This window comes from Cognataquiflexum aquatile (genome assembly GCF_003316845.1).
Taxonomy (GTDB): domain Bacteria; phylum Bacteroidota; class Bacteroidia; order Cytophagales; family Cyclobacteriaceae; genus Cognataquiflexum; species Cognataquiflexum aquatile.
In genome coordinates, this window is record NZ_QMIK01000004.1 from 634,386 (window position 1) to 841,865 (window position 207,480).

184 protein-coding genes, 2 tRNA genes and 1 riboswitch (1 of these 187 cut by a window edge) are annotated in these 207,480 nt (G+C 40.7%); of the genes, 77 read left to right on the forward strand and 109 right to left on the reverse strand.

The genetic code is table 11. The annotated features are described in order from the left end of the window. From DQW11_RS14200 to DQW11_RS14225, 6 genes are all read left to right on the forward strand, one after another. Window positions 1–187: the 3' portion of a hypothetical protein gene (locus DQW11_RS14200; RefSeq protein ID WP_113924719.1), read on the forward strand. Its footprint begins 539 nt before the window's first position; the window shows 187 of its 726 coding nt (coding positions 540–726); its start codon lies off the left edge, out of view; its stop codon occupies window positions 185–187. Window positions 188–607: 420 nt separating this feature from the next. Continuing rightward, window positions 608–1,282, forward strand: a complete 675-nt coding sequence (locus DQW11_RS14205) for an ABC transporter ATP-binding protein (protein WP_113924720.1) — start codon at window positions 608–610, stop codon at window positions 1,280–1,282. Between the two features lies 1 nt (window position 1,283). Continuing rightward, a complete protein-coding gene (locus tag DQW11_RS14210) occupies window positions 1,284–2,615 on the forward strand; it encodes a TolC family protein (RefSeq protein ID WP_113924721.1) in 1,332 nt (443 codons plus the stop codon). Window positions 2,616–2,699: 84 nt separating this feature from the next. Further along, window positions 2,700–3,122: a hypothetical protein gene (locus tag DQW11_RS14215; protein ID WP_113924722.1), complete on the forward strand. Its 423-nt coding sequence runs from the start codon at window positions 2,700–2,702 to the stop codon at window positions 3,120–3,122. Between the two features lie 235 nt (window positions 3,123–3,357). Next, a complete protein-coding gene (locus tag DQW11_RS14220) occupies window positions 3,358–4,023 on the forward strand; it encodes an NAD(P)-dependent oxidoreductase (RefSeq protein WP_113924723.1) in 666 nt (221 codons plus the stop codon). Between the two features lie 3 nt (window positions 4,024–4,026). Next, window positions 4,027–4,704, forward strand: coding sequence for a hypothetical protein (locus tag DQW11_RS14225; protein ID WP_113924724.1), 678 nt, complete (start codon window positions 4,027–4,029; stop codon window positions 4,702–4,704). A 154-nt stretch (window positions 4,705–4,858) separates the two neighbouring features. Here DQW11_RS14225 and DQW11_RS14230 read toward each other — a convergent pair whose 3' ends face one another. From DQW11_RS14230 to DQW11_RS14240, 3 genes are all read right to left on the reverse strand, one after another. Continuing rightward, window positions 4,859–5,395 carry a hypothetical protein gene (locus tag DQW11_RS14230; protein WP_113924725.1) on the reverse strand — a complete coding sequence of 179 codons (537 nt, stop codon included), beginning with the start codon at window positions 5,393–5,395 and terminating at the stop codon, window positions 4,859–4,861. Window positions 5,396–5,611: 216 nt separating this feature from the next. Further along, window positions 5,612–6,637 carry an LLM class flavin-dependent oxidoreductase gene (locus DQW11_RS14235; protein WP_113924726.1) on the reverse strand — a complete coding sequence of 342 codons (1,026 nt, stop codon included), beginning with the start codon at window positions 6,635–6,637 and terminating at the stop codon, window positions 5,612–5,614. Window positions 6,638–6,661: 24 nt separating this feature from the next. After that, on the reverse strand, window positions 6,662–7,624 hold the full coding sequence (locus DQW11_RS14240) for a calcium/sodium antiporter (RefSeq protein WP_113924727.1): 963 nt from the start codon (window positions 7,622–7,624) through the stop codon (window positions 6,662–6,664). A 139-nt stretch (window positions 7,625–7,763) separates the two neighbouring features. Between DQW11_RS14240 and DQW11_RS14245 the strand changes: the two genes are divergently transcribed. After that, window positions 7,764–8,120: a hypothetical protein gene (locus DQW11_RS14245; protein WP_113924728.1), complete on the forward strand. Its 357-nt coding sequence runs from the start codon at window positions 7,764–7,766 to the stop codon at window positions 8,118–8,120. Between the two features lie 124 nt (window positions 8,121–8,244). Further along, window positions 8,245–8,772 (forward strand): hypothetical protein, encoded by a 528-nt coding sequence (locus DQW11_RS14250; protein ID WP_113924729.1) that lies wholly within the window; start codon window positions 8,245–8,247, stop codon window positions 8,770–8,772. Window positions 8,773–8,830: 58 nt separating this feature from the next. On the opposite strand, the gene DQW11_RS14255 is transcribed toward DQW11_RS14250, so the two are convergent. The 3 genes from DQW11_RS14255 to DQW11_RS14265 all read right to left on the reverse strand — a co-directional run bounded on the left by DQW11_RS14255 (window position 8,831) and on the right by DQW11_RS14265 (window position 11,597). Continuing rightward, complete coding sequence (locus tag DQW11_RS14255) at window positions 8,831–9,772, reverse strand: DMT family transporter (RefSeq protein WP_113924730.1); 942 nt, start codon at window positions 9,770–9,772, stop codon at window positions 8,831–8,833. A gap of 84 nt (window positions 9,773–9,856) precedes the next feature. Continuing rightward, the gene (locus DQW11_RS14260) at window positions 9,857–10,975 is read right to left on the reverse strand and encodes a site-2 protease family protein (RefSeq protein WP_113924731.1); all 1,119 of its coding nucleotides are present in this window, start codon (window positions 10,973–10,975) and stop codon (window positions 9,857–9,859) included. Beyond that, window positions 10,965–11,597: an HAD family hydrolase gene (locus DQW11_RS14265; RefSeq protein WP_113924732.1), complete on the reverse strand. Its 633-nt coding sequence runs from the start codon at window positions 11,595–11,597 to the stop codon at window positions 10,965–10,967. The genes DQW11_RS14260 and DQW11_RS14265 overlap by 11 nt, the downstream gene beginning before the upstream one ends. Before the next feature lie 87 nt (window positions 11,598–11,684). On the opposite strand from DQW11_RS14265, the gene DQW11_RS14270 reads away from it, so the two are divergent. Beyond that, window positions 11,685–11,758: transfer RNA gene (locus DQW11_RS14270), tRNA-Ile, on the forward strand. Between the two features lie 80 nt (window positions 11,759–11,838). On the opposite strand, the gene mnmA is transcribed toward DQW11_RS14270, so the two are convergent. Together mnmA and DQW11_RS14280 are read right to left on the reverse strand one after the other, a co-directional pair. Beyond that, window positions 11,839–13,050 (reverse strand): tRNA 2-thiouridine(34) synthase MnmA, encoded by a 1,212-nt coding sequence (gene mnmA, locus DQW11_RS14275; RefSeq protein WP_113924935.1) that lies wholly within the window; start codon window positions 13,048–13,050, stop codon window positions 11,839–11,841. 93 nt (window positions 13,051–13,143) lie between these two features. Continuing rightward, the gene (locus tag DQW11_RS14280) at window positions 13,144–13,881 is read right to left on the reverse strand and encodes an NYN domain-containing protein (protein ID WP_113924733.1); all 738 of its coding nucleotides are present in this window, start codon (window positions 13,879–13,881) and stop codon (window positions 13,144–13,146) included. Window positions 13,882–14,050: 169 nt separating this feature from the next. On the opposite strand from DQW11_RS14280, the gene DQW11_RS14285 reads away from it, so the two are divergent. The 8 genes from DQW11_RS14285 (at window position 14,051) to DQW11_RS14320 (ending at window position 21,858) form a co-directional block, all read left to right on the forward strand. Then, window positions 14,051–15,142, forward strand: a complete 1,092-nt coding sequence (locus tag DQW11_RS14285) for a 6-phosphofructokinase (RefSeq protein ID WP_113924734.1) — start codon at window positions 14,051–14,053, stop codon at window positions 15,140–15,142. A 3-nt stretch (window positions 15,143–15,145) separates the two neighbouring features. After that, window positions 15,146–15,589: a DUF1572 family protein gene (locus DQW11_RS14290; RefSeq protein WP_113924735.1), complete on the forward strand. Its 444-nt coding sequence runs from the start codon at window positions 15,146–15,148 to the stop codon at window positions 15,587–15,589. 52 nt (window positions 15,590–15,641) lie between these two features. After that, complete coding sequence (locus tag DQW11_RS14295; RefSeq protein ID WP_113924736.1) at window positions 15,642–16,190, forward strand: NADPH-dependent FMN reductase; 549 nt, start codon at window positions 15,642–15,644, stop codon at window positions 16,188–16,190. Between the two features lie 47 nt (window positions 16,191–16,237). Beyond that, the gene (locus DQW11_RS14300) at window positions 16,238–16,648 is read left to right on the forward strand and encodes a nucleotidyltransferase substrate binding protein (protein ID WP_198669903.1); all 411 of its coding nucleotides are present in this window, start codon (window positions 16,238–16,240) and stop codon (window positions 16,646–16,648) included. Then, window positions 16,641–16,829, forward strand: coding sequence for a nucleotidyltransferase domain-containing protein (locus DQW11_RS22405; protein ID WP_198669904.1), 189 nt, complete (start codon window positions 16,641–16,643; stop codon window positions 16,827–16,829). Before DQW11_RS14300 ends, DQW11_RS22405 begins: the two co-directional genes overlap by 8 nt. A 21-nt stretch (window positions 16,830–16,850) precedes the next feature. Continuing rightward, complete coding sequence (locus DQW11_RS22545) at window positions 16,851–16,973, forward strand: hypothetical protein (protein ID WP_262511054.1); 123 nt, start codon at window positions 16,851–16,853, stop codon at window positions 16,971–16,973. Window positions 16,974–17,094: 121 nt separating this feature from the next. Beyond that, window positions 17,095–18,540, forward strand: a complete 1,446-nt coding sequence (locus tag DQW11_RS14310; RefSeq protein WP_113924737.1) for a sulfatase family protein — start codon at window positions 17,095–17,097, stop codon at window positions 18,538–18,540. A 171-nt stretch (window positions 18,541–18,711) separates the two neighbouring features. Continuing rightward, the gene (locus DQW11_RS14320) at window positions 18,712–21,858 is read left to right on the forward strand and encodes an AsmA-like C-terminal region-containing protein (protein ID WP_113924739.1); all 3,147 of its coding nucleotides are present in this window, start codon (window positions 18,712–18,714) and stop codon (window positions 21,856–21,858) included. Here the strand turns inward: DQW11_RS14320 and DQW11_RS14325 are convergent. The 15 genes from DQW11_RS14325 to DQW11_RS14400 form a co-directional block, all read right to left on the reverse strand. Continuing rightward, on the reverse strand, window positions 21,827–22,246 hold the full coding sequence (locus DQW11_RS14325; RefSeq protein ID WP_113924740.1) for a hypothetical protein: 420 nt from the start codon (window positions 22,244–22,246) through the stop codon (window positions 21,827–21,829). The genes DQW11_RS14320 and DQW11_RS14325 overlap by 32 nt on opposite strands. 23 nt (window positions 22,247–22,269) lie before the next feature. Then, entirely contained in the window at window positions 22,270–22,602 is a 333-nt protein-coding gene (locus tag DQW11_RS14330; protein ID WP_113924741.1) for a DUF3291 domain-containing protein, read from the reverse strand. Between the two features lie 28 nt (window positions 22,603–22,630). After that, window positions 22,631–23,812, reverse strand: a complete 1,182-nt coding sequence (locus tag DQW11_RS14335; RefSeq protein ID WP_113924742.1) for a TolC family protein — start codon at window positions 23,810–23,812, stop codon at window positions 22,631–22,633. Further along, a complete protein-coding gene (locus DQW11_RS14340) occupies window positions 23,809–26,898 on the reverse strand; it encodes an efflux RND transporter permease subunit (protein ID WP_113924743.1) in 3,090 nt (1,029 codons plus the stop codon). The genes DQW11_RS14335 and DQW11_RS14340 overlap by 4 nt, the downstream gene beginning before the upstream one ends. A 67-nt stretch (window positions 26,899–26,965) precedes the next feature. After that, window positions 26,966–28,462: an efflux RND transporter periplasmic adaptor subunit gene (locus DQW11_RS14345; RefSeq protein ID WP_232826752.1), complete on the reverse strand. Its 1,497-nt coding sequence runs from the start codon at window positions 28,460–28,462 to the stop codon at window positions 26,966–26,968. 581 nt (window positions 28,463–29,043) lie between these two features. Beyond that, window positions 29,044–29,469, reverse strand: coding sequence for a DUF1801 domain-containing protein (locus DQW11_RS14355; protein ID WP_113924745.1), 426 nt, complete (start codon window positions 29,467–29,469; stop codon window positions 29,044–29,046). 4 nt (window positions 29,470–29,473) lie between these two features. Next, window positions 29,474–30,028 (reverse strand): YdeI/OmpD-associated family protein, encoded by a 555-nt coding sequence (locus DQW11_RS14360; protein WP_113924746.1) that lies wholly within the window; start codon window positions 30,026–30,028, stop codon window positions 29,474–29,476. 142 nt (window positions 30,029–30,170) lie between these two features. Further along, complete coding sequence (locus DQW11_RS14365; protein ID WP_113924747.1) at window positions 30,171–31,418, reverse strand: serpin family protein; 1,248 nt, start codon at window positions 31,416–31,418, stop codon at window positions 30,171–30,173. Between the two features lie 56 nt (window positions 31,419–31,474). Then, complete coding sequence (locus tag DQW11_RS14370; protein WP_113924748.1) at window positions 31,475–32,644, reverse strand: trans-sulfuration enzyme family protein; 1,170 nt, start codon at window positions 32,642–32,644, stop codon at window positions 31,475–31,477. A gap of 253 nt (window positions 32,645–32,897) precedes the next feature. After that, window positions 32,898–33,004: riboswitch (SAM riboswitch) on the reverse strand. 237 nt (window positions 33,005–33,241) lie between these two features. After that, a complete protein-coding gene (gene pth / locus DQW11_RS14375; RefSeq protein ID WP_113924749.1) occupies window positions 33,242–33,802 on the reverse strand; it encodes an aminoacyl-tRNA hydrolase in 561 nt (186 codons plus the stop codon). An 88-nt stretch (window positions 33,803–33,890) separates the two neighbouring features. Next, window positions 33,891–34,463, reverse strand: coding sequence for a 50S ribosomal protein L25/general stress protein Ctc (locus DQW11_RS14380; protein ID WP_113924750.1), 573 nt, complete (start codon window positions 34,461–34,463; stop codon window positions 33,891–33,893). A gap of 39 nt (window positions 34,464–34,502) precedes the next feature. Beyond that, window positions 34,503–35,429, reverse strand: a complete 927-nt coding sequence (locus DQW11_RS14385) for a ribose-phosphate pyrophosphokinase (protein ID WP_113924751.1) — start codon at window positions 35,427–35,429, stop codon at window positions 34,503–34,505. A gap of 112 nt (window positions 35,430–35,541) precedes the next feature. Further along, the gene (locus tag DQW11_RS14390) at window positions 35,542–36,264 is read right to left on the reverse strand and encodes a 2-phosphosulfolactate phosphatase (protein ID WP_113924752.1); all 723 of its coding nucleotides are present in this window, start codon (window positions 36,262–36,264) and stop codon (window positions 35,542–35,544) included. A 65-nt stretch (window positions 36,265–36,329) separates the two neighbouring features. Continuing rightward, a complete protein-coding gene (gene gcvT, locus DQW11_RS14395) occupies window positions 36,330–37,424 on the reverse strand; it encodes a glycine cleavage system aminomethyltransferase GcvT (protein ID WP_113924753.1) in 1,095 nt (364 codons plus the stop codon). A gap of 121 nt (window positions 37,425–37,545) precedes the next feature. Then, a complete protein-coding gene (locus DQW11_RS14400) occupies window positions 37,546–37,872 on the reverse strand; it encodes a HesB/IscA family protein (RefSeq protein WP_113924754.1) in 327 nt (108 codons plus the stop codon). A 91-nt stretch (window positions 37,873–37,963) separates the two neighbouring features. Here DQW11_RS14400 and mce point away from each other — a divergent pair, with 91 nt between their 5' ends. Both mce and thiL read left to right on the forward strand, forming a co-directional pair. Then, window positions 37,964–38,368 (forward strand): methylmalonyl-CoA epimerase, encoded by a 405-nt coding sequence (gene mce / locus DQW11_RS14405; RefSeq protein ID WP_113924755.1) that lies wholly within the window; start codon window positions 37,964–37,966, stop codon window positions 38,366–38,368. 118 nt (window positions 38,369–38,486) lie between these two features. Beyond that, entirely contained in the window at window positions 38,487–39,515 is a 1,029-nt protein-coding gene (gene thiL, locus DQW11_RS14410; RefSeq protein ID WP_113924756.1) for a thiamine-phosphate kinase, read from the forward strand. 86 nt (window positions 39,516–39,601) lie between these two features. Here thiL and DQW11_RS14415 read toward each other — a convergent pair whose 3' ends face one another. The 12 genes from DQW11_RS14415 to rlmD form a co-directional block, all read right to left on the reverse strand. Beyond that, a complete protein-coding gene (locus DQW11_RS14415; RefSeq protein WP_113924757.1) occupies window positions 39,602–40,681 on the reverse strand; it encodes a bile acid:sodium symporter family protein in 1,080 nt (359 codons plus the stop codon). Between the two features lie 98 nt (window positions 40,682–40,779). After that, complete coding sequence (locus DQW11_RS14420; RefSeq protein WP_113924758.1) at window positions 40,780–42,264, reverse strand: mandelate racemase/muconate lactonizing enzyme family protein; 1,485 nt, start codon at window positions 42,262–42,264, stop codon at window positions 40,780–40,782. 50 nt (window positions 42,265–42,314) lie between these two features. Continuing rightward, entirely contained in the window at window positions 42,315–43,256 is a 942-nt protein-coding gene (locus DQW11_RS14425) for an RraA family protein (protein WP_232826767.1), read from the reverse strand. 31 nt (window positions 43,257–43,287) lie between these two features. Further along, complete coding sequence (locus tag DQW11_RS14430; RefSeq protein ID WP_113924759.1) at window positions 43,288–44,568, reverse strand: mandelate racemase/muconate lactonizing enzyme family protein; 1,281 nt, start codon at window positions 44,566–44,568, stop codon at window positions 43,288–43,290. Window positions 44,569–44,621: 53 nt separating this feature from the next. Continuing rightward, complete coding sequence (locus DQW11_RS14435) at window positions 44,622–45,908, reverse strand: mandelate racemase/muconate lactonizing enzyme family protein (RefSeq protein WP_113924760.1); 1,287 nt, start codon at window positions 45,906–45,908, stop codon at window positions 44,622–44,624. A 24-nt stretch (window positions 45,909–45,932) separates the two neighbouring features. Then, window positions 45,933–46,868 (reverse strand): RraA family protein, encoded by a 936-nt coding sequence (locus DQW11_RS14440; RefSeq protein ID WP_113924761.1) that lies wholly within the window; start codon window positions 46,866–46,868, stop codon window positions 45,933–45,935. Between the two features lie 72 nt (window positions 46,869–46,940). After that, complete coding sequence (locus tag DQW11_RS14445; RefSeq protein WP_113924762.1) at window positions 46,941–48,461, reverse strand: SusD/RagB family nutrient-binding outer membrane lipoprotein; 1,521 nt, start codon at window positions 48,459–48,461, stop codon at window positions 46,941–46,943. 11 nt (window positions 48,462–48,472) lie between these two features. Next, entirely contained in the window at window positions 48,473–51,955 is a 3,483-nt protein-coding gene (locus DQW11_RS14450; RefSeq protein WP_232826753.1) for a SusC/RagA family TonB-linked outer membrane protein, read from the reverse strand. Between the two features lie 149 nt (window positions 51,956–52,104). After that, window positions 52,105–53,139: a FecR family protein gene (locus DQW11_RS14455; RefSeq protein WP_113924763.1), complete on the reverse strand. Its 1,035-nt coding sequence runs from the start codon at window positions 53,137–53,139 to the stop codon at window positions 52,105–52,107. A gap of 119 nt (window positions 53,140–53,258) precedes the next feature. Further along, entirely contained in the window at window positions 53,259–53,861 is a 603-nt protein-coding gene (locus tag DQW11_RS14460; RefSeq protein ID WP_113924764.1) for an RNA polymerase sigma factor, read from the reverse strand. 287 nt (window positions 53,862–54,148) lie between these two features. Next, on the reverse strand, window positions 54,149–54,526 hold the full coding sequence (locus DQW11_RS14465) for a hypothetical protein (RefSeq protein ID WP_113924765.1): 378 nt from the start codon (window positions 54,524–54,526) through the stop codon (window positions 54,149–54,151). Further along, a complete protein-coding gene (rlmD, locus tag DQW11_RS14470) occupies window positions 54,523–55,929 on the reverse strand; it encodes a 23S rRNA (uracil(1939)-C(5))-methyltransferase RlmD (RefSeq protein ID WP_113924940.1) in 1,407 nt (468 codons plus the stop codon). Before rlmD ends, DQW11_RS14465 begins: the two co-directional genes overlap by 4 nt. 343 nt (window positions 55,930–56,272) lie before the next feature. Here rlmD and DQW11_RS14475 point away from each other — a divergent pair, with 343 nt between their 5' ends. Together DQW11_RS14475 and DQW11_RS14480 are read left to right on the forward strand one after the other, a co-directional pair. After that, window positions 56,273–57,085 carry an SDR family oxidoreductase gene (locus tag DQW11_RS14475; protein ID WP_113924766.1) on the forward strand — a complete coding sequence of 271 codons (813 nt, stop codon included), beginning with the start codon at window positions 56,273–56,275 and terminating at the stop codon, window positions 57,083–57,085. A gap of 4 nt (window positions 57,086–57,089) precedes the next feature. Beyond that, window positions 57,090–61,034: an AAA domain-containing protein gene (locus DQW11_RS14480; RefSeq protein WP_113924767.1), complete on the forward strand. Its 3,945-nt coding sequence runs from the start codon at window positions 57,090–57,092 to the stop codon at window positions 61,032–61,034. 2 nt (window positions 61,035–61,036) lie between these two features. On the opposite strand, the gene DQW11_RS14485 is transcribed toward DQW11_RS14480, so the two are convergent. The 4 genes from DQW11_RS14485 to recQ form a co-directional block, all read right to left on the reverse strand. Continuing rightward, complete coding sequence (locus DQW11_RS14485; RefSeq protein WP_113924768.1) at window positions 61,037–61,486, reverse strand: gliding motility lipoprotein GldH; 450 nt, start codon at window positions 61,484–61,486, stop codon at window positions 61,037–61,039. A 1-nt stretch (window position 61,487) separates the two neighbouring features. Continuing rightward, entirely contained in the window at window positions 61,488–62,813 is a 1,326-nt protein-coding gene (ricT, locus tag DQW11_RS14490) for a regulatory iron-sulfur-containing complex subunit RicT (RefSeq protein ID WP_232826754.1), read from the reverse strand. Window positions 62,814–62,948: 135 nt separating this feature from the next. Next, window positions 62,949–64,247, reverse strand: coding sequence for a phosphoribosylamine--glycine ligase (gene purD, locus DQW11_RS14495; protein WP_113924770.1), 1,299 nt, complete (start codon window positions 64,245–64,247; stop codon window positions 62,949–62,951). 14 nt (window positions 64,248–64,261) lie between these two features. Then, complete coding sequence (gene recQ / locus DQW11_RS14500) at window positions 64,262–66,439, reverse strand: DNA helicase RecQ (RefSeq protein ID WP_113924771.1); 2,178 nt, start codon at window positions 66,437–66,439, stop codon at window positions 64,262–64,264. Between the two features lie 102 nt (window positions 66,440–66,541). Between recQ and DQW11_RS14505 the strand changes: the two genes are divergently transcribed. The 4 genes from DQW11_RS14505 (at window position 66,542) to DQW11_RS14520 (ending at window position 70,755) form a co-directional block, all read left to right on the forward strand. Continuing rightward, window positions 66,542–67,510, forward strand: coding sequence for a KpsF/GutQ family sugar-phosphate isomerase (locus tag DQW11_RS14505; RefSeq protein WP_113924772.1), 969 nt, complete (start codon window positions 66,542–66,544; stop codon window positions 67,508–67,510). 9 nt (window positions 67,511–67,519) lie between these two features. Continuing rightward, entirely contained in the window at window positions 67,520–68,593 is a 1,074-nt protein-coding gene (locus tag DQW11_RS14510) for a mannose-1-phosphate guanylyltransferase (protein WP_113924773.1), read from the forward strand. Continuing rightward, window positions 68,593–68,931: a nucleotide pyrophosphohydrolase gene (locus DQW11_RS14515; RefSeq protein WP_113924774.1), complete on the forward strand. Its 339-nt coding sequence runs from the start codon at window positions 68,593–68,595 to the stop codon at window positions 68,929–68,931. The genes DQW11_RS14510 and DQW11_RS14515 overlap by 1 nt, the downstream gene beginning before the upstream one ends. A 456-nt stretch (window positions 68,932–69,387) precedes the next feature. Next, the gene (locus DQW11_RS14520; protein WP_113924775.1) at window positions 69,388–70,755 is read left to right on the forward strand and encodes an exonuclease domain-containing protein; all 1,368 of its coding nucleotides are present in this window, start codon (window positions 69,388–69,390) and stop codon (window positions 70,753–70,755) included. Window positions 70,756–70,762: 7 nt separating this feature from the next. Here the strand turns inward: DQW11_RS14520 and DQW11_RS14525 are convergent, their stop codons facing one another. From DQW11_RS14525 to trhA, 8 genes are all read right to left on the reverse strand, one after another. After that, window positions 70,763–72,145, reverse strand: coding sequence for a glycoside hydrolase family 30 protein (locus DQW11_RS14525; RefSeq protein WP_113924776.1), 1,383 nt, complete (start codon window positions 72,143–72,145; stop codon window positions 70,763–70,765). Window positions 72,146–72,245: 100 nt separating this feature from the next. Next, window positions 72,246–72,650 carry a hypothetical protein gene (locus tag DQW11_RS14530; RefSeq protein ID WP_113924777.1) on the reverse strand — a complete coding sequence of 135 codons (405 nt, stop codon included), beginning with the start codon at window positions 72,648–72,650 and terminating at the stop codon, window positions 72,246–72,248. A 227-nt stretch (window positions 72,651–72,877) separates the two neighbouring features. Further along, on the reverse strand, window positions 72,878–76,120 hold the full coding sequence (locus DQW11_RS14535) for a S41 family peptidase (RefSeq protein ID WP_113924778.1): 3,243 nt from the start codon (window positions 76,118–76,120) through the stop codon (window positions 72,878–72,880). Between the two features lie 78 nt (window positions 76,121–76,198). Then, window positions 76,199–79,360: an AsmA family protein gene (locus DQW11_RS14540; RefSeq protein WP_113924779.1), complete on the reverse strand. Its 3,162-nt coding sequence runs from the start codon at window positions 79,358–79,360 to the stop codon at window positions 76,199–76,201. A gap of 16 nt (window positions 79,361–79,376) precedes the next feature. Next, the gene (locus DQW11_RS14545) at window positions 79,377–79,949 is read right to left on the reverse strand and encodes a peptidylprolyl isomerase (protein WP_113924780.1); all 573 of its coding nucleotides are present in this window, start codon (window positions 79,947–79,949) and stop codon (window positions 79,377–79,379) included. Between the two features lie 454 nt (window positions 79,950–80,403). After that, a complete protein-coding gene (locus tag DQW11_RS14550; protein ID WP_113924781.1) occupies window positions 80,404–81,537 on the reverse strand; it encodes a 1-acyl-sn-glycerol-3-phosphate acyltransferase in 1,134 nt (377 codons plus the stop codon). Between the two features lie 124 nt (window positions 81,538–81,661). Further along, window positions 81,662–81,734 (reverse strand) — tRNA-Gln (locus DQW11_RS14555). 130 nt (window positions 81,735–81,864) lie between these two features. Beyond that, window positions 81,865–82,509: a PAQR family membrane homeostasis protein TrhA gene (trhA, locus tag DQW11_RS14560; RefSeq protein ID WP_113924782.1), complete on the reverse strand. Its 645-nt coding sequence runs from the start codon at window positions 82,507–82,509 to the stop codon at window positions 81,865–81,867. 191 nt (window positions 82,510–82,700) lie between these two features. Here trhA and DQW11_RS14565 point away from each other — a divergent pair, with 191 nt between their 5' ends. Next, window positions 82,701–82,949: a hypothetical protein gene (locus DQW11_RS14565; protein WP_113924783.1), complete on the forward strand. Its 249-nt coding sequence runs from the start codon at window positions 82,701–82,703 to the stop codon at window positions 82,947–82,949. Between the two features lie 67 nt (window positions 82,950–83,016). Here DQW11_RS14565 and rplI read toward each other — a convergent pair whose 3' ends face one another. The 4 genes from rplI to DQW11_RS14585 form a co-directional block, all read right to left on the reverse strand. Then, window positions 83,017–83,460, reverse strand: coding sequence for a 50S ribosomal protein L9 (gene rplI, locus DQW11_RS14570; RefSeq protein ID WP_113924784.1), 444 nt, complete (start codon window positions 83,458–83,460; stop codon window positions 83,017–83,019). Window positions 83,461–83,496: 36 nt separating this feature from the next. Further along, window positions 83,497–83,748: a 30S ribosomal protein S18 gene (gene rpsR, locus DQW11_RS14575; protein WP_113924785.1), complete on the reverse strand. Its 252-nt coding sequence runs from the start codon at window positions 83,746–83,748 to the stop codon at window positions 83,497–83,499. After that, window positions 83,745–84,116, reverse strand: a complete 372-nt coding sequence (rpsF, locus tag DQW11_RS14580) for a 30S ribosomal protein S6 (protein WP_113924941.1) — start codon at window positions 84,114–84,116, stop codon at window positions 83,745–83,747. The genes rpsR and rpsF overlap by 4 nt, the downstream gene beginning before the upstream one ends. A gap of 91 nt (window positions 84,117–84,207) precedes the next feature. After that, the gene (locus tag DQW11_RS14585; protein ID WP_113924786.1) at window positions 84,208–85,122 is read right to left on the reverse strand and encodes a coiled-coil domain-containing protein; all 915 of its coding nucleotides are present in this window, start codon (window positions 85,120–85,122) and stop codon (window positions 84,208–84,210) included. 40 nt (window positions 85,123–85,162) lie between these two features. Between DQW11_RS14585 and DQW11_RS14590 the strand changes: the two genes are divergently transcribed. Further along, window positions 85,163–85,759 carry a methyltransferase gene (locus tag DQW11_RS14590; protein ID WP_113924787.1) on the forward strand — a complete coding sequence of 199 codons (597 nt, stop codon included), beginning with the start codon at window positions 85,163–85,165 and terminating at the stop codon, window positions 85,757–85,759. Here the strand turns inward: DQW11_RS14590 and DQW11_RS14595 are convergent. After that, window positions 85,748–86,527: an O-methyltransferase gene (locus DQW11_RS14595; RefSeq protein ID WP_113924788.1), complete on the reverse strand. Its 780-nt coding sequence runs from the start codon at window positions 86,525–86,527 to the stop codon at window positions 85,748–85,750. The two genes, DQW11_RS14590 and DQW11_RS14595, sit on opposite strands and share 12 nt — an antisense overlap. A gap of 2 nt (window positions 86,528–86,529) precedes the next feature. Further along, window positions 86,530–86,916 (reverse strand): Co2+/Mg2+ efflux protein ApaG, encoded by a 387-nt coding sequence (gene apaG / locus DQW11_RS14600; protein ID WP_113924789.1) that lies wholly within the window; start codon window positions 86,914–86,916, stop codon window positions 86,530–86,532. 77 nt (window positions 86,917–86,993) lie between these two features. Here apaG and ung point away from each other — a divergent pair, with 77 nt between their 5' ends. After that, complete coding sequence (gene ung, locus DQW11_RS14605; RefSeq protein ID WP_113924790.1) at window positions 86,994–87,656, forward strand: uracil-DNA glycosylase; 663 nt, start codon at window positions 86,994–86,996, stop codon at window positions 87,654–87,656. Between the two features lie 75 nt (window positions 87,657–87,731). Here the strand turns inward: ung and DQW11_RS14610 are convergent, their stop codons facing one another. Beyond that, window positions 87,732–88,649 carry an SMP-30/gluconolactonase/LRE family protein gene (locus DQW11_RS14610; protein ID WP_232826755.1) on the reverse strand — a complete coding sequence of 306 codons (918 nt, stop codon included), beginning with the start codon at window positions 88,647–88,649 and terminating at the stop codon, window positions 87,732–87,734. A gap of 8 nt (window positions 88,650–88,657) precedes the next feature. Then, window positions 88,658–89,614, reverse strand: a complete 957-nt coding sequence (locus DQW11_RS14615) for an endonuclease/exonuclease/phosphatase family protein (RefSeq protein ID WP_113924791.1) — start codon at window positions 89,612–89,614, stop codon at window positions 88,658–88,660. Window positions 89,615–89,696: 82 nt separating this feature from the next. On the opposite strand from DQW11_RS14615, the gene DQW11_RS14620 reads away from it, so the two are divergent. Continuing rightward, window positions 89,697–91,253 carry an AbgT family transporter gene (locus DQW11_RS14620; RefSeq protein WP_113924792.1) on the forward strand — a complete coding sequence of 519 codons (1,557 nt, stop codon included), beginning with the start codon at window positions 89,697–89,699 and terminating at the stop codon, window positions 91,251–91,253. A 203-nt stretch (window positions 91,254–91,456) separates the two neighbouring features. Here the strand turns inward: DQW11_RS14620 and DQW11_RS14625 are convergent, their stop codons facing one another. Next, complete coding sequence (locus DQW11_RS14625; RefSeq protein ID WP_198669910.1) at window positions 91,457–92,155, reverse strand: AAA family ATPase; 699 nt, start codon at window positions 92,153–92,155, stop codon at window positions 91,457–91,459. After that, complete coding sequence (locus DQW11_RS22410) at window positions 92,088–92,435, reverse strand: hypothetical protein (protein ID WP_198669905.1); 348 nt, start codon at window positions 92,433–92,435, stop codon at window positions 92,088–92,090. Before DQW11_RS22410 ends, DQW11_RS14625 begins: the two co-directional genes overlap by 68 nt. A 280-nt stretch (window positions 92,436–92,715) precedes the next feature. On the opposite strand from DQW11_RS22410, the gene DQW11_RS14630 reads away from it, so the two are divergent. Next, window positions 92,716–93,162, forward strand: a complete 447-nt coding sequence (locus DQW11_RS14630) for a hypothetical protein (protein ID WP_113924794.1) — start codon at window positions 92,716–92,718, stop codon at window positions 93,160–93,162. Between the two features lie 900 nt (window positions 93,163–94,062). Here DQW11_RS14630 and DQW11_RS14635 read toward each other — a convergent pair. Then, complete coding sequence (locus DQW11_RS14635) at window positions 94,063–94,980, reverse strand: hypothetical protein (protein WP_113924795.1); 918 nt, start codon at window positions 94,978–94,980, stop codon at window positions 94,063–94,065. Between the two features lie 48 nt (window positions 94,981–95,028). Between DQW11_RS14635 and DQW11_RS14640 the strand changes: the two genes are divergently transcribed. From DQW11_RS14640 to DQW11_RS14660, 5 genes are all read left to right on the forward strand, one after another. Beyond that, window positions 95,029–96,114 (forward strand): oxygenase MpaB family protein, encoded by a 1,086-nt coding sequence (locus tag DQW11_RS14640; RefSeq protein WP_113924796.1) that lies wholly within the window; start codon window positions 95,029–95,031, stop codon window positions 96,112–96,114. Window positions 96,115–96,224: 110 nt separating this feature from the next. After that, window positions 96,225–96,530, forward strand: a complete 306-nt coding sequence (locus DQW11_RS14645) for a DUF2752 domain-containing protein (protein WP_113924797.1) — start codon at window positions 96,225–96,227, stop codon at window positions 96,528–96,530. Then, entirely contained in the window at window positions 96,523–96,918 is a 396-nt protein-coding gene (locus tag DQW11_RS14650) for a TM2 domain-containing protein (protein ID WP_113924798.1), read from the forward strand. The genes DQW11_RS14645 and DQW11_RS14650 overlap by 8 nt, the downstream gene beginning before the upstream one ends. Next, window positions 96,911–97,855, forward strand: coding sequence for a DUF4097 family beta strand repeat-containing protein (locus DQW11_RS14655; RefSeq protein WP_113924799.1), 945 nt, complete (start codon window positions 96,911–96,913; stop codon window positions 97,853–97,855). Before DQW11_RS14650 ends, DQW11_RS14655 begins: the two co-directional genes overlap by 8 nt. A 104-nt stretch (window positions 97,856–97,959) precedes the next feature. Then, entirely contained in the window at window positions 97,960–98,256 is a 297-nt protein-coding gene (locus tag DQW11_RS14660) for a hypothetical protein (protein ID WP_113924800.1), read from the forward strand. 517 nt (window positions 98,257–98,773) lie between these two features. Here DQW11_RS14660 and DQW11_RS14665 read toward each other — a convergent pair. The 12 genes from DQW11_RS14665 to DQW11_RS14725 form a co-directional block, all read right to left on the reverse strand. Continuing rightward, entirely contained in the window at window positions 98,774–102,472 is a 3,699-nt protein-coding gene (locus DQW11_RS14665) for a CHAT domain-containing tetratricopeptide repeat protein (protein WP_113924801.1), read from the reverse strand. 13 nt (window positions 102,473–102,485) lie between these two features. After that, complete coding sequence (locus tag DQW11_RS14670; protein WP_113924802.1) at window positions 102,486–103,544, reverse strand: ComEC/Rec2 family competence protein; 1,059 nt, start codon at window positions 103,542–103,544, stop codon at window positions 102,486–102,488. Between the two features lie 11 nt (window positions 103,545–103,555). Next, window positions 103,556–104,761, reverse strand: a complete 1,206-nt coding sequence (locus tag DQW11_RS14675; RefSeq protein WP_113924803.1) for a hypothetical protein — start codon at window positions 104,759–104,761, stop codon at window positions 103,556–103,558. After that, window positions 104,758–105,894, reverse strand: coding sequence for a caspase family protein (locus DQW11_RS14680; RefSeq protein WP_113924804.1), 1,137 nt, complete (start codon window positions 105,892–105,894; stop codon window positions 104,758–104,760). Before DQW11_RS14680 ends, DQW11_RS14675 begins: the two co-directional genes overlap by 4 nt. A gap of 56 nt (window positions 105,895–105,950) precedes the next feature. Then, a complete protein-coding gene (locus tag DQW11_RS14685; protein ID WP_113924805.1) occupies window positions 105,951–107,720 on the reverse strand; it encodes an amidohydrolase family protein in 1,770 nt (589 codons plus the stop codon). Window positions 107,721–107,982: 262 nt separating this feature from the next. Continuing rightward, the gene (locus DQW11_RS14690) at window positions 107,983–108,648 is read right to left on the reverse strand and encodes a hypothetical protein (RefSeq protein ID WP_113924806.1); all 666 of its coding nucleotides are present in this window, start codon (window positions 108,646–108,648) and stop codon (window positions 107,983–107,985) included. Window positions 108,649–108,751: 103 nt separating this feature from the next. Continuing rightward, the gene (locus DQW11_RS14695; protein ID WP_113924807.1) at window positions 108,752–109,210 is read right to left on the reverse strand and encodes a response regulator transcription factor; all 459 of its coding nucleotides are present in this window, start codon (window positions 109,208–109,210) and stop codon (window positions 108,752–108,754) included. A 1,735-nt stretch (window positions 109,211–110,945) separates the two neighbouring features. Next, window positions 110,946–111,365 carry a peptide-methionine (R)-S-oxide reductase MsrB gene (msrB, locus tag DQW11_RS14705; RefSeq protein ID WP_113924809.1) on the reverse strand — a complete coding sequence of 140 codons (420 nt, stop codon included), beginning with the start codon at window positions 111,363–111,365 and terminating at the stop codon, window positions 110,946–110,948. Window positions 111,366–111,502: 137 nt separating this feature from the next. Beyond that, complete coding sequence (locus tag DQW11_RS14710; RefSeq protein WP_113924810.1) at window positions 111,503–111,871, reverse strand: four helix bundle protein; 369 nt, start codon at window positions 111,869–111,871, stop codon at window positions 111,503–111,505. A gap of 250 nt (window positions 111,872–112,121) precedes the next feature. Next, on the reverse strand, window positions 112,122–114,512 hold the full coding sequence (locus DQW11_RS14715) for a penicillin acylase family protein (RefSeq protein ID WP_113924811.1): 2,391 nt from the start codon (window positions 114,510–114,512) through the stop codon (window positions 112,122–112,124). Window positions 114,513–114,713: 201 nt separating this feature from the next. After that, on the reverse strand, window positions 114,714–115,898 hold the full coding sequence (locus DQW11_RS14720; protein ID WP_113924812.1) for an aspartate aminotransferase family protein: 1,185 nt from the start codon (window positions 115,896–115,898) through the stop codon (window positions 114,714–114,716). Window positions 115,899–116,342: 444 nt separating this feature from the next. Then, on the reverse strand, window positions 116,343–117,236 hold the full coding sequence (locus DQW11_RS14725) for a class I SAM-dependent methyltransferase (RefSeq protein ID WP_113924813.1): 894 nt from the start codon (window positions 117,234–117,236) through the stop codon (window positions 116,343–116,345). Between the two features lie 95 nt (window positions 117,237–117,331). On the opposite strand from DQW11_RS14725, the gene DQW11_RS14730 reads away from it, so the two are divergent. From DQW11_RS14730 to DQW11_RS14740, 3 genes are all read left to right on the forward strand, one after another. Next, complete coding sequence (locus DQW11_RS14730; protein WP_232826756.1) at window positions 117,332–118,012, forward strand: hypothetical protein; 681 nt, start codon at window positions 117,332–117,334, stop codon at window positions 118,010–118,012. A gap of 110 nt (window positions 118,013–118,122) precedes the next feature. Further along, complete coding sequence (locus DQW11_RS14735) at window positions 118,123–119,274, forward strand: S8 family serine peptidase (RefSeq protein WP_232826757.1); 1,152 nt, start codon at window positions 118,123–118,125, stop codon at window positions 119,272–119,274. Between the two features lie 78 nt (window positions 119,275–119,352). After that, on the forward strand, window positions 119,353–121,305 hold the full coding sequence (locus tag DQW11_RS14740; RefSeq protein ID WP_113924815.1) for an ATP-binding protein: 1,953 nt from the start codon (window positions 119,353–119,355) through the stop codon (window positions 121,303–121,305). On the opposite strand, the gene DQW11_RS14745 is transcribed toward DQW11_RS14740, so the two are convergent. The 4 genes from DQW11_RS14745 to DQW11_RS14760 all read right to left on the reverse strand — a co-directional run bounded on the left by DQW11_RS14745 (window position 121,280) and on the right by DQW11_RS14760 (window position 127,275). Further along, on the reverse strand, window positions 121,280–122,149 hold the full coding sequence (locus DQW11_RS14745; protein WP_113924944.1) for a substrate-binding domain-containing protein: 870 nt from the start codon (window positions 122,147–122,149) through the stop codon (window positions 121,280–121,282). The two genes, DQW11_RS14740 and DQW11_RS14745, sit on opposite strands and share 26 nt — an antisense overlap. Before the next feature lie 77 nt (window positions 122,150–122,226). Further along, on the reverse strand, window positions 122,227–123,561 hold the full coding sequence (locus tag DQW11_RS14750) for an MFS transporter (RefSeq protein ID WP_113924816.1): 1,335 nt from the start codon (window positions 123,559–123,561) through the stop codon (window positions 122,227–122,229). Between the two features lie 42 nt (window positions 123,562–123,603). Beyond that, window positions 123,604–126,030 (reverse strand): glycoside hydrolase family 31 protein, encoded by a 2,427-nt coding sequence (locus DQW11_RS14755; RefSeq protein ID WP_113924817.1) that lies wholly within the window; start codon window positions 126,028–126,030, stop codon window positions 123,604–123,606. Between the two features lie 213 nt (window positions 126,031–126,243). Then, window positions 126,244–127,275 (reverse strand): LacI family DNA-binding transcriptional regulator, encoded by a 1,032-nt coding sequence (locus DQW11_RS14760; RefSeq protein WP_113924818.1) that lies wholly within the window; start codon window positions 127,273–127,275, stop codon window positions 126,244–126,246. Window positions 127,276–127,625: 350 nt separating this feature from the next. Between DQW11_RS14760 and DQW11_RS14765 the strand changes: the two genes are divergently transcribed. The 4 genes from DQW11_RS14765 (at window position 127,626) to DQW11_RS14780 (ending at window position 134,275) form a co-directional block, all read left to right on the forward strand. Then, on the forward strand, window positions 127,626–128,705 hold the full coding sequence (locus tag DQW11_RS14765) for a SusE domain-containing protein (protein ID WP_113924819.1): 1,080 nt from the start codon (window positions 127,626–127,628) through the stop codon (window positions 128,703–128,705). 91 nt (window positions 128,706–128,796) lie between these two features. Continuing rightward, on the forward strand, window positions 128,797–131,574 hold the full coding sequence (locus DQW11_RS14770) for a DUF4961 domain-containing protein (RefSeq protein WP_113924820.1): 2,778 nt from the start codon (window positions 128,797–128,799) through the stop codon (window positions 131,572–131,574). Between the two features lie 20 nt (window positions 131,575–131,594). Further along, the gene (gene fbaA, locus DQW11_RS14775; RefSeq protein WP_113924821.1) at window positions 131,595–132,656 is read left to right on the forward strand and encodes a class II fructose-bisphosphate aldolase; all 1,062 of its coding nucleotides are present in this window, start codon (window positions 131,595–131,597) and stop codon (window positions 132,654–132,656) included. A 65-nt stretch (window positions 132,657–132,721) separates the two neighbouring features. After that, window positions 132,722–134,275 (forward strand): alpha-amylase family glycosyl hydrolase, encoded by a 1,554-nt coding sequence (locus DQW11_RS14780; protein ID WP_113924822.1) that lies wholly within the window; start codon window positions 132,722–132,724, stop codon window positions 134,273–134,275. Between the two features lie 97 nt (window positions 134,276–134,372). Here DQW11_RS14780 and DQW11_RS14785 read toward each other — a convergent pair whose 3' ends face one another. Both DQW11_RS14785 and DQW11_RS14790 read right to left on the reverse strand, forming a co-directional pair. After that, window positions 134,373–135,041: a hypothetical protein gene (locus DQW11_RS14785; RefSeq protein WP_113924823.1), complete on the reverse strand. Its 669-nt coding sequence runs from the start codon at window positions 135,039–135,041 to the stop codon at window positions 134,373–134,375. Window positions 135,042–135,165: 124 nt separating this feature from the next. After that, window positions 135,166–135,477, reverse strand: coding sequence for a hypothetical protein (locus tag DQW11_RS14790; protein WP_113924824.1), 312 nt, complete (start codon window positions 135,475–135,477; stop codon window positions 135,166–135,168). A gap of 125 nt (window positions 135,478–135,602) precedes the next feature. On the opposite strand from DQW11_RS14790, the gene DQW11_RS14795 reads away from it, so the two are divergent. The 5 genes from DQW11_RS14795 to DQW11_RS14820 all read left to right on the forward strand — a co-directional run bounded on the left by DQW11_RS14795 (window position 135,603) and on the right by DQW11_RS14820 (window position 140,338). Further along, window positions 135,603–136,070 (forward strand): hypothetical protein, encoded by a 468-nt coding sequence (locus tag DQW11_RS14795; RefSeq protein WP_198669906.1) that lies wholly within the window; start codon window positions 135,603–135,605, stop codon window positions 136,068–136,070. A gap of 321 nt (window positions 136,071–136,391) precedes the next feature. Next, window positions 136,392–137,393 (forward strand): c-type cytochrome, encoded by a 1,002-nt coding sequence (locus DQW11_RS14805; protein WP_113924827.1) that lies wholly within the window; start codon window positions 136,392–136,394, stop codon window positions 137,391–137,393. Between the two features lie 330 nt (window positions 137,394–137,723). After that, a complete protein-coding gene (locus DQW11_RS14810; RefSeq protein ID WP_113924828.1) occupies window positions 137,724–138,056 on the forward strand; it encodes a hypothetical protein in 333 nt (110 codons plus the stop codon). A gap of 162 nt (window positions 138,057–138,218) precedes the next feature. Continuing rightward, the gene (locus DQW11_RS14815) at window positions 138,219–138,545 is read left to right on the forward strand and encodes a hypothetical protein (RefSeq protein WP_113924829.1); all 327 of its coding nucleotides are present in this window, start codon (window positions 138,219–138,221) and stop codon (window positions 138,543–138,545) included. An 8-nt stretch (window positions 138,546–138,553) separates the two neighbouring features. Further along, window positions 138,554–140,338, forward strand: coding sequence for an adenylate/guanylate cyclase domain-containing protein (locus tag DQW11_RS14820; protein ID WP_113924830.1), 1,785 nt, complete (start codon window positions 138,554–138,556; stop codon window positions 140,336–140,338). Window positions 140,339–140,594: 256 nt separating this feature from the next. On the opposite strand, the gene DQW11_RS14825 is transcribed toward DQW11_RS14820, so the two are convergent. The 3 genes from DQW11_RS14825 to DQW11_RS14835 all read right to left on the reverse strand — a co-directional run bounded on the left by DQW11_RS14825 (window position 140,595) and on the right by DQW11_RS14835 (window position 144,206). Then, window positions 140,595–141,980, reverse strand: a complete 1,386-nt coding sequence (locus tag DQW11_RS14825; RefSeq protein ID WP_113924831.1) for a Gfo/Idh/MocA family oxidoreductase — start codon at window positions 141,978–141,980, stop codon at window positions 140,595–140,597. A 123-nt stretch (window positions 141,981–142,103) separates the two neighbouring features. Further along, on the reverse strand, window positions 142,104–143,288 hold the full coding sequence (locus DQW11_RS14830; RefSeq protein WP_113924832.1) for a Gfo/Idh/MocA family protein: 1,185 nt from the start codon (window positions 143,286–143,288) through the stop codon (window positions 142,104–142,106). Window positions 143,289–143,291: 3 nt separating this feature from the next. Next, on the reverse strand, window positions 143,292–144,206 hold the full coding sequence (locus DQW11_RS14835; protein WP_113924945.1) for a sugar phosphate isomerase/epimerase family protein: 915 nt from the start codon (window positions 144,204–144,206) through the stop codon (window positions 143,292–143,294). A gap of 188 nt (window positions 144,207–144,394) precedes the next feature. Here DQW11_RS14835 and DQW11_RS14840 point away from each other — a divergent pair, with 188 nt between their 5' ends. Then, a complete protein-coding gene (locus tag DQW11_RS14840; RefSeq protein WP_113924946.1) occupies window positions 144,395–144,754 on the forward strand; it encodes a cupin domain-containing protein in 360 nt (119 codons plus the stop codon). An 18-nt stretch (window positions 144,755–144,772) separates the two neighbouring features. On the opposite strand, the gene DQW11_RS14845 is transcribed toward DQW11_RS14840, so the two are convergent. After that, window positions 144,773–145,525: an SDR family NAD(P)-dependent oxidoreductase gene (locus tag DQW11_RS14845; protein ID WP_113924833.1), complete on the reverse strand. Its 753-nt coding sequence runs from the start codon at window positions 145,523–145,525 to the stop codon at window positions 144,773–144,775. A gap of 363 nt (window positions 145,526–145,888) precedes the next feature. Here DQW11_RS14845 and DQW11_RS14850 point away from each other — a divergent pair, with 363 nt between their 5' ends. Together DQW11_RS14850 and DQW11_RS14855 are read left to right on the forward strand one after the other, a co-directional pair. Next, window positions 145,889–146,755, forward strand: coding sequence for an AraC family transcriptional regulator (locus DQW11_RS14850; protein WP_113924834.1), 867 nt, complete (start codon window positions 145,889–145,891; stop codon window positions 146,753–146,755). 90 nt (window positions 146,756–146,845) lie between these two features. Next, entirely contained in the window at window positions 146,846–147,622 is a 777-nt protein-coding gene (locus tag DQW11_RS14855; protein ID WP_232826758.1) for a hypothetical protein, read from the forward strand. Window positions 147,623–147,642: 20 nt separating this feature from the next. On the opposite strand, the gene DQW11_RS14860 is transcribed toward DQW11_RS14855, so the two are convergent. The 8 genes from DQW11_RS14860 to DQW11_RS14895 form a co-directional block, all read right to left on the reverse strand. Then, window positions 147,643–148,326, reverse strand: coding sequence for a CPBP family intramembrane glutamic endopeptidase (locus tag DQW11_RS14860; protein WP_113924835.1), 684 nt, complete (start codon window positions 148,324–148,326; stop codon window positions 147,643–147,645). A 13-nt stretch (window positions 148,327–148,339) separates the two neighbouring features. Next, window positions 148,340–149,413 carry a Gfo/Idh/MocA family protein gene (locus DQW11_RS14865; RefSeq protein WP_113924836.1) on the reverse strand — a complete coding sequence of 358 codons (1,074 nt, stop codon included), beginning with the start codon at window positions 149,411–149,413 and terminating at the stop codon, window positions 148,340–148,342. A gap of 193 nt (window positions 149,414–149,606) precedes the next feature. Then, window positions 149,607–151,220 carry a glycoside hydrolase family 99-like domain-containing protein gene (locus DQW11_RS14870; protein WP_232826759.1) on the reverse strand — a complete coding sequence of 538 codons (1,614 nt, stop codon included), beginning with the start codon at window positions 151,218–151,220 and terminating at the stop codon, window positions 149,607–149,609. 89 nt (window positions 151,221–151,309) lie between these two features. Then, a complete protein-coding gene (locus DQW11_RS14875) occupies window positions 151,310–152,278 on the reverse strand; it encodes a transketolase family protein (RefSeq protein WP_113924837.1) in 969 nt (322 codons plus the stop codon). A 2-nt stretch (window positions 152,279–152,280) separates the two neighbouring features. After that, on the reverse strand, window positions 152,281–153,132 hold the full coding sequence (locus DQW11_RS14880; RefSeq protein WP_113924838.1) for a transketolase: 852 nt from the start codon (window positions 153,130–153,132) through the stop codon (window positions 152,281–152,283). A gap of 9 nt (window positions 153,133–153,141) precedes the next feature. Next, a complete protein-coding gene (gene bcp / locus DQW11_RS14885; protein ID WP_113924839.1) occupies window positions 153,142–153,591 on the reverse strand; it encodes a thioredoxin-dependent thiol peroxidase in 450 nt (149 codons plus the stop codon). 29 nt (window positions 153,592–153,620) lie between these two features. Then, entirely contained in the window at window positions 153,621–155,477 is a 1,857-nt protein-coding gene (locus tag DQW11_RS14890) for a M23 family metallopeptidase (protein WP_113924840.1), read from the reverse strand. Further along, on the reverse strand, window positions 155,464–156,075 hold the full coding sequence (locus DQW11_RS14895; protein WP_113924841.1) for a fumarylacetoacetate hydrolase family protein: 612 nt from the start codon (window positions 156,073–156,075) through the stop codon (window positions 155,464–155,466). Before DQW11_RS14895 ends, DQW11_RS14890 begins: the two co-directional genes overlap by 14 nt. 205 nt (window positions 156,076–156,280) lie before the next feature. Here DQW11_RS14895 and DQW11_RS14900 point away from each other — a divergent pair, with 205 nt between their 5' ends. Next, window positions 156,281–156,694, forward strand: a complete 414-nt coding sequence (locus DQW11_RS14900) for a GxxExxY protein (protein WP_113924842.1) — start codon at window positions 156,281–156,283, stop codon at window positions 156,692–156,694. Window positions 156,695–156,734: 40 nt separating this feature from the next. Here the strand turns inward: DQW11_RS14900 and DQW11_RS14905 are convergent, their stop codons facing one another. Both DQW11_RS14905 and DQW11_RS14910 read right to left on the reverse strand, forming a co-directional pair. Beyond that, window positions 156,735–157,415: a response regulator transcription factor gene (locus tag DQW11_RS14905; RefSeq protein WP_113924843.1), complete on the reverse strand. Its 681-nt coding sequence runs from the start codon at window positions 157,413–157,415 to the stop codon at window positions 156,735–156,737. After that, window positions 157,412–158,878 (reverse strand): sensor histidine kinase, encoded by a 1,467-nt coding sequence (locus DQW11_RS14910; protein ID WP_113924844.1) that lies wholly within the window; start codon window positions 158,876–158,878, stop codon window positions 157,412–157,414. Before DQW11_RS14910 ends, DQW11_RS14905 begins: the two co-directional genes overlap by 4 nt. 128 nt (window positions 158,879–159,006) lie before the next feature. On the opposite strand from DQW11_RS14910, the gene DQW11_RS14915 reads away from it, so the two are divergent. Both DQW11_RS14915 and DQW11_RS14920 read left to right on the forward strand, forming a co-directional pair. Further along, window positions 159,007–159,753 (forward strand): GLPGLI family protein, encoded by a 747-nt coding sequence (locus DQW11_RS14915; protein ID WP_113924845.1) that lies wholly within the window; start codon window positions 159,007–159,009, stop codon window positions 159,751–159,753. 217 nt (window positions 159,754–159,970) lie between these two features. Beyond that, window positions 159,971–162,778: a TonB-dependent receptor family protein gene (locus DQW11_RS14920; protein WP_113924846.1), complete on the forward strand. Its 2,808-nt coding sequence runs from the start codon at window positions 159,971–159,973 to the stop codon at window positions 162,776–162,778. A gap of 130 nt (window positions 162,779–162,908) precedes the next feature. Here DQW11_RS14920 and DQW11_RS14925 read toward each other — a convergent pair whose 3' ends face one another. After that, on the reverse strand, window positions 162,909–163,490 hold the full coding sequence (locus DQW11_RS14925; RefSeq protein WP_113924847.1) for a hypothetical protein: 582 nt from the start codon (window positions 163,488–163,490) through the stop codon (window positions 162,909–162,911). 199 nt (window positions 163,491–163,689) lie between these two features. Between DQW11_RS14925 and DQW11_RS14930 the strand changes: the two genes are divergently transcribed. Together DQW11_RS14930 and DQW11_RS14935 are read left to right on the forward strand one after the other, a co-directional pair. Then, window positions 163,690–164,151, forward strand: coding sequence for an antitoxin Xre-like helix-turn-helix domain-containing protein (locus tag DQW11_RS14930; protein WP_113924848.1), 462 nt, complete (start codon window positions 163,690–163,692; stop codon window positions 164,149–164,151). Between the two features lie 6 nt (window positions 164,152–164,157). Next, a complete protein-coding gene (locus DQW11_RS14935) occupies window positions 164,158–164,487 on the forward strand; it encodes an RES family NAD+ phosphorylase (protein WP_232826760.1) in 330 nt (109 codons plus the stop codon). Between the two features lie 264 nt (window positions 164,488–164,751). Here the strand turns inward: DQW11_RS14935 and serA are convergent, their stop codons facing one another. The 4 genes from serA to DQW11_RS14955 all read right to left on the reverse strand — a co-directional run bounded on the left by serA (window position 164,752) and on the right by DQW11_RS14955 (window position 168,752). Further along, window positions 164,752–166,644, reverse strand: coding sequence for a phosphoglycerate dehydrogenase (serA, locus tag DQW11_RS14940; RefSeq protein WP_113924849.1), 1,893 nt, complete (start codon window positions 166,642–166,644; stop codon window positions 164,752–164,754). Between the two features lie 134 nt (window positions 166,645–166,778). Further along, window positions 166,779–167,270, reverse strand: a complete 492-nt coding sequence (locus DQW11_RS14945) for an NUDIX hydrolase (protein ID WP_113924850.1) — start codon at window positions 167,268–167,270, stop codon at window positions 166,779–166,781. Beyond that, complete coding sequence (locus DQW11_RS14950; protein WP_113924851.1) at window positions 167,267–167,890, reverse strand: chloramphenicol acetyltransferase; 624 nt, start codon at window positions 167,888–167,890, stop codon at window positions 167,267–167,269. The genes DQW11_RS14945 and DQW11_RS14950 overlap by 4 nt, the downstream gene beginning before the upstream one ends. 10 nt (window positions 167,891–167,900) lie before the next feature. After that, window positions 167,901–168,752: a DUF2911 domain-containing protein gene (locus DQW11_RS14955; RefSeq protein WP_113924852.1), complete on the reverse strand. Its 852-nt coding sequence runs from the start codon at window positions 168,750–168,752 to the stop codon at window positions 167,901–167,903. A gap of 204 nt (window positions 168,753–168,956) precedes the next feature. On the opposite strand from DQW11_RS14955, the gene DQW11_RS14960 reads away from it, so the two are divergent. Together DQW11_RS14960 and DQW11_RS14965 are read left to right on the forward strand one after the other, a co-directional pair. Next, window positions 168,957–169,877, forward strand: a complete 921-nt coding sequence (locus tag DQW11_RS14960; RefSeq protein WP_113924853.1) for a 2-hydroxyacid dehydrogenase — start codon at window positions 168,957–168,959, stop codon at window positions 169,875–169,877. Window positions 169,878–169,889: 12 nt separating this feature from the next. Beyond that, window positions 169,890–170,732, forward strand: a complete 843-nt coding sequence (locus DQW11_RS14965; protein WP_113924854.1) for a universal stress protein — start codon at window positions 169,890–169,892, stop codon at window positions 170,730–170,732. A gap of 5 nt (window positions 170,733–170,737) precedes the next feature. On the opposite strand, the gene DQW11_RS14970 is transcribed toward DQW11_RS14965, so the two are convergent. Next, entirely contained in the window at window positions 170,738–171,442 is a 705-nt protein-coding gene (locus DQW11_RS14970) for a tetratricopeptide repeat protein (RefSeq protein WP_113924855.1), read from the reverse strand. 127 nt (window positions 171,443–171,569) lie between these two features. Here DQW11_RS14970 and holA point away from each other — a divergent pair, with 127 nt between their 5' ends. The 9 genes from holA (at window position 171,570) to trmB (ending at window position 182,142) form a co-directional block, all read left to right on the forward strand. Further along, window positions 171,570–172,592 carry a DNA polymerase III subunit delta gene (gene holA, locus DQW11_RS14975; RefSeq protein WP_113924856.1) on the forward strand — a complete coding sequence of 341 codons (1,023 nt, stop codon included), beginning with the start codon at window positions 171,570–171,572 and terminating at the stop codon, window positions 172,590–172,592. Between the two features lie 15 nt (window positions 172,593–172,607). Then, window positions 172,608–175,595 (forward strand): tetratricopeptide repeat protein, encoded by a 2,988-nt coding sequence (locus DQW11_RS14980; RefSeq protein WP_113924857.1) that lies wholly within the window; start codon window positions 172,608–172,610, stop codon window positions 175,593–175,595. A gap of 1 nt (window position 175,596) precedes the next feature. Continuing rightward, window positions 175,597–177,288: a TonB-dependent receptor gene (locus DQW11_RS14985; RefSeq protein WP_232826761.1), complete on the forward strand. Its 1,692-nt coding sequence runs from the start codon at window positions 175,597–175,599 to the stop codon at window positions 177,286–177,288. A gap of 97 nt (window positions 177,289–177,385) precedes the next feature. Then, the gene (locus DQW11_RS14990; protein WP_113924858.1) at window positions 177,386–178,138 is read left to right on the forward strand and encodes an SPOR domain-containing protein; all 753 of its coding nucleotides are present in this window, start codon (window positions 177,386–177,388) and stop codon (window positions 178,136–178,138) included. A gap of 1 nt (window position 178,139) precedes the next feature. Then, a complete protein-coding gene (locus tag DQW11_RS14995; RefSeq protein ID WP_113924859.1) occupies window positions 178,140–178,832 on the forward strand; it encodes a MotA/TolQ/ExbB proton channel family protein in 693 nt (230 codons plus the stop codon). A gap of 1 nt (window position 178,833) precedes the next feature. After that, the gene (locus DQW11_RS15000) at window positions 178,834–179,226 is read left to right on the forward strand and encodes an ExbD/TolR family protein (protein WP_113924860.1); all 393 of its coding nucleotides are present in this window, start codon (window positions 178,834–178,836) and stop codon (window positions 179,224–179,226) included. Between the two features lies 1 nt (window position 179,227). Next, complete coding sequence (locus DQW11_RS15005; protein WP_113924861.1) at window positions 179,228–180,187, forward strand: energy transducer TonB; 960 nt, start codon at window positions 179,228–179,230, stop codon at window positions 180,185–180,187. A 3-nt stretch (window positions 180,188–180,190) separates the two neighbouring features. Then, a complete protein-coding gene (locus DQW11_RS15010) occupies window positions 180,191–181,480 on the forward strand; it encodes a bifunctional folylpolyglutamate synthase/dihydrofolate synthase (protein WP_113924862.1) in 1,290 nt (429 codons plus the stop codon). A gap of 2 nt (window positions 181,481–181,482) precedes the next feature. Further along, window positions 181,483–182,142: a tRNA (guanosine(46)-N7)-methyltransferase TrmB gene (gene trmB / locus DQW11_RS15015; protein ID WP_113924863.1), complete on the forward strand. Its 660-nt coding sequence runs from the start codon at window positions 181,483–181,485 to the stop codon at window positions 182,140–182,142. 42 nt (window positions 182,143–182,184) lie between these two features. On the opposite strand, the gene DQW11_RS15020 is transcribed toward trmB, so the two are convergent. After that, the gene (locus DQW11_RS15020; RefSeq protein ID WP_113924864.1) at window positions 182,185–182,697 is read right to left on the reverse strand and encodes a GNAT family N-acetyltransferase; all 513 of its coding nucleotides are present in this window, start codon (window positions 182,695–182,697) and stop codon (window positions 182,185–182,187) included. A 692-nt stretch (window positions 182,698–183,389) separates the two neighbouring features. Here DQW11_RS15020 and DQW11_RS15025 point away from each other — a divergent pair. Beyond that, the gene (locus DQW11_RS15025; protein WP_113924865.1) at window positions 183,390–186,191 is read left to right on the forward strand and encodes a formylglycine-generating enzyme family protein; all 2,802 of its coding nucleotides are present in this window, start codon (window positions 183,390–183,392) and stop codon (window positions 186,189–186,191) included. Between the two features lie 14 nt (window positions 186,192–186,205). Next, window positions 186,206–186,622 carry an alternative ribosome rescue aminoacyl-tRNA hydrolase ArfB gene (arfB, locus tag DQW11_RS15030; protein WP_113924866.1) on the forward strand — a complete coding sequence of 139 codons (417 nt, stop codon included), beginning with the start codon at window positions 186,206–186,208 and terminating at the stop codon, window positions 186,620–186,622. A 10-nt stretch (window positions 186,623–186,632) separates the two neighbouring features. On the opposite strand, the gene DQW11_RS15035 is transcribed toward arfB, so the two are convergent. Further along, window positions 186,633–188,027 carry a tagaturonate reductase gene (locus DQW11_RS15035; protein ID WP_113924867.1) on the reverse strand — a complete coding sequence of 465 codons (1,395 nt, stop codon included), beginning with the start codon at window positions 188,025–188,027 and terminating at the stop codon, window positions 186,633–186,635. 107 nt (window positions 188,028–188,134) lie between these two features. Between DQW11_RS15035 and DQW11_RS15040 the strand changes: the two genes are divergently transcribed. Next, window positions 188,135–188,422: a DUF1330 domain-containing protein gene (locus tag DQW11_RS15040; RefSeq protein WP_113924868.1), complete on the forward strand. Its 288-nt coding sequence runs from the start codon at window positions 188,135–188,137 to the stop codon at window positions 188,420–188,422. Window positions 188,423–188,467: 45 nt separating this feature from the next. Continuing rightward, window positions 188,468–189,466 (forward strand): 3-dehydro-L-gulonate 2-dehydrogenase, encoded by a 999-nt coding sequence (yiaK, locus tag DQW11_RS15045; RefSeq protein WP_113924869.1) that lies wholly within the window; start codon window positions 188,468–188,470, stop codon window positions 189,464–189,466. 64 nt (window positions 189,467–189,530) lie between these two features. Here the strand turns inward: yiaK and DQW11_RS15050 are convergent, their stop codons facing one another. After that, complete coding sequence (locus tag DQW11_RS15050; RefSeq protein WP_113924870.1) at window positions 189,531–191,186, reverse strand: UxaA family hydrolase; 1,656 nt, start codon at window positions 191,184–191,186, stop codon at window positions 189,531–189,533. A 104-nt stretch (window positions 191,187–191,290) separates the two neighbouring features. Here DQW11_RS15050 and DQW11_RS15055 point away from each other — a divergent pair, with 104 nt between their 5' ends. The 5 genes from DQW11_RS15055 (at window position 191,291) to DQW11_RS15075 (ending at window position 195,957) form a co-directional block, all read left to right on the forward strand. After that, entirely contained in the window at window positions 191,291–192,286 is a 996-nt protein-coding gene (locus tag DQW11_RS15055; protein ID WP_113924871.1) for a sugar kinase, read from the forward strand. Between the two features lie 81 nt (window positions 192,287–192,367). Then, window positions 192,368–193,030 (forward strand): beta/alpha barrel domain-containing protein, encoded by a 663-nt coding sequence (locus DQW11_RS15060; RefSeq protein WP_113924872.1) that lies wholly within the window; start codon window positions 192,368–192,370, stop codon window positions 193,028–193,030. A gap of 23 nt (window positions 193,031–193,053) precedes the next feature. Beyond that, window positions 193,054–194,079, forward strand: coding sequence for a TRAP transporter substrate-binding protein (locus tag DQW11_RS15065; protein ID WP_113924950.1), 1,026 nt, complete (start codon window positions 193,054–193,056; stop codon window positions 194,077–194,079). Between the two features lie 90 nt (window positions 194,080–194,169). Continuing rightward, entirely contained in the window at window positions 194,170–194,655 is a 486-nt protein-coding gene (locus DQW11_RS15070; protein ID WP_113924873.1) for a TRAP transporter small permease, read from the forward strand. Between the two features lie 3 nt (window positions 194,656–194,658). Continuing rightward, entirely contained in the window at window positions 194,659–195,957 is a 1,299-nt protein-coding gene (locus DQW11_RS15075; protein ID WP_113924874.1) for a TRAP transporter large permease, read from the forward strand. A gap of 62 nt (window positions 195,958–196,019) precedes the next feature. On the opposite strand, the gene pfkA is transcribed toward DQW11_RS15075, so the two are convergent. Both pfkA and DQW11_RS15085 read right to left on the reverse strand, forming a co-directional pair. Next, the gene (gene pfkA / locus DQW11_RS15080; RefSeq protein ID WP_113924875.1) at window positions 196,020–197,006 is read right to left on the reverse strand and encodes a 6-phosphofructokinase; all 987 of its coding nucleotides are present in this window, start codon (window positions 197,004–197,006) and stop codon (window positions 196,020–196,022) included. Beyond that, the gene (locus tag DQW11_RS15085) at window positions 197,006–197,380 is read right to left on the reverse strand and encodes a methylglyoxal synthase (RefSeq protein WP_113924876.1); all 375 of its coding nucleotides are present in this window, start codon (window positions 197,378–197,380) and stop codon (window positions 197,006–197,008) included. The genes pfkA and DQW11_RS15085 overlap by 1 nt, the downstream gene beginning before the upstream one ends. A 220-nt stretch (window positions 197,381–197,600) precedes the next feature. On the opposite strand from DQW11_RS15085, the gene mscL reads away from it, so the two are divergent. Next, a complete protein-coding gene (gene mscL / locus DQW11_RS15090) occupies window positions 197,601–198,005 on the forward strand; it encodes a large-conductance mechanosensitive channel protein MscL (RefSeq protein WP_113924877.1) in 405 nt (134 codons plus the stop codon). A 30-nt stretch (window positions 198,006–198,035) separates the two neighbouring features. Here mscL and DQW11_RS15095 read toward each other — a convergent pair whose 3' ends face one another. From DQW11_RS15095 to DQW11_RS15135, 8 genes are all read right to left on the reverse strand, one after another. Then, window positions 198,036–198,488, reverse strand: coding sequence for a type 2 periplasmic-binding domain-containing protein (locus DQW11_RS15095; protein ID WP_113924951.1), 453 nt, complete (start codon window positions 198,486–198,488; stop codon window positions 198,036–198,038). 14 nt (window positions 198,489–198,502) lie between these two features. Continuing rightward, window positions 198,503–198,877, reverse strand: coding sequence for a hypothetical protein (locus tag DQW11_RS15100; protein ID WP_113924878.1), 375 nt, complete (start codon window positions 198,875–198,877; stop codon window positions 198,503–198,505). 36 nt (window positions 198,878–198,913) lie between these two features. After that, entirely contained in the window at window positions 198,914–199,462 is a 549-nt protein-coding gene (locus tag DQW11_RS15105) for an RNA polymerase sigma factor (protein ID WP_113924952.1), read from the reverse strand. Between the two features lie 161 nt (window positions 199,463–199,623). After that, entirely contained in the window at window positions 199,624–200,547 is a 924-nt protein-coding gene (locus tag DQW11_RS15110) for a universal stress protein (protein ID WP_113924879.1), read from the reverse strand. Window positions 200,548–201,086: 539 nt separating this feature from the next. After that, window positions 201,087–202,565 carry an oligosaccharide flippase family protein gene (locus DQW11_RS15120; protein WP_113924881.1) on the reverse strand — a complete coding sequence of 493 codons (1,479 nt, stop codon included), beginning with the start codon at window positions 202,563–202,565 and terminating at the stop codon, window positions 201,087–201,089. An 8-nt stretch (window positions 202,566–202,573) separates the two neighbouring features. Then, complete coding sequence (locus tag DQW11_RS15125) at window positions 202,574–203,596, reverse strand: glycosyltransferase family 4 protein (RefSeq protein WP_113924882.1); 1,023 nt, start codon at window positions 203,594–203,596, stop codon at window positions 202,574–202,576. 38 nt (window positions 203,597–203,634) lie between these two features. After that, entirely contained in the window at window positions 203,635–204,351 is a 717-nt protein-coding gene (locus DQW11_RS15130; RefSeq protein WP_113924883.1) for a class I SAM-dependent methyltransferase, read from the reverse strand. Beyond that, window positions 204,348–206,774 (reverse strand): YfhO family protein, encoded by a 2,427-nt coding sequence (locus DQW11_RS15135; protein WP_113924884.1) that lies wholly within the window; start codon window positions 206,772–206,774, stop codon window positions 204,348–204,350. The genes DQW11_RS15130 and DQW11_RS15135 overlap by 4 nt, the downstream gene beginning before the upstream one ends. 291 nt (window positions 206,775–207,065) lie before the next feature. On the opposite strand from DQW11_RS15135, the gene DQW11_RS15140 reads away from it, so the two are divergent. Next, window positions 207,066–207,341, forward strand: coding sequence for a GIY-YIG nuclease family protein (locus DQW11_RS15140; RefSeq protein WP_113924885.1), 276 nt, complete (start codon window positions 207,066–207,068; stop codon window positions 207,339–207,341). Window positions 207,342–207,480 lie beyond the last annotated feature (139 nt).

Sequence of the window (207,480 nt, forward strand, 5' to 3'; positions counted from 1 at the left end):
TAAGGACCTTTACTTCGAGGAAACCAACATGTATATCGTGTATTTTACCATAGAGGAGTTTTTGGAAATGACCGGTATTTCCCTTTTTATTTATTCCCTGTTGACATACATTTCTGACCATATAGGAAAGATCAAGATATCTTTTGGAACTGTGGAGCAGAAAACCCAAATCTTAGAACAAAAGTGATAATCGTTTAATCCTCCCTATCCTGCTTCTTCGGAAGCGGGATATTTTTTAATCCAAAGGGATGAAAGGTTTCGCCAAGGGCGCAAAGACCGATATCCTTTGTTTTCTTTTTTTCTTTTGTGGTTTAATATTCTCTACCAGATATCTCGGGTTGACGCAGAAGACTCCTTATCGTCCGTCAGCGAACAAAAATGTTCGATACTTCAAACCGAATTCTTTCAAAAAACGCCCTTATTCGAACAATATTGGGCTTTTTTTATGGCATAGGATTGGGATGGATAAATTGACCGACGTCAGATGTCGGATGTGCGATGCTTAATTCATCGGTTATCGGTCAAAAACCACAAAATCTAAGTCTCACCCCGGTAGTTTTGGGGAATCATGTCTCAATTCTCAAATCTCATATCTCACGTCTTACCAATGATTCAGCTTAACCAAATTGACAAATTCATCGAATCGCGATTTCAGCGGGTTTTTATTTTGAAAGGAATTGACCTGACCATCGAGCAGGGGGAATTTCTCACCCTGATGGGACCTTCCGGTGTGGGCAAATCAACTTTGCTCAACATCATCGGATTGTTGGATGAAGAGTATGAAGGGAAATATTCCTTTGATAACAAGTCTATCAACAACATGAAATCCAAGGAAAGGTCTGCTTTGCACAAATCCGAGTTTGGCTACATATTTCAGGCCTACCACCTGATCGACGAACTGACGGTGTATGAAAATATCGAAACCCCTTTGCTTTACAGGAATGTGTCAGCCGGAGAGCGAAAAAGCATCATCGCTGATCTTTTGGACAGGTTCAATATGGTAGCCAAGAAGGACCTGTTCCCTGAGCAACTATCAGGCGGACAGCAGCAATTGGTCGGGATTGCACGGGCGATCGCAGGTAGGCCAAGGGTTTTGTTGGCCGATGAACCTACGGGAAACCTCCATTCTGCACAGGCAAAAGAGATAATGGAAGTTTTCAAGGAACTGAACAAAGAAGGAACTACCATCATCCAAGCCACTCATGCGCGCGAAAATGCAGATTACGGAACACGCCTGATCGAAATGTTGGACGGAAAAATTGACAAAGACATTGCCCTATAATATGAATAAGATACTCATTACCGCATTGATTTTGATGGCTTTTATATCTGAATTGAAAGCGCAGGATACCCTGAAACTCAATTTCCGGGAAGCGGTCAACATCGGTTTGCAGCAAAACCTCGTTTACAAACAGCGTACAAACGAACAGGACGTGTTGAAAAGGGAAAAACAGGCAGCACAGCTTGCCCATCTTCCCAACCTCAATATCTCCAACAGCGGTTTTAGACAAAGCGGACAACAGTACCAACAGGTAGAAGATGAACTGATTGTGACCAATGTGTCCAACAACATCATCACTTCCAACCTCAATACCGCCATGCCGATTTACAATGGCGGCAGGAGGATCAACAATACACAGGCGACTCGACTCTTCGAGGAAGCAGGTTTAAACAGCCTCGAAAGGTCTGCACAGGAAGTCATGTTTAACATCGGCAGGCAATACCTGCAGGTATTGTTGGATCAGGAGTTATACAGAATCGCCTTGGAAAACCTTGAAAACCAAAAGAAGCAGCTCGAGCAGATAGAAGGCTTTGTCGAGGCTGGATTAAGGACATTATCCGACCAATACAACCAGCAATCTGAGGTGGCGAGGCTGGAAACAGTGGCTCTGAACGCCAAGATTCAATGGGAAACCGATGCCTGGACTTTGGCAGAGACCCTCCAACTTGGACCAAATGTCATCCCTCAACTTGAGGCCGTCAGCCTTAGCCCAGGACAAAGTGAATATTTGAACATGTCCGTAGAGGAACTTTATTCCATTGCTTTGGAAAACAGAAAAGACTTCAAACAGCAGCAGCTGCTTGAATCCGGCAATAAAAAACTCCTAGCCGTTTCCAGGTCATTCATGTATCCACAGGTCAATGCTTTTTTCAGTTACAGTACCTTCTTTACATCGCTCGATGACAGGAGTATTTCTGAACAGCTTTGGCAGGTCTATCCACAGCAGACCATCGGCTTGTCGCTGAATATTCCGATTTTCAATAATTTCAACAACAAACTCACTGTCACCCGCAGCAAGGTGCAGTACTATAACCAACAGCTGGAAAAAACGGCTTTGGAAAGAAGGATTTCGCAGGAAATCAAATTGGCTTACGAAAATTACAAAGCCAGTATCAAAAGGGAAGAAGCCACCAAGCTACAGCTTACTGCGGCGGAAGAAGCCCAAAAGGCTATTTCTGAGCGTTTCAGGCTTGGCGTCAGTAACTTTGTCGACCTTGCCACTGCCAACCAACAGCTTGTCGCCGGGCAATCGGATTATGTCCAAGCTTTGTACACGCTTTTCTTCCAGGAAGTGATTTTGAATTATCAGTTGGGAGTATTGGCGGTGGAGTAGGAGAATCTTCCTCCTGTTTGTTTGATTTGAAACAAATAGGAAAATTATATCGTCCTCTGTTTGTACCTCAAATCCTAAAATCATATGCTTCGGAATTTCTTATTACTCGGACTTGGGTTTTTACTCTTTATCAGTTGTGATGAAAAATTCAATTGTGAAGACTTCAAATTGGGGAGTCCCTTTGTGTTAAAACCGGGTAAATTATATCAGGATTGTCCGGGTCAGCTATCGATTACCATGCTGAGGGTGGAGAGTGACTCGAGGTGTCCGGCTAATGCCAACTGTGTTTGGGAAGGTAACGCAGAAGTTGTATTTATTTTTAGAAATGGGGATGAAGAAACAGAGTTCACCATGGATACAAATGCATCTATGCGATCAAGCGAAAATGAAAAGGAGGTTTTTGGATATTATTTCATACTCAACAAATTGTCTCCATATCCTGATACTTCCTTTGAAATCAAACAAAAGGATTATCGGGCTGAGGTCATTATCACCAAAATTATTTGAGAATGAAGTTATTGATGATTTAAAAAAGTAGAAATGACATAGGTTTATCCCGATTTAATCATTTACCAAAATCAACTTCCAAGAGCTTCTTATTGCCAAAATTAATCGATCCTTCATTTTTACAGCTACTTTTTATTTTAGTTGAAAAATGGAATTTTTTTCCAACTACCCATGCAACTTTTTCTTTCAAAACTTCATCTATAAAGATGACAGCGTTTTTTTAATAGTCAGATAAATGAACCACAACAAAAAGATTTTACTACTCGGAGCTACCGGGCGTACAGGCCATGAAGTGTTGCAGCATGCTTTGGAAAAAGGGTACCATGTCAATGCCTTGGTTAGAGACGGTAAGAAAATTCAGTTGGAGGATCCGAGACTTCGGGTATTTGAAGGAGATACCAGAATACCGAGGGATTTGAATTTTGCTGTAGAAAACTGTCAGGCGGTGATCAGTTGCCTGAATATTTCACGCAAATCGGATTTCCCTTGGTCACCTTTACGGACACCTGAGGATTTTTTGTCTATGACCATGAAAGCCATCATCAAAGTATGTCATGAGCAGGACATCAAAAGACTCGTTTTTACATCCGCATGGGGAGTGGGGGACAGCAGGCCGTTTATTCCGGGATGGTTTGCATGGCTGATTGACAACAGCAACCTTTCTGCTGCTTACCTCGAGCATGAGCGACAGGAGGCTTTGGTTCGTAATTCAGGTTTGGATTGGACCATTGTCAGACCGGTCGGTCTGACCAACACCCAAAAACCAAATGAGGCCAAAGTGATTTTGGATCATAGCCGCAAACCCTCCCTGACCATCTCCCGCAAGGCCACAGCCGGTTTTTTGGTTGATATTTTGGAGCATACAAATTATATTCACAAGGTTCCTGTTCTATATTCCTGATCGATGAAAAAGACAAATATCCTGTTTGCTGTTTTTGCAGCGGTATTGTTGTTGACCCGATTCTATGGACTCGCGATGGAAGACGGGGAGAGGTTTATCCGTGTGATCGGTTGGATGGATTTCCTTTGGCTTGCAATTGGTTGGGTATTGGCAAATTTTCAAATTAAGGCAGGCCTTCCGGAGATTTTTGGGAATGGGGAAGCAAGGAAAAAATGGTTTGTGCCTTTTTTGGTGGGAATGGGATTTGCCGTGTTAGACGTGGTGGCAATAGAATTCGTTCTCAACAATGAACCGCACCAAACTTTGCCACCCTATACCCAACCCTTTCCCTATTCCATTTTTCTTTATTTCGCCGGCGGGCTTTATATGGAATTGTTTTACAAACTCATTCCCCTGACAGTTTTGCTGTTGGTGTTTGAAAAATTTCTCCAAGGAAATCTAAAGAAATACCTCACTTACTTCGTCATTTTCTTGCTTTCCATTTGGGAACCGATTTCCCAATTACCGTCGGATCCGATGTGGTTTGTGGTGTATGCATTTGCCTCGGGTTTTGCTTTCAATTTCCTCCAAATCTATTTTTTCAGGAAAATGGGCTGGCTGTATTCGGTATTGTGCCGCATGGGTCTGTATTTGGTTTGGCATTTTGCATTGGGAATTTGGATCGAGTTTTGGGTGCTTTAATAAGACCGAAGACCCACACCTATGGAACAATTTGCTATTAACCATACGTAGCCAAGAGTGATTGCCATTGAAATGGCAAGTGACTTTTGGCCGTGATCTGATTAAGAGTGGGACTTCTTACCAAGAAAATAGGAGAAGGTCTATTTCATAAAGTTTATTGGGAGATTTTTAGCCCTGCTTTTTCCGCAAAATATACGGCATCCAAATTATTGTGGGCTTTGAAATTGACAGTAACCGGATTTTCTAAAGGGGATTTTGAGAAAATCCTCCAAATTGATTTAGGTAGATGGGGACCAATGAAAAAACCCAACATACTTCCCCAAATTGACCCCACTATTATTCCTGAGGAAACTGAGAAAAACACACTGCTGTTTTCATTTTTTCCTGTTGTCAACAAGTCCAAGCCCACAATGATAATGGATAAAATGAGTCCCACAATGGCTCCGTTTTTAAGTCCCTTCAATGCCTCTTTCATGAACTCATCTCCTGAAGGATGATGGTTGATGTTGGGGTTTGGGATGAAACCTCCCATATCCGGGGGATTGATTGCTATTTCATCAATTCCATACCCACGATTCAAAATCATTGAAATGGTTTTCTTTGAATCTTCGTGATTTTTGAAAATCCCGTATACCGATCCTGAACGGATGGTGTTTTGTTCTAAATTATCTGAATCAATTACCTTTTTCATACGCTTTAATCTTTTTCAATGTGTAGAAGAGATAAAGCTCGCCAATATTGGAAGGAATTTTTTATACCCTGATCAATTTAAATTATGGATTTCACTGTTTGAGCTGAAAAAAAATGCCCAATTTTTAAAAAATTGGGCAAATGATAAACTTGACACAGTCATATTTCAATACAGATTTCCTGTTTCTTTTAAGGCTTTTTACCGAATGGAAATCAATCAACCGTTGACCAAAGGTTTCACTTTAGTTCCGATAATCTCGATGGCTTTGAGCAATTGGGTATGGGTAAGATTGGCATTGTCCATCTGAAAGGAAAGCCGAGACAAACCACCCAAGGATTCACTGTGGCGAAGGATTTTTTCGGCCACTTCCTCGGGATTTCCTACAAGATAAGCGCCTCTTGGTCCTCTTTGCGCTTCAAACCGGCTAAAAGTCACCGGCGGCCAACCACGTTCTTTCCCTATTCTGGTGAATGTTTCGGCATAACCGGGATAATATTCTTCAATAGCCTTTTCGGTTGAATCTGAAACATATCCTAAGGAATGAAGACCGACTTTGAGTTTTTCAGGGCTGTGGCCTGCCCTTCTTCCTGCTTCCCGGTACAAGTCTACCAAAGGGCTGAATCGGTGTGTTTCCCCGCCGATGACAGCTACCATCAATGGCAAACCAAGCGTGCCAGCTCTTACAAAAGACTCCGGCGTACCGCCCACCCCCAACCAAATGGGAAAAGGTTCCTGCAATGGCCTTGGATAAATGGCTTGGCTGTGCAGGGCAGGCCGGAATTTTCCTGACCAAGTCACAAATTCATTGTCGCGGATTTTGAGTAGAAGGCCGAGTTTTTCGGAGAAAAGTGCATCATAATCATTCAGATTCAAGCCAAAAAGTGGAAACGCTTCCGTGAAGGAACCTCTTCCCACGACCATTTCCGCCCTGCCTTTTGAAATCAGATCAAGGGTCGCAAAATTCTGAAATACCCGGACCGGATCTGCCGCACTGAGTACCGTGACTGCACTGGTGAGTTTGATGTTTTTTGTTTGCGAAGCCGCCGCAGCCAGGATCATGGCTGGGGCGGAGTCCAAAAACTCCTTTCTATGGTGTTCGCCGATTCCAAAAACATCCAATCCCACCTGATCGGCAAGTTGGATTCTTTCCAGCAATTCGGCCAAAGCCTGCATGCTGTTTTTTGTCCGATCCGGGCCTTCACCGATCGCTGCCGCTGCAAAACTGTCAATCCCTATTTCCATTGAAAGGTAAATTTAAAAGAAAAGTTACCAGTTCATGATCAGAGCGGTTAGGTACGCGACATATAAACCGATAAATACAAAACCCTCCCATTTTTCAATCTTTCTCCCTCTGCCTGTAAATACAAAAACAAACAAAAGAAGACTTGAAAATATATTGACCCAGATATCTGTAAAATTAGGAGGTGAAATGGTAACAGGCAGGATGGTAGCTGACACACCTAGGATAAAGAAAGTATTAAAAATATTGGATCCGACTACGTTACCAATAGCGATGTCAACCTTTTTCTTTCTGACCGCAGCTACTGAAGTGGCAAGTTCAGGCATGGAAGTACCTATAGATACAATGGTCAAGCCTATGACCCTTTCTGACATTCCAAAATACTTGGCTATTTCCACAGCATTGTCAACGATTAACTTTCCTCCAAAGACCAAGCCCGCTAGGCCTACAATAATCCATAAGACTGCCATGCCCGTGGTGTATTTTCCAATTTCAAATTCTTCTAATTTTTGATCTCCTTGTTTCGAAACCATGATATTGTATCCGAGGAAAATGACAAAAAACATCAATAGAATCACTCCATCGCCTAAGGATATGAAATTTTCAGCACCGGAATTAAACAAAAAATCATCTGCCAAAATAAAAATAAGTATTGCTGCCAATAAACTGAGTGGGATTTCTATCCATGTGGTATTTGATTTCACTGTCAATGGATAAATAACAGCGGATATGCCCAAAATCCCAAGAATATTAAAAATATTGCTTCCTACGACATTTCCCATGACCATGTCAGGAGAACCACTGATAGAAGCGAAAACGTTGACCACAAGTTCGGGTGCGGAAGTACCGAAAGCCACCACGGTCAGGCCAATAACAATATTGGGAATACCAAAATTTGATGCTAAGCTTGAAGCGGCATCGACTAATTTGTCAGCTCCGTAAATCAGCATTACGAAACCTATCAACAACATGATAACAGCTAGAATCATAAGTTTTTTTTTGTCGCAATATATGATGGATTACACAATGTTTAATTTTGAGTTGGATTTATTTTTTTATTCAATTTATTAGCGGGTAATTTGAAATAGCAAATCCGAATTTTGATTCAATAATTCGGTCTTTGAAAACATGAAGCCCCAAATCAAGAAATTTATTTCAATCTTTTTGATTGCAATTATCGGGTTCACCGGTATGGGAAGTACCTATTTTTTTGAATCCGAACAAGAAATCGGAGCGGAGGAAACCAACCTGGTTTCTTATTCAGATTTGATCCCTGCCTTTGACAAGGGGCTTGAGTTTGCTTCATCCAAGATCAATGTGCCTGGATTCAAAGTATTGGATACGGTTTTTGACTTGGTCAATGAGCCTTCTGATTTTTTGTTTTCCCTTGCTGAAAAAGGCTCTTTAAAAGTCAATTGGCTGGAAAAGTGCCATCGCTTTTTTTGTATCCACACCTTATTGTATCCCTTCCACTATTTCTGGTAGTCATTTTTAGCCTGTATTTCTTTTCTATTGGGGATTAAAATCAAATCCAACTCTGATTTGTATATCATGCAAATCAGGATTGTCTCTATTCTTTTATTTCTACTTACCATAAATAACAAAAAATATGTTTGACATTGAACCAGTTACCTTGGTCCTTTCCTTGGTTATTATCGCCTTATTTACAACGCCTTTTGTGATTTACAAAAGAAAACAATCCAGTAAAATCAAAGCCCAAAAGCTTTTCATTGAGCAATTGGAAAATGATTCCAATCTTAAATTTGACCATTCTGACACCTGGAGAGACCTGTACTTCATTGGATTGGATATGGGTAAAAAAGTGTTGGTTTATGTAAAATTCGGATCTGAAAAAACAGCCCATCAGATAGACCTTTCCCGGGCAACTGATATCCAGTTGGTGAAAATTGAAAGGGCATTAGAAATTGACGGTAAGCCGGCCAATGTGGTTGACGGATTGTCATTGAAAATCGAAATTTCAAATGAGAAAAAAGAGGTGAAAATCCTTGAATTTTACGATTGTGAATTATTCTCTGACAATATGGGAGAATGGCCGCTCATCCAAAAGTGGGAGAAAATGCTAAAGCCAATCGTCAAAGACAATCAAAAACATCATAAGAAAGGGGTTCTGAATTAATTCAAATCCAAAATGATGAATGCCAATAGCCACTGAAGTCGGTTATTGGCATTTTTTTTTATAGACTAGATCCGGCTTTCTGTTTGGTGCCCAAAGTCAGCAATACGATGGTTACCAAAATAAAAACTGTCCCCAACCAATCCATCGGTCCGAAAGGTACATTTAACCAAACTACTGCCACTGCAGCTGCAGAAAGGGGTTCCACTGAACAAAGTAAACTAGCCGTTTGGGCTCCGATAATAGTCACAGAGGTGAGAAAAATGTAGAAGGCGATCACACTTCCAAACAAAACGATGTAAGCAAAGGCCGTCCATGTTCCCAAGTCCCATGTTCCATGAAAATCCCAAGGCTTGCTGATAAAAGAGAAAGCAATTCCACCGATCAGCATTCCCCAACCTGTAACGGTAGCAGCTGAATATTTCCTGAGCAATCGGACCGGTTGGATGGTGTAAAAAGCCAAAGCAAAAGCGGAAAGAATTCCCCAAAATAAAGCCTTTTCGGAGATAACCAGCTGTTGGAAACTTCCGTGCGTGACAAGCAGAAAAGTGCCTGTAAGTGCAAAAAACAGGGAAGCATATTCCACCATTATGGGCCATCTCCGGTTGTGGATGGCGTAAAAAGCAACCACAATCAAGGGGCCAATGTACTGTAATACGGTGGCTGTTGCGGCATTGGAAAGGTTGATGCTGTAGAAATAGGTGTATTGGACCGCAACCATACCAAAAATGCTGAAGAACAACAATTGGATGGCATCTTTTGGGTTTTTCCAGATTTTGAAAGCATCGGAATTTTTTCTGGTAATGGTGAAAGTCGTCAGAATAATCCCTGCCAACAGCAATCTCCAACAGACGAGCCAAGCGGGATTGATTCCTTTTTGCTCAAATAAAAATTGCGCACAGGTTCCTGAAACACCCCAAAATACCGCGGCAGCCAAGGCCATGACAAAACCTTTGATTGTTTTTTGGGTAACAAAACTCGCTGACAAAGAGGGTGAAATCATAAGGAAGGCTGAAAGCCAAATTTACAGAATGAAAAAGTGATTTGGTACCGCTCAAAAAAGAAAACAGGGAAAATTATTTGGTATTTAACTGATCTGAAATGGCTGGGGAGTGAAGCATAGCAAGAAGATAATGATGCTTATCCAACCTAGAATTTTTCTGTTCCTATCCAAGTGTTTTAAACCTGAAACTTCCGGATGCTCGAGTCCCATTACCCGCCCCAACAGAAACGCAAACAACAACCATCCACTGTATCCCTGCAATGTCGGGAAAACATAAACTAAGGCATACTGGACAGAAGCAATCACCAAAATCACCATCCATTTTGTCTGTGTGTCCATTATCCTGGAACGGCTGAAGCAGAAATATAGAAATCCTATATATAGAGGAATATTGATAAGAAGCCTATCAATGCTATGATAAGGATTGATCGATCCTAGCCCTGCGTAGAATACAAAGGCAATATAAAAAACCAATGAAATCTGCTTGTGATACTTTGGGGAAAGTCCGAAAACCACATGACCTCCATCCAATTGTCCTATAGGCAAGAGATTCAAGGCTGTAAAAAACAAGGCTAAGTACCCAGCAAATATGTAAGGAAAATGGATGATTTCTGACATATTGGGCATTTTATCCGGTTCCGCCAAAAGTTTCTCCATCCCATAAAATAACAGGTTATACCCCATCTCAATGTTGAGGTAACCTTCTTCGGCACTGTGTCCTTTGAAGTCTGGGTCAAGGTATTCGGGATGAATCTGATAAATATAATCCGCCTCAGGAAGATGTGTAAATCCATACCAAAGCACTCCAAAAGCGAAAATAAATCCTGCAAGGGGCCCAGCCACGCCAATGTCAAAATACTTTTTACGGCTGTTGATATAGCTTTTCAATTTGATGACGGCGCCGAAAGTACCGATCGAAGGCGCACCCAAAAAACCTAACCAACCGGGTATGAAAAACGGCATGGAGGTTTTTACTTTATAATGTAATGAAGTAAACAAATGCCCCAATTCGTGTACAAGTAAAATTCCAAGAAACGGTATCGAAAAATGAAGTGATTTGAAGAAATATTCCCAAGTCAAAAAATATTCCCCATCCGCTAATATTGATTTCCCATATAACCATTCCGCCCCGGCCAAAGTGGTGGCAATTAGTGTTAGGATAAAAAGTGAAATGTGGATCAGGTATTCTTTTTTAGTATACATTCTCAAAGAATTGAATTAATGCTCTTTCGTGGGTGATGTGGTATGTTTGTAGCCCAACTCTTTTTGCACCTTCTATGTTTGCGTGTAAATCATCAAAAAACAGGACCCGCTCGGGGTCAATTTGGATTTCATTTAATACTGCTTTATAAATAGCCTCATCAGGTTTGGCCAAGCCCATTTGGTGGCTTAAAAAAATCCTGTCACAAAGATCATAAATTGATTTTTCACCTGTTTGGTCCACAAGAAGTTCATCAAACTTCTCGATGTGTATTTCATTGGTATTACTGAGAACCGCCGTCCCAAAATCCATCCTTAGTTTTTTTAACAGCTCAATTCTCTCCATTGGTATATCTTTTAGAAGACTGTTCCAGACATGATCAATTTGTGCATCGGTCCATTCTTCCTGATAAAGATTCCTGACTTCGTCTCTGAATTGGGCAGAACTGATCAAACCTTTCTCATAATCTTTGTGAAAAGCGGAAGGGAAGAATCTGTCTGTCAATGAATGTTTGGCTTCAGGGAGGATTTTTTTCAACTCATTGATACTGAAACTATAATCAATATCAATGATTACATTGCCTAAATCGAAGATCAAAAAATCGATATTCTCAAGTTTTTTCATTTGCACTCAGGTTGTAAAATTAAAACCAAATATGTAACATTGCACTCCCATTTGCAAGGCAGTTTTCAAAAAACGCGTGCAGATATCGGGCCTATAGCTCATTCGGTTAGAGCAACTGACTCATAATCAGTAGGTGCTTGGTTCGATTCCAAGTGGGCCCACAAAAAAGCCACTCAAAACTAAATGAGTGGCTTTTTTAATGATCCTTCAATAAAGGAGTTTTATTTTTTCCTAATTTAAATCAGAATATCACCCCCGAACCAATACTTTCATTGCCATCATACCAAGCTACAAACTGACCGGAGGCAACTCCCCGTTGCGCCTCGTCAAATAGGACATACAGGCCGTTTTCTTTCATAAGGAATGTGGCCCATGAAAGCGGCTGTCTGTATCTAATCCTGGAAAGATATCTCCTGGATCCGCCAACTTCCATTTTCAGGTCTTCCCGGATCCAATGGATGTCGTTTTTTGGTACAAAAAGTCCATATCTGTTCAATCCCAGATGGTCTTCGCCCAGGCCCGTATAGATTACATTTGACTTGGTATCCGTCGCGATTACAAAAAGAGGCTTGCCTGTTCCTCCCACTTGGAGCCCTTTTCTTTGTCCCACGGTAAAATAATGTGCACCGTTATGGTCACCGATTTTCTTTCCCTGTTCCGGATGGTATTTGATAGGGAGGCAAATGGAATCCAAAGTCTCCAATTCAAAATCTTCCTGATCGATTCCGGCAGGGATTTTTTTGTTACTGTAAATGGGAAGATCTTCCGGAATCACTACAATAGCTCCTTTTTTTGGTTGGAGCTGCTGCTGCAAAAAGTCGGGAAGCCGCACTTTTCCTATAAAGCAGAGTCCCTGACTGTCTTTTTTGTCTGCAGTGATTAGGTCTTGTTCCTTGGCAATTTTCCTGACTTCGGATTTTTGAAGATGGCCGATTGGAAACAATGCTTTTGAAAGCTGTTCCTGATTGAGTTGGCAGAGGAAGTAACTTTGGTCTTTGCCATTGTCTGCACCTGCAAGCAAGCGGTAAACCGGTTTTTCCTCTACTATAATTTCATCTTTTTGACAATAATGTCCAGTCGCCACAAAATCTGCTTTGAGCTTTTGGGCGGCTTTTAGAAAAATGTCGAATTTGATTTCTCTGTTGCAAAGGATGTCGGGATTCGGAGTTCTGCCTGCTTCATATTCGGCAAACATATAATCCACAATCCGGTCTTTGTATTCTTCGCTGAGGTCGATTGCTTGAAAAGGAATGTCCAACTTTTGGGCCACAAGCATGGCGTCTGTGCTGTCTTCCATCCAAGGACATTCGTTGGAAATGGTGACAGATTCATCGTGCCAGTTTTTCATAAACATGCCGATGACTTCGTAGCCTTGTTCTTTGAGGAGGTATGCAGCGACGGATGAATCCACTCCGCCTGATAGTCCGACGACTACCCTTTTTTTGTTTTCCATTGTTTTGAAATTATTCATGGGTTCAAGGTCCATGAGGTTTCACATAAAGACCCAACATCTTTCTGTTGGATTTTGGTTCGCAAATTTAATCTATCAGGACTTATTTCTTACATAAATCAGCTTTGTCTTTCCTTTGATGTTTTCACGGTGGTCGATTTCAAAGGCAGGAATGGATTTGATCAGAGGAGTGAGTTTTTGGAATCCGTAGTTTCTTGCATCGAAGTTGGGCTGTTTTTTCTGCAGCAAATTACCCACATCGCCCAAAAATGCCCAACCTTCATCATCCGCCAAATCCGAGATGGTAGCAGCTATCAGCCTAATGATTTTTTCATTAATCTTGTCCACCTGAGGTGCAGGAGTAGTTTTGTCCTTTTGATCAACAGGCTCTTCTGTTTGTTTTTGGAGGATTTCCAGGTAAATAAATTTGTCACAGGCAACAATAAAAGGATCAGGCGTTTTCTTTTCTCCCATCCCGATGACCATCATTCCGGCTTCTCTCAGTCTCGTGGCTAATTTGGTGAAGTCGCTGTCACTCGAAACAATGCAAAATCCATTGACTTTTTCTGAATACAGAATATCCATGGCATCGATGATCATGGCAGAATCCGTCGCGTTTTTGCCTGTGGTATAGCTGTACTGTTGCATGGGATTGATGGCATTTTCGAGCAGGACGTTTTTCCATTTTCCCAATTGTGGTTTGGTCCAATCCCCGTAGATACGCTTGATGGTAGGATTGCCATATTTGGCTATTTCTTCCATCATTTCCTTGACCTGTCCTGCAGGAACATTGTCTGCATCGATGAGTACGGCTATTTTGATATCGGTTTGCATAAAGCTAGGTAAGATTTAAAATAAAAATATTGGTGTATTAAATGTATAAAAAAACTGCCGGGTTTGGCGGCATTCTTTTTCCTGCGGAAAGAATTACTTAATCTGTATCCCTGAATTGAAAAGGTAATTTCGTAAGTTGCATCTGACTTATTAAGCATTTTAATGTATTATGAAAAAACTTTTAATAGCAACCGGAGGAGGAGATTGCCCCGGTTTGAACGCAGTGATCAGAGGAATCTGCAAAAGAGCCAAAAAAGAAAAAGATTGGGAAGTATACGGAAGTAGGGAGGCTTTTAACGGCGTATATTCTGATCCTCCCGAAATAATCAAACTCACAAGAAAGAAAGTTGCAGGCATTCATGTGAAAGGAGGTACCATCCTGAAAACCACCAATAAAGCTGATCCTTTGCATTTTCCTGTCAAAGATGAACACGGTAATATCAAATTTGTGGACAGGACCAAAGTTTTGGCTGACAGGATCAAAGAACTTGGTTTTGATGCTGTCATCAATATCGGGGGAGATGGTTCACAGAAGATTTCGCAAGCACTTTATAACCATGGGCTGAACATTGTTGGCGTTCCGAAAACCATCGACAATGACCTCTCTGCCACAGACATGACCTTTGGTTTTCAGACAGCCGTGCAGATTGCTTCCGATAGTTTGGATAAGTTGGTGACGACAGCGGAAAGCCATCACCGGGTGATGATCATGGAAGTCATGGGAAGAGATGCCGGTTGGATTGCTTTGCATACAGCGATTTCGGGTGGAGCAGAGATTTGTCTGATTCCGGAGATTCCGTATGATATCAAGAAATTGGTGGAGAAAATCCAATCCCGATATGATAAAGGAAGAGGATTTGTCATCATTGTTATTGCCGAAGGGGCCAAAGCAAAAGAAGGAACCATAGTATCACATGCCGGAGATGAAGGTTCCCGACATGTGAGATTGGGAGGTGTAGCCTATCAATTGACCCAACAGCTCAAAGATGCCGGTATCACTGCCGAAATCAGGGAAACAGTATTGGGGCACGTCCAAAGGGGAGGAACTCCTTCAGCATTTGACCGGATTTTGGCTTCCCTGTTTGGTGTAAAAGCTTTTGAAATGGTCGCCAATGATGAATTTGGCAAAATGGTTTCTTTTAAAAACAACGATTTCATTTCTGTACCCTTAGAGGAAGCAACTAAGGATTATAATTTTGTAAGAAAAGACAGTTTTATTGTCAAAGGAGCAAAAGACCTCGGTATTACATTTGGAGATTAGACTATGAAAGACGTATTGATCCAACTGTTTGAAAGGGATTTGAAGAAACTCATATCCGAATTGGAGGCCTACAAGGATGAGGAAAATATCTGGAAGGTCTCAGGGAATATTTCCAATTCCACAGGGACATTGGTGCTTCACCTGGTAGGTAATCTCAAGCATTTTATTGGCGCTGTGATGGGAAATACCGGATATATCAGAAACAGAGAGGCGGAATTTTCATTGAGAAATATACCGAGAGCCAATTTAGTAGAACAGATTTTGGAGACTATTCAGATTATCAATGTTACCGTTTCTAAGTTTGAGGAAGACAATTTTTCTTCCAACTATCCACTTGAGGTTTTTGGTAAACCTATGACTTACGAATATTTCATGATGCACTTACAAGGGCATTTGAATTACCACTTGGGTCAGGTCAATTACCACAGAAGGTTATTGGACAATTGATTGATTTATAGTTTCATAAGTAATTTGTTTTCAGTATTTTAAATTGTTTTTGATGAAAAAGATTGTAATTATTTCAGGGAGTCCCAGGAACGGTTCTATTTCCAATAGAATTGCCGTGAACTTATCAAAAAGGTTGGAAAAGGAGGAAAATCTCCATGTCGATTTGATTGACATGAAAGAATCATTTATGCCACCGATCCAAAAAGTCTGGCAATCAAAGAATGATGTCCCTACTGAATACCTGGATTTGTTTACAATAATGGAAGAGGCAGATGGATTTATAATCGTTTCACCGGAATACAATGGGGGTTATTCCTCTGTGATGAAAAATTTCCTTGACTATTTTTCAAAACCTATTTTTAAGCAAAAAGCTTTTGGAATCGTCACAGGATCAACAGGACTGATGGGAGGGATGCGTGCTGCACAACAGCTTGTCCAATTGTCGGTTGCACTATTTGGGATTGTTTCCCCGACTTTGTTGGTCACACCACAAATGGACAAAAAGTTTGATGAAAAAGGAGAATTATTGGACGCCACATTTGAAAAGCCGATTGAGAGATTTTTGGAAGATTATTTTTGGTTGGTGGAAAGGTTAAAATAAGGAGTGTTAGAAGAATTTGACAAAATTGTGAGTACATAAAATAAAGAATGATGGATAACATGGATATACGGTGGAAGCAGCGGTTTCAAAATTATGAAAAAGCGATGGGTTATTTGGAGCAGGCACTCCAAATTCCAAATCCTGATATTGTTCAAAAAGCCGGTATTATCCAATTTTTTGAGATGAGTTTTGAACTAGCCTGGAATATGGTTAAGGACTATTTAGAGGACCAAGGTTTTGTAGATATCAAATCTCCAAGAGGAGCTTTGAAAAAAGCTTTCGAAATGAATATTTTAGAAAACGGACATGATTGGATGGATTTGTTACAAGATAGAAATCTTACAGCGCACACTTATGATGAACAAAAAGCAACTGAAATGGAGCTCTTGATTCAAAATAAGTATTTCCCTATTTTAAAGGCATTGCAACTTAACTTTAAGCAGAAATCAAATGAGTAAGTTTGGCCTTTTGGAAAGAGACATCGAAGAAATTTTTTCTGTTTTGGAGAAATTTTCCAAAATAGAAAAAGCGATTGTGTTTGGGAGTAGGGCAAAAGGGAATTACAAAAATGGAAGTGATGTGGATATCGCTCTAAAAGGCCGGGATTTGGATTTTGAAACCATTAGTCAAATTAGCTAATTGCTTAATGAAGAAACTCAAATGCCCTATAAATTTGATGTGCTCAACTACCACAGCATCAAAGAACCTGAGCTAAAAAACCATATTGATAGGATTGGGATTGAGTTGTTTGCAGGAAGAGATTTGAAAGCAGTTAGGCTATAAAGTTCCATGATTGGACTTTATGGATTTCTATTTTTTCTTCAACATTCCTGATTTTAATTAATTTCTAGAGAACAAAACTCACATCTTTCTTAATCATTTTACCAGAGACACCTCTTAACCCATGCGGATTTCAGCCATTAAAATCGCTTTTACAATTATTTTGATTGGTTTTGTAAGATTTGCCTGCTTGGCAATCTCCGATTTTAAATTGACGGAATCCGAAAAACCCAATGTCATTTTGATTTTCATTGATGATTTGGGATATGGTGATTTGGGGACTTATGGATCTCCAGATATCGTCACGCCAAATCTTGACCAAATGGCAAAAGAAGGTGTCAAATTCACCAATTTCTATGTGGCCCAGGCTGTTTGTTCCGCTTCGAGAGCGGCTTTGTTGACCGGTACATATTCCAACAGGCTTGGGATACACGGTGCGCTTGACCATACTGCAAAGCATGGTTTGAATCCTGAGGAAACCACCATCGCCGAGATGTTGAAACCTTTGGGATATCAGACAGGGATGTTTGGGAAGTGGCATTTGGGGCATCAACCTGAGTTTTTGCCTAGCAGTCAGGGTTTTGATGAGTATTATGGAATTCCCTACTCCAATGACATGTGGCCCAATCATCCGCAGTCAAAAAATTATTATCCGCCACTTCCTTTGTACAAAAATGACAAAGTAGTGGATACGCTTTTTTCAGACCAAAGTATGTTGACGACAAGGTTTACAGATATGGCTTGCGACTTTATCGGCCGAAATAAGGAGAATCCTTTTTTCCTTTACCTGGCGCATCCGATGCCGCATGTACCGCTTTTTGTGTCTGATAAGTACAAGGGAAAATCTCAAAAAGGGCTTTATGGTGATGTGGTGATGGAGATTGATTGGTCAGTGGGTGAAGTCTTGAAAGCACTGAAAGATAATGGATTGGAGGAAAACACCTTAGTCATCTTTCTTTCAGACAATGGTCCTTGGCTTTCCTATTCGGGACATTCCGGTTCGGCAGGTCCGCTCAAGGAAGGGAAGGGAACTTCTTGGGACGGAGGTGTTAAAATCCCTGCCATCATGAAGTGGAAAGGCCATTTTCCTGCAGGTTTGGTGCAGGAGAATCCTGCGATGAGTATTGATATCTTACCGACCATAGCCCGGATTACCGGAGCGGATTTACCCATGTTACCTATTGATGGAAAAAGCATTTTCCCCATGCTTACCGATGCAAATGCAACCTCACAGCAGGAGGCCTATTTTATTTATTACAACAGAAATCAACTTCAGGCTGTAGTCATGGGAGATTGGAAACTCTATTTCCCCCACAAATACCGCAGCATTGCTCCGGGTCAAGCTTTTAGAAATGATGGTAATCCGATTGATTATTACATGATCGAGATGAAAGAAATGGAACTTTACCATATTCCAAGTGATCCTTCAGAATCCAAGAATGTGGTTGCCCAAAATCCTGAAGTCGTAGCCAAAATGAAAATATTGGCCGAAAAAGCAAGGGAAGATATGGGGGATGCGCTACAAAACCGTGAAGGAAAAAACAACAGACATCCTGGAAAAGTCAACTAGTAGCAATCAATTCAGAAAAATTTATATTTTTGAAGGAATAATAACCAAAGGTCTCAGGCTTATTCACCCGAAAAAGCAATTTTTGGCAATCAATTTAGTATTTATTTTGCCCCGTCAAATCAAAAAAGGAGAATTTGGGGTTGAAATTATTGTTGGCTATAATTATTGAAAATGAATAAACGAATTGTTACAGGCATAATTTTGATAGTTTTTTTGACTTTTGCTGTCATTCCAGTGATGTCGGTTTTTTTGCTTAATCAAAACCAAAAGCAACTGACACAGCATGCAATTGATTCAGTTAATGAAGGATTGAATGGCCTATTGGTTGTGAAGGATTCGCGCATTTCTCCCTTTGCTAATTTCCCATATGTTTCGATCGATCTTCAAAATGTAGTTTTTTATGGGGGGAAGAACCAAGAAGCTGAGGTGATTTTCAGTGTCAATGACTTGTATATAGGGTTTAGTGTTTGGGATATATTGGTCGGGAAGTATAATGTCAAATCTCTCAAGTTGGAAAATGGGTTTTTGGATTTGGAAAAAGATTTAGAGGGAAACATAAATCTCCTTCAAGCTATTGATTTAGATTCCGCGAGCCCAAAAAATGAAAATGAGGAATTGGAGATCAACCTATCGCGGATTTCCTTGGATTCATTTAAAGTAAACTACAGTGACCTCTCCGACCTAAGCGCAGTTAAAATGGACCTTTCCAAAGGTCTTGCTTCAATAAATTTTGCCGACGACCACATCATAGTTGATTTTGACTCAGATATGGTTTTTGATTATCTGATTGGTGGGGAGACCTCTTTTTTTGCAAACAAACATCTTGGAGTTGAAATTGAACTCGATTATGACCAAATCAAAAGTGAGGTATCCATCACCAGGTCCAAATTGGCATTGGAAGATGCTTACCTGACACTTTCAGGCAAAGCCATTCTAGGCGAAGAAACTTTTTTGGATCTGGAAATAGGGGGAGAAAAACCTGACTTCTCCTTGTTGGCTGCATTTTTACCCAATGAAACAGGGGCTGCTTTGAAGAAATATCAAAATGAAGGTGATGTGTACTTCCAAGGAAGTGTCAGTGGGGTAGTGGGAAATGGGAAAGTACCTAAGATCGCATTTGAGTTTGGATGTGACAACGCCTATTTTGTAAATCCCGACAAGAACCGAAAGGTGGATGATCTGAGATTTGCCGGATTTTTTACCAACGGCTCGGAAAGAAGCCTCAAAACATCAGAGTTTCAGTTGTTGAATTTCTACGCAAAACCAGACCAGGGAAAATTTGAAGGAAAATTGGTCATCCGTGATTTTGAGGATCCTTATGTAAAAGTCAACCTCAATGCTGACTTAGATCTTGAATTTTTGAGTCAATTTTTTGAAGTAGATGGCTTAGAAGGATTCAGTGGACAGGTAGTAGTAAACATGGATTTTGATGAAATAATCAACCTGGACAGTGGCGCAGTGGGAATGACAGGGGTCAAAAACAGCCTAGAAAGTGAATTGATTGTCAAAAATCTAAATTTCAAACTACAGGATTATCCTTTGCCTATCAAAAGCGCAAACATCTACGCCTTTATGAGAAACGGAAAACTCCGACTTGAAAATCTCTCTTTCAAAATTGGAGACTCCGACTTTAAACTTTCGGGTTCAATTGATGATTTTCCGGCCTTGGTACATGGTCAAAATAAAGCTATCCGGACAGAACTGAAAGCGATGTCCCGAACAATTGATTTGGGGCAGTTGACTCCGGAGGATACGAGCCTTCAAGAAGTGATTTCAGATTTCAACATTTTACTTTCTTTTGAATCCACAGGAGCTGATTTGCAGAATTTTGAGCATTTGCCTAAAGGCGAGTTTTTCGTTGAAGATTTTTATGCCAAACTCAAAAATTACCCTCATGCTTTTCATGATTTTCATGCGGATATTGTCATAGATGAAGAGATGATGGAGGTCAAGGATTTCTCGGGTGAAATCGATAAAAGCGACTTTCATTTTTCGGGAAAAGTGTTGAATTACGCCAAATGGTTTCAGGAAGTCACAAAAGGTGACAGCAGATTTGAATTTGATTTGGTGTCCAATCATCTCAATATCAGCGATCTTCTAACCTATAACGGGGTTAATTATTTGCCCAAGGATTACCAAAAGGAAGAAATTGACAAATTGAATCTGAAAGGTAGCCTTGACCTCCATTATGATGGCCAATTCAAATCAGCAGATTTTTACCTTACGGATTTGGATGGAAAATTTAAAGTCCACCCTTTGCGGCTTCATGATTTCAAAGGAAGGGTACATTATGAAAATGACTACCTGACGATGGAAGATTTTGGTGGTAGAATGGGTGAATCCGATTTTAACTTCAAATTAGGTTACTTCCTCGGAGAACCTGATTCATTACATGTTAAGACCAATTATTTTTCCTTTGAATCCAATGCGCTGGACCTAGATGAATTAATGGCTTTTGAAGGGATCGATGTAGACACCAACCATCAAGAGGCATTTAATGTATTCGATTTGCCCTTTTCCGAAATGTCCTTTGAAGCTAAAATCGGTAAATTGAATTACCATAATTTTTGGTTGGAAGATTTTCATGCAGTAGCAAGAACTACCAAAAACCACTATATCCATTTGGATACACTTTCGCTGCATGCAGCAGACGGGACCTTGGCTATAAAAGGCTACTTTAATGGAAGTGATCCTGAACATATCTATTTTCACAGTACCATGGAGGCCGAAAAACTTGATCTGGACAAATTGCTGTTCAAGTTTGAAAACTTTGGCCAAGATTATCTGATCAATGAAAACTTGCATGGCAAAGTCAGTGGCACCATCAAGAGTAAATTTATGGTGTATCCTGATCTGACGCCCATCATTGACAAGTCTGAGGCTGATATGGACCTGACCGTCTATCAGGGGAGCCTTGTAAATTTTGCACCTCTCAGTGCCATGTCGTCCTATTTTTCTGACAAAAACCTCAACAATGTCAGGTTTGATACCTTGAAAAATACTTTTGAATTGAAGGAAGGAATCCTATCAATTCCCCTCATGAATATCAATTCCAGTCTTGGATTCATTGAATTGTCCGGTAAACAAAGTCTGGATATGAACATGGATTATTTTATCAGAATTCCATTGGGATTGGTCACTTCCGTTGGATTCAAGTCCTTATTTGCAGGCAAAAGCAAAGATGAAATTAACCCGGAACAGGAAGATTCCATTGTCTACCGGGATGGCAATAAGCGGGTGAGGTTTGTGAATATTAACATGAAGGGCACTCCTGACGACTACAAAGTTAGCTTGGCGAAGGATAAGAAGTTAAAATAGCCAATCTCCAGCAGAAAATAGCCAAAATTAAGGTCACCGGGGTTGCAAAGAATTTTTCAAAGTCATTGTTTGCAAACAGATTTCCAACTGTATTAAGGGCAAAAACAGCCATCAGGATATAGAACAACACCTTGAGAATTATGGGTTTGATTTTCCAATTCAAATAACCTGCGGAAATCCCTACAGCTCCCATTACTAAAAGTGTGACCAAAATGGAGATAGATTCAAAAACAACCATTTGTTCCCTGTTTTCCAACCTCCCTCCCCAAGTATTTTCAAATGGGATTATACCGGAAAGAATTAAAAAATGGAATACCAATGTAGCTGATGTAATCAGCAGGATTCCATTTGCGGCTATAGCAGGCGATATAATTTTGGTCAATTGCATAGAATCAATTTTGGTGTTAACACTTAAAATTTGAGAGGTTTTACGTCTTCAAGCAACTTCTTGGCTACTTTCCAATCCGGAAATCGATCAGCATCGATGGTTAAGGTCCGGATTTCTTTTGCCAATTTTCCACTTTCTCTCATTGCTTTCAGGTGAGCACCGCTTTTGGAGAAATCTTTCAGGCTTTTTTCATCCGGCCAAAGGGTCATGGTGTAGTGTTTAGTCCAAAACCCTGTTTTTTTCATCCCTAAGCTATTACTGCTCTTGACTTGAAGCGTAATTGCCAAGGCGGAATTGGCCAATCTGAAAAACAAAAATGCGTTTTTTAGCTCAAGTGAAGTTATCGTGAGTTTCATAAATGTTGATCATTTTCAAAGTTTCAAATCAAAGCCTGAATTTTAGGATCTCTGCAACCGTGACGTGGTATTCAAATTCTGTTTGAAGGTAATTGTTGTATGCCATGTAATAATAATTGCTTTCCAAAAAATATTCGATGGTAGAGATATGTCCTACGGCCAAAGCTTTGTCCAGGTATTCCTTGCTGTTGAGCGCTGAAAGGACATTTTGGTATTCATTCAAAGTAACAGAAAGTTTTTGGTACTTTTCATAAAGCTGGCGAGAGGAAGAATATTTGTCATTTTGAAATTGCAGGACTTTGAGGCCTGAAGTGGAGAGTTCGGCTTCGCTTTGTCTGACTTTGTATTTGTTTTCCCAAAGTGGGATGGTCGTACCGAAGTGAAATCCATTGAACCTTTGCCCCAAAATAGCTTGGTGGCGGAAGCCCGCTTCAAGTTTTGGCAGCGCGAGGGATTTGGATAGTTCCAATTGCTTCTGAGCCGAGGCGATGTCCATTTCGACGAATTTCAATGTCGGATCCTTCGACTGGATTTCACCAAACAATTCTTCAAAATCCCCAATTGGATCCAATACAGGGTATTCTGTGGATTTGAATGTCAATTCCTCACCGCCATTGAGTCCGGTCAATCGCTGAGTCAGTTGGTTGACTTGGGAAAGGTTAAGCTGGAAATCTTTGTTGATCTCAATAAGTTGAAGCCTAGCCTTATTGACATCGAGGATATTGCCTTCACCGGTACTCAACCTTTTTTCGAAGCTTGCCAATAGACTTTCTGTAAAAGCTTTCCTTTCCTGAAGTTGAATGTGAAGTTTGTTTCTATAAATCAATTCTATGCAGGTGCTTTTCGCCTCAAAGAGGATTTCTTGCCTGCCGGCATTGTATTGAAAATCTGATTGGGAAACCCTTCCTTCTGAAAGTTGCTTTCTTTTACTGTATGAGGTAGGAAAATCAAAAGCTTGATTGACCAAAAAGTCCCTCTGATTTCCGGCACTTAAAGGAAATCCATACATAAAATCATATTCCACATTGGGATTGTAGAGAGGATTGTTGGACTTGAAACCCAGTTTTTGTGCCTCGGTGTTTTGGGCATTGGCCTGCAGGGTTTTATTGTTTTTCTCAATTTCCACCAAGATATCTTCCATACTGACTTGTGCCCAAACAGGAAAGGCAACAAATATAGACAGCAGGATTGAACAGATTATATTTTTCATTTTATCTCAGATTTTGATTTGGATAAATAGTACACCATCGGCACGATGATGAGGTTTAGTAGCGTCGATGTGGTCAATCCCCCTAAAATGACTTTTGCCATCGGACTTTGGATTTCATTTCCCGGAAGGTCACTCGCCATCGCCAAAGGAATCAATGCCAAGCCTGCGGTGATAGCCGTCATCAAAATGGGACTCAGTCTGTCTTTAGAGCCTTGGATCACTGTTTGGTAAAGGTCCAACCCTTCTTGTCTCAAAGTTTCATAGTGTGAGACCAACAAAATGCCGTTTCGGGTAGCAATACCAAACAAAGTGATGAACCCGATGATGGCGGGAATACTTAGAATTCCATTGGTAAAATAGATACTCATTATTCCTCCGATCAGTGCCAAGGGTAAGTTGATGAGGATGATAGCGGCTATTTTTCCGTTTTTGAATTCTTGAAAAAGGATCAGAAAAATCACTAAAATGGAAAACAAGGAGGCGATCAATAGGGTAGAAGATGCTTCTTCCTCAGCTTCAAATTGACCGCCGAGTTCGACATGGTAGCCTTCCGGCAATTTGATATTGTCATTGATTCTTTGACGCACTTCATCCACCACGGATTTTTGGTCTCTCCCGGCCACATTTGCAGATACAACGGTTTTCCTTTGGACATTTTCCCTGTTGATGGTATTCGGCCCGCTGGCTGATACAATGTCAGCCACGTAATGAAGCGGTATTTTTTCTCCGGTATGGGTATCAATCTGGGTGTTGAGGATATCTTCCATTTTCTCCCGGCTTTCCGGATCAAACCGCACAATCAGGTCGAAGGAACGGTTTTCTTCATAGATATCAGAAACTTTTTCTCCTGATAATCCGACATCCACAAATTCATTGAACTGCCCGATGGTAATCCCATAATGGCTCAGCATCTCCCTTTTGGCTTTGAGCTGGATTTGGGGGATTTCGATCTGCGGTTCCACGCTGAGGTCCACCAATCCTTCGATATCCTGTATTTCATTTTTGATCTGATGGCCAAGCGAATTCATCCTGTTGAGGTCCGAGCCGAATATTTTGATGGCGATGTTTGCACGCGTACCAGAAAGCATGTGGTCAATCCTATGTGAAATAGGTTGGCCAATGGTGATGTTTGCTTCCTTGATGACTGAAAGTTTATCTCTTAAGTCTGCCAAAAACTCTGCTCTTGTTCTTTCACCAAGCTCAAATGGAACTTCAATTTCAGAGGAATTGACCCCTTGGGCATGTTCATCCAATTCGGATCTGCCTGTTCTGCGGGTGGTAGAGATTACCTCCGGAACAGTCAACAGAGCATCTTCCACCCTTTTTCCGATTTTGTTACTTTCCTCCAGAGATATACCTGGCAAAGTTACTGCAGCAATTGTCAATGCACCTTCATTGAATTCCGGTAAAAAACTTCTTCCCAATTGGGTGGATGCTAAGATCGCTAATAGCAACATGGCGAGTGCTGATCCGATAAATGCCTTTTTCCACTTCATGGCAAACTCCAAAAAAGTAACATAGGACAATTGAAGTTTGGTTACAAGCCAACTTTCCTTTTCCTGTTTTTCGAGCCTTTCTTCGTTGGTCAGCATGTAGCTGCAAAGCACCGGGGTCAATGTGATGGCAATAATGAGGGAAGCAAAAAGAGCCACGATAAAGGCAATGCCAAGCGGTGCCAAAAGCTTTCCTTCCATTCCTGATAGAAAAAAGAGCGGAATAAATGCCACAATGATGATAAACGTAGCATTTATGATGGATTGGCGGATTTCAAAGGAGCCATTGAATATCACCTCAAGCTGATTGGTTCTTTCTGCCTTTGGTTTTTTGGCATTTTCCTTCAGCCTTTTCAAAACGTTTTCTACATCAATGATGGCATCGTCAACCAAATCTCCGATCGCGATCGCCATCCCTCCCAAACTCATGGTATTGATCGTAAAACCAAGCCATTTTAGAGTAAGTATAGCAACCAGCAAGGAAATCGGAATCGCCAAAAGGGAAATGACCGTTGCCCTCCAATTCATCAAAAACAAAAAGAGAACGATCACCACAAAGGCACTACCTTCCATCAGCGTTCTTTGGATATTACTGATGGAAGCGTTGATAAAATCGGCCTGCCTAAAGGCATTTGTATTGAAAATGATGTCTGCAGGAAGGGATTTTTGGAGGTCAGATACTGCCTCGTCGATTTTATTGGTCAGGTTTAGGGTATTGATGTTAGGTTGCTTAGAGACTGCTAACACAATGGATGGCTTGCCGTTGCTGGAAGCATCTCCGATTTTTGGTGCCGCTCCGATTTTGATTTCTGCGACATCTTCGATCCTAATGATCTGTCCGTTTGATTTTTTAATGATGGATCGCCCGATTTCCCCTACCTCATTGGTCCGGCCTATTCCTTTGATGATGTATTCGTTGCCGTATTCATTCAAAAATCCTCCCGAAGAGTTGCCGTTTGATTCCCCCGCAGCAGCAATAAGTTCCGAAAGAGAGACACCATGAAAATTCATCCTTTGGGGATTGGCCTGTATTTGGTATTGCTTAAAATCTCCGCCATAGACGATTACCTGAGCGACACCACCTGTAGCCAATAACCTTGGACGGATAATCCAATCAGCGATGGTCCGCAAGTCCATCATGGAAGTGCTGTCCGCGGTCAAAGCGACAAACATGATTTCACCCATGATGGAGGACTGAGGTGCCATGGTTGGAGAACCGACTCCCATTGGCAGCTTGTCTGAGATGGTGGCTAATTTTTCATTCACTACCTGCCTCGCAAGGTAAATATCCGTATCCCATTCGAATTCAACCCAAACTATAGAGAAGCCTCCTGAAGAAGCACTTCGGACACGCCTTACATTACTTGCACCGTTGACGGATGTTTCTATGGGAAAGGTGACAAGACGCTCTACTTCTTCCGGGGCCATGCCGTGGGCTTCAGTCAAGACCACCACAGTTGGGGCTGTCAGGTCAGGAAAAACATCCACTTCCATATTGAACGCTATGTATGTTCCAAAAAGTGACAACAAGCCAAAGCCGATAATGACCAAAAGGCGGTTGTTAAGTGAAAATTTTAAAATTCTGTTGAGCATGTTTTTCGTGATGTATTATTTTGAAAATCAGTAGAGTAAGGTCCTATCCCTACAAAACAACTCAAGGTCAATGGGAGTGGCCATGCTCAGGAATCGCTCCTGAAGCACTAGCCAATTTGATGGCATAAGCTCCTTTGGTGACGACTCTTTCCCCTTCTTTCACCCCTGAAAGTACCTGCACATATTTTCCGTCATTGCCCCCCAATTTGATTTCTCTTTTCTCAAAAGTTTCTCCTCCCGTTTGTACAAAAACAAAGAAATTTCCGAGCTCTTCCATCAAGGCAGAGGAGGGAATCACCAAAGCATCCGGTATTTGTGAGGATTTTAAGTAAACCTCCGCTACAGACCCCGGGATGATATTTCCAATGTTGTCGATTTCAAAAGTGATAGGAATATAAGCTGCATTTTCAGTAGTGCTTTTTCCATAGGATATTACCTTACCGTTCAATTCCTCTATATTATATATTTTTTCCTCGCTGACAATTCTGAAATTGGCTGAGGTGATGGATGGCAGCTTCTGAAAATATCTTTGGGAAACATTGGCCTGAAGCATTACTTTTTTGTTTTTGCTCACCAAGGCCAAAGGCATGCCCGGTTCTACAAATTGGCCTTCTGAAACCAAAAGGTTTTTTAAAAATCCTGAGGAATTGGCCGTTACTTTTTGACCCGTGGAAGAATAGTTTTTGGCAACCGCCTGAAAGCTAGCTTGTGTACTTTCATAGGCAAGCTTTGTCTGTAAAAAGTCTTTTTCAGAGATAATTTTATCCTGAACCAAAATTGAAGCCCTTTCAAACTCCGCTTTGGCCAATTCGTATTTGGCTTTGGTCTCTTTATAATAAACCTCAGTGTTGCCTTGGGAAAGGTTTCCTCCGGAAATCGTGAACAATAAGTCTCCTACATTCAATTTGGATCCAATCACTGTTTTATTACTGGAAAACAAGACGGCACCACTCGAATTTGCAGTAATCACTGTTTCATCACCGGGAGCTGCAACGACTTGGCCACTGGTTTTCAGGATTTCCCTGAAAGGCATTGTCTGGACAGGTTCATTAGCAAATTCAATGTTCCAGGCCTGAGGTTTCAAATAAGTGATTTCCTCACCGGTTTCAGAACCTTTTTGACTTCTGACTACAGCTACTAAATCGGGGAAAACCTCGATGTTTTCAAACACAAATTGTTCAGAACCCTGACCGGATTGGACATCAAAGGTGAGTTTTCCTGCACCAGTTGATTCCGGGGTGATTTCAACTTCATAGATGCCTGTGCTTGCTTGGCTATTGACCTCAGCCAAAATGCTTTTTCCTTTCACAGTCAGGGTAGCCTTGATTTTTCCATCCTGAATCGGCTGGAATTTTTCCCCAAGACTGGTCAGGTGAACCATCATAGTGGTTGGTTTTCCGGCTATCAGGTAAGGAAAGTCTACAAAAAGCTCGATTTTATCTGAGTAGGAAGTCAATGCCACGGGTGGGATGGATTCTTCCTCGTCATGGCTATGGTCATGGGCCTCATTGCAACTGAAAGCAAGAACCAATAGCCAAGCCAAAAGGGTATTTGCCTTTTTCATGGTAATTCAATTAATGTTTTTAAATAGGGGAAGGTGTGACAATAAGCATCCAATAAGGATAAGGGGTCACTATGAAATCAAGTAAAAAAAGGAGGTGCCCTTAGGCCTCCAGGGGGAAAATAATTGGAAATGAATAACGAGTCTTGGTAATCAAAAAAGAATTTTTGACATAGGCTTAAAGGAAAATTGAGTCCAATATTAGTTGGCACTATGGCAAGGAAAGTGAAATTTTCGTTGTTGAAGTTCTCGTCAATGTTTGGACAGGAGATGCATTCGACCCCTTTTTGTCCCTGGTGGATGTTAAATAGGACATGATTTAGATGTCTGTCTTGGCGATCGGAATCATGTACAATATGTGGGAGTTGTTCTTGGAAATCTGGAAACTCTACGTGTCCGTGGTGATGGTGAGGAACAATGCTGTGTCCCAACATCATCAATGTGGAAAGAGAAAGAAAAAATATGGACAAATATTGTTTCAGCATTTAAATCAAATATAAAGAACCCATCAAATGATTCATCATTTAAGGCAAATTAACTGTTTTAAATATAAATGATCCAAATAAACTGCTTGATGACAAAAGTCACTTAGTTGGGTATTTTTCAAGAATGAATTTGATAGATTCTTTGGCCAAAGCCTTGATGACATCTTCCTTCACATCTGAAAGCTTGTTGATATACACACAGGATTTACCGTTTTTGAATTTGCCTAATTGGGAAAGTAGAGAACCGTGATGACCTTCTACATCGCAGGAAAAATAAAGAGAAATAGCAGCCTTTCTTGGTGAAAATCCAGTTAGAGGCGCATCATCCTCCCGGCCGCTGTCATATTTGTAGTGGTATGACCCAAAGCCAATAATACTGGAGCCCCACATCTTTGGATCAAAACCGGAGGCTTCCCTGAAAATCCGGATCAGTTCAAAGCTATCTTTTCTTTTTTGATCGTCTTCTATCGCATTGATAAAATCCGCCACGGAGCCTTCAGTTTCCTGTGTTTTGTTTTTAGCCATGGTTTTATTTGTATTTGTCGTTAAGGCCGATTCCCTGTATGATCATAGGTTTGATTTTTTCAAGTCTCGTTAACTGTGTTGCTTCCCGTTTGGCTTCCTGAATATAAGCCGAATATTCTTTTTGCTTGTAGGGGCTGAGTTTTTCAAAACAGAAATTGAGTTCTTCATCCGAACACAGTGCTTCACTGAGTATGTTGGAGATTTCTATTTCTTTAGATTTTTCGGCTTCAGGTTTGGGCCCTTTTTTTGCATTTTCAATAGCTTCATTGATATAGGCGACGATTAATTCAGGATTGAGTTCTTCTATATCATGGAATCTCCATTGCCGTTGTGACTTGGTTTTACCCTCCTGTGCATTGACCAAAACCTGCAATGGATCTGACAAAGAAACCCCGTCGTAAAACCAAATCCCGACATAGGATTTGAATGCCGCGATGCCCAAAACATTTTGACCCTGATAGGTATAGACATCAATTCCCCATTTGACAGTTCTCACAAGTTCCGTTTGTGAAATAACGGATTTCAGTTTTTTCAATATTTCCTTTGGGTTTTTGATCATTTTGGGAAGGATTTGAATCAGAATCTAATTTAATTCTGATTCAGATAAAATACCAGCCTTAGGCTTGGACAAAAAATAATGAAATAGCACCAAAGGAACAAAAGTCGGCCTTTTATGCCTTTTGGTCATAACTCACATAACATCAAAGTTTTGAAGGATCACCCAGTTTTCCCATAAATAGAATCGCACCACTGTGTTTTTCCTGAATAAAGAAAATGAAAGGTTTGTCCAAAGTAACTACTGAAGGTAAGGAAGGTCCGGCTGAAGTTTTTTCTATGACTTCCACAATGGTAGCTGCTGCCGCCTCGCTGCCTTTTTCATCTACTTCAATCATTGCATCATGAATGACTCTGGAGATTTTCAGATCATCAGTGGGATTAGAAAACAATTTGGTGAAGTTATCGGGATGGAAATAGAAAGGCCTGACCAAACCCATTTGAATGAGGTCATCTTTCATGTTTGCCATTTTGTACTTCATCTTGAATTTGGGCATTTTAAGAATGAAGTTTTGCTCTGACGAGTTTTTTCTCCACATTTCAATGTTACCCAAATTCAAATATTGGCTTACCTGATCAAGATCTCCTTGCGGATTGTACAGAATTCCCATGGAATATTGGCCTGTGGAATAGGGTATTTCAAAGTAGTGGTATCCATCTCCAAAATAACTTCTAAATGCGGAAGGTTTATCCAAATCCATCATGTCTACCAGAACAGGATTCCCAGGAATAGGATAAAAGTTTTCCTTTTTGGTTTTGGAAGCTACAAATTGATACTTCCAGTCAGCTTTGTAATATATGGCATTGACCAAATACATGACGGCATCGGAGGGGATTTCATCCAGCATATCCTTTATCAGGTCGTTTGTCTTTTGAGCAATCCAGTTGTTGATGATGTTGACTGAATTGGGATTTAGCATGTCAAGTCCGGCGATTTCAGCATTATAATATTCCCTAGCGGTATTTTTGAAAGGCACTTGTACTTGATACTCCTGCTTGTACCAAATGGCATTGGCAATGGACAATTTAACTTTCGGATCAACTTGGAGCAAAAATTCGGTCAATTCTTTGGAGCCACTGTTGGCATCATTAATACTCATCCCTTCATACCTCAGAAGATCTACAAATTCTTGAAGAACTTCACTCTCGTTTCCGTTCATGGTCATAGAGAGTGCCTGATGAATGCTATAAGGACTATAAAATTGATTGGCTTCATCAGGGTCATTCAACTGAGCAAAAAGATCAAGCGCGAATTTTGTACTTGAATTGGCCAGTTCTTTCTCATATGTGGCCAATGTCCTCAAATTTGCTTCTGTTGGTTTTATTTCTTCGGAAGGCACACAGGCAAAGAATAGTGCACCAAATGAAAAGAGGGGAAGGAGAAGTTTTTTCATAGTTTGAGCATTTGATTGACTAAACGGAGAATAGTGCCAAAACGCTACAATGAAAACTACTTAGATTTCTCCAATGCCCTTTCTACATCCTGAATAATATCTTCATAATGTTCCAAACCGACTGAAAGTCTTACCAATCCGTCCGAAATCCCGACTTTTGCCCTTTCCTCCACCGAGAGTTTGCTATGCGTGGTAGATGCAGGATGGGTGATGATGCTGCGGCTGTCTCCGAGGTTTGGGGTGATGGATACCATCTGAAGGGAATCTATGAATTTTTGTGCCCTTGCCAATCCTCCTTTCAAGGTCAGGGTGATGATGCCTCCTCCTTGTTTCATTTGTTTTTTGGCAAGTTCATATTGTGGATGGGAGGGAAGGAAAGGATATTTGACAAAGTCAATTTCTGTATTCCCCTCAAAATAGGAGGCCACTTTCAAAGCATTTTCACAATGCCTGTCCATTCTGACAGCCAAAGTTTCCATGCTTTTTGACAAAATCCAGGCATTGAAAGGGGAGATCGATGGGCCTGTATGTCTTGTGAAAAATTCAACTTCTTTGATCAGTTCTTTTTTGCCCAAGATCAATCCTCCCAAAACCCTGCCCTGTCCATCAATGTATTTGGTGGCGGAATGTGTGACGATGTGCGCTCCCCATTTTGCAGGTTGCTGCAGGTAAGGTGTGGCAAAGCAATTGTCCACCACCAAGATCAGGTTGTGCGCAGCCGCAAATTTTCCTGCCCACTCCAGGTCAATGATTTCTAATCCCGGATTGGATGGTGTCTCGATGAACAGCATCTTGGTGTTGGGCTGCACCAGTTTGTCCCAATGTTGGAAATCCGAAATATCTCCGTAAGTGGAAGTGATTCCCCATTTTGGAAATATGCGTGTAAGCAACTGATGAGTAGAACCGAAAAGAGAGCGAGAAGCCAATATATGGTCTCCTTGCTGCAAAAGGGATGCAATACTTCCAAACATGGCAGCCATTCCGGACGAGGTCGCAATTCCGGATTCCGTTCCTTCTGCTGCACATACTTTTTGGATCAGGTCAGAGGAATTGGGATTCGAATACCTTGAATAAATATTTCCTTCAATTTCCTCCGCAAACATTTGCCTTGCTTCTTCAGCCGAATCAAAAGTAAAACTTGAAGTCAGGTAAATCGGCGATGAATGCTCTCTTTGGCTTGATTTGCTTGCGCTGATGCGGATGGCGTCGGTTTCAAAATGGGACATGGGAATGGTATTTTGCTATTGGTTAATAGGTTAGAGGTGCGTTGAAATAAGGAAATTAGTGAATGGAATTTGGTAGGATAAAAAAATCAGTGCCAATTTATGGCAAGAACACAGATTATTTAAGATTGATGAAAAATTAGAAATATGCGCTTCATCATGCTTCGTACTTCGTACTTCGTACTTCGTACTTCGTACATCGTACTTATCAAACTTGAAAACACCCAATAAATGAAAATAAAATCGCATAATGTCTAATTTATAGTTCCCTTTAGTAGGGCAGGTTTTGGCACCTTTCTCGATGTGTCGGGATGGTTGCCAGAGGGTCAGCGAGCCTGTTCTCTCACCTCTTCTTTATAAATCAGTTGCCTGAAGTGTTCACAAAGAAAGTTTCCAAAAAGTTGATTTCAAAAGATTAGGGTAATAAAATGGAAATAAAGTTGAAATACGATAGAAATACAATGGAAATAAAGTAGAAATAGATTGAAATACAATTGAAATAGGGTAGAAATAGATATTTAAAGATACTGGATATTAAAGGATATTGGATTCTGATAGGACTTATTGTCTCATGTCTCACGTCTTATGTCTCACGTCTTATTAATCATTAAATTGTGTCATCGTCATATTGATTCCGACTGTGCAGAAGCTGAGGACCATGTCTATGGCTTTGTCCATAAAAATCGGAAGTTCGTCGATTTCTTTTTGAGACCATCTTCCGAGAACATATTCTATTTGCCTTCCTTTAGGAAAATCGTCACCGATCCCAAACCTCAACCTAGGATATTCCTGGCCGCCTGTAAGTTCTTCAATGTTTTTCAATCCATTATGGCCGGCAGAAGATCCTTTTCCCCGCATTCTCAATTTACCAAAAGGCAAAGCTACGTCATCCACGATGACAATGATGTTTTCTTTGGGAATGTCCAATTCCTTCATCCAATAATTCACCGCCTTACCGCTCAGGTTCATGTAAGTGGTGGGTTTGATCAGGTAAATCTGTCTACTTTTGTATTTGAAATTGGTACTGAACGCAAGACGGTCACTTTTCCAGGTTACGCCTTGCTTGTCAGCGAGTCTGTCTACTGTCAAAAATCCTACATTATGTCGGGTCAACTCATATTCAGGACCGATATTCCCAAGTCCTACAATCAGGTATTTCATCAATTCAGTTTTTGAAATGTGGAGCAAAAATAAAAAATCCTGCTTAAGGACTAAGCAGGATTTGATTTATTGGTTTTAAGAAGTGAAATTATTCACCTTTTTTACCTCTCAATGCTCTTGGAATACCTACAGAGACGATTGATACATTAGGGCTGGTAAGGATATCAAATCCCTCTGCCTTCACTTCACCTACTCTGATTGACTTTCCAAGGTCTAAGTTTGACACATCCACCTTGATTTTGTCAGGAAGGTTAGCCGCTAGACCTTTTACAGCAATTTTTCTGGTTTTGAATTCTAACTTACCACCTTTTTGAACACCTGGTGCCGTACCGACAATTTCCACAGGAATTTCAAATTTGATAGCTCTGTCAGGGCTGAATGCCAAGAAATCTGCATGCAACAATACGTCACTCACAGGGTGAAACTGGCAATCTTTCAATACCGCTTTCATTTTGTTGCCTTCAATGTTCAAGTCAACCGTGTGCACATCTGGCGTGTAAACAAGGTCTCTGAAAAGAATGGCAGGAGAATAAAAGTGGATTTGTTCTTTGATCGCAGGACCGTAAACTACACAAGGCACATTGCCTTCTTCACGGATCTGCTTCAAGTCTCCACTCTCGAGATTTGCTCTTTTAAACCCTATAATCTCTAATGATTTCATAAATTTTTAATTTGATTGTATATGTTTGATTAAGTAATCCTAAATAAATAACGCACTGATGGAGGTATTGCCTGTGACCGCGTGGATTGCTTTTGCAAACAAATCAGCTACAGAAAGTACTCTGATTTTTGAGGACACCTGACTCATTGGGATCGTGTCTGTGATGACAAGTTCTTTTAAGACAGAATTTTCAAGATTTTTATAAGCATTTCCTGACAAAACCCCATGGGTCGCAATCGCCCTTACCGAAGTCGCTCCTTTTTCCATCAGGATTTGCGCGGCTTTGCAAAGTGTGCCTGCTGTATCGACCAAGTCGTCCACCAAAATCACATCTTTTCCTTCCACCTCACCAATTACCTGCATGGAAGCGATTTCATTGGCTCTTTTTCTGTGCTTGTCACAGACGACCATTTCTACTTCGAAATGCTTGGCGTAAGCCCTTGCCCTTGCTACTCCCCCTACATCAGGAGCGGCAAATATCATGTTGTCTAAGGCAAGCCTTTCCAAATAGGGCACAAAAATAGCTGATCCATTCAAATGATCCAAAGGAATATCGAAAAAACCCTGAATTTGTCCGGCGTGAAGGTCACAGGTCATGATCCTGTCAGCACCGGCGGAGGTCAGCATATTTGCAATCAGTTTTGCTGCGATAGAAACCCGCGGTCTATCCTTCCTATCCTGCCTTGCATAACCGTAATATGGAATCACTGCGCAGACCTTGTAGGCGCTCGCCCTTTTGGCAGCATCTATCATCAGGCAAAGCTCCAATAAATTATCTGCAGTAGGGTTGGTAGTCTGAATCAAAAAAACAGTGCAGCCTCTTACAGATTCGTTGTAGCTCGGGGACAGCTCTCCATCGCTGAATTTGGAGATTGTTAAGTCTCCTAAACGTTTTCCATAATGTTTGGCAATTTTTTCTGAAAGTTGAAGGCTGTTGGTTCCGGAGAAGAGTTTGACCTCAGACATGATGATAGGAGGGATAAGCGGTTAAAAGAAAGGCTTTTTTTGTAGCAGCAAATGTATTGAAATTTGGTTGCTTTAAGAATTTAAGCTGAGATAATTGGAATAAAATTCGGCATCAATTGTCTTTTGATGGAATCCCTACCAACTCATCTCCTTCAAGAAAGCCAATGATATCATATAAATCTACAGATAAACAAAAATCAATATCTGCTTCGATGTTGTGGTTTTGTAATCTTTTGGCGTGGGAAGCTTGGCCCAAGAAAATCTGAAGCCTGTGGGAATTGCTTTCATAAAGACTCTTTAAAGCAATTGCTGTATCACAGTCTGTTTGGAAATGTGGGTGCAAACTACTGACCAAAGCACCTGCATATAAAGAATCCTCCAAATTGAATTTTCCTTTCCAGCCTGCGCAGAGGATCAAAACGTCCTGGGACTGGTTGATAAGGTATTGGGCTGTGGCTTTCAAGTTGACAAAAGCCCCAAGTACAACTTGATTCGCCTCGTCTTTTGTTTTTTCGATTGCCAAGGTTCCGTTGGTAGTCGTCATGGCAATTTTTTTACCGGCATACGCATGGTTAAAATATGCCAAGGGTGAATTTCCCAATTCAAAACCTTCTGCCGTAAGCCCATTTCTTTCGCCTGCTATAGTATATCCTTTGGAAGCAAAATCCCGGCATGCTTCTAGGTCCATGATAGGGGTGATCGACTTCACACCATTTGCCAAGGCAGCCATCATAGTGGAAGTCGCCCTAAAAATATCCACGATGACCACATTTTTCCCTTTGGTATCATACAGGTGAATCAATTCAGGACTCACGCAGACTTCAATATTTATCATGCTTGATGTTTAATAAAAAAACCCGCAAAGGATTCCTTCTGCGGGCTTGTATGTATGTCCTTTGATTATTTTTTGTACAATGGAAATTTCTCCACTTTCGCCAAAAGATTTTTGTTTCTGACGGTTATGGCTATTTCTGTACCTGGGGTGGCATATTCGGATTTGACATATCCCATCCCTATACCGACTCCCATAGAAGGTGTCATAGTGCCTGAAGTGACATCGCCAATAGGTTCTCCATCCAGATTGACAATCGGATAATGGCCTCTTGGAATACCTTTTTCCTGCAAAATGAATCCTACCAATTTTTTGTTTACTCCGTTTTCTTTCTGTTTTTTTAGATTCTCTGAATTGATAAAATCCTTGGTGAATTTGGTGATCCAACCGAGTCCCGCTTCGATAGGCGATGTTTCATCATTGATGTCATTGCCATAAAGGCAATAGCCCATTTCCAATCTCAGGGTATCCCTTGCACCAAGACCAATCGGCTTGATGTCATACGGCTTTCCGGCTTCAAAAACTGCATTCCAAACCTTTTCTGCGTCTTCGTTTTTGACATATACCTCAAATCCTCCGGCACCTGTATATCCCGTCCCGGAAATGATTACATCCTGTACTCCTGCAAAATCCCCCACTGCAAAATGGTAAAATTTGATATCAGAGAGGTTCACACTTGTCAGGGATTGGACAGCTTCGATGGCTTTTGGTCCTTGGATAGCAAAAAGGGAAATGCTTTCAGAGATATTTTCCAACGTGGCACCCATGTCATTGTGTTTGTTGATCCAATTCCAATCCTTTTCAATATTGGAGGCATTGACGACCAACATATATTCTTCTTCCCCGAATTTGTAAACGATCAGGTCGTCTACGATTCCGCCTGTTTCATTTGGAAAGCAGGAATATTGGGCTTGGCCAATGACAAGTTTGGAGGCATCATTGGAAGTTACCTTTTGGATAAGACTAAGGGCTTTGGGTCCGGTGACTTTGAATTCACCCATATGAGAAACATCAAATACGCCTACTCCCTGCCTTACTGTGTGGTGCTCCTCAGTATCTGAAGAATACCTCACAGGCATATTGAATCCTGCAAAAGGAACCATTTTGCCTCCCAAAGCAACATGGAGGTCATTGAGTTGTATTTTCTTGATGTTTTCTGACATAACAGGGGGTTTATTTTCTTGTCGGCAAAGGTAACAATTGGAATAAAAGTTTCCCTGCCACAAATAAAAAATGCTGATAAAACTTATCAGCATCTCTTTTTTAATATTGAATGTGTATGGTTTATACCGAGAAACTTTCTCCGCATCCACAAGTCCTTGAGGCATTTGGATTGACAAATTGGAAACCTTTGCCATTCAAACCATCAGTAAATTCAAGAACAGTTCCTGCTAGATAGAGTAGACTTTTTCTGTCCACCAAAATCTTGATGCCTTTGTCTTCAAAGACATGGTCAGTCTCCACCAAACTGGCATCAAATCCAAGATCATACATCAATCCTGAACATCCGCCTCCTTTGACAGAAACCCTGATGTTTTCATTTTCGGTTCTTCCTTCCTCTTTTCTCAATGAAAGGATTCTTTCCTTTGCCTTTTCCGAAACAGTTATCATATCTTTAAGTATTAAATTCAGTTGTATAAAGCATGAAGTTAACATGCTTTAAGTTGAATAAATTCAATAGCAAAGATAAAAAATTATTGAAATGAGAAAAATAGAGCATTTGGGGATTGCGGTAAAGGATATCGAACAATCCAATCAACTGTTTGCGAAATTATTGGGAAAGGATAATTATAAAGAAGAAGCGGTGGAAGGGGAAGGGGTAAAGACCTCGTTTTTTATGATTGGAGAGACAAAAATTGAATTGTTGGAAGCGACTAGACCTGATAGCCCTATTGCAAAATACTTGGATAAAAAATCGGAAGGGATCCACCATATCGCTTTTGATGTGGAAAATATTTATGCCGAAATGGACAGGTTGAAAAGTGAAGGTTTTGAGATTCTCAATGAAACACCCAAAGAAGGTGCCGACAACAAAATAGTTGTATTTTTGCATCCCCGATCAACCAATGGGGTTTTGGTGGAATTGTGCCAAGAGAAAAAAGGTTGAGAGAATTGAAATCCCGATAGCCATCGGGATGGAAAATTGAAAAATTTGAAAATTACTTTCGAAAAATTCTTCATAGTTTAAAACGTAATTGGAGAAATCTCCATTTAAAAAGAACATAATGTCAGATAAAAGAACAGAAATAGGTGAGATAGGCGAATTTGGCTTGATAGACCACCTGAATGAAAGTATCATTATCAAAAACAGTTCAACGGTATTCGGTATCGGGGATGACGCTGCAGTAATCGATTCTGGAGATCATGTCAAAGTGGTCACTACTGATTTGCTTTTGGAAGGGGTACATTTTGACCTTTCTTATGCGCCGTTGCCACATTTGGGATTCAAGGCTGTGGCAGTGAATGTATCCGATGTTGCAGCCATGAATGCTATTCCCAAACAAATTACAGTCAGCATCGCCTTGTCAAACAGGTTTTCGGTAGAAGCAGTAGAGGCATTGTATTCGGGAATCAACGCCGCAGCTGAACATTACGGAGTAGATGTAATTGGCGGTGATACCACGGCTTCACGGTCAGGTTTGGTCATATCCATTACTGCCATCGGAGAAGCAAAAAAAGGACAACTTAGCTTCAGATCAGGTGCCAAAGTCAATGACATTGTCTGCGTGACCGGTGATTTGGGAGGCGCTTTGGTCGGATTGCAGATTTTGGAAAGGGAAAAGCAAGTCTATCTTGCCAATCCGGAAATGACTCCTGAATTGGATGGTTTCCAATATGTCACAGGTCGTCAGCTCCGTCCTGAAGCAAGGATGGACATCATCCATGAAATGCGGGAAATGGAAGTTGTCCCGACAAGTATGATAGATGTGTCTGATGGATTGGCTTCGGAGCTTTTTCATATATGCAAAGCTTCAGGAGTAGGAGTGACGATCTATGAGGACAAACTGCCAATTGACAAACAGACCTTTGATACTGCGGTAGAACTGAATCTAGATCCGATTACCTGTGTGTTGAATGGGGGAGAGGATTATGAATTGCTCTTAACGATCGACCAAAAAGATTTCTCCAAATTAGAAAAACACCCTGATATCCATTTTATAGGTCATGTGACCAAAGCTGAGGATGGCAAACTGATGGTTACCAAAAGTGGAACAGTAGTTTCTTTGAAGGCACAGGGCTGGAAGCATTTTTAGGTCTTGAAATCATCCTTTTATCTAAAAAAAAAGCCTTCGAGTTAATTTTCGAAGGCTTTTTGGCTAGATAGGTTTGATTCTCTAATCTAATCCTTCGGCGGCTTTCGATGCCAATAAGAAGCCAATATTGATCCGGTGATATTCATAAAAGGTCCAAAGACTGCAGAAGCCAGACCCACGGTAGCAATTTTTCCCATTTCTTTGGCAATACCGGAAGCCAAGCCGGCATTTTGCATACCGACCTCAAGGGCAATCGTCCTACAGTCGCGTTCATTCATTCTAAATAATTTGGCTGCCCAATAACCCAATGTATAGCCTGCCAGGTTATGGATAACCACCAATAAAATCAGAATCGGCCCGATATTCAATAAGCTATCCCGCCCTGCTGCTGTGATGATCGTTATGATCAGTGCGATTCCCAACATGGACACCAAAGGCATGGCAGCATCCAACCACTTCACTTTTCCACTTAGGAATTTATTAAATAGAAGCCCTCCACCTATTGGTATGATAACTATTTTAATGATGTCCCAAACCATTTTCCAAACATCGACCTGTACAAATTCACCAGCCAGCCAACCCATCAAGACAGGAGTGACAAATGGAGCCATGATAGTTGTAAATGCCGTTATGGTAATTGAAAGCGCAAGGTTTGCTTTGGCCAAAAAGCTCATCACATTGGATGCCATCCCACTTGGGGAACAACCGATCAGAATTATTCCTGCTGCAATTTCCGGTGGAAAACCACTCAGTTTGGCTAAAGTATATCCAATAGAAGGCATGATGGTAAACTGAAGCAGAATCCCTATGATAACTCCTTTGGGCATTTTGACTACACCTGCAAAATCTCCCAGACTCATTGATGTTCCCATGCCGAACATGATGATCTGCAGAAGGGGAACAATCAGTCCACTCAATTTGTAATCTCCAACCTGAACAAATGTAACCGGGTAAAACATTGCTGCAGTCACGCAGGCAAATATCATGATGGTATAGGTAAATCCTTTCAGTTTTTCATAGCCACGAAACATTATCCCGAGGGCAATCAAAAAAAGAATCCAAAAGGGTCCCGAGTGTTCCAATCCCTGAAAAAGGGTAATCCCAAGTGATGTAAGGAACAAAATGACTGAAAGAATTGTGGCGATTTTGATTACAGGATTTTTCAATGGATATCAAAGTTGTTTTGGGTACACGATAATAGCAAAAATATCCGAAAACCAGGATTGCTCCCAGCTTTCGGATGGCACTAACACAATCAATCTACTTAGCTCCAAGTCCTGTCGTGGGATCTCTTTTCATCCCATTCAGTGGTAGGTGCGAAGTAGGAAGTATCTGATTTATGAAGATGTTGTTTGATGACTTCGTCATTCAATTCTATCCCTAATCCAGGTGCAGTCAGAGAAACAGGGGCAAATCCTTTGACGATCATTTTACCTCCATCTGTGGTTTTGACCATATCTTCCCACCAAGGAAGATCCACGGAGTGATGTTCCAATGAAAGGAAATTCTGCGTTGCAGCTGCGCAATGAACGTTTGCCATAAAGGAAACAGGCGTACCAGCTTGGTGCATTGCCATGGCGATTCCAAATTCTTCAGCATAATCTCCAAGCCTTTTTGTCTCCAATAGACCACCTGAAGAAGCAAGATCAGGATGCACGATATCCACTGCATGTGAATGGATGAGATCTTTGAAATTTTCAAGAAGATAAATGTCTTCGCCGGTAGTGGTGGGCGTTTCCAAAGCATCTGTAATGGTTTTATGCTGCTCAGTCCATTGCCAAGGCACCATGTCTTCCAGCCAGGCCAAGTTGTATTTTTCCAAAGCTTTGCCAAGCTTGATACAGTTATTGACATCGATATGTCCATAGTGGTCTGTAGAAATCGGGATTTCGTATCCTACCATTTCCCTTACACTGTTTACAATTTTGGCTAATTCGTCAAGTCCCTTTTCGGTAATCTGGATTCCTGTAAAAGCATGTTTGGTATTGGCATAGGACATATAACCTCCTTGCCATTGACTTGAGTTTTGGTTCATAATTCCGGTATTGTTCAATGTACCTGGAATGTCTTTGACCTGATTGATGGATACGTCCATTTTGAGCCAAGAATATCCTTGGACCTCGGTTCTATACTTGATTTTTTCTTTTTGGTCTTCAGGACTTTCTCCTGTCGGCGTATCCGCATAAAGTCTGACAGTATCTCTGTAACGACCTCCTAATAATTGCCATGCAGGTACATTATATGCTTTTCCACAAAGGTCCCATAATGCCATTTCTACGGCACAGACGCCACCAGCCTGACGGGCTTGTCCACCAAATTGCTTGATAATTTTAAAAATCCTCTCAACGTTACATGGGTTTTCACCCAAAATCCTGCTTTTTAGCATCAATGCATAGCGAGGATCCGCGCCGTCCCTTACTTCACCAAGACCATATATTCCTTGGTTGGTATCAATCCTGATGATGGCTGTCCGTCCCAATACTGTGGTTACACAATATCTCAGGTCAGTGATTTTCAAATCTGAAGGAGCGGAAGCTTTTTGGACTTTGGAAGTTGTCTGGGCCATGCTGTCTTCAAAACTCAATCCCATCAATGCTGTCAGTGACATTCCACCCAATGCGGTTTTTTTCAAAAAATCCCTTCTATTCGCTTTGGTGTCTATATGGTCTATTTCAGCCTGTCTTTGCACGGCATACTGCCGCTCTTTTTCCTTTTGATCCGAAATGATGCTTTTTAAGGTGTTTTTCATCTTTATTTTGGTTTATTGTTTAAAGTTTATTTTGGGAGAAATGAAGAAAATCAATAATTACGCTCCTTGAGATAGTTGTCCAATTCTTGTTTTGACATTGGAAGTTTTCCTGGATACTTGCTTAACCAATCCAAAAAATCATTTTTGATGGCTTCTGTCCATTCACTGTCGATTTCGCCAGGAAGGTATTTTCCTTCGCGAAGTCTTTGGTGTCCAAATTCATCCCTCAATCCGGTCACTTCAGAAGTAATCACCAAGTCCTCCACCAAATGCGCCGGAATAAAGATTACTCCGTATTTTTTTGCTAAAACGACATCTCCAGGAAGCACAGTTGCCCTTCCAACTCTGATAGGGGCATTGATGGAGGTAAGCATCATCTGGTTGATGAAAGAAGGATCTTGGCCCTTGTGCCAGGCATTGAATCCTTTGATTTCAGTTAGGCCTTCTTGGTCTCTAACCGAACCGTAAAAAATAACCCCACGTTTGGATTTGGCATAAATGGAATTGCCTAGATTATCCCCGATCAAAGTTCCGTCAGCTATTTTGCCGTATCCGTCGGCCACGTAAACATCCCCATTGGTCAGGATATCAATCGGCCAAGAATTGGTACCTCCTTTTGGAGACCGCCATTCTTTGTTGACGCCTTGCTCTTTTACCTGATTTTGAAGATCCGGTCTTAGAGGCATGTATTGGGCAGTGACAACCCGCCCTGTCATGGCTTCATCCTCTAGGATGATTTGCCAATTGCCCTCATATTGGTTCTGATAGCCTTTGTTTCGCAATACTCCCCAAGCTTCTTCTATGGATATGTTTTTCAACCTTTCCAATATTTGGTCAGAAACTTTTGGTCTTCCGTCGGGAAACCTTTCGCCTTTCCATTCTGAAGTCAGCGCTTTGATATAATCTGGGGATGAACCCACATTCTGTGCTTTGGCAAACCCCGCGCTAAACAATAGGGCTGCTACCAAAAACATTTTCGAAAATCTGTTCATATAATTCATGGTTATTTGGGTTTGGTTAATACTATTCAAAAAACGGCATGTCTTTTACCGCATGTTTTTTCATCCCTTCTTCATTGATTTCGACACCGATTCCCGGTTTTTCAGAAAGCGTGATGAAACTGTTTTCTGTCCTAGGTCCATCATAGGTAACTATGTCTTTCCAAAGCTGATCCGTATCCATATAGATTTGCCATTCCATAATCATGAAATTGGGAACAGAGGCGCAAACATGACAACTCGCCATGGCGCCAAGAAATGAGGCTACCATGTGGGGTGCAAAAGGCACATAATATAGGTTTGCGAGATTTGCAATGCGTTGAGCTTCACCCAATCCGCCTGCTTTTTGGACATCCGGCATGATGATGTCTATGGCTGATTCGGAGAGCAATCTTGTAAATCCATATGCCAAATAGATGTTTTCACCGGTGCAAATAGGGGTAGAGGTCTGTGTGGTTATCGATTTGTAAACCTCAGGATTGTCGGCAGGTATTGGTTCTTCCAAAAACATCAGGTTCAAGTCTTCATACATTTTTGCCATTTTGAGGCCGGTGACGGCATCATATCTCCCGTGCATGTCGACACAGATATCAATATTGGGGCCTACTTCTTGCCTGACTGCCGCGATGGCATTGTACATTCTTTCGATTTCCATTGGGTTGGCAGTCCAATTGAACCGATCATATTTATTTGGATCTCTTGCGTCATCCACGTCAAATTTTACCGCATTATATCCTCGGTCTACAGCGCCTCTTGCCGCTTTGGCATAATCTTGCGGGGTAGGGTTGGTAGAGGTATATAAAGCTGTATCACAATAAACCCGGATTTTGTCTCTGAATTTTCCTCCCAATAATTGGTAAACTGGAACTCCAAATACCTTTCCGGTTAAGTCCCAAAGTGCTGTTTCGATGGCGGTCATGACGGCTACAAAAACCCCTGACTGTGCCCCACCAAAAAAAGCACCTTTTCTCAATTGTTCTGCGATTCGGTTGGGATTGAGTGGGCTTTGTCCTTTGATTTGGTTTCCCATTCTTTTGACCAAATGATAAGTCCCATGAATGGCATCAACTGCCTCACCGCATCCCCAAACATCCTGATTGGTGTAAATTTTAACATAAAGTGCTCCACGGACATAGCCACATTTAACATCTGTGATTTTGAGGTCTGATGGGTTGGAATAGGGTGACTGTCTGTCCACGGCAGCATTCAGTCCCTGTCCAAATGTTGACAAAAGTGCACCACCTGTAAGGCCTGCCACCAATCCTTTTTGAATAAATGACCTTCTGCTGTCTTTGCTGTTTTTCATATTTTGGGTTGTAATGTGATTTTAACTTCAATCGTTTTTGATGGCAAGTTTTCTTAAAAGAAGGGAGCATCTGCTACTGCATACTTCCTGATGGCTTCTTCATTTGGTGTCACGCCGACACCTGGCCGGTCTGTGAGATGGATATAGCCTTCTTTAATCAATGGGGCTTCAAGGATCAGTTCATCCCATTGTTTCCATTTGGAGAACCAATGCCATTCTAAACAAAGGAAATTGGAAATGGAAGCACAACAGTGACAAGCGGCCATTGCCCCAAATGGAGATGCCACCATATGTGGAGCAACAGGCACATAATAGAGGTTTGCAAGATTGGCAATCCGCTGACCTTCGCCTAGTCCACCGCATTTGTGTAGGTCAGGCATGACGATATCAGCAGCCTGTTTTTCAAGTATTTTTCTGAAGTCATGGGCCAGATACTGGTTTTCTCCAGTGCAGATAGGAGTGGTGGTCTGACTGGTGATTTCCCTGAGACTGTCCAGATTTTCGGCAGGTACCGGTTCTTCCAAAAACATGAGCTTGAATTGCTCCATCTCTTTGGCAATCTGAATTCCCGAAGGCAAGTCATACCTGCCATGGGCATCGAGGCAGAGGTCCATATTCATACCAATGGCTTCCCTGACAGCGGTGATCTGCTTCACCATCCGGTCAATTTCTCCATTGGAGGCAGTTCTGTTGAATTCATCCTGTTTTGAAGGATCTTCCGCCCAATCAATGTCAAATTTAATGGCTGAAAAGCCTGCATTTTTCACTTCCATAGCGCCTGCAGCCATGTCTTCCGGACTTTCGGAACTGCTGGCACCATCACAATACAAGCGGATCTTGTCCCTGAACTTTCCACCCATCAGACGATAAACAGGCTGGTTCATGGCCTTCCCGGCCAAATCCCACAAGGCTATCTCAATTCCGGTTAGAACGGCCACATACATGCCGCCCTGAGCTCCACCAAAATGTCCTCTTCTCAGAATCTGTTCCACGATCTTATTGATATCCAAAGGATTTTGGCCAATCAAAAATTGGGTCATATTGTCCCAACCTTCAGTTCCTGTCGCTACGCCATACGTCCCTCTCACCGCATCCATTGCTTCTCCATATCCTGTTATGCCCTGATTCGTTGTCAGTTTGACAAACATATGGGTTCCATGACCTTTCATGAAGGCTGTTTTGATTCCGGTGATTTTAAGGTCGGAGGGATTGGAATATTTTGGACCTCTGTCCACGGCTGCAATCAATTCCGAGCCAAAACCCGGAATCAAGGCCGAAGTAGCAACACCTGCCATCAGGCTTTTTTGGATAAATGAACGTCTGTTGTTGTCAGTTTTCATGTGGAGAGATTTTGGGTTAATGCTTTACCAAGTCCTTTTCTTCAATATTTCTTGAATCTGCTCCCGTGGGATTGGGAGCTCATCAATATGTTCATTGAGCCATTTTGAAAAATCCCTTTCAATATCATCGGACCATCTTGTGTCAATCTGGCCAGCAGTGTAAACTCCTGCTCGGAGTCTTTCGTGTCCAAACATGTCTCTAAGACGAACTACTTCGGAAGTGACGACAACCTGCTCCACCAAATGGGCTGGTATGAAAGAAACGCCACCATCTCTTCCCAATACCACGTCTCCTGCCATTACGGTCACTTGCCTGATTCTGGTAGGTTGATTGATTCCTGTCAACATGGTATTTAGATTTCCTTGCTGATTGTGGTGGGAGGGATGATAGCTTGTATAGTATGAAGTAAATCCACCGATTTCTTTCAAACCAGTTACATCTCTGACAGCACCATCGTACACAATACCATTTCCTGTTTTTGCGTATATGGCATTTCCAACATTATCGCCGATGGTAGGGCCGTCTATCTGGATTCCAAATTGATCCGCTACATAGACATCCCCTTTGACCAATATATCTACCGGCCATGAGTTCTGTCCGCGCTTTCCGGCTTTTTTGCCTCTTTCGTCAATTGCATCATGGATGTCAGGACGGCCGGGCAAGAAAGTCGCCGTGACAGCCCTTCCTATTAGAATACTGTCAGGATTGATGATTTGCCAACCATCCGCATACTGGTATTTGTACCCGGCATTTTTCATGACAGCCCAAGCCTCATCGTGGGTGACAAGCCTCATTCTCTTTAGTAAATCATCAGAGACTTTTGGCCTTCCATCTTCAAATCTTTCCCCCTTCCATTCACGGGTAAGGTATATCAACTCCTCTTTTGAGATTTGTTGGGCTTGGATACTGCCTACCAATAGAAAACAGCATAGTAGAACAGGGATTATTTTCCTAGTCATTTTGGTTGAATAAAATTAAAATGGATGTTTGGGAAAATGAAGGTTCGGCATGAACCGAACCTTCATAAGGAATTATTTATGCCACCAAACCCTTGTTTCAAGGTCATCTTCACCTTGGGCGGTGATAGCTGCACCTACATTTTCGGAGTTAACCGAAATTTCAGAGTTGGGATAGGTCAACCTATTGATAAACAACACTTCTCTTCCAGGGAATGGATTTGCCTGAAGTGTCGGGAATCCTGATCTACGGAAATTTGCAAATGATTCAGGCCCATTCATCAGAGATGAAACCCAATATTGGGTGTTTATTTGCTGAAGTGCAGTAGCGTCGACCAAAGGATTGGCTGTGATATAGGCTTCAATGGCAGGTGCCGGAATTGTGGAAGCTGCATCGTGCAACGCCATTTGCACCATATGTGCTCTGATGCCTGCTTGGAAATACTCAGCTGCTGTACCGGTAGTGATCCATCCTCTTTGTCTAGCTTCTGCCAACAAAAGGTTTGTTTGCGAAGCTGTCACCATAAATCCTGGTCCGGTTATTTTCGCTACCCTTCTTCTATCAACTTGACTGAAATCATAGAAACTTGCCAGGCCGAGGTTTGCTGCAGCAGTGACCGCACTTGCGTTATCATTGCCCATCGGCATACCGATCTGAACAGCAGGATCAATAGATTGTCTAGCTGGAACTTGTTCAGAACCTGATTTGGCACCTATATACCTTACAGCAATTGCTCCTAACCTTGGGTCATTGGTACTTTTCAAGAAATTTACAAAAGGCTCTGTCATGTAAAAGTTAGCCGCCTCTGTAGCATTCAAAGTATTTCCAATGGGGTTAGTATAGTTTGCATCATGGATGATGACAGCATTGTCGTTGTTGGTGGTGATAACACCTCCCGCAAAAGCCTTGGCAACAGTTTGTTGCGCCTTGGTTGGATCAACTTTGCTCAATCTCATTCCTGCTCTCAATAGGAGAGAATATCCAAAACGTCTCCACTTGTCTATGTTACCTGCATAAAGGATGTCTGCAGTTTCGACTCTTCCGTTTGCATTGAGTGCTGCTGATGCTTCTTCAAGTTCCTTGATGATATCAGCATAAATCAATTCTTGGGAATCGTATTTTGGATAGAAAATCTGGTCACTGTATCCGATTCCGGCTTCAGTATAAGGAATGGAGCCATATGTGTCAGTAAGTATCATAAACCCATATGCCTGCATGATCCTGGTCATTTGCAATAAATTGCTTCTGGTAGGGTCATCTTTGATCCGGAATATGATGTCTTTGGTGTTCTTGATCACATTTCTATAATACTGTTGCCAGTTGTTTTGTGTGGAAGCCCTATTATCCTGATTGAAATTTGCCCCTGTCAATACGCCTGAGTTTGGAGAAATAATTTGTTGGACGATTCCCAATTCATAAACCAATATTCCAAAAGAATTTGGTGAAGCATTGATGGTAGCATTGTTCAATTGAAACGCAGGATCAATTGAGGTTGCAGCAACTCTATTAGTGTTAAGCTCATCAAAGTTTTGGTCACATGATGTGCTATAACCTAGCATCAGCACAAGGAGGATAAAATTTAATATCTTTTTCATGGTTGCTCTGATTAAAATTTGACATTAAGATTGAAACCAATGCCTCTTGTAGTAGGAAGACCTGTGGATTCCATACCCACGAGGTTATCCGAGGTATATCCAAATGATTCTGGGTCAATGTTATCCACCCATTTTTTGATCATCAGGACGTTATTTGCTACGAGGTTAAGTCTTACTGAAGTTACAGGAAAATTTTTAGGGATGAATTTGGTGAAATCATATCCCATAGTGATTTGTCTCAGTTTCCAGAAACCTGCATTGTAAATCACCGGTTCTACCAAAGCCTGAGACCTTACGACTTCCCAATAAGATTGAACAGGTGCCACAGCTGTATTGACTTCGCCAGCCTGATTGACTCCATCGCCTACCACACCGCCTTCACGTCCTTCAAGTGTCATTTTGTGCAATCCATGTCTTACTGCATTGAAGTTTGTTCCGGAAAGCATTTTTCCACCCAATCTGAAGTCGATCAGGAAGGAAAGTGAAACTCCTTTATAATTGAAAGCATTATTAATACCTCCAATCCATTTTGGAAGCGCACTGCCAAAGTTGATCAGATCCAAAGTTCTCAATGGCAAACCGTTTGCACCAAAGATTTTTCTTCCCTGATCATCTCTCCTGTAACCAAAACCTGCAATCTGGCCCATTTCTTCTCCAACTATCTGTCTCAGTTCTCCATTGAATACGTGAGTACCCACTGTGATTCTGTCTCCAGGATTTTCAGTAAGTAAACTGAGAACCTCCGTGATATTGTAAGCTCCGTTAAAGGACGCTTCCCAGGTGAAGTTTTCGGTTTCAACAGGTACGACGGTCAATAACATTTCGATACCTTTATTGCTGCTACGACCGCTGTTGATGGAGGTATTGACAAATCCGGAAGCGTCAGAAATCTGAGCACTTACAATTTGGTCACTGGTGATTTTGCTGTAGGCCGCAAGATCCAATGCCACTCTGCCTTGGAACATCTTCATATCTATACCGATTTCAGTTTCTGCAACCCGCATCGGCTTCAAATTTGGATTTGGAAGGGTGCTTCCAATAGGACCGCCAACAGGCTGGTTATTGAATAAGTTGGCATTGACGCCATAAAACAAAACATTGGAATAAGGACCAACATCCGAGTCACTACCCACTTCCGCATAGGCCACTCTCAGTTTACCGAAATTCAGCCAACCTGTGGTTCCTGTGTTTTCGGTAAATACCCAGCTAGTGGAGACGGAAGGATAAAGGATGCTTCTGTTTTCAGGAGAAAGTGTCGAGAACCAATCGTTTCTTATGGTACCATTGATAAAAAGGAACTTTTTATATGAAAATTCAGCAAAAGCGAAAAGGGAATTTACTGCCCTTTCGGACCTGTCAAAAATCGGATCTTTAACCCTACCGTTTTGGACTGTGTAGAGATCACGTACCACAAAATCTCGTGCCTGTACGTTGTTCACATCAAAACTTCTTTGCATATGGTTACCACCGATGTTGGCATTGATACCATAATCACCAAATTCTTTGGTCGCGGAAAGGATGAAATCAGCGTTAACTTCTCTGAATCTTCTTGATTCCTGAGTATAAAGTCCGTTGACAAATCCTACAGGGGCAGCAGCCAAGGAAGCCTGTCCTGTCGGGAAGTTGTTGAAATCTTGGTCTCGTGACCAATAATCCTGTCCTACACGGCCTTGGATATAAAGCCAAGGAGTGATGTCATATTTCACGGCAATGTTTCCAAAAATCCTGTCCCTTTTGATGTTATTAAATTGTCTTGCAAGGGTAAAATAAGGATTGGTCCTGTTTCTGAATCTAGAATAAACCGCCTCATTTCCCTGAATATCAAATTTATTTTCATCCAATACATTCAAAGGCATCGAATTAGCCATATTATAGAGCGCAGTAGGAATGGAGTTATCCTGGTTGGCGACGTTTGGCGGGTTTTTGTTTTCCTCGATAGAGTAGTTGATATTTCCCTTAAAGTTTAACTTTTTGGTCAATTGGTAGCCAAAGCCTAAATAAATGGTCTTTCTGTTAAATGAATTGTTTGGAACAATACCCTTGCTATTTAGATCAGAAAAAGAAAAGCTAAGGCCACCTTTTTCACTTGAGGTAGACAACATGATGGAATTGGTGGTATTCTGACCGTTTCTGAAGAATTCATCTATTCGTCCTTGTACGGGCACATAAGGAACAGTGACGCCATTAAACAGTACTTGGGTCATCCCAGGTGCGAATTTTTCCCCAAATGACCATTGTCCAGAAGTTGGATTTGGAGTGGTAGGTCTGATGCCTTGCTCACCTTGTCCATACTCATACTGGTAATCTGTAAAATCCAAAGGTGTTTCGTTGGTGTAATTCAAGTTATAAGTTATTCCAATACCTTTTGATTCACCTCTAGATTTGGTGTTGATCATGATGACGCCATCTTTTGCCCTAGATCCATACAATGCAGATGCCGCGGCACCTTTTAGTACAGTCATGCTTTCGATATCATCAGGGTTGATACTGCTGAGTCCATCACCACCGTCCGAAGTGATACCACCGCCTCTAACACCGATGGAATTGTCCGCTCCACTGTTACCCGGATTTGTTCCAAAGTTGGTATTGTCAATCGGAATACCGTTGACAACGATCAGTGGATTGTTTTGCCCTGAAATGGAAGATTGGCCACGGATCCTGATTTTGGTTGTTCCGCCAGGACCGGTTCCCATAGGAGAAATTGCAACGCCGGCAATTTTTCCTTGAAGTGCATTCATAAAATTGGGAGTCCTGTTGATGGTCATTTCATCAGAACCAACGTTGGTTGCTGAATAACCAATACTTCTTGAAGTTTTTTGGATACCCAATGCCGCAATAACGACTTCTTCAAGTGCCCGGGCTTCCTGTACCATCACCACATTGATAATGGATTGGTTTCCGACCTCAATTCTTTGCGGAGCAAAACCTATGTAAGAAAACACAAGCGTGGAACCTGCAGGAGCTGATATTTTATATTTTCCATCGATGTCAGAAACTGTTCCCTGGGAAGTTCCTTCAATAGAAATGGCAACACCTGGCAAGGTCTCACCTGACTCAGAGGTGACAGTTCCTGTGATCTCTACAAAATCGTCATTGACTTCAATGTCGATTTTTTTGGAAGAAATATCAGGAGCCAGAGATTTGACACTGATGACATTATTGACTTGCTTGAAATGAAGGTGTTTTTTATTGGCTACTTCCAAAAGGACATCGGCTACTGTACCGTCAAAGGTGCTGAGTTCTATATTTGAATTGTCCTTTAGGCTCTTTTCAGTGTAAAAAAAACTGTAATCTGTTTTGCTTTCTATGGCATTTAGGATGTTTTCCAGACTGCCTTCCCGGATATCAAGTTTGATGTATACCTCATCAATACTTTTGATCTGGACCAAATTGCTGTTTGCAAAGGTTGCATTCATGGCTATGGTCAATATAAACGCACTCAAAAGTGTGCTTTTAAAGACCATAATCGTTGTTTTTAGTAGTGATTGTGACATATTTTGGGTTGTGTTAGTGTCAATCATAAATTTTGGTGCTGATTTTCTTTTCCATCTTTTTGGGATTGGTCAAAGAAAAAAACCTCTCTTTAAACTTAAAGAAGCGGATGGGTTTGGTGTGGTCTATTTTTTTGTTTCATAGGCATGGGTTAGTTAAATTCAAGAATTACTTCATTTCCATTTATTTTGTATTCAAAATCTACAGAGTAACTCAAAACCTTTAATACATTGGATAGGTATTCATGGGGTTTGAAGGTGCCTGAACACTTATATTCCGGTAATTTTTTGTCACCAATGATTTTTATTTCTACCCCATACCATCTCTCCAGGTCTTCGATGACCAGATTTAAAGGAGTTTTTTCAAATTGCAGAATGCCTTCTTTCCAGCTAAGAAAATCGGACAAATCCACATTTTTCTTTTCAAAGGTGTTTTTGTCTTCTGAAAAATATACTGCCTCTCCGGGCTGTATTTCCAAAAGCTTATGGTCAAGACTGTTTTCGACCCGAACCTTTCCCGTGGCCAAGGTTACCTGAATGCCTGGATTTTCATCATATGCTTTGATATTGAAACTTGTACCCAAAGCGGTAGTGGCAATGTTGTCGGTGATTACTTTGAAAGGATGTTCCTCATCCCTTACGACATCAAAAAATCCCTCACCTTCCAGGGTGATGGTTCTGTTTGTGGCAAAGTTACTTCCATAAGTCAATTTGCTGTCCGCATTCAAAACCACTGTAGAGCCATCCGGAAGGGTGATTATTTTTTTATTTCCTCTGGGTGTGGACCTTTCAATGGCGACCGGAACATTATACTCAGGGGACACTGCTGACTCTTTAGGAGGGGAATTGAAATATAAGACGTAACTAACTGAAAAAACCAAAATCAGGGAAGCGGCCATTCCTATGGAGAACTTTACTAATTTGGGTTTTTTGATAGTAGATTTTTTTATAGGAGGTTTAGGGGTATTTTCTTCAACCTTTGATTCTACCAAAATTGGAATGTGTACGTTTTCTTTATCTTGATTTAACTCATGATTTTCTGCCTCATTGTCCCATATATCTGCTATGATAGCATTATAGGTATCTTCTCCCGCTGATGAATCGAGCCAGTTCAAAAAATCCTTTGCCTCTTTTTTTGAAAGCTTTCCTTCAAAAAATCTATCAATATCTTGTTTGCTATAATTCATCAAATCTTCCTTTCCTATATATAGCCTTTTCGAAAGGGATTTACTTAGCCGGAAATAGAAAATATTTTATTTATTTTCAAAAACGAAAAATATTTGAATGAATATCCTGTATTGTATGATTAAAAAAAGTAATAAATAAGTCCGATTGCCAAAGATTTGATGGCAATGAGGTATTGCTTTTGGAGTTTGTTTTTAATCGACTTTGTAGCCACATAAATATGGCTTTCAACGGTTCTTTTTGAAATACCCAGTTTTTCGGCAATTTCGCCTGAATGGAGGTTTTCATAATTTTTCATTTTGAAAATCTCCTTTTGGGTCTTGGGTAATTTTTCGATTTCTGATATTGAAATCCTCTCGAATTCTGAATATTCTATTTGTAATTCAGTTTCATTTGTTTCAGTTTCCTGATTGGAAATGGCATATACTTCATATGCTATCCGCCTAGCTTCTTTTTTGGAATTCTTAATGATGAGCGATTTGAGGATGGAAAGGAGGTATGCGTTGAAGGATAACTCAGAGTTGAGATTTTGCCTGTTCTTCCAGATGATCAAAAAAACTTCCTGGACAATCTCCTCGGCGTCTTCAGACGAAAGGTTCATCTTTTTGGAGGTATTGAAAATCTTTGGTCCAAAAAATTCAAATAACTGTGAAAAAGCTTTTTCATCGCCTTCCCTGAGCCTTGAGACTGCCGAAGGAATATCAAATGCTTTTTCTTTATTCATATTAAATAAATAAGTATTTCAATTAAAGGAACGCATAAATAGTGATTCTAGCAATTATTTATTTTTAGAATATTAAAAGATGAAATAATATTCTGTTCGTAATTGATAACTCAATATAATTATGCTTTTTAAAAAAATCAATAGTTTGGTGGATTTCAGAATTGATTTGCCTGACCTGAGGTAGAATAGTATGGTTATATGGAAAAAAAAATCAAAGAAGTCTCCCCGTTTTGAAAGAATTCTATAAAAAACACCAAAGTCCTGGCTTTATCAGGACTTTGGAAAAATCAATCTTCAGGATATGGAATGTATACAAAACTGGTAAATACCCCATCCATTACAAAAAGGCAACAAAACTCATCCGGGTCTTTGTATGCTGCTTTGAATTCATCCAACAATTCCTCGGCGATAAGTTTCCTTTGGATAAATTCGTCCACGTAAGTGATGAAATAATTCCAGTCCAAGTCTTTTTCCACTTTACCCAGAAGCAGCTTTCCGATTGGCTGCACTTCTTTTGAGATCGGGAAAATCGGAAAATCGGAAAACTTTCTACTTCTGACCTGATAAGAAGCTTCCTTGAGGATATCCGAAACTTTGACAAAGTCTTTGGTAATGGTTCCTAGATATTTGCCGCTCAGTTCGGGGTCATTGAAATCTGAAATCATGGTTTTAAAGTTAAGCGTACAACATTTTCTACATGATAGGTCTGGGGAAACATGTCCACAGGCTGGATTTTATCAACCGAATACTTTTCCGATAACCAAGCCACATCCCTCGCTTGGGTGGCAGGATTACAACTCACATACACAATTTTGGGAGCTTCCAGTTTCAAGAGCATCTTGACTACATCTTCGTGCATTCCTGCTCTTGGTGGGTCTGTGATGACGATATCGGGTTTGGGATGATTCCTTACAAAATCTTCTGTCAAAATATCTTTCAGATCTCCAGCATAAAACTGCGTATTTTCTATGCCGTTGACTTTGGCGTTCAGCTTAGCGTCCTCGATTGCAGCCTCGACATATTCTATGCCGATGACCTGTTTTGCATTTTTAGCCACAAAATTTGCAATCGTGCCCGTGCCGGTATAAAGATCAAATACCACCTCATCGCCCTGTAGGTCTGCAAATTCTCTCGCTACTTTATAGAGTTCGTAGGCCTGTTCGGAATTGGTCTGGTAAAAAGATTTGGGGCCGATCCGGAATTTGAGTCCTTCCATTTCTTCTTCGATGTAGTCTTTACCAGAAGAGGTAACCACATCAAGGTCGTTGAAAGTCTCGTTCTTTTTCAGGTTGATAATATAAAGGAGTGAAGTGATCTGGGGGAATTTTTGGTGAAGAAATTCCATGACTTTATTGACAGAAACCGTGTCATCTTCCCCAAATTGGACAATGACCATGGATTCGCCTGTACTTGTCGTCCTGATGATGAGATTGCGCAGGAGCCCGACCTGATTTCGGATGTCATAGAAAGATAAGCTTTGTTCCAAAGCAAAGTCTCTCACTGCAATTCGGACCTCGTTGGAAATATTTCCCTGTAGGTAACAATGATCGATGTCTATGATTTTATCAAACATCTTCGGAATATGAAAACCCAAAGAATTTCTTTCAAATTGGGCTCCGGAATTGATTTCTTCCCTTGTCAGCCAACGGTTATTGGAAAAGGTAAAATCAAGTTTGTTGCGGTAGTATTGTGTTTTTGCCGAACCGAGAATCGGCAATACTTCCGGTATTTCCACTTTGGCTATCCTTTCAAACTGATCGACTACCTGCTGTCGCTTGTAATTTTTCTGTAAATCATAATTGATATGCTGCCACTTGCAGCCGCCACAAGTGCCAAAATGAGAGCAAAAAGGTTCAATCCTGTCTTTGGAATATTCATGAAATCTGATGGCTTCTCCCTCCATAAAGGAGCTTTTTCCTCTGTTGATGCGGACATCTACCAGATCACCGGGAGCTGTATTCTGTACAAAAACTACTTTTCCCTCATGATGTGCCACACATTTCCCTTCCGCCGCTATTCTTTCAATCCTCAGGTTGGGGATTACCTTATTTTTCATCTTTCTAGACATGGCCGCAAAAATAAGGGTTTGGATCGGAAGATTGGTCAAATGAAAAATTAAAAATCAGACGGTAAAATCTGCTTTTATGGTTATCAGCTTCTTTGCCAGTAACCCTATGTTATTATTCAAGCGGGACGGAAGACCGAAGTCGGAAGTCGGAAGTCCGATGTACCGGGCATTTCAGTTTGTAGACAAGATTTAAAATAGATATCCAATTTACTGGCATCATTCGGGACATACATATTTGCTTTTATTAAGATCTGCTTATCCTCCTTATACTTTCCAAAAACATCAGGTCCGATTGCCAGCCTTCAAGTCGAATTTTTATCTTTAACCTTTCAAAGCCGTACTCATGAATTTAAAAAATAAAGTGGTCATTGTGACCGGAGCAACCTCGGGGATAGGGGAGGCCTGTGCATTGGTATTTGGGAAAGCAGGCTGCAAAGTCATCATCACAGGAAGGTCTCAGGTAAAGTTGGACAATACCTTGGACCTCCTTAGGAAAGCAGGAATTGACGCTTTTGGAATCATAGCAGATGCGGGTTCCGAGTTGGACAATAAAAACATTGCCGAAACAGCCATCAAACATTTTGGTAGAATCGATATCCTGATCAACAATGCCGGGATTTCAATGCGGGCTTTATTTGAAGATATAGATATGGAGGTTTTCAGAAAAGTGATGGATACTAATTTTTGGGGCACGGTCTATGCTACCAAATATTGCCTCCCTCAGATTTTGAAAAACAAAGGGTCCATTGTTGGGGTATCATCCATCAACGGATATCGCGGAACTCCGGCACGAACAGCTTATACTGCCAGCAAATATGCCATGAATGGTTTTTTTGAATCGCTCAGGACAGAGGTGATGAAAAGGGGAGTCCATGTCTTGGTGGCCTGCCCGGGATTTACTGCTTCCAATATCCGTAATAATGCATTGACTGCCGACGGGTCTGTTCAGGGAGAGTCTCCAAGAGAAGAGGAAAAAATGATGACTTCAGAGGAAGTTGCCCAAGAAATATTCCAAGCGACCATCAAAAGAAAAAGAGATATTGTGCTTACTAGGCAGGGAAAATTGGCGGTTTTTCTAAATAAATGGATGCCCGGCATCATGGATGGAATTGTGTATAACCACATGGCCAAGGAAAAAGATTCTCCTTTCAAATAAACCCATGCTCAAAGATATCTTTCAGATTTATCTTAACAGGTTATTGGACCTTTCCAGCCGGAACAGGTCGATATACCTGCCGCGACTGGTTCCCAGTCAGATGATAGATTTGAATGACTTTGACTTTTTAAACCACCAACCGGCTTTTGGGCTTATAGAAGCTCTTTTGGACAAGGACAAAAAAGTTACCCTGATTCCATTTGCAGACCCACGAGATGCAAAGGTCAATGTGCTTTCCCAGAGGCTAAACAGGCTCGAGCACCTCGTCAAAACTGCTGAAACCGAAACGGGTGAAAAGAGCCTTTTTGTGGGTTGGCCATTTGTAGAGGGGAAATTACTCAATGACCAAGTAATCAGATGCCCTTTGATTTTCTTTCCGGTGGAATTGGAAAAAACGGATAACCGATGGATTTGGACTCGAAATCCCGGTGATGTTCCCTTTTTCAACAAAGCTTTTTTATTGGCATATGCCCATGTTTATGGCAAAGACCATAATTATCTGGGAGAAGAAAATCCCTTAGAAAATTTCGCAACCGATCCAATAGGATTCCGAAATGACCTCTACGCTTTGCTCAAAGAAGAGTTTTTTTTGAACTTCAGTTCTGAGTTATACGAGAATAAGGTTTCGACTTTTCCCGATTCTTCGAAGTCCTTAGACGAGGAGAGACTCAAAACCGGAAAACTTCAATTAAAACCCTACGGCGTTTTGGGTCAGTTTTCCCAGAAAGCAAGTTTTTTGATTCAGGATTATGAAGAACTTATCGCAGGAGATGGGTTTCCTGATCTCGAATCTTTGTTCCACAAGTGGTTTGCACCGGAAGATGAACAGCCAATTTCTGTCCGGGAGGACCAGCTTTACACTGTTTTCCCGGTGGACGCGAGTCAGGAGGAAGTCATCAAATCAGTAAGAGAAGGAAGGTCCTGCGTAGTGGAAGGTCCTCCGGGTACCGGAAAATCCCAACTCATCAGTAACCTTGCCATTGATTTTATATCGAGGGGAAAGAAAGTGCTCATCGTTTCACAAAAGCGGGCTGCTTTGGATGTGGTGTTCAAAAGATTGTCAAATGAAGGATTTGGTTCTTTTTTGTCTTTGGTACATGATTTCCGGGCAGATAGGAAGGCACTATACAAAAAAATGCACGATCAGATCCTGTCTTTGGACAGGTATCAGGAACTGAACCGGGGAATTGACGCCATTCAGTTGGAAAGGCAGTTTTCCCAATATTCAAGGCTGATAGATTATCACAGCGATTATTTTTCAGATTTGAAAAAAGCCCTGTTCAATACAGAGGAATGCGGCGTCCCGGTCAAGGAACTTTACCTGAGCTCAAGGTTGTCCGATGAGGCATTTGACATGAATCAATATTATCGAAGGTTCCATGCCGGTCGGGTCAATGACTTTTTGAGGGATTTCAAGACTTTTGCAGAATTGTTCAGAACTTATCAGAATCCGGAATCCTTTTGGTTGCACAGGGTGGATTTCAGTAGCTTTGGGCCGGAAGTTTCCAAACGGATTCAGGAGGTCATGTCGGAAATCCATCATCTCAGGCTGAATTTTGAAAGGGATTTTTCGAATCTAACTTCATTTGAAGTCTCTTTTCTTTTTTCTTTTTTCGAGCAAAAGCAAAAAATTATAGACTTACAGAAGTTATTGAAAGAGGAAGAATCCCTTGCCCTTTTTTGGTCATTAAAAGATTTGCCACCTTCTGAAGTAGACATTCTCTGGCTGGAACATAAGTTTGAGTCCATCAAAACACTTTTTGCAGAGCAAGGTATTGAATGGTTCAGCAAAGATGGGGAGGTCGAATCCCTTCTCCGGCTTTCTCTGGAGTTCTTGGAAAGGAAAAAAGGATGGAGGAAGAATTTCCCGCTTTTATGGAAAAAAAAGAGGTTCCAGTCTGTGTATCGGCTTCTGTTTGAAAACAACCTGCAAGCCAATGCCCATGGCGTCCAGATCTTGATCAAAAGGCTTGAAAACAGGTTAAATCTCAATCATCAATATTCTTTATTGATGGAGAAAGATTGGATAAGACTTTTGGATAAACCTTTTGATTTCATTTCCTTCAACCACTTTTCGGGGCTTTACACCGAAGCTGCAAAGGCAAAGCAAATCTTCCATGAATTCGGTTTATTGAAAGAAGTATTGATTGAAGATTTGCAATCATGTATCGGCTTCGTCCCAAGGCTAAAATTGGTCCTGTCCAATATTGAGGAATTGGAGGCAAAGATTCCCTATTGGTCCCTTTACCTGAGTAAAATCCAGATTCAGCACCTAATTTCGGAAAGTACAGGAGAGGGAATTTTGTCTCTTAAATCTCAGGTACCGGCGGTATTTCATGAGCTGGTGGCTTTGGATAGATTGCGCAGCAAGCTCAAAGAACAAGATGTGCTGGTTATGGAAAAAATGCTTGCTGCTTATCCCAACAAAGAATTTGAAGACCTGAAAGCTTTGTTTTTAGCAGGATTGAAGCTGAGCTGGATAGGCCACATCGAAACCAAGTATCCTTTGCTGCAAGATACAGTGACTACAAAAACGAGCCAAAGCCAAGAAGAACTGATGGAGGCTGTTTTGGAAAAATGGAAACTGTCAAAATACATTGCAGAAATCAGGTTAAGAGAAAATACCTACAAAAACCTTGAATACAACAGACTTGGGAATCTATTGACCTACCGCGAACTTTCCCATCAGGTAAGCAAACAGAAAAGAATCTGGAGTATCAAAAAATTGATTGAAAATTTCGAAAAGGAAATATTCCAATTGGTACCCTGTTGGTTGGCTTCACCTGAGACAGTATCCGCACTTTTTCCTTTGAAGCAATCTTTCGATCTTGTTATTTTTGATGAATCCTCTCAATGTTATGTTGAGCGTGGACTTCCCGCGATGCTGCGAGGCAAGCAGACCGTGATTGCCGGTGATTCCAATCAACTGAGGCCGTTTGACCTGTATCAGGTCAGGTTGGAAACTGAAGAAGAAGGGATCGAAACTGAGACAGAATCTCTTTTGGAACTTGCATCTTCCTATTTTCAGAAATTTTGGTTGCAGGGACATTATCGAAGTGAACAACTGTCTCTTATTCAATTTTCTAACAGGAATTTTTATGAAAGTAGGCTGAAGATGTTGACCAGGATGGAGCTGGTCAATGAGGCTAAGAATCCCTATTCATGGAAACCGGTCGATGGGATTTGGGAAAAACAAATCAATGTGGTTGAGGCAGAAGCTGTTTTGGAGGAAATTAAATTGATACAGGAAATCGATCCCCAGCTAACTATCGGGGTGATCACTTTCAATTTTTTCCAAATGGAATATATCCGTGAACTCGTATCCAAAGAAAGTGTGATCCAACAAGAAAACCTCTCCATCAAGAATATTGAAAATGTGCAGGGAGACGAATTTGATTGGGTGATATTTTGTATCGGATATGCTAAAAACAAAAAAGGAAAACTGATTGCCAATTTTGGAATGCTATCCAAAAAAGGCGGAATCAACAGATTGAATGTGGCGATCTCACGGGCCAAAAAGAAAACCACCGTCATTAGCAGTATTGAACCTGCTGATTTCAGCACCGATCAATTGAAAAACGAAGGGATCAAAATGCTTCGGGATTACCTCGGTTATGTCATTAAAATTACTGCAGGCAAAGGATTCGAAATTCCTGTTCAGGTTCCCTACAGGTTTGAATCGGGTTGGTCATTGAAAGACAAAATCGAGGGGGATTACCAAGGCTTCTCCTTAGAGCAATTTCCTTCCTCAACGTGGATGGATCTCGCCGTCAAAGTCAATGGTCAATACAAGGAAGCATTGCTCACCGATGACCAAAGGTTGTATGATTCTTCTAGTGCCAAGGAAGCATTTGTGTACCACTCCCTGCAATTGAAGGAAAAAGGATGGCCTTACAAATTCTATTACAGCAGGCAATATTGGATGGATAAGCCAATATTGGGAGATTGAGGCTAGTTTTTAACCACTTTTACACCCACAGTTTCAATTCCGGAAAGCTTTTCCACCCTCATGTATTGCAAAAGGTGAATACTGCGGAAAGAATTTTCTACAGGAAGCGTGTCATATTTGGTAAAAGTACTGCCATATCCTTCTCCGAGAGGTTTTCCGGATTTGCTGTCAAACAGAGGTACATCCAATAATTTGGTTTCCACAGTTTGACCTAGGCTGTCCTTTAAAATATACCTCAAATAGAGATTTCTAAACTCATAATCTTTGGTATACTTAACCGCCACGAGAGTGCTGTTGGGTGTTGGTAACTTTTTGACCTCAAAAGAAACGGTATCCGAAACATCCCAAGTTCCGGATTTAAACCCCTCGTATTCTTCAAAAACCCTTTCACTATTACAGCCTGCGAAAAGAAAGCCAACAGTGAGGATCAATCCTACAAATCTTGCATTCATATTATTGCGCTGAGTTTTGATCACCTTTGTTTTGCTCGCCCTTGTTCCTAGAATTAAACCTTCTTTTGTTGTTTTTCTTCTTTTTTGGAACTTGGTCCGGATTTACTTCTCTAGGGATTTGAGGTCCTTTATCTTGGTTTTCAACCGGTTTGGGACGGTTCTCTACATTTTTACGGGGAGGGTTTTGCCTGTTTTGAATTGGCTTTTCGGGAGATTGCCTATTCGGTCTGCTTTCAGGCTTTGGTGCGATTGGTCTGGCTTCAGGTCCGGAACTGTCTTTGGCTACAACTTGGTTTTCTCCCGGATTTCTAGGTTTCTTTTTCTTCTTGGTTTTTTTGTTTTTGCTAAATTTCTTGTCAAGCGCGTCAAGTTCCATATTGGATTTTGAAATCAGGTCTTCCTGTTCCTTGCCATGGTTGGTTTTGAGATCATAAGGAATTACTCCTTTTGAATTCAGTTCAAGAATTTCAGAAACCCTTTCACAAGTGATGGAATGCCAGTTGTTGTCATTGTTGTAGCTGAACCACATCAATTTTCTGAAGATATCAGTTTTCTGGAGTTTTGCGGATCCGGCTTCAGTCTGAAGCGGTTTGTCTACTTCAGGAATATCACTCAAAGCCGACATATAGGTGTCCAGCTCATAGTTGAGGCAGCACTTCAGCCTTCCGCATTGTCCGGAAAGTTTGGTTGGGTTGAGGGAAAGGTTTTGGTATCTTGCCGCTGAGGTATTCACACTTTTAAAGTCATAGATCCAAGTTGAGCAGCACAGTTCCCTTCCGCAGACTCCGATTCCTCCAAGCCTTCCTGCTTCCTGTCTCAAGCTTATCTGACGCATTTCTACGCGGATTTTAAACTCCGATGCAAGTGATTTGATCAATTCCCTGAAGTCCACACGGTCATCTGCCGAATAGTAAAAAGTGGCTTTGGAATTGTCAGATTGAAACTCCACATCAGAGAGTTTCATTTCCATCTTCATTTCGTCGATGATCTGTTTTGCCCGGTATAAAGTTGGTATTTCCCTGTTTTTGGCTTCTTCCCACTTTTCAAGGTCTTTTTGTGTGGCAACCCTATAAATCCTTAAGATGTTATCATCATCCTTAATTTTTCTTTTTTGCATCTGCAATCGGACAAGTTCACCTTGCAAGGATACATATCCGATGTGGTGGCCATTGGGGACATCTACCACTACCGGGTCACCAGTAGTGAGGGAAATGCGGTCAATGTTTCTATAATATTCTTTTCTTCCTCCTTTGAATTTGATTTCGACAATATCAAATTTATCAATTGTCGGAATTCCCATATGGGTAAGCCAATCAAAGGAATTCATTTTATTGCAATCGCTTGTACCACAAGTGCCGTTATTTTGGCAGCCTCCGCTAGATCCGGAGGTGGTTGAGCAGCTAGTACATCCTGACATATTTTTATATATAATGGGAGAAATGTTCTCCTCTTCGTTTTGGATTTATTTAATCAATTTCAAAACATCTTGACCGATGTCTTTGCGGTAATACATATCCTCCCAACAAACCTCAGATGCCCTTGAATACGCATTTTCAAGTGCTGTGGAGATGTCTTCCCCCATGCCCGTGATGGCAAGGACCCTTCCTCCATTGGTAAGGATTTCTCCTGAATCAGAAACTTTCGTGCCTGCATGAAAGACTATGGATTTTGACGATGATTCCTGAGGGTCGAGACCTATTATCTTTTTACCTTTTTCATATTCTCCCGGATATCCGCCTGCCACCAACACCACTGTAGTGCAGGTGTAAGAAGCAGTTTCAAGCTGATAGGAATCCAATTTACCTGTTCCCATGGCGTATAGAAGATCCACGAAATCACTTTTGATTCGCGGAAGTACAGCCTCTGTTTCAGGATCACCCATTCTCACATTGTATTCAATGACATGGGGATTGCCGCCATCATTCATCAGTCCAATGAAAAGAAATCCTACATAGGGGATGTTCTCTTTTTTTAATCCCTCAATTGTCGGTTTTACAACCCTTTCTTCTACTTTTTTGATAAACTCTTCATCTGCAAAAGGAACAGGGCTGACAGCTCCCATGCCTCCGGTATTCAAACCCGTATCGCCCTCGCCGATTCTTTTGTAATCTTTTGCTTCCGGAAGGATCTTATAATGGCTTCCATCGGTAGCCACAAAAACAGAAAGCTCGATGCCTTTCAAAAACTGTTCAATGACAACTTTGTCCGAGGCACTTCCAAATTTGCTTTCAAGCAACATTTCTTTCAGGGATTCTTCCGCTTCAGTATGGCTCTGGCAAATCAAAACCCCTTTGCCTGCGGCAAGGCCATCAGCTTTCAGTACTATGGGTAGGGATTGTTTTCGGATAAAAGCAAGCCCTTCCTCGAAGGTTTCTTTTGTGAAAGATTCATAAGCAGCAGTTGGTACACCGTACTTTTCCATAAACTGCTTTGAAAAATCCTTGGATCCTTCTAGCTGAGCCCCCGCCTGTGACGGTCCGATGACAGGCAATCCATGCAGAGTTTGATGATTATGAAAAAAATCAGTGACCCCTTTGACCAAAGGCTCTTCAGGTCCCACCACAATCATGTCTACCTGATTTGCAATACAAAAATCAGCAATCTTCACGAAATCAGTGGGGGAGATGGCAACATTTTTGGCAATGGATGCAGTACCGGCATTTCCCGGTGCTACAAAAAGCTGTTTACAGTTTGGGCTGTTTACAATTTTCCAGGCAAAAGCATGCTCCCTGCCTCCACTTCCTAATAATAATATATTCATTAATTAAATTCGTTTTAGTTGGCATGCTCCGAAATGAACTTGATTCTGTAAACCCGGATTTCTTCCTCAGCAAAATCCTCTTCTTCAAGTTCTGCCAAAGCAGCTTTAATATTGTCAGATTCAGCAGTCATGAAATATTCATGGAGAATATCTTCTCTTTCGTCATCCATGATGTTTTCAATGTAGTAGTTGATATTCAGCTTGGTTCCGCTGTAGATAATCTGCTCAATTTCACCTATCAATTCTGACATTGAAATGTTAAGGTTATCTGCGATTTCATCCAAATCAACTTTTCTATCCACTTGTTGTATGATAGATATTTTGACTTTGGAGCGGTTTCCTGCTGTTTTGACTACGACATCAGACGCTGTTATTATTTCATTTTCTTCCACATAAGCTTCAATCAATTTTAGGAATGGCGCACCGAATTTGGTGACTTTGCCCATTCCGACTCCATTGATCTGGGCCAATTCCTCCTTGGTGGTAGGATAAACTGTCGCCATTTCTTCCAGGGAAGGATCCTGGAAAATCACATAAGGAGGAAGTCCTTTAGATTTTGCTACTTTCTTCCGCTCCGCTTTTAGCAGTTCAAAAAGCTTTTCATCATAAGCTTTTCCACCTGCTGCATTTTCCTCGGCGTTGGTGTCCACAATCACTTCCTCAAAATTGAAATCTTTGCTCAAAATAACTGAATATGGCGCTTCAAGGTAGTTTTCGCCTTTTTCAGTGATTTTGATAACACCGTAATTCTCAATATCCTTGTCAAGGAAGCCGAGAATCAGGGCCTGTCTTACAACGGTTTTCCAAAGTTTTTCATCATCATCTTTTCCTTTTCCAAAGACAGAGGTCTGATCATGGCCATAACTTGCGATATAATCATCTTTTTCACCCCTGATAACCTTTACAATATGGGCAAGGTTGAATCTGTTGTTGGTTTCTTTGACTGCAGTTATTGCTGAAAGCAAATAATCCATTCCCTCGAATTTTTCTTTCTGCTTTTTACAGTTGTCACAATTGCCGCAATCATGGTCCATTGTTTCACCAAAGTAATGTAAAAGCACCCTTCTTCTGCACATGGTACTTTCAGCGTATGCAGTCATTTCCTCAAGGAGGATTTTGGCGTTTTCCCTTTCGGTGACAGGTTTGTCTTTGTTGAATTTTTCTAGCTTGACAATGTCATCATGCCTATAAAACATCAGACAATGTCCCTCCAATCCATCCCTTCCGGCCCTTCCTGTTTCCTGATAGTATCCTTCCAAAGATTTTGGCACATCATAGTGGATTACATACCTGACATCAGGTTTGTCAATTCCCATCCCAAATGCAATGGTGGCCACGATCACATCAGTTTCTTCATTAAGAAAATCATCCTGGTTTTTTATCCGGACATTTTGGTCCAATCCCGCATGGTATGGTGCGGCATTGATGCCGTTGACCTTCAGCAGTTCCGCTATTTCCTCTACTTTTTTGCGGCTGAGACAATAGATGATTCCTGATTTTCCTTTTTGGGATTTGATGTATTTGATGATCTGCTTTTTGGTTTCATTCTTAACCTTTGGCCGGACTTCATAATACAGATTGGGCCTGTTGAAGGAAGACTTGAAAATGTCAGCTTCCTCCATTTGAAGGTTTCTCTGGATATCGACCTGAACTTTAGGCGTCGCAGTAGCTGTCAAGGCCACAATCGGAAGGTGAGAGCCGATCTGGGCAATAATGGTTTTTATTTTCCGGTATTCAGGCCTGAAATCATGGCCCCACTCTGAGATACAATGGGCTTCGTCTATAGCGACGAAACTTAACTTTGCCTCTTTGAGAAAAAGCATGTTTTCTTCCTTAGTCAGAGATTCCGGAGCTACATAGAGCAGCTTTGTTTTACCTGAAAGGACTTCCTTTTTTACCTTGTTGGTCTCGGATTTATTCAATGTAGAATTGAGAAAATAGGCATTGACACCAAATGCATTCAGTTGGTCTACCTGATTTTTCATCAATGCAATTAGAGGAGAAATGACGATGGCAGTTCCTTCACTGACCACGGCCGGAAATTGATAACATAATGATTTCCCGGCTCCTGTGGGCATGATGACGAAGGTGTTTTTTCCCTTCAATACGTTTTCCACAATAGCTTCCTGGGTTCCTCTGAAGTGGTTGAAACCGAAAATTATTTTAAGTTTTTCTTTTGCGCTTTGATCCACAATTAATTGATATTACCATGCTACCCTAATGGGCACACATTAAAATTTTGAAGTATTTCTTTTATACCTTTGTTACAAATCTAATGAATAACAACAGCAGTTTTGAAGTTAACAAAAAATATTAAAAGTAGTGCCATCAAAGTGCTTCAAACAGAAGCAAATGCCATTCAAAATCTTGTAAATTATATAGACGATGATTTTGAAGCATGTGTAGTGGCTATTTTGGAGTCTAAGGGCAGGGTGGTTATCACCGGAATAGGCAAAAGCGCGATTATAGCTAATAAAATCGTGGCCACTATGAATTCTACCGGAACACCTGCACTCTTTATGCATGCTGCCGATGCCATACATGGTGACCTTGGGATGATCCAACATGAGGATTTTGTGATCTGTATATCCAAGAGCGGCAATACTCCTGAAATCAAGGTCTTGGTTCCCCTGCTCAAAAGGCTAGGGTCCAAACTTATTGCGATGGTAAGCAACACCGATAGCTATCTTGCCCAAAATGCAGATTTTGTATTGAAAGCAACCATCGCTGAGGAAGCTTGCCCAAATAATCTTGCCCCCACCTCGAGTACTACTGCCCAATTGGCCATGGGAGATGCGTTGGCGGTCTGTCTTTTGGAGGCAAGGGGTTTTACAAGTGAGGATTTTGCCAAATACCATCCCGGAGGGGCTTTGGGAAAACAGCTTTACCTTACTGTCGGAGATGTTGTTCCAAAAAACCAAATCCCGGCAGTCGGCGCAGAAGCTCCTTTGGCGGAAGTGATCATGGAGATCAGTGGAAAAAGACTTGGAGCCACAGCAGTTTTGGATAAAGATTCCAAGCTGATGGGAATCATCACGGATGGTGACCTGAGAAGGATGCTTCAGAGAATGAATGACATATCAGGGGTTCGTGCCATCGATATCATGACAGTCCATCCAAAGAGCATTCGGGTGGAAGAATATGCCATTATTGCACTCAACAAAATGAAGGAATTCAATATTACACAATTGGTAGCGATGGATGGCGATAAAGTGGCAGGATTTATCCATATTCATGATTTAATGAAAGAAGGAATAGTTTAATCAACTTCAATGCAAGAAAGACCCTACATTGTGATTATGGCCGGTGGAATAGGATCCAGGTTTTGGCCATATAGCAGAAATAATAGACCCAAACAATTTTTAGACATTTTAGGTACCGGAAGAACGCTTTTACAGATGACCTACGACAGGTTTGTGAGGATTTCTGACAAGTCACTTTTTTTTGTAGTCACCAACTCCAAGTATGAAGACCTCGTCAGGGAACAACTTCCTGATATTCCTGAAAATCAAATCCTGACAGAGCCACTGAGAAGGAATACTGCGACCTGTATTGCCTATGCGAGTTATAGGATTTTGAATAAAAATCCTGATGCCAAAGTAATCGTCACCCCGGCCGATCACCTTATCGTGCAGGAGGAAAACTTCTTCAAAACCATGGAAATTGCAATTGAGGCGGCAGAAATGGAAGACAGACTGATCACGCTTGGCATCCGACCAAACAGACCTGAAACTGGATACGGCTATATCCAATACATCAGCAACCAAGGCAATCCTGTAAAAAAAGTAAAAACATTTACCGAAAAGCCTAATGCAAAACTTGCCAAGGCATTTATTGAAAGCGGGGATTTTGTCTGGAATTCGGGGATGTTTGTCTGGAAAGTGAGCAGCATTATCAAGGCATTTGAAAAATATATGCCCGACGTCTCAGAAGTATTTGAAGAAGGTGGGGAGCATTTTTCGCTTGAAAGTGAAGATGCATTTATTAAAAAAGCCTATTCTTTGGTCAAGAATATTTCTATCGACTATGGTATCATGGAAAAAGCCAACGAGGTGTATGTCGTACTCGGAGATTTCGGTTGGTCGGATTTGGGCTCTTGGTCAAGTCTTCATGAAGTGCATGAAAAAGACAGCGAGAACAATGTCGTCGAGGCAAATGCCCTTCTCTATGATACCAAAAACTGCTACATCAAGGTAAGCCCCCAAAAATTAGTGGTGGTGGAAGGTTTGGACAATTACCTGATCAATGAAACTGAAAATGTGCTGATTGTCTGTAAGTTGGATGGGGATAAGAAGTTCAGGGAATTTGTCAATGCTGCCAAAGCAAAAGGGGAGGATTTTGTCTGATGAAAAAGGAAGTCACCATTTCTGAAGCCCAACAATTAGTGGACGATTGGATCAAAACCGTTGGCGTCCGTTATTTTAATGAACTTACAAATACTGCCATCCTGATGGAGGAAGTGGGTGAACTCGCCCGGATTATGGCCCGAAAATACGGGGAACAATCTTTTAAAGAATCGGATAAAGAGGTAAACATGGCCGATGAAATGGCCGATATCCTTTGGGTTCTTATCTGTCTGGCCAACCAAACCGGTGTGGACCTGACTGACGCGCTCCATAAGAATTTTGATAAAAAAAATATTCGGGACATAGATCGGCATAAGGATAACAAAAAACTCCAATGACTTTTACTTTCAAGGTTTTTTAGATCTGGTTTGATAAAAAACATTTCTGGAAATAGATTTTCTACCTGATTTTTTGACATTACGATCCATTTACCCGTTTTGGTGACCAAGACTTCATCATGAAAACCTGTTAGAAAGTTGGTTTCATTAAAAACAACTAATGTATGTACATAATTATGCCAGTAGATTGGATATCCATTTAAATTTTTGTCTGCAGACTGAAATATCCGGTACATCCCTGCCCGACGACAGGCGGGGGTCTTCCGACTTCCGTCGTCCGTCCCCATGAAGAAGAATATAGGGTTACTGGCAAAAAAGCGTATATCCATGAAACAACTTGCCTTAACAAATGGTCTAACAGGAGATAGATTCATTATTCGGACACTTTCTGTCGGGTTGCAGATTTCATCAGGATTTTAAGGTGTATTTTATTTAATTTGTTGATCAAAATATGCCATGAATTACGTCATCGTAGATATCGAAACCACAGGCGGAAATCCTTCTCAAGGAGGAATTACAGAAATTGCTGCGATTTTACATGACGGGGATCGGGTGGTGGACAGGTTTCATTCCCTGATTGATCCGGAAAGAATGGTTCCGAGTTTCATCACCGGGCTGACAGGAATAGATAACGACATGTTGGAAGGCGCTCCTACATTTTCGGAAATTGCGGATGAACTGTATGATTTTTTAAAGGGAAATGTTTTTGTAGCCCACAATGTCAATTTTGATTATTCATTTATCAGGGAGGCTTTAAAGTTTTCTGGTATTGAGTACAACGCACCGAAACTGTGTACGGTAAGGCTAAGTAGAAAGGCATTTCCGGGTTTTGGTTCGTATAGCCTAGGCAGGATATGTGGGCACCTATCCATTTCTATCAAAGAGAGACACCGGGCCATGGGAGATGCAGATGCCACTGCAGAATTGTTTGACCTGATCATGAAGAGAAGTCCGGATGTCATCTACCAAACTTTAAAAAAAAGTAATGGAGAAAGCTTTTTGCCTCCCCATATTTCAAGGGAGCGCTTTTTGGAGATTCCTGAAAGCACCGGAATCTATTATTTCCATGATAAAAACGGGCAGGTAATCTACGTCGGCAAAGCCAATGATATCCGGAGTAGGTTCAAAGGACATTTCTCTTCAAGTTCCAAAGACAAAATGCAGCTGTACAATGAAATCCATGATATCAGTTGGGAACTTACAGGAAATGAATTCTTGGCTTTTCTGCTTGAATCATTGGAAATCAAGCGCTTGTGGCCAAAATTTAACAAAGCACTTAAATATAATTCTTGGAACTGGGGATTGTACCAATACGAGGATGGGCAAGGATATGTACGGTTTCAGATAGGAAAGAATTCGGGAAATTTAAAACCCATTCTTGAATTTGAAAGCCATTCGGAAGGGTGGAAGTACCTGATGGATCAGGTAGCGGTTTTTAGCCTTTGTCCAAAACTGGCAGGTATCCAAAAGACAGCCGGTGCATGTTATGACTATCAAATCCAAAAATGTCAGGGGGCGTGTTGCCATCAAGAATCGCCCGAAGAATATAACCAAAAAGCAAATGATTTTTTTGCTTCCATCACAGGTCAGGAGGGTGCGGTAATAATCAAAGAAAAAGGTATTCATCCCAATGAAACGGCCTTTCTTTATTTTGAAAAAGGGGTTTTTTCTGCCTATGGATTTTTGAATAAGGAAGACAGTTATTCGGATGAATTTGAAATTCTTGGAAGTTTAAAAAAAGTCAAACACTTGCCCGAAACCAAATACATCTTACGCTCTTTTTTCCCAAAACTCTCCATCAATCAAATATTAGTGGTAAAATAGCTGTTGATCAGAACAGCAAGGTGGCCACAGCACCGGCTTCCAGAGTCATTGTCCCTGACCACTCCTTGTTCTTTATCGAAAATGTCCTGGCATCTTTGGATTCATTCAATAAGAGAAGAACGATTTTTCCGTCAGGTCTTTTGAAGGCGACATTTGGTAGGCCTTCAGGTTCGTTGCTGTCTATCCGTAATGATCCGGGCTGCACATATTTGGATGCGTGGGCGATTACATAATAAGCAGGATTCCGCAATACTTTGTCGATTTTGATGGTAATGGCACCAAGACATTGGTCACATCCTCCGCGGTCAGTATGTGGTTTGAGGTCGGGTGCCGAACTCAGGTTCCACTCCAAAACTGTTTTGGCCCAGTTTCTCGGTGCACCGATAGTCAGGTTTTTGGTATGCCAAGAAAGGTCTCCGGGCAAGTTTCCCGGTGCACCGACCCATTGTTCGGTAAAATACAGGTTTTTGTCAGGATGGGCTTTATGGACTTCCGACAGCGCTTCTATGTTTCCCCCATATAGGTGAAATGCGGAGCCGTCAATGTATTTCTTGGCTTCAGGGTCATCTAAAATGCTGATTGGGTAATCAGGCCTGTCTGCATTATGGTCGTAGATGATGATTTTGGTATTAATTCCATTTGCTTCAAATTTTGGCCCAAGGTGGAATTTGATAAAGTCCCGCTGCTCCTCAGCGAGCATCAGCAGACTAGGATTGTTGCCGGGGTGAAGGGGTTCATTCTGAATGGTAAGGGCATCGATTGTAAATCCTTCTGCTGCCATCTGTTGGATGTATTTGACCAGGTAAAGGGCATAAATGTCATAGAATTCAGGAAGCAGTTTCCCACCTCGGGTATCCTTGTTGTCCTTCATCCAAGAAGGTGGCGACCAAGGCGAAGCCATCAACTTGATATTGGGATTGATGGTCATGATTTCTTTTAGAACAGGAATTACATCATTTCTATCCGGACCCAAGTCAAACTTTAAAAGCAAGGTGTCTTTTTCACCTTCCTCGAAATCATGGTAGGAAAATGGGTATTCATTCAAGTCGGAAGCAGCAACCGACAATCTGAGGTAGCTGACACCGATGCTGTTTTCTTCATTTCCAAAAAGCTCTTTCAAAATCTCGGCTCTTGCAGTAAGGTTCATTCCCAGAAGATGAATTGCACTTCCCTGAGAAAGCGTAAACCCAAAGCCATCCATTTCCTGATAGGTGACAGATTCGTCGATAGTAATATCAGCCTCTTCCGAATTGGATTTGGAAAACACAACTGCAGGCTGTTTTTCAAACAAGATTCCGTTTTTGGGATCTGTCAACCGAAACTCAGCTTCTAACTTTGGTTGGTTGCAACCGATCAGAATCAGTGGGATGAAATAAAATAGATGCTTCATAGGTGGGTTTAAATGGGAAAGCCGTGGAATTTACAGGAAATTCCACGGCTTTGAAAATTTGGATACCTACTTTAAAAAAAAAAGAAGGCTATTCTGATATTTAGAATAACATGGAAGCCAATCCCAATTTACTTTTGAAAGGCTTGATCAATCCGTTGATTTTTTGGGTGTACTTACCAAGAAGGCTACTTCCCAAAAGATTGCTCAAAAACTTTTGTCTTTCGCCACCCAAGTTGTTCAAAAGACCTTTTTTGGCATCATCTGTTCCAGTTCCGCCTAGGATTTTGAAAATCTCACCTGCAAAAGTCTTATTGTTTGCCTTCAGTTTTGAGGTTTGATCTGCAGAAAGTCCCAAACCATCTACACTATCCAAAGCACCCTGTAATTGTTTTTGAAGATCTGCTGTCGGAACTGCCACTTTTGGAGCTTGGATTGTTTGTGCCTGTGCACTAAAAGAGAATAATGCTATGAATAAAATAGCGTAAAGGAAGAATGATTTTTTCATAATGGTTTTTTCTTTAAAGTTAAATAGATTGAATGTAAATATTTGGTTTTTTAATAAAAATTTAACGTTTTAAACTATTTCTATCAATATTCTGCAATTAATTATACCTTTTAGGATAAATACATCTGTTTTATATTTTCAATGGGTTTAATAATTCAAAAGGTTTTTCAGCAGGCTTTTGACTGTGATTCAATGAAATTCGCTTTAAATTTCCCCGGCTTTAAGGGTTAATTTTTCTTTTGTGGCCTTGCATATCTAATTGGCGCTTTGGGTTCAGGTTTCAATTCTACACCTTCTGTTTCCAGGAGTTTCAAAGCTTCTTTCACAGCCCTTTCAAGTTGGGGATCCTTTCCTTGGATGACTTCCTTGGGCGATTGCTCGACAGCGATGTCAGGCGAAATCCCCACACCTTCTACAGCCCATTCTCCATTGACATCATAAAAACCACCCCTTGGTGCAACCATCCTGCCACCATCTATGAAGGGAGGTGTGTCCCATGTTCCGACCAATCCGCCCCAAGTTTTGGTTCCGATGAGTGGTCCTATTTTCATTTTGTGGAAAAGATAGGGGAGAAGGTCTCCGCCCGAACCTGCCCTTTCATTGATCAGCATTACTTTTGGACCCCAAATCCCTGCCATAGGAGTAGTAAATGGTCTTCTGTCCCCAGCACGGCTGTTGAAATACCCGTGAAGTTCGCGGGCCATGATGTCCACCATGTAGTCGGCCGCTGAACCTCCGCCATTGTTCCTTTCGTCAATTACGGCTCCTTTTTTATCCTGTTGGGAAAAATAATAGCGGTTGAAATAGGTGTAGCCGGGGTTTCCTGTATTGGGTACGTACACATAGGCCAATTTCCCGCCTGACAATTCATCCACTTTTCTCCTGTTACTTTCCACCCAATTCATCATCCTCAATTGGTTTTCATTTTCAATAGGGACAACGGTGATCAATCTTGATCCTTCTGTACCGGGATTACTGTTTACTCTGATTTTAATTTGTCTGTTGGCAGTTCCTTCGAAATGCTTAAATAGGTTTTCCTTTGCCGTTATCTCAGTGCCATTTACTTCAAGGATATAATCTCCCTCTTTGACATCAATTCCAGGAATGGCCAACGGCGCTTTCAAGTTGGGATTCCAACTTTCGGCATTGTAGATTTTTGATATTCGATATTTTCCTTGGGAGACTTCATAGTCCGCTCCAAGCAATCCGATATTCACAGATTTGACATCAGGAAAATCACCGCCCGAGGTATAGCTATGTCCCACTGCGACTTCGCCTCCCAGAATATCCACTATATAATTCAGGTCACTCCGGTGCTTGACATGGGAAACCCATTGTTTGTACCAATTGAAAATATCATTCCAAGGCGCCCCGTGAACATTGTCTACATAAAGGAAATCCCGTTGGTATCTCCAACCTTCCCTGAAAATCTGCTCCCACTCTTCCTTGGGATTGATTTTCACCTGGAAACTGCCAATAGCCTTCAGATTACCGTCTCCGACTTTCTTTGGTCCTCCATTGGTTTCTACGATTCCCCAGTTTCCATTTGCCTGATAAAGCAATGATTTTCTGTCATGGGAAGTTGTCGAGAAATTGATTCCTGAAAGGTATAATTCTGTCTTCCTTTCTTTGAAATTGTAGCGGTGCAAAAGAAATCCTGTCTGGTTTGGAACCGATTCTGTGTAGAACAAATAGTTCTCAGGTCCTTTGACCAAACCGGTATAATCCCTTGCCGGAATGTCTACAGCAATGATTCTATTCCATAATCCTTCCTCATCAATGATTACAGGCTTGGATTCAGCTTTCTTTTCCGGTTCTTTTTTCTCAGTTTCTTTTGGTTTTTCCTCGTCGCTTTCAGGTAGGAGTGGAGACTTCCCGGATTTGTTTAAAACCGCCAGATACAGACTTCTGGTGATTGGCCTCTCGTAAGAACTCATGTCCAACCAACCTGAATTCAATCCAAAATTGGTACTGGCAAGGAAATACAGGTATTCTCCATTGGCATCCCAAACTGGGCTGATCGCATCCGCCAAACCATCTGTAACCTGGATTTTTTTACCTGATTCTACTTGGTAGGCGAATATGGCTTTGAATTGATTGTCCAAGAGTCGGGCATAAGCTACCCATTTAGAATCCGGAGACCATACAGGATTCAAGCTTCTGTTAGGATGTGCAAATCTCTCCGTGTCGGCGATTTTAGCCGTCCCTGTGGTTACGTTGACAATCCAAAGATTGTAATCGGTATCGGTGAAGGCGATGTTTTTGCCATCTGGTGCCCATTCCGGCTTGAAGTAAAATGATTTGTTGGGAAGGGAAATGGCTTTTGGCTTGCCAAGTCCTTCCTGATCTCCGATCATCAATTGGTATTCCCCTGAAGCATCTGAAAACCACGCAATCTGCTGCCCATCTGCCGACCAAACAGGTGAGCGGTCTGCTATGCCGGAAGTATTGGTCAGGTTGCGGGCATCACCTTTTTCCTTTGGAATAGTGATAATTTCTCCTCTGAATTCAAATATAGCCCTCTGACCGGTGGGTGAAAGGGAAGCATTGGTCAGGCTTCTGCCATTGACTTCCTGCCATCTTTCTCTTGCCCAATGAAAATCCCCGTTGACATTGATTGCCAATTGCTTGGAAGCCCCTGTCGCCGGATTGAGGATATGGAGATAGCCACCCTGTTCATAGACCACTTCTGATCCGTTGGAATCATGGTTTTTGATATCAAAATCTGTATGAAAGGTTTCTTGTTTTAATGTTTCTGACTTAGGGTCAAAAGACCAGATGTTATTCGCAAAATCTCTTTCTGACAAGAAAAACACCTTGTCCCCGTGCCATATGGGTTGGGTATGCCGCTCGTTGTCCGTCTGAGGAGTCAATTTGAGCGCATGGCTTTTCATGTCCACGATCCAGATAGGTTTGGCCTGACCGCCTCGGTAATTCCTCCATTCAGGATCCCAAAATGCGATTTGTTGGTAGGCAATTGATTTGCCATCGGAAGAAATCCTGCCATTTACGGCTCTTGGGATATCCAATGCTTCTTCCATACCGCCGTCTTTGGATACTTTAAAGAATTTGGATTCTTGGGTAGGCACACCGACCCTTGCCGAGTTGAAAAGGACTTCTTTGCCATCAGGGGTCCATCCTGTCACCAAATCTGCACCTGGATGCCAGGTCAGCCGCTTTGGTTCACCACCTTCAATTGGAATGACATACACATCTGTGTTGCCGTCGTATTGACCTGTAAAGGCAATGCTTTTGCCATCCGGTGATAACCTAGGTAAAGATTCCGACCCCTCATTGCTGGTCAGTCTGATGGCATCGCCGCCGGATTTACTGACTTTCCAAAGGTCGTTGGCATGGACAAAAACAATATGTTCTTGGCTGATAGTGGGCTCGCGGAGCAGTTTTGTGCCTTGGGCATTTACAAATTGGGTGGCAAATATTAAGACAAAAAGAAAAGGTATATTTTTCATGACATATTTGGGTAAGAATGATAGCTAAATCTAAATAAATGAATGGGTTTTCGGAAACCGTTCAAAAAAGGATTAGACCTATTTGTTTGACCCTGTATTTCCGGTTTCTTCGACTTGTGTTCCCGATTCATCTTCTGTTTCTTCCAATTCATCGCCTTCGGTGATTTTGCCTACTTCGATTATTGGGTTTTCAGAATTGCCGGTGATTTTGATCGGAATTCCAAAAATGCCCAATGGTGGCAAACCCAACCTGAAAGCAATGCTCATATCCCCATCCAAACTGACCTGCCCTTCGAACCTTGGTCGGAATCCTGCGATCCGCATCCTGGTCCTTTCGATAGTGATGAGGTTGTTGGCAATGCTGCTTTTGATCTGCACACCTGCCAATTCAGGATCAGCCAATTCCTTGTTTTCGGTGTCTTTGGCGATGTTGTTCATCAACTTGAAGCCTTTCAGTTTTACCTTGTCCAAGGCAAATACTCCTTCGCCTTTGATGGATGGGAGAACAGGATCCATGTTGGCATCCAATCTGCCTGATAGCTTGTAGTCCAAAGAGGCTATCCCCTGTGCATATTCAGCAGCTGTGACCATTTCTTTAAACAAGGGAATCTCGTCATAAGCCCGCTTGATATCGAAGCCTTTTGCCTTGATGCTGTAGTCAAAAACTGCCCTAAAAGGATCTGTAGGAAGGTATTTTCCTGACATCAGAACTTCAGCACCGACCAAGTTAAATCCTGTATTTTCCATTTCTAAGGCACCTTCCTTGAGCTTTAATTTACCTTTGAATTTTTCCAATCTGATTTCATCAAAAAGAATGGTATCGACTGAAGCCACCAAGCTGAAATCCACGTTGGGGGGCACCATGACCACGCCCTGAACATCACCAAGGGTATCCACAGACACCGATTCTTCCTCGGTATAAAACATGAAGTCATTGAGATTCAGCTTCGGGCTGCTGAGTGTCAGGTTGCCCTGAACCGGAGCATTTTCATCCAAATAGTAGGCAATCAGATTGTACAGGTACCCATCCGCAATAAGGTTGTTGCCGGCATATTGGGCGTGGAGTTTCTCCAAGTAGACTTTGTCTTTGTCCACGCGGATTTTACCCGAATGGATGTCAAAGGGAAGTGGGAAAAGCTCCGATCTGAGCCTGATTTTTTCCATTTCTACAGTTCCCTTGTTGTCAAGCTGTTGAAGCCTGCCTTTGATGGCATCACTTTGAAGTCCTTTGAGATTGATGTCGGTGAGGAGATAACCATCCACATCATATCCTTCTATGCCAAATGTCTGGTAGAGTCTGCCAAGGTCAATCCTTCCCTGCGATTGGACTTCATAGCGGATGTCATCGAGGTTTTCGAGGTTGGCTTTCAGAGAAAATGGATGGCCTGCAAAGGTGAATGCAATGGGCTGTAAGTCAAATTTCAAGTCAGTATAAGAACCCCTTTCACTCAGGATATTCAATACGAATGAAATGTTTTCCACTGCAAGATCTGAATAGACTGTTTTGATAAATCCTTCACACACAGAAATTTGGGAATTAATTACCGGAAAAATCTTCCTTTCTTCATCGTAGCTTCCCTTGGCATTGATGTTCAGGGCTAGGTTTCCCTTGAGGGTCATCCCGGAATCAAGGGGATAGAATTTTTCAATTTCCGAAAGATTGAAATCTGCCGTCATGGCAGCATCCACCTCCATGCCCCTAAGGTCCTTGACCTTGAAATGGCCCTTTGCCTTGTTTTCAAGTACCCCAAAATTGAAATTCTGAAGGTCTATTCCTATATTCTGAAAGATGCTGTCAGGGGAATTGACGGTAAGATTCCAGGAGATGTCCTGAATGGCTTCCGGAAGGGCTGTCCACCTGAAGTAGCCATCCTGGATAGCCGAACTAAACTTGAATTTGGGTATACTGATGATCTCTGTTTCATTGCCCCGGTATCTATTTGGCACCGGCCGGGTGATATAACTTCCATTTGCCTGCAAGGTCATTTCCATGGTTCCTCGGAGGTCATAAGGGATGATTCCCAATGCTTTGTCCAACAGGTTCAAGTCAATATTCATGGCCAAATCGCTATTTACCAAAGCCGGGTCAAGTCCATCAATGTTCAGGTGACCTTGGACAAAACCCTCACCAAGGGTCATAGAAACACTGTCCAGCGCAATAATGGTTTTGTCAACATTCAGTTCGGGGACGGTGAGGTCTAGATCGAGGTAAAGTTTTTCGATAGGGATCGATGATCCTGAGTGGCTGATATAGCCATTGTAGACAAAGAGATTCATCAATAGGTTGGGCATCTGATTCTCTTCGGGGAGATAAAGTCCCTGCAGAGAACCCCTGAGTTCGCCTTTTCCTTTGACTTGGGTATTGTCCAGCCAAGTTCCCAATTCCTCCGGAATCAAGGTTAGCATATCTTTGAAATCCGTATCGACCGATTCCAAGATGAAATTCATGTCATAGCCACCGCTTAGGAATTCAAGTTTTCCGATGAAATCTACCGGCAATTCATTGATCATCAAATGGTTTCTTTCGAAAGTCAGGGCTGTGGATTCGGTATTGATTTTGGTTTGAAGACTGGCACTGACCCTTTTTTTGGATAGGTAGGTGGTTCCTTCATAGGTAAGCTCAAAGGTCTGTATGTTGAGGTCACTGCTGAGGTCGACAATGGCATCCTGCAAATTTCCCTTTCCCGAATAATCAAAGTTTTCTGCAAGGCAAGAAAAGTCCAGGTCCGTGTCCCCATAAAAAAACCTGCTGTTTGTAAATTTGATATTGTTGATATTCAAAGCTAGGTCGGAAGGAGCTTCTTCTTTCGGAATTGTATCAGTTTCTGCCGGAAAAATATCAAAATTGGCATGTCCTTGGGTATCTCTCAGGATGTTGATTTTGGCTTGATTGAGGTAAATTCCTTTGATTTCAATTTTTTCACTGAAAACAGAAAGCACATTAATCCCCAAAGATACATCTGTAGCATACATCAAGGTATCCGGGACAAAACCTGCTGCACCACGGATAAAAACCTCATCGAGGGATACTGTCAGCGTGGGAAAATGTCTGAAAAAAGTAAGGTTGATTTCATTATAGCTAAGTTCGGTTGTCACTTGGCTTTGGAGATAGTCCTTGACTTTGGCGTTGACTTTGTCTTTGAAGAATAAAGGGAAGACCGCCATGATGACGAGGATCAGACCCAAAGCAAACCCTGCATATTTCAATATTTTGAGGGCGGCACTTTTATTCCATTTCATAATTGAGTTGCGCAGCTTAAAGGTTGGTCAATTTTTCCTGTTCAGCTTTCGACAGGTAAAGGATAGAAACTTTAAGGGTTATTGGAATCACCGGTTCGTCCTTGCTGTCTCTTTTTTGATAAACAATCTGATCGATGATGTCCATTCCTTTGATCACCTGTCCAAAAACCGTGTAGTCATTGTCCAATCTGTGTAATCCATCTTTGTTTTGGACGATGTAAAACTGGCACCTTGCTGAAAGTTTTCCCGGATTATCGTCCCTGCCTGCACCCACTGCACCATAGATGTGGGTGATACCTTTAACAAATTCCGGTTCCAAAAGGTATTCAGGATCTTTGAACCCTTCTTCCGTATCAGGACAACCGCCCTGTGCGACAAAATTGGGGATGACCCGGTTGAAAGTAAGGGAATCCCAATAGCCTGCTTTCGCAAGCTCGATAAAGCTTTGCTTGTGGTTTGGGGTTTCATCAAAAAGCCGGATATATATTTTTCCTTTAGGAGTTTCGATCAATCCTATCGGGTTCTTTTCTTGGGCAAAAGAGAATGACGATAGGATACAGGCAATAACAAGGAATATTGATTTTTTCATTTTACTTCCGATTGGTTAATGGAAAAAGGAAAAGCTTGAATGGGTTATTAAATGTACTAACAATTGAAATAAAGGAAAGAAGATTTTGAAAAGAAGATGTGGAATTGAAGAATGAATGTGTCAATGGAGGAGGGTAAGATGGTACTTCAGGTATAGGTCAGGGGTAAGTGGGGGACGGAGTATCTATAGCTTAGAGTCGGAGTTTCTATAAGGGAAGGTGGGGGGAACCATAGGGGAACTATAGCGGAGGGGTAGGGGAAAGCCATGTAAAGGGAGGGATTCGGTAAAAAATCCCTGTAGGAGACTGTTCAATTAACTGTGTCAAGGTTTGGTTTTTGAGACCGTTATGATTAAAAAAGCCCTGAAAGAAAAATCCTTCAGGGTCTTGAGGTTTACTTTGGCATTTTTTTCTTAGGAATGAGAAAATCCTGTTTGCTTTCAAACCATTAAAGATTCATTCTCTAATTTTCATTTGATTCACTACAGGATTGGCGTACATGGCAAGGAAACTCTTTACGGCAACCGGGTCATTCTGGTCAACGCCTTTTCTGAAACGCCTTTCGAATAATTCCTTTTCTTCGGAAGTATACTTATCAGCAAATTGATTTGTCCCGTGAAGAAGGTCATGGGCGATGTATTTGGTAGGCCAAAGTTTGTAACCTAGGATGATCTGACGGTCGATCAGGTCCGTCAACTCCTGGATTTGCCGGACTATTCCCGGGACTGTTTGGGAGATGTGGTCTATCTTGTCTGTCAGCACATCTCCGATGTGGATATGGATACCCCTTTTTTGTCCAATTATCCCGTTCAGCAAGGTGTTGAAGTCTTCGTTGTCTCCTTTTACATAGGCCTCAGACCTGGCTTTGGCCAATAATTCAGGCATTTTGAGGACGTCAGTCGGATCATATTCATAAGAAATGCTTACCGGAACGACATTGATTCTTTTGAAATAATCCAGGATATTTTCTCCGGGATCTGCCGCCATCCCGATCATTTTGAGTACTCCCTTGTGCGTCATGTCGTTGCCGTCTTTGGTACGGCCTTCGCGCTGTGCTATCCAAACAGACCGGTTTTCTCTGAGGAGAGACTGTCTGATAAAGGCAGAAATCGTTTTGGAACTTTCCAACAATTCCCTTGACGGGAGACCTCTTTTGATGATAAAACTCCTTGTCAACCTTGCGAGGGTCTTAAGGAAGGGTTTTTTGACCAGGTTATCGCCTATCGCAGAGGTAGTCATGCGAAGCCCGTGTTCGTATAGAGAGGCATTGAGCAGGGAGGTGTCGAGGATGATGTCCCTGTGGTTTGATATAAAAAGATAGGATGTATTTTTTTCCAGTTTTTCGAACCCGGAAGTGGTCAGTCCGCTTGAACTTTTCTCGAGGACTTTTTGAATGGCAGGATAGATAAAGTTGATCTGAAAATCCCTGATAGAATGGCAATGGAGCATCAGGGTTTTCCAATATTCGTCTTTTTCTTCCGGAAAAGTGAAATTCATAATGGCCTTGAGCATCGGGTGGCTGAGAATTTCCCGGATTGCGTCATTTACTTCTGTGTCGTAATAGGGTCTGATATCGTCGAATGCTGACATCTCAATGGGATTGATGAGGTTGCAAATAAAGTGAATTTTAGGGAAAGCGGGAAGTAAGGTTATTTGGCAAGTGAAATCAGTTTGGCTGAAAATAAAAAAAGCAGCCTTTTGAGCTGCTTTTTTGTTGGCCGACCAGGTTTCGAACCTGGACTCTTCTGAACCAAAATCAGACGTGTTGCCAGTTACACCATCGGCCAATTTTCTGCTAAAATCTCCTCTTTTTCAAAAGGTGTCACAAATGTAGGGGTACTTTCCTTTTTATGCAAGCCGGTGCAAGAAGATTTTTCGAGGATGCAATTTAAATGCTTTAATGTCAGTCCAAAAAGATTACAGGTTGTCCACCAAGATCATGTTCATGATCGCTATAAAATGTAAAATTGTCCCTGCGAGTACAAAAAGATGCCAGATGGTATGGGCAAACCGCATCCGGGGCCTGGTATAGAAAATGGTACCCAGGGTATAGCTGATTCCTCCGGCCGCTATCAGGAAAAGGGTGGGGGTGCCCAAAGTGTTCAGCAGCGGTTTGATCAAGAAAACAGCCATCCAGCCCATGCCCAAATAAAGAATCAGGGAAGCTTTTTGGAATTTATGGGTAAAGAAAATTTTGAAGACAATTCCAAATAGCGTCAGACCCCAGATAATCCCAAAGAATACCCATCCCAAAGTTCCTTTTACTGCCAGTAACAAGAAGGGAGTATAGCTACCTGCGATCAGGAAGTAGATGCCGATGTGGTCAAAGGTTCTCAGCCACGATTTGATGGGTCCTTGGGGAGATGCATGATAAAGGGTGGAAAATGTATACAACAGCAAAATGGAAGCCCCAAAAAGGCTGCAGCTGACAATATGGATGCCGGTTCCATTGAGTACAGAAAAAGTCACCAATAAAGCAATTGCAATGATGCTGAACAGTATTCCAAAACCGTGGGTGATGCTGTTGGCAAATTCCTCTTCTATTGACTGCTTTCTCTCCATACTTTGACAAGTTGTCCTAAATATAGTCACTACAATTAAAAATATGGGCTTAGCCTCTATTACGAAATCGATTGTTATTTAAATTAATGATACTAAATGGCTGATTATTTTGTATTTATAGAAAATTATATATTGTTTTGCAACGAATTTTGAAAAAAGCAATTACATTATTTAACAAAACAATTATAATCATGTCAGTAAAAATTTCTGAAAAAACCATCGTCTCCACTTTGGAAAAGCTTGAAAAATTAAACTTAGGTGAAAACCTTCATGCTGAGTTGTCTTGGTGCTGGAACAGCTTCCAATATGACAACAATCCTGTAGGTGTCATTGCCAAAAGCAAAGAAGCATTGGAATTGTTGAAAGCCAAAAGAGAAGAAAACAGCAAGGCAGTTGCCAAGAAATTGGTAGAGGATCTAGAAAAAATTGCTTTGAATTAACCAATACCCAACAAAAAAGGCTTTCTAAATGAAAGCCTTTTTTATTTAAGATATTTTTTGATGTTGCTTACTCAGCTACCACCACAAAGTTAACCTTGCATTTGACTTCTCTGTGAAGGTCGACTTCAGCCTGAAATTCTCCTGCACCATGAACAGGTACGTTGATGGAAATTTTCTTTCTGTCGATATCCACCCCTTTGGTAGCCAAAGCATCAGAAATCTGCAAAGTGGTTACTTTTCCGAAGATTTTACCTGATTCACCGATTTTTGCTTTGATTTCCAAAGTCATTTCAGCGATTTTAGCTGCCAATTCTTCAGCGGCGGTTTTGATTTTCTCTGCTTTGTGGGCAGCTTGCTTTACGTTTTCGGCAAGGATTTTTTTGTTGGAACCTGTAGCCAAAACCGCAAATCCCTGAGGAATGAGGTAATTTCTACCATAACCTGGCTTTACTTCGACCATGTCATTTTTGTATCCAAGTCCTTTTATGTCTGTTTTAAGAATAACTTCCATTGTAATACTGTTTTAAGATAAATGAACAAAGATGTACTATTTCAAACCGTCAGTTACAAAAGGCATCAATGCCAAGTGTCTTGCCTTTTTGATGGCGTTGGACACTTTTCTTTGAAACTTGGCTGAATTCCCTGTCAATCTTCTTGGAAGGATTTTCCCCTGCTCGTTGACAAACTTCAAAAGGAAGTTAGGGTCTTTGTAGTCGATATATTTGATACCGCTTTTTTTGAAACGACAGTATTTTTTTCTGTTATCGTTTCTGTTGATGGGTTCGTTTTTGAGTGTCATGCTACAGGCTCCTCCTTTGCTTCAGTTTTTTTGTTAAATTCACCTTTTCTTCTTTTGTCTCCATAAGCGATTGCGTGCTTGTCAAGAACGGTAGTAAGGAATCGAAGGATTTTTTCGTCTCTCCTGATTTCAATTTCCAATTTCTTGATGACAGACGGATCTGCTTTGTACTCGATTAAAATGTAGAAACCTGTGCTTTTTTTCTGAATAGGGTAGGCCATTTTTTTAAGACCCCAATTCTCAACATTAATGATTTCTGCTCCCTCAGTTTTTAGCAAGCTAACAAACTTGTCTACGGTATCCTTCATCTGAACTTCAGACAAAACGGGAGTAAGTATGAATACCGTTTCATAATTTTTTTGGAACATGATTTTTTTATTTAAGCTTATTTTTGATAAACAGACCGCAAAAGTAGCAGTTTGTCCTGTTGATTCCAAATATAAGCTACAAAATACCGTATTATTTCACTTCAAATGTCTTGCTTCCAATCTGATATCCATCAGAATAAATTCTGACCTCATATACTCCGGGGTTGTATTTGGTCCCTTTTTCATAGAAGTAGGTCAGAGTCTGCTTGGAATTGTCAAAGATGATGTCTTGGTGTACCGTATAGAATTCTTCTCTTCCATCGATGGAGAATGTTCCTGAGCCTTTGGCAACATCAAATATTGGCTGGTTGTTGGGAGCCATGATCTGCACATAAATGTCACGGGTACCTTTTTCAGCAACTTTATTGTCGGCTAGGTTGAAAGTCACCCGCAGTTTTTCCAATTGTCTGTTTTTGAATCCGTCTTCTCTTTCTTTACCGCGGGAATTGACGGCGGCGATGGTGATGTTTTCTGCCCGCAATCTTGCGGCGATGTTTACCTTTTCCTGGAGTTCTTTTTGCTTGACATTCAATTGGGCGACTTCCTCCTGAATTTGGGATTGGGTAGTTTTCAAGTCTTTGTTTTCAGTAGACAGCTGCTCGTTGACTTCCCTCAGCCTGATGATTTCCTGGTCTTTTTCTTCGATGGTTTTGGAAAAAGAAGCAATCCTTTGGTTCAGGGCTGCGATTTCATCTGAAGATCTCTTTCTATCCAAGCTCCTTTCACGTGTAAGTTGTTCTTTGATTTCTTCCAAAGCAGCGATATCGCCACCAAGTTTTGTAATTTCCTGGATCCTGAGATCAAGCTGGTAATTCATAGAATCGATCCTCCTGTTGAGCTCGTTGTTTTCTTCTGAAAGCATCAGGATCTCTTCGGATTTTCTTGTTTTGTCAAGATGGTCGGTGTAGAGTTTGATTCCGCTGGCAATGATGAGGATCAATAAGACAATGATCAGGATGTTTTTTCCATTGTCATTTTTGGTGTTTTTTTGTGGAGTAGTTTCCATAGATGAATAAATTGTAGAAATATTAAAATTAATGAATTTTATGTCAAATATCCTTGGGGAAGATTATTGGACTTTGAGATATCAACACAATTCCATTGGTTGGGATGTAGGTGAAGTTACGAAACCAATTAAGCAATATTTAGACCAAATTGATAATTTTTGGTTAAAACTACTTATTCCAGGTGCAGGAAATGGCTATGAGGCCCAATACGCGCTTGAAAAGGGGTTTTTAAACACTAATATCTTAGATATTTCGTCCTATCCTTTGGAGAAATTTCAACTAAAGCACGGTGGTTTTCCCAAAAGCCAAATCCACCATGCCGATTTTTTTGACCATTCGGGTCAGTATGACCTGATCTTGGAACAGACATTTTTTTGCGCCCTGCAGCCTTCACTCCGGCCTGAATATGTGAAAAAGATGAGCGCATTGCTAAAGCCTGGAGGAAAATTGGTCGGACTGCTGTTTGACCGACAATTTGAGAATCAGGGTCCCCCATTTGGAGGGGATGGGAAGGAATACAGGGCATTGTTTGAACATGAATTCAATATAATCCGAATGGAGGCATGTTATAACTCCATTCCGCCAAGGCAAGGGCAGGAATTGTTTTTCATTTTGCAGAAAAAATCAATAGTGTAGAATATAGTGGGATTTGGTGAGGGTTTTGTCAAAAAACAAAATGCCGCATTCATAAAAATCCAAGCTGATGACCACGTGAGGATGGGATTTTATTTTTTCCCAAGCTTGGTTCATTTCTTTTGACCAATGGATATCTGCAATGGCGAGGATGCTGCTTTCTTTGATTTTTGGCAGCAACAATTCAAAATAATCGACGGTAGCCCGGTAAGTATGGTTGGCATCCAAAAGTGCGAAATCTACAGGATGGTTTTTTTCTAATATGTACGGAAGAGAATTTTTCAGATTGCCCAATACATAATGTGTGTTTTGGGGTTTTTGGAATTCCTGGGCCTTTTGCCAAAGCGCAACCGAACCTTCAAAAGTAAATAAAGTGCCTTTGGTAGCTTTGGCCAAATAGCGGGTATTGACCCCGACGCATGTTCCCAATTCAAAAACGTTCTGGGCGGGAGTTTTGGAACAAAAAAATTGATAAAGCTGTGAAAATTTGCGGGTGCTGGTACTGTATCTGGTGACTGAAGAAATCTTTCTTGTAGATGAAGTCAATTTTTTGGAACCGGCTCCAAAATCCTCGATTTCACAGGTTTCATGGTTGGCAAGAAGGACTTTTCTGAATTCCTCAAACTCGAGGTCTTCATTTTTTGACTGTTGGAGATGGCCCAAGAGGCCGTTGTAAATATCAAAAACAAAAGGCGACTGAATCGCAAACTGGTCTTCTTTGACCAGCCAATAACGCAAAAAGGAGAGGAATGGATATAACTGCTGCTTCAAGTTTAATTGTCGAAGATATCCGCAATCAACTGAAATTCAGGAATTTTTACTTCAAGAACTTTTCCGTCAAACAACTTTTCCATATAAAAAGAACCCCTCATTTTTCCCAAGCCTGATTTTAGGTTACAGCCCGACACATATTCATGTACGTACCCCGGCTCAAGGATAGGCTGTTGCCCGACTACTCCGTCACCCTGAACAGTTTTGGCAGCATCACCGGCATCGAAAATCTCCCATTTTCTCCGCATCAGCTGTATGGTATGCGGACTGTTGTTTTCTATATTTACTTTGTAGGTAAATACATAATGATGTTGGTGGGGACTTGAAAATTCTGCCTGATAGGTGACTTCAACAGTGACTTTAATTCCTTGGGTAACAGCTGTAACCATTTGTTTTTTTTTATTGGGATTTAAAAATTCGAAAACTTTGCCTTAATTCCAAATTATCTTATTAATACGATACAAAAATGGATGTAAAAATTGAAACGGGGTGGAAAAATCTTCTTGAGGAGGAATTTTCAAAACCATATTTCATTGATCTGGCAGGATTTGTAAAATCAGAATACCAGAACGAGGTGATATATCCTAAAGGTAAAGAGATTTTCAATGCCTTTGACCATTGTCCTATAGAGAAACTGAAAGTAGTCATCCTTGGTCAAGATCCCTATCATGGACCGGGTCAGGCGCATGGGCTTTCATTTTCTGTGAGAGAAGGTATTCCATTTCCTCCCAGCTTGCTCAATATTTTCAAAGAAATCAACCGGGATCTTGGTCAATCTATGCCTCCCCATGGTGACCTGACCAAATGGGCCGATCAGGGCGTCTTGCTGTTGAATGCCACCCTTACGGTACGTGCCCATCAGGCAGGATCTCACCAAAACAAAGGTTGGGAGCTTTTCACAGATGCTGTGATCAGGAAAATTGTTGCTAGCAGGCAGAATATCGTCTTTATGCTTTGGGGGGCTTATGCCCAAAAGAAAGCGGCATTTATTGATGAAGACAAGCATCTCAAACTCCATGCACCCCATCCAAGTCCGCTTTCGGCACACAGGGGTTTTTTGGGATGCGGCCATTTTTCCAAAGCCAATGCTTACCTTAAGGGAATGGGTATAGGGGAGATTATGTGGTAGTAGTCCACAGTCCACAGTCGACAGTCGACCGTGGACTGTGGTCAAATTCAGGGGTTTTCCAATTTTTAATCCCTTTTACCAAACACCTCTCACCTTCATGTCGAGGGTATATACTTTATCGGTGGCGGTAATGAACAGGGTATTGCGCTCAGTTCCACCAAAAACCACATTGGCGGTCCATCTCTCAGGAAGGGGGATGTAGGCAATCTGCTCACCTTTTGGGTTGAAAACAGTGACACCTTTTCCTGTGAGGTAGACATTTCCTTTGTTGTCGATGGTCATTCCATCTGATCCCATTTCACAGAATAACTTCCTGTTTTTTAGGTAGCCATCCTCTTCGATTTCATAGACGTAGGTTTTGTTGTCACCAATATCGGCCACATACAATTTTTTGCCGTCGGGTGTTCCGACCAGGCCATTTGGTTTGACAAGATTTTCGTCTACCCTAAAAAACTGAACCCTGTCCGGCGCCAAATAGTAAAGATGCTCGCCATCCTGCTCCATTTCCTGACTTCTTCCGGTCCACCAAGGTCTTTTGTACAAAGGGTCGGTGAGGTACAGGCCTCCATTTGGAGCAATCCAGACATCATTTGGTCCATTCAGTTTTTTCCCTTTGAAGTTTTCGATCAGGACTTTTGCATTCCCTTTGTCATCTATGGCGATCAGTTGGTTTTCCTGGTCCGCACAGGAAATCAAAATGTCTCTTCTATCAAAATACATCCCATTGGACCTTTTGGTACCTTCTTTGAAAAGAGTCACTTCATTTCTTGTCGCTGACCATTTGTAAATTTTGTCATTGGGTTGGTCTGTAAAATAGACATCACCTGTGCGGTGTACTGCCGGTCCTTCCGTAAAGCTGTAGCCTTCACCTACTTTGACCAATTCTGCGTTTTTGGCAACGACACTTCCTCTGTCAAATTCTTGGGATTGGGCGTTGCTCATGAAAATGACAGCTAGGATTGCAGTGAAGAAGTATTTTTTTGAGGTTATCATAGGGTTGTTTATTGGGTAATAAATTCAGTCCAAAGTGGAAAATGATCAGAAAGGCGGAAAGATAATTGAGAAATTGTATAGTTCCTATCCTTGAGTACATGGTCGCGAAAATCCACTATCCCTCCCTGCACATACTTCAGGTTGATGTTGTTTTCAAACCACGCCACTTGGTCGTAGAATGTATTGGTTTTTTTGAAAACGGTCCTGTCCTGTTCCTGAAGGTCATTGGGGATAAAAAGTCCGGTAGAAATGAAAGCATCAAAGGTCGGATCTCCCTTTCGCATCAGGTTAAAATCCCCCAAAGTCAGCAGGCTATGGTTCCAAGAGGCCATCTCTTTGGACCAATCCAAAATCCAGTCGGCAATGGCTTGGATCTCCCCAACCCGATCTTTTGATTTTGAACCAAAGAGGACATGGAGGGTCAATAACACAAAAGTACTTTTGCCGGCCTTGAAACTCACCCCATATGGAGTCCTCGCAAATTGGCGCTTCAGGGCATCGGTATGGATTTCCTTGTTTTTCTCCAAAACCTCATCGGGAATGACGATCTCGCAGGCAAGTCCGGACAATTTTACTTTCCTGGTATCAAAGATAAAGGCAAGCCTTTCATTGTTTCCCTTTGATCCTGCGGTGACATCGGTCATCAAAAAACTCCAGTCTGAACCCAACAGGTGCATGGTTTCCCTTAATCCTTTGAAGTTTCCCCGCACTTCCTGAACCGCAATGATGTCAAATCTTTTGATGATCTCGACAATACAAAGCAGGGCATGGGCATCTCTTTTTGGGGAGTCATTTTCCTCGGATTGCCATTTCATGGTGATATCGCCAAACATCCGGATATTCCATGTGCAGATCAGGACGTTCTTGTCCAGTTTTTTGGCAGGGATGGTATAGTCCAAAAATCCGCGGAAAGCATCCAATTCGTCTTGTATTTCTTTTGGAGGGGAAAATAGATTGATTGACATCTTAAAACAGAGAAAGAGGGAGAAGAATGATATGAAAATTGCAAAAGCTTACTATTTTTATCAAAACCCAATTTAATTGTTTATGACCAATATTGAGAAAAAACCCAAAACCTTTTTGGACAGATTTTTGGATTTTATTGAAAAAGCAGGAAACAAGCTTCCCGATCCTGCAATTCTTTTTTTGATCCTGATGCTGTTTACCTGGGTGCTTTCCGCCTTGCTATCACCGATTGACTTTGGCGCTGTAGACCCGAGAAGCGGGGGAGAGCTACGAATACAAAACCTCCTTACCGGAACGCAGTTTGCGGCTTTCTTTGCGAATATGACCGGCGTATTTATCAATTTTCCTCCTTTGGGAGTGGTGTTGCTGGCGATGTTAGGAGTAGGGGTGGCTGAACATTCCGGATTTATCAATGCGGGTTTGAAATTTTTATTGGGAGTCACACCCAAAATGTTGCTTACACCGATTTTGGTTTTGGTGGCCATTATCAGCCATACTGCCGCAGATGCGGGGTATGTATTGGTGATTCCGCTGGGGGGCGTGATTTTCTATGCAGCCGGAAGACATCCACTTGCAGGCATTGCGGCGGCTTTTGCGGGAGTTTCCGGAGGATTCAGCGCCAATTTTATTCCTTCGAGCATTGATCCGCTGATACAGAGTTTTACCCAATCCGCAGCACAGATCATCGATCCGGAGATTGTGCTTAATCCGTTGAACAATATCTTTTTTACAGGCCTTTCAAGTCTTGTGGTCATCGCGGTTGTCTGGTTCCTGACTGACCGGGTGGTAGAACCACGGTTGAACAAGAATGTAATCGTAGATAATAATCTACATGACATTCCAAAGATAGAAGTCCTGAACAACAGGGAAAAAAGCGCATTTTGGCTAGCATTTGGTATCATGTTTCTGTGTGTTATTGGCTTGTTTTTTTGGGCTTATCCACAGGACTCGGCATTGAGGGATGCCACAGGTGAGATTACCTCAAGGGATGCGCCGCTGATGAAATCCATTGTGCCTTTGATTTTTATATTATTCTGGATTCCCGGATTGCTCTATGGTTTTGCGGCAGGGACATACAAGAATATGAAAGATATGGTCGCTTCCATGAGCAAAGCCATGGGAAGTATGGCGTACTATATCGTGATGGCTTTTTTCTGTGCCTTGTTTATTGATGCTTTTGGCAAATCCAATATCGGGGCACTGACGGCTTTGAAAGGTGCCAATTTCCTTCAGTCATTGAATCTGCCTTCCCAAATTACCATCGTAGGCATTGTGATTTTGACATCCTTGGTCAATTTATTGGTAGGGTCGGCTTCTGCGAAGTGGGCCTTGATCAGTCCTATATTTGTGCCGATGTTGATGCAGCTGGGTATATCCCCTGATTTGACGCAGGCAGCTTACCGTGTTGGGGATTCGGTTTCCAATATCATTACCCCTTTGCTGCCGTATTTTCCACTGATTGTGGTATTCTGTCAGCGGTATGTCAAGTCCACCGGGATCGGAACCCTCGTTTCAATGATGATTCCTTACTCCCTTATGCTATTGGTAACCTGGACTTTGTTCTTGCTGATTTATTGGACATTGGGGATTCCACTCGGGCTGCAAAGTACCTATGAGTATGTGATGACGGTTCCGTGATTTATTGGGGATAAAAAGGATTGAAGGCAGTTGCTGACTTCTTAGGCTAATTCTTTATCAAATCCGATATTTATTGATATTGGATATTTATTGATATGGGTATCCGCCATGTTGCACTTTGGGCTTATAGGTGACTTTATCGGATGCGGATACTTAATTTGAGTTTGGGAAAATTGTACCCACTGAAAATAAAAAAATGGCTTCTACAAATACCTCAAAAATGCCTCAGGGTTGTTGAGGAAGTTTTTCAGAATGGTAAAATGCTCGGTGTCTTCGTAATTGACCTTTTGGATATTTTCCGAAAACTGATAAATCGTCGAATTGGGTAAAGTCATCAAAATAGGAGAGTGGGTGGCGATGATGAACTGGCAACCGTGGTTTTCTGAGAGATTTTTGATCAATGAGAAAAGGGCCAACTGCCGCTGTGGCGAGAGCGCCGCTTCCGGTTCGTCGATCAGATAGATTCCTTCTGCCTGTAACCTTCCCTGCAATACTTTCAAAAATCCCTCTCCGTGGGAGACTTCTGTCAGGTCCCCGTACTTGCGAAGCAAAGCTTCCTTTTGACCATGGACCGCGCCGACGGCCAACTTCAAGCCTGTGCCGCTCAATTGCTTTTCAAAATCCACAATGTCTCCTTTGAATTCTTGGTCGATATTCCTGAGACGCTTTACAAATCCAAAATAGTCCTCCGCCCTAAAGAAAAACCCCCGATAAGCCTTCTTCTTCCAAGAAGTTATGATGGCTTCACCGAATGCTTTTACTCCTTCCAAAGTTTCATCCCTTTCCAAATCATTGCTTCCGATGGCAGGAAGGTTAAGCTTGATTGCCAATGCTTTAAGCAGGGTAGATTTGCCTGAACCATTCTCCCCGACAAAAACTGTGATAGGGGTAGTAAATGACATGGAACCTAACTCCCTGAATGCCGGTAAGGTAAAAGGGAAGTGGGTTTGCGGTCCTGAAGGAAGGTGGATTTGGCTGAGGTAGTACATTGTTTAGGAGGATTCTTGTGACTACGAGGATGGTTTTTTCTTTGTTGTAGGTGTTGTATTTGTTGTAGTGGTTGTAATTGTTGTACTGGTTGTAATTGTTGTCTGCTTCGCGTTGTCGAGTTATCCGCTTCGCGTTGTCGAGTTGTCTGCTTCGCGTTGTCGGGTTATCAGCTTCGCGTTGTCGGGTTTTCATTGTTTTAGAGGAATCAGTCTTGCATCTTGTGTCTTATTTAGACAAGTTACTTTTTTAACCAAAATCACCGAAGGAATCGAAGGTTTCTTTTTTTCTTTTAAAGGTGTTGGATTCTATTTTAGATGAAAATCAGTGAACATTCCAATGAAATAATAGGTGAAAGTGATTTTTAATAAAATAAAAAATCACTGTGGTTCAAATCAATTATTTAAAATTTGGAATGCCATATCCAAGTAATGCCCTCTTTCTAATTTTATCATGTAATCAAACAACATGAACCATGGGCTCCAAACTTAGAATTCTCCTCCTTTTTTTTGGATTTTATTGGATGTCCTGTACCAGGTATGAGGACTTGTCCCAGACTTACGATTTATCTCAAAACGTCTCTTTTTCGAACTTTGATACCTTGCTTGCTTTTCAGGAAGACGAGGAATACTATATCCGGTTGGTGGACAGTTCAGAGTTTTATTTTCTGGTAGACAAAAGGTCCAATCAGAGTATTTCCGGTTACATTACTTCTTCTGCGCCCACCGTGGAGTTTCCAAAAGCCAAGTATCAAGAGATTAAGTTACAACAGATAGCCCAAGCAAAAGTCAGGGTAATCGATGCGCTCAAAACCTTTGTCTTGGTGGCTTTGGTTGTCGGGATCTTGATGCTTTCAGGTGTTTGTGTTCTCATTATCCTTGCTGAACCGGGGAATGAGTCAAAAAAATACTGGCTGTTTTGAATTGCTGATGGAATATAGCTTGGTACTTGGTACTCAATTCTTTGTTCAAAAATGATTCCTCCCACTTCCCAACTTCCAACTTCCCTAAGATTTCTCCCTAAGGTCGAAATGACAAGGATAGGTATACTATGTTTTGGGCATTATTGATTAGGAGAGGCAATTTCACGGAACTTTAATCTCTGAAATCTTAATTTCGATGCCAGTTCTTTATTTATTCAACAGCTCCCAACATCCGTCATCCGTCATCCGTCAAATCCTCCCACCTCCCAACTTCCCAACCTCCAACTTCTCTAAGATTTCTCCCTCTGGTCGAAATGACTAGGATAGGTATACTATGTTTTAGGCATTATTGATTAGGAGAGGCAATTTCACAGAACTTTAGTCCCAGAAATCTTAATTTCGATGCCAATTCATTTTTTATTCAACAGCTCCCAACATCCGTCATCCGTCATCTGTCATCCGTCAAATCCTCCCACCTCCCAACTTCCAACTTCCCTAAGATTTCTCCCTCTGGTCGAAATGACAAGGATAAGAATACAATGTTTTGGGCATTATTGATTAGGAGAGGCAATTTCACGGAATTTTAATCCCGGAAATCTTAATTTCTATGCCAATTCTTTATTTATTCAACAGCTTCCAACATCCGTCATCCGTCATCAGTCATCCGTCAAATCCTCCCACTTCCCAACCTCCAACTTCTCTAAGATTTCTCCCTCTGGTCGAAATGACAAGGATAGGAATACAATGTTTTGGGCATTATTGATTAGGAGAGGCAATTTCACGGAACTTTAATCCATGAAATCTTAATTTCTATGCCAATTCTATTTTTATTCAACAGCCCCAACATTCGTCATCCGTCATCCGTCAAATCCTCCCATGTCACCTACTTCCTTCCTCCCTCTACCTTCCTCCTTCATCCTTCTTTACCCTTTCCATCACCACCACCAACTTCTTCAAATCAGGCGAATAGGCCATTCGGGTAATGTTTTGATAGCCTTCCAGGATGATGGAACCGGCTTTTTCCCAATCCGTTTGTTCCGCTTTTCTGACATACAGGTCATTTCCTTTACCCATCAGGAGAAGCTGGTTATCCAGCCAAATGAAATCCTCCGAACCGGGGAAAGTGAAACCATAATCGACATAAGCTCTTTTTTCAATATCAAATCCTTTGATGGCATAGGATTTCACTCCGTCAACTTCTTTGCTGACGTTTTTGTCGATATAGGTGATGATGCTGGTCTTTGGTCGTTTCTTCACCGAGCGACCGATGTTCTCACTGATCGTGAATAACTCGGATTTGCTGTAAGGATAGACGAGTTTATTGGGTTGGCCGAGGACAAACATAGCCGCTTTATTGTCATACCAATCGTAATAACCTACCGGTTCGATGTCGTCGTACAACAACTCCGGTTCCCCAAAATTAGTGGGATACAGCCATAGGCGCTGCTTGCCGTCCGGTTCGACGGTCACAGCCGACACATACAGGCCACAATCAGTCAGGGAAGGCGAAAATTCATTCCTGTCTGCCGTTTTGGTGAGGTTTGTAAACTTGTTTTTCTCAAAGTTGTAAATGATAATGTCGTTGTTTCCCTTTTCGTCGACTGCCGAAAAAGCCATCTGGATGTCATTGATAAAAGCAGGCTGATTGTCATACAATGGCCGGTCGGTAATCAAGGTTAAAGTATTGTAATCAAGAATCAATTTTCCACCCGATTTTTTGACATCTATGGCAATCAAGTCAAAACTGCCTTGAGCAAAAGCATTGATTGACAGTAAAATACAGAGCGAGATAAAGGATAATCGTAATTTGAGACGCATAAGCATAAGTTTTCGGAAACTAAATTACAAAATCAGGGTTAGACTAAGGTGGGAAAATTAAGTTTATATACCAATAAAAATCTGAATGTGCTCAGGTTAAGCGGTGATCGCTTGGCAGATCAGGCTGTTGGTTTTTTGGTGAACCAACCTGATTGGTGCGAAAAAATCAATTATTGGAAAGTTCTTCCCACCGTCGAAGAATCGGTTGATTTTCCGAAAGAATTGAAATCCTTTATTCAATTTTTTCATACTCAGCCTTATTTTATTTCCCCTGAAAAAATCAAAACTTCGCAGGACTTTTTTGACAAAGAAGGAAATCTCTACCTTTCCCTTTTGGGTTTTTATTCTTTGCCTTATTGCTATGCCTTTGCAGACGGTGCCCAAGTCCTGGTCCGCTCCAAAAGAATCACCGATGAAGTGGGTATGCGGCTTTCGGAGACTGCCTTGTTCCTGTTGGATTGTTTTGTTCCCGGAACCTTTATCGAAGAGAATAAGTCGTTGTTGACCATTGCGAAGGTGAGGTTGATCCATGCCTTCAGCCGGTATTTTGTTTCCAAGTACGCCAAAGACTGGAATCCGGATTGGGGATTGCCCATCAATCAGGAAGATATGATCGGTACCAACCTTGCCTTTAGCCTGTTGGTGATGCGGGGAATGGAGAAGCTCAACCGATTCCCGGGTTTGGAAACCCATGAAGCTGTTTTGCATTATTGGAAAATCATCGGCCATTATTTGGGAATTGACATAGCCTATTGGCCGGAAACAGCCAAGGAATCCTTTGAATTGGAGAAACTCATCCGCAAACGCCACGTCCGACCTTCGGAAGCCGGAAATACCTTGATCAGGTCTTTGCTCGGTTTTTATGAAAAGTCCATTCCCGATTCCGCCTTGTCTTCACTCTCCGAAACCTTGGTCGCCTATTTTGTAGGAAAGGAAGTGGCGGGTGTTTTGGGGATCAAAGAAAAAGCAAAACTCCCCAAAAGTGTCTATGCTTTGGTGTTGGATTTTAACTTTTTGAAACAAAGCGGAGGAAATCCCTCGTATCTCAAAACCAGGACCCAATTTTTGGAACAAAGTAAAAACCAATTCGGCAAAGAACTCAGGTTAAACATCCCGGTCTCCAAGCGTCCATAACCGAACACTTTTTTGTCCGTGTGCGTGTCAGGACATTTTCTGAACACGTTAATTTAGGTTAAAATCGCGCTTTTTACCTTATGGCATTCTTTTCGTACTTTCAGATTCAAATGAAAAGAATCGGTACCCTCATCCGCACATTCCCTTTGGAATTGGTCTTTTGGATCGGAGCCCTTATCGGCATCCTGTTCATTGACCCTTATGGCGCCCAACATTTCACCCTTTGCCCTTTGGAGAACCTAGGCTTCCATTGGTGTCCGGGATGTGGATTAGGGCGGGCCATGAGTCTGCTGACCAAAGGGGACATTGCAGCATCGTGGTCCATGCATCCGCTAGCCATGTTTGCCTTTGGTGCGATCGGTTACCGAATTTTCGAATTAATCAGACACTTAAAAACTACTAATCACTATGGCTAATGTATTGAGACACCTTCCGGAGCTTGAAGGTATGGAATTGGGTTACATTCAGGGAATCCTGAAAAATATGGATGACGATCAGGCAAATCTTTTTGCCCAAGTGTATCGCGCCAGAAGAAAAGACAACCAAATGGTTTTGATCCTTTGTTTGCTCGGTTTCTTCGGATTTGCCGGACTCCACCGCTTTATCCTCGGACAGATCGGATTGGGTATCCTCTACATCCTGACCCTGGGATTGTGTTTTATCGGTACCATTGTAGACTTGGTCAATTACAAAAGTCTTGCTTACGAATACAACATCAAGGTGGCACATGAGACGCTGTCCATGATGTCTAACAATACCAACTATTTCCCTAATGTCAATACCAAAACAGGCGACAATGTATAAGGGAATCAAATCAATAGGCTTGATATTGGGAAGCGGTTTTCTCCTTGCATCCTGCGGTGCACCGGAGAAAACCGTCACCCACGACTATGAAGAAACCTTCCAAGGTGTCAAAGAAATAGAACTCGAAGGACAGTACCTCGAAGTGACGTACGAGGGAAAATCAGGAGAAACGGACGTTTACCTCAACGGTTTTCTTGAAGCCGCAGAGAGTTCGGGTATAGAAATCACCTACCGCCAATCAGGTTCCAAACTCACCATCGAAGTGATTGGTGACCAGGACATAGGTTGGAACTTTGGCAATCAGACAGAGGGGTATATCAGCCTGACCGGCCCTGAAGACATCAAACTCAACTTTGTCAACGGCTCGGGTTCGATAGAAGTCCTCAATGTCGTTCACGACGTCATCGACCTGAAAGTCAACTCCGGCAGTATCAAAGCCACCGCGCTTGAAGTCGGGGTCATCAACCTCAATGCTTCCTCAGGAAGTATCAAAGGAGAAGCGCTGACCGGAAAGGTCAACACCAAGGTCAACTCCGGCAGTATTGAACTCAAGGAAGTCGTGGGAGATATCGATGCGGTCGCTTCCTCAGGAAGTCTGAAATTGGAAGATGTCAAAGGTGTCGTGGATGGCAAAGTCAACTCCGGCAGCATGAAGTTCATCAACGTCACGGAATTGGGAGACCTGACCGCCAGTTCGGGGAACATCAATGCCGAAAACTCAGGATTGGGCAGCAGGACTTCGCTTCAGGCCAACTCCGGTAGCATCAACATTCAGACATCTTCTGACCTTAAGGCCTTTAATTTTGACCTCAAAGCCAACAGCGGCAGCGTGAGGGTAGGGGAACAGGATTCTGACGACAAACTCAACCTCAACAATGGCGCCTCCAGCACCGTCACCGGAAAAGTGAGTAGTGGGAGTATTAAGATTGTGAATTGAAAGATTTGAAAATTGAAAAATTGGAAGATTTCTAAGGAAGTTTCAAGGTTTTAATGTTTCAAAGTTGAAAGGATTGAAAAATTAGAGATTCCGAAGATTTATAAATGAAGAAAAGCCATTGGCCGAAAAGGGTCAATGGTTTTTTGGTTTTAGGGGGAGGGTTATATTTCTTGGATGAAGGATCAATTTGGGGGTTTATACTCCATCTATATAACCTCATTCTTCCACAAACAAGTCCAAACCTCGGAAACCATCATCGATCTGTCCGCATCCCCTTCAGGGATATATTTTCTGCAGGCTTGGAATGGGAGGGAAGCGGTGGGAAAGATGGTAGTGGTGGAGAGGTAAGGGTAGATCGGTTAGAAGGTTATGAGGTTTCAAAGTTGGAAGGTTGGGGATGATATGAGGTTTTTCTTTCAGGTTCAAGCTGAGAAGGGTTCAATATTTACTAATAAAATATTGGAAATGATAAAAGGGTGGAATTACAAATTTCACCCAGTCCCAAAATCCAATGTTTGGCTACGCCTAAAGGGGGATTTATTTTTTGAGAAACTGGAATAGGTAGAAGATGGTTATGAAGAATGTTGTGGTGAAGAGGCAGAAGTCTAAAACTGGAAGTAGAAGATTAAAAGATTTAAGCAAGCTAATTTAACTATCATATTTCTTTATTGAAGACAAGAAATGGAGCCAAATTTTATTAATAAAGGAGTATTGGCAGCAAGACAGGTTAAAAGATACTTTAAGTTAGCAGCGATATCATAAATTGTCCTTCTCTGATTTCACAGTTACTTTCTCTATTAAACAATTTACTGTTAATGATTTTGGGTCAATTACCATATTTTTAGTATAATCCTCTTATCGCCATAAATATTCTGCGTCATATATGTCAGCTTGAGTTGCAAATCCCCCATATTTTTCTCAACTCAATCCCATCATTTTAAACGCCCCCCAATATATAGGAGAATTCCATTGCTGATTTTTTTTGATTGTAATCATGGCTTGCCGTAATGATTCTGCTCCGTTCATCGTCTTTCGGTTTTCACAAAACTGCCCGAAAAGCACTTGAGTTGCCCTGTCTTCTACCGACCATTGACCTGAGATAACACTCCCTGCACCAGCATTGAAGAAGGATTGGATCAATCCAATAGATTCATCACCATCCTGAGATAATGAAATGCCGGATTGACACGCACTAAGAATGATCATAGGGAATTGTTTCTGTCTAAGTTCAGTAGCAATGCGCTCCACTGTCAACATCCCTCCTTTAAGTAATAAGCCGGAATTAGCAGGATCATTCACGTTGAATTGTCCATGACAGGAGAAATGCACCGTATTGAACTGGCGATTGTGGCAGTTTTCGAGGACTTTCACCGGCGTTGCATCTTGCTCATATAGGTACACTGAGTGCGGCTCAGGAAGATAATGTGAGGCAACCTCCTTCGCCTCTTTCATCGCATAATTCAAAGGTATTGCAGTGTCCTTCGCTGAATAAGCAACACTCAACATTGTCAAATCTTTTGAATAAGACTTACTCAACTCCATTCTCCTGTGAAGGTTTTCAAGCGCGCCCAGACTTGGCATAAAACTTATGGTATATTGGTCAACAAGGTATTTATGACGTGTCTGATCATAGGCAATTGTGAAAGGAAGCAGGTGAAGATCGTGAGATGCAGCCAAAACTAGTGGTCCATTTGCAGGTAAATAAACTTCTAGTGGACGCAGGAAATGGTTGTATAAATCACCCAGAGAAATGGCAAGCTGATTAATAAATAATTCTGGAGATTTTCCTACTATTACTCCATGTTCATATTCAAGCATGGTGTGAACAATTGATTCAACCAATTCTTTGGAGACGCCTTCCAATTCGATGTGAACAATTGAATTCTTTACCACGATAAACGCACCCCAGCCAATAATACTTTTATAGAACTCCACCAGCGGTATATTGCCCAGCTTAGCTGAAAGTTTTTTCACCGCTTCAGGCTTTGCAATAGGTGCAGCATCATTTAACTGTAATTGGGGAAAATTATAAAATAATTCTTCCAGAGCTTTGGCCAAAACTCTTCGCTTCTCCGCTACAATTTCTGCAGGACTGTTTCCAATGCTTCCATTCGCAGAAGACAAGAAGTCCTGATATTGGTGCCTTTGACTAGTCAATCTATCAATTTCGAAGCGTAAACTACTTATGATAGCTAATGCTTCCGTAAATTCAGGATTGGTTTCAATAACCTCTATAGGCTTTTTCGCTTCACCGCCCATTTTATCAGTAAACAAGCGAGCTTTGGCTGCTGTAGTATAATAAAATGCATCATCAATATTACCGGTCATAAGGCACGATGCAACAAGTACTTCATACACATTTTCCGATTCGGAGGCGAGTTGCATTCGGCTTATTTCACGTATGCTCTGAGCTCGCATGTTTTCAATCGACTGATGACAGAGTTCTAATGTGGATTTCGCATCAGCATATTTGTGCATGGAATAATAGAGTTTACCCAGGTTTACAGCAGTTTTGAAACACTCTATTGGATTCATAACGGGAGTATGAACTGTCAATGCTTTTTTAAATAAGTCAATGGCCTGAGCAAAATTGTCCTTACTATCACCCTTGAGACTGTCCCTATGAGTTAAACCAGCGTTGTAGTTCACTATTGCCCAAAGCATAGGGTTGCTCTTTACTTTTATGCTTTGTAAAATTTGCAAAAAAAACCTTTTTGCGTTCTCAATATTTTGTATTGGATTTCCTAGGACCCGCTTCCGGTAAGTATTGCCTAGGCTGTTCAAGCTCTCGATCCAACTGTTAGGCACATTTTCCTTCGTTCGCACTTCCAATGCTGATTCAAAACATCCTATCGCCTTTTCATAATCTAGAGCTTTATTTGTTGCAATCCTCTCATAATAAATGATTCCCAGAAGATGTTGAACAGATGCCCAGTCTATCGGAAATTGTTTTTTATTCAATACTTGCAATGCCAGGTGCAGATTCGCAATTGCCTTTTCCTGATTTTCTAACCGATTGCCACGTAAACGTACCCGGTAGCAATGCGCTAAATTCAGACTGTTAATTGCCCAACTGTATGGTGACTGCTCTTTTGTGTCAACATGCAAAACACTTTCATAAAGTGCAATTGCCTGCTCAATATTTTCAATACGTTCGCCGTCAATTCTGTCAATAAAAATTCTAGCAAGTGTGCACTGGGAAATTACCCATTCCTGAAGTGCTGAAGAAGGTTTTAGTACGGTTAGTGCATCACTTACATGGGCAAATGCTTTTTTTAAATTCTCAGATCGATTATTTGTTGCCATTGTATGATAGGCATCCCCAAGCTTAGTTTTTACTTTCGCCCACATAACAGGTTTACCTTCCCTTGTATATATAGTCAGCGACTTCTCATAAAAGCCGATAGCCGTTTGGGCATCATCAGATCTTTCTGCTCCGTACTTATTATTAAATGCGTCGCCAAGGTTCATCATAGTCATTGCCCAATCATCTGGCGTGTCATCCGATGTTTGAATAGTGAGCGCCTGTTGAAAATATTCAATTGCACGCTCAATATTAGTTCGCTTGTTCCCATTCATTCTTTCCAGGTATGCACTTCCCAGATTATTTTGTTGCAAGGCCCAGTCGTACGGTGCTGTTTCTCTGGTAAATCCTTCTAGAGCATTATTGAAAAATTCAATCGCCTTTTCGATATTTTCCGACGTTACCCCTTTTTGCCAAAAGACATAAACCCTTCCCATTGCATTTTGAAGAGCGCTCCACTTATAAATATCTTCTTGCTTCGTGTAAAATTGCAAGGCCTTATTCAGACAATTCATTGCTTCCCGCAAGTTATCAGAACGTAAACCGACTAATCTATTAAGATAAGAAGACCCGAGAATATACTGTAAATTCGCTTTTACCGGTAAACTTTCATTCTTTGCTATCGAAAGTGCCTTTTGTATTATTGCTATTTTTTCTTCCTCATTGTCGATTGAAAAAAAGGTGTTAAGCAAAACGATCAGTCTTTGATCAATAATTTGCTCAATAGGAAAGCGACCCTTATAATCTGCTATTAATTGAATTAGATAAATGCTTTTATGTTTAAACGAGCTGTCATCTGCGGTTTTTTTATTAAGTAAATCGAGAGAGTTGATGAAAAATGAAGGTCCAGCATACAACATTTCTTTGATCAAGTTTTTATTTTCCACATAAAAGAGGTAATCTATTGCTATGCCGATTAGCATACCAAAGCGTTCAATGATGTGATTTGTCTGCACTACATCATTTTCATAATATACGAGCAACGAAGAGATGTAATTAAAAGAGTATTCGAGTATCAGTACCCTAATTACAGGTCTTACAAAAAAAGGAATATACTCTTCTGGCGTACGCAGGTACTCATCAATTAAATTCCTGGTATACTGCTCCTGCACCAATTTAGTAACCTCATTGAATCGCTGAGATGGTTTTATTTTTTGTTTGACTAAATTATTTTGTTCAGTATCCATGAAAAGCCTTAAAAAAATTCCATCCACCAAATCCCTTTTTTCATGAAGTTTATCGATCACTTGCATTTCATTTTTGCAAGCTGCTAAATCGATCACCAGTTCATTATGGGCACGAATCAAAAACATTTATGCTTAACTATTATAAAAGTGAAAGTTTTATTCCTTCACTTTGGGGATATGTTGCAGTGTACCTATATTTTTCCTTTAAACTGCCTGCTTCCCAACAACGGTTATGATCCGTTTTATAATTAAAGAATAGCTGGGTTCCCGGGCCTTTCATTTTAATAATGCGGGAAATGGTTGTTTGTGAGGGATGTTGATATATGCTTCCATTGGTAGAGATTGCAAATTTTTTACAATCAAGTTTATTAATCAATTCAGGACTGGTATTTTGAGCACTCGCATGATGAGATAATTTGACAAGATCGACCTCCACATTTTCCTCATTTAATCTGTTCAGTGATTTGTGAATAACACTCGGGAAAGAATCGCCGGCAAACAACACTTTTTTATTTTCAAACTCTGCCAAAAAAGCAATGCTACTGCCATTAGCTACGGAATCATCTTCATGAAATGCATGTTTGCAAAGTTCATCAACATCTGGTAGTGGACTGCCAAATTGTTCAATACTATTGTCTTTAGGTTTTTTATATCCATATCCTGGTGCCAGGTTTGCTTTTATCACTTCATCTTGCCATTTATCCCGCAAGTCTGCGAGATTTTCAACTGTAGGTGAAAGCAAGGTTATCCTCATACCATCTTTTAGTATTACTTCAGGCAAAGGAGCATTTTCATGAACTACAATCGCTTTCCCCCCAAATTGGTCGTTCCATTTTAACTTGTGATCCAATATTGCAGCAGTAAGTTTTTCTCCCTGTACTGCACCGAAAAATTCGTCATCAGGGTTTTGTGGAAGATGGTTCCAGCCATTAAACCATATACTGCCAATGGTAAAGTCGAGATTATCCTCCTGTAACAATTTTAAAATTCCTTCTATATGGTCGCGGTCAATATGCGAGATCACCAGCAGTTCAATTTTCTTGTTTACGGGAAGAAACTTAATCAATTCTTTGATTTCCTTCTTCGTACCACCTGTACCACCATCAATCAGGATAATATTTGGATTTTGAGCATTTCCGTATTCGATCCAGATGCTATCACCGTAGCGTGCTGGGAGAAAATTAATATTAAATATCATAAGCCAAGACATTAGTTTGGATTTATTCTTTCAACTTTACGTAACATTCCAGATGATTCAGGATTACGGTCTCTGGGTAAATCGGGAAAAAATCCTGTAAAACTTGTATTTTCCTGGCTTAGGTCTGCTGCATTCAAATATTTCTTAACCCGAGCAAGGGCATTTTCAACAGGAAGATCTTTATGTTTAAATTCAAAAGAAAGCATCATCAGACCTTCGTACAATAATCGCAAACCTTCCGTATAGATCGGTATACCCCTATTAATAGCCTCAATTAATTGCGTACGGATCAATTTAATATTCTCGGGTTTTGAATCCTCACGGATCAACTGCCATCCATAGATAACCGCTCCATCGGGCATCCATTGAAACCTGTTGGCAAGATTTTGTGCCCAATTATGCATACGATCCAATTCCCCTGTTTTAAGAAGAAAATAGCCACCTATCGCTGCTCCAACAGGATCAACCATTTTTTGATATAAAAGTCGTTCTGCATCCTCCGCTCCAAATAACGATTTACCTTTATTTATATCTCCACTATTCATCAACGAAAGCAACACCTGCGCCACCTTGTTTTTGGTGGAACAAGAGATATCAAGATCACCTACCACTCCATTAGGATCTTCTGCTATTTTTATCATAAAGTCTAGGGAATGGGATGATGGAAGACATATAAAAGTGGACGGCTTACCTTTTCGTCCTATTTCCAGCAAGTGCATGGCATTAGGTACATATAATTGGTATGACTCCCCCACTGTGTCAATAATGAGATTTCCTAACACTTTTTCAGGCTCGCTGGTCCATGTACCCTCTTCGAATACCCATCTGGTAGTTGTGATTTCTTGGAACTTTATCGTTTTGTGGTGGTTCCTGAAGTTACCAACTGGATTTTCACCCGCAGTCCCCTTTGTGAGGTACATCCATTCCTGAGTTTCTTTCGGGCTAAACTTCCCAATATTAAAGTCAAGCTTAGTCTCATGCCCATTCGATATCTCCGCAATCTCCTCCAGTCGTTTGCCTGATGCCAAGTTTAAACGAACTAGGTACACACCAGGCTGCAATTCTTTTTTCCACGTTTTACCTTCCATCCAATAAGATTCCTTTACGCTAAGATCGGTACCTAATATTTGTAATTGTTTTGGTATCGATTCCGAATCACTGTGGTGTGTTTCAATATCTATTTTCAATTCTCCAGTGTATTGAGGGATGGTATTCATGGCATACAGTTTAAAATTTGTAAAGCAGCAGGAGGCATAAAGTTTTTATGTACAAAAACAGGTTCGAACTGCCCGGTTGAAAAATGTGCTTGTACTTTATATATACCAGCTTTTACTTTAGTATCCCATGGTGTATTCAAAGGTGCCCTCGTTTCCCCCTGGTTGGTATCAAGGTTTAGGTAAGATAATTCCGCCAATGGAAGCGCCGACTCTGGTGCGCAAGTGACCCTGAGTGGCACCTCAGGAGTTTCTTTAAAACGAATTATGTTTGTAACATCACTTGTAGTACTTATGCAACGCTGAGGATATCCCTCACCGGGAGCCACCTTCTGTAAAAATGAATTCATCTGGGAAGAAATACGGCCGGTATCCACACACCATTCACTGGAATCATTGCTCACAGCATCTCCCAGCAATGCGCCGATAAGTGCTTTAGTGTAATAGGACACCTCATTTTTCCTACCATAAGCACTTTCATTTGCCGCTGATGCTTTTTGAGTAAGATTATAAGTACAGTCCTTCGCTAATATGCTTGGCGGTTCAATAGGGTTCATTGGCAGATCGGTAGTTAGCATATCCGAAGTTAACTGCCGGCATGCATCAACGAAGAAAAGCTGCGTTCTCGCCTTGCAAGTGAAAAAAGCACGTCGTGTCATATCGAAGGCAAAAGAACCATCCCATGGAGCTTCAGGGACTTCTCCGAAATCTTCTGCAAGCAGGTAATGTTCGCCTTTCTCAAGACCATGACCGCAAAAAAAGAAAATGGCTACATTATCTACATTACTGTCACATCGCTTTTTCCATTCCCTGTAAGATTTTTTGATATTAGCTAAAGTTGCAACATCTGGTGAGTGACTTTGGAATACAGGTTTGCCATTTGGTGAAGGTGAAATCAATACTTCCACACTGCCAATTGACCTGATCCACGCTTCTTGGTCATCAAGATCCATTACCGCATTGTAAAATGCTTCAGCAGAAACGGGAGGCGAACTCAATTGACCCAACATTTGGGCTCCTTCAAAAGTCTGTGGGATTGACTTTATACCATTATTAAGATATGGGTAACCACCAACACCAATTATCAATATATGAGTTTGCGGTTCTTCTCTAATTTTTTCGATAAAAAAAGACATAATTTGATTTTGACTTTTAAATGATGGTGGATTTATAAATTAAAAATAGGATATAATCAATCACAATGCTTTAGATATTCTATAGGATTTTTGCAGGCAATTTGTTCAAATTCATCTTCCGTCAAACCACCCTGGATATTGACCAACATGTTTTTATCGGATTTGTGATTTCGTACAACATAGAAATCAGTTCCGTAAAGAATTCGCTTTTTTAGAATACCGTGTTGTAAGGTGTGCCTTAGCAAAGGCATGATTAGAGAATCATCATGTAAAATGTAGCTAAGATCCGCATAAACATTTGGATGTTGGAGCATAAGACTACAAATAATAGAATACCAGTCTCCTGATCGCCATATTTGTTCTAGCTTACCTTTTTTTAAAACTTTGTTAGTATAAAAAAAATCAATTCCTTTATTTGGGTTTCGAATCAACTGATTTGCATAGTTATCCCTATCTTTTTCAAAGAATTTTTGCCACTCATCTTCACCACCAAAATGCGCAAAGCATATTTTCAAATGACCTAAGTCCCTGGATATTGTTTTTTCAATTTCATTAAACCCAAAAAGTTCTTTAATTCGTGGATCTTTTGAGGCAGCAACTAATTCAACCAAAAGCTCTTTTTTTAAAAGGCAAGTGTAATTTAGGGGATGAGTAAAAATTTCTTGGACATCCACAGCATTCATTTGCGGTAATAACAACGGCTCGTACATTTCATCAGATGATCCATCATCTCTTATTGTACTCATGGACTGCTTAAACACAGGATGGTAATCCCATTCTTTTTTCTTTGAACCACGGTAGAATATAGTTCCGCGAATACAATGGGTCATAATCGGTATACAATTATCGGCAGCATATTTCCATAAGGGTAAAAGAGCCTCTTCAAAAGGAAAATACCCTAATGCAGGATAAATTTTAAATCCGCTAAATCTTTTATTTTCTATATAATCTTTAATAAAACATTCATTGTCCAAAATGACCTGACCATTTTGGATATGGTATTCAAAGAACTTTTGCTCTCCTACCAATTTGCGCCTCGGATCTACGAAAACAAACGGATAAATCTGATCGCCTCTAGGGGATTGTTTCAGGGTATCCAATTCTTTCATTTGGTCGCCATATGATTTAGGAGATCGACCTGCTCCCATAAACTCCATATCCATAGGCAAAACAATCATCGAAGTTCCTTCTGGATACTGACCAGTTAGTTTTGTAAAAATATCTTTTTCATATTTATATCTTGCATAACGAACAATATTTATGTATCGTTTAATCAACTCAATAGTGTTCTTTCCTGGAAGCATCTTGAATAGCGTTGAAAATTTGCGAAGTAAAAACCATAAAAAGTTCCTGCCGCTTGGAAAAAAAAGCAAAAATATAATTAGCAAAACAGTTTTTAGAAAAATACTTTCAGTAATGATGAGAATTCCTTTTTGCACTAACCAATTATCAATTTTTTTGAGCCAGATAGTATTTATATTTTTTTCTAAAAGCCAAGGGCTAAGATAGTCCGCATTAAGTGAATTGAAAATTGAGAAAATTATGATTATTCCTACTATCCATTTAGCAATTTTCAATATCCAAAGTCTAGTGAAATTTATATTTATTTGATAGAAATTTCTTTTGAACACCTTGTACCATCTTTGGAACCTCCATTTATAAGGACTATAATTACTACCAAACCACCATCTGGCAATGCTGACAAATAAACCCACAGGAAATAGTATGTACAAACCAAATGGAATAAATGTTTTTGCCAAATAGGGAGGAATACTGTCTGCTGTAAAAATATGTGTGTGACAATTTATTATTGGTTGTTTTTTCATATTGGTTTTTATTGTATTCGGATCTAATCGATTTTGTACAATTTATACCTTACAGGTCTGTTATTTCCTTTTATAAAACCCATGAAAAATGTTATTTTAAAAGAACATTTTTTAACTTTTCATTCTAAATCTAAAGAACTTTTTTTTTCAAGTTTTAAAATCAGAAAGAGGTTAAATAAAAAGAAATTTTGGATTTAGGGTCGGGTTAAAGTGTATATTCAAAAATTAATTATTCTATTAATTTTTTCCATTTCGAAAATGTTTAACCTACAATATCAAATTTCCCATTTGCCTTAATTCTAACGGCACCATACAAAGGCATTATAGGAGATTCACTAATTATTTCCAAAGTAGCTTTTGTATTGGTTACATATTCCACTTTTCCTTCACCGACGACGGAAACAGAGGTTAGAGGAGTATTGTTTTTCCCTTTTATTACAACCGTGTTTGATTTTTCCTCACTAAAAATCATTGTTCCAGATTCGGATTCTATTATATCATTAATAAAGTGAAATTTATTTCGGTTTCCTGGTTGATCATATCCTTTTGATTTCCAATAAGACTTTAATTCATTTTCAACCAATCCTAAAGCTACGGAGCTTCTTACAGCATTTTTTAATACAACAAATGCACTATTTTTTGAATTGAATTTTAATTGTATTTCTCCTTGTGCTATTGGTGCTGTCGCAGTGCCACCAATTTCTACTGAAATATTAGACTCCGAAGCAACTTTAAATTGGAATTTTGGAGAGGTTACAATTTTTCCTTGAAGGGAGAACCCTGGAATAAGATTAACTATGTTTCCAATAATAAGGTGTTGACCTTCGTCATTTTGAACAATGTCCCCGATTTGAAGAGGTTTAGATAAGAAATTCCCGATAAGTTTTTGGGATCTAAGGATTCGCTGAGACTTTTTTAGAGATGGCATATTATGTTTATTTTTGAATTCAAATTTTATTAAATAATTGAAGAATGGAGAAAAATATTAGGTTGAAAAAAGGTTGATTCTTCCTTATTTCCGTAAAAAACACCTATTTCAATACCGAAACAATCTCTTTTCGGGAATTGACTTCCAGCTTTTTATAGATATGGTTGATATGGGACTTGAGGGTACTGTGCTCGATAAAGAGAGAACCGCAGATTTCTTTGTTGCTTTTGCCGGCAAGGATATGGTTGAGTACTTCCCTTTCTTTGAAAGAGAGTTGGTTGAGTCGGTGTCGGAGGGAAGTTTCTTTGTTTTTTTCATCCGCTTGGAGCTTGTCCATCAGCATGCGGACTTTGGAATATTCTATCCTTGCCCAAGCGAAGGAGACCCCAAATGAACCTGCCATAATTAGGACTAGCACATACACTGTTTCATTCCATTCTAATTTGTCTGCGACTTCCCCGAATAGGATGTACACCGCACCAATGAAAAGCAGTGTAAATGAAGTTAGGAGGATTTTTTGGAACCTGAATAAGGCATCAGGATTGGCTAATAATGATCTCATAAAAGAAAAATTAAAAAGGAAAAATTAGTGTGGTTCCGGCGAAGCGGACAAGTTTCATGGGTAGTGATCTGTGCTGTTTGGCTAATCACAAAAAACTACCAAGATTTTATCCCAAGAAGGATATCCGAAAGCAGCTTGATCATCAGATCCTTGTTTGGCTAAAACACTGATATCAAGTGTTTTAAAATTAGAAAAGATCTTTTGAAATTAAAAACTCTTTATAAACATTTCTATAAAAATTAGAATATGGCCGAGATTGGGGAGAATTCGGTAGGGGGGAGGGGGAATCTGGCAGTTATCAGTCGCAGTTGGCAGTGGGTGTTTTGGAAAAGTAGGGGCTTCGGGGGATTTTGTACAAAGTACAAAGTACGAAGTAATGTAAATATAACCAGGAAGCTAGAAACGAGAAGCGAGAGCCGAGAAGAATTGGGTTCAAAGTATATTGTACCAAGCACCAAGATTTGAAAAAAGACACAAGCTTCAAGACTTAAAAATAGACACAAGATTCAAGACGCAAGATTCAAGACTTTCAAAAATAAATACAAGATCTGTGTTCATCTTTTTTATCTGTGGTTAAAGAAACTAGATCTGTTTTGGCGGAAACTATACTTACAATTTCCCATCAAATTAGCCAAAACCATATTCAATCTCACACTTCATTTTTTCTATAAATATGTTACCCCTTCGGGGTTTTTTCACGCTGACAACCAAAAAAGATGCTAGACACAAGATCCAAGACTTAAAAATAGACACTAAATACAAGACGCAAGATTCAAGACTTTCAAAAATAGACACAAAATCTGTGTTCATTTTTTTTACCTGTGGTTGAAAAAACTAGATCTGTTTTGGCGGAAACTATACTTACAATTTCCCATCAAATAAGTCAAAACCATATTCAATCTCACACTTCATTTTATTCTATAAAAATGTTACCCCTTCGGGGTTTTTTCACGCTGACAACCAAAAAAGATGCTATACACAAGAATCAAGACTAAAAATAGAAACAAGATTCAAGACACAAGACTTGATTCCCCAACAACAATTACAACCACTAGAACAATTACAACCACTAGAACAATTACAACAACTAGACCTGAGATCCTTCACCTCCGCAGGCTACGGTTCAGGATGACGGTGCTCAACTTGACAACGCGCAGCAGACAACTTGACAACTCGACAACATTTTAAAAAATCACACTTAAAAATTACCAATTTCCCCGAAAAATTCAATCTCCAATTCCTTAGAAAAGGTCAATAATATAAAAAATAATGCAATAAAATTTACCAAAAACCCCAATTTCTCCCCCCTTTCCGCTACCCTTCCCTTACCCTTCTCCTACCCACCCGTTACACCCTCCCTACCCATTCGTTACCTTTTGACCAATTTCCAAGAAACCATATAATTATTCCGATAATTTAATGAGTTGTACTTTTTAAAGACACAAGATTCAAGACTTGGTACCCCGACAACAATTAGAACAACTACAACAATTTGAAAAATATTGATTGAGATTCTTCGCTTCACTCAGAATGACGGTCCCCAACTCGACAACACGCAGCAGACAACAAAAAAAGACACAAGACTCAAGATGCAAGACAGAAGATTTGATTCCCCAACAACAATTACATCCACTAGAACAATTACAACCACTAAAACTGAGATTCTTCCCTCGTACAGCAGTCGGGATCAGAATGACTGTTCCCCAATCCGACAACAATGACAACCCGACAACATTTACTCTCCCTTCTTAAACCCCATACTCACTGAGTTAATACAATACCTGATACCGCCTTTGTCCTTTGGGCCGTCGGGGAAACGGTGTCCGAGGTGCCCGCCGCATTTGCCGCAGAGGATCTCTTCGCGGATCATGCCATGGGTATAGTCCATATGCACATCGATGGCATCAGGTCGGACCGGTTCGGTGAAGGACGGCCAACCGCACCCGCTGTCATACTTGGCTGAGGAATGAAAAATCTCATTCCCACAGGCATGGCATTCATAAATGCCGGTTTCTTTGTTGAGATAATACTGCCCGGTGAAGGGTCTTTCTGTTCCTTTTTCCCGCAAAACATGGTAGGCTTGAGGATCTAGTTCCTGCTTCCATTCGTTTTCTGATTTGGAGATTTGGTAGGATTTTGTTGGTTTGGATTTCATGGGTAAGATGGTTGCAGTTGTTCTAGTTGTTGTAATGGTTGTAATTGTTATAGTTGTTGTAATTGTTGTAGTTGTTATAATGGTTGCAATTGTTGGGTTTGTCCGTTAATTTGAAGGTTGTCGGCTTTCTGCTTAAGTTATGTTTTCCAATTGGTTTTTACGTATTCAATGAAATTGTGGATTTTGACACCAAGTTTTCTATATTCTTCTTGTATCAATTGAATTTCTGCATCAAACTCAGGATACAAAACCTTTAATTTTTCTAGGTGATTATGACATTCTAGGTTGCTTGCATGCGCATAAAGCAAGAATTTGACAAAATCCTGTTTATAGGTTTTTCTTCCATAACCTTCCACGATATTGGTATTGATTGAGTCAGATGACCTTCGCAACTGACTACCCAATTCGTATTTCTCATAAGAGGGTAACTTAAGACTGAACCGATGTGTTTCAAAAAATAACTCCAATGAAATTTTGTAGATATCCAAGTCCTGATAACTTTTCATTTGACAAAAGTTTGAAATAAGCGATTGTCTAAATTAATCAATCCTGACTCAAATAATAGTTATTCAATGAAAATATTTCCTCTAGCGGCTTTTGAATCACCCAATTCCCATCCATTTCAACAATTACAACCTTTAGACCATTTACAACCACTACAACCATTACAACCACTACAACCATTACAACCACTACAACCATTACAACCACTACAACCATTACAACCACTACAACCACCCCAACAATTCCCCCTCCCTACGGCCTCACCACCAACTTTCTCCCACCCCCTTTAATCACATCCTCATTCATCAGCATCGGGCGGTATTTGCCGGTGGCGTAGAGGATGGCTTGGTCGGAGTAGTGGGGACTGAAAAGGTTGCCGCTCTGACCGGTTGGAAGGACTGATTCTGAGGCTTCCAAATCAGCAAAATCTAAAATAATTCGCATTGCAGGTCCTGAATTGACCTTATAGATGCCGTCAGGATTCAGGGTAAAAGGAAGTTTGTTGACCGACTCTTCATTGGCAGTGACGGCAGGGGCTTTGACGTTGAAGATTTTGTCCAAAGGTTTTTTGGCACCGAGAGGGTGGGGGTGTTCGAGAACGACGACTTTTTCCCAAAGCCATTTTTCACTGTCTGTTCCCAACTGTTCGCTGAGTTCTGAAATGGTTTTACCCAAGGCGATTTTGACGATTTCGGACTTGCTTTCCTTAGCTTCGGTTTTATTATTGTCCCACCAAGGAGAATTATCGGTTCTGATCAATGTCGGTACACTTCGGATGTACATAAATGTCTTGATGAAATTTTGGAAATCATCTTCCCCAAGTTCATCCGCCATCATCCCATGGAGGGTATGGTAAAGCCATTTGTAGTAAAAAGTAGGAGCAATGGATTCCAAGTCATGGCTGCCGTTCCAGTTTTCGATGGCTTGTTGTGCAGGTTCAAAACCTTTGAAGGCAGCTAAGTCTACCACTGCCAACATGCTTTTGGCGTTGATGGGGTGGTTTTCATTGATGGCTTCCAATTGGAGTGCTTTGATACTTTCTTGGGTCCAATCGTTTCGGGAAGTGACGGTTTTGGAGATTCTGTACCAACGGTCGCCGGGATAATAGTATCCCGGGAAGAAAGTTCCGTTGGAAAGGGTATCCGGTTGGTTATTGGCGGAAGCTACAAAGCCCGAGGCAGGATTTATGCTCATGGGATTTTGCTCAAATGGGATCCATCCTGTTGGTTCGTCGGTAGCGTTACTGCCATCCAAGAAGATTTTGCTGTTGACATGGCTAGGTCTAATGGGCAATTTTGCAGTGGCCCACCAAGCGATGTTTCCGGCCTTGTCGCCATACATCACATTGAGTCCCGGTGCGTGAATCATGCGGACAGCAGCTTCGGTTTCCTGAATGTTTTTTGCCCTTGCCATCTTCCAAGTCGCTTCCAAAGCAACTGTCGGCTCGAGTACATACACCCACCATGAAGCCACAGGATTTTGAGTCAGTTTGCCGATTTCGGGAAGGACCTCATTCATGATCGGACCATGGATGGATTCTTTGACTTCAAAAATAACAGACTCCCCATCTTTGACATGGATGGTTTCTGTTCTTGACTTCAATGGCCTGAATTCCTCTCCGTAAATGGTTTCGTTGGGATTGTTGGGATTGAGTTTTTCTTCGAAGAAATCCTGATCGTCATTTTCAAACATCGTCAGTCCGATACTGTGATCGCGAGTATGACCTACCAGGCCAAATGGCATTCCTGCGAGATGGTTGCCGTAATAGCTGAATCCCGGATATTCGAGATGCGCTTCATACCATACCGATGGCTGGGCAAAACCAATGTGGGTATCATTGCAGAAAAGTACTTCACCTGAAGCCGTCCTGCTTCCCGAAATCACCCATGAGTTGCTGCCTTCCAACAGGGGAACGGGAAGCTTTTCCAACAGGGCAGAAAGGGAATTTTCTATGACAAGATCTGTGGTGATGGAGTCTCTTTTGGGGTAATTGTTGGGGATGACATGGTGCTCCGGCAAAGTATGGACCGAAACCATTTTCATATATTCAGGACCCAAAGTGCGGGCCATTTTGGTAACCAAAGGGTCTGTTTTCATCGCCATGGCAAAAGTAAAGGACATATATCCCGTGATGGCGTGGATGTCATTGATGGTGAATTCCCTCGGTTCGGAACCTAAAAGGGTATATTCAATGGGGATTTTTCCATGTTGGATAAAATGATTTACGCCTTCGATGTAGGCTTCGGTAGCGGATTTCCATTCTGAATTTCCTGCTTTGTTCCACTCTTCGGTACTCCAAGCGGCATGTTTGGGAATGCCCAAAGTCCTGAAAAATTTATCCACTTCCACCAAATCGGCACCTAGGAGTTCCGCCAAAGTACCTGTGCCTACACGGCGCATCATTTCCATCTGAAAAAGCCTGTCCTGTGCATGGACATAGCCCAAGGAGCGGTAGGCATCTTCGGCATTGGCAGCATAGATATGGGGAACACCAAAATCATCAAAATAGACTTCCGCTTCCGCAGACATGGAAGGCATGTTGATTTCGCCGTTATATTTTGGTTTGAAGCTCAGCTTGACTGCCTGATATCCGACAAAAAGCAATACGAACAGCACGATTAGGACAATGAGGATTTTTTTCATGGGTTATTTTTGGGTGGGGAATTTTTCAAGAGGGATTAAATGTAAATATATCTCAAGGAAGACACAAGATGCAAGACACAAGAAGCAAGACTTGATTCCTCTAAAACAATGATAACCAGACAACGCGAAGCTGACAACTTGACAACCCAATAACCACTATAACCACTACAACAATTACAACCGCCACAACCCCTCCAACCCTCAACTGCCCCCCTCAATTGCCTCCAAAATCACCCCACAGGCTTTTTCTATTTCTTCCTCAGTAATGATCAGAGGTGGTGCTATCCGCATGGCATCATCGCAGAAAAGGAACCAATCGGCAATGACTCCGTTTTCAATTGCCCTGTCGATGATCGGTTTTAAGACTTCGAAGGACTCAAATTCTACAGCCATCATCAGCCCTTTGTTGCGGATAGATCTGATTTTGGGATGAACAAGCAGTTTTTTGAAAAGATTTGCTTTTGTCTCCACTTGTTCCAAAAGCTTTTCTTCCTGAATAACTTTAATCGTTGCCAACGAGGCGGCTGCTGAAACAGGATGCCCGCCGAAAGTCGTGATATGACCAAGCAAAGGATTGTTTTTGAATGCGCCCATCACGTCTTTGTTGGCAATGAAAGCACCGATCGGCATGCCTCCGCCCATTCCTTTGGCACATACCAATATATCCGGAACTATTCCAAAATGCTCAAATGCCCAAAACTTGCCTGTTCTTCCAAAACCCGCCTGTATCTCATCCAAAATCAATAAGGTGCCGGTCTCATTACATTTTTTTTGTAAGGCCTGAAAATAATCAGAACAGGCTACCATGATTCCGGCTTCGCCCTGTACGGTCTCGACTATGAAAGCTGCAGTGTTTTCTGTGATTTCATCAAGTTGCTGAAAACTCCCGTAAACCACATTTTTGATTCCCGGCAATAGAGGTCGGTAGGCTCTTTTAAAAATTTCATTGCCTCCGACAGAAAGTGAACCATGGGAAGAACCGTGGTAAGCATTGACGCAGGAGATGATTTCGCGGCGGTTGGTATATCGCTTCGCCAATTTTAGCGCGCCTTCCACCGCTTCGCTTCCTGAGTTGACAAAATAGACGTTGTCAAGGTGGGAGGGAAGGGTTTCACAAAGTGCTTTAGCCAATTGAACCTGAGGACTTTGTACATATTCTCCGTAAACCATCAGGTGAAGGTATTTGTCCAATTGATTTTGGATTGCTTCGAGGACTTTTGGATGGCGGTGACCGACATTGCTGACGCCGATTCCCGAAATCAGGTCCATATATTCTTTTCCCTCCGGCCCATACATGTAGATCCCTTCTGCCTTTTCGATTTCTATCATCAAAGGAAAGTCTGTAGTCTGCGCGAGGTGAGAGAGGAAAAGCTGACGGTTGTTCATTTTTTAGGCGGGAGATATGAGACGGGAGATGTGAGATGGGAGATATGAGAACTGAGATGCAAGAAATAAGAAAATTGAACCAAGTACCAAGCACTATGAACCAAGTAAGAACTCCTAAACTTGAGAACTTGACAACGCGAAGCAGACAACATTTTCATTGTACCAAGTACCAAGTACAATGAACCAAGTAAGAACTCCTAAACTTGAGAACTTGACAACGCGAAGCAGACAACATTTTCATTGAACCAAGAACCAAGTACAATGAACCAAGTAAGAACTCCTAAACTTGAGAACTTGACAACGCAAAGCAGACAACATTTCATTGAACCAAGTACCAAGTACAATGAACCAAGTAAGTACTCCCCAACTTGACAACTTGAGAACCTGACAACAATGACAACGCGAAGCAGACAACCACTACAACCATTACAACCACTACAACCACTAACTCCTAAACCTAAAGAAAATCCCTAAAGGCAGGTTCTTTTTGAATCGGTCTACAAGGTATAATTCACCGTGCTCGGCATTGTTGACTTCTTTGAAGTTGGACTTGACAAGGTTGGCTGCAATCATCGAACTGAAGCTGAGTGAATACATATTCAGGATGAGGAAGTGATGCTCAGGGTCCAAAAGCTCTGCACAAAGTTTGAGCATTTCATTGATCTGCTCTTCCAAGATCCATTTTTCTCCATCCGGACCACGTCCATATGCCGGTGGGTCAAGGATAATTCCATGGTATTTGTTTCCCCGACGAACTTCTCTTCTAATAAATTTCATTGCATCGTCCACAATCCAACGGATTCCATCCTGACCGGAAGATTCCATATTGTGTTTGGACCAAGTGACCACCTGCTTGACAGAATCCAGGTGTGTGACATCTGCACCGCAGGCTTTGGCAGCAACAGATGATGCTCCTGTATATGCGAATAGATTGAGAACTTTGGGAGTTTTTACCGGAAAGTTCTTCAGTGTACCAGATATATAATCCCAATTGACCGCCTGTTCGGGAAAGAGTCCGATATGTTTGAAGGAAGTCATGGCAAGGTTGAGCTTCATCTTCAGTCCATCGGGATTTTTGTAGCTGACCTGCCAATTGTGTGGAATCTTTTTGAGTTCATTCCATTGACCTTTTTCGGGATTGTTTTTTTCCTTTGCAAAATGTGCATGAGCCATTTCCCTCCATTCTTTTTCATCAAGACTTTTATCCCAAATCGCCTGTGGTTCCGGTCGGCTGAGGATATAATCTCCAAACCTTTCCAGTTTTTCAAATCCACCGGTATCAATCAGTTCATAATCTTCCCAATGCTGCGGGGAGAGCGAGAGGATGGTTTCTTTCATGCTGCAAAAGTAATTATATAATCGGAGAGCGGAAGTATTTTATAATTGGGAATAGTTTAGTTAATTTAGATTGTCTTTCATCCAAAATATCCATCATGAAGAGTTTAATCCCTTTCCTTTTTGTGTTCATTCTTGGTTTGGGTTGTATCTATTCTGCAAAAAGTCAGACCAATCCTTCCTTAAACAATCAGAACCAACAATATCTTGGCACTTTTAGGATCAATCCCAAGAGTGACGGATTGAAAGGAACACCATTTTTATTTGATACACCACCTTTAGGAAAAATAGCCTTGGATGGTGGAAAGGATTACAGCGAGATTCCATTCAATATTCTATTGGAAAAGAACGAAGTATATATCCAAACAGGTGGCGAAGATTCAGAGCCTTTGTTATTGCGTAACTGGAAATGGATTGAGATTCCGGGAGAAGAGGTAAGGAGTTTTAGAATAGAATATCTTCAAGGCAAACCCCAGGTGGTCGAGATCCTTTTTGAAAAAGAAGGTGAAAAATATATTGCCTCCCATAAGAAGACATTGGTAAGGCCAAGCAGTCAGCGGGATGGTTATTCTGGTCCCCAATACGACACTTTTCGTCATGACATTAAGTACTTTGTTCTGAAGGGTATGCAGACCACAGAAATCAAAACAAACAGTGCAGGATTGAAAGAATGGGCAGGAAACCGCAGTGAAGAACTGAAGGAATTTATGAAAGAAAAAAAACTTAATCCAGACAATCCTTTGGATATGAAAAAAATAATTACATTTTTGGTAAAATAGTCCTAAAATCAGGCAATAATAAACTTATGAGGTCAATTACGGCGTCCAGACTTATTCAAATTTTAACCTTTGTTTTTATTATTTCTTGTTCCCAGGAAGAAATTACAGATTTGGACCCGGTCCTTACCCAAGAAGTTTTTTCTTTTGCCCAAACCCAACCGGTTGAGGATCAATATATTGTTGTCTTGAAGGAAGAGAAAGTCTCTGGAAGACTGATCGATGGGAATGTGGATTTCAATGAAGCATTGATGAGAAGGGAGGCCGTAGATCTATTGACCAAATACCGGATTTCCGAAACCAATCTTGAAAGGGTTTATTCCTCTGTTCTTAACGGATTTTGCGCCATCATCGATAAAAATAAACTTGAGGAAATCAAAAACGATCCGATGGTTAAATATGTGGAACAGGACCGCAAGGGAAGGTTAGGAAAGCTTTCAGAAAAGGTACCTGTCAAAGGGGAGACTGATATCGTCAGTACCCAAGTTATTCCTTGGGGGATTAAAAGGGTTGGTGGACCTTTTGTTTATACCGGAAAAAATTGCGTGTACGTAATTGATACGGGAATTCAGCTGGACCATCCTGACCTGAATGTTGCAAAGAACAAAGCATTTGATGCTTATTCAGATACTTCCGAAAAGCGCGGCAATGATGAACATGGCCACGGAACGCATGTAGCAGGTATCATTGGTGCCAAAGACAATCTTTTTGGTGTAGTAGGGGTTGCAGCAGGTGCACCCATAATTCCGGTAAAGATTTTTTTTGGTCCCTATGCAGAATATACCTATTCCGGAATGTTAGCAGGGATTGACCATGTGGGAAAAGTAGGTAAAAAAGGAGACGTAGCCAATTTGAGTTTTGGTGGATTTGATAGGAGCAGGGCGGTAGATGATGCGGTATTGAATGCCTCAAACAGCAAAGGGATATGGATGGTAATTGCATCTGGAAATTCCAGACTTCCTGCCACTTCCTTCAGTCCGGCACGTGTCAACGGGGAATATACCATTACTGTGTCTGCCATTGATGCTTTGGATAGGTTTGCTTGGTTTTCTCATTATGGGCCTCCAATCAAATTTGCAGCGCCGGGAGTCAGTGTGTTTTCTACTACTCTTGGAGGAAAATACAGGTATGAATCAGGTACTTCGATGGCTGCGCCGCATGTGTCAGGCTTGCGATTACTGGGTGAAATTCAGTCAAATGGAAATGCGCTCAATTATCCCATAACACCCGCTGACCCTATTGCATTTAGGCCGGCAGGCAAATGATAATTTTAAAGATTTGGTAGCTCATGTTTTTTTGCTAATATTATCCCTGATTAAATCACAGAAAAACAATTTTTCTAAATGAAAAGGTCAATTTTATTTATCTTACTTTTTTCTTCGTTATCAACCGTACTTTTTGCCCAAGCTGATGAGATTGACAGTTTAAACAAATTGCTTTCGAATCAGGTGTCCAGAGAAGAAAGGGTGAATGCATTAAATCACCTCACATTCTTGACCAGGGAAAAAGACTTGCAGCAGGCTTTTGTGTGGGGACAAAGGGCCGAAGAATTGGCACTTGAACTCAATGACAGTCTGCAAATCACCAAAGCAAAAGGCAATCTTGGTTGGATTTATTTCCGCCTTGGAGTTTGGGACAAGGCTTTCAGGTATTCCAAGGACTCCTATTTGATTGCGTTGGCACAAAATTACAAAACCGAGCTTGGGATGGCTTTGAACAACCTCGGTTCTCTATATTACAGACAGGAAAATTATGATGAGGCGATTAAAAACTTTAAAGAGGCATATACCTATGGCAAAGAGGTAAATGACCCATTCCTTATTATCCGCAGCCTCAACAATCTTGCGCTGAATTATACCCTGAAAGGAGAATTGGATTCTGCTTATACTTTTGCCAAGGAAGCGATAGAATCCAATGAAAAATTTGAAGAAAAGTACTTCATTACATTTACCCACAGGGTGATCGGAGATATATATCTTGGCAGGGGAGAAGTGGATAAAGCCATTCAGAGTTATGAGAAATCCCTTCAAATCTCCACCCCGGAGCAGATCAAAACCTCTGAAGCTTCAGTTTTGCACCGATTGGGAAATGCCTATTTTATCAAAGGGAATTCTACAAAAGCCTTAGGATATCTGGATAGAGGGCTTAAGATTTCAAAAGAAAACGGCTTATTGGATGAATTGGTAGAAACGTATAAGATATATGCCAAAATTTACGATTCTAAGGGAAATATCCCATTGGCTTTCAAATATCAAAAAGCCTTTAATGAACTGAATGCCGAAAGGGAAGCTGCATCCAACAAAGAGAGGATGGAATTGCTTCAGGCAAAATTTGAGGTAGAAAAATCAGACGCCGAGATTAATTTTTTGAAAGTACAGAACTCCCTCAAGGAGCTTGAAATCAAAAGTTTCAAGAAAATATGGATCTTGTTTGCGGTTTTCACCGTCATGTCGATAGGATTGTTGTTTTGGATGTCTATCATTTTTAAGAAAAAACAGGAAGCCAATAAACGACTCCAGGTAAAACGTTCAATACTTGAGGAACAGAAAAAAGAATTACAGAAGAAATCGGCTGAACTGACAGAATCCAACAGGAGTAAAAACCGGATACTTTCCATCCTTGGACATGATTTGAAGAGTCCTGTGGCACAGTTAAAAGGGGTTTTGGACTTGCTCCATTCTCAAGAACTCAGTAAGGAAGAATTTGATGGGATTTCACATATCCTGAAAAGAAATGTGGATGGGCTTTACGAAAACATTGATAATATTTTGAGTTGGTCTAAGTCCCAAATGGAAGGATTTAAAGTACAATTGCTACCGACAAATATCAAAAAAGTAATAAGGCCTTGTTTGGAGCTTTTACAGTATCAGGCAAATTCCAAAGAAATCACCATTACGACCAATATTATCGAGGAAATCGCCTTTGTTGATCAGGACTTGCTCCAGTTGATTATCCGAAACCTCCTGAGTAATGCCATCAAGTTTTCCAATAAAGGATCCAATATTGATATCTATTCCCAAAAAGAGGGGGATTTTATAAAGCTTGTCATCCAGGATTATGGTTTGGGTATGAGTGAAATCCAGTTGGATACCATTCTAAACCAACACGTTTCATTACTTGAATCAAGCGTGGGAACCGATAAAGAAAAAGGAACAGGACTTGGATTGAATCTATGCAAAGAATTTTTGGGACTGATGGGCGGATCTTTGATGCTTGAAAGCAAGAAAGGTGAAGGTACCACAGCCATTTTGTTGTTGCAAAGTGTCACTGTCAATAAAGCGCAACAAGTGGTTTAAAAACCAATTCCTCCGGACTCAATGTTTCGGCTATCAAGTTCAAATCTTTCAATGTTTCCATGGTTTCTGTTAAAGAAGTTTTCGAAATCCTGCCGTCTTGTGCCCAATTTGTTTGACCCAACCAAGCTTCGATATCTTCTTTTTTGATTTTGTATTTTTCACTTAACAAAGAAGGGTAATCTGTTTTTGCGAGAAGGTCTTTTGATTCTTGGTAAACCATGTCCCTGAGGTCCCTGATAATTTCATCATGTGTGTCCAAAATATTGGGATTTGCTACCATGACAAAGCAAGGCCAGGGTGTTGGGATTTCTCCTAGGCGTTTGAAAATTCCCTGGTCAACAAAGGGTTTTGTGGTGAATTTTTCCCAAAGAAAAAGTTTATGGATTTCATCCTGCAAAGCTTCTTTAGCTCCTTCCAAATCACCGACTACTTCAAAATCCAGCATTTCCAAATTCCATCCTTCTCTTTTGGCCAATAAAAATCCCATCAGATGAGAACCTGACCCGTACCTGCTGATGACAAATTCCCCATGCCCGAGTTCTGAGATGTCATTGACTTCGGATTTTACAGAACCATGAATTCCCCAGATCAAAGGAGACTCCACATGGTACCCGATAATCAATGCAGGATTGCCTTCAATTTTGTCTTTGATAAAACTTTCAGTCAAAACAATGGCCAAATCTGTTGTTCCTTCCCTAAGAGATTTGTTCATCGCACCTGATCCCTTGGGCTCGTCAATCCATTCCAAAATAATGCCTTTTGCCAAGAAAGGCTGCCTTTCAACCACTTGAATCCAAGGGAAATTGAAGTGTTCAGGAACTCCGGTAATGGTTATTTTCTTCATTTTCATGTATTTGGGTCAAACAAAAATACCGCTATTTTTTGATAGCGGTATTGGATTCTCTTCAATTTAAATCTGGATTACAGGTCATGGGTGGCATTTCGGTTGGTGATGAAAAGGTTGCTCAAACCTGCAACTATCAGGGAACATCCTGCCAATACCATGGTATAGATCACTTCTTCTCCAAACAAAAGCTTATACATAAAATTGATACCTCCCAAAGCGGCAACGATTTGTGGAATCACAATGAACATGTTGAAAATCCCCATGTACACGCCCATTTGCTTGGGATTGACGGCACTCGACAGCATGGCATACGGCATAGACAAGATACTTGCCCAAGCGATCCCCACCAAAGCGAAGCAAAGGTGAAGCATCCAAGGTTCGGAGATATAGTAAATCATGATGAAGCCCACCCCGCCGGCCATCAAACTGACCATGTGGAGTAACTTTCTGTTGATTTTGATTTTGCTTGTCACAAAGGCAAGTATCAATGCAAAAAACATAGAGACCAAACCATATGTCCCGAGGTAATTACCGACACTGTCCGCTGCATCATTGTAGACTTGGGAGCTGGTATCCGTTGCTTTGAAGATATGTTCAGTGATGGCAGGTGTCGCAAAACTCCACATGGTGAAAAACGCAAACCAGGAGAAAAACTGGACTATTCCCAATTGTTTCATGACTTTGGGCATTCCTGATATGTTTTTAAAGATTTCTTTAAACCCATTCAAAAAACCCTTACTCTCTTCATTTTCCTTTTTGTGTGCTTCAAGGTCTTCAGGGGGATATTCATCCGTAGTCAGAATGGTATATAATATGGAACCAAAAAGGACCACTGCCCCAATAGCGAAGGCAAATTTGACAGAATCCGGGACCACACCGGGTTCGGCAGTATTGGGAACCCCAATCTGTGTCATAAACCAAGGCAGGTTACTTGCCACCCACGTACCAATGCCAATAATCAGCGTCTGTACCACAAATCCATAAGAGCGCTGACTGTCAGGAAGCTTGTCTGCTACCAAAGCCCTGAAAGGCTCCATGCTGATATTGATCGAGGCGTCGAGGATCCACAGTGCACCCGCTGCCATCCATAATGCTGAGGAGTAGGGAGCAAAGAACAATGCGATGGTACTTAATACCGCTCCAATAAGAAAAAAAGGTTTTCTCCGGCCAAACCGTGGGTGCCAGGTCCGGTCACTCAGGTAACCGACTATGGGCTGCACCAGCAAGCCTGTAAGAGGAGCAGCAATCCACAACATGGGAATGGCGTCTTTTTCTGCGCCCAAGGTTTGGAAAATCCTTGACATAAATCCTCCCTGTAGGGCAAATCCAAATTGGATCCCCAAAAACCCGAAACTCATGTTCCAGATCTGCCAAAAACTGAGCCTTGGCTTTTTATCTATTGCTTGCATTATTTTGGGTTGAAATCTTAGAATTTATTGAGTGTGAAGCGTCTATTTTATTCCTATTTCAAAGGTTTCAGAAAGGTTTTCAAATGTGACTGTTGAAACATTGGTAATTTCCATATATGGATGACTGCTGTCCGGTAATGGATCGAACTCCGTCAGTCTATCCAAAAATGAAAAACCTGACTTTTCAATTTGCCCTGCTTTTCCGTTGATATTGACAGACTTTACATTCAGCCCATGAAAATACACCTTGATTTTTTTGAACTTGCTTTTGAACTTGCCCTGTGAATTCCCAAAAGACAAAGTTCCGAGATGGGTATCCCAAGTGATTTCGCGTTTGAGGAAATCCCCGTTTTTATAATCAGGACTGATACCATCATCTTCATAAAGTAGGAATGTGGAGGCAACTTTTCCTGCATACACATGAATACTGAGTATCCCATCATGGGCCTGACCTGTATGGGACACATCGGATTGGAATGCCAAAATAGCACCTGCTTTAACAAATACAGGTAGGTAATTCAATGGACAATCCTGATAAATAATCTGATTGCCCTTATATTTTTGATTGTCAAACAAATAATACCAATCCCCTTCAGGAAGATAAACCTTTGTAATCTCCTTGTAACTTTCTACCGGAGCGATCAAAAGGCTATCGCAAAAAAGGTATTCGTTTTCAAATGCACTTTCAAAAATGTACTTGTCATGTGGATACTCCACAGCAAGGCTTTTGGCTATGGGAAGTCCTGTTTGGGTACTTTTGTAGAAACTGCTGTAAATGGTAGGAAGCATCCTGTAACGCAGTTTCATGTAGTTTCTGGAAATCTCTTCCACTTCTTCGCCAAATGCCCAAGGTTCGGCATCATTGCTGTTGATCATGGAATGAGCTCTATATAGAGGCGCGAAGGCTGCAATTGTCATCCACCTGGCAAAAAGGGATTTGGTGGATTCACCGGCAAAACCGCCTACATCATATCCTGAATAGGCAACACCGCTCAAACCAAGACTGTTGACCAACCTGATACCTGCCATCATATGTTCCTCGCTGGCAACATTATCGCCTGTCCAAGCTGCTGCGTAGCGTTGGATTCCCGAAAAACCGGATCTTGTCAATACAAAAGGTCTTTCTTCAGGTCTTTGCAATTCACATCCTTCTTTGGCACTTCGGGCCATTTGGAACCCATAAATATTTCTTGCTTTTCTATGGCTTACATTTTCACCATCGAAATCAAAATTGATCAGATTGGGTGTAAACTGACCCCAAGAAGCAGGTTCATTCATGTCCGTCCAATAGCCATCGACTCCGGCTTCTTCATAAAAAGCCATTTTTTCGGCCCACCATTGCCTTGTTTCAGGTTTGGTAAAATCAGGAAAGGCGCACCAACCCGGCCAAACCTGTCCTTCGTAAACCTCATTATCGGGATATTTTACAAACAAATCCTTTTCCAGACCCTCATCATATGGGAAATATCCTTTTTGGGATTTAATCCCCGGATCCATAATTACGACGACCTTAAACCCTTTTTCTTTTAGGGCTTTGATCATGGATTTTGGATCGGAAAATTTTTCATTGTCAAAAGTAAAGACCTTGTATTTTTCCATATGATGGATATCAAGGTAAATGACATCTGCAGGCATGTCTTTGTCCCTAAATGTCTTGGCTAAAGTCAAAACTTCAGAATCCGGGTAATAGGAATACCGGCATTGCTGAAAACCCAAAGACCATAGAGGAGGCATTTCCATTTTTCCGGTCAATTCTGTGTAAGAACTGATGATTTTTGCGACCGAATCATTATGGAAAAAATAATAATCCATATCCCCGTCATCTGCCGAATAGTAAATAAACCGGTTGTTGGATGCCCCAAAATTGAAAATAGACTTGTGGGTGTTGTCAAAAAATATCCCATAAGACAAACCGCTATGGATGCCGATATAAAAAGGAATGCTCATGTATAAAGGGTCATCACCGATGCCATAAGCGAAATAATCCGTGTTCCAATTGGTGAAGGCCTGACCGGACCGGTCAAGATGCCCGGTTTTTTCGCCTAAGCCAACGAACCTTTCTTTGGGCTGCACTTTTTTATAATTGCTCACTTCGGTACCCAGCCACGATACTGCAAAGGCAGGATCGTCTTGGTTGATCACCTCACCAGATGGGGTCAGAAAAGTCAGGAAAAAGGGATGTAGGTTTACAGAAACGTGTATTTTAGAGGTTTTGAGCCATATTTTTCCGCTTTCTTCCAAGATATCTGTTGGTATTTTTCCGGGACCGGAAATTACACTGTATGGGTTAGGTGAAAATTTGGATTGTCTGCTGACCTGAACCCTGACTGTATCCTCTTTGTATACAGTGATTTCAAAGTTTGAATTGGCGGTATTTCCAAAGATTCCATCTGATTTTTTGTTCCATGAAAGAACGTTTCCTATGGCCTGATTTTGGGAGGAATTTGCTGAGATAATGGCTTGAGGCATTTTTTTAAGTCCTAATTAGTTTTGATTGCCTGAGATTTTGATCCAAATGAAATGAAGTCGGGGGACTAATTTAAGATATTAAGTGAAAGGATAAAATTCTTTGGTATTCCCCACAATCCAAATAAACCATGCAGGAATTCAAAAAAAGCCTTATTTTGAATTTTTTGACATGTTCAAACGATTGCACAAAAAAAAACCGTGAATAGAAAAAAATCAGACTTTTACAGATGATTTCCGGATCAACAATTCAGTATCCAAGACTATGTTTTGGGGGAAAGATTCCATATTGGTTTTTTTGCTGATCATCTCAAGCAGGATTTTGGTTGCGGTTTCCCCGATTTGGAATCCCGGCTGGGCCACAGTGGAAAGGGGGGGATCGATCATGGAAGAGAACTGCCAATTTGAAAATCCCACAACGCCAACATCCTCCGGGATTTTGAGGTTTAGGGCTTTTAGTGCCATCATTGCACCTGCCGCGACGATATCATGGTGTGCAAATATCGCATCGGGCCTGTTTTCCTTATTTTTGAACAACTCGGTGGTGATCAGGATGCTTTCTTTTTCAGTTCCGTAAGGACACTCCACGATCCACTCAGGTTTGACTTTGATTCCCGAATCTCTCAATGCATCGAGATATCCTTCTTTTCTTTGTTTGCTTATTGTTAGGTTGTCAGGTCCTGAAAGATGGACAATTTTCTTGAAGCCTTGGTCAATAAGGTGTTTTACTGCATTATATGCCCCTTGGTAGTCATTGACGGTGACGTTGATGGTGTTTTCAAGATCAGGGATCCTGTCAAAAAAAACAATGGGAAACTCCAGGTCTATCATTTTTTTGAAATGGTCAAAACTCGTGGTTTCCCTCGAAAAACTTACTAAAACCCCATCTATCTGATTGGAGAGCATTGTTTCCACACTGCTTTTTTCTCTGCTGAATTTTTCATTGGTCTGACAAAGAATGACATTGTAGCCATTCGCAAAAGCGACTTCTTCCACGCCGCTGATCACGGTAGAAAAGAAAAAATGCACCACTTCAGGAATGATGACGCCAATGGTAAAAGACTTGCTTTTCCTAAGACTTAAGGCTACTGCATTTGGCCTATAATTCAACTTGTCAGCCAGTTCCTTTACTTTTCTTTTTGTTTCATCACTTATCCCCGGATAATCTTTCAAAGCCCTCGAAACTGTAGAGGTTGAAACATTCAGTTCTCTGGCGATGTCTTTGATGGTGGCTTGGCCTAGCTTCATGAAAATTAGATTTTTCTAAGAATTTAAATATATAAGTTTTTGGCAGATTTAGTGCTTTTAGGCTTAGATAAATTTTTTATTTTTTCTTCTGAAAATTTATCAATCCCAATTTTCACAAAAGTATAAATAATTTGTGCAATCGTTTGCGGTTACGTTTGCACAATCATTTCAAAAAAAAATCAATACCGAATGTTTGTTTTGCCATTTTTCATTGTGTAATATTTGATAACTGAATCATTGAGGGTGTTTTTACATTCAACTGTAATCATGCCCATAATATGATTTAAGGATTATAAAATTGAATTTAATTAATCCAAATTTGAAACAGTAAATACCAAAAACAAATCCTTATGAAAGTATTATCAAAATTAGTCTGGGTTGCATTCATCCTCCCTTTAATCCTGTGGTCTTGCAGCCCTGTAGATGAACCTGCAATTATTCCGCAAACTCCATCTACATTAACTAGTCCGGCAGCAGGTTCAAAAATTGTCCTCACCGAAGCGGATAAAGCAGACACTTTATTTTTCCAGGCATCTGTCCCTGATTTTGGTGTTCCTGGAAATTACTCCTACACTTTGCAAATGGCAAAAGGGGGAACCAACTTTGCAAAAGTAGTGGCATTGGGAAGTTCTACCACTCCAACTGTGAAAGTTGCTATCGGAGAATTAAATAAACTATTAATTACCGAAGGACTTGCTCCGGATGTGGCCGGAAATGTAGACTTCCGTTTTAGGACCACTATTGACAGAACCTTAAGCCCGTTGGTAGGAGATGCAACAACGCTATCAATAACTCCTTACAAAGATGCGGTTGTTCTTAAAAATTTATTCATTGTAGGAAATGCGGCTCCTCCGTCATGGAATAACAATAACAACAACCCTCCATTGTTCCGTGATCCTGTCAATAAAGACCTTTTTGTATATACTGGCTTTTTTGCCGTTGGTGAATTTAAAGTCTTAGAGAAATTGGGTCAATGGCAACCACAATGGGGCAAAAATGGTGATTCGGGTATAGCTGACTCAAGTGGTGGTACAGATCCTGCGGCGTGGGCAATTTCAGTCGCTGGGCATTATGTATTTACAATGAACCTTGCTACAAAAACCTATACTTTGGTTCCTTTTACCGGTCCTGCTGATGTGTACTACCCAACTGTCGGAATTATCGGAAGTTCAACTGCCGGAGGATGGGATAACAGTACTGCCATGACGAATATTAATTTTGACAAGCATCTTTGGTATACTACTGCCACGGTAACAAATGGTGAAATCAAATTCAGAGCGAATAATGCTTGGACAATTAACTGGGGTGCATTGACTCCAATATCCGGAAAAGCAGAATTAGGAAGTTCTAGCAACATTCCAATTGAAGCCGGCAAATATAAAATGTGGTTCAACTCCCTTGATGGAAGATATATATTTATTAAAGAGTAATAGAAATTTCCTCTTTATAAAAAGGCTACTTTAAGGGTAGCCTTTTTATTTGTTTATTATTTCCAGAATCTAATTTGATTAAATTCATACAATGAAAATTAAAATCCTAATCCCGATATTTTTTTTATTGAACCTGAGCTTTGGTTTTTCCCAAGTAACCACACAACCTACTTTTCCCCGTGCCGATCAAAAGATCAAAATCATTTACGATGCCACCAAAGGAACCACAGGACTCAAGGACGTTGATCCTGTCTATATCCATATAGGTGCGGTTGTAGCAGGACCGACTTCTACAACTTGGGCCATTGTGCCCTTTACTTGGGGTACTGCCGATCCCAATGCAAGAATGGTCAAAACCGCTCCCAATATTTGGGAATGGGAATTTACTCCCAACGAATTTTTCAAGCCAACAGCCAGTCAGACGATATATAGACTTGGAATGGTATTTAGAAATGCCACTGGTTCGTTGGAAGGCAAAAACGATACCAATGGGGATTTTTTTGTTGACCTCAGTCAAGGCTTTGAAGTTACCTTTACCAATCCAACTTCCTCCAAATTATTGGAATTGGGAGAATCTCAAGAAATAAGGATTGCGGCCTCAGACAAAGCAGATTTAAGCTTAGAAATAAACGGAACAGCGGTGGCTTCAGCACCTGCTGCTGAGAATCTCACTTACACTTTCCAGGCCACTACCGAGGGAGCATTCAAGGTAGTTGCCAAAGCTACAAAAACAGGGGAAGAGGATACTTCTGAAATTACCCTGACTGTAGTGGGACCGAGCCCACAAGCGCCTCTTCCGGCAGGGGCTAAAAAAGGAATCAATTATATTTCGGATACCGAGGCAATTTTGGTTTTGGAAGCACCGCTTAAGAAAAATGTCTTCTTGATTGGAGATTTCAATAATTGGGAGGTACTTCCACAGTTTCAGATGAACCAAACCCCTGACAAAGAATTGTTTTGGTACAGGTTGACAGGGTTGGTTCCGAAGCAGGAATACATTTTCCAGTATTTGGTGGATGGAGATATTAGGATAGGGGATCCTTACGCTGATAAAGTTTCAGACCCATTTCTCGACGATGAGATCATTGCCCAAAACAGATACCCCGGATTGAAACCTTATCCCAAAGGAAAAACTGAATTCCAGGCCACTTTTCTTCAGACTGCGCAGGACCAATACCAATGGAAATACCTGAACTATGAAAAACCGGCAATGGAAGAATTGGTGGTTTATGAACTTTTGGTTAGGGATTTTGATGACCGAAGGACTTTCAAGGCCGTGGTAGATAGACTTGATTATTTGGCAAGTTTGGGGATAAATGCCATTGAATTGATGCCTATCAAAGAATTTGAAGGAAACCTGTCTTGGGGTTATAATCCCTCTTTCTTTTTTGCCGTAGACAAATTTTATGGTCCAAAGAACCATTTGAAAGAACTGATTGACGAAGCCCACAAAAGAGGAATGGTGGTCATATTGGATATGGTTCTCAACCATGCTTTCGGGCAGAGTCCTTTTGTAAGGCTATACAATGATGGAGATTATGGCGCTCCTACTTTAGACAACCCGTGGCTCAACAGGGTTGCAAAGCATCCTTTCAATGTAGGTTATGACTTTAACCATGAAAGCCCTTATACCAAAGCTTTTGTGGATTCGGTCAATAATTATTGGCTTACAGAATACAAAGTGGATGGCTTCAGGTTTGATCTGAGTAAAGGTTTTACCCAAGTCAATTCAGGGGACAACGTCGGTTTCTTTGGGGAATATGATCCTTCTAGGATCAGTATCTGGAAGAACATTTATGATCAGATCAAGAAAAACCACCCTGATGCCTATGTCATTTTGGAGCATTTTGCAGACAATACTGAAGAGAAAGAATTGTCCAACCACGGACTGATGTTCTGGGGAAATATGAATTTTGACTTTAGGGATATTGCCAAAGGGAATTCAAGAAATTTTGATTGGGGCTACTATCAAACAAGAGGCTGGAATAACAATACATTGGTGGGGTATATGGAAAGTCATGATGAAGAAAGGACCATGTGGGAATCATTGACCTGGGGTCAGACCTCACCATTGAATATCAGGCAACTCAGCAATGCCGTGAATAGAAACCAACTGATGGCTGCATTTTTCTTCTCCATTCCGGGTCCAAAGATGATGTGGCAATTTGAGGAATTTGGCTATGATGTTGAACTGAATAACGACAGATTGGGCATCAAACCAACAAAATGGCAATACCTAGACGATCCGGAAAGACAGCGCCTCCTCAATATGTACAAGGCAATGATGGAGCTGAAAAGTACAAACAATGCCTTTAACAAACCCCAAAATGCAACCTTAGAGCTGACACAGCCTTTGAAAAGTATCAAATTGACAGATGGGGATTTTAGAATGGTGCTTTATGGAAACTTCGGTTTAACAGATATAAACAACGCTACCCTCACTTTCCCTTCTACTGGCACTTGGTATAATTTCTTCACAGGGGAAGAAATCGTCCTTACCGGAATTTCAAGGTCTTTCAGGTTAAGGGCGAATGAGTTCTTAATGTTTACCAACAAAAAGCTTCCTCTGCCTGAAGGAGAGATCTTACAGGATCCGATTCTTTCCATCAATCCGGAGATCGGAAATCCTTCAGAGTTTAAAATTTATCCGGTTCCTGCATCAGACAGGTTGACTGTCGTGATTCCCTCATCTATGAACAAGGTAAATTTCAGGATAATGGATGTGACCGGAAAAGTCCTTCAAGAGGAGGTTAATTTGGCTATGGACAAGAATTTGCAAGTCGATATACAGGATTTTACATCAGGTCTTTATATCTTTGAAATCAGTGATAACCGTCAAATAATGAGAAAGCGGTTTATAAAGAAATAATCAACCTATTTTAAATCAACATGAAATTCAAACCAGGAGTCAAGTACGGAGAAGAACTCAAGGACCTATTGTCTTATGCCAAAGAAAGTGAATTTGCACTGCCCGCTGTTAACGTAATCAATACCAGCACGGTAAATGCAGTCATAGAAACAGCAAAAAAGGTCAATTCTCCTGTAATCATACAGTTTTCAAATGGCGGAGGTCAGTTTTTTGCCGGAAAAGGATTAGGAAATCAAAACCAGATCGGAGCAATACAAGGTTCTATTTCGGGAGCTTTGCATGTGCACAGAATGGCAGAAGCATATGGAGTCCCTGTTGTTTTGCATACAGACCATTGCGCCAAGAAATTACTTCCTTGGATAGACGGTCTATTGGAAGAAGGTAAAGCATATTATGCAGCTTACAAAAAGCCTTTATATAGCTCTCACATGTTGGACCTATCTGAGGAGCCTGTCAAAGAAAACATTGAAATTTCTGTGGAATATTTCAAGAAATTCAAAAAGCTTGAAATGGGAATTGAGATTGAATTGGGTGTGACCGGTGGTGAAGAAGACGGCGTGGACAACTCAGATGTGGATAGTTCCAAACTTTACACCCAACCTGAGGAAGTGGCGTATGCTTATGAACACCTCAAAGAAGTGGATGATTTGTTTACGATTGCAGCAGCATTTGGCAATGTCCACGGTGTATATAAGCCAGGCAATGTGTCCCTGAAGCCAATCATTTTGAAGAATTCTCAGGATTATATCAATAAAAAATACGGAACCACAGGTAAGCCGTTGTTCTTCGTTTTCCATGGAGGTTCAGGTTCAACAGAAGCCGAAATCAGAGAAGCCAACAGCTACGGTTCTGTCAAAATGAATATTGATACCGATCAGCAGTGGGCATTCTGGGAAGGTATCAAGAATTACTACAAATCAAATGAAGGATATCTCCAGTCGCAATTAGGTAATCCTGAAGGGCCGGACAGTCCAAACAAGAAATATTATGATCCTAGAGTCTGGTTGAGAAAAGGTGAAGAAACATTCATGAAAAGATTGGAACTTGCTTTTGAAATGCTCAATGCTATCAACAGAAACTAACTCTATTTATTAAAAACCCTGAAAAAGTCACTATAGGTGACTTTTTCTATTTTAAAGATTACCCTATGAAAATTAATTCAATCCAAGTCTTTCTACTGATTTTGACATTCACAGCTTCATCTTGCTTGGGCAAGAAAGAAAAGAAAATTGAAAACCACTGGCCTAAGGCGGGGATTACTTATGAGATATTTATCCAGTCGTTTTATGATTCAAACGGAGATGGAATAGGGGATATCAATGGTGTAAAAAAGAAATTGGACCATGTCAAGGAATTGGGTGCAAATGCCATTTGGTTTATGCCCATCATGGCCTCTCCGAGTTACCATAAATATGACGTAACAGATTATAAAAGCATCCACCCGGATTATGGGACAATGGAGGATTTTAAGGCGTTTTTGGATGAAGCCCATAAGAATGACATCAAAGTGGTGATTGATATGATCATCAACCACACAAGCAACAGGCATCCGTGGTTTTTGGAATCCCAAAAAGGGAGAGACAATCCCTTTCGCGATTACTATGTTTGGGCGCAAAAGGATACCATTGCCGCTTATATCAACAAGAAAACCATCACTTTGGACAGTGATAACGTCAAGCAATGGCATGACCCGGGTATGGGAGAGGATTACTACTATGGATTTTTTTATGGAGGTATGCCTGACCTAAATTTTGACAATCCAAAAGTAAGGGAAGAAATTTATGAAATCGGAAGGTTTTGGCTGGAAGAAGTAGGAGTGGACGGGTTTAGACTGGATGCTGCCAAGCATATCTTTCCGGATGACAGGCCTGTAGACAACCATGCTTTTTGGAAGGAATTCAGGGATAAAATGACCGCCATCAAGCCGGATGTTTACCTGGTCGGGGAGGTTTATGACAAAAAGGAAATAGTCGCTCCTTATTTGCCTGGTTTGCCTGCTTTGTTCAACTTCGATTTTCATTATACTTTGATTGAATCCTATAAAAAAGAAGATGGAATGTTGCTTGCCAAAAAGCAAAAAGAGGTTTTGGACTTTTATAACGGGATTACAGAAGAATTTATCGATGCGACATTTTCCTCCAATCATGACCAACCGAGGTTGCTCAATTCGTTGGATGAAAATCCCAGGAAGTTGAAGCAGGCCATCAATATCCTGATGACCATGCCGGGAGCACCCTATTTATACTATGGAGAAGAAATCGGTTTGCTGGGCAAAAAGCCCGATGAGAATATCAGAGAGCCTTTTCTTTGGGACATGAAAGCCAATGATAAGGGACGGACATCATGGATGGTGCCGACTTATTCGAAAGATGATGTGGTGACACCACTTGCGATTCAAAAGTCAATGAGCACGAGTTATTTCAACCACTACAAAGAAATCATCCAACTCCGCAACAGCAACAGGGCTTTGGCTTTGGGAAGTCTGGAGTTGTACGAAGGCGAACTTCCTTCTCCTTTGATGGCTTTTTTTAGGATTCATGATGACCAAGAAGTATTCGTTGTACACAATCTAAGTGGTGCTGTTATTCAAATTGATGCTCCAGAAGAATTCCCGACTATCATTTATTCATTTGGAGAAGCCAAAAAAGAAGGAAATAAAATCATTCTTCCCGGGTACAGCAGTATTGTTTTGGAGCTTTGATATTTTAAAGCAATTCGCTCAGAGAATAATTTTTTGAATGAAAAAAGGGCTTGCTCCAAAATATTGGTGCAAGCCCTTTCTGTTCTTAAGAAGAAGATTATTTCTTCTCTTTGGTTTTTGGAACGATAATCCCATCTTTTATCATTTTGTCTACTACTACATAAGCAAACTCTTTAGCAACTTGGTCAATGCTAGAGGGATTGGTAGTCTCGGATTGCGCGGACCAAACCAAGGTCTCTGTAGCTAAATCATAAAGGTTGATTTCAACGTAAAAGTTTTTGTCAGTGGCATAATATCCGGGAGAATAAGTAGTGGGACCATACATCCCATAATACCCGCCAAATCTTCCGTAACCGCCTCCATAATACATGGGGCTGTAAGAAGTAGTACCGGGAACATACCTGGTTTCATTGGTCTGATCGATGATGGCAATGGTCATGATACCATCCCTTCCGCTTTTTTTGATTTCCTGTGCGACTTGGTTTTTGTTTTCATTGGTCAAAATTAATCCAGGTTTTACAAGCTCCAGGTTGCTGATGGCCTGAACACCTTTTTGGACCAATAACTCATCTATGTCATCTTCGATGGTTTTTTTGGTCACAAAATTGTCACCGATCAATGCTGCTACAAAAAGGTTGGAATAACCGGCAGTTTCTGCATCAGGGCTTTTCCAAGACCCCAATATTTTGGTAGAGGGAGAACAACCTGCAAGGAGTCCTGCAAAGACAATTATTAGTGTAAGGGATTTTAATTTTGGGGTTTTCATAACTTAGGTTTTTGGTTTTTTAAAATGACAAAATATTAAATAATAATACGAACTTCCAAATCAAATATAACTTATGGCCCTCGGATTTGGATGAATTTTGACAGTGTTTTGTCAAGTTTATTTTCTATTTTTTTCTGTTTTTGCTGTAAATCTGTTGTTTCTCAGCAGAAGGCTGAGGTTGTTTTTTCCGGTTTTTTCTTTTCAAAACAAAGAGGCGCAGCCATCGGCCACGCCTAATTGTGGTTGCTTCGAATATCTGGTTTTTATTCGTTAAACCACCCAAATATAAATATTCATCAAGTATTCTTGCAATTGACTTCAAAAAAATGCAGTGAATATCAATTTTTGACAAATAAACATCTGTGAAAAGAACTTGGCCCTTGTTTCTCGCATCTTTTTCTTGGGAGGTTTGTGGTAAGTTATTTGCCCGAAGCATTGTTTGAATTTTTGGTGTTGGAGAAATTTCAAATCATCATAGACAATGTTCATTGGTTGACTGATTTTTTTTATATTTCTGAAACAGAAAGTCAAAATGGATAGCGTTCACTTAAATCTTATTCCATGAAATTTCGATTCCTAGTATGCGCTGCCTTGGCTTTATTTATTTGGACAAATAATGAAGCCCAAACCGTAGGAAACTCTGAGAAAGAAACCAAAAACATCATCCAAGTAGCCGCTTATGATGGCATCATTGTGGCAGGATTTGTCGATGGGGGAGGTTATACCAATTTTACGGGTCCAAATATCAACATGACCCGTGGGGATTCAAGGTTTATCTTGAGCGCACTGCCTTCATTACGCTATAAGAAAGACAATTCTACCCCCAAAAATGCTTTTGTTACACCCACTTTGGGTATTGGATTTACCTATAGCTACAAGCTTTTTGCTGTTCAGGTCCCCTTATTTTACAATTCCAAAACAGCTGTGGAAGATGGCAGGTGGCATGTTGGTATCGGCCTTGGTTTGAGATTGAATTACCTCAACCGGTCAAAAGCCAAAAAACAGGATATGGCGATTCAGATCAGGTAATCCAAATGTTTTTTTCAAAACTCAGCAGGAATTATTCTAAGATTCCAGGTTTTTAAAATTATTGGTTTCATTTTTTTGATGTCGATAATCAACCTAGACCAATTCCTCATTCTCGATTATTTGGGGCTATTTTTTGTAGGTTCAATTTTTATCTTACTGACTATTTTTCAAACCCTCTCGGATTTTATAAGCAAGCATGTCGGGTGGAAAGTTTTTAGGCACTTTGGGACAAAATATGATGCATTTCGTCCAAAGGAGTTTTATATCCAACAAATTATCAGTTAAATTCTCGTAGTACAAACCCATAAACCATGACATGATATGATCAAGAAGATTTTGCTCGGTATCCTAATAGGTCTCTTTGTTGTGGCAGGAGCTTTTGTCACTTACATTCTGCTTTCTTGGGACAAAATTTACGATGTGCCTTATCCAGACCTTCAGGTCACAGCCGACTCCACTGTGATTGCAAGGGGAAAATATCTTGTTCACGGGCCTGCCCACTGCTCCAACTGCCATGTATCGAGTTTTGCAGACATGGTTTCAGCGGATCAAGGTAAAGTGACACCACTCAAAGGCGGCGCTCCGTTTCCATTGGGACCACTTGGAACTATGTATATCCCAAATTTGACTCCGGATTCCAATACAGGCACCGGGAGGTATACTGATGGGCAACTTTTTAGGATGATGCGTCATGTGGTGAAACCCGATGGAACTGCTGCTCTTTCGGTATTGATGCCTTTTTGGAATATGGCAGATGAGGACTTGGTGGCTGTGGTGTCCTACCTTCGGAGTATGGAACCGGTAGAAAATCAGGTCAAAAAGTCTGAATGGTCATTTATGGGAAAAGCAATCAGGGTATTTGCTTCCTCATTTCATCCGGTTGAAAATCCTACTCCTCCTTCCTATGCGCCCCCTATGGCTGCCACCGTGGAAAGGGGAGAATACCTTGCCAGGTATGTGGCCAATTGCGTGGGTTGTCATACCCGAAGGGACCCCATGACATTCGAGGCATTGAGTCCTGAATATTCCGGAGGTTTTGAATTCGAACCTTTTCCTGAATTTCATAAATACATCGGGGAAGATCCCGAATTGTGGGCCAGGAGTCCCAATATCACTCCCCACCCAAACAGTGCACTTTCCAAATTCAAAACAGTGGAAGAATGGAAGGCAAGATTTAGACAGGGAAGGATCATCAAGATTTCTCCCATGCATTGGGGTCCCTTTTCAAGGATGACTGACCAGGACCTTGAGGCACTTTATATTTATCTTAACAGTCTGGAACCGGTAGAAAACGACGTTACAGAGACGGTTTTTAAGAAATAGGCGGTCTTTTCACAGGCAGGGAGAGATTGTGGTGAGATAAGGTAATTTAGAACAGGGTATTCAAAAAGTTGATCTGATGAGATACATAAAAACAAAAATATGGGCGTTTTTTGGAATCGAATATGTGATATGTACCGAACCAGTTTAATAATTAATCTTAAAATATAGCTTTGCATTTTAAGTAAAAAGGCATCGAAGACAGCTTTTTTATCGAATGTTTTAGGCTTTTTATACATTATTTAAGGCCTTGATGATTAAGCTATTGCAATTTCTTTTGAAATTGTGTAAAATGATTTTTAAAATTCAATTCAAACCCAATCTTTCTTAAATATGCCAAACAGACCAATTCACATTGAAGGAATTGAAGCAAACGGAGACTTAAAATTATCTGACCATGGCCAGACCAATGTTGACAGGGGTGACACAGTCACCTGGATAATCCAACCTCAATCCGGAGTTCAAGAAATTAATAAAATTGAAAAAAGTGGCGGAGTGGAAGTTTTCAGTAAAATTCCTGCACCATTTGGAAATTCTGGAAATTGGAGGGGAACAATCAGTTCAACTATTTCCGGAGGTTCGGAGGAGAAGTATGACATCCATTATACACGAGATGGGGGAACTCAAATTGAGATTTTTGATCCAAAAATAATGGTGAACCCTTGATAGAACTTTGATTACTATAAAAAATGGGCACTGTATCTTAAACCTTTTATAAAGGATGTTCATAAAATTCTAAATCATTATTCCCTGATCGTAAGTAAAAACCCAAATCTATTCACAGACACTCATGTTAAGTTTTATCTTCAACCATAAATTTTTGACACTATGAAAATTCATTATATCACCATTGAAGGAATTGAGTCTAAAGGAAAATTAAAACTGTCCGACAAGGGAAATACCAAAGTAAAGCCGGGGGATTTGGTTATTTGGGATATCGATCCCGACCAAGGAATAGTCAAGGTCAATAACATCCAAAAAGACGAAACCTCCACCAACGTTTTCAGTATGGGGCCATTAAAAATCAAGAATTCTACAGCGTGGTTAGGTGTCATCAATCCAAATATAAGCGAAGCTGAGGAAGATTATACCATAGAATATACCGCAAAAGACAAGGATTATAGCTTCGATCCTAAAATCCAGGTTAACCCTTGAATTGGCTTATGATTTTTAATAAAAAGGTATATTACTCTTTATTAGCCTTCTATTTTTGCCTTTTTTTCCAAAGCGGTATTGCTCAAGATCAAAAATTAGCTGATAGTCTTGCCTTAATTTACAATCAGGGCACATTGCCCGATGCCGAAAAATTGGAGCTCCTGAGAAACCTTTCCTTCAATGAAATGAGGGATCTTTCGTTAGGTCTCAAGTACGCGGAAGAATTGATAAGCTTATCCGAGAAACTTGGAAATGACCTTTACTTATACCGGGGATATTTACAAAAAGGAAATAAAATCAAGTATCAAGGTGATTTTGACCTTGCATTGGATGCTTATTTCAAAAGTGTTGAAGTGGCTAAAAAAGCTGACTATAAAACAGGGGAGGGTTCTGCATATATGACAATAGCAGATATCTATTCCTCCTCCAACAACCCTTCAAATGCCATGCTTTATTACCATAAGGCTATTTCAACATTAAGGGAAACAGAGGATTCGGTAGCACTGGCCTCGGCAATTATGAATGCCGGGGATGAACACTTCAAAATCAAGAATTACGATTCGGCCTTGGTGTACTTCAGGGAATCGGAATTGATTTTCGAAAAAGCCGATTATCCAACAGGCAAAGCATTTAGTCTTGGGAATCTTGGAATGGTGTATGCCAATTTTGGACAAAGCGACCTTGCAGAAAAAAATATTAATGAGGCGATTTTGATTCTGGATGATTTGGAAAACTTTTATCCCATCTGTGCCTACCTCATCGCAATGTCTGATGTCTATTTGGGAAAAGGTGATGATGCCGAAGCATTGAATTATGCTATGAGAAGCCTTAAACTTGCCCAAGTCCATGGTCTCAAAGAGCAAATTTCGGATGCCAACCTCAAGCTTTCTCAACTCTATGAAAAAGCGGGAAATACCAGTGAGTCATTCAGGTATTTCAAGGACCACATTGCTTATAGAGACAGTATCAATAACCTGAATTCTGTCCAAAAAATGGCCGATCTCAGGACGGATTTTGAGGTTTCACAAAAGCAGGTTGAAGTCGATCTTCTCAATAAAGAAAAGGAGAATCAGAGGATAATTCTCATTTCTTTGGTCATCATAGTAGTTTTGGGAGTAATTATTTTGGGGACATTATTCTGGTATTTCAAAAATATACAAAAGGAAAAGAAAAGGTCAGAGACTTTGTTGCTGAATATTCTTCCTTTTGAAACGGCAAGAGAGCTGAAATTGAAAGGAAAAGTGGAAGCTGTAAAAGCCGAAAAGGTTACGGTTTTGTTCACTGATTTTGTTGAATTTTCTTCATTGGCTGAAAAAATAGAACCTGAAAAACTGGTAGAGAGCATTGATTTTTATTTCAAAGGATTCGATGAAATCATTTCTAAATATGGACTTGAAAAGATAAAAACCATCGGAGATTCTTACATGTGTGCAGGAGGAATACCCACTCCCATTAAAAACCACGCTATCAATATGGCCAAAGCGGCTAAGGAAATGATAGCCTTAGTGGAACGTGAAAAAAAAGAAAATGATGGCTTGCCGCATTTTGAAGTAAGAATTGGGATTCACTCAGGACCGGTTGTAGCCGGGATAGTTGGCATAAATAAGTGGCAATATGACATTTGGGGTGATACTGTAAACATCGCCTCAAGAATGGAGTCCGCTTCCCTTCCCGGCAGGATTAACCTGTCGGAAACAACTTATGATTTGATCAAGAATAATTTTCCTTGCGAATACCGAGGGGAGATCGAGGTGAAAAACCGCGGAAGTTTTAAGATGTATTTTTTAAATTGAGATGTATTGAAGAATTTAAGAGTATCCGCATTGTTGTTCGTTAGGCTTTATAGGAAATTATCGGATGCGGATACTCGTCCACGGACAACGGTCCACCGTCCACAGAACCGCTAATCATTCCCCAACCATTATTTGTTTGGCTACGTGCAATAAAGCGGACACGATTATAGAGATTTGATTTCAGGTTTGAATAAACAATGCCGGATAGCTTCAAACAGTCCGGCATTGTTGTTTCTGGTTTGATCGAATTATTTGTTCAACCCATCTTCATCGCAACAGGATCCCAAAGGATTGGTTTTTGCAAATCGATACTCAGGTTGCAGGCAAGGGAAGGGGCAGCTGCCCGTAATCCGAAGGAGGCATCCTCCAAGATGGGAGTTCCTGATCGGATTCCGTTGAAAAATGATATCAGATGGTCTAAACGGTCATCATAACCTTTTGGAGCGTTGAAATTTACTTCTTTTCCCATTTCATAACCTCCCTCTCCGTTGCCATAGGTCTCTTTGTACCACTTTTGGAAATCCTCTTTTTGTTTGGCTGAAAAGCTGTTAAACGAATCATATCCGCCAAATCCCGGTTCTGCGTGTCTTTTGATCGTGCTGACTTTAAAGTCATTCCATCCAATATCAATGACACCTTCAGTGCCATACACTTTTAGTCCAAATCCACCTTTGCCTTCACCGTCTGCGAGATTTACTCTGGTATAAACCTGAAATGACCCATGTTTCTCATTTTTTGGATAATCCATTAGGGCGTTGATAATATCATAGGCATCTCTGCCGTCTTTCCAAAATTTCAATTCCCCGATGCTGTAGATTTTATTTGGGCCATAAGAATCTGTAATGGTATGGATGCTTGTCAGCAAATGCACAATCAGATCACCTGCAGCGCCTGTTCCATAGTCCTTGTAATTTCTCCATCTGAAGAATCGCTTGGCATCAAAATCAGTTTTGGGGGCGTCTCCCAAAAAAGTATCAAAATCTACAGTAGCAGGGGAGGCGTCGGTGGGAATGGAGTATTGCCACGCGCCACGTGCATCGGAGCGGTCGCAGAAAGCCTGGACATAGGTAAGTTCACCGATCATTCCGCTTTGGAGGATTTTTCTTGCTTCCAAAATGGCCACAGAACTTGCCCGTTGGCTTCCAACCTGAAACACTTTTCCGGTTGCTTTTTGGGTATCAATGATGGCATGTCCCTGGGTGATTTGTTGGATCATGGGTTTCTCGCAATAGACATGCTTCCCCGCTTTCATGGCATCGACTGCCATGCGCTCGTGCCAATGGTCCGGAGTACATATCAAGACTGCATCAATGTCAGGCCTTGCCAATAATTCCCTATAATCCCTGGTTGTATAGAAATCCTTCCCCCATTTTTCTTTTGCGTATTCCAGTCTGCCTGTATACAAATCGCATGCACCGACCAATTCGACCCCATCTACCAAAAGTGCCGTATCCGTATCATAGTGGCCGATGATGCCTGCACCGATCAAACCGATCCTGATTTTATCATTGGAACTGACTTTCATACTGGATCTTAGCGCAATTGATTTGGCATTTGCCTCATTTTGTAATCCTGTACCCAATCCTGCCAAGGCCAAAGAGCCGCCGACCTTTTTCAAAAAATCCCTGCGTTGATTTCCCATTTTTTCTTTAAACTTTTATTTTAAAATATTTAATTCCATACTCAATTTAGGGAATTCGACTATCTGCATTTATTAATCAAATAATCTTTAACCAAATAACCAAATAACCTTAAACCACAAAACCTACCGCATCACAATCTCCCCGGTTTCTTTGTTCTTCAAAATCAGCTTTCTGTCTCCATTTGGCAGGATTTCTTCTTTGATAAACCAATGAAGGGCATCATGCTCCTGGTATACGGAAGGTTTGGTCAAGCCTCTTTTTCCCCTCCAAACAGGAAGTTGGACCGGTTCCCAAAGTTTTGTTTTGGCTGACTTGTATGCAGCATCGATGATGGCATTGACTACGTAGCCGTCGTAAAAAGTTTCACGCGGTTGGATCCCTTTTTCGAATGTGTCAAACATGTCGTTGAACATATTGGGATAGCCCAATTCGTGGGCTTCATCACCAACCGGAAACTGCCATCCTGAAGACGATTCTGCCTTTTCTGCTACATAATCATTTCCCGCACCACTAGTGAACATCTCAAATCCTGTCCTCAAGAAGGAATTGATCCAAATCGTGCCTTCCGTTCCCATCACTTCATCCCGCAAATCCATTCCTCCCCGAAATGTCCAGGAAACTTCAAATTGGCCAATCGCCCCATTTTCATATTTGACCAGACCGATGGCGTGGTCCTCTGCATCAATGGGTTTGACTTGGGTATCTGCCCAACACATTACTTCCACAGGCAAAACATCTTTTCCGATAAAATTCCTTGAAATCTCCACACAGTGACATCCCAAATCGAGAATGGCACCTCCACCGGCTTTTTCGATATCCCAAAACCAATCGGAATGTGGGCCTGGGTGAGTTTCCCTTGACTTGGCCCAAAGCACTCTGCCTATTGCCCCAGATTCCACGCTTTTGACAGACTTGAGAAATTTGGGTGTGTAGCAAAGATCTTCTAGGTAACCTCCAAAAACCCCGGCTTCTTCACAGGCCAAAGTCATCCGGAGTGCCTCTTCGGCATTTCTCCCCAATGGTTTGGTACAAAGCACCGGTTTTTTGTGTTTGACACAAAGCATGACAGCTTCTTCGTGGACATAGTTTGGCAGGGCGATGACGACAATATCGGTTTCAGGATGGGTGATGGCCGCCTCCATATCGGTGGTAGTATGGGGGACATTATAGTCCTTGGCAAATCTCAATGCAGTTTCTTCCTTTCGTGCATAAACGACTTTTACCTGGTCTTTTCCCCTTCTTCCTATCAGAGAATCTGCATAAAAGCGACCGATAAAACCTCCTCCGAGAATACAAATGTTTACCATGTTTTAGCTGTTAAAGAGTTTTTTGATTGCTGAGTAGTTGATTTTGTGAGCCTCGACAACGTTGTTGTTTTGGGCGGTCTTTTCTTCCAGACATTGCTCGATCACCAAATGGGCATTGATTCCCATTTTCTTGACTTCCTGCGCAAACCTGACATAATCTATATCACCTTCGGGTTGAAAAGTGTCAGTCCAGATTCCGTTTTGGGATTGTCTGAGGTGAAAAGATACAATTCTGTTACCGTACATTTTGAGCGTATCAAAAACCGCAACCTGTGAATTGCCCGAGCCCCGATAAATCCAATGTACATCCATGCAAAAGCCTAAATTTTCGGGTGAAGTATTCTGGAGGACATGGTGAAATTCCCTTGCCCCGGCCTGCAATTCCACATCATGGGTATGGTAGGCCAACTTGATTCCCATTGTCCTGAGGGATTTTCCAAGCTTATCCAAATGGCTACTTTGACATATGAGTTGATTGTCATTTTTGAGTTGTCCGCTTCCCCAACTTATCGGGTTGGGATTGGTCACGATGATTTTGGTACCCACTGGCTTGGCCTGTTTCGCTATTTCTAGAATTTGCGCAATTGATTTTTGGGCGAGATCGTCCTCATGCATCAGGCTGCCGACATAGATGGATGGCAGCTGAATCCGGTATTTTTCCAAAAATGGGATCAATTCCTGGAGATGGGTGGCATCACTGATGGAAGGCTCGAATGCCGGTATCTTGGTTTTGGCAAATTCTGACAAACAAGCGTCCCAATCTTTTCCCCATTCTCTACCTTCACGGTCGTAGAAAGTTACCCAGTTGTATTCATTGGCAGAAATCGGTAGGTTTTCTTCCCTTTCCAACAAAAGTTTTTGGCTGGAAAACAGTACAGCCAATCCGGGCAACATTCCTACAAAGTTTCGGCGGTTCATTGGGTTTGGGTTTACGCAAGTTGTAATTTTGAATATACCAAAAAATGGTTTGGTCCACAAACAGCAATATTGCAACCGGTTTGGTCAAAAACTGGCATAAGGAAAAATAAACCAAATTCGTATCATTGCTTCAATGGAAAAATTCCTTGTTACTCAATAATTATTTCCAAAACCAAAATTCTGATCCCATGCAAAAAGTCAATCTCTCAGAAAAATTTTCTCTCTTTCAGGATTATTGGAATCCAAGGATTGCGGGTGAACTCAATGGGCAGCAGGTCAAGCTCGTCAAATTCAAAGGAGAGTTTGTCTGGCACAAACATGACCACGAGGACGAACTGTTTTTTGTCGTCTCAGGTAGTTTCAGAATGGAACTTAGGGAAAAAGTTATTGACCTTCATGAAGGAGAATTTTTGGTTGTTCCCAAAGGGGTTGAACACCGGCCTGTGGCAGAGGAAGAAGTATCTGTAATGCTCTTTGAACCTGCCACTACTTTGAATACAGGAGATGCAAAAGGTGACTTGACAAAGGAAACATTAGATAAAATTTGATTCCCCGGCAATTTCTGATCATACTTTCAACCCCATAAAACCACCGTCGATATTGAAATTGCTTCCTGTGATGAAGGATGCTTCATCCGAACCTAAGTAGTAGACCAAGCCTGCGATCTCTTCGGGAGTTCCCATCCTGCCTATTGGTTGAGTGGCGGCCAATTTGGCAAACATTTCTTTTTCCTGTCCCGGGTAGTTTTTCGCCAAAAAACCATCTACGAAGGGTGTATGGACCCGACCCGGAGAAATTGAATTGCATCGGATATTGTCACTCACATAATCCCGTGCGATAGAAAGTGTCATGGAATATACTGCGCCTTTGGTCATGGAATACGCAAATCGATCCGGAATACCTATAATGGCTGCGACAGAACACATGTTGATGATACAGCCGCCTCCATTTGCTTTGAGTTTGGGAATAGCAGCCTGACTACAGGTGAATACACCTTTTGCATTGACTTGAAATACCCTTTCAAAATCTTCCTCTGTGGTATTTTCCAAGTTTCCTATATGAGAGATTCCTGCGTTGTTGACCAACACGTCGATTTTATCAGGCAATCTTTCGAAAGTCTTTTTGACCTCCTCTAATTTTGAAACATCGGCTTGGAGGAAAGTAACTTTATGGCCTTTTTCAAGAAGTTCTTTTTCAACTTCATTTCCTAAGGGTTCATTATAATCAAGGAAATACACGTTGTTTCCTTTTGAAGCAAAAAGCTGGGTGATAGCCAAGCCGATTCCACTTGCCCCACCGGTGATAATGATGTTTTTCATAAGCTAAATATAAGAATGTGATTCGAAATAAGTAACCTGTGGTGGAGTGGGGGAGAGGCTATTTTGAAGTTGGTGGGTAGTAATTCTCCTTTTTCTTCAAGTCTCAAAATGTAAATAATTGAAGTCATCTTTCGGAAGACCAACTATTTTAAATTAGAAAGCAACAGGTGATTTGGATTAGGATTTTTGCATCAACGGGCACCGATAATTAATATGCAGTTATAAGTATTAGTTAATTATATCCAAAAGATATCAAAATATCGATATTTTGAACAAAATACAGTCAGAATAAGCAAAAAAACAGTAAGATTACAAATTGATTAATGTGGAATTTAAATCTTCGTAAGAACCCCAAGATTCGACATGAAAGCAAAATTACTTGAGCGGAGGAAGCCTTTTGACAAATCCTTTATCTCTGCCATCCACAACTACCCGCATTTTCTCAATATCTGGCATTACCATTCCGAGCTGGAATTGGTATGTATGATCAAAAGTACGGGTACACGCTTTGTAGGCGACAGCATTCTTCCCTTCTCTGAAGGAGAATTGGTTTTAATAGGAGAAAATGTCCCCCATATGTGGCAAAATGACAAGGCATATTTCGAGAAAGAAAGTGTTCTGACTGCAGAATCCATCACACTGCATTTCAGAAAGGATTTTGCGGGGGAAGGATTGATGGATATCCCTGAAATGATCCAAATAAAAGGACTGTTTGAAAGGGCATCGCAAGGAATTCTCTTTGGTGGTGCATTGAAAGAGTCAGCCAAAGAAAAAATGCTTGCTATCCACCACGCGGAAGGTTTCCAAAGGTGGGTTGGATTGATGCAGTTACTCCATGAATTATCTGAGGAAACCAAATATTGCTACCTTTCTTCGAAGGGTTTTCAACATCCCAAAGAAAAAAACGGCGATAGCAGAATCGATAAAGTATATTCATTTACATTCAACAATTTTCATAGAAACATCACGTTGGAAGAGGTAGCGGACCTTGCCAATCTCAATCCAACGGCGTTTTGCAGGTTTTTTAAGAAAAACACCAAGAAAAACTATTCCAAATTCCTAAATGAAATCAGAATAGGGTATGCCTGTAAGTTGCTTTTGGAAGAGAAGATGAATATTTCGGAAATAGGCTATGAATCAGGGTTTAACAACCTGTCTAATTTTAACAGACAATTCAAGTCTTCCATGGGTTTGTCACCCACTGAGTACCTTGCCAAACACCAACCTTAATTAAAGTATTACTTTAATTGAATTACACTAACTAATTGGCATAAAATTTGGTATAGATTCTCTCCCGAGATAATTACAAACCAAATAGCCATGAGAAAAAAATTAAGCAGTTACACTTTTTTGATTTTCATTGTATTGGGATCCTGTATGACGGGTTCGGAAGATGAGGATCTCAGCCCGGTTTATGAAGATTATCTTGTCTTGATGGCTATCGATGAAAGCAGCATCGACAATGGAAATGAGCCAAACAACTTTTCTGAAACAGATGTTAACGATCAGATTGCAGCAGTGGGCCAAAGAACACAACTGAAATTTTTTAAAGATAATGTGGGTAAGACCATTGATCTACATACAGGACAGGTGGGTGATGAAGGCTGGTTTACTCTAAAGAATATTCCAAATAGGTGGGTCAATGCCGGACCTATTGATAATGGTGCCAAGAATTATCTCATTCCCGGTCCGGGATTGGGTGCTCCCAATATTGACAATGACCGTGAAGTGCTATTGGATGAAATACCTTTGGTGACTCCTATGAGGGCAACGGGATTGAAAATGCTAGTTGGTTCCAAAGTTTTGGCGGTGGTTTATGACGGTGACATCAATGTTAACTATTCGCCCTTGGAAGGCAATCTTCAGGGAGCCAATCTGGGATTGGTTGCATTTGAGGTAATTGAAATAAAAACAAACACAGCCGGAAGCGATTCAGATTTACCTGTAGTAACCATTAAAATATTAAATGTAGATTCCATCAGTCAGTTTGGAATTGTTCTTTTTTCAAACGCACCTGAACCACAGTCCTCTTCTGTGCCCAAAGATATCAACCCACCTGCATCAGTGGATTTGCCGGTTTTTGTGTTGGCAAATTGACCTTTGATTTTCCTTTAATTCTATTTTTCAAATCCGGTTTTGAGTTTCCTTGCAAAAAAACTTGCCTCGTAGCCAAATGATAGAGAAAGGTGAATGATGATAGCCGGCCAAACATTTCCAAAGTAGACTACCATCAAGCATAAGATAACACCGAATAAAATGCTTCCCAACGCTTCTTTTTGTCCGCCTAAAATATGGATTAGAGCATAAAAAAAGACATTAATTCCGATTGCCACTGGTATGGAAAATATAGAAGTCAAATCATCCAAAAAGTAGCCTCTAAACCATATTTCATAGGAAATTAGAAAAAGAAAGCGGAAGATAAAATAAGTCAAAATGACAACAAGGGATGGATTTGGGAGAAGATTTCCAGAATTAACATCCAACTTTTTTGATTGTGATCTACCTGCTAAAAATGCCAAAGCAGAAAGTCCAAAAACCAAAAGCAACTGGATTGTACTGACAGGATTTTCATCAGAAGCAAAAAGTAAAGAAAGGCTATGCCGTGACAGGATAGTTGGAACCACTGCCCAAACCATAATCCCCCAAGTCAAGAGAAAAAAATGGAGGCTATTGTATTTGGCCCAACCATTTTGAGAAAAAAACTTGAGGCTATTTTTACTATATGCCCACCAACTCACTAAAAACATGCTCAAAAAAGCAAATCCGTGATAAACGAATCCTAGGCTTGGCATGTCCATCATTTTATAATTGGTTTTAGAGGAAAACTATATTTCCGGATTTAACAGATTCATCACAGGCGAAGGCAATCCTTAGGCTATTGATGGCATCTTCCAAATGATCAGTCAGGTCAATGTTTTGCTGGATAGCCTTAAGGAAATACTCTTGCTCCCGGTCACAAAGACCTTGATGATCAGGTTCATCCGTCATATCGATCCAAAAATCTTTTTTTGTAAAATGATTTTTTTCATCTAAATCAGCATGATGGACTTTGATGCTTTCGGTTTTGGTATGGGAATCCACATTGTCTGATTTCCCGGCTGACCCCGCTGATTTTGCTACGATTGATACTGCCCCTTTTGGACCAAAGACATCCTTGATGAAAAATGCATTGTCGGAAATCATCGGCCCCCAACCTGCTTCATACCATCCTACTGAACCGTCCTCAAACCTGATCTGAAGTTGGCCATAATTGTAATTGTCAAGGGGTATTTCATCAGATAACCTTGCCCCGATAGCAGATACAGAAACCGGCTTTGACCGGGTCATTTGGCACATCACATCAATATAATGAACGCCACAATCCACAATCGGACTCAAACTTTTCATGAGATTTTTGTGCACATCCCACATATATCCATGACTTTGCTGGTTGAGGTTCATCCGCATGACTAGAGGTTTGCCGAGTTTATGTGCTTCTTGTATAAACCTTTCCCAAGAAGGATGATGTCTCAAAATATAGCCTACAACCACTTTTTTATTGGCTTTTTTGGAAGCGTCTATGATTCGTTGTGAACCTTCTACAGTGTCGGCCAATGGTTTTTCGATAAAGACATGGCAACCACTTTCCAAAGCTTTGATGGCCATTTCCTCATGCGTATCGGGATAGGTAGAAATACACACCGCATCCGGTTTTGATTTGTTCAGTGCCAATTCAAAATCATCGAACAAGTCATATTTACTACCTAATTTCTCATTCAGTCTGACTTTACTTTCTCCTCTTGCCACAAGGCCACAGATTTCAAATTCAGGCATGTTGTGGTAGGAAGTTGCATGGGAGGCCCCCATATTTCCGCAACCAACTACAAGGATTCTTATTGGTGTCGACATTTTTTATCCTTTCTAAAATTATTCAGTATTGTGTATGAACTCAATGATGCAAATTATAAGGTAATTCAATATAAATCTTGCTAGGAGATTAGAATTGTCCGGTTCATCGGTCTTCCGACTTCGGTCTTCCGTCCCGTTTGTAGAAGAATATCACTTTAATGAAAAGAAGCGGAAAATCATATTCCAAATTATCTCAGTTTTCCTTTACAAAAACCTCTTTGATGGCCTCTAAATAGTCAAATCCGTGACCTTCGGTTGGTTCGATATGATTGCCTTCAAGGTATTCATTCCAGCAACATATCATCACAGTGTTTCCGTTTGATGACTTGTACTTTTCAGAAAATTTTTGAGCTTCAAGAAGCTTGGCTTTGAATGTTGACTTGGTACTGTGGACATTGTCTTTGTAAGGCTCGCTTGGGAAACCGGTTGTCTGAGGCCAAGTGCCTCCCATAGGCCGCATATCCCAACCCATTGCCACAGGAATCTGATATTCAAAGTTGGGATCATTTTTAAACATCTCAGACCATTTTTGCCAATGACTTTTATAATTGGTCCTCATGTCACTGTATGACCGGTTGTCTTTGTCCATATAAGTATGGTATAAATAAGCAGTCATTCCTTCAAATCCCATTCCTTTCAATCTTGGGACATATTCCTGCAATAACATTTTGTTTATAAAGTTCCCGCCTTTCCAAGGTTCTTTTTGATTGGTAGCTTTCCAATTTGTAGGTAATGCATATATTCTTTCTCGTTCAGTCATAGCACCGGCAGCAGCAGCAATGAATTTAATACCTTTGTATCCGGCTTTTTGGGCCATTGCTTTGGACCGGTCAAGAAGCTCTTTCATAGAAATTCCATAATATGCTGCTTTTGTCTCCATGTCTTGGGGAAAATAGAAATAGACAATCGGTCTACCGCTTTCGTCTTTGAGATAATCTTTTCTATTAAAATATTTGTCTATCCAAAGTTGGGTAATTTTGTCATGGACTTTCAGGAAAAGCTGCTTGTCAGGAACTTCACCTTCATAGTTTCTTCCGGCAGCAATACTTTGAGGAGAACCGATATCCAACCAATTCATCCATTTTTCGCCGTTGTCATCCACCCAATTGATGGCCCATTTCATTTGCTTGTCTTCGGGTAATTTTTCATTCTCACTCAACAACACAGTCAATTGTTCATTCCATTGTTCGATTCCGGGTACTTCAACCCTACCGGCTCTAGCCGGATCAGTCTTCCATCCGGAAGGATAGTAAGTATTTGCCTGCGGGGCAAAATTCAGGTGATAATAGTAATGCCTTCCAAAAAACCAGTCATAGGCAAAAAAATCGATGCCATAGTTTTTCATATATTCCAGTTGCTTTTTGGCAACTTCAGGATCATTTCTTTTATAAAATCCTTTTAAACTTGGATGGGGCTTTCTTTCTAAAAATGGGCCTTCATAAGGATTTTGAGCATTGTAAATCCTTCCTTTCGGTCCCCACATTTCAGTATTATTGAGATGACCACAGTTCTCCTTCCCTGTGAGACAAGCCCAAAAGCTATCGATATCCTGATTGGGATCTGCGGATAGATTCCATGATGGCATGAAGTATACTCCTACCAAATTCTTTTTTTCCAATCTTAAATTTGCCTCTTTTTTGTCTGCAAGAGCAGTTAAAGAGTAAAAGTTTGAAGCTAAATCGGTTGCTTCCGGTTTGAATCCTAATTCAAGTGATTTGGATTGCAGTGCTGTTTTTTTTGAAGAACAGTTTTCGGGACCAAACATGAAAAGGGTCAAAATACAAAGTAACGGCAGGGATTTCATCATGATTATCATGTTGGGTTAAGGATTACCTAAAATTAAAAAAACCGTGATGGAAAAGCCACCACGGTTTCAGAATTTTACGGTTTTATGTTTTATTTTCTTGAGATTGCTTTTTTAGCAGCTTTCACAATATTTTCAGCATTCAAACCATATTTTTCCAATAATTGAGTTGGCGTACCTGATTCTCCAAAGGAATCCAATACTCCGATATATTCTAGCGGAGCTGGGCTGTTTCTTGCCAAAGACTGTGCAATACTATCTCCCAAACCACCGTTGATCTGATGTTCTTCTGCGGATACCGCACAACCCGTCTTGGCGATAGATGCCAATACTGCGGCCTCGTCGAAAGGCTTGATGGTGTGGATATTGATCACTTCTGCATAGATGCCTTCTTCACGGAGCATGGCTTCTGCAACAACAGCCTCCCAAACCAGATGACCTGTAGCAAAGATGGTTACATCTTTTCCTTCGATCATTTTCCATGCTTTACCGATTTCGAATTTTTGGTCTGCCGGCGTGAAAATTGGCCAAACAGGACGTCCAAATCTCAAATATGCAGGACCGACATGGTCTACCAAAGCTAAAGTTGCGGCTTTGGTCTGATTGTAATCGCATGGATTGATGACAGTCATATGCGGCAACATGCGCATCATGCCCACATCTTCCAAAATTTGGTGTGTTGCTCCGTCTTCTCCCAAAGTCAAGCCTGCATGGGACGCACATATTTTGACATTTTTGTCAGAATACGCTACAGATTGCCTGATTTGATCATAAACCCTTCCTGTGGAAAAGTTGGCAAAAGTACCCGTAAAAGGAATTTTGTCTCCAATAGCCAAACCTGCAGCCAAACCTATCATGTTTGCTTCAGCGATACCTACCTGAAAAAATCTTTCAGGAAATTCTTTTTGAAAGGCCCCCATTTTCAATGATCCGATCAGGTCAGCACAAAGTCCTACGACATTTGGATTTTTGCGGCCTGCCTCAAGCAATCCGTCACCGAATCCTGAGCGGGTATCTTTTTTTTCCGTGAAGGTATATTTTAAGTCTAAGGTCTTTTCCATGATTAATAGTCTCCTAAAGTTTCTTCCAATTGTCCCAAAGCATTTTCAAGTTCAGCATCACTCGGTGCCACACCATGCCATTTATGAGTGCCTACCATGAAATCCACGCCATATCCCATTTCGGTATACAACAGAATCATCACAGGTTTTCCTTTTCCGGTAAGGCCTTTTGCTTCAGCCAGGCCATTTACTACTGATTCTATATCGTTTCCTTTTTTTATTTCGATCACATCCCAGCCAAATGCTTCCCATTTTGCTCTCAGATTTTTCAAATCCATGATTTTTGCAGTTGGACCATCTATCTGCTGCCCATTATAATCAATGGCCGCAATCAGGTTGTCTACTTTGTGGTGCGCAGCATACATACCGGCTTCCCAAACCTGACCTTCCTGTTGCTCGCCGTCACCCATCATCACATAGACAAGCTTGTCGTCCTTATCGATTTTTTTGGCTTGGGCAACACCGATGGCTACAGAAAGTCCCTGTCCCAATGAACCGGAAGCGATTCTGATTCCCGGAAGTCCCTCATGAGTAGCCGGATGCCCCTGAAGCCGTGAATTCAATTTCCTGAATGTCCCCAATTCCTCTGTGCTGAAGTATCCGCTTCTGGCCAATACACTGTACCAAAGTGCAGAAACGTGCCCATTGGAAAGAAAGAACATGTCTTCACCCTTGCCATCCATCTTGAATTTGCTGTCGTGCGTCATCTCATTGAAATAGAGCGCAACAAAATATTCAGTGAGGCCTAGGGCAGCGCCAGGGTGTCCTGACTGTACGGCATGAACCATACGGAGGCAATCCCTTCTAACTTGAGAACAGATTTGTTTGAGTTGATCGATAGATTGTTTTTCCATTAGTTGGAATTATTTGAGTATTTGATTGGTATGGTTTTTAGTATCCACTTTTTCGATTATTTCTGTCAAAATCCCATTTTCATCTATGACAAAAGTGGTTCTTGCAGTTCCCATATACTTTCTGCCATACATGGATTTTTCTACCCAGGTGCCGTATGCTTCATGGACTTTGAGGTCTTCATCGGCAATGAGCGGGAAGGGGAGGTTTTGTTTTCCGATAAACTTGAGGTGTGATTTTTCGGAATCCGAACTTACTCCAAGCACGATAAAACCTGCTTTTTGCAATGCTTCATAATTGTCTCTGAGGTTACAGGCCTGTGCTGTACATCCCGGTGTGGCGTCTTTTGGATAAAAATAAAGGATAACTTTTCTTCCTTTGAAGTCGGAAAGTTTGATGATGTTTCCGTTTTGGTCTTTTGCTTCAAAACTTGGTGCCGGATTTCCTACTGCTAATGACATAATGTTTTTTGTTTAAAGTTGAAGATTGATTAAAGTTTGGTTGTATAGCGTTTTTCATTCCCTGCCATATCCCTTACTATCAATAGAACTTCTCCTTTGAATGGTTGTTTATCTAATTTTTCAGACCAGATCACACTTTGTTTGTGTTCATACCTCATGAGTATCCATTTTCCGTCCACATAAGCTTCAAAATCTTTGATCCCGGACTTATCATCTTTGATCACAAATCTCAACTCTGAGGCATTGACCCTGACCGGGGCAATCGTGGGGGCGGACCTATCGACGTCCAAAACAAAAGTACCAAAATTTCTGGTTTTGAATCTGATATCTTCCGATTCCCATTCACCACCAACGAAGGATTTTCGTCCATTATCTGCCTGAAAATAGACATGGGTATTTTTTTTGTCTCCTAAATATCCGGTATTTCTGATAAGTACTTCCATGTTGCTTTGAAGGTATTCAGAGGGGCTGTTGATTCTGATGGATGGCCCATTGCCATTTTTTTTCCTTTCTATGCGAAGGTAGAGATCATCCAAAAGTGTGTTTTCTGAAAATTTGATTTCGACATCATTATTTGCAAATGAGATTTCTTCGCCAAAGGGAATTTTGACAAGAACCCCCGGTTTTATGATTTCTGTACAAAGGTCTACCGAGTCAGGAACACCATAGCGCATATCCCAAAAGTAGTTTCTTCGGCCATCTTGGATATAGGCAGGAGGGATTTCCATTTCATGACTGTTTACAAAAACCTTGGCCAAAGTACCCCATTCTGAACCGGCAGTCTGAATCACCATCACTTCTCTATTGAATGATATATTGGTAGTCTTATTTGCAGAAATGGCTTGGCTTCCTATCTGGGTTTTTGAATCTTCTCCCTCGACCTGCAGACTTAGAACCCGTGCATTGCCGAAGTAGTCCTTCATCGTGACTTTCAGCTGCTTTTTCTCCCCGGTTTTGGCAGAGATGGCGCCTGCTGTCAGGGAATCAGGTTCGTAAATCTTGAGTTGGTTGTTGGGATATTGGTATAGCCTGATAAACCTGTTTTGGTACATATGACTCAAAAAGAACCTCCCTTTATTGAAATCGACATGGTCAACATTGATACGGTAAAGAGGTTTTTCGTTTTCGAGCATTTCTATGACAGGAATTCCAAAAACATTATTGACACCGTCCATTTTATCCACTGCATAGATTTCTACACCAACCCGTCCGGTAATTTTTACAGGCTGGTGGAGAATATACCTTCCGCCTTCGATGATGGGGGTAAATTCTTGTCTTTGGTATCGGCCATTGACCCTAGCATCAGAATCGAGTGGGCTTAGGGCGATTTTGTATAAAACCGGAGGTGTTTTGTCCACTACTTCTTTGAACCCAAAAATAAATGGGTCTATGGCCCTGTCAAGGCTGTCTCTGATTTCAAAATGCAAATGCGGTCCACCCGAACTCCCTGTATTTCCACCGTTTCCTATGATTTCGCCTTTTTTGATGGGGAGGAATTCAGGATCCGGAAATACTTCCAATTCGTTTTTCTGGGCAAAATACATCTCCTTCCGCATGAATTCCATGATTTTAGGAGAAAGATTCCGGAGATGGGCATAGACGGAAGACTGGCCGTTGGTATGCTTGAGGTAGATGATATTGCCATAGCCAAAGGAAGAAATTTTGATCCTGTACACGTATCCATCAGATATAGCGAGAATCGGTTCTCCATCGACACCGCCGATTTTGACGTCTATTCCTGAATGGAAATGGTTGGGACGGATTTCACTGAAATTTCCTGACAAGAGATTTCTGCTTCCGGGCTTGACCGGAAAAAGGTATTCCTGGGCATGGAGGAGGAAAGGAAAAAATAAAAATAAAATGAGGAGGTATTTACTTGACTTCAAAATCCAATAGCTTTTTGTCTTCTATAAACGCTTCTAACCTATCTCCAACAGAGACTTTTCCAACCCCCGCAGGAGTTCCTGTAAAGATGAGGTCCCCTTTTTTCAAGGTGAAAAATTGGGATACATATTCAATGATTACGGCAAAATCAAACAGCATCATGGAAGTGTTTCCTTTTTGCCTCAGCTCCCCATTGATATGGAGGTGAAAGTTGATATCTGCAAAATTTTTGAACTCCGACACAGGTAAAAATTCCCCGATGGGAGCGGACCCGTTAAAAGCTTTGGCGATTTCCCAGGGAAGTCCTTTTGCTTTGCACTTATCCTGCAGGTCTCTTGCAGTGAAGTCAATCCCGATCCCGATTTCATCAAAGTACCGGTCAGCAAATTTTTTTTGGACATGTTTGCCTTCCTTACACACCTTCAAAACCAATTCTACTTCATGGTGGATATTCTCCGAAAAGTCAGGATGGTAAAAGGGAGCGTTGCTTTTGAGAACGGCTGTATCAGGCTTCAGGAATACAACAGGGGCGGAGGGGCGCTCGTTTTTCAGTTCCTCGATATGTTCCGCGTAGTTTCTTCCGATGGCAATAATCTTCATAAGGGAAGGGGAATTTTGACTAGGGCAAAGAAAGGGATTTTTTGTGGAAAGACATAAGGGTTTTGTCCTTCAAATCGATTAATGTGAATTTAAAAATGACTGATAATTTACCATAAAAGGCACAAAAGGTAATTGTTTAAATAAACGTTTATTTTAATGTTATTTTTTTACTCCAACCTATTTTAGCAAGTCAAAATTTGCCTAAATGATAACAAAAGGATATTTGACTGATTTGACTTACAAAGTAAACGGCGCTGCAATTGAAGTTCATAAACGATTGGGTCCAGGATTACTTGAAAAATTCTATCAAAGTTGTTTGGAGGTTGAACTTGAACTTAGGGGAATCAAATTTGAATCAGAAAAATTAATGGATTTTGAATATAAAGGGAGAATAATAAACTCAACTCTAAGATGTGATTTACTGGTTGAAAGTATTTTGGTTGTTGAATTGAAATCAGTAGATAAAATATTGCCCATTTTCGATGCACAGGTTTTATCTTATATGAAAATTTTGAACTCACCTAAAGGGATATTATATAATTTCAATGTTTTTCACCTTTATGATGAAGGCCAAAAAACTTTTGTAAGTGAATCCTACAGGTATTTACCTGAAAAGTAATTTTCCATTTTTCTTTTGTGCCTTTTGTGGTAAAATCATTTCAAACTGAAAAGTAATACCCTATCCCTTTGATGGTGATAATCTGTAAAGTAGGATCCGGCTTGATGTAATCACGGAGCTTGGTAATGTAAACGTCAAGATTGCGGGAATTGAAATAACTGTCATCTCCCCAAAGTTTGATCAGAATATCTTTTCTCTCTACTGTTTGATTGGTATTTTCCAAGAGCATCATAAGGATACCTGCTTCCTTGTATGAAAGCCTCTTTAAGTCACCGGATGGGTTTTTCAGTTCAAATTTGGAAGGAGAAAATGTAAATTTTCCAAAAACCAATTCCTGTTTTTGACTATTGCTTTGACCTTTGGTCAGGCTGAGTAAGTTTTCAATTCTTACGATTAACTCCTCAAGACTGAAGGGTTTTTTGAGGTAATCATTGCCTCCCGTCTGAAATCCTTTGACCACATCCTGTACCTGGCTTTTTGCAGTCAGGAAAATAATAGGAATGGCGGGCGATGATTTTCGGATTTCATTGGCAAGGGTATAACCATCCATTTTGGGAAGCATGATATCAAGCACACAAATGTCATAGGAATCTTTCTCAAAAAACCTGAGGCCTTCAAGCCCATCCTCAGCCATGGTTACTTGGTAATTTCGGCTTTGGAGACTTTCTCGGACAATCTTTCCCAAGGCCGGTTCATCTTCTACATATAATATCTTGGTCATACTTTTGGCAGTTGGACGATAAAAACGGATCCTTTTCCGGGCTGGCTTTCCAAGAGGATTTTTCCTTTGTGAAATTTGATTATTTCAGCTACCTGGGCCAAGCCTAACCCATATCCTTTCACATCGTGAATGTCTTGCTGGGGCACACGGATAAATTTTTCAAAAATGTCCTTTTGGTAAGACTCGGGAATGCCGATACCTTTGTCTTCGATTTTTAGAAGAAGGAATTTAACATCTTCTACTAGAGTGACTTTGATAAAAAGACGGTCCTTGCTGTATTTGATGGCATTATCAAGCAGGTTGAATATTACCAAAGAAAGTTGTTCTGCATTTCCTTGGACGTTAAAGTTTGTACCCTTTTCTACCAAAGAAAATTCAAATCCTTTGGAATCCAAGATCGGTTTAAGGGTATTCAGGTTTTCAACCAAAAGATTGCTTAAGTCCAATTTGGTCAATGCTTCCGATTGGTTAGATCCCAATACTGATGATTTTAGGATGTTATCAGTCAAGGAAGTCAGCCGTTTCAGTTCATTTTTTGCGATTTGAATATACTCTTCTTTGGTCGCGGGATTTTCATTTGCACCGAAGTTTTGAAGTGATTCCAATACGACTGATACTGTCGAAATAGGTGTTTTGAGTTCGTGGGTAATGTTGCTGATGATGTCGTTTTTAATGAGATTGAGTTGCTGCTGCTTGAGCATATTTCTGAACATCATGATCAGCGAAAAGCTTATGAAAGCCAATACCGTCACCGCGAACAGGATCGGTGGAAGCATTTTTTTTAAAAAATACCCTTCAATGCCCTCAAAATAAGCCTGAACCCTCAGACCTGGAGGAATCGGGATTTCATCCAAAATAAGAACGTGATTACCCAATGAATCAAAATCATCGAATCTTAAAGCTTTCCTGATTTTTGAATTAAAAGGATATCCATTTTCTTCCAAGATCTGATTGAATTTATGGTTGATGGTTTCTATGTCAATGGTTTCCTCATTGATCCTAAAAATGAACCTGTTTGTAGCCGGTATCGTGTCGATTTTTTGCATCATCGGCCTCAAAGTCTTCTTTAATGAATCAATATCGATGGGCTTGCCCCGGGTTATCACCCTGATTTGTTGGATTGAATCAGGATGTAAACTTTCCATTTTGATTGAATTTTGCCTGATGCCATGAACTTCTATCTGAATAGCTTTCACAGAATCTCCAGGTATATTGGATTCCATTTGTCCCTGCCAAAATAATGAGTCACTTGGGAAATTTTGGATTATTGCAGGGCTCAGGCCTTTTACCATCATCGAGTCCAACATTCCTGTGACGGTATTCTTAAACAATAAACTTGTTTCTTGTCTGAAATTTGTACGGTAATCCCGGTAAACCGACCTCAACCAAAAGAGCTGCAATACCAAGAGCACCATAATGCTGGTCGCCATAAGTGCCAAATACAGACCGTTTTTATTTTGCATGAAACAAAGATATCTGCTTTTTCAGGCTTTAATGCAGGACATTAACCTTAATTAACCTTGTATTCAGGTTGCTTAACCTAGTTCTATTTTTGGGCACTTTACTTTTGGATCATAAAAAATGAAAAACCATGAAAAAATATCTTTTAGCGATTTTAGTCTGTGCCTCTTGGGGTTTTATTTCCAACGAAGTCACACAAGGCGTGGTCACTTATACCACCAAAGTCAACATGCATAAAAGGATTCCCCCGGAAGAGGAAGAAATGAAAAAGATGGTCCCGGAATTCAGTTCCACTCAAAACCAATTGTTTTTCAATGAATTGGAAAGTCTGTTTAAACCATTGCCCGTAGACGAAAATCCCTTTGATCAAAGTGCAGGTTCTGGCGGAGGACCAAGGGTAATCAGAATGGTGATGCAAAATGAAACATACATCAACCGAGACAATGAGATGATGACGCAGTTGCGGGAGTTTATGGGTAAAAAGTACATCATCAAAAATGAAACCAGTCGGATTCCCTGGAAACTAGGAGTGGAGTCTAAAGAAATTTCGGGATTTGTCTGTAAGAACGCCACTTATACAGATGAAAACCAAAGAGAAATAACAGCTTGGTACACAGAGCAAATCAGGCTGCCCATTGGACCTGAGGGTTTCCACGGTTTGCCTGGATTGATTTTGGAAGTGGCTGTAAACTCTGATGAAATTGTAATCACAGCAGATAAGATTGATTTGAGGGGATTAAAGAAAAATGAACTCAAGGAACCAAAAGGCGGAGAAGAACTTACAGATGAAGCCTACAAAGCTATGGTTCAGACCGAAATGGAGAAAATGGGTGTTCAAGGTGGTCAAGGAGGGATGAGGATGATTATTAGGAATTAGACTTGAGATATAAGACGTGAGATTTGAGATGCGAGAGCAGAGATACAGTATCAAGATTTAAGTATCAAGAAGCGAGAAAGGGAAGTAAGAGATGAGGAAACAAGAGGTAAGCCTCGGAAATCGTACATCGTAAATCGTACATCCAACTTTCAACCTTCCTAGCCTCCTTTCTTCCCACTTCCCTACTTCCCTAATTCCCACTTCCAAACCTCCAACTATGAAAAAAACCACAGCTTTCATCTTTCTGTTTTTTATCCTCTCCCAACTTTCGGCTCAAAGCAACCGATGGTCCGTATCAGGAACCATTCAGGACAAGTCCGGCAGAGCACTTCCATCTGCGACAATTACCCTTTTGGATCCTAAAGATTCCACTTTGGTGACTTTTGGTGTGAGTAATCCAACGGGGAGTTTTGAAATCAAAAACATCAGGGAAAGTGAGTTGGTCTTACAGGTCTCTTTTGTGGGTTTCAAAGTTTTTTCCCAAGTCATCAAAAAACCTGAAAATTCAACATCACTTTCATTGGCATTGATCAAATTGGATGAAAATACAGCTGAACTGGACATGGTTACTGTGGAGGATATCGCTCCTGTAACAGTGAAGAAAGACACGATTGAATACAATGCGATGGCTTTCAAAACCCAGCCCAATTCCAATGTTGAAGACTTGCTCAAAAGACTCCCCGGAGTGGAAGTGGACAGCGAAGGGAATATCAAAGCCCAGGGTGAAAAAGTTCAGAGGATATTTGTGGATGGAAAGGAGTTTTTTGGCAACGATCCTAAAATGGCTTCCAAAAACCTCCTTGCTGAAGCTATTTCCAAAATCCAGATTTATGATAGGAAATCAGATCAGGCAGCATTTACGGGAATTGATGATGGAAAAAGAGAAAAAACCATCAACCTACAATTGAAAGAGGATTATAAAAAAGGCTATTTCGGAACTTTGAACGGAGGAGCAGGAACTGAAAACAGGTACGCGCTAAAAGGAAACGTCAATAAGTTTAGTGACAAGCAGCAGCTTTCATTTTTAGGGATGGCAAACAATACCAATGAACAGGGATTTTCTATCGATGATTACATCAATTTCAATGGTGGAATCCAAAGCTTTGCTTCAGGAGGTCAGGTGAGGATTGTCATAGGCGGCAACAATCCAAGCAGTATTCCCATCAATACAGGCCAAAGAATGAACGGGATAATGAATTCCATTGGATTTGGTTCCAATATCAATCAAGAGCTCAGCAAAAAAACCAAAATGAACGGAAGCTATTTTTTTAACCGGCTCGACCATAATATTATCCAAAACACCAACAGACTGAATTTTTTTCCGACAGGAGATTTTAACTTCAATGAACGTAGCAAGCAAGATAACCTCAATTCAAATCATAAGGTTAATTTAATCTTGGACCATAAAATCGATACCCTAAACTCTTTCAGATCCACTACCAATGCCAATTATACAGAGACAAACAGGGTGATGAATAGCCTTACCGAAAACACTGATTTGAATGGTAATATCTTAAATAAAGGGGAAAGGACTAACCTGACGGAGGGGAACAGTTTTCAGTTGAATACCGATTTTTTATTTAGACACAGGTTCAAGAAGCAGGGAAGAAGCTGGTCAGCTAACCTCAACCTGGGAGTCAGTGACAATCAGTATCAAGGTGACCTTTATGCCAAAAATGAGTTTTTTACCGGCGTTCCTGAAACAGAAATCATAGAACAACTTCAGCTACAGGAAAATACTGCAATCAATTATGGAGGAAATTTTTCTTACACCGAACCTTTAGGCGGTAGAAAATATCTCGAAGTGGTCTATAATTTCCGGCAAAACCACAACGATGTCAACCGTGAGGTTTTTGATAAAGAAGAGGAAAACCTCGAATTCAATACCGCTCTGAGTAATAAATTTACCAGCCTTTACACCTACCACAGGCCCGGAGTGAACTTCAGTATGAACCGAAACAAATACAATGTAGTGGCAGGCCTGGCAATGCAGGCGACTAGGCTAAACGGCGAATTGCTGTTGTTTGATGAGAAAATCAAAAACCGGTTTGAAAACATCCTTCCAAGCCTGAGAGTCAATTATAGCTTTTCAAATTCCAAAAACCTTGGCTTCGACTATGGTACTTCAGTGACCGAACCCACCATTGAACAGCTTCAGCCTGTGATCAATAATTCCGATCCATTGAATATTTATGTTGGAAATCCGGAGCTTAAACCCGCTTTTCTTCATAATTGGCGGGTCAATTACAACAGCTTTGATATGGGAAAATTCATTAGCTTTTTTGGCATGGTCAATGTTAATTATACAGAAAACGCCATTGTAAACTCCCAATCGATCGATGAAAGGCAGGTTAGGACCATTATGCCTGTAAATGTGAAAGACAATTTGATGCTCAATTCCAATGTTAATTTGGGATTTCCCATAAAGCAATTGAACAGCAGTTTCAGTGTTGGACCAAACCTAACTTACCAAAAAGGCCTCAACCTGATCAATGAAATGGAGGATGTGATCAAGATATCCAACTTGGGTGGAAATATCCGGTATGATTATAATTGGAAGGAATATGTCAATGTCGGATTGTCCGCCAATCTCAGCAGACAACGTACTGCTTACGATTTCAGCCCTGAGCAAAACCAGCTTTTCTTCAACCAAAACTACAATGCTGAAGCCAATATCAATTTTCTAAAAAACTATACCGTCGGAGGCAATTTTAATTATTTGCTATATAAAAGTGAGACTACGGATTTTAGAGAATCTATTCCTGTTTTGAATTTGTCAATCAGTAGGTTTATCCTCAAAGGCCAAAAAGGAGAAATCAAACTCACCGGTCAAAACCTTTTCAACCAAAACGTGGGAGTTTCCCAAAGGGCTGATGTGAACTTTATCGAACAGACAGTTACCAACAATCTTGGGAGATTTATTCTTCTGAGCTTCACCTATAAGCTCAACAATAACCTCAATCCGATGAACAATATGCCAAGACCTGGAGGGGGAGGAGTAAGGATGATTAGGATGGGAAATTGATAAAGGAAGAAGGTTGATTGAGGAAGGAAGAAGTAAGAGGTGAAAGGTAAAAGGCGGGAAGTTGGAGGTTGGGATAAAGTTAGTTAACCAAATTTTGGAGGCCCAAATTTTCTTTCTTAATCATTGATGTCTAACAACATGGACCGTCCTTTCGAAAAGTGTAAGTAACTTTTGCCTCAACCCACTCTTTTTTGGAATAGTCAAATATCCTTTGGGAAGTCACTAATTCCACATTATTGTTTTTTCCTGAATTGGTTTTTAGACTTTCTATGACAATGTCTTCATGGATTTGCTCTGGAAATTCAAATGGGTAAGGATAGCGATTCCATGATAAAGCTACAGATCCATTGCCTTCCAGATCAAACCTCCTTCCATCTTGGACATATAATATTGTAACTTGATCATTAAATTCATAATGATGTGGAAGTTTGAGAATGACTTGAGAAAAATGTACGTTAAAATATTCTGGGCTGTACAAATTAAGAAAAATCGTTCCAGAATTCTGACCGGCGAATATTCTGATGTTGTTGGCTTTAATAAGTTGATCAAGTAAATCCAGCGAAACAATTCCATTACCTGTAAAGTCTATTGGCCGATCAGAGGTAATGGATTCCGGAAGATATAATCCAAAAACAGTTTCAGGATCTTCTTTTTCTGCGCAAGAAATAAAAAGTAAACCAATGAGTACGAAGCTGAGGATTTTCTTAGTCATAGCAAAGTGGCGAAAGTTCAACTTAAATTTCGTGAAAGCTTATAGTTTTTCCAAATTTAAACTAAACTTATTCTGATAAATTTTCGAGAAATTAATTGAAGAGAAAGGAAGGAATTTTGTCTCCGAAAAAAAGAGAGAAAACATGTAAATTTACTGGACAAATTACGTTATGTTAGAGGACAAATTACGTGATATTTGAATGGAAAAGAAACCCTCAGTTGTAAGTGAGCCTGCGGTGGCCTATTACAAAAAGTCCCGATTGTCTGCTCATGACATTTTGAATGTGGAACATGGAAGATTGGATGAGCCATTTCAAAGGGTGGAGACTTTCCGTAAAGGCCTAAAAAAGAGATCCTTTGAGGGATTGAAAGAAATATCGGGTCTTGATAATAATACTTTGGCGGCAGCTTTGGCTGTATCTGCCAAGACACTTCAGAGAAAAGATGTTTTTGATGTTGTCCAATCTGAAAAGATGTATGAATTGGCAGAGCTATATGCTTTGGGTACTAATTATTTTGGCAGTGAGGGTTTTAGGCGTTGGATGGAGAGGCCCCTTTTTACCATTGGCAATAGAATTCCACTTGATCTTCTTGATGTTTCTGAAGGGCTTGATATTCTAAAGACCGAGATTTTGCGCTTGCAGCACGGTATTGCTATTTGAGGATAGATGAAAGTTTACCGTATTGCTTTGAATCAATATTGCGATGTCAGTGGGGAAGGTGCCAAATTGTATGGTGGCAGGTGGAATTTTCAAGGCGTCCCGGCTTTATATGGGAGCGCATCCATTTCTTCTTCCTTGTTAGAAAGACTTACGATTGATTCCGAATTATTTTCTTCAGAAAGGTATGTGCTTTCTTCAGTCATGGAGTTTGATGTTCCTGACAAAAGTGCATTTGTTCCAGACATGAATGAATTACCGGAAGGGTGGGATGCAATTCCGCCTTTGAGAGTTTCTCAGGATTACGGAACTCAATTACTTCAAAGTGGTGTCTTGTGATTTGGTATTCCTTCTATTGTTGATAAAACTTCACTGAATTTTGTCCTTAATCCAACATCAGTCGATTTTTCGAAAGTGACTTCCAAAGTATATCCCTTGGATTTGGATTCACGAATTATTCGATAATCTCAAATTCTTAAGAGGTTGGTATTTGAGCTAGCTTGATGAGCTTTCTGGATTCAAGTTTATAAAAATTAAAAAAAGGCAACGATCCCTCGTTGCCTCTTTTTATTTCAATGTATTTCAATTGTATTTCTATCTATTTCAATAAAGTACCCTAAACCTGATTGTACCTGGAATTTCTTTCATAGCTTCAATCATTTCAGGAGAATAAGCCTTATTGATATCAGAAATTACATAACCGATTTTTTCATTGGTTTTAAGGTATTGGCCTACAATGTTGATGTTGTAACTGGCTAGGATTTGGTTGATTTTAGCCAAGACACCTGGTTCATTGTGATGAACATGGATCAATCTGTGCGCATCTTTTAAGAATGGCAATTGGATATTGGGGAAGTTTACTGAATTGTAAGTATTTCCTGTATTGATATATTCCATGATTTTTCCAGGAACAAATCTGGCAATGTTTTGCTGGGCTTCTAAGGTAGAACCACCAATGTGAGGTGTCAGAATGGTGTTTTTCATACCTATCAATTCCGAAGCAAAAGGCTCATCATTATTTTTTGGTTCATGAGGGAATACATCCACTGCAGTACCGGCAATATGTCCTGATTCAAGTGCTTCTTTCAAAGCCGGTATATCCACTACATGGCCACGGCTGAGATTGACGAGGTATGAACCTTTTTTCATCAAAGCAATTTTTGATTTGTCGATCAGGCATTTGTTGTCTTTTCTGCCGTCCACATGTAGGGTAATCACATCACAGGTCTTGAGCAATTCATCCAAAGAATCGATTTTTGTGGCATTTCCGAGCGCAAGTTTTTCAATAACATCATAGTAGTAGACATCCATTCCCATGTTTTCGGCCAAGACTGAAAGCTGTGCACCTATATTTCCGTAACCTACGATTCCCAATTTTTTACCGCGGATTTCAAAACTGCCTGAGGCAGATTTGTCCCAGATTCCTTTGTGCATTCCGTGGCTTTTGTCATGGAATCCCCTCATCAGGAAGATGATTTCGGCAATGGCCATTTCTACTACCGAACGGGTGTTGCTGAAAGGTGCATTGAATACCGCAATGCCCTTTTCGGTACAAGTTTCCAAATCAATCTGATTGGTACCGATGCAAAAGGCGCCGATAGAAATCAGCCTATTTGCATTTTCAAGAACTTTTTTGGTTACATTGGTTTTGGAGCGGATGCCAAGGATACTGACGTTTTTGATTTTTTCTGCAAGTTCTTCTTCGTTAAGGGCAGAGCTGATAACTTCTACATTATAGCCTTCATGTTTCATCAATTCCACGCCGATTGGGTGGACATTTTCTAGAAGGAGTACATTGATTCGGCTTTTTGGGTAAGAGAATTTCTTGTTCATTTTATTGACGTAAAGGATTTCATCTAAACTAGGGGCAATGTGGTCCGCTTTGGAGGTCACTTTTGGTCTTTCGACATTTTCAGTGAATGCGTAGAATTTATTGGCAAGGCCTGATTCTTTGATTTCATAATCTGTGTAGCCATCTCCGATTACGTAGATGTCTCCTTCGAGATTGAGTGTTTTGATGGTTTTAGATTTACCACCGTTTTTGGAAAGGACATTGTCACGGTTGAAATCTATGATTTTGCCGGCATCGTCATAGATAAACTCATTGGCAAAAACATTTTCAGCTTTGATTCCATACTCCCCGACTATGGGGGTGATAAAATCCTTGAAACCGTTGGAAATGATGATGATATTGTCTGCGTTTTCTTCAAAAAATTCTTTGTTCCGCTGAAAGGATTTAGAGACTTTGGTTTTCAGTTCTGCAATTAATTCAGAGATCTGAGGCTTGGAAGCTTCCAAGATATCCAACCTTCTTTCGAGACTTTCGCGGAAGTTGAGACTTCCTTCCATCCCAAGATCGGTGATGTTTTTGATGGCCTGGATTTTTTCATCTCGCTTTGGATCATTCTTCAGACTGATTTCTCCCAGCACATCCAAAGCTTCAACTTGCGTAAATGTACTGTCAAAATCAATAATAAATTTCTTATTGTGGGGCATTATTGCTGTGGATTTTTTATGATCTAAGCTCAAAATTAGCATATTATTAAAAAGTAATGCCTTTTATTGAACAAAATACTTTTGTGATTTTTGGCACTTAGTCCTGAAATCGATTGAGAAGCTTACATTCACATTTATCCGATCAGTCTTTCGCCCGTCAACTCATTGACCAACCATTTGATCTCCATATTTTCATCATATTCAGAATCAAGAACGAATTTTTCTTTGTCCAAAAGAAATCTGTAAATATACCAATCTGTCTTTGGGGTAGGGATATTTAATATCTGATCAAATGAAATCCACTCCAATGTTCCTTCATTACAATCCGGAGGTGGTATTTTATCGATTTCTGCCAAGTACACATAGCAGATCCAGTTATAGTTTATTGGTGATGTCTCGGTCAGGATTCCGCAAAAATCCATGGTCTCGACCCGGATTCCTGTTTCCTCCCAAGTCTCCCTCATAGCTCCTGACAGGGGAGTTTCGTATGGGTCTAATTTACCTCCTACAGGAGTATAGAGGTCTTTATTTGGTTCCTTTAGTCGCTTTAAGAGCAGGAAACTATCTCCGTTTTTGAGTACACAGATTGTTGCTGCTTTTTTTAATCCAATAGGTATGGTGCTCATCTGTCCAATAGTTTTTGAAATTCCTCAATAAATTGACCGACATGATGCCCATCCATCAGGGCATGGTGTACGTGAATGGATACTGGCATGGTTTTATTTCCCCCGGAATCTTTGACTTTTCCAAAGGAGATCTTTGGGCATGAATCAGAAAATGAGAAACTTCTGGCGTGTGACAAGGAAGTAAAGTCAATCCAAGGAATGGAAGAGAAATGGATCACATTTTCACCCGAACCTGCAGGATCAAGCCCTGTGCTGTTTCTCACCTTTTCTATTTCAATTTTGGCATATTTCTCAAATTCCTTAAAATTCTCAAAGTAATCCATGTAAGAAAAGCCAAATGTCCCATTTTCACGGTTGATGGTGGGGGAAGCATTTATTTTTTCGAATACCAATACTTGGCCATCCCTGATTCTATACCGGAATGGTTCTATGGAATTTGCCGCCTGAAGGGCAGCATGGAGATAATATAAAAAGAATGAACTGCCATTTGACTTTGCATTTTGGTAGGCTTTGGTACAATCTATCCTTATTGTCACTCCAAAGAAAGGTTCTTCAAACTTACTGAAAAACAAAAAGTGGTCTTTTCGGGACCACTTTTCAATATCAAGAATCTTGAACATGTTGTAAATATTATTTAATTGATTTGATCAATCTCTCATTAAGGCTGACATAATCAGGGTTTTTGGCTTCTTTAGCCATTTCCATTGATTTAGTAGCGCTGTCGATTGCTTCTTTTTTCTTACCCAAAGCCAGTTCAATTTTAGCTTTTAGGTGCATGGTCCAGTATTTTGGATCTTCGCTGACAGATTTTGTGATCCAATCGTATGCCTGGTTCATGTCTTTGTTATTGGTAAAGTAATAATTGGCCGCCTGATACAGCAAGCCCGGATTGTCAGCTCCTTGATCGATCACCAATGCCTTGATTTCAGCCATCACAATGCTATCCACCTCTGTTTCTATACGGAATTTGATTCTGGTATTTTCCCATTTCAACGCAATCGTAGCACCTGTATCGGTCATATCTACAAAGTTGATTTCCATGGTCTCATATTTCTGACCTGTTTTGCCTGGCTTTACTTTGAATCTCACGAGGTCATCTTTTGCATCATACCCAACAGCGCCCCATAATTTTGTGTTTTTGGATAGGATTATAGTCCATTCATTTTTGTCAGGAATGGAATAAAGGGCATAAGATCCTGCAGGAACATTGTTTCCTTCCACTTTTGCTTCATTCTTAAAAGTGATGATGGTAGCAGCATTTGCCCCTGTTCTCCATACTTCCCCAAATGGAACTAATTCTCCGAATATTTTTCTTCCTTTGGTACTTGGACGGCTATATTCTATGGTAACATCTGTAAGTCCAATTTTTTGACTTATAGTTGCAGTGGGACTTGCCTGTGGCATTTGTATCTGTTGGGCTACAGCAACCGTAGATAATGCTACTATTATCATAAATTGCAATAAAATGGATTTGCTTTTCATTTTTTTGTATGTTAATTTAGTTGAGTTGGAATTGACATTCGTAAAGATAATAAATTATTCAATCTGTAGAATTTAGTGCTTTTTGAATATGCATAATCAGAAATTTAGGTCGATTGAGCATATTGTAGCCGCTAAAAGAATTGTTTTTTTAATTAGTTGATTAGAAAGGCAATTTGGAACCGGGTTTTAATTTTAAAAAAAAGAATGAGTATAGCCATAATTTCCCCTGGAAGGGATGTTAGTTCTTGGGTAAAATCTTTTAAAAAAGCAGACCCATCTATTGATATTCAAATTTTTCCGGATATCAGGGACAAAGAATCTGTTGAGCTTGTCATTTTATGGCAGCATCCTAAAGGTATTCTCAAGGAATTTCCTAACCTGAAGTTGATTTGCTCTATGGGAGCGGGAGTGGATCATATTCTGAGTGATCCTGAGATTCCGATTACACTGCCAATCACAAGAATTGTTGATCCTGGACTTACGGTTCCCATGACCAATTATGTGGTTATGGCTACTTTAAATTACCAAAGGCAATTGTATAGGTATCAGTCCAATCAAAAAAAGAAAGTTTGGGACATGACTAATCCCGAACTCGAAATTCAGGTCGGTGTCATGGGTGTTGGGGCTTTGGGCAGTGATGTTATTTCAAAATTGAAGATGTTGGGATTTCCTGTTTTTGGATATGGTAACAGTCCAAAGACTGACACGGATTATCCTTATTTTTATGGAGATGAACTTCCCCAATTCCTAAATAACGTAAACTTAATTGTTTGTATGCTACCTTTGACCCCAAGAACAGAAAATATCCTTAACCTGGATTTTTTTCGAAAGTGTAACAAAGGTACTTATATCATAAATGTAGCAAGAGGGAATCATCTTGTTGAAGGTGATTTAGTGACAGCAATCGGTGAAGGCATCATATCAGGTGCTTTTTTGGATGTTTTCAGGCAAGAACCTTTGCCACAGGAACATCCCTTTTGGAATTCTGACAAAATTACTGTTACGCCGCATATTGCCAGCGTGACAAATCCAAATTCTGCCATACCACAAATAATTGAAAACTATAAAAGGATAAAAGACAAGAAACAACTACTGAATCAGATTAACCGAATTTTAGGTTATTAAAAAGTCAACAAAATGGACACTACTTTTAAGATTGTTTGCCCGACAGATTTCTCTGAATGTTCACTCAATGCCATTGAATACGCTGCAAAATTGGGAGAAATGTACAAAGCCGATTTGTTTTTATTTCATGTTCCGGACAAAGAAGATTATCAAAAACTTGCCTCAAACGAATTTCATGCAGGAGACCAATACAGTTTTATTCAAAAAAAACTTGATAGTCTTGTGAAAGTTGTCAGTCAGGAAAGTATACCAAATGGGTTGAAATCCTGCCAAAGCGAGTTTATTGAAGGGAAGACTGTCAATACTATTTTGGACTATGCTGATGCAAACAATGCTGACCTTATTATCATGGGGACAGAAGGTGTCAATGATTTTAAGCAAAATTATATCGGTACAAGGGCAAGCAGGTTAGTAGAAAAATCAGAAAGAGATGTCATGGTTATCCCTAGGAAGGTTTTCTTCAAATCTCCAAAGAAATTGGTTTATGCCACTGATTATTTGGAAGAAGATAAACTTGCAGTTCAGAAAGTTGTGGAATTGGCCGGATTCTGGGAAAGTGAAATTGACATTGTCCATGTAAGCACCAAGGTGAAGAATATTGATAAGTCCCTTCATATGACGATGGTACAGGAAATAAGGCCATTCATCAAATATGAAAAAGTCAATTTTGTCCTCAAATCCTATCGGGACGAACCGGGACTTGGTTTGGAAAATTACCTAATCATCGCCAAAGGCGATATTCTGATTACCCTAAGCAAAAAGAAAACCTGGTTTGAACAGATATTTTCAAACAACCTTTCCCGAAAAATGTCTTATTTTATCAATAAACCTCTGCTCGTAATCAAGAAGGTTTAGCATTGCTATTTTGAAGAACTGCCGAACTTTGATTTTAGAAACGATACAAATTCTTGACGTGTGGTAGGATTGGTCAGAATATTTTTGACCATTTTGAGGTAGTTCGAAGCAGTGATTTTTTTAGGGTTTGATGGAGTCTGGTTTTCTGTAAATTTTTGCTCCTTTATTTTCTTTTGAGCATCAGATTCTTGAGTTTCTTTTGTTTTGTATCCAATAAGGTCGTCAGCCTTTGAAAAACTCGATTTTGACCTTTCTTGGTAGCCTAATTTTTCTTCCACCAAGCCTTTGTTGTTATAGGATACAGCATCCTCAGGATCGAGTTCTATTGCTTTTTCGTAATCCTCGATCGCACCCGCCAAATCGCCAATCCTGTCTCTAAAATACGCCCTACTTGCAAATCTGTAAGGGTTTTTGGGGTCAAGATTGATGGCCCTGTCAAATTCCGACATGGCTTCCTCGTTATTTTTCATCAGGTGCAATACTACTGCCCTGTCATTGATGTAGGAAGGATTGTAGGGATCAAAATCAAGCAGTCTGTTAAAATCATTCAAAGCCGATTCAAAAATGCCCAAACGGGAATAAACCCTAGCACGGAAAAAATAGAATTCAGGGTTTTTCCCGTCTGTGTTGATACAAAAATTGATCTGAGTCAGCGCCTCTTGGAATTTCCCTTCCTTGAAATAGGTTACGCTTAGTTGAAATTCTTCCACGTCTTTATTTATTACTTTGAAGTAAATACAAAATTAAGGGTAATAAAGTTTAAAATTACCTGAGTGCCCACGCGGTATCCTTTTCCCAAAATGTTTTCTTTATATCTTTGAACCGAAAACTCAAACCATGGCCAACAAAGCAGAAGATGTATTAAAAGACCTTAAGTCAGGGAAATATGCACCTATCTATTTTTTGCAAGGGGAGGAACCGTTTTTTATAGATCAGATATCTGATTTTATTGAAGCCAATGCTTTGCAGCCTCATGACAAAGGTTTCAATCAAGTGGTTATGTACGGCAAAGATGTCACTATACCTGACATTTTAAATAACGCAAGGCGGTTCCCAATGATGGCTGACAGGCAGGTGGTCATTGTAAAGGAAGCGCAAAATATCCCACAGCTTGGCAAAGAAGAAATCGATCAGATGCTGATCAATTATGTCAAGAATCCGCTGCCAAGCACCATTTTGGTATTTGCACATAAGTATAAAAACATTGATGGGAGAAAGGCTTTGGCCAAGGAATTGGAAAAAAGCGCTGTTTTTGTCAAATCGGAGAAGATAAAGGATACATTTTTGCCTGGCTGGATAGAAAGTTTTGTAAAAAGTAAAGGCTTTTCTATTGACAATACAACCTCGTTTTTTTTGGCGGACAGCATTGGAAATAACCTTGAAGTAATCTCCAACGAGCTTTCAAAACTGTTTCTCAACCTTCAGGGCGAAACAAAAATCACCAAAGACCATATCCAAAAATTTATTGGGATAAATAAGGAGTACAACACTTTTGAGTTGACCAAAGCAATGGGCGTTAAGGACGTTGTCAAGGCCAATAAAATCATTCATTATTTTTCCCAAAACCCCAAAAGCCATCCGGTGATACCGATCATAGCTCTGGTGTATAACTTTTTCAGTAAAGTTGCCTTGGTCCATTTCAACAAACAAATGCAGGACGCAGAACTTGCCCGAGTTACAGGAGTGAACCCTTATTTCCTTAAAGAATACAGGATTGCTGCGAATAATTACCGCTTGGGCAAGGTTATTGATTGCTTCGCATATATAAAAGAGGCGGATTTGCGTTCTAAGGGAGTCGATGCAGGCGAAATGGAGGACAGGGAGATTCTTAGAGAATTAGTATATAAAATTATGCATTAAAGGCATTATTCACCCATGAGGAAAAGTTTTGTAGTGTTTTTGATTCTGTGGAGTACCCACAATGTAAGTTCGCAGACAGGTCTATACCATTCAGGAGAACAGAAGGTTTTGGACGATAATTTTGAATTGTTCCACAAACACCTTTTTTCTGCTTCAAGGTTTGAATACGAGGAACTCAAAGTTGCGGATTTGGATGGAAACCAACAGGTGTTGGTGGATTTTTTCCATGCTGTCTCGGCCCTGAAGATAGAAAATCCCGGCGCTTCCGATCTTGTCAACCATTTTATCCGAAACTACCCAAGCCATCCCAAAAAAAACGAGGCTGCATTTATCCTTGGGAGTTACTATTTTGACAAGAAAAATTACCGGGAGGCCATACCTGCATTTCAAAAAATTGAAACCTCTGCCATCAAACCTGATCAAAAATCAGAAATCTATTTCAAGACAGGGTATTCCTTTTTTCAGCTCAAGGATAATAAAAATGCCTTGAATTATTTCAATCAGGTAAAGGTCGAAAAAGGGGAGTATGCTGCTGATGCCTATTATTATGCAGGGTTTATTTCAAAAGAATCAGGGAATTTTGACCTGGCCATCAAGGATTTCAAGGAAGCAGAAAAAGCAAACTTTTATGCACCCAAAGTCCCCTATATGCTTGCAGGGATTTATTACCAACAAGGTTATTTCGATGAATTGATTGCCTATGCAGAACCGGTTTTGAAATCCCGTCCCAATCTAGACCGCAAGGAAGAAATCCATTTATACCTTGCCGAGGCTTATTTTGAAAAGAGGAATTTTACGGCGGCCGCTCAGAATTACGATGCTTTTGTAAATGCCCAAAAAAGGGATTTAGACCGGTCCCAAATCTATAAAGCAGGGGTGGCGCAATTTGAGATTGGAAACTTCCAAAGAGCTACAGACTATTTTAAAGTATCCGCAGTCATCGAAGATGAGATCGGACAGGTGTCGAGCTACTATCTCGGACATGCTTATCTCAAATTGAACAACCCACAATTTGCTTCCACAAGCTTCAATGCTGCCTACAAAAACACAAGTGATCCAAAAATCAGGGAAGATGCTTTGGTGAATTTTGCCAAAGTAAATTTGGAAAGGGGAAGTTTCCAGGAAGCGGTCAATGCTTTAGATGCGTATTTGGAAAATTTCCCAAATGGAATTTATGCCGATGAAGCCGAAACCTTGTTGACCGATGCCTTGATCAACACCAACAATTACCTGCGGGCCATTGAACATATCGAAAAAATGACCCGTAAATCTGACAGGTTAAAAGCTGCCTATCAAAAAATCACTTTCTACCAAGGGATTGTCTATTACAGAGACAAAAAACATGATCAGGCGACAACCTATTTTGATAAATCCTTGGCCTCACCGGTAGACAGGGATTTGGTAATTCAGGCTCATTTTTGGAAAGGTGAAAACTACGCCGCAACTAACAGGGACCCCCAAGCCATTAAGTCGTATGAAACGCTCCAAAGCCTTAAGCCAATATCTACTGATCCTTATCTTTTGAAATCTTACTATGGGTTAGGTTATACTTTTTTTAACCTGCAGCAATATGCCAAAGCAGAAACACAATTCAGACAATATGTCGAAAAGGGAGGCAAAAACGATGATCCCGACAAATATGATGAGGCTTTGGTAAGGTTGGGTGATGTGTATTTTGTCCAGAAAAAATTCCCCGAGGCACAGTCAGCCTTCCAAAGGGCTATCGAAGAAGGAGGTTCTTCTGTTGATTATGCCTATTTCCGGTCAGGGGTAGTCTATAATTTCCAAAGCAGAAATCAGGAAGCCATAAGCCAATTGGATAGATTGATCACAGGATATCCCAACAGCTTGTATTTTGAGGATGCGCTTTACCAAAAGTCGCAGATCAACATGGAAGAATCTCGCTATGCAGATGCCCGCGAGGGGTATTCAAGGTTGATCACTTCCCGTCCTAACAGTCAATTTGTGCCATTCGCTTTGGAGGGTAGGGCAGTGGCTAATTTTTCTCTCCAAAATTATGATCAGACGATAGAGGATTATAAGACGATTTTGCAAAGGCATCCCAATTCTTCCAATGCTGAAGCAGCACTGGTTGGATTACAGGAAGCTTTGGCGCTTCAGGGAAGGTCCGGTGAGTTTTCGCAATATCTTGGAACATACAGAAATGCCAACCCTGACAACAAAAGCCTTCAAAACTTAGAATATGAGGCGGCAAAAAACCTTTACTTCAATAACTCATTTGAACAATCAATCAATGCTTTTTCCAGTTATTTGAAAAACTATCCACAATCAGCCAACCGTGATGAGGCCAATTACTTCATCGCCGATGCACATTATAAGTTGGGAAGAAAAGAACAGGCTCTGGCATATTTCTATGAGATTGAGAAGGTAAAAACATCCGTTCAACGGTCTAAAGCTGTTCCTAGAATTGCAGCCATAGAGATGGAGAACAATAATTTCAAAAAAGCCATAAGTTTTTACAGGGAGGCCATCAACTTTTCCAGAAATAAAATCGAGGAATTTGAAGTCTTCTCAGGGTTGATGAAAGCATATTATCAGACGCAGAAATTTGATTCTGCCGCATATTTTGCAGACAAAGTTATTCCGCTTGGAAGCGTAACCCAAGATGCAGTTCCTGAAGCAACCTTGGTTAAAGCCAAATCTCTACGACAATTGAAAAAAACCGCCGAAGCTGACGAAACGCTTATGGATTTGATCAATGAATATAAGACAGTTCATGGAGCAGAAGGCTTGTATCTTTTGGCTGAAAGCCAAGCCTTGAAGGGAAGTTATCAGCAATCCAACAACACTATATTTGATTTCTCAGGACCTTTCTTCCCTCATGATTATTGGTATGGGAGATGTTTTATCTTATTGGCGGATAATTACCTGAAGCTCAATGAGGTATTTCAGGCGAAAGCAACATTGGAATCAATTCTTGAAAATTCCAATAACCCCGAAATCAAAGAAATGGCAAATAAAAAATTGGCAGAAATAAAATAGTATGAAAGAAAATCAGATGAAACAAACCGTCCAAAAGGCTTTCATATTTGCTGTTTTAGGCCTTTTAATATTGGTGGGAGTTCCCAAATTGGCATTTGGCCAGGAAAAAGGGGAAGTCAAAGACCAGGAATTTATCATTAGAAAAGACAGGGTTCTGACCTTACCGGTTCAGCCACGAAGATTTGAACGTGTACCCGCCTTACCGTCCTCAAAGGGAAATTCTAGTTTTGAATATGATGTGAAGCAATATTTCCTGACCCTTCCTCCAGTTGGGATCAAAGCGGAAGCTTCACAAAAAAATTTTCCAAAAGTAACAGAGGAAAAATACCCCGGCTTTGCCAGGATAGGATATGGTAACTACGGCTCCCCGCTTTTGGAAGGAAGGTATAATATCTGGGAGGATGAAAATTATAATATCGGAGCAAAATTAAAGCATCAAAGTTTTGCGAAAGGTCCTGTTGATGGACGAAATTCAGGTGAAAGTTTTACAAATTTCGGATTGGATGGGACATATTTTATGGATGTCTTTCAGTTTTATGGAGGTATCAAATATGACAGGCATAAATTCAACTTCTATGGCTATGATCCTGAAAATTTGAACCTGGTCGATTTTGTACCAAGTCAAAATATCCTCAACACCTTCCGGATTTTTGGAGGTATTCAGGACATTGACAAAATGGAAGGGGTCAATTACAACGCTAGGTTAGGTATCCGGGCTTTTAATGACAATTTTCTTGCTTCCGAAAATGAGGTATCTATCATTGCAAATTCCTCCTATTGGTATAATGACAATTTGAATGGAGCAATTGATTTTAATTGGTCTCATACTACTCCGAAAGATGAGTTTTATGGTGATATCAACAGAAATTACTTCAAAACAAAGCCCTATTTAGGGTATCAAGATGAGGCATTGAATATCTCCGTCGGGGTTAATATTGTTTTTGAAAATGATGTGACACTCAATAAGAAATCTGATTTTCATGTTTTTCCGGCCTTGAAAGGTGAATATATGTTGAGCAAAGAGATCGGCATTTATGGAGCTTTCGAAGGGGATGTTTTGAGAAAAACCTACTATGATTTTGTAATGGAGAATCAGTTTTTGGGTCCAAGTGCCCAATTGCTCAATACGATTCAAAACTATAAAACCGGGGCAGGTATAAAAGGGACATTGCTTCAAGGCCTGACTTATGAAGCAGGCTTTAATGTGGGGAAGTATAGAAACATGCACTTCTTTGCAAACAGTCAGTCAGACAGTCTAAGGTTTAACCTTCTATTTGATGAAAATACCCGGGTGTTGAATTATACCGCAAAGATAGGTTGGGAGTACGAAGGATGGTACAAAATGACGGCAACGGCTGATTATTTCAATTATTCTTTAAGTAACTTGGGCGCTGCTTATCAAAGACCCGAATGGGAATTTGCGCTCAACAACCAATTTAATCCGGCAGAAAAATGGCTGATTTATTTCAATGCCCATCTGATGGGCGGGATAGTTGGATTCAACCAGCAAAGTGACCTTACAGTGGTTTTGCCTGCGATTTTGGACCTTCAATTAAAAGCCGATTATCAAATAACAGAAAAGATCTCGGCATTTGTGATTGGCAAAAACCTCTTGAACAGAAACAACCAACGGTTTTTGAATTATCCGGTAAGGGGAATTCAAGGTATTGTAGGAGCAACAATAAAATTTTAGATTTACTTTGGCTTTGATTGATACCTTTGTTCAAAAACCAATTTGGCAATTCACCCATTTCAGTTAGTTTGCACAGCTTTATAGACTTAGATCATTAATGGAAAAGGATTCTGAAAATAACCTCAATTCAGCTGACAAAGACTATGGCTTTCCTTTTGTGAAAGTTGAGCCTTTACAGAATCCATCGCAAACCGAAGCTTTGATAGCATCAGGAGGTGAAAAGCAAAAGTTGGTTGATCCAAAAGTAACAATGAGTGAACCGGTAACCAAACCGGCAACCATCCCTTTCGAAGCAAAAGAAAAACCTGAAAGAATTAAAAATAGCAGGGTCCCTTTATTGTTAAGTCTGATTCTTTTGATTTTGGTGGTATTGTCTTCGATGGCTTATTTTCTCTATTATTTACCCAGCCAAAAAGAGACCCCCAAAACTACCCAGGTAGCAGAAGAGAAAAAAGAATCGCCCCAGACATCGCCCGAAATTGAAACAGAAGATGTTCCTGAGACAATGGTGGATTCTTTACCTGCTGAAGTTGTAGAAACACCATCTGCTTTGGTCCCGGCACCAACCAACCCTACCTCCTCAGGAGGAAAGTTGATTGTATTGAATGCCAAAGAAAATGTCAGCTATTACCATTTGGTGGTCGCCAGTCTTCCCAATGAAAGGATTGCAAGGGAAGAAGCTCAGGTCTTTTTAGAAAAAGGAAAAGATATTTGGCTGATTTTCCCTTCTGGAGATACCAAAAATTACCGGCTTTCCGTTGGAAAGTACAGCAGTTTTAAAGCTGCTGCCGAAGCATTGGCAACTGCCAAGGCCGACTTTAATGAATCTACATGGATTTTGAAATATTAACATGATTTTAGCACAAACCTTGAGTACCGACGGCCAAATGATGGCTGATTCTCTTTCTTTGATGGAACCCGGCAAACCAAGTATCGGTTTGCTGGACTTAATGATCAAAGGTGGATACATGATGATCCCGCTTTACATCCTTTTTGTAGTCGCGGTTTTTATTTTTGTTGAAAGGCTGATTACCCTCCGGAAAGCGGCAAAATCCCCTAAACACCTGATGGATCAAATCAAAATATTGGTCCAGAGTGGTAAAGTAGACCAAGCCAAATTTCTTTGTCAGGGTGAAACTACTCCTGTAGCAAATATGATTGCCAAAGGTTTGGAAAGGATTGGAAGCCCTCTAAAAAATATTGAGGTCTCCATCGAAAATGTCGGGAAAATTGAAATCTATAAGCTGGAGAAAAATCTGGGAATTTTAGCAACGGTTTCTGGAGCCGCTCCCATGATTGGTTTCTTGGGAACAGTTACGGGTATGATCCAGGCATTCATTGCTGTAGCGCAGGAGGAGGGAATGGTTTCTCCCAAATTATTATCTTCAGGTATCTATGAGGCGATGGTTACCACTGCCGCAGGTTTGGTGGTTGGGATTATTGCTTACTTGGGTTATAATTACCTGGTCAGTCAGGTTTCCAAATTGGTTCACAGCATGGAATATACCTCTGTGGAATTCATTGATTTATTACAGGACAAATAAGATGGCTTTACAATCCAAACATAAAGTAGATGCTTCCTTCAGTATGTCATCGATGACAGATATCATCTTCCTGTTATTGATTTTTTTCATGTTGACGTCTTCTTTCATTACTCCTTCAGGGCTTCCTGTGAATTTGCCTTCTAGCGAAACGTCTGACATCGTCATGCAGGAAGTTACCGTGACGGTAACCAAAGACCTGAGGTTTTCCGTTAATGATAAGGTGGTAACAAGGGATCAGATCAAAAATGAACTTACCACTCTTCTTAAAGACAAAAAAGGACAGGTAGTCCTACACATTGACAAGCAGGTTCCGGTGGAATATTTGGTCGAAATCGGAGGCATCGCTGCTAGTTTAGAAGCAAACGTTTCAATCGCAACACAACCTTATAAGTAGTATGCAGATTTGGGAAACAGATAACCAAGAAGCTGAAAACAAAAGAAAAGCGCTAATCATCACCATTTTGGTGAATGTGCTGTTGCTGATTGCTATCTATTTCATTGTGGTATGGAAAGAGCAAATCCCACCACTTCCGACCTATGGCATGGAATTGAATTTGGGTTTTACTGACCAAGGCAGCGGAAATAACCAAACCACTACGCCTGCATCTGAAACTCTTACCAGTAATACAGAATCTCCGGCACCGGGGGAACAAGCTTCCAAACCAGTTGAATCTTCTGTACCTGTTTCCGAACCAAAAACTGAGGCCGCAAAACCCAAATCTTCCCCTGCCAAGACCACTTACGAATCCCAATCCAAAGCCCCAAGCCCGATAAAGGCAAGTGAAAAATCAAGCATGGCAAGCAAAGACCCTAGTCCTGCAAAAAAAGAACCCACTCCAGTCACCCAACCATCCACTTCTGAGGCAGAGAAAACTACTACTAAAGCAGCAGAAAAACCAAAGATTGATCAACGAGCTATTTTTGGAGCAGGTGGCACTTCAAGTACCGGTTCAAAACCAGCCTCAGGAAGTGCACAAGGATCTTCAACCCAAAAAGGGGATGAAGGAAAACCGACAGGCACTGTTGACGGAAGAGCGATTATGGGATCTGGATCAGGAGAAGGGAAACCTGGACCGGGCTCCGGTGTAGGCCTTGAACTTGCAGGATGGGATTTCGCTTCACGACCAAATATCAAAGACAATGTATCTACCCGTAACGGGAAAATCGTTTTTAAAATAACCGTTGATGACAATGGAAAAATCGTCCAAGCCGTTCCATTAGAATATAATGTGTCCAATGAAGTTTTGGCTTATTATAGAACGGTAGTAAACCAAGTCAATTTCAAACGGCAATCCGGAAATCCCACAGCGGATTATTCAACCGGTAAAATCACCTTTATCATCAAAGTCGATTAATCCATGACTTACCAAGAGACGTTGGACTTTTTGTTCAATGCATTACCGATGTTTCAGAGGATCGGTGCAGCTGCGTTTAGGAAGGATTTGGGCAATACAATCGCACTTTGTACCCACCTTGGAAATCCTGAAAACAGCCTAAAATGTGTCCATGTGGCAGGTACAAATGGCAAAGGAAGCACTTCACATGCACTTTGTTCTGTTCTGATGGAAGCAGGGTATAAAGTTGGATTATATACTTCTCCCCATTTAAAATCATTCACTGAAAGAATCAAAATCAATGGAATAGACATACCTGAAAATGAGGTTGTGGAATTTGTAGAAGATTACAAGACTTTTTTGGAAGAATTGAAACCGAGTTTTTTTGAAATGACTGTAGGAATGGCATTTTGGTATTTTGCCAAAGAGAAAGTCGACATTGCAGTGATCGAAGTCGGCATGGGTGGAAGATTGGACTCGACAAATGTGGTGATGCCTGAAGTTTCGGTGATTACCAATATCAGTTACGACCATATGCAGTTTTTGGGTGATACTCTTCCGCTGATAGCAGCCGAAAAAGCCGGAATCATTAAGCCAAAAATTCCTGTGGTCATAAGCCAAAAGCAACAAGAAACTTTCTCGGTATTTAAAAAGAAAGCCGAAGAGTCTCATGCGCCGATTTATTTTGCAGAAGAATTTATCCAAATAAAAAGATCAGGATATATTTCAGGTGGCAAAAGATCATTTGATATCTCGGATGAAGGAAACCTGTATACCATTCAAATTGACCTTCATGGCAATTACCAGGAAAAGAACCTCGCAGGAATCCTTCAGACCATCAAAGTCCTCAAATCATTGGGCTGGAAAATAACAGAAAATAATGTCATAAATGGTTTGTCAAGAATCGTTTCCAATACTGGCTTAAAGGGTAGATGGCAGATTTTGGGAGAAAACCCATTGATTGTTTGCGATACAGGCCATAATGAAGATGGGATCAGGTTGATTGTTGAACAGATCAATGAAATGGCCTTCAATCAACTTTTTATGGTAATTGGGATGGTAAATGACAAGGATATTTCAAAGGTACTGTCTATCCTTCCTAAGGATGCCTGGTACATTTTCTGTCAGGCTAGTATACCGAGAGCAATGGATGTAGAGGAATTGGCCCAAAAAGCTTTTGAAGCAGGTTTGGAAGGTGAAATAGTCAAAGATGTAAATTCAGCAATCGAAAAGGCAAAGGGCTTGGCTTCAAAACAAGATTTAATATTCATCGGCGGAAGTACTTTTGTCGTCGCCGAAATCAACGATTTGTAATCATGAGCAGAAGAAAACTGGAAAGGTTCAAAGAAAATGAACAAAGCCGTAATGTCATCCAACCCGGAAAAGAACTCTTTGAAACGATCAAGGGACATTGGAAATCTGTTCAATTTGAAAATGAAAATCCCCTAGTCGTAGAATTGGCATGTGGAAGAGGGGAGTTTACGGTTGGTTTGGCAAGAGAATATCCCGGCAGTAATTTTATCGGGGTGGATATCAAAGGATCAAGAATCTGGAAAGGAAGTACTATAGCCATAGCAGAAGGATTGCACAATGTGGCCTTTTTGAGAACACAGATTCAGTTATTGGACAGGTATTTTGACCAAGGAGAAATTGCTGAATTGTGGATCACATTTCCTGACCCTTTTCCCCGGGATGGAGATGAAAAGCGCCGTCTGACTTCCCCGAAATTTCTCGAAATGTATAAACCGTTATTGGAGAAAAGTGGAATCATCCACTTCAAAACAGACAATACAGGATTATTTAATTACACTTTGGAGTTGATACAAAGCCGGCATGATTGTGAAATTTTGATCCATACACATGATTTTTATGCTTCTCCTTTTAAGGATGAACATCACGGCATCCAGACAAAGTATGAGAAACTTTTCAGCGAAAAGGGTGAAAAAATCAAGTATTTGAAATTCAGGTTTTTTTAAAGGCTGATTTTGGTATAAACCCTGTTATTCATGAATTTCCTTTCAGGATATTTTGTCAAGCTCCATCTCCATCACAATGTCATCCATGATAAATCCGTTTCCGATGTCTATCACTTCTCTGTAAGCTTCAGAAAATCCGATGTGCTTGTAAAATGAAATTGCTTTTTCATTAAACCTGTTCACATTAAGGTATAAAAACTTATCTCCATTACTTAAGGCAATGTCCATGACGTGATTGATCAACTTTTTACCAATTCCTTTCCCTTGGGTTCCGGGTAAAATGTAGATTTTATGGATCTTGGTTTTTTCCTGATCCTTGCAATGGACTTCATAGGCAGCAAACCCCAAAAATGAGTCCTCTTCTTTGGCCAGTAGAAAAACATGACCTTTTTCATTGACCTGCTGTTCCAATGCCTTGAGGTCATACATCCAATTCAGCATAAAGCTAATTTGATCAGGCGTAAGAATATTCGAAAAAGCCACAGGCCAGGTTTGATGGGCTATTTTTTGGACGAAATAAAGTTCTTCCGATGAAGCTTTGACAATTTCAATCATAGAGAATAGGGTATAAGGAGAGGACTAATTTTTGGTAAGGTTTTTATATCTCCAAAAAAACAAAAAACCCTTCAGAATTGAAGGGTTTTTATTGGGTGAATTAAGCAAAAAAATTAATTGTCGATAAAAAAATAAATACTTTGAATGAAAAAAAGATTTTTTTAGAGATAGATAAGATTAATCGAGAATTAACTTTTAAATCCTCATTTACTTTCAAATGAACAAAGGAAAAACTCTTGGGTGATGAGTCCTTTTTCCCTTATCGATGAGTTAAAACTATACAAACGAAACCAAATAAACAAAATAAAAAATATGCAAAAACAATAAAATATTTATTTAAATCGTTTTTACTCAAAAATTCCAAATAATAGTTTGAAATAGATATTCTTTGCTACCAACAACATTTATTTGTTTTTTTGTGCTCTGGGTTGCTTTCATAACTTTAACTTTTGTGAATACCAATGCCATTTTTACTTCTACCATCTGAAGCTGAAAGGCAAAAAAAAAATTAAAAAAAATGAAAAATATTTTTTGTGGCGGTTTTAGAAGCTAAAAAATTACCTTGGACTTATAGATTTAAATTTTTCGGATTAAATTTTTCCTCTATATCTGACGATTTATTTTTATTTTCCTTAAAGTAAGCCCCACGATTTCCTGAAATAAGATTTTCACATCTTCCAATTCCAATAAAAATGAAAACAAGAAAGATTTTCTCCATAATTCTGACCTTCCTGTTTCAACTTTTTCCTGTTTTTCTTTTTTCACAGAATTTTGTTTTGGATTGGGATAGAAATCTGAATTTGAAAAGAGTTAAAGAAAACGAGATTAATCGCCCGGTTCCTGTTTTCTCTTTTTTACTTAATGGTGAAAAAAAGAATTCGAGTGATTTTCTACCGGATGAAAAGTCTTGGAATTTGGATGGGCAGATTTCTTTAAGAATTGACAGTATACAGAATGGCCAAGACAATTGGACTGCAGTATTTACTTTTTCCAATATTTCAGAAGATACGCTAGAAGTTGAAAATTTTATTCCTTTTGGAGGTTTGGAAGATCAAGTCTACATCACCGTTAAAGGCGATCACCGGTTATCCCGTTCCCACCTCTTCAGGCCGGGATATGATCCGGTCAATGTCATCCTCCCTGACAATGCCTGGGAATTGGGCTATTCAAGTTTTGAAGTCGGAAATCAAGGATTTGCCGGTCTAATGAGACGAAAGTATTGGGACGGGGCGCAAAGGAGAAGGTTTGAGACTATTTTGCCTCCCAACTCCAATGTCAGCTACAGGATGTATGTAGATTCCTTTACGGGTGGTTGGCAGGAAGGATTGAAGCAGGTTTTCCAAAAGCGGTTCCTTTACGATTTGGATGATTTTGACTACAGTATGTACCAAAGGGAAGACCTGCAATGGATTCGAAAGTCTTATGCCATGCACCTCATGATGGCTTGGGATACAGATTTTTATGATAGGGAAGGAGAGAGGTTCACCATTTTTGATTTTCAACAAAGGAACAAGGAATGGTTTGGCGGGGATGATGTGATCGGAATCTGGCCTACCTGGCCTACTTTGGGATTGGACCAAAGAAATCAGTGGGATTTGTTCAGAGATCTTCCGGGTGGATTGGAACAGTTGGCATCGATATCTGACAGCCTGAATCGATTGGGTACCAAATTCTTTATCTCTTATAACCCGTGGGATGAAAGTACCCGGTTAGAAGGGCATTTGGAGGGCATGACAGCTCTGATTAAAGCAACCAAAGCTGATGGCGTGGTCTTGGATACCAAAGGGAGTTCGAGCCATGAAATACAGCAGGCTGCTGACTTGGCAAAACCTGGCGTTGTCATGTACAGCGAAGGGATGGCTGTACCCAAAGACATGCCGGGGATAGTTTCCGGTAGGGTTCACAATGCGCTTTATTATCCTCCTTTACTAAATCTCAACAAACTGATCAAACCGGATTTTGCGATTTTCAGGGTGGCTGAATTGGCCTATGACCGGATCAGACGGGAATATGCCACCTCATTTTTCAACGGGTATGGAACTGAACTGAATATTTTCAGACCCGGAAGGCCTGAATGGATGGAGGAGGATTACCGGTTTTTTGGAAAGACTTTGAGGATTTTGAGAGAAAACCATTCCAATTTTATTTCATTCGGATACACTCCTCTGATACCCACTTTGTCAGATGGGGTTTTTGTCAATAAATGGCCCTCTGAGAAGAAAATCATTTATACCATTTTCAGTCTCAAGCCTGAGGGATTTTTGGGAAACCTTTTCGAAGTTGAAAAACCTGCATCTGATTGGCATTATGTCGATCTGTGGAATCATGAGGAAGTGCAGGTTCTGGAATCAGGGGAAAAACATTTAATTCCTGTCGATTTGGAAGCTTTTCACCAGAAATGGCTTGGAACAAACAATGAAGGAGCCGTGGGGAGTATTGCATATTTCCCCAAATTATTAGAGGTGGGTTTGGAACAAAATAAGTTGAGTATCAAAGCCTCCAAAGGAAATGAAATCAGGGTTTGGGCTGGAGTTCCGGAATATGGGAAGTCGTATTTGAGTTTAAAATCAGGTCTGCATTCTGTGGATATCCAAGAAAAATTCGGCCGGTATGAAGGCAAAATAGTAGTCCAATTGTTTGAGTCAGAAGAACTGATAGATGAACAGGTCATCGAAATGGAATATGGAATTCCGAGATTGATAAGTTCACCCGAAAAGACTCCAAGATATGACAAAGCGCCAAAGGGAATGGTAAAAATTCCTTCGGGAAGTTTTGAAATGAAAGTTTCTCAGGGAGATCAATTTATCCCTTATCCAACGTCAGGCTATCCCCGGACTATATCTATGGATGGTTTTTATATGGATAGGTATCCTGTTACCAATCAGGAGTTTAAAGAATTTCTGAGGGCTACACGCTATCAGCCTGTGGATAAAAACCGTTTTCTTGCCCATTGGGTCCAAGGTCAAATTCCGGAAGGTATGGAACAGCATCCGGTAGTGAATGTAAGCCTTGAAGATGCTCAAGCCTATGCCAAATGGGCCGGAAAAAGACTTCCTTCAGAGGCCGAATGGCAATATGGGGCATCATCAGGTGATGGAAGGGATTGGCCTTGGGACCAAAACCTTAAAGTGAAAAAGAGGTTTGAATTTGTGACCAACACCCTGACTGTAGAGCATTTGGATGGATTGGGGGAAGAGTTTTGCAATATTGGGAATGGAATACCTGAAGCAGTGGGAAGCCATCCGAAAGGTAAAAACCCTTGGGGTTTGGAGGATTTGGTGGGTTCAGTCTGGCAGATGACGTCGGATATTTATGACAACGGAACCAATCAGATGGTAATTTTGAAGGGTGGTTCCTATTTCAAACCATCCTCAAGTTGGTGGTATGTACAGGGCGGGCCGAGGGAAACACATTACAGGCAGATGCTGCTGAGGGTTTCTCCGGGATTTGAAAGAAATGAAACTGTGGGATTTAGATGTGTTGCGGATTATTAAATGAAACTTTGTAAATGACTATTTCTGAAAAAATTGCCAATCAGGTGTTAGATGCTGAAATTCAGTTTCAATTTAGCCGAAGCAGCGGTCCCGGTGGGCAAAATGTCAACAAAGTCAACTCCAAAGTTGAGCTGAGGTTCAATATTCCGAATTCACAGATCCTTGATGAAACAGAAAAAGCGACACTTTCAGAAAAACTTTCATCCAAAATCGATACGGAAGGAAACCTGATTATCCAAAGTCAGGAGAAGAGGTCGCAGATTCAAAACAAAGAGATTGCTGTAAGAAAATTCTATGACCTGCTCAAAAAAGCTTTTCATAAAAAGAAAATAAGGAAAGCCACCAAACCTGGTAAAGGTGCTATCGAAGACCGTCTGAAAGCCAAAAAAGCTCAATCTGAAAAGAAAAAAGGAAGGAGAGGAGAGTGGTGATTAATTTTCGTCAATTTTTAAAAAAGTGATTAACCTTCGCTCCTAATCTTGGAATCTGATTCAAATCCATTCCCCATAAATACTCATTGGCAAGTACTCTTTCTACGATTTCTTCATGGTTTTCCTTTTTCCATACTTTTTCAAAAAACTCCAACACCGCAGGTTCATCTTTCAATGGAATGGATTCACCATTGATATCTCCTTTGTAAAACCGGATCAGGTCAGCAAATGACCGGATAAGATTTTCAGGAAATTGCCCGATCCGACTGTGGTATTCCAAAATTGTCGGTAAGACCCTGACCCTGAACTTAGAGATGGAATTGAGGGAAATGGAGATCAATTCATGACGGATAAATGGATTTCTGAACCTATCCAAAACTTCAGCGGCAAATTGCTCCAACCCCTCTTTTGGTAAATCAAGCGCCGGGATGATCTCATTATAAATGGTTTCTGAGATATATGTTGAGATCTCAGGATCTTCCATCGCTTCCCTTACAGTCCTGATTCCTCTCAGATATGCAACAGGAACCATCGCCGTATGTGCACCATTTAAGATCCTGACTTTTCGGAGGCGATAGGGTTGGAGGTTGTTAACTACGTGCACGTTCAGCCCTGTTTTTTCTGTTTGAAAAATAGCCCTCAATGCTTCAGGGCCTTCTATTGCCCAAAAGTGATAAGGCTCGGCAACTACAGCCAAATGATCACTAAAGCCTGTTTTATTTTCAAAATCCTCAAAATTCTCTTTAGGATAACCCGGAACAATCCGGTCTACAAGCGTATTGCAGAAGCTGCATGTTGTGTCAAGCCAATCAAGGAATTCCTGACGGAAATTCCACAATGCCGCATACCTCATCACACATTCTTTGAGTTTATCCCCGTTATTTTCAATCAGTTCACAGGGGAGTATTGTCAGACCCTTTTTTTTATTTCCTTCAAGAAATGTGAACCGCTCAAATAGCAATGCTGCCAATTTCCCTGGAAATGTTGTTGGAACATTTTTGGGATCGGTATCTTTTTCATCGAAAACTATACCCGCTTCGGTGGTATTGGAAATGATAAATTGCAAATCAGGATTTTTGGCCAAATCCAGATAGAATCCATAATCCAAATTAGGATTGCTTACTCCACAGATCGAGGTGATTAACTTTTGTTCATCAATGATTTTGCCATTTTGAAAACCTCTAACAAACACATGGTAATTGTAGTTCTGCTTCACAAAATCTTCAGGAATGGATTTTCCATGGCTTTGGATAATGTGGATGGAACCATCAAAATCTGTTTTTTGATTCAAAATCTCAATCATCCAATCGGCAAATCCACGGAGAAAATTCCCTGTACCAAACTGAAGGACTTTTACAGGTCTATTTTTCTTTTGTACCAAAGAGATTGAATCAAGGTTTGTCATAGCAGATTTAAATCTAAAATTAGACAGCAGTTTTATGGCTGTTTACATAAAAGTTTGTCAAACATCAGGGATTTTTTCTAAACTTTGATGTACTAAACAGAAAAAATATGCCTGCATTGGTTCTTGTTGAGGTCAGTATCCATGACCCTGAATTGTATGAATCTTACAAAAAGCTTACTCCCGGTTCCGTACTTCCTTTTGGAGGAAAATTTGTAGTGCGCGGAGCACAAACAGAATCTTTGGAAGGAGACTGGAATCCGGAAAGATTGGTGATCCTAGAATTCCCTTCCGTCCTAAAAGCAAAGGAATGGTGGAACTCCGAAGAATATACCAAAGCCAAAAATATCAGGTACCAGGCTTCCAAATCCAAAATGCTGGTCGTGGAGAGTTTGTGATATCGCATTTGAATTTTTGATTTAGCTCCTCAACATCCATCAACCATGCGCGTAGCCTACCACGAAGTTATTCAGACTCTTGAAAAAATCCTTCTTAAAAATGGGTTTACAGAAGATAGGGCCGTCTTATGCGCTTCTCTTTTTGCCCAAGCAAGCTTGGACGGTGTTTCTTCCCATGGATTGGATCGGTTTCCTGTGTTTTTGGAAATGATCAGAAAAAAACTCGTCTTCCCAAATCAGGAAGCAAATCTTGTGGAAAGCTATGGTGTTTTTGAAAGATGGAACGGAAACCTCGGTCCCGGTCCACTCAATGCGCATCAATGTATGGATCGAGCGATTCGGATTTCAAAGGAATTTGGCGTGGGAATCGTAGCGCTGCAAAATACGAACCATTGGATGAGGGCAGGGAATTATGGTTGGCAGGCCGCTGAATCCGGTTGTATAGGAATCTGCTTTACGAATACAAAACCCAATATGCCTGCTTGGGGTGGGAGAGAACCGAAGCTTGGCAACAACCCTTTGGTTATCGCAATTCCGCGATCAAGTGGTCATATTGTTTTGGATATGGCCATTTCTCAGTTTTCTTACGGGAAATTGAAAACCTATCTGCGGGAAGGCAAAGAAATGCCTTTTGATGCCGGGTTTGATCCTGATGGAAACCTAACCAAATCCCCTGAAAGCGTCATAGCCAACGAATTGGCCTTGCCTATTGGATTGTGGAAAGGAGCAGGTTTATCCCTGTTGCTTGACATGTTGGCCACCATTATGTCTGGCGGAAAAGCAACTTTTCAGGTTGGCGAAAGTGGAGAAGAATCCGGTTTGTCTCAGGTTTTTATTTGCTTGGATGCCGAGAAATTGGGAATAACGGAGTGGTCTGATCAGAAATTGGATCAAATTGTGGGAGACCTGAAAAGATCTTTGACTTTTGCTGACAAAGAAATCCGCTACCCTGGTGAAAACAATATGAAAACCCGGGCAGACAACATGCAGAATTGGGTTCCTGTGGATGAGCAAATTTGGAAAAGCATCATTATGGAGCTTTGACTTGAGGGAAAAAGGATGGTGCGGGTCAACTTTGAAACCTTCCAACTTTTAAACCCTTTTTACTTCAAAGCGAAACGCCTCTTTTCCAGGGAATGAAATCATCCTGAGCCAATAGGACCGCTTTTGGTTTAACCTCTCCCGAAGCCACTTTGATGATGGTTTCGAGTATTTCTTCACCCATTTCCGGAATGCTTTTTTCGCCAGAAATGATTCCTCCTGTATCAATATCAATGATGTCAGGCATTTTATTGGCAAGTTTTGTATTGGTTGCGATCTTGATGACCGGAGCAATTGGATTACCTGTTGGGGTTCCTAAACCAGTGGTAAACAGCATGACATTGGCCCCGGAACCTGCCATGGCAGTCGTACTTTCCACATCATTGCCGGGAGTGCAGACAAGATTGAGGCCAGGCTTTTGAAAATATTCCGCATAATCGAGCACATCTGTGACCGGTGAAGTTCCGCCTTTTTTGGCAGCTCCGGCTGATTTTATCGCATCTGTGATCAAACCGTCCATGATATTGCCCGGTGAGGGATTCATATCAAAACCCGAACCCACAGCGACCGCTGAAGCCGCATAGGCTTTCATCAATGCGGCGAATTTGTCAGCCGACTCATCGGTAGTGCATCGGTTGATCAATTCCTGTTCCACCCCACACAATTCAGGAAATTCTGAAAGCATGGTAGTTCCCCCTAGAGCGACTATCAAGTCAGAGGCATACCCTACTGCAGGATTTGCTGAAATACCCGAAAATCCATCCGACCCGCCGCATTCCAACCCAACAGTAAGCTTACTGAGCGGTGCAGGTTTTCTTTCTTGTTTGTTGGCTTCAACCATTCCCAAAAAGGTTTTCTTGATGGCTTCTGAAAGAAGTTGTTGCTCGGTCCCTTCCTTTTGCTGTTCCAGAATAATGAGCGGTTTTTTTAATTCCGGATTGATTTTATGGAGTTTTTCTTTCAATATCGAAGGCTGTGCATTCTGACAGCCCAAGCTCAGTACCGTCGCCCCGGCCACGTTAGGATTGTTGATATATCCTGCCAAAAGTGCGCATAGGGATTCTGAATCCCTTCTCGTACCGCCACAGCCTCCCTGATGATCCAAGACTTTGATGCCGTCAAGATTCGGAAACAACAATTTGGACTCCATTTCCTTCGCTTTCTCTACGTTCAGGTTTACGATTTCATCTTGTTTTCCTTCCTGATGCAGCTTCACCATGTTTTTGACCATTGATTTAAATGGATTTATTTTTCCATAACCCAAGGCATCATTAAAGGCATCTTTGATGACTTCTACATTCCGGTTTTCACAAAAAACCAATGGGATGATCAACCAATAATTTGCTGTCCCTACCTGACCGTCCTCCCGGTGAAAGCCCTTAAATGTCCGCCCTTGAAACCTACTTATGGAAGGAGGATTCCATTGATAATTTTCGGTTTTCTTGCCAAAATACGCAGCCTCGTGGACGGTATTTTGGGTTGTAATCAGGCTTCCCACAGGCAAATCTATCTTGGTACGGCCGACGACTGTCCCATACATATAGATCAAATCCTCTTTAGCCAAGGGCTCAATGGTAAACTTATGTTTTGCCTGAATTTCCTGACGAAGTGTGATTGTCTTTCCTCCAAAATCTATCGTACTTTCTGCAGGTAAATCCACCAAAGCGACCAATACATTGTCCTTTTCGTGGATTTGAATAAAAGTGTTTGGTTTGCCAGCCATGTATTTTTTTATCTAATCTGAAATCGTTTGCATTAACTTATATCCTGTTTACTGGAAAACAAAATTTAAGTGTTTATTTTCAGGAAAGATTAGCATTTATCGCAATGGGCAAAAAAATTATCACTATAGGCGAAGTAATGATGCGCCTCAGCACACCGGGACACGAAAGGTTCGTTCAGGCAAGTTCTTATGAAGCTGTTTTTGGAGGATCGGAAGCAAATGTTTCCATCTGTCTAGCCAATTGGGATCAGGAGACTTACCATGTCACTGCTTTTCCTGGACATGATATCGGAAAAGCTGCGACTCGATATTTGAGACAAACTGGAGTCAAGACCGATTTTGCCTATTTTTCAGAGGGAAGGATGGGTTTGTACTTTTTGGAGAACGGCTCCATGCAACGTTCTTCCAAAATCATCTATGACAGATTTGATTCTGCTTTTTCAAATTTTGATGGAAAAGATATCGATTGGGATTTGGTTTTTGATGGGGCGGATTGGTTTCATTGGACAGGAATTACACCTGCACTGAGCCAAAATGCTGCAGATATGACGCTGAAGGCACTTAAAGCTGCATACAATAAAGGATTGACAATCAGTGGAGATATCAATTACAGGAGAAACCTTTGGCAATATGGAAAAGGACCATTGGACGTGATGCCCGAGCTTATCAGGTACACCCATGTTTTGGTGGCAGGAAAATCTGATTTTGAAAACTGTATGGATATCGCCCTAGATGATTGGGGAGATACCTGCTATCAGGCCAAAAAGGATTACCCGCAGATCAAATATATTACCAAGACAAAAAGGGAGTCGGTTTCTGCATCCCATAATCGGCTTAAAGGTGTTTTATGGAACGGTGAAGAAATCCTTTTTTCAAATATTTATGAAATGACTCATATCGTCGATCGCGTGGGAGGGGGTGATGCCTTTATAGCAGGTTTGATTTATGGGCTATTGCATCTTTCCGATCAGGAAGCCATTGAATTTGCTACGGCTTCCTCCGTCCTGAAACACAGCATAAAAGGTGATGCCAATTTCGTGTCTTTGGAGGAGGTTCAGGATTTGGTAAAAGGAGAAAATGTTGGCAAGCTATTGAGGTAAGGTTTAATTTCTAAGTCATTCTATTCATAACTCTCTCATTTGTAGATTTCAAATTCCCAATAACCAATAACCAAACCAGTAATGAAATATACCCACCAAGAAATCCTTGATAAAATGGCTGAAACAGGAATGATTCCTGTATTTAACCATAAGGATATCTCTGTCGCCAAGTCAGTTATCGATGCATCCTACAATGCCGGAATCAGGGTTTTTGAATTTACCAACCGTGAAACAAATGCTTTTGAGGTGTTCAAAGAGTTGAAGATTTATTCTGAAAAATACCCTGATATGCTTTTGGGAATAGGGACTGTTTTTTCTGCAAAAGACGCATCACGTTTTCATTATATAGGGACGGATTTCGTGGTTTCGCCTGCTTTGATTCCCGAAGTTGCCAATTACTGCACGATGAAAGGACTTTTTTGGGTTCCCGGATGTGCCACAGTCACGGAAGTGTTTCAGGCAAAGTCCATGGGCGCGCTTTTGGTCAAAGCATTTCCCGGAAATTTATTGGGTTCCGGCTTTATCAAAAGTGTATTGTCTGTCATGCCCGATATCAAAATGATGCCCACCGGTGGCGTGGAACCTACTGTGGAAAACCTTTCAGAATGGTTCAAAGCCGGTGTGCATTGTGTGGGAATGGGTTCGCAGTTATTTGACAAAAAAGCCATTGAAAAGGGAGAATTTGAGGTTTTGGAAAAAAACATCAAAAATGCTTTGGCAACAATCCAAGAAATCCGGAAATGAAATCCTATTCATCCAAGAAACCCATGACTGATTTAAATTCAAAACAGAAAAATCGGAAACGTTTGTCTTTTTTTTCAAGGCTTACATTTTTGCTTTTGTTTTCACTGATTTTATTTTCTACCTGCAAAGGTCCGGGAGGGGTGAGGGTCATCAAATTGGGGCATGGGCTTGGGGTAACGCATCCCGTCCATGAGGCAATGGTATTCATGGCCGATAAAGTTGCCGAGAAATCAAATGGACAGATGCAGATTCGGATTTATCCAAACCAACAATTGGGAACTGAAAGGGAGTTGGTAGAATTGCTTCAGATTGGAAGTTTGGGAATGACAAAAGTTTCCTCAGCAACGATGGAAAGTTTTGCTCCTAGAATGCAGGTTTTGTCTATGCCCTATTTGTTCAGAGACGATGCCCATAGGGATAAGGTGTTGAAGGGGGAAATCGGAAAACAATTGTTGCTAGACGGGGAAGATTTTTGGTTGAGGGGATTGTGTTACTATGATGCAGGAAAGAGGAGTTTTTATACCAAAAACAAACCGATAGAAAATCCATCTGATCTCAAGGGTTTGAAAATCAGGGTCATGGAAAGCAATACTGCTATCAATATGGTAAAGAGTTTGGGGGGTTCTCCGACTCCTGTTTCATACGGTGAGCTTTACACCGCATTGCAGCAAGGGATCGTCGACGGTGCCGAGAATAATCCGCCAAGCCTTTATACTTCCAAGCATTATGAAGTCTGTAAGTTCTATTCCATCAATGAACATACTGCCGTGCCTGATGTGCTGATCGTCAGTACCAAAGTCTGGAAACTGCTTGATGATCAGGAGAAAAAATGGCTTCAGGAAGCTGCTGACGAGTCTGTGGTGTATCAATATAAACTTTGGGCAGAGTCCGTAGAGGAATCTTACAGAGAGTTGAAAAAAGCAGGAGTTACCATTTTATATCCTGAAGTGGCTGGTTTCAGGGAGGCGACTGAAGTGATGTACCGAGAGTTCAAGACCTCCCAACCCGATCTATTTGAAATTGTTGACAAAATCAGGAAGACTGAATAAAGAATTCTATTGTTGAGGATAAGCGTATTTATTTCAAGCCATTAAAATTCTTTTGATAAACTATTTATTCAACCCAAAATAAGTTAGCCAATGCTTAATCATACTTTTAAATTGAAACTTGATAAAGTGGTTTCGGGCCTTTTGGTCATGTTGATGGCTTTGATGGTTTTCAATGTGACTTGGCAGGTTTTGTCGAGATATGTCGTCCAAAACCCCAGCTCTTTTACAGATGAACTGTCAAGGTATATGCTAATTTGGTTGGGGATGTTGGGGGCTGCCTATGTCGCAGGACAAAATCAACACATTGCCATTGACCTGCTTCCAAACCGCCTTATTGGCAAATCCAAAATGAAATTGATGATCCTTATCAATGTCATTGTCCTGTTTTTTGCTTTTTCTGTGATGGTAATGGGAGGGATCAATCTGGTTTATATCACATTTATCCTTGGGCAAAAGTCGGCTACGATGCAGATTCCGCTTGCCTATATTTATACCATTTTGCCGATAAGCGGACTTCTGGTTATCTATTACCAGGTTTTTCAGATTTCCAATCACTACAGACTTTATAACTCCTGATCCATGGAATATATCAGCATCATTATATTGGTTCTTTCCTTTATTACTTTATTGGCAATAGGAGTGCCTGTAGCTTGGAGTCTGGGAATCGCAAGTTTTATTACCCTATTGGTTTCAGTAGCTGCCGGCCCATCAGCGACAACTATTGCACAGCGGATGGCAACAGGATTGGATAGTTTTGCCTTGCTGGCAATTCCGTTTTTTGTTTTGGCAGGTGAGATTATGAATAAAGGAGGAATTGCAAACCGCTTGATAGAACTGGCAAAATCTCTGGCAGGAAGACTTCCCGGAAGTTTGTTATATGTAAATGTGATCGCCGCGATGCTTTTTGGCGCTATTGCAGGTTCGGCTGCTGCTGCGGCTTCCGCTTTGGGTAGTATTCTTGGCAAAAGGATGGAAACGGAAGGTTACCCTAAAGAACTTGGTGCGGCTGTAAATATCACTTCCTCGACTACAGGATTGATCATTCCCCCATCCAATATCCTGATCGTGTATTCCTTGGCTTCCGGCGGTGTTTCTATTGCAGCATTGTTTGTAGCAGGTTATTTGCCTGGAATTTTTATTGGTTTGGTATTGATGGTTACAGCTGCGATTATTATCAAAAAGGAAAAATTACCTCCGGGTGAAGGGGTTTCCTTAAAGGAATTTGGAAGGACTTTCTTCCGTGCTTTTCCCTCGCTGATGCTTTTGGTCATTGTGATAGGTGGAATAGTGGGTGGTGTTTTTACGGCAACAGAGGCCTCCGCCATTGCAGTGATCTATACTTTGGGTCTATCGCTTTTCTACAAAGAACTTAAAATAAGAGAATTACCATCCATTTTATTGAAATCATCAGAGACAACAGCCATTGTGCTGCTTCTTATAGCGACATCGATGAGCATGTCTTGGGTGATGTCAAGTGAGGATATCCCTCAGTCTATTACCAATTCCCTACTTTCTATCAGCGATAATGTTATTGTTATATTGATTCTCATTAATCTCATTCTTCTCTTTGTCGGTGTTTTTATGGATATGACACCTGCTGTGCTGATTTTCACTCCGATATTCTTGCCGATAGTCACCGAATTGGGAGTTGATCCTGTGCATTTTGGCATCATCATGATTGTAAATCTTTGTATTGGATTGTGTACGCCTCCTGTAGGCTCGGTTTTATTTATTGGTGTTCAGGTAGCAGGTACCACTCTTGAAAAAGTCATCGGTCCTTTGATTCCTTTTTTTATTGCTATGATTTTGGGCTTGATTGTAATTTCACTTTGGCCCGAATTTTCCTTGTGGTTGCCGCGCCTTTTTGGATTAATGTAAAAAATTGCAAAGTGCTAAAAAAGAAAAAGGAGGTTTCTACCTCCTTTTTTATTTCAAGTTAATTACGTCGATAAAATTTTTGCAATTCTGAAGTCATCTTCATCTACTTCTTTATGGCCCACAATTGCTTTTGCAATAGGAGTGAAGACCACTTTGTTATTGATAATTCCGGCCATGACATCGTATTTTCCCTGCATCAGTCCTTCTACTGCAAAAACACCCAGCTTACTAGCCAAAACCCTATCCAATGAACTTGGAGCTCCACCTCTCTGTAAGTGCCCAAGAATGGTCACTTTGATGTCGTAGTACGGGAGTTCCTTTTTGATTTTTTCTGCGATTTCAACTGCACCGCCGCTTTTTCCACCTTCGGCAACAATGACAATGTTGGAAGACTTCATGGCTTTGGTTCTTGCCTTCAATCTCTCAACCAACCTTTCGATCGGCATTTTCTTCTCAGGAATCAGCGTGGCCGCCGCCGCACTGCCTATGCCTGCGTTGATGGCGATAAAACCGGCATCTCTTCCCATCACTTCGACGAAGAAAAGACGGTCGTGGGAGGTAGCGGTATCTCTTATTTTATCTATGGCTTCGATTGCGGTGTTGCAAGCGGTATCAAATCCGATAGTCAGGTCAGTTCCAGCCAGGTCATTGTCAATCGTCCCAGGTAAGCCAATGGATGGGATTCCATATTCATTATAGAATAAATGCGCACCTGTCAACGAACCGTCACCACCGATGATGACCAAAGCATCGATTCCATGTTTGACTAGGTTATTGTAGGCTTTTTTTCTTCCTTCCGGTGTTCTGAATTCGCTGCTTCTGGCAGATTTTAGAAATGTTCCGCCTCTTTCCAGTACGTGGGCGATGTTTTTTGATTCAAGCTTTTTGATATCGTCCTGAATCATGCCTTCATATCCTCGGTAGATGCCGTACATTTCAAGATTATAATAAAATCCTGCCCTGACTACAGCCCTGATGGCGGCATTCATACCGGGAGCATCGCCACCTGATGTAAGCACACCGATTCTTTTGATAGTTTTTGGTTCCATTAAAATTTTGAAGTTAATTGTTTGAACATCAGGTCAGCTGCCGCGGGATTGGTCGCAAGGGGGATGTTGTGGACATCGCATATCCTCATCAGCATCTGCACATCAGGTTCGTGTGGGTGTTTATCCAAAGGGTCTCTAAAAAAAATAACCATGCTGAGCTCTTTTTGGGCTGCCATAGCTGCAATTTGTGCATCGCCACCGATAGGTCCGGAAAGCATTTTCTGTACTTGTATCCCTATTTTTTCAATGTGTGACCCGGTGGTACCGGTAGCCACCAGTTGAATGTTAGAATTCTGCAATTGCTTTTTGAAACCACTCAGGAAATGGACCATGTCGGCTTTTTTTCCATCATGGGCAATCAAGGCTATTTTCATGGTTAAAGTTTAATAGGTTTTCAGGGTAAATTTATGAAAAATTATAGCTTATGCCTGCGGTAATTTTTTTTTAATCTCCGACATCCAAATTTTAATTCATAATATGTCAATTCAAAGGATTTCATTTCGGATGATTACTTTATTAATAGATAAATATCAATTGATTTTGAATTTTTACTATTTTGTAACTTTATTATTAAAATCCAAAACCATTTAATTTATGAGCCTTATAAAAGAATTTAAAGAGTTTGCCATGAAAGGCAATGTGGTCGATCTGGCCGTCGCTGTGATCATCGGCGGTGCTTTCGGAAAAATTGTCTCCTCATTTGTGAACGACATCGTCATGCCTCCGATAGGAGTTCTTTTGGGAGGTGTTGATTTCAAAGACCTTAGCATTATCATTAAAGAAGCAGAAGGGGAATTGCCAGCGGTTGTTTTAAGCTATGGTAATTTTATCCAGAATGTGGTTGATTTTCTAATCATTGCATTTGTGATTTTCATGGCAATCAAAGGAATGAACTCTTTCAAAAAGAAAGAAGTCGAAGCTCCGGCACCGCCACCACCTGCACCGCCAAAATCTGAAGTTCTTCTAGAGGAAATAAGAGATCTCCTGAAAAACAAATAAGCAAAAAGCAGCCATTTGGCTGCTTTTTTTTTAATCTTTTGTTCCTCCTTCTCTTCCGCCGCGATTTCGTTGGTAAACTTGCCTTGTAAATTCTCTATTTACGCCACCAAGTTTTATTGCCTGTTGGAGAGAGATGACCTTGGTTATCTCTTCCATAAAAATCTTCTCCCTGTCCAATAACTGCTGTTGAATTGAAAACCGTTTTTGGATTATTTCTTTGGCCCTAGCTTCAGTTATTTCTTGCATGGATTCCCGGTTAAGGGAGGAGACTTTATCCATCATTTTGGTCCGCTCTTCATTATATTGATTGAAGAGGGGCCAAAATTTCTCTGCCTGCTCGGGCTTAAGGTCAAGCCTGTTTGTGATAAATGCCACTCTTGCCGCTTCCAATTTTTCTTTGTCATACGCTGTTGTGGGCTTTTGGGCATAAGCCGCAATACCCAAAAACAAAATAACTGTCTGTATCCAAATTACCTTTTTCATAGCCTTTTTCTGTTTTACCACCATTCACCTGACTCTTCCCCAAATTGGTTTTCTTCAGCAACACCCCATTCTTCTTCTATGATTTCATCCAAAATCAAGTCAGGATTTTCTGAAAAGGTAAGAATGTCTTCTGCTTCCCAAAGACCTGAACTGATATATAAATCAATTTCCTGTTCAAGATTTGCTTCAATACTCTGATCAATATTGACATCATTTTTGATCGCAAAAAAGAAAACGCCAATGATAACCACTGCTGCCGCAGCAGTCATCTGGACCAAAGAAATCGAAATGCTTTTCCTCTGTTTCTTTTTTTCCAAAATACGGGTTGGAAGATTTTCGAAATATCCTTCCGGGGTTTTGAAAACATTGTGATCGGGTAGATTCTTCATATTATAATCTGTTAGACATGCTTAAGATACTGAGGTTTAGTCAGTATGAAGTTCATTTTCTATTTTTTTGACGGCATGGTGGTAACTCGCCTTCAAAGCACCCACAGAAGTTTGGGTGATTTGACTGATTTGTTCATAACTCAAGTCATCAAAATACCTCATGTTGAACACGAGCCTTTGCTTATCAGGTAATTTCAGCAGGGCTTTTTGAAGCTTGATTTCAATATCTTCGCCGGAAATAAGCCCCGATTGGTCCAGATAGCCTGCCATGGCTTCCATATGGTCTTCGATGGGGAAGAAAAACCTTCTCTTCTTTTTCTCCAAGAAATTGAGGCTTTCATTGGTCGCTATCCTATACAACCATGTAAAAAGGGTTGAGTTTCCATGGAAGCTTTCAATGTTTCTAAATGCTTTGATAAAGGTGTTTTGTGTGACATCATCTGCATCTTCGTGGATGATGAGCATTTTCCGGATAATGCCATAAACCCTTTTTTGATACATTTCCACGAGTAGCCTAAATCCTTTATCCCTGGATTCGGGATTTCGGATCAATTCCAAAAGTTCTAGGTCACTGATAGATATCATCGGGTTCTTTGACATGAATACTATCTAGAGGTTTAATTCCTGAAGTATTGTTTTTGAAGTTACTGCCTATTTGACGGAAATAACTCTAATTCAAAAAAAAATCCGGTCCCATTGGAGTTACAAGGGGACCGGAAATGCAATATTTCAAAATCTTGGGACTTCTAGATTTCAAGAATGTAATCGAGGATTCCTGCGTTTTTACCTTTAGGCCTTGTGACGAGAAGCGGAAAGGTTTCATTCAGTTGGATCAGGCGCTCTGCCATACTTCCAATAAACAAAGCCGTGGCTGCAGTTCTTCCTTTGACACCGATGATTATGCCATCTGCTTTGATTTCTTTCGCCTTGGCGATGATTTCCTCTACAGGATCATCGTCATCATCTTGGGTGTAAATTGGCGTAATTTTGATGTTTTTGGTGTCTATGTTTCTGATGAACTTCTTGAAATTGATCTCGGCGTGCATCAACATGATAGAGGTGAACTCTTCAAAACTTTTGCCTGTAAAGTGATATCCCGAAGGTATCGTAAACACATTTTGACAGATTATCTCTGCTTTTCCTCCGTATTTTTCTACAATCAAGACAGCTTCTTCGAGTGCGTCTTTGGAATAATCCGAAAAATCCGACGGAACCAGAAGCTTGTCCATTTTTGGTTCAGCTTTTTCGGGAATAATCAAAAGAGAGCAACTCGCCCTTCTAGCAAGTCTTTGAGAGACAACACCTGTACCGGGAAGTGTTACTTTTCTGCCAATGATGATCATATCGACAGACTTCTCGAGGGCCAGTTTCAGAATTTTTTTGCTCAGCTGACCTTCTTTGACCACAAAAGAAAACTCAATATCTTCTCTACGTCCAAAGTTTTTTTCTACCACTTCGATCATCTGCTTTTTCCTTTCCTCCACCATGTTTTCAATGAGATTGGGAAATTCCTCCAATACTTCCTTTGGAATCTGGAGGTTTCTGATGACGTTGGTAAAATAGATTTTCTTAGTCTGATTGACCCGAGACACAAAAGAAGCAAACCTAATCAAGGTTTCATCCAAATTACTTTGGTCAAGACAAACGAGGAGCTTTTTTATTTGATACATTTTAATAGCCTTTTCGAACCGCAAAGTTACACGAATTCAGTGATGAAAAATAGTTGATTGAAGAATAAAATTTTGTCAATTTAACAATTCAAAATCAGAGACGGATTTTTGTACTGAAAATCAGTGGATTTTGAATGAATAATTTGGATAGATTGGTTGAATATTTGATCAGTATCTTTTTTTTAAATTTTTACCTAATAAAAATACATATTTTAAGTTCTTGACAAAATGATTTTTGGTCAATCAAAAAGATTCCTTCTTTGTATGGGAAATTAGCCTGATAGCTGATTTTTGCAGGTTTTTTATGAAAAAGCAATCGGTCCAATCTGTCATTAATTTGTATATTTGCACAAATGGCTCGGGTCGCCGACATGTTCCGACTTCACAATTATAAAACAATCCCGAGTGAAGCCCTTTCCAAAAACAGGCCTCATCCTTTAGCAATAAAGGACCTCGTATCTCCGGATGCAGGATAACAGTGGAAGTTTGCGGATATCGTGGCAGCTCAAATCCTGTCAGTAAAGAGGTTTGGTAACACTCTAAGGCCTGAGCCCTTTTATTTTTTGAATTACTTTTTTCTGATTTTCTTTGGCGACGCCCAATGCAAAAATCCCCAATACATACAATAAGGTGATTACAATTGAGCGGATGATCGTGTCAAGAATTCCAGGTTGATTTTCTCGAAAAAGATAAGCTTGAACAAAATAAATAACCACTCCCAAAAGAATGATTTTCAGTACATCCCACGAAAATGGCTCAAAGGAAAGCCTTATTTTGATATAGAGGTATTTGATGAAATTATAAAGGAACATGGCCAAAAATGAAGCAAATGCTGCTCCTTCTATACCATAGGAAGGAATGAGCAACAAATTGAAAACCACAACTGCCACACTCATGATGACGGTGGCGGTAATATTGAAAATGTAGTATTTGGAAAAAACAATGATTTCGCCATTGATGGAAAAAACGATGTCACACATTTTGCCAAACCCAATCCAAAGAACGACCCATTTTCCTGTTTCATAAATGGCATTATTCGGTACAAAATGGTACAGGTTATCAATGTTGGACCAAATGCCAAGAAATAACAGAACACAAATCAAAGTTTGATTGACTGCAATATCTTTATACAGTCTGTCAATTTTTGGGTATTCCTGCCTTGAAAAATAATCTGCCACCACCGGCATACTTACCTGAGATATTGCCCTTCGTGGCATTTCCATGACGATGGCAATTGAAAAAGCAATGTTATAAATCGCATTGGCTTCTAATCCGATCATGGAACTCACCATCAGGCTGTCAATTTTCATGATCAAAATGCCTCCGGCAGTACCGAGTAAAGTAATTATGCTGTAGTTGAGAAACTCTGATTTGAATCCTTTTCTTTCAAAAAAGAAATCTGTTTCAATGCTGAAAATACCGATGCGGACCATGTAGACTATCAAGCTTCCGAGGACGATGAGGTAATTGAGCGATAACCCCCAAATCATCTGATCAAAATCTATCCATCCGATTAAATATACCGAAACTAGCACCGTCGAGAGCAACCTCAACAATACTTCCCTAAGTAAAGTCGGAACAGCAATCTTCATATAAGACCTGCTGAAGGCATCCAAAACAGTATTGACCACTGCAAATAGGGTAATCAACAATACCACAATGAAGAAGTCAATGACCTGCGGGGAATTGACGGCAAAGGCAGCTATAATTTGGCTTTTGAAAATAAAAAACAACAGGGAGACAGCAATAAATCCCATCAAGGTAACCAAAACACTGAAGGTGAGGAATGAACCCTGCTTGCTTTTGAGTTGGGGAAAAAACCTCGTGATCGCATTTCCCAATCCCAATTGCGCAAAGGGAACCAAAAGCATCGCCATGTCCTGCACTGTTCTGAAGATCCCGATTTGCTCAGGGGCAAGGGAATACGGAAAGAGCCACAATACATTGAAATACCCAATTGCCACTCCCAAATAATGGGAGAGGGTAGTCAGAATGCTTTGGCGGGCAAATTTTTCCAATTGATTAATCAGTTAAACAATCCCAATAATTCTTCTTTTCTTTTGGAATAAGGATAATCTTTCAAGATTTTATTTCTGGATTTTGATCTTTTCTTTTCAAAATCCATGTTTAAAGCCTCTTGAATTATTTTGGCTAATCTATCGGGATTTTTTTGATCCAAAATAAAGCCTGAATCATCTATGATCAAAGGAATGTCTCCGACGGCTGAACCGATGGGAACACAGCCACAAAGCATGGCTTCTGCCAATGCATTCGGAAACCCTTCAGATGTTGACAACTGCAAATAAAACCTGTGACTGTTGTACAATTCCTTCAATCCGGCTTTGTCTTTTGGCCCTGTAGTGGAAATATTTTTCGCCATTGGGATATAGTCAAGATCACCTACCAAGGTAAATGTGGCCTCAGGAAATCTTCCTGCAATCAATTCGATCATATCAATCCCTTTGATCCTTGCCCTGACAGGATTGGAAATTCCTTTTGCCACAGTGATAAAGGTCATCGGCCTCCTTTCTTTTCCAAAGTCAATCCAAAAATCAGTATCAAAACCATTGTGGATAGTCTTGATGGGGGTCTTTAGATCGGGAATCAGGTTCTTCAAACCTTGTTTGGATGAAATCAGAGGATCATATTTATAATCCGATTGGATAAGAGAATCGGCTACAGGGAGGATTTTTGTGCAGTTTTTAAAACTGTAAACAGTCGCCAATCTCAGCCATTTCTTTCTGAAATTCCCGTAGTTTATCTCCGGCATATTGACTGCATCTGTTCCTCCACATTGGATAAAAACTTTTCTCTTGAAAATTTTGCCTAAGAAAGTCGGTAGTACAGAATGGTATCCCCCAAAAAAGCACAAATAATATGTCGTCTTTGGAAGGAAGATTACCAATTGAAAAAACTGGAGAATAAAGAAAAAGGGGAGAGCAACCGGGTTTTGGGTAAACTGAAGGGTTTTGATGGAAAACTTAGTCTGGATCATTTCAACATCTCTATCCGTAAATGCAGTCCGTACTGGATAGGTATAAATAATCATAGATGGTCTTGAAATGGATCTGAATTATTGAGAATTGGCTACAGAAAGATACTGTTTTTGATTTTAAGAATTGTCCTTTCTATAAATACAGGCCATTTTCCCCTTAAAGTACTTTTGGTGACTTTGGTATTTCTTTTGAAAACAAAGTATTGGTAATCTTTTTCGGCAAAGAAAACAGGATAAGTTTCCATCCTGTCGAGATAATAGCCATTGTCTCTCAAGACAGCAACCAAAGTAGCGGTGTCTAAAGGTTGGTCAATAATTTGGAGCTTTTGGGGTTCGTTGCTGATGTTATATTGCAAAAACCTAGGTGCAGGGATATGGATGAATACCACCGAACCTTCGTGGGAGTGGGCATCTATCCTGGCAAACAAATTGGAGTGCTGCTCTATAGGAATATGTTCCAAGACGTCAGGAAAAACAAAATAATCAAATGTCTGACCGGATTTTGTAAAATCGCTCATGTCAGAAACTTCGAAGCTTAGATTGGAAAATTGCTTCCAAAGGATTTTGGCTTTTTCAACGCTTTTCTCACTGATGTCGACCGCCAAAACTTTTCCTTTTGGGGTTTTCTTCGCGATCAATTGACTGACCGTGCCGATACCGCAACCAACCTCCAAAACATTATGATTTGACTTTAACCCTGATTGGACAAGCTTATCAATAATGGATATATGGCGTGAATTAATCCCCGTCTTTTCCTGCTTGGTCACATATTCATCGTAAAATTCCTTTACTTCTTCCTTTTTGCTCATGGTTTTGGAAAAGGTTTAACTGATAGAAATATACCCGCAATCATTGTCACAAGAATAAGATATTGAAAGATTACTGTCACATTCTTGGTTTTGTAATAGCTGTCAGGTTCAAATTTCATTAAAACCTCAGATTTTCCTGCAGGAACAGATATGCCACGAAGCAGGTAATTGGTTCTAATTATATCGGCATCTTGCCCATTGACAAGTGCTTTCCATCCTTTTGGATAGTAAATCTCAGAAAAGACAACCAAACCGGCTTTTGTCGCCTCAACAGAATATTTCAACTCATTTGGTTTTTGGGAAGTGATAGCAACTGAACCCGAACCAGTCTGGACTTTTCCAAACTCAGTCTCATTAACAGTTGCTTCGTTTTTTGTATCCATTTGAGAAATGAGTTTGATTTCATCTTCGTTGGAGGTGACGGACCTTATATTGGATGGAAACCACGCCGGCCCATTTGCTTCGGGATTGGTGAAAACAGCATTTTCAGCAGGACCTGCTACTACATATTTGGTGTTGAGCATATTCAGTGCTTTCAGTCCCTGCCAATCAAAATTTCCTTCCTGTGCTTTTTGGATAAAAGACTGAATTTCAGAACCCAATACATTTTCAGTTAATTCTTGGTATCGCTTCATTTTTGCTCCATGATAGCCACCGATGCTATTGAAGAAATAGCTTGGCCTGGCGTTATTAAAAGGATCTTCTAGGCTGATAATTCTGAAATAACTTTCATCTTTTAGGATTTTTTCATCAGCCGGAGATTTGGCAAAAAACTGAGCAGATGGACTTGATTGAAAGGATTCCTCATTCAAATACCTTTTGTTGATCGTCCAGAGATCTATAGCAACAAGAACCGCAATGCCCAATCCTGCAACCTGTGCAGAGATTTTGCTTTTCAATCCCGCCCATATCAAAGCAGCTGCAAGTAAAATAAAAATAACGCTTTTCATTGCACTGCTCTGAAGCATGGATTTTCTGTCTTCTTGGATAGCATCCACGAGCCATTCCGGAAGGTTGGCATCTACAGGTGCCCTGAATCCAAATATTCCTGCAAACAGCATGAATACCAAGGCCAATCCAGCTGTACTTCCCAAAGCGATCGAAAGGTTTTTGATGAGGGATTTATTATCGCCGCTTTTGAATAGGTACTCCAAACCCAAACTTCCCAATACCGGAATGGCGAATAGCGCCATGGAAAGTCCCATGGTTACAGCCCGGAATTTGTTGTATCCCGGAAGAAAATCAAATATTGCGTAGTTAAACCATGCCAGGTTTTTGCCCAATGCAAGTAAAATTGATAAAAGTGTAATAGAAAGGAATACATATTTATATGTCTTTGGAGCATATATCAAACCCAAAACAAACAGAAAAAGCATAATCGCCCCACCATAAATAGGACCTCCTGTTCCCGGCTGCTCGCCCCAATAGGTGGGTGCTTTTTCAATAAACCCTGTTGCTTGGGCACTTTCAACGCCATTGCTCCGCAAAGCCTGTTCTGAGTTGGAATCTTTGGGCAAAGCTTCACCGCTTCCACCACCATAGAAAAAAGGAACCAAAAGCGTCAGGGTTTCCATTTTTCCCTGCGACCAGTTAAAGGCATAATCCCTGTCCAAACCGCCTTCGGATGTATTGGCTGATGTAATATTGGATTGTCCTCTTGTGGAAAATTCTCCATATTCTAGCACAGCCATAAACCTGCTTAGATTCGAACCGACAGCAAGGCAAGCCCCTAAAACCAGTATTAGAATTGTTTTTCCAAAATCCGGGAGTGATTTTGATTTATATGAGGCTACAATTTGTCCGATGCCATAAATCAACACAATCAACAAAGTGTAATAGGTAATCTGTAGGTGGTTGAATTTGAGTTGGAGCATCAAACCAAAAGCAAAAAGAGCAAGACCCAAAATTCTTTTTCCGGAGAATGCCAAGTGAATTCCTGCCAAGATCAGAGGAATGAGGCAGATGGCCCAGATTTTTGCATTGTGTCCTGCGTCCAAGCTGATGATATGGAAGGTATTGAAGGCAAAAGCCACTGCACCCGCGATAGAAAATTCAGGTCGGACTTTGAAACTCAAAAGCAGGATATACATGGCCAACATTCCAAAAAACAAGGAGTTGACAGGGTGGGGGAGTCCCAAAGTGACCACTTTAATCAGGAAATTGGTAATGTCTCCCGGAACTTCAAAACTCACCAAATATGCCGGCATTCCGCCAAACATGCTGTTGGTCCAAAGTGCTTCCTCGCCTGTTTCCCCCCTGTAATCCATGACTTCTTTGGCAGCACCTTCCCATTGAAGAATGTCATATTGGAAAAGAATTTTGCCGTCAAAAACAGCAGGAGAGAAATAAAATAATACGATGAGGTAAAAGACCACAACTCCAACAAAGTGCGGCAAGATGTTATTTTTGAAGTTGATCTGCATGAGCTGAGTCAGTTCTTTTTGAAATAATGGCGCAAATTAAAAAATAAATAGGATTATCCGCCTGCTTTTCAATTTCCAAATTCACTTAAAATCCCTTAACGAGCCCGACCAAAGAGGTGGTGCCACAAAAAAAAGCTGGAAGAAGTGGGATTTATCCAGATCGCAAAAGATAAGATTGAGATTTAAGACAAGGGTTTGAATAACTAGAATTTAGTAGCCTTATTTCAAAAAATGATAAAATGAGTAACTTTAAGTTGATGGATTTCAAATTCCGACGAAACAAGAAGTTATATGGCAGCTTACATGTATATTTTGATTTGCGGAAATGGGCAATACTATGTTGGGAGTACAAAAAACTTAGATCTGAGAATTGAACAACATCAACTAGGCCAAGGTTCTAATTTTACAAAAAAGAACCTTCCGGTAAGACTGGTTTATGTTGAAGAGTTTGACAGAATTGACCTTGCTTTCAACAGAGAAAAACAAATACAAAAGTGGAGTCATGATAAAAAGGAAGCACTTATAAATGGGGATATAAAAAGGTTGAAACTACTTTCCAATAATTGATTTTTAAATATTTGGTAGAAAGAGGGGGAAAACGGACAGTATCAAGGGGCATCCATCGACTTCAGGGCAGGCTTCCAGTCCGGTGTAATGCGGATTGCCTTCGGAGCGGACAAGTCGCTTTTTGTAGGCGAGACCAACA

Excerpts from the sequence above, each read along its gene's own strand:
- DQW11_RS14205 (WP_113924720.1), top strand. The coding sequence starts at position 608 with ATGATTCAGCTTAACCAAATTGACAAATTCATCGAATCGCGATTTCAG.
- DQW11_RS14210 (WP_113924721.1), top strand. The coding sequence starts at position 1,284 with ATGAATAAGATACTCATTACCGCATTGATTTTGATGGCTTTTATATCT.
- DQW11_RS14215 (WP_113924722.1), top strand. The coding sequence starts at position 2,700 with ATGCTTCGGAATTTCTTATTACTCGGACTTGGGTTTTTACTCTTTATC.
- DQW11_RS14220 (WP_113924723.1), top strand. The coding sequence starts at position 3,358 with ATGAACCACAACAAAAAGATTTTACTACTCGGAGCTACCGGGCGTACA.
- DQW11_RS14225 (WP_113924724.1), top strand. The coding sequence starts at position 4,027 with ATGAAAAAGACAAATATCCTGTTTGCTGTTTTTGCAGCGGTATTGTTG.
- DQW11_RS14230 (WP_113924725.1), bottom strand. The coding sequence starts at position 5,395 with ATGAAAAAGGTAATTGATTCAGATAATTTAGAACAAAACACCATCCGT.
- DQW11_RS14235 (WP_113924726.1), bottom strand. The coding sequence starts at position 6,637 with ATGGAAATAGGGATTGACAGTTTTGCAGCGGCAGCGATCGGTGAAGGC.
- DQW11_RS14240 (WP_113924727.1), bottom strand. The coding sequence starts at position 7,624 with ATGATTCTAGCTGTTATCATGTTGTTGATAGGTTTCGTAATGCTGATT.
- DQW11_RS14245 (WP_113924728.1), top strand. The coding sequence starts at position 7,764 with ATGAAGCCCCAAATCAAGAAATTTATTTCAATCTTTTTGATTGCAATT.
- DQW11_RS14250 (WP_113924729.1), top strand. The coding sequence starts at position 8,245 with ATGTTTGACATTGAACCAGTTACCTTGGTCCTTTCCTTGGTTATTATC.
- DQW11_RS14255 (WP_113924730.1), bottom strand. The coding sequence starts at position 9,772 with ATGATTTCACCCTCTTTGTCAGCGAGTTTTGTTACCCAAAAAACAATC.
- DQW11_RS14260 (WP_113924731.1), bottom strand. The coding sequence starts at position 10,975 with ATGTATACTAAAAAAGAATACCTGATCCACATTTCACTTTTTATCCTA.
- DQW11_RS14265 (WP_113924732.1), bottom strand. The coding sequence starts at position 11,597 with ATGAAAAAACTTGAGAATATCGATTTTTTGATCTTCGATTTAGGCAAT.
- mnmA (WP_113924935.1), bottom strand. The coding sequence starts at position 13,050 with ATGGAAAACAAAAAAAGGGTAGTCGTCGGACTATCAGGCGGAGTGGAT.
- DQW11_RS14280 (WP_113924733.1), bottom strand. The coding sequence starts at position 13,881 with ATGCAAACCGATATCAAAATAGCCGTACTCATCGATGCAGACAATGTT.
- DQW11_RS14285 (WP_113924734.1), top strand. The coding sequence starts at position 14,051 with ATGAAAAAACTTTTAATAGCAACCGGAGGAGGAGATTGCCCCGGTTTG.
- DQW11_RS14290 (WP_113924735.1), top strand. The coding sequence starts at position 15,146 with ATGAAAGACGTATTGATCCAACTGTTTGAAAGGGATTTGAAGAAACTC.
- DQW11_RS14295 (WP_113924736.1), top strand. The coding sequence starts at position 15,642 with ATGAAAAAGATTGTAATTATTTCAGGGAGTCCCAGGAACGGTTCTATT.
- DQW11_RS14300 (WP_198669903.1), top strand. The coding sequence starts at position 16,238 with ATGATGGATAACATGGATATACGGTGGAAGCAGCGGTTTCAAAATTAT.
- DQW11_RS22405 (WP_198669904.1), top strand. The coding sequence starts at position 16,641 with ATGAGTAAGTTTGGCCTTTTGGAAAGAGACATCGAAGAAATTTTTTCT.
- DQW11_RS22545 (WP_262511054.1), top strand. The coding sequence starts at position 16,851 with ATGCCCTATAAATTTGATGTGCTCAACTACCACAGCATCAAAGAACCT.
- DQW11_RS14310 (WP_113924737.1), top strand. The coding sequence starts at position 17,095 with ATGCGGATTTCAGCCATTAAAATCGCTTTTACAATTATTTTGATTGGT.
- DQW11_RS14320 (WP_113924739.1), top strand. The coding sequence starts at position 18,712 with ATGAATAAACGAATTGTTACAGGCATAATTTTGATAGTTTTTTTGACT.
- DQW11_RS14325 (WP_113924740.1), bottom strand. The coding sequence starts at position 22,246 with ATGCAATTGACCAAAATTATATCGCCTGCTATAGCCGCAAATGGAATC.
- DQW11_RS14330 (WP_113924741.1), bottom strand. The coding sequence starts at position 22,602 with ATGAAACTCACGATAACTTCACTTGAGCTAAAAAACGCATTTTTGTTT.
- DQW11_RS14335 (WP_113924742.1), bottom strand. The coding sequence starts at position 23,812 with ATGAAAAATATAATCTGTTCAATCCTGCTGTCTATATTTGTTGCCTTT.
- DQW11_RS14340 (WP_113924743.1), bottom strand. The coding sequence starts at position 26,898 with ATGCTCAACAGAATTTTAAAATTTTCACTTAACAACCGCCTTTTGGTC.
- DQW11_RS14345 (WP_232826752.1), bottom strand. The coding sequence starts at position 28,462 with ATGAAAAAGGCAAATACCCTTTTGGCTTGGCTATTGGTTCTTGCTTTC.
- DQW11_RS14355 (WP_113924745.1), bottom strand. The coding sequence starts at position 29,469 with ATGGCTAAAAACAAAACACAGGAAACTGAAGGCTCCGTGGCGGATTTT.
- DQW11_RS14360 (WP_113924746.1), bottom strand. The coding sequence starts at position 30,028 with ATGATCAAAAACCCAAAGGAAATATTGAAAAAACTGAAATCCGTTATT.
- DQW11_RS14365 (WP_113924747.1), bottom strand. The coding sequence starts at position 31,418 with ATGAAAAAACTTCTCCTTCCCCTCTTTTCATTTGGTGCACTATTCTTT.
- DQW11_RS14370 (WP_113924748.1), bottom strand. The coding sequence starts at position 32,644 with ATGTCCCATTTTGAAACCGACGCCATCCGCATCAGCGCAAGCAAATCA.
- pth (WP_113924749.1), bottom strand. The coding sequence starts at position 33,802 with ATGAAATACCTGATTGTAGGACTTGGGAATATCGGTCCTGAATATGAG.
- DQW11_RS14380 (WP_113924750.1), bottom strand. The coding sequence starts at position 34,463 with ATGAAATCATTAGAGATTATAGGGTTTAAAAGAGCAAATCTCGAGAGT.
- DQW11_RS14385 (WP_113924751.1), bottom strand. The coding sequence starts at position 35,429 with ATGTCTGAGGTCAAACTCTTCTCCGGAACCAACAGCCTTCAACTTTCA.
- DQW11_RS14390 (WP_113924752.1), bottom strand. The coding sequence starts at position 36,264 with ATGATAAATATTGAAGTCTGCGTGAGTCCTGAATTGATTCACCTGTAT.
- gcvT (WP_113924753.1), bottom strand. The coding sequence starts at position 37,424 with ATGTCAGAAAACATCAAGAAAATACAACTCAATGACCTCCATGTTGCT.
- DQW11_RS14400 (WP_113924754.1), bottom strand. The coding sequence starts at position 37,872 with ATGATAACTGTTTCGGAAAAGGCAAAGGAAAGAATCCTTTCATTGAGA.
- mce (WP_113924755.1), top strand. The coding sequence starts at position 37,964 with ATGAGAAAAATAGAGCATTTGGGGATTGCGGTAAAGGATATCGAACAA.
- thiL (WP_113924756.1), top strand. The coding sequence starts at position 38,487 with ATGTCAGATAAAAGAACAGAAATAGGTGAGATAGGCGAATTTGGCTTG.
- DQW11_RS14420 (WP_113924758.1), bottom strand. The coding sequence starts at position 42,264 with ATGAAAAACACCTTAAAAAGCATCATTTCGGATCAAAAGGAAAAAGAG.
- DQW11_RS14425 (WP_232826767.1), bottom strand. The coding sequence starts at position 43,256 with ATGAACAGATTTTCGAAAATGTTTTTGGTAGCAGCCCTATTGTTTAGC.
- DQW11_RS14430 (WP_113924759.1), bottom strand. The coding sequence starts at position 44,568 with ATGAAAAACAGCAAAGACAGCAGAAGGTCATTTATTCAAAAAGGATTG.
- DQW11_RS14435 (WP_113924760.1), bottom strand. The coding sequence starts at position 45,908 with ATGAAAACTGACAACAACAGACGTTCATTTATCCAAAAAAGCCTGATG.
- DQW11_RS14440 (WP_113924761.1), bottom strand. The coding sequence starts at position 46,868 with ATGACTAGGAAAATAATCCCTGTTCTACTATGCTGTTTTCTATTGGTA.
- DQW11_RS14445 (WP_113924762.1), bottom strand. The coding sequence starts at position 48,461 with ATGAAAAAGATATTAAATTTTATCCTCCTTGTGCTGATGCTAGGTTAT.
- DQW11_RS14450 (WP_232826753.1), bottom strand. The coding sequence starts at position 51,955 with ATGTCACAATCACTACTAAAAACAACGATTATGGTCTTTAAAAGCACA.
- DQW11_RS14455 (WP_113924763.1), bottom strand. The coding sequence starts at position 53,139 with ATGAATTATAGCAAACAAGATATTGATAGATTTTTTGAAGGAAAGCTT.
- DQW11_RS14460 (WP_113924764.1), bottom strand. The coding sequence starts at position 53,861 with ATGAATAAAGAAAAAGCATTTGATATTCCTTCGGCAGTCTCAAGGCTC.
- DQW11_RS14465 (WP_113924765.1), bottom strand. The coding sequence starts at position 54,526 with ATGATTTCAGATTTCAATGACCCCGAACTGAGCGGCAAATATCTAGGA.
- rlmD (WP_113924940.1), bottom strand. The coding sequence starts at position 55,929 with ATGTCTAGAAAGATGAAAAATAAGGTAATCCCCAACCTGAGGATTGAA.
- DQW11_RS14475 (WP_113924766.1), top strand. The coding sequence starts at position 56,273 with ATGAATTTAAAAAATAAAGTGGTCATTGTGACCGGAGCAACCTCGGGG.
- DQW11_RS14480 (WP_113924767.1), top strand. The coding sequence starts at position 57,090 with ATGCTCAAAGATATCTTTCAGATTTATCTTAACAGGTTATTGGACCTT.
- DQW11_RS14485 (WP_113924768.1), bottom strand. The coding sequence starts at position 61,486 with ATGAATGCAAGATTTGTAGGATTGATCCTCACTGTTGGCTTTCTTTTC.
- ricT (WP_232826754.1), bottom strand. The coding sequence starts at position 62,813 with ATGAATTCCTTTGATTGGCTTACCCATATGGGAATTCCGACAATTGAT.
- purD (WP_113924770.1), bottom strand. The coding sequence starts at position 64,247 with ATGAATATATTATTATTAGGAAGTGGAGGCAGGGAGCATGCTTTTGCC.
- DQW11_RS14510 (WP_113924773.1), top strand. The coding sequence starts at position 67,520 with ATGCAAGAAAGACCCTACATTGTGATTATGGCCGGTGGAATAGGATCC.
- DQW11_RS14515 (WP_113924774.1), top strand. The coding sequence starts at position 68,593 with ATGAAAAAGGAAGTCACCATTTCTGAAGCCCAACAATTAGTGGACGAT.
- DQW11_RS14520 (WP_113924775.1), top strand. The coding sequence starts at position 69,388 with ATGAATTACGTCATCGTAGATATCGAAACCACAGGCGGAAATCCTTCT.
- DQW11_RS14525 (WP_113924776.1), bottom strand. The coding sequence starts at position 72,145 with ATGAAGCATCTATTTTATTTCATCCCACTGATTCTGATCGGTTGCAAC.
- DQW11_RS14530 (WP_113924777.1), bottom strand. The coding sequence starts at position 72,650 with ATGAAAAAATCATTCTTCCTTTACGCTATTTTATTCATAGCATTATTC.
- DQW11_RS14535 (WP_113924778.1), bottom strand. The coding sequence starts at position 76,120 with ATGAAAAATATACCTTTTCTTTTTGTCTTAATATTTGCCACCCAATTT.
- DQW11_RS14540 (WP_113924779.1), bottom strand. The coding sequence starts at position 79,360 with ATGAAATGGAATAAAAGTGCCGCCCTCAAAATATTGAAATATGCAGGG.
- DQW11_RS14545 (WP_113924780.1), bottom strand. The coding sequence starts at position 79,949 with ATGAAAAAATCAATATTCCTTGTTATTGCCTGTATCCTATCGTCATTC.
- DQW11_RS14550 (WP_113924781.1), bottom strand. The coding sequence starts at position 81,537 with ATGTCAGCATTCGACGATATCAGACCCTATTACGACACAGAAGTAAAT.
- trhA (WP_113924782.1), bottom strand. The coding sequence starts at position 82,509 with ATGGAGAGAAAGCAGTCAATAGAAGAGGAATTTGCCAACAGCATCACC.
- DQW11_RS14565 (WP_113924783.1), top strand. The coding sequence starts at position 82,701 with ATGTCAGTAAAAATTTCTGAAAAAACCATCGTCTCCACTTTGGAAAAG.
- rplI (WP_113924784.1), bottom strand. The coding sequence starts at position 83,460 with ATGGAAGTTATTCTTAAAACAGACATAAAAGGACTTGGATACAAAAAT.
- rpsR (WP_113924785.1), bottom strand. The coding sequence starts at position 83,748 with ATGACACTCAAAAACGAACCCATCAACAGAAACGATAACAGAAAAAAA.
- rpsF (WP_113924941.1), bottom strand. The coding sequence starts at position 84,116 with ATGTTCCAAAAAAATTATGAAACGGTATTCATACTTACTCCCGTTTTG.
- DQW11_RS14585 (WP_113924786.1), bottom strand. The coding sequence starts at position 85,122 with ATGGAAACTACTCCACAAAAAAACACCAAAAATGACAATGGAAAAAAC.
- DQW11_RS14590 (WP_113924787.1), top strand. The coding sequence starts at position 85,163 with ATGTCAAATATCCTTGGGGAAGATTATTGGACTTTGAGATATCAACAC.
- apaG (WP_113924789.1), bottom strand. The coding sequence starts at position 86,916 with ATGGTTACAGCTGTTACCCAAGGAATTAAAGTCACTGTTGAAGTCACC.
- ung (WP_113924790.1), top strand. The coding sequence starts at position 86,994 with ATGGATGTAAAAATTGAAACGGGGTGGAAAAATCTTCTTGAGGAGGAA.
- DQW11_RS14610 (WP_232826755.1), bottom strand. The coding sequence starts at position 88,649 with ATGATAACCTCAAAAAAATACTTCTTCACTGCAATCCTAGCTGTCATT.
- DQW11_RS14615 (WP_113924791.1), bottom strand. The coding sequence starts at position 89,614 with ATGTCAATCAATCTATTTTCCCCTCCAAAAGAAATACAAGACGAATTG.
- DQW11_RS14620 (WP_113924792.1), top strand. The coding sequence starts at position 89,697 with ATGACCAATATTGAGAAAAAACCCAAAACCTTTTTGGACAGATTTTTG.
- DQW11_RS14625 (WP_198669910.1), bottom strand. The coding sequence starts at position 92,155 with ATGTCATTTACTACCCCTATCACAGTTTTTGTCGGGGAGAATGGTTCA.
- DQW11_RS22410 (WP_198669905.1), bottom strand. The coding sequence starts at position 92,435 with ATGAAAACCCGACAACGCGAAGCTGATAACCCGACAACGCGAAGCAGA.
- DQW11_RS14630 (WP_113924794.1), top strand. The coding sequence starts at position 92,716 with ATGGGCTCCAAACTTAGAATTCTCCTCCTTTTTTTTGGATTTTATTGG.
- DQW11_RS14635 (WP_113924795.1), bottom strand. The coding sequence starts at position 94,980 with ATGCGTCTCAAATTACGATTATCCTTTATCTCGCTCTGTATTTTACTG.
- DQW11_RS14645 (WP_113924797.1), top strand. The coding sequence starts at position 96,225 with ATGAAAAGAATCGGTACCCTCATCCGCACATTCCCTTTGGAATTGGTC.
- DQW11_RS14650 (WP_113924798.1), top strand. The coding sequence starts at position 96,523 with ATGGCTAATGTATTGAGACACCTTCCGGAGCTTGAAGGTATGGAATTG.
- DQW11_RS14655 (WP_113924799.1), top strand. The coding sequence starts at position 96,911 with ATGTATAAGGGAATCAAATCAATAGGCTTGATATTGGGAAGCGGTTTT.
- DQW11_RS14660 (WP_113924800.1), top strand. The coding sequence starts at position 97,960 with ATGAAGAAAAGCCATTGGCCGAAAAGGGTCAATGGTTTTTTGGTTTTA.
- DQW11_RS14665 (WP_113924801.1), bottom strand. The coding sequence starts at position 102,472 with ATGTTTTTGATTCGTGCCCATAATGAACTGGTGATCGATTTAGCAGCT.
- DQW11_RS14670 (WP_113924802.1), bottom strand. The coding sequence starts at position 103,544 with ATGATATTTAATATTAATTTTCTCCCAGCACGCTACGGTGATAGCATC.
- DQW11_RS14675 (WP_113924803.1), bottom strand. The coding sequence starts at position 104,761 with ATGAATACCATCCCTCAATACACTGGAGAATTGAAAATAGATATTGAA.
- DQW11_RS14680 (WP_113924804.1), bottom strand. The coding sequence starts at position 105,894 with ATGTCTTTTTTTATCGAAAAAATTAGAGAAGAACCGCAAACTCATATA.
- DQW11_RS14685 (WP_113924805.1), bottom strand. The coding sequence starts at position 107,720 with ATGAAAAAACAACCAATAATAAATTGTCACACACATATTTTTACAGCA.
- DQW11_RS14690 (WP_113924806.1), bottom strand. The coding sequence starts at position 108,648 with ATGCCATCTCTAAAAAAGTCTCAGCGAATCCTTAGATCCCAAAAACTT.
- DQW11_RS14695 (WP_113924807.1), bottom strand. The coding sequence starts at position 109,210 with ATGAGATCATTATTAGCCAATCCTGATGCCTTATTCAGGTTCCAAAAA.
- msrB (WP_113924809.1), bottom strand. The coding sequence starts at position 111,365 with ATGAAATCCAAACCAACAAAATCCTACCAAATCTCCAAATCAGAAAAC.
- DQW11_RS14710 (WP_113924810.1), bottom strand. The coding sequence starts at position 111,871 with ATGAAAAGTTATCAGGACTTGGATATCTACAAAATTTCATTGGAGTTA.
- DQW11_RS14715 (WP_113924811.1), bottom strand. The coding sequence starts at position 114,512 with ATGAAAAAAATCCTCATTGTCCTAATCGTGCTGTTCGTATTGCTTTTT.
- DQW11_RS14720 (WP_113924812.1), bottom strand. The coding sequence starts at position 115,898 with ATGAACAACCGTCAGCTTTTCCTCTCTCACCTCGCGCAGACTACAGAC.
- DQW11_RS14725 (WP_113924813.1), bottom strand. The coding sequence starts at position 117,236 with ATGAAAGAAACCATCCTCTCGCTCTCCCCGCAGCATTGGGAAGATTAT.
- DQW11_RS14730 (WP_232826756.1), top strand. The coding sequence starts at position 117,332 with ATGAAGAGTTTAATCCCTTTCCTTTTTGTGTTCATTCTTGGTTTGGGT.
- DQW11_RS14740 (WP_113924815.1), top strand. The coding sequence starts at position 119,353 with ATGAAAAGGTCAATTTTATTTATCTTACTTTTTTCTTCGTTATCAACC.
- DQW11_RS14745 (WP_113924944.1), bottom strand. The coding sequence starts at position 122,149 with ATGAAGAAAATAACCATTACCGGAGTTCCTGAACACTTCAATTTCCCT.
- DQW11_RS14750 (WP_113924816.1), bottom strand. The coding sequence starts at position 123,561 with ATGCAAGCAATAGATAAAAAGCCAAGGCTCAGTTTTTGGCAGATCTGG.
- DQW11_RS14755 (WP_113924817.1), bottom strand. The coding sequence starts at position 126,030 with ATGCCTCAAGCCATTATCTCAGCAAATTCCTCCCAAAATCAGGCCATA.
- DQW11_RS14760 (WP_113924818.1), bottom strand. The coding sequence starts at position 127,275 with ATGAAGCTAGGCCAAGCCACCATCAAAGACATCGCCAGAGAACTGAAT.
- DQW11_RS14765 (WP_113924819.1), top strand. The coding sequence starts at position 127,626 with ATGAAAGTATTATCAAAATTAGTCTGGGTTGCATTCATCCTCCCTTTA.
- DQW11_RS14770 (WP_113924820.1), top strand. The coding sequence starts at position 128,797 with ATGAAAATTAAAATCCTAATCCCGATATTTTTTTTATTGAACCTGAGC.
- fbaA (WP_113924821.1), top strand. The coding sequence starts at position 131,595 with ATGAAATTCAAACCAGGAGTCAAGTACGGAGAAGAACTCAAGGACCTA.
- DQW11_RS14780 (WP_113924822.1), top strand. The coding sequence starts at position 132,722 with ATGAAAATTAATTCAATCCAAGTCTTTCTACTGATTTTGACATTCACA.
- DQW11_RS14785 (WP_113924823.1), bottom strand. The coding sequence starts at position 135,041 with ATGAAAACCCCAAAATTAAAATCCCTTACACTAATAATTGTCTTTGCA.
- DQW11_RS14790 (WP_113924824.1), bottom strand. The coding sequence starts at position 135,477 with ATGCTTCGGGCAAATAACTTACCACAAACCTCCCAAGAAAAAGATGCG.
- DQW11_RS14795 (WP_198669906.1), top strand. The coding sequence starts at position 135,603 with ATGAAATTTCGATTCCTAGTATGCGCTGCCTTGGCTTTATTTATTTGG.
- DQW11_RS14805 (WP_113924827.1), top strand. The coding sequence starts at position 136,392 with ATGATCAAGAAGATTTTGCTCGGTATCCTAATAGGTCTCTTTGTTGTG.
- DQW11_RS14810 (WP_113924828.1), top strand. The coding sequence starts at position 137,724 with ATGCCAAACAGACCAATTCACATTGAAGGAATTGAAGCAAACGGAGAC.
- DQW11_RS14815 (WP_113924829.1), top strand. The coding sequence starts at position 138,219 with ATGAAAATTCATTATATCACCATTGAAGGAATTGAGTCTAAAGGAAAA.
- DQW11_RS14820 (WP_113924830.1), top strand. The coding sequence starts at position 138,554 with ATGATTTTTAATAAAAAGGTATATTACTCTTTATTAGCCTTCTATTTT.
- DQW11_RS14825 (WP_113924831.1), bottom strand. The coding sequence starts at position 141,980 with ATGGGAAATCAACGCAGGGATTTTTTGAAAAAGGTCGGCGGCTCTTTG.
- DQW11_RS14830 (WP_113924832.1), bottom strand. The coding sequence starts at position 143,288 with ATGGTAAACATTTGTATTCTCGGAGGAGGTTTTATCGGTCGCTTTTAT.
- DQW11_RS14835 (WP_113924945.1), bottom strand. The coding sequence starts at position 144,206 with ATGAACCGCCGAAACTTTGTAGGAATGTTGCCCGGATTGGCTGTACTG.
- DQW11_RS14840 (WP_113924946.1), top strand. The coding sequence starts at position 144,395 with ATGCAAAAAGTCAATCTCTCAGAAAAATTTTCTCTCTTTCAGGATTAT.
- DQW11_RS14845 (WP_113924833.1), bottom strand. The coding sequence starts at position 145,525 with ATGAAAAACATCATTATCACCGGTGGGGCAAGTGGAATCGGCTTGGCT.
- DQW11_RS14850 (WP_113924834.1), top strand. The coding sequence starts at position 145,889 with ATGAAAGCAAAATTACTTGAGCGGAGGAAGCCTTTTGACAAATCCTTT.
- DQW11_RS14855 (WP_232826758.1), top strand. The coding sequence starts at position 146,846 with ATGAGAAAAAAATTAAGCAGTTACACTTTTTTGATTTTCATTGTATTG.
- DQW11_RS14860 (WP_113924835.1), bottom strand. The coding sequence starts at position 148,326 with ATGATGGACATGCCAAGCCTAGGATTCGTTTATCACGGATTTGCTTTT.
- DQW11_RS14865 (WP_113924836.1), bottom strand. The coding sequence starts at position 149,413 with ATGTCGACACCAATAAGAATCCTTGTAGTTGGTTGCGGAAATATGGGG.
- DQW11_RS14870 (WP_232826759.1), bottom strand. The coding sequence starts at position 151,220 with ATGATGAAATCCCTGCCGTTACTTTGTATTTTGACCCTTTTCATGTTT.
- DQW11_RS14875 (WP_113924837.1), bottom strand. The coding sequence starts at position 152,278 with ATGGAAAAGACCTTAGACTTAAAATATACCTTCACGGAAAAAAAAGAT.
- DQW11_RS14880 (WP_113924838.1), bottom strand. The coding sequence starts at position 153,132 with ATGGAAAAACAATCTATCGATCAACTCAAACAAATCTGTTCTCAAGTT.
- bcp (WP_113924839.1), bottom strand. The coding sequence starts at position 153,591 with ATGTCATTAGCAGTAGGAAATCCGGCACCAAGTTTTGAAGCAAAAGAC.
- DQW11_RS14895 (WP_113924841.1), bottom strand. The coding sequence starts at position 156,075 with ATGAAGATTATTGCCATCGGAAGAAACTACGCGGAACATATCGAGGAA.
- DQW11_RS14900 (WP_113924842.1), top strand. The coding sequence starts at position 156,281 with ATGATAACAAAAGGATATTTGACTGATTTGACTTACAAAGTAAACGGC.
- DQW11_RS14905 (WP_113924843.1), bottom strand. The coding sequence starts at position 157,415 with ATGACCAAGATATTATATGTAGAAGATGAACCGGCCTTGGGAAAGATT.
- DQW11_RS14910 (WP_113924844.1), bottom strand. The coding sequence starts at position 158,878 with ATGCAAAATAAAAACGGTCTGTATTTGGCACTTATGGCGACCAGCATT.
- DQW11_RS14915 (WP_113924845.1), top strand. The coding sequence starts at position 159,007 with ATGAAAAAATATCTTTTAGCGATTTTAGTCTGTGCCTCTTGGGGTTTT.
- DQW11_RS14920 (WP_113924846.1), top strand. The coding sequence starts at position 159,971 with ATGAAAAAAACCACAGCTTTCATCTTTCTGTTTTTTATCCTCTCCCAA.
- DQW11_RS14925 (WP_113924847.1), bottom strand. The coding sequence starts at position 163,490 with ATGACTAAGAAAATCCTCAGCTTCGTACTCATTGGTTTACTTTTTATT.
- DQW11_RS14930 (WP_113924848.1), top strand. The coding sequence starts at position 163,690 with ATGGAAAAGAAACCCTCAGTTGTAAGTGAGCCTGCGGTGGCCTATTAC.
- DQW11_RS14935 (WP_232826760.1), top strand. The coding sequence starts at position 164,158 with ATGAAAGTTTACCGTATTGCTTTGAATCAATATTGCGATGTCAGTGGG.
- serA (WP_113924849.1), bottom strand. The coding sequence starts at position 166,644 with ATGCCCCACAATAAGAAATTTATTATTGATTTTGACAGTACATTTACG.
- DQW11_RS14945 (WP_113924850.1), bottom strand. The coding sequence starts at position 167,270 with ATGAGCACCATACCTATTGGATTAAAAAAAGCAGCAACAATCTGTGTA.
- DQW11_RS14950 (WP_113924851.1), bottom strand. The coding sequence starts at position 167,890 with ATGTTCAAGATTCTTGATATTGAAAAGTGGTCCCGAAAAGACCACTTT.
- DQW11_RS14955 (WP_113924852.1), bottom strand. The coding sequence starts at position 168,752 with ATGAAAAGCAAATCCATTTTATTGCAATTTATGATAATAGTAGCATTA.
- DQW11_RS14960 (WP_113924853.1), top strand. The coding sequence starts at position 168,957 with ATGAGTATAGCCATAATTTCCCCTGGAAGGGATGTTAGTTCTTGGGTA.
- DQW11_RS14965 (WP_113924854.1), top strand. The coding sequence starts at position 169,890 with ATGGACACTACTTTTAAGATTGTTTGCCCGACAGATTTCTCTGAATGT.
- holA (WP_113924856.1), top strand. The coding sequence starts at position 171,570 with ATGGCCAACAAAGCAGAAGATGTATTAAAAGACCTTAAGTCAGGGAAA.
- DQW11_RS14980 (WP_113924857.1), top strand. The coding sequence starts at position 172,608 with ATGAGGAAAAGTTTTGTAGTGTTTTTGATTCTGTGGAGTACCCACAAT.
- DQW11_RS14985 (WP_232826761.1), top strand. The coding sequence starts at position 175,597 with ATGAAAGAAAATCAGATGAAACAAACCGTCCAAAAGGCTTTCATATTT.
- DQW11_RS14990 (WP_113924858.1), top strand. The coding sequence starts at position 177,386 with ATGGAAAAGGATTCTGAAAATAACCTCAATTCAGCTGACAAAGACTAT.
- DQW11_RS14995 (WP_113924859.1), top strand. The coding sequence starts at position 178,140 with ATGATTTTAGCACAAACCTTGAGTACCGACGGCCAAATGATGGCTGAT.
- DQW11_RS15000 (WP_113924860.1), top strand. The coding sequence starts at position 178,834 with ATGGCTTTACAATCCAAACATAAAGTAGATGCTTCCTTCAGTATGTCA.
- DQW11_RS15005 (WP_113924861.1), top strand. The coding sequence starts at position 179,228 with ATGCAGATTTGGGAAACAGATAACCAAGAAGCTGAAAACAAAAGAAAA.
- DQW11_RS15010 (WP_113924862.1), top strand. The coding sequence starts at position 180,191 with ATGACTTACCAAGAGACGTTGGACTTTTTGTTCAATGCATTACCGATG.
- trmB (WP_113924863.1), top strand. The coding sequence starts at position 181,483 with ATGAGCAGAAGAAAACTGGAAAGGTTCAAAGAAAATGAACAAAGCCGT.
- DQW11_RS15020 (WP_113924864.1), bottom strand. The coding sequence starts at position 182,697 with ATGATTGAAATTGTCAAAGCTTCATCGGAAGAACTTTATTTCGTCCAA.
- DQW11_RS15025 (WP_113924865.1), top strand. The coding sequence starts at position 183,390 with ATGAAAACAAGAAAGATTTTCTCCATAATTCTGACCTTCCTGTTTCAA.
- arfB (WP_113924866.1), top strand. The coding sequence starts at position 186,206 with ATGACTATTTCTGAAAAAATTGCCAATCAGGTGTTAGATGCTGAAATT.
- DQW11_RS15035 (WP_113924867.1), bottom strand. The coding sequence starts at position 188,027 with ATGACAAACCTTGATTCAATCTCTTTGGTACAAAAGAAAAATAGACCT.
- DQW11_RS15040 (WP_113924868.1), top strand. The coding sequence starts at position 188,135 with ATGCCTGCATTGGTTCTTGTTGAGGTCAGTATCCATGACCCTGAATTG.
- yiaK (WP_113924869.1), top strand. The coding sequence starts at position 188,468 with ATGCGCGTAGCCTACCACGAAGTTATTCAGACTCTTGAAAAAATCCTT.
- DQW11_RS15050 (WP_113924870.1), bottom strand. The coding sequence starts at position 191,186 with ATGGCTGGCAAACCAAACACTTTTATTCAAATCCACGAAAAGGACAAT.
- DQW11_RS15055 (WP_113924871.1), top strand. The coding sequence starts at position 191,291 with ATGGGCAAAAAAATTATCACTATAGGCGAAGTAATGATGCGCCTCAGC.
- DQW11_RS15060 (WP_113924872.1), top strand. The coding sequence starts at position 192,368 with ATGAAATATACCCACCAAGAAATCCTTGATAAAATGGCTGAAACAGGA.
- DQW11_RS15065 (WP_113924950.1), top strand. The coding sequence starts at position 193,054 with ATGACTGATTTAAATTCAAAACAGAAAAATCGGAAACGTTTGTCTTTT.
- DQW11_RS15070 (WP_113924873.1), top strand. The coding sequence starts at position 194,170 with ATGCTTAATCATACTTTTAAATTGAAACTTGATAAAGTGGTTTCGGGC.
- DQW11_RS15075 (WP_113924874.1), top strand. The coding sequence starts at position 194,659 with ATGGAATATATCAGCATCATTATATTGGTTCTTTCCTTTATTACTTTA.
- pfkA (WP_113924875.1), bottom strand. The coding sequence starts at position 197,006 with ATGGAACCAAAAACTATCAAAAGAATCGGTGTGCTTACATCAGGTGGC.
- DQW11_RS15085 (WP_113924876.1), bottom strand. The coding sequence starts at position 197,380 with ATGAAAATAGCCTTGATTGCCCATGATGGAAAAAAAGCCGACATGGTC.
- mscL (WP_113924877.1), top strand. The coding sequence starts at position 197,601 with ATGAGCCTTATAAAAGAATTTAAAGAGTTTGCCATGAAAGGCAATGTG.
- DQW11_RS15095 (WP_113924951.1), bottom strand. The coding sequence starts at position 198,488 with ATGAAAAAGGTAATTTGGATACAGACAGTTATTTTGTTTTTGGGTATT.
- DQW11_RS15100 (WP_113924878.1), bottom strand. The coding sequence starts at position 198,877 with ATGAAGAATCTACCCGATCACAATGTTTTCAAAACCCCGGAAGGATAT.
- DQW11_RS15105 (WP_113924952.1), bottom strand. The coding sequence starts at position 199,462 with ATGATATCTATCAGTGACCTAGAACTTTTGGAATTGATCCGAAATCCC.
- DQW11_RS15110 (WP_113924879.1), bottom strand. The coding sequence starts at position 200,547 with ATGTATCAAATAAAAAAGCTCCTCGTTTGTCTTGACCAAAGTAATTTG.
- DQW11_RS15125 (WP_113924882.1), bottom strand. The coding sequence starts at position 203,596 with ATGATTATTTATACCTATCCAGTACGGACTGCATTTACGGATAGAGAT.
- DQW11_RS15130 (WP_113924883.1), bottom strand. The coding sequence starts at position 204,351 with ATGAGCAAAAAGGAAGAAGTAAAGGAATTTTACGATGAATATGTGACC.
- DQW11_RS15135 (WP_113924884.1), bottom strand. The coding sequence starts at position 206,774 with ATGCAGATCAACTTCAAAAATAACATCTTGCCGCACTTTGTTGGAGTT.
- DQW11_RS15140 (WP_113924885.1), top strand. The coding sequence starts at position 207,066 with ATGGCAGCTTACATGTATATTTTGATTTGCGGAAATGGGCAATACTAT.